This window comes from Georhizobium profundi (genome assembly GCF_003952725.1).
Taxonomy (GTDB): Bacteria; Pseudomonadota; Alphaproteobacteria; order Rhizobiales; family Rhizobiaceae; genus Georhizobium; species Georhizobium profundi.
On record NZ_CP032509.1, the window covers coordinates 1,685,371 to 1,912,589 of the forward strand.

Below are 227,219 nucleotides of genomic sequence, written 5' to 3' on the forward strand. Positions count from 1 at the left end.
GTCATGGCGATGCAGGAACTGATCACGCTTCAGACCAAGGGGCAGGGGCTCTACGAATTCACCGACAGGGCCCGTGCCTTCGTTGCCGCTCAAACGTCAGGTCCCGGACTGCTGACGGTGTTCGTGCGCCACACATCCTGCTCCCTGCTCATTCAGGAGAACGCGGATCCAGATGTGCGGCGGGACCTCGATGCCTTCTTCCGTCGGCTGATGCCGCCCGCGGATGATCCGTCCATGGGCTTTATCGTTCACCGCTCCGAAGGCGTTGACGACATGCCGGCGCACATAAAGGCTGCGTTGACGGCGGTGTCGCTCTCCATCCCCGTCGCCAAGGGGCGGCTCCTGTTGGGGACCTGGCAAGGCCTTTATCTCTTCGAACACCGCGACCGGCCCTATTCCCGCGAAATCGTGCTCCATTTGGCCTCGTAAATTCACCTGCATGGGGGCAAATCGCCATTCGCGGTCCCTGAATTAGCGAATTCGTGCTTTCACGGGAACGTTACCGCATGATCCGCGTTCATTTCGCGACGGACAAACGATAATGGAGGCCATCAAATGGTCGATAACAGAGATCCTCGCTACACCGATCCGGCACGTCCCGTAGACCCGACGCGTCCGGCCGATCCACTTCACACGCATACGACGCGCGAAACCGTTGTCAGCAACACTGGCGGAAGCGGTGGCGGCGCCAGCTGGTTCATCGCTGGTCTTCTGGTCGTGGCGGTTGCTATTGCAGCGTTCTTCTACATGAACTCCGGTGGCGGCGACGGAGCCGGCGTTGATGTGGACGTGACTGCACCTGCCGACACGGGCACCACTGCACCGTCTGCCACAGACACCGCACCGGACGCCGCACCGGCAGCCCCTGAGGCTCCTGCCGCACCTGAAGCTCCCGCTGCACCGGAAGCTCCGGCTGCTCCGGAAGCGCCTGCTGCCCCGGCCCCCGCACCGGCACAGTAAAGCGACACGCATTGGCAGCGTTTCCTCATTGGGGAAGAGACAAACAACCAAGCTGCCAGCTTAAACTCATGCCCGGCTCTGCCGGGCATTTTCTTTTCAACCGCCGCACCTTTGAACTAAGTTCACAACAAATCGAATGGGGAGATTGGCGATGCGTATCAACTGTCACGGCCTCACGGCCGGCGTCCAAGTAGGTGTCGCTTTAATTGCGTCGCTTGCCCTGTCGGGCTGCAGCGGCTTCGTCTCGGGGGGCGTCGCCGGCGCATCGGTGAGCGACGGTCGAATCGCGGTCGAGAGCCGCAGTGCGACGGCCGCTGTCGGACCGAGCGGCACCAATGTGCAGACACGCCGGGGATCGGCTACGATCTGCGTCGATCCTGTCACCAATGCCACTGTAGCCTGCTGAGGACGCCCGCATGGACAGTGCAAAGATCGTCACCGAATTTCTCGACGCTCTGGAAGCGGTTGATGGCAACACCCTTGCGGCTTTGCTTGACGAAGACGCTGTCTATGACGATTGCCATGGGCACCGGATCGTTGGCGCAAGCGCTGTCCGGGACGCACTTGTCGAACGCGCCTCGGCCTTGAACGAACGCTTTGCCGATCGGGTCCTGCTTTCATCGCAGGCCGGCGATCGCATCGCGGTGGAGGCCACGCTTCGAGGCACCTATGAGCGAACGCTCGATGGATGGTCGAAGGCCGGTGGCCAGCCGTTTTCGGTGTCGGCCGGCCTGTTTTTCGAGGTCGACGGCGCGAAGATCGTGCGCTTCACGCGATTTCTTGATCAGCAGGCACTGGCTGCGGAGCTCAGATAATCCACAGCCGCAGCGCGTCTCCCATGAATGCGGGATGAATGCGCGGTTCCGGCACGGTTCACACTCCTCCACCTAATCTCACCTTCGGTCGCATGGGACGGCGATCTTCGGTCAAAAATTTCCTGGTGGAGAGACAATCATGTTCAAGAAAATGATCAAAGCCGTCGTGCTCAGCGCTGCCCTTGTCGCCGGCGGCATGGGCACCCTTGCAGCGACCGCATCGGCAAGTGGCCAGGCGGCTGCTCAGTCGATCGAGCTTCGCTTCGGTAATGGCCATGCGCCGCGCTATCACCACGGTCCGCGCCATGGCGGGCGGCATTTCGCTCCGAATTTCTGCGACCCGCGCCATGCGCTCGGCAAGGCCCAGAGCATGGGCATCCGCCGCGCCCATGTGGTGCGCAATGCGCCGCGCCGCGTCGCCGTCGCCGGCTTTCAGCGCGGCCAGCAGGTTCGGGTCGTGTTTGCCAATCAGCGCGGCTGCCCGGTCATCGGATACCGATAAGCGAGCGGCTACCGCCAAGCGCTGCCGCACATTGCATGCTGCATGAAAAATCCCCGCTGGCGAGCCGCCGGCGGGGAGTTTCGATTCACTCTTGTCGAGCGAGAGGCGACCGACTTATTCGGCCGTGCCTTCCTCGATCTCGAACCGCATCGTCACGGTGATCCGATAGGCGTTCTCACCGGTCGCGACCGGCACGGCAGCCGCTGCGTCGAAACTGCGGGCTTCCATGCGCGCCATGGGGATCGGTTGCGGCATCATCGTCTGCTCGTCGATCGACAGAATGCGGCCCAGTTCGACGCCTGCCGCTTCAGCCAGGATCTCGGCGCGTTCGCGTGCATCGCCGACAGCATCGCGGCGCGCCTCGTTCAAGGTCGTGCTCGGATCGTCATTGGTGAAGATGATGTTGCCGCCCTGGTTGACGCCGAGCGTCACCGCCTCGTCGAGAAGCCCGCCCAGCTTTTCCAGGTCGCGCAGGCGGACGGTCAGCGTATTGGACGCCTCATATCCCGTGATCCGCGGCTGCTGCGGCTGGCTGTCACCATCCGGATAGACATATTGCGGCTGGATGGCGAAATTCGAGGTCTGCAGGTCGCGATCGGCGATCTCGGCCGCGCGCATGGCGGCCAGCACTTCGTCCATCGCCTGGTTGCTGGCCGTGAGCGCCTCGCGGGCCGTCTCCGCTTCGCGCACGACGGTCAAGGTAACGATGGCCATGTCGGGCGCGATTGCCGCTTCGCCTTCGCCCATTACGGAAATCGTCGCCGGACGCTTCTCGTCGTCATTCGTCGCGTTTTGCGCGAAGGCCGGCTGAGCTGCCACGATCGCAAGGGCAGAGGCGATGGCAAGGACGTTCATTTTGGCGATCATTGGGGCTCCTCGATTGATCGTTTGCGCCGAACGGCGCGCCGCATGAGGCGCCAGTGTTGATCGCGGATTGTGGGACAATTGCGGCGTCTGGTTGCGGTGCCGCTTCGCGCTTTCTCATCCACCCTTGTCTGCGCTACGCCGAGTGTGCTTTACACCATGAACCGGGCGAAGCGCCCGAAGGTGGGGCCTGTAGCTCAATGGTTAGAGCCGGCGGCTCATAACCGCTTGGTTGGGGGTTCGAGTCCCTCCGGGCCCACCAAAATATATGCATGAAATCCATGACTTAAATGTATCTTGGCGATTGATGGTCCGCCTGAGACTGAGCAGCTCCCTGTAGCGCGCTGCCCTCAATCTTCCCCGATCATGCCTGTCGGCAGTTCGCCGTGGTGGGCGAGGATGACCGGGTCGTCGAGGACTTCGCCGGTTTCCGTGTCGACGGTCTGCGCCACGGCGATGACGCCTGCGAATCGTCCGGCGTCGCGGTCGGCGCGCGCGATGGCCTGTTCGGCGGAGGGCAGCTCCATCTGTCGGCCTTGGACGAGTTTTTTGCCTTGCTTTTCAAACTGCTGGACGATGAAGAGGGTTTTATCGGGCACAGGGCTCTCTGAGCTGGGCGGATTCGCTGGCGGACACTGTCACCGGGGTCGGGCAACTGCAAGCTGAACCTGCTACAAAGTCGCGCCGAGCGATTTGAGAGCCATGGCGTCGCGCTTCGGGGCTTGCCCGAAGAGGCGGGCATACTCCCGACTGAACTGCGACGGACTTTCGTAGCCGACATGGAAGGCGGCGCTCGTGACGTTGGCGGCTTCGGCGACCATCAGCCGGCGCGCCTCGAGCAGCCGCAGCTGCTTGTGGTACTGGAGCGGAGTCATGCTCGTCAGCATCTTGAAGTGCTGGTGAAACGAGGACACGCCCATACGGGCGGCGCTCGCCATGTCCTCGATGCTGAGTGGACGCGCAATATGCTGCCGCATCAGGTAGATCGCGTCGGCGATGCGCTGCGTGTGGCTGTCGCCGTGGGCGATCTTGCAGATCTCGCGGCCGTTCGGGCCGGTCAGCAGCCAGTAGTAAAGCTCCCTCATGATCGACGGATAAAGCACCGGGACGGCCTCCGGGCTGTCGAACAGCCGCACGAGGCGGTCGATGCAGTCTTTCACCGGCTCCGACAGCTGCTCGACAAAGACGCCGAGACGCTCTCCGGCCGGCCGAGGCGGCTTGGCCATCTGTTCCAGAACGTCGCGCATCAGGCCGATGTCGAACTCGATGGTCATACCGAGAAATGGTTCGGCCCTGGACGCCTGGACCACGCTTCCATAGCCCGGCAGTTCGACGCTGACGACAAGCGCTGTGCCCGCCGCATAGTCGAAGGTCTGGTCTTCGAGCTCGATCTTCTTTGCCCCCTGGACCACGACGCACAAGGAAGGCTTGTAGATGTGGCGGAAGGGCATGCGCTCCTGCGTGCTGCACATGATGCTGACGCCCCGGATCGGCGTTGCAGACACCGCATCCGGTCCTTCATGGGCCGCAACGTAGCGCGCCACTGTTTGCGTCAGGTCTGCCATGCGCTTCCGTCCTCGTCGGGCTGTGATCTTTGAAGCGTAGAGAAAGCTTCATCGGGACGAAAGTGGCTTGGAGGATCAGGCAAGTTTTTTGGGGGTTCAAGCGCGAACATCAAAGCGGTGCCCGCCATAGTCGTCTCACATGAACAACTCAAGGGTTCCCCATGTCGCCTCGGCTCCACGAACAAGACCTCATGCCGTGCGCATCGTCGGATGGCGCGCGCTTCTTTCGTTCCTGGCTTCAGGACCCCTTGCGCGTGGCTGCCGTCGCCCCATCCGGCGCCTCGCTAGCGCGGCTGATGACGGAGAACATCGCGATAGAGGACGCCCCGATCCTGGAGCTTGGACCCGGCACCGGCGTTTTTACCCAGGCTTTGGTCGATCGCAGAATTGCAGAAAGAGACCTGACGCTTGTCGAGTTCGACGAAGAGTTCGCCGCTCTGCTTCGCATGCGCTTTCCGCAAGCGACGATCGTACATGGCGATGCGACCAAACTGAAGGCGATGCAGATCCTGGCGCATGGTGAGGCAGGCGCGGTGATCAGCGGTCTCGGGCTGTTGTCGATGACGCCACGCGCGGTGATGGAGATCCTGTCGGGAGCTTTCGCCTATCTGCGCCCATCGGGCGCGTTCTACCAGTTCACCTACGGCCCGCAATGTCCGGTCAGCGGACCGATCCTGGATCGCTTGGGCCTTGAGGCCGAGCGGGTGGGTGGCACCTGGCGCAATCTGCCGCCCGCTGCGGTCTACCGCATCCGCAGACAGTCGAAGTCACCCTCTTCGAACTGATCATCGCATCTTCAAGCAGAGCGTTCGGCGGTGGAGCCCACCGCCGAGGCCGCGTTGCGTCGAAAAACCTGGAAAGCACGATCATGAAAACGAATTGGACTGCCGCCGATATGCCCTCGCAGGCCGGACGGAGTTTCGTCATCACCGGCACCGGTGGCCTTGGATATGAATGCGGCCTGGCACTGGCGCGCGCAGGGGGCGACGTCATCCTTGCCGGCCGCAATGCCACGAAAGGGCAGCAGGCAGTGAACTCGATCCGCGCAGCGGTCGCTGGTTCAACTATCAGCTTCGAGCTGCTCGATCTCGCCAGCCTCGCCTCCATCACCGCCTTCGGCCAGCGCATGAGGCGTACAAGAAGCAATCTGGATGTGCTGATCAACAATGCCGGCGTCATGGTGCCGCCGAGACGGCAGATGACGGAAGACGGTTTCGAATTGCAGATCGGGACGAATTACCTCGGCCATTTCGCGCTTACGGCACACTTGATGCCGCTGCTTGCCAGGGGGGACGAGGCGCGTGTCGTCAACCTGTCGAGCATTGCCGCGAGACAAGGTACGATCGACTTCTCGAACCTCAATGCCGAGCGCTCCTACACGCCAATGCCGATCTACACCCAGTCGAAGCTCGCCTGCCTGATGTTCGCCTACGAGCTTCAGCGGCGCAGCAACGCCGCAAACTGGGGCATCACCAGCATTGCCGCGCATCCCGGCGTCTCGCGGACGGATCTCCTGCACAATGCGCCGGGTCGCTTCAGCTTCAACCGCTTTGCCCGGAGCTTTCTGTGGTTTCTGTTCCAGCCCGCGGCACAAGGCGCGCTTCCGACACTCTACGCGGCGACGGCTCCCGATGCGCAGCCCGGCGGCTATTATGGACCGCACCGGCTGAGCGAGACGCGTGGCTATCCGGCCGTCGCCAAGCCGATCCCGCAGGCCGCGGACGAACAGGTTGCGCGCAGACTCTGGGACGTGTCGGAAGACATGACGAATGTCAGGTTTGGCGAAGTGCTCTAGCGGCAGCGCAGTGGTCCCATCGGATACCGTGCAAGGGCAGGTATCCGATGGCGCGTCTGTGAGCCCTATTCGGTGCTTACCGCATCGGAAGTCCGCAGGTCCGGGTCTGCGATGCCGTCGGTTCGTTCGATCATGATGGTGACCGGGCCGGGCTCGACCTCGCCGAATGGCGTTGCAAAGGCCACCTCGGCGGCATCGCGGCCGACGCCGATCCTCACGAGCCCATCGAGATGGGCCTGGCGCGTGGCATCGAAGAGCCACCAGCGTCCGTCGAGATAGGCTTCGAAGACGGCATGGAAGTCGGATGGGTGGAGTCCGTGCGCATAACAACTGACGAAGCGGGCGGGGATGTTCAGCGCGCGGCAAAAGGCGATGCCGAGATGCGCGAAGTCGCGGCACACACCGGCGCGCAGGATGAGGCTTTCATCTGCCGTGGTTTGCGAATCGGATGATCCACGCTCGTAATCGATGTTCTCGTAGATCCAGTTGCAGATCGCGGTCACGAGGCTGTGGCCGCGCATCATGTGGCCGAATTCGCGATTGGCGAAGGCGGCCAGCCTGTCGGACGAGACGAAGCGCGTGGGGAGCAGGAACGGCATGATTTCCAGCGGTAGCTCGCCGAGCGGCGTCTCCTCGATCGTGGCCGGATCCGTGCAATAGGGGTCGAGGGTCACTTCGGCCCGGTAGCGGACATTCAGCGGGCCGGGCTGTGCCGTGATGCTGAGGAAGCGGTTGAGCGAGGTCGGATCGATGTAGGTCCGCCGGTTCTCGCCCGCCGAGATCGTGAGCGTCTCGCTGACATCCAGATGTCGGGCGAGCCTGGCGACCTCGAAGTTGAAAATGAATACGGCCTCGGACTGGATCTCATAGGAAAGGTCGCAGCCGAGAATGAACTTCGTCGCCATTGAGTCGAATGCCTTGTTGGAGGAAGGCCGACCCTATGACGCGCCGCCTGCAGTGCCAAGCGGGGCAAGGGCGTTTTGCAATACCGTCTCAAGCGTGTCCAGGCGAGACAGTTACCCGTTCACCTGGAACTGTTTCAAGCGGCAGGCTTCAAATTGGCCTTGTCTCGAGGTGGAGCAGCGATCCGGTCCCTCGCGGATTTAAGGGCGGCAACGCAGGCTGCGTCGAATTCCACACCGGCTTTCTCATCCAGATAGTCGAAGGCCTGGTCGATGGTCCATGCCGATTTGTAGGGCCGTTCGGTCGTCAGCGCGTCGAACACATCGGCGACGGCGGCAATGCGGCCTGAAAGCGGGATCGCATCGCCCGCAAGGCCATGGGGGTAGCCGGTGCCGTTCCAGCGTTCATGATGAGCTTCAGCGATTTCGGCGGCCAGTTTCATCAGCCGGCATTTGGAATCGGAAAGGATCGCGGCGCCGATGGCGGTATGCTCGTTCATGTGGGCGCGCTCTTCGGCATCAAGTGCGCCGGGCTTCAGCAGCACCGCATCGCGAATGCCGACCTTGCCGATATCGTGCATCGGCGCGGCCAGCTCGATGTCCCGGCAGAGCTCTTCGTCGAGCCCGAGGCCCTCGGCGGTCAGACGGCAATAGCGCGCCATGCGCACCGTGTGCTCGGATGTCTCGCGGTCCTTGTAACCGGCAGCCAGGGCGAGCCGGTGGACGATCTCCTCTTCACGTTCGCGAAGCTCGGCCGTGGCTTTTTCGATTTCCGAACGAAGCCATGCTGCGCGATCCGCGAGCTGGCGCTGGACGATGCTCAGCCGGACGATGTTGGCCAGCCTTGCCTTGAACTCGACCGAATCGATCGGCTTGTGCAGAAATTCCACCGCGCCCGCCTGGAGAGCTTCGATGCGGATCGCCTTTTCCTGATCGGCCGTAATCATCACCAGCGGCTGGTCGCGATAGGAGGGGGCGGCGCGCAGCGCCTTCAAAAGATCGATGCCGTTCATTCCCGGCATTTGGTAGTCGACGAGCGCGATGTCGTAGGACACGCCAGCCAGTCCAACATGGAGCTCGACGGGATCCATGAAGGTCAGGGCCACGCAGTCCGGCACCTGCAGGACAAGACGCTCCATCATCATCAGGTTCGTTCGGTTGTCTTCCACGATCAGAACGCTCGTCTTCATCGTGCTCAGGCGGCGTGCGCCTGCTCCCCTGCTTCGCGGATGGTGGCCAAGCGCTTTTCGATTTCTGTCCCGAGATCGGCCCTCAAGGTGTCGCTGCGCGCTTTCTCGGTAAACGTGGAGAAATCGACGAACCCCAAATTTGCCGAGGCTCCTTTCAGCGAATGAAGCGCCCTGTCGGCGGATGCGGCGTCTCCGGCGCTCAAGGCCGCATGGAGCGCCCGAAGAATCCCAGCAGCATCGGAGAAGAAGCTATCGTCGAGCTCCTTCAGGCCGTCGGCGCCAAAGGCTTCCGTCAGTTCGAGGCGGCGTTCCAGATCGATGACCGGATGATCGCTACGTGTTTCGCCGCTCATCGGGGGCGGTACGAACGCTTCAGGACCACGCACGATTTCGGCCAGCCGCGCGAGTGTGATCGGCTTGGCGACGAAGGCGTCCATTCCGGCTTCCATGCAAAGCGCGCGGTCGGTGTCGGAGGCGTTGGCGGTCATGGCGACGATGCGCGCGCGCTTGCCGGTTTGCAGTTCGTGCGAGCGGATCTCCCGCGTGGCAGCGAGGCCATCCATCACGGGCATCTGCATGTCCATGAGAATGAGGTCGAAATCGCCCGCCTTCGCCTGGGAGACACCTTCCAGCCCATCGATCGCCATGGTGACCCGCTGGCCAAGCTTCTTCAGGAAACGCTGCGCGACATCGCGGTTCACGGCATTGTCTTCGACAACGAGGATGTTTCGCACCGGCAATGCGGCGCTTGGGTCGATCGATGCGGTGTCGGTCAGCGGTGCCTGCACCGTTTCGACCGGCAGCTCGAACCAGAAGACACTGCCGGACCCAGCGGTGCTTTGCACACCGATATCCCCGCCCATGGCCTCGATCGTCTTTTTGCAGATCGCGAGCCCCAGACCCGTTCCGCCGAAACGACGACTGATCGTGCCGTCTTCCTGAGTGAAGGGGTTGAACAGGCGCGGGAGCGCTTCGGCCGATATGCCGATGCCGGTATCGGCGATTTCGAAACGAATGCGGTTCGGTGCGGGCAGCGAAACGTGCAGCCGTACATCTCCGTTCTGGGTGAACTTCACAGCGTTCGAAAGCAAATTCAAAAGCACCCGGCGGATGCGCGTCGGATCCGAAAGCACGGCAAGACCTTGCAGGGAGCCTGATACCTCCAGTTCCAGGCGATCGCCCTGATTGGCGGCACGACCGGCGACGACGTCCATTGCGTCTTCGGCGAGCTTCCCTGGCTCGAAGGCGATCATCTCGAGCACGAGGTCGCCATGCTCGATCTTCGCGAAGTCGAGGATCTCGTTGATGATCTCCAGAAGCGCCTGGCCGGAACTCGCGATGACCTTCACGCCACGGCGATCTTCTTCCGGCAGATCGGCATGGGCCAGCAGCTCCGTCATGCCGAGGATAGCGTTCAAGGGCGTGCGGATCTCATGGCCCATCACTGCCATGAATTCCGATTTCGCCCGGTTGCCGGCCTCTGCCGCATCGTAGGCCTTTGAAATTTCGTTAGCGGCCTCTTCCAGCTGGCCGGTGGTGCGGCGGGTCAGTTTCAGCTGGCGCATCAGATTGAGGATGAGCAGAGCGATGGAGACAGCAATGATCAGAACCAGAAGTGCGGTCGCCTGCTGGATGCGCATGACCTCGGCACGGGCATCCGCGCGCACCGCGGAAACGGAGGTGTTCGTGTCCGTCAACATGCGCTCGGTGATGGGAATAAGAGCCAAGAGGTCGGACGTGGCAACGGCGAACTCCTCGCGATCGAGGGGCGCAGATGAAGCCATGCCGTTGAAGAACGGTTCAAGACCGAGGACCCTGTCTCGGATCGAAGCACGGCTTCCGACAAAGCCGGCGCTCGATGCAAGCGACGTTTCGTATTTTGCGTTGTTCAGGATCGACAGGCGCGAATAGAGGATGTCGTAGCGCAGAGAGAGCTCCGTGATCCTCGATGCTTCCACTGGCCATTGGGACTGGGCCGCGCTCATGGCGTGGGCAAGCGTGCGCGCTTCGCGATCGAGCTGATAGACGGCCCAGAGCGCGTCTTCGCGAATGCCGTCCTGCAGCGCGTTCTGGCGGGTGTAGAGATAGCCGAATGTCGCCACGAGAACGGCCATCAACACCGCCGACAGGATGACGAGAAAGGTCGTCTCCCTGCCGGCGCGCTTGATGGCCCTTCGGCTGTGGCGCAGCGCTGGTGTCACTCGATGACCTCGATCGCCTTGATTTGCCAGACCGAGCGGGAGAAGTACTTTTCGTTATAGAGTTCAGGGTTGAGGTCGAATGGGTAGACCATGAACAGCGGGCCCTTGTCGCGAACTGACATCGGCTTGCCGTTCATTGCAAGCGCGAGAATGGTCTCGTAGTCTGTTGCATCGGATACGGGCACTTCCGCGGAGTAGTCGTTGAGCGCGGTGACCCGAAGCGTCTTCCCGTGCGCGCCGACTTCCTCAAGAAGGGCACGCAGAAGCGGGCCATCAAAAGCGGTCTCGCCCTCGGTCCACGGAGTTTCCATGGTTCCGGTGCGGCCGGGCAGGTCCTGCAGCATGGGGAGGTCGAAAACGGCAGCGCCATCGCTGTTGGTCTCGGTGATGGCGCCGGTGATGGTGAGGATGACGGGGTCGGTCGGGGCATCGAGTGCCAGGGCTGGCTGGCAGAAAAGCATTGCAAGTGCAGCGGCGCTGGCGAGAACTTTGGCTCGCATGATGACACCTATGGGTTGCCTTCAAGGGCAAACGGATGTGGGGGATGAGACCGGCATGCCGTATTCAACGGCGTGGACCGAATGGCCTGATGCCGCCGGCACGATGTGGCCGGTCGATCCAACGTCAACGTACAACAGGCGTATCTAAAACACCTTAAGGCGATGCCTAAAAATGTGGGGATCGTCAGCGTTTTCGGACAACGCTCGCCTCAAATGAAGTGGAACAAAGCGATGCGTTTCAGTGGCGGTCGTTTAAAGGATCGAACCACCGACGCTAGCGCCGCCGCAGACATAGAGTGTCTGGCCGGTCACGAAGCTCGATTTCGGATCGCAGAAGAAGAGAAATGCATTGGTCACATCCTCCACCGTGCCGAGGCGGCCGACGGGGATCTTTGTGGCAAGTTCCGCCTCGCGGTCGCTGTCCTTGGGGATGATGCCCCAGAAATTGTCGGTCAGGATGGGGCCCGGTGCGACGACGTTGACTGTGATGCCGTGTTTGGCCAATTCCAGCGCCCAGGTGCGCGCCATGCCGATCATGCCGGCCTTGGAGGCGCTGTAGGCCGTGCGCGTAGGTGCGCCAAGGGCGGCGCGCGAAGCATTGAACATCACGCGGCCGAAGTGTTGTTCCTTCATTGCCGGCAAAAACGCCTGAAGCAGGGTCAGCGCCGATCCCAGATGAAGCTGCGCGAGACCGGTGATGTCCTCCGGCTTCGCATCCTCGATCAGGTTCGGCCAGATGAGGCCGGCATTGTGGATCAGATGTGTAACGTGGTGGTCCTTCGCGATCGCCGCGGCCGCCTGTCTCACCGCGTCCGCATCGAGAAGATCGGCCTCGACTGAAAACAGCCGGTCATGTGTTTTCTCCGGCGCTCGGCGTGCAACCGACACGACATTATAGCCCTGTCCCAGAAGACGATCGGCGAGATCGGCGCCGATGCCCTTGTTGCCGCCAGTGATGACCGCCGTGAACTGAGGCTTGCTCATGCATCTTTTCCCGGAACGAGCGCGATGACGCGCAGCGGGCTGCCCGTGCCCTTTTTGATTTTGAGCGGGGTCGCCACGATCACCGCGCCGGTCGGCGGCAGGCGGTCGAGATTGTTGAGGCATTGCAGCCCGTAGCGACCGGCGCCATGCAGAATGAAGTGCGCGGGGTAGGGCGGCGTATAATGCATGCCCTGGCCAGCGTCCGTGCCCACCGTCTCCGTGCCGAAGCCGCGGATGCCACGTTCATCGACCAGAAGCCTGATCGCGTCGGGTGTCGGGCCAGGCGAATGGGGACCGTCATCGCGCATGTTGAGATAATCGGCACCGCGCCGTTTCGACCAGTCCGTGCGCATCAGCACCCACGAATCGGCCGGGATGGGGCCATGGGACTTTTCCCAATCGAGGATGATCTCGGGCGTCAGCTCGAAGTCTTCGTTCTCACGCGCGCCCGCCGAGCAATCGATCACGCAGACCGGACCGACGAAGCGATTGACCGGGATTTCGTCGACATTGCCGTTCGGGATGTCGCGGCCGGAGATCCAGTGCGACGGCGCATCGAAATGCGTGCCGGTATGCTCGCACAGGCTGATATTGTGCCACTTCCACGCCGGACCGCGATGGTCGTAGGCGGAAATTTCCTCCATGCGAAAGCGGGCACATTGGCCGAATTCCGGCGGCAGGATGATTACTGGAAAGTCCTGGTCCAGTGTGTGGGTGAGATCCACCACCTCGATGCTGCCCGAAGCGATGGCGCCCGCCATCTGCGCCAGCAGATCGGCGCTCTTGAGATCGACCGCGTTCATCGGCCTTCTCCCGCCTCGGCAATCATCTCGCGTTCCAGGAGCTTCGGACCCTGGCGCCAGCGCTCGATCAGATCCTTGGCCACGTCGCCGACATAGACGTCCTCCAGCCCGTCCTTCAGGCCTGCCACGACGGATCGCGCAAGCGCGGATGGCGCGACCTTGGGGGGCGGCAGTGGCTGGTGCCATTCGTCCTCGGTGGGGCCGGTATAGACATTGAGGACGCGCACGCCACCCGGCGCCATCTCCGCCCGCAGGCATTGAGACAGCGACAGCGCAGCGGCGTTGGACGCCGAGAACACACCATAGGCCGGCATGTTGGCGTAGGCATACACGGACAAGATGTTGACCCAGGCGGCAGCGCTGTTGACGCCGTCGGCGCCTCGGTTCCGCATGGCGGGGCCGAAGGCTTGTGCCAGCCGCATCAGGCCGAGCACGTTGGTCTCGAACTCGTCGCGGGCGAAGACGGTGTCGCCGCGATCCATAATCCCGCCCGGGCGGATGAAGCGTGCATTGTTGACGAGGATGTCAGTCTTGCCGCCGATCTCGCCGGCAAGTTCGGTCACGGACCGGGTGTCGGTGACATCGAGCGGAACGATCGCGACATTGGCGATGGCCGCAAGTGCCGCGCGATGCGGGTAGGGGCGCCAGCCTTCCGGCTGGCCGACGAAGATGGTCGCGGCACCCGCATCCGCAAACGCCTTGGCGAGCGCCACCGAATTCTCGTTGCGCGCATCGGTGATGAGCACGCGGCGGAATTTCGGATCGGCGGTCAGTTCGCGCAATTGAGGATCGTCCGCCATGTTGGCACTCCCGTCCACGGGCAGAGCGAATAAGACGCCCTGGCCTGATTTGTCGAGGCGATTGATGAGCCGCACGGCCGCTTCGCGCGCGACATCACCGTGCACATGCGCCATCACCGATGGCCCTGCATCGAGTTTCACCGAGCCGATGCGCCACGGCGTCCGCTCACGGAAATAGACACTGGTCGAGGTTCGAACCGTCGTCTCCGCGATCAGCTGACCGGTCGGCTCGACGTCCCGCCATTTGAGGTCGACGGAAAGGCATGTCGAGCAGGCGTCGCGCGGCGGATATTGCAGCGCGCCGCAGGCTTCGCAGCCCTGCAGCATGAACCGGCCTTCCGCGGCCGCGACCGCCAGCCCGAGCGCGGCACGGCTGCGCATGCCGGATGGCAGCGCCGGAACGCGCGTGCGCTGTTGCGGGTCTTTCTTTGGTGGCGGCGAGAGCGGATCGGTCATGCACCCGCTCCCGAGATGATCGCGGCATTGGAGCAGACGCCGCGGTCGTAATTGATCATGCCGAAACCAGAGACCATCGCGGTTTTCGCGCCGGCCACCTGCGTCGGGCCGGCCGTGCTGGTGACCTGTCGGATTGCTTCGACGAGACCGATATAGCCGCCGGCCGCGCCCGCCTGGCCGGCCGAGAGCTGGCCGCCGGAGGTGTTGTGCGGAAAGTCGCCGCCGATGGTGAGATCCTTGCCGCGCACGAATTCGGGGCCTTCCCCCTTTGCGCAAAAACCCAGATCCTCGAACTGCATCATCGAGATCACGGGATAGTCGTCATAGGTCTGCAGAAGATCGATATCGCTAGGTTTGGCATCCGCCAAGGCGTAGAGCTCACCGATGTCCATCGCCCAGCCGCCACGCATCTGGATGGCATCCTCGGGATAAGCATTGTGCCGTTCGATGGTGGAGCGGATATGCGCGTGAGGCAGACCGGCAGCGCGGGCATCGTCCTCGCGCATCACGAGGAATGCTTCCGAGCCTGCGACAGGCATCACGCAGTCGAAGAGGGCGATCGGGTCGGAGATCATCCGCGCCGAAAGATACTGGTCAATGGTCAGCGGCGCTTTCATCACGGCGTGCGGGTTCTTCAGCGCATTATCGCGCTGCGCCACGCAGATGCGGCCGAAATCCTCGCGCGTCGCCCCGAATTTCCGCATGTAGTGGTCGGTCAGCAAAGCGAAGGACGCGTTGGGGCCGCCGGCGCCGTATGGGTAGGAGGCATCCTGCGCAAAGCGCGAGAAGCTCGAGAGCATGCGGCGGAAACTGTCGACCTGGTTCGTGTCGCCGGCAACACAGGCGACCACATCGACGTCACCCGCTTGCACGGCGCGCGCTGCACGCCGAAGGGCCGCGATCCCGCTGGCGCCACCCATGGGGATGTGGTCGAGCCACCGTGGCGTGAGCCCAAGATGCTGGGTCAGTCCGACCGCGGTATCGGGAAAAAGGCTGAAGCTCGACACGGCGAAACCATCGAGTTCGGCAGGCCGTATGCCTGCGGTCTTCAGGCATTCCGCAAGCGCGCGGGCGATCCACCAATGCGCCGTGTCGGTTGAGAAGCGTTGATATGGAATCGTGGTTGGAGCGGCGAGCACCACGCCATCATAGGCTTGCCGCGCACGCGCCATCAGGCAGCCTGCCGCTTTTTCATGGACCGCGTGTCGACCGTTGCCGGATCCGTCATGAGCTGCGGCACGAGCGTCTTCAACTCGCCGCGCTGGATCTTTTGCGTTGCCGTCAGCGGCAGGGCATCGAGGAAAGCAATGTAGCCGGGCACTTTGTAATAGGCGACACGCTCCAGACACCAGGCGACGATGGCACGTGCCTTTGCATCCGTGCGATCGCCGTCAACGACCAGACAGGCAAATACCTCGTCCCCGCGAATATCGTCCGGTGCGGCGGCCGCCGCTGCTGCCTTGATATCCGGGTGCTGCATCAGGATCGATTCCACCTCGACGGCGGCGATGTTTTCGCCTGATCGACGGATAACGTTTTTCTTGCGGTCGACGAAGAAGAAGTCGCCATCTTCGTCACGCCGAACGATGTCGCCCGTGTGGAACCAGCCGTCCGCCCACGCTTCGGCCGTCGCTTCCGGGTTCTTATAGTACTCGGAGAAAAAGCCGTAGCGGGGATCGTCGCCGGCGTGCCGGACCAGGAGTTCGCCCGGTTCGTTGGCTGCAGCGTCGTGACCGTCAGCGTCGACAATGCGCGCTTCCACGCCGCCACGTGGTTGGCCAAGGCAACTCGTTCCACGCTTGCGTGGCTCGACATTGGCAGCGATCACGGCGCCCGCGCCGGTCTCGGTCATGGCCCAGGCTTCGACAAGCGGGATGCCGAAGCGATCTTCGAACAAGCCGTGCAGTTTGGGATCGATGCCGGCACCGAAGCCGAAGCGGACATCGTGATCTCGGTCGGTATCAGCCGGTTCGGCCTTCATGAGGATTGAGGGCATGACGCCAAGATAGTGCAGGCAGGTCGCGCGAGACTGACGCACGCTCTGCCACCAGCTTTTCGGATGAAAACGATCGAGCGCCGTCAGGCAACCGCCGACACCGATCATCGCCATCAGCGAATAGGCCATCGCGTTCATATGGAAGATCGGCAGCGGCGTGATCATCCGCTCGCCGTCTTCGCGCAGCGTGCAAAGCCCACCGGCTTCGGCGTACCAGCGTCCGGCGGCGAGGAAGTAGAGGTTGGAGAGCACGCAGCCTTTCGGCTTGCCGGTCGTGCCGGACGTGTAAAGCATCGCCGCTTCGTGCCGCAGCGGGGCTCCGTTTGGAGTATCGACCCTCCGCGCAAGCTCGGCAGACAGTGCCGGAGGTGTCGCGTCGGGGGCGATCACCGGAAAACCGACGCCAGACGCCAAAGAGGCCCTTTCCAGGTCGGCAATGCGTGCGGGGATCGCGACGGCCAGAACCGGCTCGGCATGTCCGGCCATGTATTCGAGTTCGGAAGACTGAAGGTCTGGATTGACCGGCACGACCGACAGACCCAGCGCATTCAACGCAAACCAGTGCAGGAAGAAGGCCGGTCGGTTCTCCATGAGCAGCATGACGCGACCACCTGCTGTATAGCCGGCAGCGGCATAGGCATCGCGTAGACGTTCCACTTCACCCAGAGCTTCGGCGTAGGTCCATTCACGCGAATCGATGCCGTAGATGCGTGCCGTCTCTTCGAGCACATTCAGGAACGGGCGGTCGGGCCAGCGTTCTGCGGCAGACCGGAGTGCGGTGAAGACTGTGGCGTGCGGCGCGATCTCGATCATGGCGTTTTCTACAGAAACATCTGGATGTTGCCGAAGGCGGCGTCGGAATTCAGCAGATCGACGCGCTTGCGCTTGATCTTCAGCTTGCCGTCCACCAGCACCAGATCGTGCCGGGCATTGGCGGCTAGAAGCGTCTGGTCGTCCAGCCGCGTCTCGACATAGTGAAACGCCGTGTGGGTGACGAATTCGCCGGCGTCCACGTCGAGCCTGTCGACGAAGGGACGCTGGATGACATGGTGGCAGCGGGTCTTCGGCTTCTGCGAGAAGGTGCGCTCGCCCTTGAAGCGCTCGACCCGCAGCTTGATCATGAAGAAATCCTCATGCAGCAGCGACGTGACGAGGTTTTCGTCCTGCTGGTCGTATTCGAGCGGCATCCAGTAGATGCCGTGGGGCGTCCAGAGATCTAGCCACTCGTCGAACCGCCCATCGTCGAGCATTCGGGCTTCTTCGTAGATGAAATCGATGAGATCGTCCTTGCTTGGCGCACTCATCGGGCGGCCTCGTCCATCGTCATCGTCATGTATTTCGTCCAGGCGTCGAACTGATTGCGCATCTGGCGCTCGGTGGTGCCGTTCTCGATTGCCTCCTGTTCGAAGCTCTCGCCCGGCTGATAGAGACGCTGGACATTGACCCATTCGAGACCGTCCGAATGCAGCCCCTCCTGCGCGCGCTCGTACATTTCCAGATCGTCGTGGCCGACCATCGAGGTGGGGGCGTTGATCAGTCGGTTGTACATGGCCGTGCGCTGGAGGAGCATGTCGGGCGCATCGACGAGCCGGTAGATATAGCTTTCCACCAGCGTCTTGTTCGCCGAGATCGGCTTGAAGAGCCTGAGTTGCTGGATCGGGCCCTTGATCATGATGTTTGGGAAATAGACCGTGTTGTGCCGGTTTTCCCCCAGGATTTCCCGCGCGCGGTCTTCGCCATAGGCTTCACACATCTGCTCGAAATAGCCCGGGATCGCGGAATAGTCGGAGTGGATCGAATGGTGCACACCGGTATGGCCGTGCCCGTTCGGCCAGGTGCGGATGCCCATGTTCTCGAAGAATTCGTATGACGACATGAAGGGCGCGATGACCTCCATGGCCATCGGCTTTTTCGTGCCTTCAGGCTTTTCCATCTCTTCCCACAGCTTGATCGCCGTGCCGGCGGAGCTTTCGTGGGCGACCATGGGGTGGCAGGTGTCCGTCTGGTTCTCGACCAGCATCTTCCAGTTGCAGCGGTGCATGTAGCGTAAAGGCGGGCCGGCCACTTCGAGCCGCCCGGCTGGTGAACGGTCAACCATGTTGTCGATCGAGCTCAAGGATGAGCCGAAGAAATCCTCGAACGACACGCCTTCCGGCGCAAGCCGGGCGAAGACGAAGCCGCGGTAGTTCTTGACGGCGCCGACGGGCGCCATGCCCTTGACACTTTCGCTCTCTTCGAGCCCGGTGTCCTTATAGCCCTTGCGCAGCGGTATCGCGAGCAGGCAGCCATTCGTCTTGAACGACCATGCATGGTAGGGGCAGCGGAAGAACTTGCCGGTGTTGCCGGCGCGGTCGATGGCGATCTTGGTGCCCTTGTGCGGACAACGATTGTGCAGGACGTAGATCTCATCGTCCGAATGGCGCACCATGATGACAGGCTGCGTGCCGATCTCGGTCGTGAAATAATCGCCCTTGTTCGGTGTCTGGCTGTCATGGCCGACGAACACCCAGCAATTGGCGAAGAGATGCTTCATCTCGAGTTGGAAGACATCCTCGTCGATGTAGATGTCACGGTGAACTTCCGTCGGACGCACCAGGGCGGCGATGGCGGAGCGGTCATTGGCATGGCGGCTCATGAACTTCCTCCTAGAGATCGAGCACGAGGCGAGGGGTCTTCGAGCGCGATACGCAAATTTGCATCACGTCGTTGGCCGCCCGCTCCTCGTCGGTCAGAATGACATCCCTGTGGTCCGGAACACCTTCGAGCACGGTGGTCTGGCAGATGCCGCAATCGCCGCGCTGGCAGTCATAGACGAGATCGACGCCGCCTTCTTCCAGAACCTCGATGATCGTCCGGCCGGGTGCAACGGTGAAAATTTCGCCGGTCGACTTCACTTCAACTTCGAAGAGCTGGTCGCCGGCCTGCTCCTCCGGCTGGTCGAACAGTTCGAAATGCACGCGCTCCTTGTCGAACCCCTTGGCGAGCGCGCGTTCGCGTGCGGCTTCGATCATGCCGCGGGGCCCGCAGACGTAGAAATGGGCATCGGCCGGCGCTCGTTCGATGAGACCGGCAAGGTCGAGACAGCGTTCCGCCTCGTCGTCGCAATAAACCTTCAGTGCGTCACCGCAAGCCGCTTCGATCTCATCGACGAATGCCATCAGCGGACGTGATCGGCCGGAATAGTGGAATTCGAACGGTCGGCCCGACCGCTGCAGTTCGGCCGCCATCGAAATCATCGGCGTGACACCGATCCCCCCTGCCAGCAGGATGGCCGGACCGTCATGCGAGGCGAGGGCGAAATCGTTCTTTGGGGCCGATGTTTCGATCGTGTCGCCTGGCGCAAGCGCATGCATGAACAGCGAGCCGCCCTTGCTGGCCGCTTCCTTCAGAATGCCAAGCCGATAGCTGTCCGTACCGTGGGAAGGGTCTGTCTCGGCATCGGAATTGATCAGCGAGTAGTGGCGCTCGCCACCGGTCGGGAGCGTGATCTTGATATGAGCGCCGGCTTGGTATCCGGGAAGCTTGCGGCCATCGGCGGATGTCAGCGTGACCGCCCGGATCTTGTCCGTCAGCGCTTCAACAGAAGAAACTTTCAGCCGCAGTTGCGACATGCGCAGTACCTCCGCTTTCGGCTTCGGCCATCTCGTCGGCGGCACTCGCAGCGTCGACTGAAAGAATATGAATTATCATGTTTTCACCTGTCAACCTTCAGGCATGAACTTATGCAATTTCATCTTTTCAAGCTTGAAGGGATCGAAAACCTGTGTCAGCATTTCGTTTGTAAGGCGTCCGATAACAAGGGGAACCACGGTGACCGCCATGCTCAAGAAACTTGCATATGCATCTATATCGCTGCTTGCGCTCAGCGTTTCCGCGTCGGCGCAAGAGACTGTCCTTCGCATGTCAAACTGGCTTCCGACCTCTCACCCGATCGTCAAGGACATGATGATCCCGTGGGCGGAGCAGCTTGAGGAAGCGACGGACGGACGCGTGAGCGTTCAGATTCTCGATGCGCCGCTCGGGCCGCCGCCCGCCCATTTCGACTTGGCCGCCAACGGCGTCGCCGATCTCACCTTCGGTGTCCACTCTTATACGCCGGGCCGCTTCGCGCTGACCGAAATCGCCGAGCTGCCGTTCATCGCCGACACGTCGGAAAGCCTTTCCGTCGCGTTCCAGCGCGTCTACGAAAGCGATCTTGCCGCCGCGGACGAACATCGCGGAACCAAGGTGCTCGGTGTCTTCGCGCATGGCCCGGGCATGCTCTTCACCAAGGGCCAGCCGGTCACGCCGATCTCAGGTCTTTCCGGCCAGAAGGTGCGCGTTGCCGGCAACATCACCAACGTGCTCGCCGAGGGGCTCGGCATGGTGTCGATCCAGGCGCCTTCGCCGCAGTCCTACGAAATCCTGTCCGGTGGCGTTGCCGACGGCATTTTCTTCCCGGTGGAATCGATCCCCTTCTTCAAGCTCGAGAGCCTGGTCGATACGGCGCTTCGCGTGCCCGGCGGGCTCTACAACGTCTCGTTCTTCTTCGTCATGAACCAGGCGAAGTTCGACAGCCTGTCTGCCGAAGACCAGGCGGCGATCGAAGAGATTTCCGGTGAGGCTTTCGCCCGCCTGGCCGGTCAGGCCTGGGATGCGGCGGATGCGGCCGGCATGGAAGTGATCGGTGAAACGGTCACGTTCCATGACGCGACCGAGGAAGAGGTCGAGGAGTTGCGAACGGCAGCGCAGCCGATCTTCGATGGCATCAAGGCCAATTACGAGGCCAAGAACGTCGATTTCGACGCCATCCTCTCCAAGCTCGAAACCGAAGTGCAAGCAGTCGCGAGCGAGTGATGACACCCGCTCCCGAGGCCTTCTTCACAAGGGCTCGGCGGGGATTGCGCATGATTACGGCAGTGCTCTGCGGAGCGCTGCTGGTCGCCCTGACATGCGTCACGGTGATCGATGTCGTCGGGCGCTATTTCCTGTCCAGTCCGTTGCCGGGTGCATCCGAATATACGGAGCTCCTGCTGATGGCGATCATCTTCTGCGGGCTGCCGGCCGTCTGTCTCGATGACGGGCACATCTCCGTCGATCTCATCACATCGAGGCTCAAGGGCTGGGCCGAGATCGCGCAGCTTCTGATCGCGCGGCTTTTCGTGAGCGTCGTACTTGCCATCATCGCATGGCAGCTCTGGAAGCACGGCAGCCAGCTCGCAAGCTACAACGAGGTCACGGTCTATCTGCGCGCGCCGATCGGGCCCTTTTCAAAGGCTGCCGCGATCATCGCCGGCGCCTGTTCCGTCGTCACCTTCGTGATGGCCGTCATGCGGTTGTCCAAAGGCCGAGAGGGGGCCGTATAATGGATTGGCCGATCGGCGTTGCCCTGCTCCTGGGTCTCATTTTCTGTGGTGTGCCGATCGCTTTCGCCATGGCGGGCGTGGGCCTCGTCGGGGTCGCCTCGATCATCGGCTGGACGCCGACGCTCTCCCTCATCGGGCAGACCTATTTCGATGGCGGCCGCAGCTACACGCTGTCCGTTGTTCCGCTGTTCCTCCTGATGGGCAATCTGGTCGTCCAATCGGGCGTCGCGGCGGAGCTCTTCAAAGCCGCCAATGCCTGGCTCGGCCACAGGAAGGGTGGACTTGCGATGGCGACGATCGTCGCCTGCGGCGGGTTCTCGTCGGTGTGCGGCTCGTCGCTTGCTACGACAGCCACGATGGCGCGCATCGCGCTGCCCGAGATGCGCCGCTTCGGATATTCTGATCGCCTTGCGTCCTCTTCGATCGCATCCGGCGGAACGCTCGGCATTCTCATTCCCCCGTCGGTCATTCTTGTCATTTACGGGATCCTGACGCAGCAGAACATCGGCATGCTGTTTCTGGCCGGCCTGCTTCCCGGGCTCGTCGGTATCGTTTTCTACATCTTCGCCGTGCGGCTTTCGCTGGTGATGTACAAGGAAGAGCTGGCGGTTCAGCCGAAGCTGCCGTTGATCGAGCGTTTCCGTGCGCTGAAAGGCGTCTTCTGGGCGCTGGCTCTGTTCGTGTTCGTCTTGGGCGGCATCTATGTCGGCGCCTTCACGGCCACCGAGGCCGCAGGCATGGGTGCCGGCGGAGCTTTCCTGTTGACCGCCGCCCGGGGCCGGTTGACGCTGCGCGACACGCTCGCCACACTCTTCGATACGGCCAAGACCACGGCAGTGATGTTCTTCATCCTGTTCGGAGCGCTGTTCTTCCTGAACTACGTGAACTTTTCCGGCCTCACGACGGATCTGCGCGAGTGGATCAACCTTCTCGGTGTCGGGCCCTATCAGGTCATCTTCTCGATCGTCATCATCTACTTGATCCTCGGCTGTCTCCTGGAAAGCCTGTCGATGGTGACGCTGACGGTGCCGATCTTCTTTCCGATCGTAGTTGGGCTCGGCTTCGATCCCATCTGGTTCGGCATCTTCGTGGTGATCGCGACGGAGCTTTCCTACATCACGCCGCCGATCGGGATGAATATCTTCGTCATGCGCTCGGTCGCACCCGAAGTCCCGATCGAGCGCATCTATGCCGGTGTGGTTCCCTTCGTCGCAGTCGACATCGTGCGTCTTGCTCTTTTGATTTTTGTGCCAGGTCTGGCGCTCATCATCCCGCAATCGATGTGAGCATCCAATGACTGCAACAAAGCGCGCTTCAGACCTTGTCGCCGAACCCGCAAAGCCTGCCGATCGGGGCTTTGTCCGCAATTATCTCCTCTATCTGCTCGCCGCAGCCAGCGATGGCGTGTCAACAGAATTCCATGCCCTGATCCGAGCCCGCGGCGTGCGCGTGCCCGAGTGGCGCGTCCTGGCCTGCCTCGCCGACGAGGAAGGGCAGATGGTGACCCAACTCGCTGCGCTGGCGCTGATGGAACAGTCGCGGCTGACGAAGATCATTGATCAGATGGCCGAGAAGGACCTGGTGAGCCGGCGCAGCGACCAGCGCGATCGTCGGCGTGTGAGGGTCTACCTCACCAAGAAGGGCAGGAAGCTCGCCGCTGAGCTCATCACGGAGGCCCGTGCGCACGAGGCGGGGATCATCGAACAGATTTCGCCGGATCAGGCGGAGATCCTGAAGGGTGTGCTGGCGCGCATCATCGATCTGCACGGACCGGAAGCCCGTGCCGGAGATCGGCCGTCTGCCCCGACAATCGACGAGGAGCGGTGAGGCCGATGCGCAGAACCGCAGCGGCCACGCCGAGGATATTCGAAGCGAAAAGCTTCGTTCCAGACGTTCAGAAGCAGGGAGTGCGTTTATGAAGATTGCGGTTCTGGGTGGGGGCAACGGGTCCTATGCTGCGGTGGCCGATTTCACCGAAGCGGGCCACGAGGTCGCGTGGTGGCGTCGCGAAGCATCGAGCTTTTCCGATATTGCCGCGGCGGGCGCGATTACTGTCACCGACCACAAGGGCAGCCGGCAGGTGCCCGTATCTCCCACCGACGATCTCGGCGCAGCGCTCGAAGGCGCGGCCTTGATCGTTGCGCCGACGCCGGCATTTGCCCAGGCCGACATGGCCGATGCGCTGGCATCGCACCTGGTCGACGGACAGGTGATCTATCTGCCACCAGGCACCTTCGGGTCCTACATCATGATGAAGCGCATCCGCGATGCGGGCTCGACGGCCGATATCGCAATTGCCGAAACCGGCACGCTGCCCTGGCTTTGCCGCAAACAGAATGCGCTTGAGGTTCGCATCACGACGCGCGCCTCGCGCCTGCCGACCGGCGTTCTGCCGGCCCGCAAGACGGACGAGGCCATCGAGATCATCTCGGCTGCATTCCCCGGAGCGATCGAGCGGGTGGAAGACGCGCTCTCCGGCGCTTTGATGAATGCCGGACCGATCATTCATCCGCCGCTGATCTTGATGAATGCCGGACCGATCGAGCATTTCGACAAGTGGGACATTCATAACGAGGGCACGCAGCCGGCGATCCGCCGCACGCATGCCGCACTCGACAATGAGCGCATCGCGATCCGCGAAAAGCTCGGCTATGGCGCACCGCACTTCCCGCTCGCCGATCACTACGAAACCAGCGACTGGATGTACGGCAACCTTGCCCATGACAAGCTGGTCGGTTCGGGCGACTGGCACGAAACGCTCGATCTCAAGAACCATCGCTACATGACCGAGGATGTTGGTCTCGGGCTCGCCTTCCTCGTGTCGGTCGGTGATTGGGCCGGGGTGCCGTGTCCGGTCGCCAAGGGCCTTCTCGCGATCGCCGGTGCAGTCGCGGAACAGGATTTCCGCGCGCATGGCCGAACGATGGAGAGCATCGGACTTGCCGACAGAAGCCCCGCCGAGGTCCAGTCCATGCTGCAGGACGGCCTCTGATGGCCGGGGAGATCATCGCCTGTATCGGCGCCGGCCGCATGGGACGCGGCATCGCGCAGTGCGTCGCCTATGCCGGGCATGATATCCGCCTGCTCGATGCCAAGCCGCGGGATGCTGCGGCCTTCGAAGAGCTGAAGGCGCAGACGCTCGGCGAGATCGAAGCGGGACTTGCGGCGATCGCGTCGCTCGGCGCTTTCGACAAAGCCGCCATCGGCGAGATCATGGCGCGTGTAAAGGTGCTTCCGTCCGACCAGGCTTCAGAAGCGCTGGCACAAGCCGCCATCGTGTTCGAAGCGGTGCCGGAAACCGAAGCAGCCAAGCGTGATGCTTTTGCCGTTTTCGATGCCAATGCCGACGAGGGGGCCGCGCTCGCCTCCACGACATCGACGATGCTGTCGACGCATCTGGCAGCATTCACTCAGTATCCGAGCCGTTTCCTCAACGCGCACTGGCTGAACCCGGCGTTCCTGATGCCGCTGGTCGAACTCTCTCCGGCCGACGAGACGGCCGATGAGGCGCTCGCTGCCGTGCGAGGGTTTCTCGAATCCATCGGCAAGGTGCCGATCACCTGCAAGGCGTCGCCCGGTTACATCGTCCCGCGCATCCAGGCGCTGGCGATGAACGAAGCGGCTCGGCTGGTGGAGGAAGGCGTTGCCAGCGCAGAGGATGTCGACAAGGCAGTGACCTACGGCTTCGGCTTGCGCTTCGGCGTCCTCGGCCTGCTGGAGTTCATCGACTGGGGCGGCGGCGACATTCTCTTTTACGCCTCGAACTATCTGAGCGACGCCTTCAAGGATGAGCGCTTCGCGCCGCCGGCGATCATCAGCCGCAACATGGAAGAAGGCAGGATCGGATTGAAAACCGGTGCCGGCTTCTTCGATTACGAGGGCATGGATGTGGCTGCCTACCGGCAGAAACGCATGGCCGATTTCCTACGATCCCTCGAAGCTTCAGGGCTTGTTCGCCCTCCGGTTCTCGCGGGCAATTCATGACAGATCGGTAACAAGCCGGCAGTTGGTTCAAAGATCCACAGAGGGTACTCACCATGAAAACAATGCACACCAAATTTGCCATCATGACCACCGCATCGATGCTTGCGCTCGGCGCTTACGCCGCTCATGCGCAAGAGCAGATCCGGGCGATTTCCGCTTTCCCGCAGGCTTTGGCTTTTTCCCAGAGCTTTCAGGGCTTCGTCGATCTGGTGAACGAGAAGGGCGAAGGCGTCGTCCAGATCACCTATGCCGGCGGTCCGGAAATGTTTCCGCCGAACCAGCAGGTCGACGCTGTTCGCCGCGGCGTGATCGACATGCAATACGGCCCGGCGTCCTACTATCTCGGCACCATGCCGGAAGCCGATGCCTGGGTGGGCTCGACCGTGACGGCTGCGGAAGCGCGCGAGAATGGCGGCTTCGGGATCATGCAGCAGGCTTTCCGTGAAAAGCTCGGCGTCGAGCTTCTGGCACATCTCGATACCGGCGTGGAGTTCCACGTCTATACGATCCAGGAGCCGCGGCGGACCGAGGATGGCGGCGTCGATCTTTCCGGCCTGCGCATTCGTTCCCAGCCAATTTATAACGCCTTCTTCGAAGAGATCGGCGCGATCCCGGTTTCCGTGCCGGTGCCGGATGTCTACACCGGCCTTGAACGCTCCACCTTCGATGGTTCGGGCTGGCCGATCGTCGGCATCAAGGATCTCTCCTGGGATCGCTTCCTGCGCTACCGTATCGATCCCGGCGTCTTCCAGACCGATCTCGCCGTCGTGATCAACCCGGCAAAGTGGGAAGGCCTCTCGGATGAGGCCAAGGCGATCATCGAGGAAGCGGCTGCCGAATACGAGCAGACGTCCTATGAGAACTTCCAGCAGGTGATTTCCGAAACGGATGCCACCGTGCGCGAGGAAGGCATGACCGTCGTCGAGCTTGAGGACGAGCAGGCGGCCGAGTTCCGCCGCATGGCGTTCGAAAGCGCCTGGGCGCGCATGCAGGCCGCCGGCAGCGAGCATTACGACGCGCTGCGTTCGGCTTACTATCCTGAGTGATGGGATGACCGGGCGGGGCCAAGCGCCTCGCCCGACTTTCGTTTCCAATGGAACGGGCGCCAAGACCATGATGAGATTCTATGACCGGCTGATCGTTGGCCTGGCGGTTCTCGGGGCTCTCAGCCTCGCCGCCATCACGGCGTTGATCATCGTCGACGTCATCCTGCGAAATACCGGCTTCAGGCCGTTCCAATCGACGAGCGCGATCGTCGAATATGTCATGCTGTTCGCCACCATGGCGGCAGCGCCCTGGCTGGTGCGCGAGAACGGGCATGTGGCGATCGGCTCCTTCGTCGCCAAGCTTCCGGATGGTTTGCGCGTGGCTGTGGGCCGCCTCGTTCTGGTGGTCTGCATCCTTGCGCTTGCTCTTCTCACCTGGCGATCGGCCGCCGTCGGCATGGAGATGATCGCCACACGATCGGTAGACATGCGCTCGATCAACATCCCGGCCTGGGTGCTCTACGCGATGCTGGGCGGAGGCTTCTTTTTAATGGCGATCGAGTTCCTGCGCATTCTGCTGCGCGGCGAAACCTATAGCGGCGCAGGCGGGGGACACTGACATGATGCCTTGGTATGACGCCACGCTGATCATGATCGGCGGCCTGCTTGCGCTGATGCTCATCGGCATGCCGGTCGCAATCGCCTTTCTCGTCATCAACATCATCGGCGTCCTGATCTTCATGGGCGGGATCGTCGGCATCGATCAGCTGGTCGCAAACGCCACGACCTCGATCACGAGTTTCGCGCTCGTTCCGGTGCCGCTCTTTCTCATCATGGGCGAACTGCTGTTCCACACGGGGCTTGCGTTCCGCGTCTTCGACGCGCTTGACAAATGCATGGGCAACATCCGAGGCCGGCTCGCCTATCTGACCGTCGGCGGCGGCACGATCTTCGCGACCCTGTCCGGCTCCTCCATGGCCAACGCCGCCATGCTCGGCACCACGCTGATGCCGGACATGATCAAGCGGGGCTACAAGAAGCACATCATCATGGGGCCTATTCTCGCGACAGGCGGCCTCGCTATGATCATCCCGCCATCATCGCTCGCCGTTCTTCTCGGCTCGCTTGGGCGGATCGACGTGGGGTCATTGCTGATCGCTGGCCTGATACCGGGCCTCGTGCTGGCGCTCCTTTTCGCGCTGACGATCAGGCTGCAGATCGCCATCGATCCAGAGGCGGCACCCGGCTACGCAGCCAAGCGCGCCACGGGACGCGAGATCGCACGCGCGCTCATCGTCGATGTGGCACCGATGGGCATCGTCGTCTTCGCCGTCGTTGGTCTGATCCTGCTTGGCTGGGCAACACCGACGGAGTCTGCGGCATTCGGGGCGCTTGCCGTCATCGTTCTTGCCGCGCTCTACGGCAAGCTGAGCTGGGAAGCAGTCGTCAAGTCGATGAAGGGCACGCTCGCTGTTTCGGTGATGATGCTGATGATCATCGTCGGCTCTACGACGTTTTCGCAGATCCTCGCCTTCTCGGGCGCCTCGCAGGGGCTCATCGGCTTTGCCACCGGCTTCGACGTATCGCCCTATGTGCTGCTGACGCTGATGGTGCTGGTGCTGATCGTGCTCGGCATGTTCATGGATCCACTCTCGATCATGATGCTGACGCTTCCGATCTTCATGCCGCTTTCGGCGCTCGCCGGCTTCGATGCCGTTTGGTTCGGCATCATCATGCTGCTGGTGCTCGAACTTAGCCTCGTGACGCCGCCGTTTGGGCTTTTGCTGTTCGTCATGGTCGGGGTCGCACCCAAGGGCACCACGATCGGCGAGGTCGCCCGGGCGGCGCTGCCCTATATCGGATGCACGCTCTTTCTCGTCGTGCTTCTCGTCATTTGGCCGCAGATCGCCCTGTGGCTGCCCAGCATGATCAGGTACTGACAATGCGCATCTGGTATCAAAGCTACGTCGACTACGAACATGGTGCGGGCTACTGGGACGAGCTGCGCAAGCATCTCGACCAGATCATCGATCCCGGCACCGAGATAGACATCAAGGGGATCACGCCGCATGATTCCTACGCCCATGCCATCGTCGAGTTTCGCTGCGCTCGAGAAGTGATCTGCAACGCGGTTCGTGCGGAGCGGGAAGGCTACGACGCCTTCATCATCGGGCACTTCCAGGATGCGGGTCTCTACGAGGCGCGCTCGGTGGTCGACATTCCGGTGCTCGGCATGGGCGAGGCATCGATGCTGCATGCCTGCCAGCTCGGCCAGCGTTCCGGCATCGTGACGATCAACAGGCGCTACATCCCCTGGTTTCACCACCAGATCGGCAAGTACGGCCTGAAGGAGCGGGTGACCGGCGTGCATGCAATGCAGTTCGAACCCGGCCAGATCCTGGATGCCTTCGGCTCGGAAGAAAAGCTCGAGACTGTCAGGGCCTTGTTCGAGGAGCAGGCACGACCGCTGGTCGAGGAGGGCGTCGATGTGCTGATCCCCGGTGGCGGCATCCCCATGCTTCTGTTCTCCCAGCTCCATGACCACCGTGTCGACGGCGCCCCGGTGATCAACGGCATCCCGATCGTCGTCAAGCTGGCGGAAATGGCCGTAAAGCTGAAAAACCTGACCGGCCTCGGCATCAGCCGCACCTCGGACTACGTGAAGCCACCTATCGAGATCATCGAGGAATTCATGGCCCACCCGAAGGGGTTATAGAAGTGGACGTGCTTGCCGCCTGCATCACGCCATAAGCCATACGGCTGTTCCGGCAGCGGCGGCGATCAGGTTTGTCATGAGCAGCGGAACCCAGAATGCGCGGGGTCCTGCGGCGATGGCGAGGGCGAGGCGGCCCATGGCATTGGCGGCGAGTGCGGCGAGCACCGCGCTGCCGATTGTTTCGAGGCCGATGTTCTGGGCCGCGAGCCGCAGCGCGCTCAGTACCGCGACGTCTACATCGAAAGTGCCCGACAGCGCGGACGTTGCCACGAGCCCCGTGTCGCCGAACCGGCTCGAAAGGGCGGCACTTGCCGTCGCCACCACGGCGAAGGCGATGGCAAAGAGGAGAAGCGTGGTCAATTCAAACGGGTTGGTCGGCTCGGATGCCGTGTCGTGTGCGCCAGCCCTGAAGAGCATGAGCCCTCCCGCCAGGCCGAAAGCGATGGCAGCGGCCAACGCCGGCAGAACCATCGAGCCGAGAACGAGCGGCGCGACGATGGCGACGATGACGATGACCCGACAGATGGAGATCATCGCGGCGAGGGTCGCAGCCCCTGCATAGGCGCGACGATGCTCGCTGGCTGTTGCCGACCGCGCGAAGGCGACCGTCACCGCTGTCGACGACACGATCGCGCCGGCAAGCCCGCTCACGAGCAGGCCGCGCGCGGACCCAAGAAGGCGCGTGGCGATGTATCCGGCAAAGGAGATCGACGCCGTGAGCACCGTGAAGAACCAGATCTGCCAGGGGTTGAAGCCGCCCCAGGGATCGAGCGTGCGGTTTGGCAGAAGCGGCAGGATGATGACCGTCATGACCGCCAGGACGATGGCGGAGCGCAATTCAATCCAGGACAGCCGGCGCAGCATGCCGTGCAGTGCATCACGGCTGGCAAGAACTGCGGCGAGTGCTGCCCCGCCTGCGGCCGCTGCACGGTAGTCGCCGGAAACGGCAAGGCCACCCAGGGCAAAGACGCAGAGCGCGGCAATTGTGCCTGTGACGCTGAAGCTGCCGTCATGCTGCGCTTCGGCGAACTTGAACCAGCCGAAGATCACAGCGAAGCCGAGAAAACCCGCAATGAAAATCGCAGCGCTTCCAGAAGCATCGGACAGGGCTGCGAGGACACCGCCGAGCAGCCCGACTACGCCAAATGTGCGTATTCCCGCCGTGCGGCTGCCTTCGGGCTCGCTGCGTTCGCGCCAGCCCCGCTCGAGCCCGACCAGGAGGCCGATGGCGAGTGACAGACCGAGGCGGGCGATGAGCATGTCCATGACGCGATTCGTCCAATGGCGGACCATGCCGCCTTGAACACCCTAGCGCGATCGCGTGCCCCTTGCATTGCGATGGAACAGACTTGCGGTTGTCGAAGCAAGCCGTGCTTCGGCCTCAGGCCGCCTGCTGTTTCAAATGGGCGAGCGCAAGTTTGGTCGAGCACCTCGACGCAGCGCTTTCGAATGGGCGGTACTTGCTGCGCTTTCTGTCCTGCCAATCACTCAACTCCTGCGGCATGACCGATGCCGCAGGAGTTTTTCTGGCTAGGCATGGAACATGAGCACCGTCGCTGGAACCTCAGCGAAGATGCTCGGTTAAGGTCTCAGGTCCGCCATTCGCGCGGATGCGAGCCTCAATCGACAAGGACTCCCATGCACTCGACCCAGCTCACGATCAACGGGCGCCGCGAGACCGTGAATGCGGATATTCGCACCACGCTTCTCGACGCGCTTCGCGAGAACCTCAACCTGACCGGGACAAAGAAGGGGTGCGACCAGGGCCAGTGCGGCGCTTGCACCGTCATCGTCAATGGCCGGCGCATCAATTCCTGCCTGTCGCTCGTAGCCAGTCATGAAGGCGACGACGTCGTTACGGTGGAGGGGCTTGCAGACGGTGAGGCGCTGTCGCCTCTGCAGCGCGCGTTTGTCACCCATGACGCTTTCCAATGCGGCTACTGCACGCCGGGACAGCTCTGTTCGGCGACGGCACTCCTGAAGGAGATCGAGGCCGGCGAGCCGAGCGTCGTCAGCAACGGCGAAATCATCTTGAGCGAAGAGGAAATCCGCGAGCGAATGAGCGGCAATCTTTGCCGCTGCGGCGCGTATAACAACATCGTGGACGCCATCGTCGAAGCGGCTGCGCAAGGCGGGGAGGCTGCCCGATGACCCCGTTTTCCTTCGAACGTGCCGAAAAGGCGTCCGCCTCGGCCGGTGTCCGTTATCTCGGTGGCGGCACAAATCTCATCGACCTGATGAAACTTGAGATCGAGCGGCCCGAGCGCCTCGTCGATGTGTCGCGCCTGCCCGGTGACATCCGGGAAAGCGATGGTGCGATCCTCATCGGCGCGAGCGTCACCAATGCGGCTCTTTCGGCGGATCCGCTGATCCGTGAGCGCTATGCGATGCTTTCGACCGCACTTCTGTCGGGCGCGACACAGCAGCTGCGCAACAAGGCCACGACCGGCGGCAATTTCCTGCAGCGGACACGGTGCCACTATTTCTATGACACCGCGCGTGCCTGCAACAAGCGCGAGCCCGGCAGCGGCTGCGATGCGCTTGACGGCCACAACCGCTTCCACGCTATCCTCGGCGCGAGCGAGCACTGCATTGCCGTGCATCCGTCCGACATGGCAGTGGCCATGGCGGCGCTCGATGCCGAGGTGCGCACGATCACGGCGGACGGCGAGGGGCGGACGATACCGGCCACCGATCTGCTGCGGCTTCCGGGCGATGCGCCCGAACGCGACCATGTGCTGGATGACGGTGAACTGATCGTGGAAGTGCGGTTGCCCGCCAACCCGCCCGCCCGCCAGCTCTATCGCAAGGTGAGGGACCGCGCGTCTTACGCCTTCGCCGTCGTCTCGATCGCCGTTGCCCTGGATGTGGAGGACAATGTGATGAAGAACGTGCGCATCGCGCTTGGCGGCGTCGCGCACAAGCCGTGGCGTGCGGACAAAGCCGAACGCGCGCTGGAAGGTGCTTTTGTCGATGCCAGCGTCTTCGCACAGGCTGCAGATGCCGAACTTCAGGATGCCGTCGGGCGCGGCGACAATGATTTCAAGATTCCTCTCGTGCGCCGCCTCATTATTACAGCACTGCGCGATGTCACGGACCTGTCTAAGGAGCACTCGGCATGAACGATCAACCGACCACCAAATGGATCGGACAGCCGCTCGATCGCGTCGACGGCCCGGCAAAAGTGACAGGTGCGGCGACCTATTCGGCCGACTATCGCGGCGATCAGCAGGCTGCGATCGGCTTCATCGTCGAGGCGACGATTGGCAGCGGCAAGGTTTCGCAGATCGAGACCGCGGAGGCAGAAGCGGCCGACGGGGTGCACCTGGTGATGACGCACCAGAACGCGCCGGAGCAGGCTCCCTTCGGCGACAATGCGGATGCCGGCCGGTTCGGCATGTCGCATGCCGTCCTTCAGAATGACGAGGTACGCTATTACGGAGCACCCGTCGCCTTCATCGTCGCCGACACGCTCGAACAGGCGCGCCACGCGGCAGGGCTGATCAAGGTCACGTATCAGGCCGATGACAGCGTCTTCGACGCATTCGAGCATGAAGACGATGCTTTTGCGCCCGACAGCCTCGATGGTGCCGAGGAAGCTGACGTCGACAAGGGCGATTTCGATGCCGTCTTCGCCGAAAGTGCCGAGACGCTCGACGCCACTTTCCACACCGCCGCGCAGCATGCCGCGGCGATGGAGCCCCATGCGACCGTGGCGGAATGGGACGGCGACAAGCTGACCGTCCACATCGCGGTGCAGATCCTGTCGTCGGCGCGCAAGGCGTTCGCCAACACGCTCAAGATCGATCCGGCCAATGTGCGCATCGTCACGCCTTTCGTCGGTGGTGGCTTCGGCTCCAAACTCGGCGTGCATAGCGAAGGCGTGCTGGCCGCACTTGCAGCCCGCAAGCTTCAGCGGCCGGTGCGGATCGCGCAGACGCGCCGCCATGTGTTCTCGAACGGCCCGCACCGCACCAACCATCGCCAGCGCATTCGTCTGGGTGCATCGGCCGATGGCAAACTGTTGAGCGTCGCCCATGAAACCCTCGGTGCCATGTCGCGGGATTACCCGTTCGCCGAGGCGGCCGCTTCACCCACCATGGCAAGCTACGCTGCCGAGGCGATGAAAATCCGGCACCGCGTGGTTGCGGCGAACATTCCTCATGTGGACTCCATGCGCGCGCCGGGCGAGGCGATCGGTACGCTCACCTATGAAAGCGCCATCGATGAGCTGGCCGTTCAGTGCGGGATCGACCCGCTCGAGTTTCGCCTCCAGAACGAGCCTGAGCAGGAGCCCGCATCCGGCAAGGAGTTTTCCACCCGTACGCTCGCGCGCTGCCTGCGTGAAGGTGCCGAGCTGTTCGGTTGGGAGAAGGGACCAGTGAAACCTGGTGCCTTGCGCGAAGGACCGCTTCTCATCGGGCGTGGACTTGCCGCAGCGATCCGGCCGAACATGATGCAGCCGGCGGATGCTGCAGCGGAACTCGATCGGGATGGGCGCCTCACTGTCGAACTCGACATGACGGATATCGGCACCGGTACCTACACCATCCTGACGCAGATCGCTGCCGAAACGCTTGGTCTGGATCCAAACGCGATCGCGGTACGGTTGGGCGATACCGACTACCCCAAGACATGCGGGTCAGGCGGCTCGTTCGGTGCCGGTAGCACGGGCACGGCGGTCTCCAAGGCGTGCGCATTGATCCGCGACACCATCATCGAACGCGCGGCGCGGCTCGACAGCGATTGGGCCGGCGTCAATTCAGGCGATCTGCGGATCGAAAACGGCAATGCCGTCGTTGCCGGACGCAGCCTTGCGCTTGGAGCCATACTGGATGCCATCGGCGGCGATAGCTTCAAGGGCAAAGGGCAAGTCGAGCCCGGCAAGGCGCATGAAGACCTCGCGCAATATTCCTATGGCGGCGTGTTCGCGGAGGTGTCCGTCAACGCCGATACCGGCGAAATCCGGGTTCGGCGGTTGTCTGGCGCATTCGATGCGGGCCGCATTCTGAACGAGAAGACCGCGCGCTCGCAGTTGATGGGCGGCATGATCTTCGGGCTCGGCGCTGCCCTGATGGAAGAAAGCCTGATGGACATGCGGTTCGGATCGTTCATGAACCGCGACCTTGCCGAGTACCACATCGCCGTCAACCGTGACGTTCCGCGGCTTGAGGTGAAGATGCTCGACACGTTCGACCAGAACTCCAACCCGCTCGGCAGCAAGGGCATCGGCGAACTGGGCATTTGCGGAACGGGGCCGGCGATTGCCAATGCCGTCTATGCGGCGACTGGCTATCGCACCCGGAAATTCCCGATCCATCTGGAGGATTTGCTCGACCATCTTCCGGCCCTCTAGGCTCGCTGGAGGCAATCCGCTCCGCCGGTTTCGGTGGGGCGGAACAATTACCCAGACCTTGGTGTTGTTTTGCCGATCACCGCGCAAACGAGGTGCGAGCAAAATGACCAGCCCAAATCTTGACGACCTTCAAGCGACCCCGGCCCAAGATTCTCTGGAGCCGCGTGTCCTGATCGGCGACGGCGATCTGATCGTGCCGTCTCAAGCAGTTGCGTCAGACATCCCTATGCCCGATCCGGATGTGCAGCGACCGGACCAGCTATGGGATCGCAGGCTCGACCGCTGGTAGACTAGCGCGCCAGAAGACCGGGCAGCCAGGTGCCGAGTTCCGGAACGGCGACGATCAATGCCAGCACGACCAGCTTTATCATGACGAAGGGCGTCACTGCGGCATAGATGTGCTTCATCGTGATCGATGAAGGGACGACGCCCTGCATGACGAAGAGCAAAAGGCCAAAGGGCGGTGTCAGAAGCGCGATCTCCATCGTCAGGAGATAGATGACGCCCAGCACGAGCAGATCGATCCCGACCGAGTTGGCGAGTGGGATGAAGATCGGGATCGTGATCATCAACATGCTCACCTGATCGATGAAGCAGCCGAGGAAGAGCAGGAGCAGGATCATCCCGATCAGGACCTGTATCGACGTCAGTTCCCAACCATTGATCAGGCCGATGAGGCCGCTGGTCGCCCCACTGAACGACAGGATCTGGCTGAAGGTCTGGCTGGCCGCGATGATGAACATGATCATCACGGTGAGCTTGACGGTCTCCATCAAGGCTTCGACGAGGTTTGCCCAGGTCAAGGATCGGTAGGCAAGGCTCGCGACCACGGCGGCAAGGCATCCGAGCGCGGCAGCGTCGGTCGGGGATGCGATGCCGACGATAAGGCTACCTATGACCGTTGCGAAGATGCCCGACAGCGGCAGAACGTAGACGCAAAACGGCCGCCAACGCTCCCACATCGTCATCTGCGGCAGCTCTTCGGACGGTGCCAGATCGGGTCGCATCAAGGCCGACATCACGATCAAGACGACGAACGCCGCCGACAAGATGAGCGCGGGAATGATCCCGGCAACGAGGATCTGCGAAATCGAAATGCCGGCAAGGCTGCCCAGTAGAACTGCCAAGGCAGAGGGCGGGATCAGCATCGCAATGGCACCGGATGCCATGATCGGGCCCATCGCCAGCGTCGGATGGTAACCCTTCTTCAGCATGCTCGGCATCAGCGTCGAGCCGAGCATGGCCGTATTGGCGATGGTCGAGCCAGAGAGGGCGGCGAAGATCGTGCCGCCGAATACGGTGACGACTGCAAGACGTCCGGGAATGCGCGTGACGAGCCGCTCCACCGCATCGATCGCCCGGTGCGCAACGCGCGACTGGAACAAGATTTCTCCCATCAGGATGAAGAGCGGGATCGGTGCGAGGGAATAGTTCGCGACCGACTGGAAGGCGTTTCGCGCCATCTGGATCAGGCCGTTTTCGCCGCCCAGGATGAAATAGGCGCCGACGACGTTGACGGCGATGAAAGCAAACGCGACCGGCAGGCCCGTGGCGAGCAGCAGAATAAGCGCGCCGAGCATCAGCGATAAAGTGAGCGCCCAATCCATGTCAGAGCCCTGCCTGATGCGCTTCGGTTTCGGGGCCGACCGCGGCGCGTCTCAGAAATTCCAGCGTCAGGAGAAGTCCGCCGATGAAGGGCGCGAGAAGCGGAACCCATTCCGGGATGACGAGGACGCCGCGCATCATCGACCCGCGTGACAGCGCAATCATCAAGGCGCTCAACGTCGCCCAAGTGAACAGCGCAGACAAAAGGGCGCCGAGAAGCGATGTCAGCCGATCGACGAGCAGTCGCCGCGCTGGGGAAAGGCCGGACAATACAATGTCGACGGAGACGTGGGCATTCTTGCGAAGGACCCACGGCGCGCCGAGAAAGGTTGCGGCCATCAAGCCCATCTCGATCGCATCGATCATGCCGTAGACGTTCTTGCCCGCGAAAAAGCGCAGGCCAACATTGAGGACGAGGACGAGCGTGATCAGGACGAAGACGATCCCCGCCAACACGGCGAAAGCGTGGATCGTCGCGTCCTGCAGGCGGGCAAGCGTGCGCATGAACGAAGCTTATTCCTGGAAGCAGCCCTGCAGCGTTTCCGCGAACTCCGGATTGACGGCCATCGCGCTTTCCCAGCCGGCATCCTGCGCGGCCTGAAGCCATGTGGCCGAGGCTTCCTCGCTGAGCTCGATGGTCTCGATGCCGGCTTCCGCCTGCGCCGCGCGTTCCTTCTCGTTCAGCTCGGCATTGTTGGCGTTCTGCTCTTCCAGCCACGCCATGCCTTCCTCGAGCAATGCGCGCTGCTCGTCGGTCAAGCTTTCCCATTTGTCGAGATTGACGAGGATTTCGACGTCGACCTGATAGAAGCCTGGGTCGACGCGGTAGTTGGTCTGCTCGTCCCAACCAAGGTCCAGCACACCCTGGATCGGCCAGCCATATCCGTCGATCGTGCCGCGCTCGAGCGCCGTATAGACATCGCCGGGAGCAGTGGTGACGGGCGTGGCGCCAAGCGCTTCGAACATGGCCTGGTAGACGGGGGTCGTGCGGATGGTGAGCCCGCTGAGGTCGGCGCTCTCGATCGGTTTCGTCAGATACAGGTGGAAGTTCACGCCATCGCCGGTGCGGCCGAGATATTTGACGTTCATCTTATCCTGGTGAAGCGTATCGACAGCCTCGTAGCAGCCATTTTCGCGCTGCTGCTGGATGGTCGTCTGGGCAAGCTTCAGTGCATCACCTTCCGGCAGCACATTGGTGTAGAAGGCCGCCGTCACGTTCGCCATATCGACGACGCCGGACGATACGGCATTTCCGACTTCGAACGGAGGAATGGATTCGGGCCCGCCGACGCTCTGGATCTGAAGCACGCCTTTGCCGTTCTCGTTGATCCACTGGACCAAAGCCTCATAGGGACGGGAGAAGGCAGTGCCGGTCGCGAAGCCCGAGACGGCGCGCAAGGTCGTTTCCTGCGCGAGCGCAGGGCCTGTCAGCAAAAGGCATGCGGATGCAATAAGCGTGAGCTTCTTCATGATCGTCCTCCCTTGATCCCGGCAAGCTTGGCAGATGCCAAACCTCTCCCAGCCGAGAAATATCCATTTGCATGTATCGATAGTCAGAAGCCAAAGCACGGTCAAGGCGGGACAGTGGCGGTCAGGCGATCTCGGCCAGGCGCTCGCGCAGCTCCGCGGGATCGGTGAGGCCGGCATCCAGATCGTCGTGGGTCGCGCGCCAGATGGGAGCCGCCTCTGCCAGCAGGGCTCTCGCTTCGTCGGTCAGCGATGGCAGGCGGCTGCGTTTGTCGGCCTTGTCGACGGCGAGCGTGACAAGCTCGCGCCGATGCAGCGGCTTCAGATTGGCCGTCAGTGTGGTGCGGTCCATCGCCAGGAAATCCGCGAGCTGTCCGATCGTCGGCGGGGCCGGTCGGTTCAGCGCCATCAGGATGGAGAACTGGCCATGTGTGAGGCCGAACGGGCGCAACGCCTCGTCGAAGCGGCGGGCCAGACGGCGGGCCGCGCGCTGCACCCGGAGGCACAGGCAGCGGTCGCGCACTTCGATGGTGGTTGAGAACGGCAAATCACCCGATTTTGACATGACAATATAATGTTGATATCAACGTAAATGTCCAGCGCAGTTGGGAGGCTCGTCGTGACACAATCCATCAATCTGCTGATCGGCACCCGCAAAGGTGCCTTCATCCTGAAAAGCAACGAGGACCGGCGCAGCTGGGAGATGTCGGGGCCGCATTGCGAAACCTGGCCGACCAATCATGTCGTCGGCGATCCCAAGACCGGCGCGATCTACGCCGCCGGCGGCAATGAGTGGTTCGGCCCGGCGGTCTGGAAATCGACGGACGGCGGCAAGAGCTGGACGCATTCAAGCAAAGGATTGGCCTATGCGGAGGGGGAGGATCCGGTGAAGGCCGTCTGGAGCCTCTGCGTCGCGCCTGATGCCATTTATGCAGGGGTGGAACCTGCCGGCTTGTTCAAAAGCACCGATGGCGGCGAAAGCTGGGTCCATCTGGGCGGGCTGCGCAACCATCCGAGCCGCGAGCAATGGATGCCCGGCGGCGCCGGCTTGATCCTCCATTCCCTGCTTGTCGATCCCGAAGACCCGCAATCGATCCATGTGGGCATCTCTTCGGCAGGCGTTTTCTATTCGGCTGATGGCGGCCAGACCTGGGAGCCGCGCAACAAGGGTACGCGCGCCGATTACATGCCCGAGGACCAGCGCTATCCCGAAGTCGGCCAGTGCGTGCACAACCTCGTGCGGGCAGCCGGCGGCAACGGGCGGCTCTATCAGCAGAACCATTGCGGCATGTACCGCAGCGACGATGCCGGAAAGACGTGGCAAAGCATCGAGGATGGCCTCCCGTCGAGTTTCGGATTTCCGGCAGCTGCGCATCCGCGGGATCCGGATACGGTGTTCATGGTGCCGCTCAATGGCGACACCAAGGGGCGCTACATGCCGGATGCCAAAGCCGCGGTATGGCGCACGCGGGATGGCGGGAAGACATGGGCTGATTTGCGCGATGGGTTGCCGCAGCAGGACGTGTACTTCAACGTGCTCCGTCAGGCGCTTTCGACCGACAGCCTGTCGCCGGCGGGTGTCTATTTCGGCGCGGCTTCGGGCGCGATCTATGGCAGCGCCAATGAGGGTGAGGGTTGGACGCTGATTGCGCAGAACCTCCCGCCGGTCGTCTCCGTCGAAACCATGGTCGCGTGATCGGCCATGGATGCGTCAGCGGCACGCCCGGTCGTCACGGTGAAGATCGCGGCCGTGCTTGCCGATCTTTTCCCCGGCGCGCCGCGCGAGTTCACGGTCCAAGCGCAATGTGTCGGCGAGATGATCGATGCGCTCGATCAGCAGTTCCCTGGAATGGGCGACCGGATCAGAGACAGTCGGCCCGCGATCCGAAAACACATGAACGTCTTCGTGGATGGGGAGCGGGCGACGCTCGACACGCCGCTGTCTCATCATGACGAAGTGTATGTGATCACCGCGATCAGCGGCGGCTAGGGTCATGGCTTGGTCGCGTTTCGGTACGATGAACCGGAATCCAACTCACCTGGAAACGCGTCACACCAGAAGCCGGATGCGCTGATAGTGGATTTCGGCGAGTTCGCGCTCGACCTCGGTGAGAAACGCGCCAACGGCCTCGTCCTGCTGCTCTTCGCTGAAGCCCAGCGCTGAAAGCTCGTTGAAGATCCCGCCCGCGAGTTCCTGCCGGTAGCGGTTGGCCGCTGCGGTCGTGCGCCGCTTGAGCAGTTGCGCTGCGGCTTCGCGCACGCGGCGCGCCTGGCTCGTCAGCGGGAACAGTGCGAGTTCACCAAAGCTGCCCGCATTGCTCTCTTCCGTCATCGTCGTCATCGTCATCGCCCCAAAACGCCCGACAATCATGCCGAGGCATACCCAACACAAGGAGCCGCTTCGCATTCCTTAAAACGCTGAACTGCCCATGCCATTCCTGCCGGATGCGTGCCCACTTCTTGACCCGCACGATCCAGCACCAGGCGGCTGCGAATCGCATTCCGCTTGTCGATGATGCTGACGTGGGGAAGTTTACGGATGGTTAGCGAGCCGTTATGAGCAAACGCCGCTAGAGGGCTGGAGATATTGACGAAAGATGAATTTCTGCGCGCCGCTGCCGATGCACTCTGGCTGACGGTTGATCGGCGCGAGGGGCCAGATCGCAGGCCGCAGAAGCGAACCGGCAGCGCCCGTCGCGCGAGGCGCATGCGGCAAAAAAGTGGCAGGCGCCTTGAACGTGCTGAAGCTTCCGCAACATAATGGCGCTTCGAGCGTTTGTTCCGGTGCTGAAAACAGCCGGCCGATCGCACCTCAAATCGCCACGCATCGCTGGGCCGAAATCCACGCTACAGGAGCCGCTCATGACCCGTCTCGCACTCGTCACCGCCAGCCTTTTCGGGGCGACGCTCCTCATGGGTACCGCCCATGCACAGGTCGTCGTCTCATCGAAGATCGATACCGAGGGCGGCGTCCTCGGCAGCATGATCATCCAGGTCCTCGAGCATGCCGGGATCGAGACAGAAGACCGCCTGCAACTCGGTGGCACGCCTGTCGTGCGCGAGGCGATTACCGCTGGCGAGATCGACATCTATCCGGAATATACCGGCAACGCCGCGTTCTTCTTCGACCGCGCGGAGGATGACATCTGGCGCGACGCCGATGCGGGTTTTGAGGAAGCCAAGTCGCTGGACTACGAGGCAAACCAGATCGTCTGGCTGACGCCTGCACCTGCCAACAACACCTGGGCGATCGCGATCCGAGAGGATGTGGCGTCCGAAAACAATCTCGCATCGATGAGTGATTTCGCGGCGTGGGTGAATGGCGGCGGTGAGGCCGTGCTCGCCGCATCCGCCGAATTCGTCAATTCCGAAGCCGGGCTTCCGTCCTTCCAGGAAGTCTACGGTTTTGAACTGACCGGCGATCAGCTGATCACGCTGTCGGGCGGTGATACGGCTGCGACAATTCAGGCCGCAGCACGCGAGACCAATGGGGCCAATGCAGCCATGGTCTACGGTACGGACGGCGGCATTGCGCCTTCCGGTCTTGTCGTTCTGGAAGACGACCAGAGCGTTCAGCCCGTCTACAACCCCGCACCGATCATCCGGGAGGAAGTTCTCGAGGCCAATCCGCAAATCGAAGAGGTGCTGACGCCGGTGTTTGAGTCGCTCTCGCTTGAAGCTCTCCAGCAGCTGAACGGACGCGTGCAGGTCGGTGGTGAGGCGGCAAGCGCCGTTGCCGAGGACTACCTGACGTCGAACGGCTTTCTGGACTGATCGACGGGGCGGTTTCTGCCGTTGCGTCTGGATGACGTGAAGATGCGGTCTGCCATCGCGGCAGCTGGAAAGAATTGCGAGGCGCAATGACCGCATCGGCACTTGTATTGGACGAAGAGACGTCGGGATGGGTCCGATTGGACAAGCTCGGCGTGTTGATCGCAGCCGGGGTCGGTCTCGTTCTTTTCCTCGCGCCGTTCGTCACCTTTGCTGCCAACCGCATCGTTCTCGGCGAAGGCCTAGGCATCGCCGAGGCGCTTCCCGGTGCGTGGGCCTATGGGCTCGTTCTTGTGTCCGTCGCCATCGCTCTCCTCGCAATCATACGCTCGCCCGTATGGCTGCGGCTTTCGGCCAGTCTTGCGGGCATCGCGTTGCTGGCGGTCTGCGTCGGCATCGCGGCTTCGGGGCTGGTGGAAGAGGGCGACACCGTTGCGCGTGTTTCACCCGCATCGGGCTTCTGGCTCTTGTTCGCCCTGTTCGGCTTGCTTGCCATGGATGCGCTGGCCCGGCTCAAGCTCCCGCCAATGCAGCGCATCGTGCTGGTCGTTCTTGCTGGTGCGGCGCTGGCGGTCTGCCTCGCCAGTGGATTGTGGGACGATCTCTCGGTCATGCGCGAATATCAGAACCGCGCAGCAAGCTTCGGCCGCGAAGCAGAACGCCATTTGTTCCTGGCGCTCGGGTCGCTGGGTGTCGCAGCGCTCGTCGGCATCCCGCTCGGCGTTCTCTGTCATGAGGTCAAGGCAGTGCGCGGCCCGGTGCTTGGCGTGTTGAACATCCTGCAAACGGTGCCGTCGATCGCGCTCTTCGGGCTTTTGATCGCGCCCTTGTCCTGGCTGTCGAACGCGGTTCCGGTGCTGCGCGACATCGGCATCAGCGGCATCGGCGTGGCGCCTGCCTTCATCGCGCTGTTCTTCTATTCGCTGCTGCCCGTGGTGGCGAACACGGTGGTGGGGCTTGCAGGCGTTTCGCCCGCCGTCACGGAAGCTGCAGCGGGCATGGGTATGACGGAACGCCAGCGGCTCTTCCGGATCAAGCTGCCGCTCGCCTTTCCGGTGATCCTGACCGGCATCCGCATCGTGCTCGTCCAGAATATCGGACTTGCGACGATTGCGGCGCTGATCGGCGGCGGCGGGTTCGGCGTGTTCGTTTTTCAGGGCGTCGGGCAGACGGCGATGGATCTGGTTTTGCTCGGGGCGTTGCCGACGGTGGCGCTGGCTCTGGCAGCGGCCGTGCTGCTCGACGCCCTCATCGACATGGTCCGGCCTGCCGGGCTCAAGGAGACTGCTCGATGATCGAGATCGAAAATGTGACCAAGCGCTACGGCGACAACACCGTCGTCGACGATGTGAGCCTGAGGGTCGAGAAGGGCCAGGTCGCCGTCATCGTCGGCACGTCGGGCTCGGGCAAGACGACGCTGTTGCGCATGGTGAACCGGTTGGTCGAGCCAAGTGAAGGCCGCATCCTGATCAACGGTCACGACACGCGCGACATGCCGGCCTACCAGCTGCGGCGGAAGATCGGCTATGCGATCCAGGGTCATGGGCTTTTCCCGCACAGGACGGTGGCGGAGAATATCGCGACCGTCCCGCATCTTGCAGGGTGGGACCGAGCACGCATCGACACGCGGGTCGATGAGCTTTTGTCTCTGTTTCAGCTGGAACCGCGGCACTATCGCGACCGCCATCCCGTCCAGTTGTCCGGAGGCGAACAGCAGCGCGTCGGCGTGGCCCGCGCACTGGCTGCCGAACCCGACGTCCTGCTGATGGACGAACCCTTCGGCGCCCTGGATCCGATCATTCGTGCGAAGGCGCAGGACGATCTGCTGGATATTCAGCGCAAGACGGGCGTTACGGTGCTGCTCGTCACGCACGACATGGACGAAGCGATGCGGCTCGGCGACCTGATCGCGGTGATGGCCGAAGGCAAGGTCGTGCAATATGCCGACCCGGCGACGCTGCTGGTGAAGCCGGCGACCGATTTCGTCGACAATCTGGTTGGCACGGCGGATCGACCGTTCCGGCTTCTGTCGCTGCGCAAGGTCGACGACGTGATGGAGCCGGGTGGGGCAGACGGTGGTGAACCCGTCCAGCCGTCGACGTCGCTTCGCGAGGCTTATGCCAACATGCTGTGGCAGGGCAGGGAGGCGCTGCCTGTCGTCGATGCATCGGGCGCCGCCATTGGTCAGGTGCGCCTTGCTGCCATCTCCCGTCTGGCAGCGCGCCCGGCATGAGACTGACGGTTGCCATGGTGGCGCGGCTCGTCGCGCTGGTTCTGTTGCTCGCCTTCCTGTTTGCGCCGTCGCTCTTCGAGCCGCTTTTGCGACCTCTGGCAGGTCCGCGCGCACCGGCCATCTACAACCAGGGCAGCCTGCTTTCTCTCACGCTCAGCCATATTGGCATCACGATCGCTGCCACGCTGTCCGCTACAGTGCTTTCCGTCGCGCTCGCAGTGATCGTCACCCGAGACTTCGGCCGCGAATTCCTGCCGCTCTCGCGATCGATTGCCAATATCGGCCAGACATTTCCGCCCGTCGCCGTGCTGGCGCTCGCTGTGCCGATCGTTGGTTTCGGGACAAAGCCGACGCTGATCGCGCTGTTTCTCTATGCGCTTCTGCCGGTCTTCGAGAACGCGCTGACGGGTCTGACGACGTTGCCTTCAAGCGTGCGGGAGGCCGCGCGCGGCATGGGCATGACCGGCTGGCAGCGGCTCACGCGCGTTGAACTTCCGCTGGCCTTCCCGGTCATTCTTGCAGGCGTGCGGCTCGCCTTCGTGATTTCGCTCGGAACGGCGACGATCGGCTCCACGGTTGCCGCCCCAACCCTGGGCGAAGTGATCATCGCCGGGCTGCTGTCCAGCAACACCGCGTTCGTGCTGCAGGGCGGCGTGATCGTCGCCATCATCGCCGTTCTGTCCTATGACGCGCTCAGTGCCTTGGAACGAAAGGCCGCTCGCAGGCTTGGACGTCCAGCGACTGCCATCTGAACCCGAAAGTTTTTCGATGCCGATTGACCCGACCTACCGCGCCGCACCGCGCCACCAGGCGCTTGGCCGTGACTTCTTCGACCCGGTCGAAGCCGCCGACTTTCCATCGACGACGCTGCGATACCGAAACCGAGACGCCGCTGCCGAGGTCGGGTTGTCCGGTTTGAGCGATGCGGAATGGGTGAATCATTTCGGGCGTTTCGAGCCGCTTCCGGACAATCTGCCGGAGCCGCTGGCGCTGCGCTATCACGGCCACCAATTCCGCCAGTATAATTCCGATCTCGGCGATGGTCGCGGGTTTCTCTTCGCGCAACTTCTGGACCGGGAAGATCGTCTGCTCGACCTCGGCACGAAGGGATCCGGCCAGACGCCATGGTCGCGCCAGGGCGATGGCCGCCTGACATTGAAGGGCGGTGTGCGCGAGGTCCTCGCGACGACGATGCTGGAAGCGCTCGGCGTCAACACCTCGCGCTCTTTCAGTCTCATCGAAACCGGCGAAGAGTTGATGCGGGGTGACGAACCATCGCCCACGCGCTCATCGGTTCTGGTGCGGCTCTGCCATTCCCACATCCGCATCGGGACTTTCCAGCGCTTCGCCTATCTGGAACAGCCCGACCGCATCGAGGCGCTGCTGCATCATGCGGTTCGCAACTACATGCCCGATTGCGCCCGCGCCGACACGAAAGCCACGGCGCTCGCGTTCCTGGACAGGGTCTGTCGAAACGTGGCGCGCACCGGGGCACAGTGGATGGCTGCCGGCTTCGTGCACGGCGTTCTCAACACCGACAACATCAACATCACCGGTGAGAGCTTCGATTACGGCCCTTGGCGCTTCCTGCCGGTGCTCGACCCGTCTTTCACCGCCGCCTATTTCGACCAGACGGGCCTCTATGCTTTTGGGCGGCAGCCCGAAACGCTCTTCTGGAACCTCGCGCGGCTGGCGGAATGCCTGCTGCCGCTCGCGCCGCTGGAAGATGTCGAGCCGATCGTGCGCGCGTTTCCTGATCACTATCGCTCAGCCTTCGACCGGCAGATCGTCGCGCGCCTCGGTCTCGAACCGCTCGATGCCGCTACCGACCGAGAACTCGCGGAGAGCTTCTGGAAGTTTCTCGCCGCAAGCGCCATGCCGTTCGAGCAGGCCTTCTTCGACTGGTTCGGCGGCGTGCCGGATCGTGCTGGCCGGAGCCCGGTCGCGGCCGAATATGCGGGCGAAACCTTCGCTCAGACCCGCGCGCTCATTGATCGTTACCAGACCCGTGCCGATATCGATCTCGCGCATCCGTCGCTCGCCGCGCTCTCACCGGTGACCGTGCTCATCGACGATGTCGAGCGAATCTGGTTCGGTATCGATACCGACGACGACTGGAGCGATTTCCACGAAACGCTGGATCAAATGGCCGATCTGCGCGATGCCTATAGGCTGAAGGAACGCGCTCGCTAGGAAGCCCGGGAATCCATTTGGGAGGATGTCGTTTTCCGTTCTTCCTTTCGTCAATCTGTCATGGTTATCGGTCATAGCCTCGGTCGCTCGTCAACGAAGACCGCTTTCGGAGACTGATTCACCATGCGTTATGCGCTCTATTTCACGCCGCCGATGAGCGACGCTCTGCAACGCACCGCATCGCGCTGGCTCGGCCGAAACGCGTTTTCGGGCGCAGCGCTCGACCATCCGGACGACACTGGCCTTGGCATCGACGACATCGCTGCCATCACCGAAGCGCCGCGCCGATACGGTTTCCACGCCACCATCAAGGCACCCTTTGCTCTGGCGGATGGGCTGACGAAGGCCGATCTGTTGTCGGAGATCATGCATTTTTGCGGCGAACTCGAGCCATTCGAACTGACGCCGCTTCGCATCGAGCGGCTCGGCCCGTTCTTCGCCTTGACGCCGAGTGCGCCGTCGCCCGCGCTCCAGGGCTTCGCCGATGCCGTCGTTCGTCGCTTCAACCGGTACCATGCGCCGGTGAGCGAGGCCGATCGGGCGAGGCGCAATGTCGATCGGCTGTCGGAACGGCAGGTGGCGTATCTGGACAGCTTCGGCTACCCTTACGTCTTCGAGGAATTCCGCTTCCACATGACGTTGACAGGGCCTGTCGATGCCGGCGATGCAGACCGGGTCGAGGCGGCGCTGCATCAGGTGTTTGCACCCTTCCTGGACAAGCCTGTATCCCTCAGCAATCTGGCACTCTTCGTGGAGCCGGAAAAAGGCGCACCATTCTCGGTGGATTCGCTGCATCCACTTGGATCCTTCAAGGCGGCGCGACGGGCAGCCGCACAATGACACTTCACGACAAGAATTTGCAGATACGGATGAGCACGGTGACCGAGACGATCTTAAAGAATGCGATGCTGGTTCTGGCCGATCGGGTGGTTGAGGGCCATCTCGTCATTCGTGACGGGATGATCGCGGAGATTGGCGAGGGAACGACATCGGCTCCCGGAGACGATCTCGACGGCGACTATCTGATGCCGGGCCTCGTCGAGCTTCACACCGACCACCTCGAAGGCCACTACGGCCCGCGACCAGGCGTGCGCTGGAATGCGATCGCCGCTGTGCAGGCGCATGACGCGCAGATCGCCGCGTCGGGCATCACCACGGTGTTCGACTGCCTGCGCATGGGGTCCGACGAAGACGGTGGCTTCAAGCCCGGCGAAATGCGTGAACTGGCGGATGCGATCGAGCAGGCGCAGCGCGAGGATCGGCTGCGCTCGGACCACTTCCTGCATCTCAGATGCGAGGTTTCGGCTGCCGATGTGCTGGATGCCTTCGACAAGTTCCGCAGCGACGACCGCGTGCGGCTCGCTTCGCTGATGGACCACGCGCCTGGCCAGCGGCAGTTCCAGACGATGGATCAGTACACGCTTTACTACAAGACGAAGCGCGGACTGACGGACGAACAGTTTGAGGTGTTCGTCGCCAAGCGGCAGGAACAGTCGGCCCGATATTCCGCCCCGCATCGCCGCGCGATCGCCGAGCATTGCCGGGGTGCCGGCGTGACACTCGCAAGCCACGACGATGCGACGCTCGACCATGTCGACGAGGCGATTGCCGATGGCGTCGGTCTTGCCGAGTTCCCGACGTCGAAGGAAGCCGCACGCGCGTCGCACGAAGCCGGCATGAGCGTGCTGATGGGTGCGCCGAACGTGGTGCGCGGCGGCTCGCATTCCGGCAACATCGCCGCCAAGGACCTTGCCGAAGCCGGTATCCTCGACGTTCTGTCCTCCGATTACGTGCCGTCGAGCCTCTTGCAGGCGGTGTTCAAGCTGGCTGACGATGTCGACGCGATTTCGCTGCCGCAGGCTGTGGCGCTGGTCACATCCACGCCAGCACGCACCGTTGGGATGGACGACCGCGGCGTCGTCGCCGTCGAAAAGCGCGCCGATCTGATCCGTGTTCGCAATCTCGATCAATTGCCGATCGTCCGAACCGTGTGGCGTCAGGGACGCCGCGTCATCTGATGGCGGAACGGTCGCCGAGAGATCCTGCTGGAACCTTGATCGTCGTGCTCGGTCCAAGCGGGTCGGGCAAGGATACGATCATCGATTTTGCGCGCGAGACGCTTCGAGGCCGAAGCGATGTCTTGTTCGTGCGCCGGGTGGTGACCCGCGACGCTGCCGTTCAGGCTGAAGATCATGACACGCTTGACGAGGCCGCGTTCCTGGCCGCCGAACAGGCGGGCGCCTTCGCCTTCACCTGGAAGGCCCACGGCCTGAGTTACGGCTTGCCGAGCTCGATGGACGGCCATCTTGCCTTAGGCGGCATCGCGATCGCCAACGGATCGCGTGCGACCTTGCCCGATCTGCGGCGACGCTATCCGACGCTCGTGCCGGTCACATTAGCGGTCGCTCCGGATGTGCTGGCGGCACGCATTGCCGCGCGTGGCCGCGAAAGCGAGGCCGAGATCGCGGCGCGGCTTCAGCGTGCGGAGCGGTTTGCGCTCGATACGCCGGACCTGACGATCATCGACAACAATGGCGCTCCGGAAATTGCCGGCCGTGCCTTCGTGCGCCTCATCGAGCAGGTGTCGGCGAGACATCACGCTATCGCTTGACGAGCGCGTTCAGGATGTCGGCGGGGCTGACGACGCCAACGATGCCGCCATTTTCCACTACCGCGAGCGAACTCGGATAGTGGTTGGCCAGTGTGCTCAGCATGTCTTTCACCGGCGTGCGGCGCTTGACGGATCCCCCGATCGCTTCCTTGGCGCCTGCTTGACCGGGACGCATGACGTCCTCCGCGCAGAGCACGCCGAGCGGATTGAGATGGGCGACGAATTCCTCGACGTAATCGTTGGCCGGACGCAGCACGATGTCCTCCGGCTTTCCCGCCTGGATGATGCGCCCGCCTTCCATGATGGCGATCTTGTCGCCGATCTTCACCGCCTCTTCGAGGTCGTGGCTGACGAAGAGGATCGTGCACTTCATGCGTTGCTGCAACTCGATCAGTTCGTCCTGCAGCTTCGTGCGGATCAGTGGGTCGAGAGCTGAAAAGGGCTCGTCCATTAGCAGGATCGGCGCGCCCGTGGCAAAAGCGCGGGCGAGGCCGACGCGCTGCTGCATGCCGCCGGAAAGCTCGTGAACCTTGCGGTCTGCCCAATCGGTGAGGCCGACCGTGTCGAGCTGAGCCGCGACGCGCTCCTTGCGTTCACTTGCCGGCATGCCCGACAGCTCCAGGCCGAAGCCGACATTTTCGGCAACCGTGCGCCAGGGCAGGAGGCCGAATTGCTGGAACACCATGGACACGCGCTCGGTGCGTAGCTGCCGCAGCGTCTTGCGGTCCGCCTTGGCGACATCGACCATGCCTCTGCCGGTTTCGACCATGACCGAACCGCGCGCCACCTTGTTGAGGCCATTGACGGCACGCAGCAGGGTGGATTTGCCCGACCCGGACAGGCCCATCAGCACGGCGATCTCGCCTTCGCCGACTTCCAGCGAGCAGTTGTGGACGCCCAGGACCTGATCGGTTTGCTGCTGGATCTCGCTGCGCTTCATGCCCTTGTCCATCAGCGGCAGGGCGATCTTGGGATTGTCACCGAAGACGATGCAGACGTCTTCGAATCGGATCATCGGCTCTCTGCTCATACCTCGTTCTCCCGGCGGAAGATGCGGTCGAGGATGATGGCGACCACGACGATGACGAGACCGGATTCGAAACCGAGGCCCGTGTTGACCGAGTTCAGCGCCCGCACGACCGGAACGCCGAGACCGCTTGCGCCAACGAGCGCCGCGATGACGACCATCGACAGCGAGAGCATGATCGTCTGGGTCAGGCCGGCCATGATCTGGGGCAGGGCATAGGGTAGCTCGATCTTCCAGAGCATCTGGCGCGACGTTGCCCCGAAGGCACGGCCAGCCTCGATCAGCGCCGGGGGGGTCGATGAGATGCCGAGATGGGTCAGTCGGATCGGCGCCGGGATGACGAAGATTGCCGTCGCGATAAGGCCAGGCACCATGCCGATGCCGAAAAAGACAATCGCCGGAATCAGATACACGAAGGTCGGCAAGGTCTGCATGAGGTCGAGGATCGGCCGGACCCAGGCGTAGAGCTTCGGCCGGTGGGCGCATGCGATGCCGATCGGGACGCCGAGGCCCATGCAGAGCGCGCAGGCGGAGAGAACCAGCGTCAGCGTTTCGGTCGTCTCACGCCAATAGCCCTGGTTGATGACGAACAGGAAGCCGACGAACGTCAGAGCGGCCACCTTCCACGAGCGCTGCAGCACATAGGCGAGTGCCGTGAAGATCAGCACCATCACCAGCGGATGAGGCGTCTGAAGCACCCAGAGCACGCTGTCGATGATGCTTTCCATGATGCCGGCGATGAAGTCGAAGACCCATGAGGCATTGCGTGTCAGCCAGTCAACGACGTCGCTTGCCGTTCGCCCCACGGGGATCTTGTTGTCGGCTATCCATTCCATCGAGATTGTCCCCAGTCCTGCCGACCATGACTTGAGCGGCAAAGTCGGCCCACGGCATTCGCCGATTCATCCCGTCGCGGCGGCTGGCCCTCACCCCCAGCCGCGCAACGTCTTGTAAAACAGGTGCCCACCGGGCGAGCCTTGAGGATCGCCCGGTGGGATATGCGCTATCAGAGGCCGAGTTCGGCGCGAACGGCCGCGAGGCCTTCTTCGCCATCGACGGTCGTGACGCCATCCAGCCATGCGTCCAGCGTATCCGGGTTTGCGGTCAGCCACTCCTGCGCGGCGGCACGGGCATCTTCCCCATCGTCAAGAATGGCGCCCATGATCTCGTTCTCCATCTCAAGCGTGAACTTGAGGTTGGTGAGGAAGGTTCCGATGTTCGGGCATTCCTCGGCGAGACCGGTGCGCGTGACGGTGTGGACGGTGCCGACATCGCCGAACCATTCCTCGCCGCCTGTCAGATATTCCATCTCGATGTTGCTGTTCATTGGATGTGGCGCCCAACCTAGGAAGACGACGTCGTCTTCGGAGTTCACGGCGCGGCCGACCTGGGCAAGCATGGCCTGCTCGGAGCTTTCCACGACCTCGAATTCGCCAAGACCGAAGGTGTCGTTTTCGATCAGGCTGATGATGTAGCCATTGCCTTCGTTGCCGGGCTCGATGCCGTAAATCCGGCCATCGAGTTCTTCCTGGAACGTTGCGATGTCCTCGAAAGTGGTGAGGCCCTTGTCGTAGGTGTATTTCGGAACGGCGAGCGTGTACTGCGTCCCCTCAAGATTGGTAGCCACTTCCTCGATCGTGCCTTCGTCGAGGTAGGGACGGATGGCGCCTTCCTGTGCGGGCATCCAGTTGCCGAGGAAGATGTCGGTGTCGCCATCGGCGATCGACTGGAACGTGACCGGGACGGACAGGATGTTCGTGCGCGTCTCATATCCCAGCGCTTCGAGAACGAGCGTGGTGGCGGCTGTGGTGGCGGTAATGTCGGTCCAACCCACATCCGAGAAGGTCAGCGAGGAGCAGGCATCCTGCGCCAATGCCGGCCCGGCGAGTACGGTCGAGACGAGCAGGGCTCCTGCGATTTTCGCGTGGCGTGCCATAGGTATCTGTTCCCTTTTTCTGGAATTGCATCAAGCGCTTCGACAGCGCGAGCCATGGACGTTAGCATTCCGCCGCCCCAGCTAGAAGCGGCGAATTTTTCTTGATTGACGCATCAATCAAAATAAATTAGCCCCGGAATGCAAGTGCTTTTTGCATTTTTTTGGAGTTGGTGATGCCGAAACTGGGAATGGAGCCGATCCGGCGGCGCGCATTGATCGATGCGGCCATTGCCGAAATCGGGGCGAAAGGCGGCCTCGACGTCACGGTCGGCCAGATCGCCAAGCGAGCAGGCGTCTCTGCCGCGCTCGCACACCATTATTTCGGCAATAAGCAGCAGATCCTGATCGAGACGATGCGGCACCTCCTCAGGGAGTTCAACGCGATCGCCAAGAGGCGTATGCGGGCGGGGCAGACCCCGCGCGAAAGGCTGAGCGCAATCGTCGAAGCGAGCTTCGGCGTCGAACAGTTCAGCGATGCGACGGTTGCGACCTGGCTCGCCTTCTATGCGGAGACCCGGAAGTCTTCCGAGGCCTACACGCTCCTGAACGTCTATACCCGTCGCCTGCGGAGCAATCTCCTGCATTCGCTGAGGCAACTCAGCCAACGCCCTGAAGACACGGCCGAAATGATCGGCGCGCTGATTGATGGTCTCTACATTCGCCAGTCGCTGAGGCCTGGTCCCGCATCACCCAAGGATGCCATCCGCCTGGTGGAGACCTTCATCGACAACCTGCTGATCGCGGAGCGTGCCCGATGAGGCCGAATATTCTTACCATCATGGTCGACCAGCTGAACGGCACGCTCTTTCCGGACGGGCCGGCGGACTGGCTTCACGCACCGAACCTGAAGCGGCTTGCCGCGCGCTCCGCACGCTTTCGCAATGCCTACACGGCTTCGCCGCTCTGCGCACCCGGGCGGGCAAGTTTCATGTCCGGGCAGTTGCCGAGCCGCACCCGCGTCTACGACAATGCAGCCGAGTTCGCCTCCGACATCCCCACATTTGCGCATCATCTGCGCCGCGCCGGCTACCAGACGTGTCTTTCAGGCAAGATGCACTTCGTCGGGCCTGATCAGTTGCACGGCTTCGAGGAGCGGCTGACGACGGATATCTATCCGGCCGATTTCGGCTGGACGCCCGACTACCGCAAACCCGGCGAGCGGATCGACTGGTGGTACCACAACATGGCGTCGGTCACGGGTGCCGGCGTTGCCGAAATCACCAACCAGCTCGAATATGACGACGAGGTCGCCCATCACGCGCTGGCTAAGATCTATGATCTCGCCAGGGGCAAGGATGATCGCCCCTGGCATCTGACCGTCAGCTTCACGCACCCGCACGACCCTTATGTGGCACGCAAGCGCTTCTTCGATCTTTACGAGGACTGCCAGCATCTGCAGCCGGACGTGCCGGCTATGCCCTACGAGGCGCACGATCCGCATTCCAAGCGCATTTTCGATGCCAATGACTGGCGCTCCTATACGATCACCGACGCGGATATCGCCCGCTCGCGGCAGGCCTATTTCGCCAACATCTCCTATCTCGACGAGAAGATCGGGGCACTGCTCGATGCGCTTGAGGCCACGCGGCAGGACGCGATCGTCGTGTTCCTGTCGGACCATGGCGACATGCTCGGCGAGCGTGGGCTCTGGTACAAGATGAACTTCTTCGAGGGTTCTGCGCGCGTACCGCTGATGATCGCGGCGCCCGGTCTCAACGTTGGCCTGATCGAAGAACCTGTTTCCACGCTTGACGTTACGCCGACACTCGCCGAGCTTGCCGGGATTTCGCTCGACGACATCATGCCATGGACCGATGGCGAAAGCCTCGTGCCGGTTGCCGGCCAGACCAGGCGTTCCAGCCCCGTGCCGATGGAGTATGCGGCGGAAGCGTCGATCGCGCCTCTGGTCGCGATCCGCGATGGGCAGTGGAAATATGTTCACTGCGAGGTCGATCCGCCGCAGCTTTACGACCTTTCGAACGACCCGCACGAGCTCAGCAATCTGGCTGCCGATCCCGCCCATGCGGAGACGACCGCGTGGCTTGCCGGGGTCGTTGCCGCCAAATGGGACATGGCCGCATTCGATGCGGCCGTCCGCCAAAGCCAGGCGCGGCGCTGGGTGGTCTACGAGGCGCTGCGCAACGGCAGCTACTATCCTTGGGATTACCAGCCGCTGCGCAAGGCATCCGAGCGCTACATGCGCAACCACATGGACCTGAACGTCGTCGAACACGACAACCGCTTTCCCCGAGGTGAATAATGCGTGCCCAGCCCCAAGCATCCCATTTCGTTGACGGACGCTATGTCGAGGATACGGCAGGTGAGGTTTTCGAAAATGTCTTCTCTGCAACCTGCGAGGTGATCGCGAAGCTCCACGCCGCGACCGATGGGATCATCGAGGAAGCGGTCGCGTCGGGTCGTCGGGCCCAGAAGGAATGGGCGGCACTTGCGCCCGCCGAGCGCGGACGCGTACTGCGCCGCGCCGCCGACATCATCCGCTCGCGCAATCGCGAATTGTCGGAACTGGAGACGCTGGATACGGGCAAGCCGATCCAGGAAACGATTGTCGCCGATGCGTCCTCGGGGGCCGATTGCCTGGAATTCTTCGGCGGGCTCGCCGCCACCCTCAATGGCGAGACGATCCCGCTCGGGCGCGATTTCGCCTATACGCGGCGCGATCCACTCGGGCTTTGCGTCGGTATCGGGGCCTGGAACTATCCAACGCAGATCGCATGCTGGAAGGCCGCGCCGGCGCTGGCCGGCGGCAATGCCTTGATCTTCAAGCCTTCCGAGATGACGCCGCTTTGCGCGCTGAAGATTGCCGAAATCTTCATCGAAGCCGGCGCGCCGAAGGGCCTCTTTAACGTCGTCCAGGGTCTTGGCGCAGTCGGGGCGAAGCTCGTTTCCCATCCTGCGGTCGATAAAGTGTCGCTGACGGGCTCGGTGCCGACCGGCTCGAAGGTTTACGCGGCCGCTGCCGCCGGCATCAAGCATGTGACGATGGAACTGGGCGGCAAGTCGCCGATCATCGTCTTCGATGACGCCGACATCGAGAATGCCATCAGCGGCGCCATGCTCGGCAATTTCTATTCGACCGGGCAGATCTGCTCGAACGGCACCCGTGTCTTCGTTCATCGTTCGATCAAGGACCGGTTCCTCACCCGCCTTGCCGAGCGCACCGCATCAATCGTGCTTGGCGATCCACGCAACGAGGAGACCCAGATGGGACCGCTCGTCTCGCACGCCCAGCGCGAGAAGGTGGAGGCCTATATCGAGAAGGGCAAGGCGGAAGGCGCGCGCCTCGTCGCCGGCGGTGAGAGGGTGGCACCCGAGGGTCTCGATGATGGCGCCTTCATTGCGCCGACCATTTTTGCCGACGTGACCGACGACATGACCATCGCGCGCGAGGAAATCTTCGGCCCGGTCATGTGCGTCCTCGATTTTGAGGACGAGGACGAAGTCGTCGAGCGAGCGAACGGCACCGAGTTCGGGCTCTCGGCCGCGGTCTACACGGCCGATCTCACCCGCGGCCACCGTGTCATCGGCCGTATCGATGCCGGCACCTGCTGGATCAACGCCTACAATCTGACACCGGTGGAAATGCCCTTCGGCGGCATGAAGATGTCCGGCGTCGGTCGCGAGAACGGTCGCGCGGCGCTGGAACACTACACGCAGATCAAGAGCGTCTATGTGGGCCTCGGCCCGCAGGACGCGCCGTATTGATGGGGCCGCGCGGATGACCATGGAAGCGGATTTCGTCGTCATTGGCTCCGGCTCGGCCGGCGCCGCCACCGCCTATCGGCTGGCCGAGGACGGGCGCCATTCCGTGCTCGTGCTGGAATATGGCGGCACGGACATCGGCCCGTTCATCCAGATGCCGGCGGCACTGTCCTATCCCATGAACATGGGCATCTACGACTGGGGATTTGAGAGCGAGCCGGAGCCGCATCTCGGCAACCGCAGGCTTGCGACGCCGCGGGGCAAGGTCATCGGCGGTTCGTCCTCCATCAACGGCATGGTCTATGTGCGCGGCCATGCACGCGACTTCGACACCTGGGCGGACCTCGGCGCTCAAGGCTGGTCGTACGCGGACGTTCTGCCCTACTTCAAGCGCATGGAGCACTGGCACGCCGGTGGGCCGTTTGCCGATGCCGGTTCGGGCGATCCATCCTGGCGTGGCCGCTCAGGGCCGATGCACATTACGCGCGGCCCGCGGAAGAACCCACTTTACCGCGCCTTTGTGGAGGCCGGAAAGCAGGCAGGCTTCGAGGCGACGGACGACTACAATGGCGAAAAGCAGGAGGGTTTCGGGCCGATGGAGCAGACGGTCTGGAAAGGCCGCCGCTGGTCCACGGCGAATGCCTATCTGCGGCCGGCGCTAAAGAAGAAGAACACCGAGCTCGTCCGGTGTTTCGCCCGCCGCGTCATCATCGAGAATGGCAAGGCGACCGGCGTCGAGATCGAACGCGGCGGCGCCATCGAGATCGTGAAGGCGCGGCGCGAGGTGATCATCGCCGCATCGTCGATCAATTCGCCGAAGCTCCTGATGCTCTCCGGCATCGGCCCGGCCGCGCATCTCGCCGAGCACGGCATCGCGCCTGTCGCGGATCGACCGGGCGTTGGCGCCAATCTGCAGGATCATCTGGAGCTTTATATCCAGTACGCATCGCTTCAGCCGATCACACTCTACAAGCACTACAATCTGATCGGAAAGGGTCTCGTCGGTCTGCAATGGTTGCTGTTCAAGACGGGCCTTGGAGCATCGAACCAGTTCGAAAGCGCCGCTTTCCTGCGCTCGGCTCCCGGCGTCGATTATCCGGACATCCAGTACCACTTCCTGCCCATGGCGGTGCGCTACGACGGCAAGGCGGCTGCCGAAGGCCATGGGTTTCAGGCCCATGTCGGGCCCATGCGCTCGCCTTCGCGCGGTTCGGTGACGTTGCGCAGCGGCGAGGCCAAGGACAAGCCCGTCATCCGGTTCAACTATATGGGCCATGAAAAGGATTGGGCGGACTTCCGCCACTGCATCCGCCTGACGCGCGAAATCTTCGGGCAACCGGCCTTTGCCGATTACGCGGGCAAGGAGATCCAGCCCGGCATCAATCTGCAGTCGGATGTCGACCTCGACGGCTTCATTCGAGACCACGCTGAAAGCGCCTATCACCCCTGCGGCACGTGCCGGATGGGGCGCGCGGATGATCCGATGGCGGTGGTCGATCCCGAATGCCGCGTCATCGGCGTCGACGGCCTGCGCGTGGCCGATAGCTCGATCTTCCCGCAGATCACCAATGGCAATCTGAACGGCCCGTCGATCATGGTCGGCGAAAAGGCCGCGGATCACATTCTCGGTCGCCAGCCGCTCGCGCCGGAAAATGCCGAGTCCTGGATCAACCCACGTTGGAAGACGAGCGACCGCTAAAAGGTCGATCTAGTCGAAGATCACGCCCTTGGTGACGATGAAGCAGCCATAGGGCCGCTCTTCGCTGGTCTGCACGACGGCATAGGCTTGTCGGGCCGCATCGTAGAAGGCGTGGCGCTCGATCGACGTCATGCCGATGTCACCGGCTTCCGCGCGGTCGGCTGCTGCCTTGAACTCCTCGTGGATCGGCAGCCGTTCACCGGGCTTGCCGACAACCTGCATGTGCGCAATCGGGTGATCGACGAAGCTGTCGAGCGGGAAGAGCTTGAAGAGCGCTTCGGCAAATTCTGTGGTGTCGACGCCTGCGAGCCGGACGAGCTTCTTCGTCACCGTATGGAACGCTACCGATGTCGCGGGAAAGTTGGCGTCGCAGATGACGAGCGTGTCGCCGTGGCCCATCGAGCGCAGAATCCACAGCAATTCCGCATCGATCATCGTCGGGATGGACTTCAGCATCTCGGTCTCCTTGGTGCGCCTTGCTGCACTTTTCGCGACGAGATCGAGTTCGGTCAATCGATCCATCGCTTGATTTCGCGCCCGAAGGCCGCTTATCACTGACGTTATGGAGCAAGCCGCGCGTTCGCGCTGCAGGAATGAAGAGGTCGCCCGATGGACATCCGCCAGATCAACGACGAGTACTCCGTCGCAGCCCAGATCACCGCCGAGGACGTCAAGGAGATCAAGGAGATGGGCTTCAAGTCCATCGTCTGTCATCGCCCGGACGGCGAAGCCGAAGGCCAGCCGGAATTTGCTTCCGTGAAGGCCGAGGCCGAAAAGCTCGGCCTCGAGATCCGCCACGTGCCCTTCGGCGCCGAAGGCGTTTCGCAAGACCAGATCAACGCATTCGTCGACTGCCTGGACGAGATGCCTCGTCCGATGCTCGGCTATTGCCGCTCCGGCGCGCGCTCGACGAAGATTTACGAACTGACCCGGCACATCCGCAATTGAGGGTGTAGCGCCCAAACAGGGCGCCTCCTTTAACTTCTTGCCGCGTTACGGATGTCGCTCAGCGAGCGCGTCGGCGTGATCGCTTCGGGGTCGATGCGGATTTCGATGATCGCGGGCTTGCCGCTCGCCTTCGCGCGCTCGTAGGCGGCCTCAAATTCCGCAGTCTCCGTTACCACTTCGCCATGGCCGCCGAAGGCGCGGGCATAGTCGGCAAAATCAGGGTTGGTAAGATCCGTTGCACTGACGCGGCTTGGATATTCGCGCTCCTGGTGCATGCGGATCGTGCCGTACATGCCGTTGTTGATGACGAGCACGATCACGGGCAGGTCATAGCGCACGGCGGTCGCGAATTCCTGGCCATGCATCAGGAAGCAGCCGTCTCCGGCAAAGCAGATCACGTCGCGTTCGGGGAAGAGCTGCTTGGCAGCGACAGCGGCGGGCATGCCGTAGCCCATCGATCCGGAGGTCGGCGCGGCCTGGGTCGCAAAGCCCCGGAAGCGATGGAAGCGATGGAGCCATGTGGCGTAGTTGCCGGCACCGTTGGTGAAGATCGTATCGGCCTTCGCGTTTTCCTCGATCCAATTCATGATGGCGCCCATCTGCACCTTTCCAGGGCCTTCCGTGGGCGGCGTGGACCAGGTTCGGTAGGCATCGTGAAGGGCGGCGGCGCGATCCGCACTCGCAGGTGCCGGATTGCGGGACGTCGAAGGCAAGGCGGCGCAGAAGGCTGCAGGGCTCGCATTGATCGCAACGTCCGGCCGGTAGACGCGGCCAAGCTCGCCGGCATCCGGGTGCACATGGATCAGCTTCTGGCGCGGGTAGGGGCTTTCCAGCAACGTGTAATTGGACGACGGCATCTCCGAGAACCGTCCACCGAGAAGCAGAACGAGGTCGGACTGCTTGATGGCCTCGGCCAGGACCGGATTGATACCGATCCCGACATCGCCGGCATAGCAGGGGTGCAGATGATCGAAGAGCGCCTGTCGGCGGAAGGAGCAGCCGACGGGCAGCTCGTGGCGCTCGGCAAAGCTCGCAAATCGGCTGACCGCTTCGGCCGTCCAGCGCGACCCGCCGAGAATGGCGAAGGGGCGTTCGGCCTCCGTGATCAGCCGCTCGACCTCTTCCATCTGGTGTGGCGACGGATAGGTCTCGACGGGCGTGTATGGCTTTGGCTCGGGTGCCTCCACGATTTCGCGCAGCACGTCTTCCGGAAGCGTCAGGACCACCGGGCCGGGCCGGCCGGACGTTGCGACGGCAAAGGCGCGCGTCACGAATTCCGGAATGCGGCGGGCATCGTCGATCTCGCCGACCCATTTCGCATATTCGGTGAAGGCGCGCCGATATTCGATTTCCTGGAAGGCTTCGCGCTCGCGCGCCTCGCGCTGCACCTGGCCGATGAAGAGGATCATCGGGGTGGAATCCTGCCGCGCGATATGGAGGCCGGCGGAGGCGTTGGTTGCGCCGGGGCCGCGCGTCACGAAGCAGATGCCCGGTTCGCCGGTCAGGCGGCCCCAGGCGTCGGCCATCATTGCCGCGCCGCCTTCCTGGCGGCAGACGGTCACGCCGATATCGGCATCGACCAGCGCGTCGAGCACAGCAAGATAGCTCTCGCCCGGCACGCAGAAGAGCCGCTTCGTGCCGTTGGCCACCAATGCGTCGACAATCAGCTGTCCGCCGGTTCTCATCGTGTGTTCCTTTTTTTGATTCCTGAGGCTTTTTATCGTTCTTGGCGGCGCGGATGCGCGAGGACACGGTCGACCCAGGATCGAAATGCCTCGATCGGTTGCGCGGCGCCGATTTCGTTCAGCGTTTCGTGGCGGAAGCCGGAGATGAGGGCAAGCGTCACATCGCGGAAACCTGCCTTGCGAAGATCTTGCGCCATCCGGTCGACGGCCTTGCCGCCGTTCGTCGCGGGATCTTCCGTGCCGCCGACGAGATGGATCGGCAGATTGCGATCGATGCCCGACCAGTTGCTTGAATTTCCGCCGCGATAAATCAGGCCGAAAAGGTCCTGCCAAAGCGACACGGACGCATCGAAGCCGCAAAGCGGATCCGCGATATAGGCGTCGACCACGGCCGGATCGTGCGACAGCCAGTCGAACAGTGTTCGGCGGTCCGGCACCGCCTTGCCCCAGGCCTCGAACGTCAGCCTAGGCAGGATCCCGCTCGGCACGTCGGAACCCTTCATCGCCTTTTCGACGGCGAGGATTGCCTGTGCCGCGCGGCCGGCCGCGCCCGCCTGGAAATTGGAGTTCCAGACCGCCACGGCGTCGAAGGCTGCCGGGTTCGAGATCACGCTGTTCCAGGCGATCAGGCCGCCCATGGAGTGCCCGAACAGGATGACGGGCAGCCCCGGATGAGCTTCGAGCGCATGAGCGCGGACCGCCATTACGTCGGCGAGAACCTTGCGGCGCCCGTCGCTGGTCGCAAAGCGGCCGAGAGGCGCGTCGGCAGCGACGGTTTCTCCATGGCCGCGATGATCGTGGGCGTAGACAGCAAGACCGGCGGCAGCCATCGACCGCGCGAAGGCCGCATAGCGCGCCGAATGCTCGGCCAGGCCGTGCGACAGCAGAAGGATCCCGCGCGCAGGTCCAACCGCCGGCTGGTGCCGCACGCTCAGCGTCGCGCCGGTCGGGCTGTCTATGGAATATGCCTGTTCGAAGCTGGACGTCATGGCCGCCATGCATAGGCGAGCCGCAGTCTGCCCGCAATCGCCGTGATGATCATCGCGGAGCCGCTCGCTTGAGGCAGTCCGAGCAAGCCGCTAAATAGTGGCCTCCCGGAAATGAGGTGGCGCCATGACTGACGATCTCGTTCTTTTCACCAACCCTATGTCACGCGGGCGGATCGCGCGCTGGATGCTCGAAGAGGCGGGTGTGGACTACGAGACGCGCGCGCTCGGTTATGGGCCCGACATGAAGAGCCCCGACTACCTCGCCATCAACCCGATGGGCAAGGTGCCGGCGGTCAAGCATGGCAACCGCGTGGTGACCGAGTGCGCGGCAATCTGTGCTTACGTCGCCGACGCGTTTCCACAGGCGGGGCTTTCGCCGGCGCTCACCGACCGGGCCGACTATTATCGGTGGCTTTTCTTCGCCGCCGGTCCGCTCGAAGCCGCCGTCACCAACAAGAGCCTGGAAGTGGCCGTGCCCGATGAAAAGCAGGGGTTCGTGGGATACGGGAACTTCGCTGCCGTCATGAACACGCTTGCCAAAGCTCTTTCACGCGGGCCGTACATTGCCGGTAATCGGTTCACCGCAGCTGATGTGTATGTCGGTGCGCAAGTGTCGTGGGGTCTGCAGTTCGGCACGTTCGAGCAGCGTTCGGAATTTGCAGCTTATGCCAAGCGGCTCGCCGATCGTCCGGCCTACAAGCGGGCCACTGAAAAGGACGATGCGCTGTTGGCGGAGATGAAGTCGGCCAGCTAATTGCCGATACGCATTGATAGCGGCGGCCGGATTGCATAAAAGCGGGCCAATCGCAAAGCGCGCCCGCAGTCCCCTCATTAGTTACAGGAAAGATCGCGCCCTCATGGCACGTCAATTCATCTACCACATGGCCGGCCTCAACAAGGCCTACGGCGCAAAGAAGGTGCTGGAGAATCTGCACCTGTCCTTCTACCCCGATGCCAAGATCGGCATCCTCGGTCCCAACGGGGCCGGTAAGTCGACCGTGCTCAAGATCATGGCCGGCATCGACAAGGAATATTCAGGCGAAGCCTGGCTCGCCGAAGGTGCCACCGTCGGCTATCTGGCGCAGGAGCCCGACCTCGATCCGGCACTCGACGTTTTCGGCAATGTGATGACGGGCGTGGCGCGCAAGACCGCGATCATCGACCGTTACAACGAACTGATGATGAACTATTCCGACGAAACGGCCGACGAATCCGCCCAGTTGCAGGACGAGATGGACCGGCTGAACCTTTGGGATCTCGAACAGCAGGTCGAGATGGCGATGGAAGCGCTCGGCTGCCCGCCCAAGGAAGCCGACGTCACGACGCTTTCGGGCGGTGAGCGCCGCCGTGTCGCGCTTTGCCAGCTTCTGCTGCGCGAGCCCGACCTGCTGCTGCTCGACGAACCGACCAACCATTTGGACGCCGAGACCACGGCCTGGCTTGAAAAGCACCTGCGCCAATATCCGGGCGCGGTGATGATCATCACCCACGATCGCTACTTCCTCGACAACGTCACCGGCTGGATTCTCGAGCTCGATCGCGGGCGCGGCATTCCGTACGAAGGCAACTATACGAAGTACCTCGAAGCCAAGGCCAAGCGGCTCAAGCAGGAGGGTCGCGAGGATGACGCCCGTCAAAAGGCGATCGCCCGCGAACGCGAGTGGATGGGATCGAGCCCCAAGGCGCGGCAGTCGAAGTCGAAGGCCCGTATCGCGGCATTCGAGGATCTGCTTGCAGCGGCGGACAACCGTCGCCCGACCGACACGCAGATCGTCATTCCCCATGGCGATCGCCTCGGCAATGTCGTCATCGAGGTCAATGGCATTTCCAAGAGCTTCGGCGACCGCCTCCTGATCGAGGACCTGTCGTTCAAGCTGCCACCCGGCGGCATCGTCGGCGTCATCGGACCGAACGGCGCCGGCAAGACGACGCTCTTCAAGATGATCACCGGCCAGGAAAAGCCGGACAATGGCGATGTCCGCGTCGGTGAGACCGTCAAGCTCGGCTATGTCGACCAGAGCCGCGACGCGCTCGATCCGGACAAGACCGTGTGGGAAGAAATTTCCGGCGGTGCCGAAGTGGTGAAGCTCGGCAAGCATGAGGCCAACACGCGCGCCTATTGCTCGTCCTTCAATTTCCGCGGCGGCGACCAGCAGCAGAAGGTCGGCAATCTGTCGGGCGGTCAGCGCAACCGCGTGCATCTTGCCAAGATGCTGAAGACCGGCGGCAACGTTCTGCTGCTCGACGAACCGACGAACGACCTCGACACCGAAACGCTGGCCGCGCTCGAAGATGCGCTGGAAAGCTACGCCGGCTGCGCCGTCATCATCAGCCACGATCGCATGTTCCTCGACCGGCTTGCGACCCACATCCTGGCGTTCGAAGGCGACAGCCACGTCGAGTGGTTCGAGGGCAATTTCGAAGACTACGAAAAGGACAAGGTCCGTCGTCTCGGCGTCGAAAGCGTCAATCCGCGCCGCATGACCTACAAGCGCCTGACGCGCTGACTTTGGCTACGGTACCGGTCGCCTTCCATTTTAAGGAGGGCGGCCGGCGCCATCGCTCGCCTGGCGGCCGGTGAATGCAGACTTCAGATTTTCTGACTGGTCGGGACGGTCGCCGATTGGCAAGAGTACAGCCGATCGTCCGGAGAACCGTCGCCATGACCTTGCCCCTTCAATCTTCCCTGCCGCTCGACATGCCGACTGAGGTCGTGGCTGGTCGCCGTCTTTCCGCGACCGTTGGTGGGCTTTTCGCGGCCACGGGCGACGATTTCATCAGCGGGCCGGTGTCGTCACTCGACCTCACCTTCGACGGTATCGTTGGCGATTTCCATGCGGGTGCCACTCGGCGCTCCGGTGGGCGTGAGCCATGGTATCCCCGGGGCACGGAGATGCGCAACGAGCGTCAGCTCAGCATCGTCTCAGCGGACGAGCTGTCGATGGCGGCAATCGATATGGGCATCGATCGCATCCGACCTGAATGGATCGGTGCCAATCTCTTGCTCGACGGTATTCCGCAGCTTTCGATGCTGCCGCCGCGCACGCTGCTTTTCTTCGCGAACGGTGTCACCTTGAAGATCGACGGGCAAAACGCGCCTTGCCGGCTGTCCGGCAACTCGATCGCGGATCATTTTCCCGATCACGATCACACCGCACTCGCGCTGTCTTTCAAGGACGCCGCCAAGCGTCGCCGCGGGCTCGTCGCCTGGGTGGAGAAGCCAGGTCGGATCACTGTGGGCGAAGGCGTGAAGGTGCAGGTTCCGGAACAGTGGATCTATCGCGCCTGAACGATATCGCTGCGGACAGAGGCTCCGAGCGGCTTGCAACAGCGTCCAGAAACATATAAAGATATCTTTATATCGTTTTTGGATGTTACGAATGCTCGATCACTACAAGCTCGGTCTCGACGAAATCGTCGACCTGTTAAAAGCCGCGGGTGAGCAAACGCGCATGCGGCTGCTCTGGCTGCTGGCGACGAGCGACCTCACAGTAACCGATCTTACCGATATTCTCGGTCAATCGCAGCCCCGCATTTCGCGCCATCTCAAGCTTCTCGGCGAAGCCGGCCTCATCGAGCGCTACCAAGAGGGTGCCTGGGCCTATTTCAGGCTGACCAGCGAAGGGCGGGCGGCTGGCCTTGCGCGCCTTTTAATCGATGCCATCTCGGCCAATGATGCCATCCTGGCGCGCGACGCGGAACGCCTTCGCGCAGTTCAGAAGGTGCGGGCGGAAAAGGCGCAGTCGTACTTCTCGCGCAATGCCGAAAGCTGGGACGACCTGCGTTCGCTGCATGTGAGCGACGATCGCGTCGAGGCGGCGCTGACGGAACTGGTCGGCACGACGCCTTTCGATTCGATGCTCGATCTTGGCACCGGTACGGGCCGCATCCTCCAGCTTTTCCAGGGGCTCTATCGGCGCGGCATCGGCGTGGACGCAAGCCGCGATATGTTGGCCGTCGCGCGTGCCAATCTCGATCGCAACGGGCTCAGCCACGCTTCGGTGCGTCATGGCGACATCTTCAACCTGCCACTCGACCGCGAGACCTTCGACCTCGTGACGATCCACCAGGTCCTGCACTATCTCCAGTCGCCGGACGATGCGATCGCGGAAGCGGCACGCATGCTGCGGCCGGGCGGGCGGCTCATCATCGTTGATTTCGCTCCGCACGAACTGGAGCGGCTGCGCGAAGAGCACGCCCATGTGCGCCTCGGATTTTCGCATCAGACAATCGGCGAGGCGCTGCGCTCGGCTGGTCTCTCCATCGAGCGGATCGTCGATCTGGAGCCGGAGGAGGAGGGCAGCGAATCGCTGACCGTCACTATCTGGCTCGCACGCGATCCGCGCCTTCTCATTGCAGGCGACGAGAGCGCCGATGTCACCAAGGGACTTGCCTGACCATGTCGCTCCTTAGAAGATCAAGCCCTTCGCTCAGCGCCGACCGGATCAATGTCTCCTTCGAGTTCTTCCCGCCGAAGACTGGGGACATGGAGACGCAGCTTTTCGAAAGCGTGTCGAAGCTCGCGCCTTTCAATCCGGATTTCGTTTCGGTGACCTATGGGGCAGGCGGATCGACCAAGCAGCCGACGCTGAACACCGTCAGCCGCATCCACCGCGAGACCACGCTGTCGACCGCGGCGCATCTGACGTGCGTCGATGCCAGCCGCGAAGAAGTCGATGCGGTCGTTCGCGAGTTCTGGGATGTCGGCGTGCGTCACTTCGTGGCTCTGCGCGGCGATCCGTCGGGTGGCATCGGCACGCGCTTCAAGCCGCACGCGGATGGCTATGCCAATGCCGCTGAGCTGGTGGCAGGCCTGAAAGCTTTCGCCGATTTCGAGATTTCAGTGTCCGCTTACCCGGAGAAGCACCCGGAAAGCCCGGATTTCATGACCGACATCGACATGCTGAAGCGCAAGGTCGACAATGGTGCGACGCGGGCGATCACGCAGTTCTTCTTCGATAACGACACCTATGAGCGCTACGTCGAGCGTGTCCGCCGCGCAGGGATCTACATCCCGATCGTCCCGGGCATTCTGCCGATCCACAATTTCGGGCAGGTCGCTCGGTTTGCCGGCATGTGCGGTGCGTCGATCCCGACATGGCTGGCCGAGCGATTCGAAGGGTTGGAAGACGACGCCCAGACCCGCTCGCTGATCGCAGCCGCACTCGCGGCCGACCAGGTGATGGATCTCGTCGAGCGCGGCGTCCATGATTTTCATTTCTACACGATGAACCGGGCCCAGCTCGTCTATGCGATCTGCCATCTCCTCGGTCTTCGCGGCCGTGCGCCGCAGGCGGAGGACAAGGCCGTGGCCGCGGCCTGATCGTAGGCTAAGAAGGGCGTCACCGGACGCCCACTTCACAATGGAAAAAGGGGATCGCCGACGAGACGATCCCCTTTTCCTATTCTTGCTGGGTCTACGTAATGAAGGCGCTTTCGGGCCCTGGTCCCTTCAGGTGAATGTCCCTTCAGATGAAGAGCATGCTCCCGATGAAGGCGAACGCGGCACAGATCATGACAACATTGAACTGTTGCGTCAGTCTCATGGTCACCTCCTCGCAGTTAACCTCCTGATAATAGGTGTTAACACGTATCGCGAAAAGGGAATTCGTTGCTGCAGTGCGAGAGCGCACGATACGAATGATTTCATTTTCACCGCTAGGGCGCTGTTTTGTTTTCATCTTGTTGCCATCGTCGCCGGCGTAGGAAGAGTGGATAATCTTTCCGCGCTGCGTCGTGCGGGCCGCAACGCGCCTGCCGACCTTTACCCTCAGCGACAAACTGATAGCGTCCGCCATCATCAGGAGCCGACCCCATGCAGCGATTCACCACCGGAACCGAGGCGGCGCTCTCGCTGAGACCAGACGCGCCGCTCTACTGTTTCCGGCCGAAGGTTCTCATCGAGGATGCGCAGCGTTTCATGCGGCAATTTCCCGGTGAGACGGCCTATGCGGTGAAGACCAATGGCGAGCCGATGGTGCTGGAAACATTGGTCAAGGCTGGCGTGAAGACCTTCGACGTCGCTTCCCCAGCCGAATTCGCGGCCGTGCGCGCCGCCTCCAAGGATGCCGAGATGCTCTACATGCATCCGGTCAAGGCGCAGTCGGACATCCGCCTTGCGCTCGAGACCTACGGCATACGGGTAATGTCGCTCGATCATGAGGACGAGATCGCCAAGGTGCTGCGCATTGTGCGGGCGCTCGATCTCGATCCAGCGGATTTCACCATCTTCGTCCGGCTTCAGACGAAGGGTCACGCGGCCTACGAGCTCTCCAAGAAGTTCGGCGCAGCACCCGGTCATGCGGTGGAACTGGTTCAGCGTCTGGATCGCATCGGCTTCAAGGTCGGTCTCTGCTTCCACGTGGGCAGCCAGATCGCCGAATCGGAATCCTACGAACGCGCGCTGGCATCGGCCGATTGGGTGCGCAGTCGCGCTGGCGTTTCTCTCGCCGGCCTCGATGTCGGCGGCGGCTTTCCCGCCGAATACGGCCATGATCCCAACCGCAAGAAGCCCGATATCCCGACCATCGACGAACTTCTGGAGCGGCTTGATCTCAACCTGACGGAATGGGGCTTCAAGACGCTGCCGCTTGTCGCCGAGCCGGGCAGGGCGATCGTCGCGCGGTCGTTTTCGCTGGTTGTAAGGGTTCTGCTGCGCAAGGGACGGCGGCTCTATATCAATGACGGCATCTGGGCGTCGCTGTCCGACAGCTGGACCGGCAAGATCACGCTTCCGGCCCGTTTTATCCCGGATCCTGCCCGCAAATCACGCAATGGCGATCCGGAAAACGTCGTGCCGTTCAAGGTCTGCGGCGCCACCTGCGACAGCGTCGACATCCTCTCGCGGCCGTTCTGGTTGCCGGAAACGGTGGACACGGGCGACTGGATCGAGATCGGCCATATCGGCGCCTATTCGCTGTCGCTGCGTACGCGCTTCAACGGGTTCTACCCGGATGATTTCGTGGAGGTGACCACCGCGTTCGGCGACGAGGGCGCACCGGAAGGTTTCGCGAGCCTGGAAACGATGGCTTCTTGAGCCATGACGTTGCGGATCGTCTCTCTCAACGCCTGGGGCGGCCGGCTGCATCAGCCGCTTCTCGATTATCTCGCTGCATGTAACGCCGATATCTACTGTCTCCAGGAGATCGTTCGTGACCCGGCTTCGACGATGTCCCGATGGTCCGCCTACCGCGACGGCGCTCACGAACTTGCCCAGCGCACGAACCTCTTTGAGGAGATCCGCGCGGCGCTGCCCGAGCACGATGCCTTCTTCGCACCCAACGCGACCGGCGACCTCTTCGTCGGTGTCGATCGGGTTCCGACCTTCTTCGGGCTTGCAACCTTCGTGCGCCGAACGTTGGCCGTGGTCGGACAAGCCACCGATTTCGTTCACGGCTCGTTTTCGGCCGAGGGGTTCGGTGCTCATCCGAGGCCGCGCAACGCCCATTGCGTGCGGCTCTACGAGGCGGCGGGCGGCCGCACGCTCACCGTCTGCCATATGCATGGCCTGCGCGATCTGGCCGGCAAGTCCGATACGGAAGAACGCGATGTGCAGGCGCGATCGCTTTTGCGTCTGATCCGGCAGGTGTGGGCGGAGGGTGAACCGCTGATCGTATGCGGCGATTTCAACGTCTTGCCGGACAGCCGCACCTTCGAGACCCTCAGCGAGGCTGGGCTTGCCGATCTGGTAACCGCGAGAGGATTTACCGACACGCGCACCTCCCATTATTCGAAGGACGTGCGCTTTGCCGACTACATGCTCACCAATAGCGCGGTGAAGGTTGTTAGCTTCGACGTGGTCGAACGGCCGGAGGTTTCAGACCACCGGCCGCTGTTGCTTGAGATGGAATGACGCTCCGTCAGAGCTGAGCGAGCAGTTCCGGCGTCGGCCATGCGTCTGCGGGCATGCCGAGGCGAAGCTGCTCGGCGCGCACCGCATCGCGGGTGCCCGCACCGAGAATGCCGTCAATGTCGCCGACATTGTAACCACGCGCTTGAAGGCGGCGCTGCAGGTCCATCATCTGCTCGGCGCTGAGACCGGCAGGTGGATTGCCGGCAGCATATCTGTCAGCACCTGCGAGACGCGTGCCGAAATAGGCTGCTGACGTTGTGTAGATGAAGGACTGGTTCCACTCGAGATAGACGTCGAAATTCGGATAGGCCAGGAAGACGGGGCCGAAGCGGCCCTGCGGCATGATCAGACGTGCCTGCATGCCGGCATCGGGCAGAGAGCCGTTGCGGGGTGAAACCCCGAGCGACTGCCATTCGCCGACGGTCGCGCCGCCGGAAAGACCGGTGCGCTCCCAAGGCAAGCTTTGCGGAATGGTGACTTCCTGGAGCCAAGGTTCGCCAGCGCGCCATCCGAGGCTGCGGATGAAGTTGGCGCCCGTCAGGATCGCGTCGGCACTGCTCGTCTTGACGTTCACATGGCCATCGCCATCGCCGTCGACGCCGAATTGGATGATGTCGGCCGGCAGCATCTGGACCTGTCCGATCTCGCCGGCCCAGGCGCCCGTCATCGTCGCGGGGTCGAGGTCACCGCGTTCGGCCATGGCAATGGCGCCGATCAGCTGCGGACGGAAGAGCGCGGGACGACGGCAATCATGTGCAAGCGTCGCAAGCGCATTGACGGTGTTGATGTCGCCCTGAACGGCACCGAAATCGGTTTCCAGGCCCCAGAAGGCGGCAATAACCGGTCCGGGTACACCAAATTCCTGTTCTGCGCGCGCGAAGACGGAGGCATGGCGCTGCAGCATGGCCTGGCCCTGCTGCATGCGATTGTTGCTGATGATCCGCTGCGAAAACTCGATGAAGTTCATGCGGAAGACGCTTTGGCTGCGATCGTGGTTCAGCACCTGCTGATCCTGGCGCGCGCTGCCAAGCACCCGATCCGCTGCTTCCGGCGATAGGCCCTGAGCGACCGCTTCGGCGCGTACGCCCTGCAGGAACTGCCCGAAATCTCCGCCACACTGCTGGGCGAAGGCGCTCGTCGCCATCAGCGTTGCGAGAAGTCCGGTTCCGATGCCGAGAAGGCTCTTCCTGGCAGATGTCGTGATCGTCATAGGCTTGGTTCCCCAGCTGGTATCCGTCGATGTCCCGCGCTCGCAATGCAGGCGGATATTGGCTCAGTTGTGGCAGGTCGTTCGCTTTGCCTCAGCTCGTCGCATTGGACAGCCAACGCCGCCATTGCTCGATGGTACCGTTGAAGACGTTGATGTCGGTGTTGCCTGTGATGCCCGGCACGATGCCCGTGCCCGTATACTGCCAGAACGTCCAGGAATGTCCGGGGTAGAGCGTATCGGGATGCTCCGCGACGGCGCGCAGCCACATCGGGTAGTCGAGGAAGTGGCCCTCGGTGTTCTCCCGGTGAAAGTCGATTGTCGTATAGATGATCGGGCGCTTGCCGTAGTGCCGCTCGAGCGCGTTCAGGAACACCTGCATTTCGCTGCGTACTTTCTCCGGCGGCGGGCGCAGGCGGCATGTCGGCGACAGGTGGTTCCACTCCATGTCGAGCACGGGCGGCAGGGCATCGCGCTCGCGCGGAACGTGGCGGATGTACCACTGCACCTGTTCGATGGCCGGACGGCAGAAATAGAAGAAGTGGTAGGCGCTGCGCGGAATGCCGGCTGCGCGACTGCCTGCCCAGTATTCCTCAAACTTCGGGTCGAACATGTCGCCGCCCTCTGTCGCCTTGATGAAGGCGAAGGAGACCCCTGCGGCGCGGGCCGTGTGCCAGTCGATCGTGCCTTGATATTTCGACACGTCGATACCGTGGACCGCATAGGTCGACGGCGACCGGGCAAAATCCTGCGGGTCGTTGTCGCCGAAGCGGGGAGCGTTGACCGGAGAGATGTGGAGGATATCGGTAGCGGTGGTGCTGCAGGCTGAAAGAGCGGCCGTCATGACCAGGATCAGGAGAATGCCGGCGCGTCTTATCATCTAGGCTCCGCGAATCAGGAGGGGAATCATCGCTCCCTTCCTAACGGCTCGTACCCGCCGACTAAAGCGGCAGCTCAGCGACCATTCGCCCGCGTGATGACGACGATCCTCGCATAGTCGCGGAAGAGGGTTCGGGCTTCCACATGCGCGCCTTCGCCGGCCGCAGCCAGTTTGGCAGCGTCAAAAAGTTCGGCGCGCGGCGTGACGTGGAACCGCGCCAGCCACGCCCTCAACAGTCGGCGAAATGCCGGCGGCAATTCAACCTGCTGGCCGAAATCGACGATGTGGACGGAGCCACCGGGTTTGGTGGCCTTGAGTGCTGCGGCAATCGCCTGCTGCCAGCTCGGGATCATCGAGACGGCGTAGGAGATGAACACGCGGTCGGCCTTGTCGAAGCCGAAGAGCGCCTGGCAGTCGAAATTCGTCGCATCGCCTTCCGCGACGATGATCTTTCGGGCATGTGCGGCCCGATCGATGTTGCCTCTCGCGGTCTCCAGCATCTGCGGCGAGATGTCGATGCCGCAATAGCGGGCATCGGGATAGCGCTTCGCGGCGGCCAGGAGGTTGCGTCCTGTACCGCAGCCAAGTTCCAGCACAGTGCCACCGCTCGGGACCGCCAACGCGTCGAGCATCTGATCCCGTCCAAGCAGGAAGTATTTGCGCGTCAGATCGTAGATGTGGCGCTGATAGCGGTAGACGCCGTCCATCAACACCGCGTGCTCGGCGGATTGCGTGCGTTCCAGCCCCATCATGCGCCTTTGCGCTCATACACATGGAGGCCGCCATAGATGGCGGAGCGATCGCGCGCGTGGCCTTCCGCGCTGGCGGCTGCGTTGTAATTCCACTGGTCGAGAAGGACGGGCAGGAGACGGCCTGGAAGAATGGAGGGTTCACCGGCCGTTCGGAAAATGACACGCGCGCCTGGCGCGGCCGTCCGGCAGATTTCCGTCCAGAGCGCGTTCAACTGCGCGTCGCTCATCCAGTCCTGGGCGTCGAGCAGGATGTAACGATCGACCGACGACGCAGGCTTGTCGGCAAGCAGCGTCGTGAAGCTCTGGTGGTGGACGAAGACACGACCGGCGTTCTCTCGCAGGGTCGCATGATGCCGGGCTTGCAGGTAAGGCGGCAGCGACCCTTCGTCCGGCTCCGGATAATGCCGGGCAAATGCCTGCCAGGCGAAATAGTTGTCTTCCAGCGGAAAATGGCAGGCGAGTTTTTCGAGGCGCGCTCGCAAGACGTTGGTCACGCGCATCTCTGCGTCCGCCGCAGCCAGCTCTTCATATTGGGCAGGCGGGATGCCGAGCCCGAACAGCGATGCCTTGCTGCGCGTCAGCAGGCGGATGAGCGGCTTGTCGAAGAGCGGCGCGAGGTGCTCGTCGAAAAATTGTCGCTGCTCGCGCATGGAGCGCGTCTGCATGATCTCTGCGGGGTTCACGCCATGGAGCCGTGCGGCCAGGTGGCCGGCGGAGATGAAGAGACCGAGAAGCCCGCTTCGGTAGAAATTGCGATTGAAAATCGTGATGCGTTTCCGCCCGTTGAGCCCGCGACCTTCCCAGTAGGCGCGGCTTTGCGCATCCAGATGCGGTGCGACGAACTGGTGGTAGGCAAGGCTGTTGTGCGACTGGTGCGTGCCTGCGAAGAAGCGGAAGAAGTCGCTCTGGCTCGGAAGATGCGCAACACTGGCGAGCTTCAGCTTGTTCAAGGCGATATGCGCGCGGTTCAGATCGACCACATCAATGCGCGCCGGTGCCCGAGTGAGATAGGACAGAACGTTGCAGCCGCCCGAACCGATGGTGACGATGCGGCTTTTCGGCGTCAGGGCCATGGCCTGCATGTCGACCTCCGGGTCCTCCCAGATCTGGGGATAGACGAGACCCGAAAACACGAAGGCAAAAAGGCGCTCGGAAAGACCGGCCTTGCTGATCGGCGAGTGACGCAACACGGCGTCGCGGATATGGCGGGTCTTCCGGCCGGGCAGGCCTCGCGTGATACCGGTCATGGCAGGCGATTCTCCCTCGCGCTTCGATGGGAAAACTGCCTAGCGGGGCGACATTACAGCCCTGTGACGGCGCAGCCGGACGCGACGGAAGTCGATGATGTGTCCAAGCATCCTCTAAAATTTTGAGGCTTGTTTTAACGCTTCATCAAACTTTATCCAGTTTCTACGCTAACCAATGCTTAATGCTTGAAATGGTAGATTTTTCACGATCGGGATCATGAAGATCGGGATGGTGGATGCTTTCGGACGTCATTACGAGCATAAGAGCGCGCTATGCCTTCGCTGGCACGGCTTTCGGCTCGATTTTCACGTCAGCGGCCTTCGCCTACGATGCAGCGGTGATCCAAAGCGCTGAGCCTTTCACGTCGCTGGTCCAGACCAATCCCGTCTACACGGCCGTGGCGCTCTTTCCGGCGTTGATGGGCTACACCTTCTTCAAGGTCGGCGAATCCCGCGCACGGCTCGTTGCCGAGCTAGAGCGCCGCATCGAAGCCGAACACACGCTCGAGCACAATGCGTTTCACGATTCCCTGACATCGCTGAAGAACCGGCACGCGCTGGAGTGCGACGTGCTCGACCGGATCGCCGAGGGTGTCGGGCCGAACAATCGGCCGGCGCTGATGCTGCTCGATCTCGACAAGTTCAAGTTCATCAACGACACCATGGGGCACAATGTCGGCGATGCGATCCTGCTTGCGCTGTCCGATCGGCTGCGGGCGGCCAGCGGTCCGGAACAGGGCATCTACCGGCTCGGAGGCGACGAATTCGTCATCCTGTGGAGTGGTGGACCGTCAGCCAAGGTCATCAACGCATTCTGCGATGCGCTCGTTTCGCTGATCTCGTTTCCGTTCGAACTGGGAGACCTGCGGCTTGCAACTGGCGGCAGCATCGGCGTGACTTGGCTTGGCCCCGACGACAAGACCATGTCGGATGTGTTGCGCCGCGCCGATCTGGCGCTTTACCGCGCAAAGGAAGTGCCCGGCAGTCATTTCGTCCTCTACGACAGCACGCTCGCCTATGAGGCCGAGCAGCGCATGATGATGGAAAAGGACCTGCGGCTCGCCATCGAGGAGCAGCAGTTCTTCCTCGAATATCAGCCGATCGTCCATCTGGAAACCGGCCGGGTCAAGGGCTTCGAGGCGCTGGTGCGGTGGCAGCGCGGCGACCTCGTCGTTCGTCCCGACATGTTCATTCCCGTCGCCGAGAAATCGGGCCTCATCGTGCCGCTTGGCAAATGGGTGCTTGCGGAAGCCTGCCGCCATGCAAGCCTGTGGCCTGCCGATGTCGGCGTGTCGGTGAACGTTGCGGGCGAGCAGTTTAAGGATGTGGGCTTTGTTGCGATGGTGGAGCGGACGCTCGCCGAAACCGGCCTCAATGCGCGGCGACTCACCATCGAATTCACCGAATCTCTCTTCAGTGTCGACGTGGATGTGGTGCGCGGCAGTCTTTCCCGCCTCAGAGCGCTCGGCGTGAAGCTGGCGCTCGATGATTTCGGCACGGGCTTTTCGTCCATCAGCCACTTGCGATGCTTCCCGCTCGACACGCTGAAGATCGATCGGTCGTTCACCGAATCCATGCTGACGGACGAGCGCGAGGCGGAACTTGTCGGCGTCATCATGAAGTTGTCGCAGGCCTTCGATATCTCCACCACGGTGGAGGGCGTCGAAACCGAAAGCCAATTGGAATTCATCCGCAAGGCAGGCGCCGGCGATGTCCAGGGATTCCTGTTCTCAAGGCCCGTACCCGTAGACCAGGTGCCGTCCGTCATTGCCGAGACGCGCAATCGGCAACGCAAAAACGAGGCACTGCCCGTTGCCGCCAGCGCAGCAATCGTCAAGCTTCCCAAGCGCTATCAGGCCTGATCCGAAGCTCTTTTGGCTGGTTAGCCGAACTCCAGTTGCAAACCTGAGATCTATCGATCATGGCCACGGGCATCGCGTAGCGAGCCCGTGGCGAACTATTTTCGGTTGTGCCGGCTTATGCCGTGCTGCCTGCGCCGCCCGCTGTCGGTGTCGTGATGATCACGGCTTCGCCAGGCTGTAGTACTGTCTGGTCGCAGGCGTGCAGCGTTTCGATGGATCCGTCCTTGCGGCGCACTTCGGTCTTGCCGCATTCGCCGTCGCCGCCGCCCTTGATGCCGCGGGGCGGGTTTCTGCGGTGCGAGGAGAGGATCGCGCAGTCCATCTGCTCCAGGAAGCGCAGAGTCCGCTTGGTGCCATCGCCCGCATGGAACGCGCCTTTGCCGCCGGAACCGGCGCGGATGTGGAAATCCTCGAGCAGTACCGGAAAGCGCATTTCCAGCATCTCGGGGTCCGTCAGGCGCGAATTGGTCATGTGGGTATGGACGCCGGATGTTCCGTTGAAACCCTTGCCGTCTGCGCGGTAGCCGGCGGACGAGCCGGAGCAGATCGTCTCGTAGTACTGGTAGGTCTCATTGCCGAATGTCAGATTGTTCATCGTGCCCTGGCTGTTCGACAAGGCGCCCAAGGCAGCAAAGATAGCATTCGTCACGTGCTGGGAGGTTTCCACGTTGCCGGCAACGACGGCGGCCGGATAGGCGGGCTTCAGCATGCAGCCATCGGGGATGATGATGTTGATCGGCCGCAGGCACCCCGCATTCATTGGGATCGAGCCCTCAACCATCACCCTGAAGCAATAGAGGACAGCGGCCCGCGTCACGGGTTCCGGCGCATTGAAGTTGTTGGCCATGACCGGTGACGTGCCGGTGAAATCGACCGTCGCTTCTCTCTTCTCCCGATCGACGCTGATCTTGACCTTGATCACCTGGCCGGTATCGGTCGGATATTCGTACTCGCTGTCGGACAGCGCTTCGATGACGCGGCGCACGCTTTCGGCGGCGTTGTCCTGGACGTGGCCCATATAGGCTTCCACGACATCCAGCCCGAAATTGGCGATCATCCGGCGCAGGTCGGCGACGCCCTTTTCGTTGGCGGCGATCTGCGCCTTTAGGTCGGCGACGTTCTGGTGGACGTTGCGAACCGGATAGGGGTGCTTCGTCAGAAGTTCGACGAGCTCGTCCTCGCAGAAGCGCCCTTCGTCGACGAGCTTGAAGTTGTCGATCAGCACGCCTTCCTCGTCCACGGTCGTGGCGAGTGGCGTCATCGAGCCCGGCGCTGATCCGCCAACATCGGCATGGTGGCCGCGCGACGCTGCATAGAAGAGGATCTCTTCGCCCGCATCGTCGAACACAGGCGTGACGACCGTGATGTCCGGTAGGTGGGTGCCGCCATTATAGGGGGCGTTGAGCGCAAAAACGTCGCCGGGGCGCATCGCGCTGCCGTTCAGCCGGATGATCGTCTCGACGGACCGGTCCATCGAGCCCAGATGAACCGGCATGTGCGGGGCGTTGGCGACGAGGGCGCCGCTGCGGTCGAAGATGGCGCAGGAGAAATCGAGCCGTTCCTTGATGTTGACGGAATAGGCCGTGTTCTGAAGCGTGATGCCCATCTCTTCAGCGATCGCCATGAAGAGGTTGTTGAACACTTCGAGCATGACCGGATCGGCCTTTTCGGTTCCGATCGCATCTGCGCGCTGCATCTTCTCGTGCCGCGAGAGCAGAACGTCGTTGCCGGGCGTGACGGTCGCGCTCCAGCCGTCCTCGATGATGATCGTCTGGTTTGGCTCGATCAGAAGTGCTGGGCCGCGCAGGCTGGCACCGGGAGCGAGTTCCTCGCGCCGAACAATGCGGGCGTTATGCCACGCGCCCGCGGAGTAGAGCCGGCGCGTGGGGCCATCGCCGACAGCGAGCGTCGTTGCGGCAGACGCCTCTGTCGTCGTTGCGACCGCCGGGCACTCGCTCGCTTCGACGGCGACCGCCTCGATGATAACCGGTTTGTCGGGGTAGATGAAGCCGAACTGCGCCTTGTGCGCCTGCTCGAACTCTTTGCGCGCAGCATCGATGTCGCCCGAAAAGACGACCGGCAGCGCGGTGTCGGTGCCATCATAACGAAGATGCAGCAGAGCGCGCGTCTCGATCCTAGCGTCCGTCGCGCCTTGCGCGATCATTTCCCTGATGGCCTCGGCCGAGAGACGTTCGATCTCCTGAGTGGTGCGATCGACGCTTGTCGCAGCAAGAGGAACGATAAGAGCCTGCTCGCGCGAGGCAAACAGCGTCGCCTGGCCGATGCCATAGGCAGACAACAGCCCTGAGAATGGGTGAATGAGGATCGATTCCATGCCGAGCGCATCGGCAACGAGGCAGGCGTGCTGGCCGCCGGCGCCGCCGAAACAATTGAGCAGGTAGCGCGTCACGTCGTAACCGCGCTGCACCGAAATCTTCTTGATCGCGTTGGCCATGTTCTCGACCGCGATCTTGACAAAGCCATCGGCGATCTGCTCCGGCGACCGGCGCTCGCCGGTCACGCGCTCGATCTCGTCGGCCAGTTCCTCAAAACGTGCGGCGACGACGTCCACATCCAGCGGCTCGTTTTGGTTCGGGCCGAAGATCGATGGGAAGTGGTCGGGCTGGAGCTTGCCGAGCATGACATTGGCGTGAGTGACGGCAAGCGGGCCGCCGCGGCGATAGCAGGCCGGCCCCGGCTCGGCGCCCGCCGAATCCGGACCGACACGAAAACGGCCGGCCTCGAAATGAAGGATCGATCCGCCGCCTGCGGCGACCGTATGGATGCGCATCATCGGCGCGCGCACGCGCACACCGGCCACTTCGGTATCGAAGGTCCGCTCATACTCCCCATCGTAATGGGCAACGTCTGTGGAGGTGCCGCCCATGTCGAAGCCGATGACGCGTCTGAAGCCGGCGTCCTTCGCGGTTTCGACCATGCCGACGACGCCGCCGGCCGGCCCGGACAGGATTGCATCCTTGCCCTGGAAGAAATCGGCTGCGGCGAGCCCACCGGAAGACATCATGAACTGCAGGCGCATGCGGTCGAATTCGGCGCCGTCTCCGGCGGCAATCTCGCCTGCGACGCGGTCGACATAGCGGCGCAGGATCGGCGAAAGGTAAGCATCGACCACCGTGGTATCGCCACGGCCAACGAGTTTCGCGAGCGGCGAGACCTTGTGACTGACCGAGATCTGCGAAAAGCCGATCGACTGCGCAAGTTCTTCTGCCGCCGCTTCGTGCGCCGGAAAGTTCCAGGCATGCATGAAGACGATCGCGACCGCATCGATCCCGTCGTCTCGCACCGCCTGCAACTCGGCCTCGAGCGATGCGGGATCGAACACACGCTCGACAGTGCCGTCGGCGCGAACGCGCTCGTCGACCTCGATCACGCGGGCGTAGAGTTGCTCGGGCAGGATGATCTCCTTGGCAAAGATATCCGGCCGCGCCTGATAGGCGATGCGCAACGCATCGCGGAACCCCTTGGTAATGACGAGAGCCGTGCGGTCGCCCTTGCGCTCCAATAGGGCATTGGTCGCAACGGTTGTGCCCATCTTGACCCGGCCGATGCGGTCGGCTGCCAGCGGTGTTCCGGCTTCAAGACCCAGCAATTGGCGAATGCCTTCGATCGCGGCATCGGCATAAGCGCCGGGATTTTCCGAAAGCAGCTTCTTCTGCACCAGCGTGCCGTCCGGCGATCGCCCGATGATGTCCGTGAAGGTGCCGCCGCGGTCGATCCAGAAGTCCCACTCAGCCTGCATAAGCTCGTTGTCCCGCGTTCCCTGTTTTGCTTGTGATGCCCCGCCATGCTGCGCCTGTCCAGCGGTGCGTTTCCGCGTCGGTAGCCTCACGCGATATTACTTAGGGTAATATTTCGATGCGTAACCTCTGTTGTTGTGACGCCGTCTGTTTTCAAGGGAACGCATCACTACATCTGCCGTTGTAGCGCTATCGAATACAGAAAAAGGAGCAATAAAATGCGTAAGTTTCTGATCTCTGCCGCGCTTGTCGTTTCCACGCTGGGCCTTGCGGCCTGCAGCGACAACGTCGACGAAAATGCAACGGGTTCGGTCGACAACACGGCGCCGATGGAACAGCCTGCAGCCCCGGCCGCACCGGCTGAAGATCCGGCCGTTACACCGGCACCGGTACAGTAATACCCTTCGCTTTCCGCTTCGGCGGATAGCCAAGATAGGCCGGCGTTTGCGCCGGCCTTTTTTGTGTTCTTCCGCGCTCTGCTGCGATGCGGCAGGTGAGGCAACTTTCCATCTCGATTCGTCCCCTCAAATCGAATAGTTTCTGGCGATGTCTTTCTGGGCCAGACTCATCGAACTCGTCGGCGACGCCGCTTCTGACGCCATTTCTCGCGTCATCGAAGCTGTGCGCACGCTGTTCGAAGGAGATCCGGAGACGCGCCGCCGTGTCGCCTTTTCCGTGGCGATGATCGCGCTGTCCGCCAAGATGGCGAAGGCCGACGGCGTTGTCAGCAATGCTGAAGTGCAGGCCTTCAGGGACATATTCTCGATTCCTCAGCAGGAAGAAGAGAACGTCGCGCGGCTTTACAACCTCGCCAAGCAGGACGTTGCGGGCTTTGAGCACTATGCGCGACGGCTGCGCGGGCTCTGCGAAGGCGGCGAAGAGCGCTGTCTCATTCTCGAGGACATTCTCGACGGGTTGTTCCACATCGCCAAGGCCGACGGCGCCATCCACGAGCGCGAGCTTGGGTTCTTGCAGCGGGTCGCCGAGATCTTCGGCATTGATGAAGACCAGTTCGCCCGCATCATGGCGCGGCACGTCCATGTCGATGGCTTCGATCCTTATCTGATCCTTGGCGTCACACGAGACACCGACCTCGCCGAGATCAAGAGGCGTTATCGCCGCGCTGTCGCAGAAAACCATCCTGACAGGCTCTTGGCACGTGGCGTTCCGGAAGAGTTCATCACTATCGCCACGGACCGCACCGCGAAGCTCAACGCAGCGTTCGAAGCGATCGAGCGAGACCGCATCGCTGCATGAGTGAAAGTCATTTGGAACCCTTCTCCCCCGACTGCGATCTTGTCAGCGCGGTGCACCCTGCCGCGAATTTCAACGATCGTGTGGATGGCGGTCCGATCGACGTCTTGCTCCTGCATTATACCGGGATGGAAGATGAAGATGCCGCCATCAAGCGGCTGACGATCGCCGAAAGCTCCGTCTCCTGCCATTACTTCGTGAAGCTCGATGGCACGCTGTTGCAGTTCGTGCCGGAGGACAAGCGCGCCTGGCATGCGGGCATCAGCGCGTGGCATGGTGTGCCCGACATCAACAGCCGGTCGATCGGCGTTGAGATCGCTAATTCCGGGCATGATTTCGGATATCCCGAATTTGCCGCGCCCCAGATCGAGACGATCAAGGCGCTTGCCATCGACTGTGGCCGGCGTCGCCACATTCCTGCTGAGCGGATTCTGGCCCACAGCGACGTCGCGCCATCCCGAAAACAGGATCCTGGCGAAAAATTTCCCTGGGCCGAATTGTTTCGGGCAGGCATCGGGCACTATGTCGAGCCGGCGCCCATCACCGGCGGGCGCTTCTTTCAGCGTGGCGATGCCGGTGCGCCGATCGAGGCCTATCAGTCAATGCTCGCTCTTTATGGCTACAGCGTTGAAATCGATGGCCTGTTTGGCATCGCGACCGAGCAGGTAACCAAAGCGTTCCAGCGCCATTTCCGGCCCGCTCTGGTTGACGGGATTGCCGACAGCTCAACGATAGATACATTGCATCGCTTGCTTCAGGCATTGCCAAAATACAGATAAATTCGCTGCATCGTCATATGCACAATAGGCGATTTAACATTCTGCAACATGTTGTTATTTGGCGGGTCATAAACTCGCCCTCCAGAGCCCTATACATCCCTCGCCATTGTCGTGGCCGGTCACGAGACCTCGGGGCATCGTGGTTGTGACTGGTCTGAACTGGGTGTTTCGGGGGCGTTGCCTATTGCCATAGGGCAGGCTCGTTCCTGTTCTGTGGAGTATATTACTGATGAAATTTGTACTGACGGCGACGTCGGCAGCCCTTTTGAACGTGCTTGTCGCAGGTTGGGCATTGGCAGAGACCGATGCAGCTGGCGAAGCGAGAGAAACAGCCGCAGCGGCGTCATCCGAGGCACGGGCGGTCAAGCCGATGTTCCACCAGTCGCAGCACGGACCCGTCATGGACAGCTATGTCGAACGTCCGACCCGTCCCGCCGCCGAGCCTGAGCAGGAAGCCGCTGAAAGCGGAGATGCTGGAGAAGCCGATGCGTCGACGGAAGCTGCATCCAGCCAGGGCGCAACAACTGAAACGACCGAGAAGCCGATCCAGGAGCAGACCCGTGTTTCCGGTTACGCTGCCAATCCGTATGGCAGCCTGATTTCAAGCTATGCTGAAGCGCATGGCATTTCGGAGAGCCTCGCGCACGCAGTGGTTCGCGTCGAAAGCAACTTCCGTTCGGACGCGACCGGAGCGGCTGGCGAGATCGGCCTCATGCAACTGAAACTGTCGACGGCACGGATGATGGGTTACTCCGGTTCGCGCAGCGCTCTTTACGATCCGGAAACCAACATCAAGTACGGAATGCGCTACCTCGCAAAGGCACAGAGCCTCAGCGACGGCTCGACCTGCGGAACGATCTTGAAGTATAATGCCGGCCATGGTGCCAAGCGCATGAACCCGGTTTCGGCGCGCTATTGCAGCAAGGTGAGTGCACTTCTTCAGTGATCTCTGACGGATTTTCGATACCCGAATTCGGGCGCGAGACTCAACCGCTTCGCGCTCGGATGTCTGGGGCAACAGGCCGGGTCTCTCCTCACGGAGGGGCCCGGTTTCGTTTTTGCAGCCCGAACGGTCGGAACGCGCTGGACCGGAGATGGCTTTCAAGGCTATCAGGAGCCGCCAGTCGGCCGGGCAGCCGCGCTCCGCAAAAGGTCGAAAGGCCGCGGGGTGAGGAAAGTCCGGGCTCCACGGAAACACGGTGCCGGATAACGTCCGGCGGGGGCGACCCTAGGGAAAGTGCCACAGAAAGCAAACCGCCTCGCTCCGGCGAGGTAAGGGTGAAAGGGTGGGGTAAGAGCCCACCGCGTCGCTGGCGACAGGGACGGCACGGTAAACCCCACCGGGAGCAAGACCGAATAGGGATGACGCGGCCGCCCGCGAGGGCAGCCAGCCCGTTTCCGGGCCGGTCATCCGGGTGGGTTGCGCGAGGCGGAACGCAAGTTCCGTCCCAGATGAATGGCTGCCGCGTTCGGCGTCTCTCGAGACGTCGGGCCATACAGAACCCGGCTTACAGGCCGACTGGCAAATTCCCTGCAAAACAGAGCGCGTGAGCGGTCCGACTTCGGCGGCAAACGTCGTCGGAGCAACGGTTTGCCGGCTCTTCGTAACCGTTCCTTAAGCATGTTTTCGCATCATCGCGAATGCCGGAATCCGTGCTGTTGCGTCGCCACTTCAAGGAGCGTTCCCATTGACGCCCAAAATGTCCCATGTTATCCCAAATGCACAGTTTTGAAGGGCGCGTCGCTGCCCGATCATTGTTCATATTCCGTACGGATGCGTTGAGGCGGCCGGGGCTTGCGAGTGTCTCGGGTGGTGTCGTTTGCTTGTGTCATCGTCGGCGTTTCGGGGGACTTATGGCATGGGCCGTGCAGCAGGACATGAACGCGGCAAGCGATGAACCGGTTCTTGTCCAGCCAGACGAAGAAGATCGACGCGAAGGGGCGGGTGTCCGTGCCGGCGATTTTCCGCACGGTCATGGCGCGGCAGTCGATCGAGGATCTCTACGGCTTTCAGGATTTTCTCTATCCGGCGTTCTGCTTCGGCGGGCCGGATATTCTCGACCGCTACGAGCGGCAGATCTCGACGCTCGATCCTTTCTCTTCGCGGGCACAGCAATTGTCGCTGCTCATTCACGGCGGCGGTTCGTTCTTTCGACTGGACGGGGAAGGGCGACTGATGATCACGGACCTTATTCGCGACTATGCCAATCTTTCAGACGAGGTCACCTTCGTCGGGCGGTCGGATCATTTCCAGCTGTGGGAGCCGCCGGCTTTCCAGCGCATGCAGGATGCGGCGCGGGCGCAGATCGCATCGGCGGGAGCTACGGGGTGATGGCGGGCACAGGCGATTTCGCCGGCCACGGCCGGCCGGACGCTGATGGCGGACCGGCCCGTCACACCCCGGTTCTTCTTCAGGAAGTGCTCGATGCGCTGCAGCCCGAGGCCGGAAAGGTGATTCTCGACGGCACGTTCGGGGCAGGCGGCTACACCACGGCGTTGCTCGAGCGCGCCGCCGATGTCGTCGCACTGGATCGCGATCCCGGTGCGATCGCGGGTGGCCAGCCGCTGGTTGACGCCTGGAAAGGCAAGCTGTCACTTCACCAGTCCCGGTTCTCGCTTCTCGACCAATTCGCGCCAAAGGGTGGCCTGGACGGCGTCGTTCTCGATATCGGCGTTTCTTCCATGCAGATCGACGAGGCCGATCGCGGCTTCTCCTTCCAGAAGAATGGCCCACTCGACATGCGCATGGAGCGCGCGGGCGTTTCAGCGGCTGATGTCGTCAACCGCCTGAAGGCCGGCGATCTCGCGCGTATCTTCGGGTTCCTCGGGGAAGAGCGCCAAGCCGGGCGCATTGCCCGCGCCATCGAAAAACGGCGCGTCGAAGAACCGTTCAGCACCACGCGCGATCTCGCCCGACTGATCGAAACCGTTACGCCGCGCAAGGCCAAGGACAAGATCCACCCAGCAACCCGCGTGTTCCAGGCGCTGCGCATCTACGTCAATGACGAGCTTGGCGAACTGGTCGCGGCGCTCATCGCTGCTGAACGCGCGTTGAAGCCCGGTGGGCGGCTCGCGGTCGTGACCTTCCACTCGCTTGAAGACCGGATCGTGAAGCGGTTCTTTGCCGAACGCAGCGGCAAGGCCGGCGGCTCGCGCCATCTGCCGCAGGTCGAACTGATTGCGGCAACCTTCGTGCCCGTGGGCAAAGGGTTGGTCACGCCGGGTGACGAGGAACTGTCGGACAACCCCCGCGCGCGCTCGGCGAAATTGAGAAGCGGTCAACGGACCGAGGCGCAAGCGCAGCGCGCAGACATGTCCGTGTTTGGCCTGCCGGACCTTGCCGAACTTAATGCGATTGGTGGATGAGACGATGCTGAAGCCCTTCAACTTTTTCCTGGTGGTGGCGATGATCGGGGCGGCGACCGTTACCTATCAGATCAAGCATCGTGCCGAGGAGAAGCTCGGTGAAGTCCGTGCACTGCAGGCGCAGATCCAGCTCGAGCGGCAGACGATCGATCTGCTCGAGGCCGATTGGAGCCTGCTGAACCAGCCGGTCCGGCTTGAGCAGCTCGTCGCGCGTTTCCAGGAAGACCTGCAGCTTGGCAATATCGATCCGCCGCAGATTGCGCAGCCGAACGAGCTGCCGCAGAAGCTGCTGCAGATCGAAGAACTCATCGCGCAGGATTTCGACGATTTCGCAGATCCCACGATCACAGGTTCGGTGGTGCGCTGATGAAGAAGCCCGACATCTTCAACCGCATGCTGGAAAAGCGCCGTCAGGCGGCATTGACGGCGCGCAAGGGCAGCGGCCGCGAGGCGAAGTCGCGCGTCATGATCGCGATGTTCTGCTTCTGCGCCTTCTATGTCGTCATCGGCGGCCGGCTTGTGCAATATGGCATGGCTGACGATCAGGCGACCGCGAGCATTCCGCGGGCGGACATGCTGCTTGCATCGCGCCCGGACCTTGTCGATCGCAATGGCGAAATCCTTGCAACCGACATCCGCACCGTCTCGCTCTATGCCGAACCGCGCCGCATCGTCGATGCCGACGAGGCGATCGAACGACTGCAGACCGTGCTGCCGGATCTCGATATCCGCACGACGCATCGCAAGCTGTCGTCGGATTCGGGCTTTCAGTGGCTGCGTCGTCAGCTTACGCCGAAGCAGCAGGCCGATATCATGGCGCTCGGCATTCCGGGCATTGGCTTCCGTCCCGAGAAGCGCCGCTTTTATCCAGGTGGAACGACAGCCTCGCATATCGTCGGCCACGTCAATGTCGACAATCGCGGCATTGCCGGTATGGAAAAGTATCTCGACAGCCAGGGGCTTGCCGATCTCTTCGACCTCGGCATGACGGTCGACGAGGAGATGGAGCCGGTCGCGCTGTCGGTCGATCTGCGCGTTCAGCACATCGTGCGCGACGAGTTGGCTGCTGCGATGGAACGGTACGATGCAATTGCGGCCGGCGCCGTGGTGCTCGATATTCATACCGGCGAAGTCATCGCCATGTCGTCGCTGCCCGACTACAATCCGAACATCCCGTCTCAGGCTCTCGAGAAGGATCGTATGAACCGCATGTCGGCGGGCACATACGAAATGGGCTCGACCTTCAAGACCTTCACCACGGCGATGGCGCTCGATAGCGGCCGGGTGCGGATGGGCGACAGCTTCGATGCGTCGCGTCCGATCCGTATCGGCGGCCACACCATCAGCGACTTCCACGGCAAGCACCGCGTGCTGAGTGTGCCTGAAATCTTCATCTACTCGTCGAACATCGGCACTGCGAAGATGGCAGAAGTCGTCGGCGTTCAGGGCCATCAAGAATTCCTGACGCGCCTCGGTCTTCTGACCCGCATGCAGACCGAGTTGCCTGAAGTCGCCATGCCGCTCCAGCCGCGCGAATGGAAGCAGATCAATTCCATCACGATTTCGTTCGGCCATGGCGTCACCACAACGCCGCTCCAGACGGCTGTCGCTGCAGCTGCATTGATGAATGGTGGCAAGCTCATTCAGCCGACCTTCCTGCCGCGTACAGAAGCAGAAGCGATGGCGCACGCGGTTCAGGTGGTGAACCCTCAGACCAGCGCCGACATGCGCGAACTCTTTCGGCTGAACTCGCTCGAAGGCTCAGGCCGGCGCGCCGACGTTGAAGGCTTCCGGGTGGGTGGCAAGACAGGCACGGCGGAAAAGGTGGTCAACGGCCGCTATTCCAGCGACGTGCGTTTCAACGCCTATCTCGCCGCGTTCCCGATGGATGCGCCGCAATATGTGGTCCTGGTCGTCATCGACGAACCGAAGCCTGAGGAAGGCCAGCACGCGGCAACCGCCGGCTTGAATGCCGCGCCGACCGTGTCGGCAATCATTCGCCGCTCGGCGTCGTTGCTCGGCGTGCAGCCCAAATACGGACGGGATGGCTCTGCCATGCTGGTGTCTTATTGAGCGCCAATGAACGGCGCCCTGACGCGTACATGATCTGACGGCTTCAAGCGGTCAGATCTTTCAAGACTTACGCCCCGTCGCGCGGATCGCGGCGCGCATCGAGCGGGGCGGCAACCAGTGGACGTGGGCTATGAGACTTCACGAACTCGTCGGCATCGACGCGCAAGCGCGTATCGAGACGCCGGAGGGGATGGACGGGAATCCGGAGGTTGCGGGCATCGCTTCAGATAGCCGCAAGGTTCAGCCTGGCTATCTTTTTGCGGCGCTTGCCGGCTCTAAAGCCGATGGTGCGACCTATGTCGCGGATGCGCTGGCGCGGGGCGCCGTTGCCGTCGTCGCTGCTGATGATGCAGCCCTGACCGTGAAGGCACCGACAATCCGCGTGAAGGAACCACGTGCGTTTCTGGCAAGGACTGCGGCACGCATCGCAGGCGCTCAGCCGAAGACGATGGTGGCGGTCACCGGGACGGCCGGCAAGACGTCCGTTGCATCCTTTACGCGCCAGATCTGGGCGAGCGTTGGATTGCCGGCTGCGATGATCGGAACGACCGGCGTCGTGTCGCCATCCCGCAATGATTATGGCTCACTCACCACGCCGGATCCGGTCGAGTTGCATCGCCTTTTGGCGGAGCTTGCGGCGGAAGGTGTGACGCACGCATCGATGGAGGCCTCTAGCCACGGGCTCGACCAGCACCGGCTGGACGGCGTGACGCTGCAGGCCGGCGGCTTCACCAATCTCGGCCGCGACCATCTCGATTATCATGCCGACATCACGGACTATCTGAACGCCAAGCTGCGCCTGTTCACGGCTCTCTTGCCGAAGGGCGCGCCCGCAATCATCTTTTCCGACGATGCCTATTCCGATCCGGTCATTTCTGCTGCGCGCGATGCCGGGCTCGATGTGCGCACCGTTGGCCGGGGCGGCAATTTCCTTGCTCTGAAGCGTGTCGAGCATCAGCGCCAGCGGCAGCTCGCCGAAGTCCACCATGCCGGCAAGATCTACGAAATCGACCTGCCGCTCGCCGGCGATTTTCAATTGTCCAACGCGCTGGTTGCGGCCGGTCTTGCAATCTCGACCGGCGTTGCACCCGACCAGGCGATGGCGGCATTGGAGCGGCTCGAAGGCGCTTCGGGACGACTGGAGCTTGTCGGCACCACACAGGAAGGCGCGCCCGCTTATGTGGACTATGCGCACAAGCCCGAAGCGCTGGAAAATGTCTTGAAAGCAGTGCGTCCGTTCACGACGGGCCGCATCGTCGTCGTTTTCGGCTGCGGCGGGGACCGCGACCGAGGCAAGCGCCCGATCATGGGCGAGATCGCGACACGGCTTGCCGACGTGGTGATCGTGACGGACGACAATCCACGCTCGGAAGTGCCTGGCGAAATCCGCGCCGAGATTCTGGCTGCTGCTCCTGGCGCAACGGAGATCGGCGACAGGGCAGAGGCAATCCGCGCAGCTGTCGGCCTCCTCAAGAAGGGCGACACGCTCATCGTCGCCGGCAAGGGCCATGAAAACGGCCAGACCATCGGCGACAGAACACTGCCATTCTCGGATCACGAACAGGTAAGGGCTGCACTCGCAGCGCATGCGCAATGACACCGCTCTGGACGCTCAAAACTTTTATCGAAGCAACGAACGGGCGCCCCGTCGGCGACATGCCGAGCGGCATCACCGGAATTTCCATCGACAGCCGCACGGCGGGCGAGGGCGATGCGTTCTTCGCGATCAAGGGTGACCGGTTCGACGGACATGATTTCGTCAGCGCGGCCGTTGCCAACGGTGCCGCCGTTCTGGTCGTCGGCGAGGATAAGCTGCCGGCCCTCGGGCACATCCAGGCGCCGATGGTGGTGGTCGAGGATGTTCTGGAGGCTCTTCGCCTGCTCGGCGAGGCCGCAAGGGCGCGTAGCAAGGCCAAGATCGTCGCCGTCACCGGGTCCGTCGGCAAGACGACGACCAAGGGCATGCTGAAGCATTGCCTCTCGGCCGTCGGAACGACCCATGCGGCCGTGGCTTCGTTCAACAATCATTGGGGCGTGCCGCTCACGCTTGCCCGGATGCCGGCCGATTGCCGCTTCGGCGTGTTCGAAATCGGCATGAACCACCCGGGCGAGATCACGCCACTCGTCAAGATGGTCCGCCCGCATGTGGCAATCATCACGACGATTGCCGCCGCCCATCTCGGCAACTTCAAGAGCCTTGATGAGATCGCCGCCGCCAAGGCGGAAATCTTCCTCGGCGTCGAGCCGGATGGACATGCCATTCTCAACCGCGACAACGAGAAGTTCGGTGTTTTGCAGGACGCCGCCGTCGCTGCCGGTGTCGCGCATATCCACAGCTTCGGCGAAAGCCGGGAGGCCGACTTCCGGCTTGAACGGGTCCAGCTTCATGCGACCTGCTCCTGCCTGACAGCGCGGATCGGCGACGAGGATGTCGCGGTGAAGATAGGGACCCCCGGTCGGCATGTCGTCGAAAATGCTCTGGCCGTGCTCGGCGCTGCCTATCTCGTTGGTGCCGACCTGGCGAAGATTGCTGGCGCACTGGCCGACTTCCGGGCAGAGAAGGGTCGTGGCGCACAGTACCGGCTGAAGAACGGGTCGGGCAATTTCACGCTGATCGACGAAAGCTACAACGCCAATCCTGCCTCCATGCGGGCGGCCATCGCGCTGCTCGGTTATGCGACGCTCGGTCCGAACGGGCGGCGCATCGCCGTACTCGGCGACATGCTCGAACTCGGCCGCTTCTCGCCCAAGCTCCACGAGGAACTCGTCGAGCCTCTGAAGAAGGCGAAGATCGATCGGGTCTATCTTGCCGGGCCGGAAATGAAGGCGCTCGAACAGGCGCTGAAATCCGAAATCGCATGCGAGTATCGCGAGACCACCGCGTCACTCGTGCCTCTCGTGACCAAGGCCGTCCAAGCGGGCGATGCCATCATGGTCAAATCATCACTCGGGATCGGCTTCGGCGCGGTCGTTTCCGCCTTGCTTGACAAGTTTCCGGCCGTGCCGGAAGCCGATTCAGGCGATTGAAGAGGCAAAGGACGACACACCCATGCTGATGTGGCTTGTAGGACTGGCGGATGAACTGCAAGTCTTCAATCTTTTCCGCTACATAACGTTCAGAACGGGTGGATCGCTCTTCACCTCGGCTCTGATCGTCTTCCTGTTCGGACCCCGAATCATCGCCTCGTTGCGCATCCGCCAGGGTCGCGGCCAGCCGATCCGTGCCGACGGTCCGCAAACGCACTTCAAGAAAGCCGGCACGCCCACCATGGGCGGGTTGATGATCTTGTCAGGCATCATTGGTGCGTCGCTGCTTTGGGCGGACCTGTCGTCGATCTACGTGCTCGTCACGCTGATCGTGACGATCGGCTTTGGCGCGATCGGCTTTTACGACGACTATCTCAAGGTGACGAAGCAGTCCCATATGGGGTTCTCGGGCAGGGCGCGTCTCGGCATCGAGTTCGTCATCGCCGGCATCGCGGTCTACTTCATCATGCGCACGACGCTTGCATCGACCGCCGCCGACAGCCTGACCTTCGGGTCCTCGCTCGCCTTTCCGTTCTTCAAGGATTTCTTCCTCGATCTCGGGCTCTTCTTCGTCGTCTTCGGTGCGTTCGTGATCGTGGGCGCCGGCAACGCGGTGAACCTGACCGACGGTCTCGACGGTCTTGCCATAGGCCCGGTGATGATCGCGGCAGGCGCCTTTGGCGTGATCGCGTATCTCACCGGCAACGCGCTGTTTTCAGACTATCTGCAGATCAATTTCGTGCCCGGCACGGGAGAGCTTGCCGTCGTGCTCGGCGCCGTCATCGGGGCAGGGCTCGGCTTTCTCTGGTTCAACGCGCCGCCCGCCGCCATTTTCATGGGCGACACGGGATCGCTCGCGCTTGGCGGATTGATCGGCACGGTTGCCGTCGCCACAAAGCACGAGATCGTCATGGCGATCATCGGTGGCCTTTTCGTCATGGAGGCCCTGTCGGTCATGATCCAGGTCGGCGTCTTCAAGCTCACGGGCAAGCGCGTCTTCCTCATGGCGCCGATCCACCATCACTTCGAGAAGAAGGGTTGGACGGAAAGCCAGGTCGTCGTTCGCTTCTGGATCATCGCCATCATTCTGGCCCTTGTCGGCCTTGCAACGCTGAAGCTGCGCTGAGCCATGATCGCGGCCACCACATTCACTGGTCAGAAGGTTGCACTGTTCGGTCTCGGCGGTTCGGGCATCGTCACCGCCCGCGCCCTCGTCGCCGGTGGAGCGAACCTCGTTGCGTGGGACGACAATCCGGAATCGGTGCAGCGGGCGCGTGACGAGGGCATCGTCACGCATGATCTGCGCGAGATCGACTGGTCCGAAATCGCATCCTTCGTGCTCTCGCCCGGTGTGCCGCTCACCCATCCAAAGCCGCACTGGAGCGTGGACCTTGCCCGCCAGGCGGGGGTCGAGATCATCGGCGACATCGAAATCTTCTGCCGCGAACGACGTGCAAGCCAATCGAATGCGCCGTTCGTCGCCATCACCGGCACGAACGGCAAATCCACCACGACGGCCCTGATCGCGCATATTCTTGCCTCGAGCGGCCGCGACACGCAGCTTGGCGGCAATATCGGCACCGCCGTGCTGTCGCTCGATCCGCCCGCGGCGCACCGTTTTTTTGTCGTCGAATGCTCCTCCTATCAGATCGACCTGGCGCCGAGCCTCGATCCGACAGCCGGCATCCTTCTCAACCTGTCGCCTGATCATCTCGATCGGCACGGCAGCATGGAAAATTACGCGGCGATCAAGGAACGGCTCGTTGCCGGTTCCGACGTTGCGATCGTCGGTGTCGACGACGATTTCTCTGCTGCTATTGCAGAGCGGATCGGGACGTCCGGGGCTAAGCTCGTGCGGATCTCAAAGGAGCGCGCGCTGGCCGATGGCCTGTTTGCGCAATCGAACCGCATCGTGCAGGCGGGCAGCACCGACGAGCGCACGATTGTCGATCTTGCAGATCACCCGACGTTGAAGGGTGCCCACAATGCCCAGAACACGGCAGCTGCCATTGCCGCTTGCCTCGCCGTCGGCCTGAGCGAGGCAGAGATCGAGGACGGCATCCGCACCTTCCCGGGCCTCAAGCATCGCATGCAGCCGGTCGGCCGCCGTGGCGCGGTCGTCTTCGTCAACGACTCCAAGGCGACGAATGCCGATGCGGCGGCGCCAGCGCTGTCGAGCTTCACCGACATCCACTGGATTCTGGGCGGCCTGCCGAAGGCGGGTGGCATCACATCACTGCAGCCGTTCTTCAGCCGGATATCCAAGGCCTATCTGATCGGTGAGGCCGCGCCCGATTTTGCCGCCACTCTGGGCGAGGCCGTGCCCTACGAAATCTCGGGCACGCTCGATCTCGCCGTCACTCATGCCGCGCGCGACGCTGCTGAGAGTACCGCCGGCGCGCCGGTCGTGCTGCTCAGCCCGGCTTGCGCAAGTTTCGATCAGTACAGGAATTTCGAGGTTCGCGGCGATGCGTTCGTCGCGGCCGTAGCTGGTCTCGACGGTGTCGAGATGCTGGTGCCTTTCGCCAAGGAGAGCGACTGAGATGGTAAGCCGAGCGGAACGGGGACTTGTTGCCGACTGGTTCTGGACGATCGACCGCGTGTTCCTGATCGCGTTCGTTCTCCTGATGGCGCTCGGATTCATGCTGTCTTTCGCCGCCAGCCCGGCGGTTGCCGAGCGCATCGGCCTGGATAGCTTCTACTTTGTGAAACGCCACGCGGTGTTCCTGCTTCCCACGCTTGCCGTGATGATCGGCGTTTCGTTCCTGACGCCGAGACAGGTGCGACGAGCGGCACTTGTCATCTTCGGCATCGCGACGCTGATGATGGTGCTTGCTCTTTTCATCGGCGTGGAAGTGAAGGGCTCGCGGCGCTGGATTTCGCTTTCGGGCATTTCGATCCAGCCATCGGAGTTCATGAAGCCGGCATTCGTCATTCTGTGTGCGTGGCTCTTTTCCGAGCATAGCCGGCGGCCGGAAATTCCCGGCAATCTCTTCGCGATCATTCTTTTCGGCATCATCTCCGCATTGCTGCTGGCCCAGCCCGACCTTGGACAGACCGTTCTGGTGGCGGCGATCTGGGGCGGCATGTTCTTCATGGCCGGCATGCCCTGGTTCTGGATCATTCTGTTCGGCGTCGTCGGCGTCGGCGGCATTCTGGGCGCTTACACGGCATTCCCGCACGTGCAGGGCCGTATCGATCGCTTCCTGACCGGCGAGGGCGACACCTATCAGGTCGACACCGCCCGCGAAGCCATCATTCGCGGCGACTGGTTCGGCCGTGGTCCGGGCGAAGGCACGATCAAGCGAATCCTGCCCGACAGCCATACGGACTTCATCTTCGCGGTGGCGGCGGAAGAGTTCGGCATCATCTTCTGCATGGCACTCGTCGTCATCTTCGCCTTCATCGTGCTGCGCGGTCTCACCCATGCCAGCCGCGAGCGTGACGATTTCACCCGGCTCGCCATCTCCGGCCTCGTGCTTCTGATCGGGCTGCAGTCGCTGATCAACATCTCGGTCAATCTCGAGCTCGCGCCGGCAAAGGGCATGACCCTGCCGCTGATCTCCTACGGCGGTTCGTCGATGATCGCCGTAGCGATCTCCGTCGGGTTCCTCCTGGCGCTGACGCGCCGCCGGCCGGAAAAACGGTCGTCCGAGCGCAGCCTTTACGGAGATTTCGGCTTCCGCGTGCCGGCCGAATAGCCAAGACCTGAAGGGATCGCTTCTTGAGCAAACTGTTTCTGCTTTCGGCCGGGGGAACCGGGGGACATCTTTTTCCGGCCGAGGCGCTGGCTCATGAGCTGAGACGCCGCGGCCACCGGGTCGACCTCGTGACCGACACCCGCGCAGAGCGGTTCGCCGGACAATTCCCGGCCGATGCGGTGCATGTGGTTCGCTCCGCAACGATCGGTTCGCGCAACCCGATCGCCGTCGCAAAGTCGGTGATCACACTGGTCAAGGGCGTCGGCGAGGCCAAGCGCCTGATCAACCGGCTGAAACCCGCGGCCGTGATCGGCTTTGGCGGATACCCGACGCTGCCGCCGGTGTATGCCGCCACGCGGCTCGGAGCGCCGACCTTGATCCACGAGCAGAATGCTGTGATGGGCCGGGCCAACCGGCTGCTCGCGCCGCGGGTGGATGCGATTGCGGGCGGCTTCCTGCCGGAAGAGGGGCCGCATTCGGCACGAACCGTCACGACCGGCAATCCCGTCCGCCCCGCCGTGATCGAAGCTTCGCAGGTGCCTTATCGACCGTCTGGGCCCGGTGAGCCCTTCAATCTCGTCATTTTCGGCGGCAGCCAGGGCGCCAGCTTCTTCGGCGAGGCGCTGCCGGCCGCCATCGAGAAGCTCGCACCGGATCTGCGCGCACGGCTGGCCATCACCCAGCAGGCGCGGGCGGAGGATGCGGACAAGGTCGTCGCGGCTTACCGCGCGCTTGGCATCACGGCGGAAGTGTCGCCGTTCTTTTCCGACATGGCGGCGCGGATCGCTGCCGCGCATCTCGTCATCAGCCGCTCTGGCGCGTCGACGGTGTCGGAGCTCGCCGTCATCGGTCGACCGGCCATCCTCGTTCCGTATCCGCACGCACTCGACCATGACCAGGCCGCCAACGCGGCGGCCCTCATGGCGAAGGGCGGCGCCGAGGTCATCCAGCAATCGGCACTCGACCAGCCGCGGCTGACCGGCCTGATCGCAAATGCCATGAGCGAGCCTGCCAGGCTTGCGGCCACGGCTGCCAGCGCCAAGGCGACCGGCCGGCCGAATGCCGCCGCCTTGCTCGCCGATCTTGCAGAGGCTATTGCGGGCCGCATGAGCATCGGAAAATTCAAGGAAAACCGCGCATGAAGATGCCGCAGACCATCGGCCTCGTCCATTTCGTCGGCATCGGCGGCATTGGCATGAGCGGTATTGCCGAAGCGCTTCATACGCTTGGCTACAGCGTGCAGGGCTCCGACCAGTCCGAAAGCGCCAATGTGGAGCGCCTGCGCAAGAAGGGCATTCCGGTCAGCGTCGGACACGCGGCTGAAAATCTCGGCGACGCCGAGGTGCTGGTGGTGTCGACGGCGATCCGAAAGGACAATCCGGAACTGGTTGCGGCGCGCGAGAAGCTGCTGCCGATCGTGCGCCGCGCCGAAATGCTCGCCGAACTGATGCGCTTCCGCAACGCAGTCGCGATCGGCGGCACGCATGGCAAGACCACGACGACCTCCATGGTCGCCGCCTTGCTCGACGCCGGCAATCTCGACCCGACCGTCATCAATGGCGGCATCATCAACGCCTATGGGACCAACGCCCGCATGGGGGCAGGCGACTGGATGGTGGTGGAAGCCGACGAGAGCGATGGCACGTTCCTGAAGCTGCCCGCCGACGTCGCTGTGGTTACGAATATCGATCCCGAACATCTCGATCATTACGGATCGTTCGAGGCGGTTCGCGCGGCCTTCGCGCAGTTTGTCGAGAACGTGCCGTTCTATGGCTTCGGCGTCATGTGCCTGGATCATCCGGAAGTGCAGTCGCTCGTCGGAAAGATCGAGGATCGCCGCGTCGTCACCTATGGCGAGAACCCTCAAGCCGACGTGCGCTTCCTCAACCACCGCATGGACGGCCCGGTCTCGGTGTTCGACGTTCTGATCCGCCGTCGCAAGACCGGCGAGACGATCGACATCCGCGACCTGCGTCTTCCGATGCCTGGCCGTCACAATGTGTCCAATGCCACGGCGGCGATCGCCGTCGCGATCGAACTCGGTGTTACGCCGGAGCAGATCAAGACCGGCCTTGGTTCCTTCGGCGGCGTGAAGCGGCGCTTCACCCATGTAGGCAGCTGGAAGGGCGTGGAGATTTTCGACGATTACGGGCATCACCCGGTCGAGATCAAGGCGGTGCTCAGAGCCGCCAGGGACGCCTGTGACGGCCGCATCGTCGCCATCGTCCAGCCGCACCGCTACACGCGCCTGGCGAGCCTCTTCGACGATTTCGCCGCATGTTTCAACGATGCCGACACGGTCATCCTCGCTCCGGTCTACACGGCAGGTGAGCAGCCGATCGAGGGCATCGATTCCGCCCATCTGGCACAGCGCATGAAGGCCGGCGGGCACCGCGACGTGCGCCTGATCGAGGCGCCGGGGGAACTGGCAGCCATCGTGGCTGCGACGGCCTCGAAAGGCGATTACGTGGTGTGCCTTGGCGCGGGCTCAATCACCTATTGGGCGGCTGCGCTCGGAGGTGAGCTCGCAGCATTGTCCGGAGACGCATGATGCAGCATCCCCAGCACGGTGCGAAGCTTCTGGAAACGCTCGGTCCGATCTTTGAAGGCCTTCGCGGCCGCGTGACCCCCGATGCGCCGATGGACAAGATCACCTGGTTTCGGGCGGGGGGTACGGCCGATCTTCTCTTCCAGCCGGCCGACTGGGATGATCTTGCCGCGTTCCTGAAGGCGCTTCCCGAAGACGTGCCGCTGATGGTCGTCGGCATCGGCTCGAACCTCTTGGTGCGCGATGGCGGCATTCGCGGCGCCGTCGTGCGACTGTCTGCCAAGGGCTTCGGTGACATCGAACAGGTGGGCGAGACGCGGCTGAAAGCGGGTGCGGCCTCGCCGGACAAGCGCGTCGCGGCAGCGGCCCTCGACGCCTCGATCGGGGGCCTGCATTTCTACCACGGCATCCCGGGCGGCATCGGCGGCGCGCTCAGGATGAACGCTGGTGCGAACGGCGTGGAAACCAAGGATCGGGTCGTCGAAGTGCACGCGCTGGATCGGCAGGGCAACGTCCATGTGCTGAGCAATGCCGACATGGGCTACAGCTACCGCCACAGCGGGGCGGCCGACGATCTGATCTTCACCCATGCGATCTTCGAGGGCTACGCGGCCGACCAGACGGTCATCCGTGCCGAGATGGATGCGGTCCAGCATCACCGAGAAACGGTGCAGCCGATCCGTGAGAAGACTGGCGGCTCGACCTTCAAGAACCCGCCTGATTCGTCGGCCTGGAAGGAAATCGACCGGGCAGGTTGTCGTGGTCTGACGATCGGCGGCGCGCAGATGTCGCCGATGCACTGCAACTTCATGATCAATACGGGGCAGGCCAGCGGCTACGACCTGGAATTTCTCGGCGAGACCGTTCGCGCGCGCGTGGCGCAAACGAGTGGCGTTCGCCTGCATTGGGAAATCCGCCGTCTCGGTGAATTCGCCGATGGCCGGGTGGTAAAGCCCTTTCTCGGCGCCGAGTAGGTCCTCGATCTCGCACGCTGGAACGTTCGACCGACGCCCCTTTGAAATCACATGTGATTCCAGGGGGCTCCATGTGGGGTTGTCACGGAATCCCCGTTCTGATTCCTTGGGATCAAGCACATTCGTCACTGAGTCGCGGCATGACGTCGCCAAGGTTTGCTGGTCCGGGGCTGGCTGCCTTGTCGCGCGCGGTTTCGGTGCGTCCTGTGCTTTGAGGGATGATCAGAGGGGATCAGTATGTCGAAAGGCCACGTGGCCGTTCTTATGGGCGGGTTCTCCTCGGAGCGACCGGTCAGCCTGTCGTCGGGTGCCGCCTGTGCGGATGCGCTCGAAGGCGTCGGCTATCGCGTGACCCGCATCGATGTCGATCGCAATGTCGCAAGCGTTCTTCACGAGTTGAAGCCCGACGTCGTCTTCAATGCCCTGCACGGGCCGTTCGGCGAAGACGGAACGATCCAAGGCATCCTCGAATATCTGCAGATTCCCTATACCCATTCCGGCGTGCTCGCTTCCGCGCTCGCCATGGACAAGGATCAAGCCAAGAAGGTCGCCAAGGCCGGCGGCGTGCCGGTTGCCGAATCCCGCGTGATGGATCGCCACGACATTGGCTCGAACCATCCGATGAAGCCGCCCTATGTGGTGAAGCCGGTCAATGAAGGGTCGAGCTTCGGGGTCGTCATCGTGCGCGAGGGGCAGACCCATCCTCCGCAGGTCATCGGTTCGTCGGAGTGGAAATATGGCGACCGAATCATGGTGGAGCGATTCATCGAAGGCCGTGAATTGACCTGCGCCGTGATGGGCGATGTGGCGCTTGGGGTGATCGAAATCATCCCGCAGGGCCACACCTTCTATGATTTTGATTCCAAATACGTACCCGGCGGATCAAAACACGAATACCCCGCAAAAATTTCACCAAATATTTACCAAAAAATACAGACATTGGCGCTCAAGGCACACAGGGCAATCGGGTGTCGCGGCGTCAGTCGATCAGACTTCCGTTACGACGACCGATTTTCCGAAGAGGGCGAGGTCATCTGGCTGGAGGTCAACACTCAGCCTGGCATGACACCAACCTCGCTGGTGCCCGAACTCGCCCAGCATGCAGGGCATGACTTCGGCGAATTCTTGGCCTGGATGGTGGAGGACGCATCTTGTTTGCGTTGATCGGTAAACGTGCGTGGAGGAGTTCGGCGGCGGTTGCGGCTGCGTCGGCCCGTGTCGTTCCGGTACTGCCGCGCCCCTTTCGCCGGGTAGTGCGCTATCTCGAATCGCCTGCGCTTGAAGAACTTGCGATCCCCCGTCACCTGGGATCGGTTCTCGCGCTGGTGTTCCTCGGTTCCACGCTCGTCTATGGCACCGTCGTCGGCGGGCACGGCCCCGCAGTCGTCAATGACGGCACGGCCGCGCTCGGCTTTGCGATCGATAACGTCACCGTCGAGGGCAATGTCCAGACGTCCGAAATCGATATTCTGACGACGCTCGGCCTTGATGGTGCGACGTCCGTCATGGCGATGAATGCGGCTGATGCGCGGAATGCTCTGCTTGAGCTTCCCTGGGTCCGCGACGCCCAGGTTCGCAAGGTCTATCCGGACGGCGTGACGGTCGAAGTCAAGGAACGGCAGGCCTTCGGGATCTGGCAGAACGGCAAGGACCTGTTCCTGATCGAGCGGAACGGCAACATCATCACCCCGATGAACGATGCCCGCTTCAACATGCTGCCGCTGTTCGTCGGGCTCGGCGCCGATTCAGGTGCTGCCGGCTTCGACAAGATGCTTTCCGAGCATCCCGATCTGCAGCGGCGCATGCGCGCCGCCGTCCGCGTCGCGGAGCGCCGCTGGGACCTCTATTTCCGCAACGGCATCGTGGCTCGGCTGCCCGAGCGCGGCACCAAGGAAGCTCTGGCGACGCTTGCCGAACTCGACCGTACCGAAGAAATCCTGTCGCGCGACATCGCTGCGGTGGATCTGAGGCTTTCCGACCGCATCGCCATCCGCCTGACGCCGGATGCGCTCGAGCGCCGGCAGGCAGCGTGGGAAGAGCGCAGCAAGGCATTGAAGGCGATGGAGCGGCGTACATGAGCATCTTCGGGTCCAGCTCCTTCGGCGTCCCGCGCATGCGTCCGCTCTCGGCCAAGCGCACGACCACGGTCTCGGTGCTCGACATCGGATCATCCAAGGTCGTGTGCATGATCGGCCGGCTGACGCCACGCACGGAAAGCCAGCTTCTGCCAGGCCGTACGCACCGGATCGAAATTGTCGGCATCGGCCATCAGAAGTCCCGCGGCATGAAGGCCGGCGTCATCGCCGATCTCGACGCGGTCGAAGGCGCAGTGCGGCTGGCGGTCGACGCGGCCGAGCGCATGGCCGGGCTGACGGTCGAATCGCTGATCGTTAACGTTTCGGCGGGCCGACTGAAGAGCGACACCTACTCGGGCTCGATCGATCTCGGCGGGCACGAAGTCAATTCCGCCGATCTGCGGAAGGTGCTCTCGGCAGCGGCGCAGAAGTCGGCGCTTGCCGATCGCGGCGTCATCCATTCGCTCCCGACCCTCTTCACGCTCGATGGCGAGCGCGGCATCGAAGATCCTACGGGCATGTTCGGCGATCGTCTGTCGGTCGATATGCACATTCTGTCGGCTGAACGCGCGCCGCTGCGCAATCTCGAGCTTTGCATCAACCGCGCCCATCTCTCCGTCGAGGCCATGGTCGCGACGCCCTATGCCAGCGGCCTCGCTGCGCTGGTCGACGACGAGGCCGAGATGGGCTGCGTCACGATCGATCTCGGCGGCGGCACGACCACCATTTCACTGTTTTCCGAAGGCCGGCTCGTGCATGTCGATGCCATCGCGCTCGGGGGCCATCACGTGACGATGGACCTTGCGCGCGGCCTGTCCACGCGGGTCGAAGATGCAGAACGTCTGAAGGTCGTGCACGGCTCGGCCGTCACAACCTCCACCGACGACCGTGATGTGGTGAGCATTCCTCCGATCGGCGACGATGAACGCGACATGCCCACGCAGGTTCCGCGTGCTCTAGTCGTCAAGATCGTCCGTGCACGGGTAGAGGAAACCTTGGAGATGATTCGCGATCGCTTGCAGAAATCCGGCCACAGCGGCGCGGTCGGCAAGCGCATCGTCCTGACAGGCGGCGCAAGCCAGCTGACGGGAATGGCGGACGTGGCCAGGCGTATCCTCGCCCGCAACGTGCGCATCGGCCGTCCCATGGGAGTCGCGGGTCTTCCCGCGGCGGCCAAGGGCCCGGCCTTCTCCACCGCGGTGGGGCTAATGATCTATCCGCAGGTTGCAGGTCTCGAAGACCATGCTTCCGGCAGGGCCGGCTTTGTCGGCGAAGGAACAGGTACGATCGCCCGTATGGGGCGGTGGCTTAAAGAGAGTTTTTAATCAGGGCTTTGGCCAAAGCGGCGTTTGGCCGAAAACGGAAAGGATCGGGTGCCATGACCATCAAATTGCAGAAGCCGGACATCACCGAGCTGAAGCCACGGATCACCGTTTTCGGTGTCGGCGGCGGCGGCGGCAATGCCGTCAACAACATGATCAATGCAGGCCTTGAGGGCGTCGACTTCGTCGTCGCCAACACCGACGCGCAGGCGCTGTCGATGACCAAGGCCACGCGCATCATCCAGATGGGCGTTGCAGTGACCGAAGGCCTCGGCGCGGGCTCGCGTCCGGAAGTCGGCCGCGCTGCCGCCGAAGAGTGCATCGACGAGATCGTCGATCACCTGAACGGCACGCATATGTGCTTCGTCACCGCCGGCATGGGCGGCGGCACCGGCACCGGTGCTGCTCCGGTCGTCGCGCAGGCTGCCCGTCAAAAGGGTATTCTGACCGTGGGCGTCGTTACGAAGCCCTTCCACTTCGAAGGCGGCCGCCGCATGCGCGTTGCCGATGCCGGCATCGAAGAGCTGCAGGCTTGCGTCGATACGCTGATCGTCATCCCGAACCAGAACCTGTTCCGGATCGCCAACGAGAAGACGACCTTCGCCGACGCCTTCGGCATGGCCGACCAGGTGCTCTATTCGGGTGTCGCCTGCATCACCGACCTCATGGTCAAGGAAGGCCTCATCAACCTCGACTTCGCCGACGTTCGTTCGGTGATGCGTGAGATGGGCAAGGCGATGATGGGTACGGGCGAAGCATCCGGCGAAGGCCGCGCCATGGCCGCTGCCGAAGCTGCGATCGCCAACCCGCTGCTCGACGAAACCTCCATGAAGGGCGCACAAGGGCTGCTGATCTCGATCACCGGCGGCCGTGACATGACGCTGTTCGAAGTGGACGAAGCAGCGACCCGCATTCGCGAAGAAGTCGACCCGGATGCCAACATCATCCTCGGCGCGACATTCGACGAAGAACTCGAAGGCCTCATTCGCGTGTCGGTCGTTGCCACCGGCATCGACAAGGCTGCAGCCGAAATCGGCGGTGGTCAGGCCGGACAGCAGCGTCAGGAAGTGCGTCCCGCCCAGCGCGTTGCCGCACCTCAGGCTGCCCAGCCGGCTGCTCCGCGTGCGGTTGCCCCTGCGCCGGTCCAGCATCAGCCCGCACCGGTTCGCGAAGTGGTGTCCGAGCAGACGCTTGCAGCCTCGCTGAAGTCTGCCGAAGCGGAAATCGAGCGCGAACTGCGCATCGAGCCGATCGCGCAGGCCGACGACTTCGTGCCGCAGAGCCGCCTCTTTGCAAACGCACCGCAGCCAGAAGCTCCGGCACCGCGTCCGATGGCTGGCTATCATGTTCCGCCGACGCCGCGTCCTGTCGAGGCTCCGGCTCCGCAGGCGATGGCTCCGGTCGAGCCGGCACGCATGCCGCGGGTCGAAGACTTCCCGCCGGTCGTTCAGGCCGAGATGGAGCATCGCCAGGCTCCGCGGACCGAGCCTGCTGCCGACGAGCGTGGCCCGATGGGCCTTCTGAAGCGCCTGTCGAACAGCCTTGGCCGTCGCGACGAGGAAGAAGCACCGCGTGCAGCGCCCCGTGCGCCGGCCGCAGAGGAGCGTCGCAGCCTGTCGCCAGAGGCGAGCCTCTACGCTCCGCGTCGTGGACAGCTCGATGACCAGGGCCGCGCGGTTCAGGCCAAGCGCGTTTCCCAGGACGACGACCAGCTGGAAATTCCGGCCTTCCTGCGCCGTCAGGCCAACTGAGTCGCGCCACACTATCGCCTTCCGGCAGCATCCTTCTCTGATGCTGCCGGAAGGTCTCCATCTCGCAAGTCATTGGAAAAGAATTAGAATTCCGACCAGACGGGTTGCAAGATTTCGAAACAATCCGTGATTTTGCCGGCCTGAGCCTCGCCCGTATCTTCCGCATCCACCGGGAGGCTGGGGCTGACGAACGTTCGAACTGCGTGAATGCCCTTGGGACTACAGACGATCGAACCGCGAAGGGATCGATCGCGACAACGCAGCGGGCAATTTTATGATTTCAATTTCTTCCGGCAACCAGACCACAATTGCGCACCACGTCTCGCTTTCGGGCATCGGTGTTCACAGTGGGGCCGAAGTGACCGTTCGTCTTCACCCGGGTGACATCGACAGCGGCGTGATCTTCCGCCGCGTCTTTGCCGACGGCCGCCGAGAAGACATTCGTGCGGTGTCGTCGAAGGTCGTCGCGACGGATCTCTGCACCGTCATCGGCAGCGCAAGCGGCGCGACCATCGGCACGATCGAGCATGTGATGGCAGCGATTGCCGCTCTCGACGTGGACAACATCATCATCGAAGTCGACGGCGCCGAAATGCCGATCATGGACGGTTCGGCCCGGGCGTTCGTCGAAGCCATCGACGAGGCTGGGATCGTCCAACTGGAGGCACGCCGCCGTTTCATTCGCGTGCGCAAGCCCGTGCGTGTCGAGATGGGCGGGTCCTGGGGCGAATTTCTGCCGCATGGAACGACGCGCTACGAGGTCACGATCGACTTCGACAGCGCCGCGATCGGCCGTCAGGTGTGGGCAGGAGACGTTACCGCTGGCGTGTTTCGTTCCGAACTCGCCCGTTCGCGCACATTCGGCTTCATGCGCGACGTGGAAAAGCTGTGGGCCGCCGGCTTTGCGCTCGGCGCATCGCTCGAGAATGCCGTGGTGGTCTCCGATGATGACAGCGTCATCAACGCTGAGGGTCTGCGCTACTCCGACGAGTTCGTGCGCCACAAGACGCTGGATGCGGTCGGTGATCTGGCTCTTGCCGGCGCGCCGATCATTGGATGCTTCCGCTCCTATCGCGGCGGACACAAGCTGAACGCGATCGCACTGAAAGCGCTGCTCGACGATTTGTCCGCCTACGATATCGTCGAAGCGCCGTCGGCCGGGGCTCAGCGCTTTCGCAGGGCGGATCTGGTTGCGGTATCGCCCTCATTTGCACCATGGGCGCATTAGTCGTAGCGCCAAATCGCTGCCGTCACAAAAATGCGCCAATATCGGCACAGTTACGGGCCGGCTCAGGCATTGAGGCCAGCGGCGAATGCCGCTAGAAGGCCAAGGTTCGCATTGGACATCTTGAAAGGGTTTTGGCGCGCATGACAGTCAAGGTTCGGCAACAGTCCGGGAGCTCGCTTGCGAGAAGCGCGGCGCTTGGTCTTCTGGTCGCCGTCGCGGGCGTCGCTGCAGGCTGCCAGACGGAACCCGATATCGATATCACCGCTCTTGCGAGCGACATCGATCCGCCGGATGTTCTCTACAACCAGGGCCTGGCGAACTTGCAGGGCGGCCGGCTGACAGAGGCTGCGCGCAAGTTCGAAGCGATTGATCGCCAGCATCCCTATTCGGAGTTTGCCCGGCGTGCGCTCGTCATGAACGCCTTCGTCAAGTATCGCCAGGGCGACTATGACGAGGCGGTGAATGGTGCGAGCCGCTATCTCAGCCTCTATCCAGGCGATCAGGATGCTGCCTATGCGCAGTACATCATCGGCCTGTCCTATTTCCGCCAGATCCGCGACGTGACGCAGGACCAGCGCGATTCGGCCCGCGCCATTCAGGCCATGCAGGCCGTCGTCGATCGTTATCCCGACTCAGAATATGTCGAGGACGCTCAGGCCAAGATCCGTTTCGCCCGCGACCAGCTCGCCGGCAAGGAAATGCAGGTCGGCCGCTACTATCTCGAGCGCCGCGAATATGTCGCCGCCATCAACCGCTTCCGCAACGTCGTCGAGCGATATCCGAACACGCGCCAGGTCGAGGAAGCGCTCGCCCGTCTCGTCGAAGCGAATTACGCGCTCGGCCTGACCGACGAAGCGCAGACGGCTGCTGCAGTGCTTGGCCACAACTATCCGGATAGCCAGTGGTATGCGGATTCCTACGCATTGCTGCAGACCGGCGGGCTGCAGCCGCGTGAAAACACCGGCTCCTGGATTTCACGGGCCGGCGCAGCCCTTATCGGCCCGGATGCTTGATCTTCGGAACCCACCGGCCCAAGAAGGGTTTGGTGGGTTCTTCGTCTGCTGATCGTTCATCCGTTTTTGCCGACTCCCCGAGCGAAGGTTCATGCTGGCACAGCTGTCGATTCGCGATATCGTTCTGATCGAGCGGCTCGACCTGAACTTCGAGCGCGGCCTGTCCGTGCTGACCGGGGAAACCGGCGCAGGGAAGTCCATTCTTCTCGACTCCCTTTCGCTCGCACTCGGCGCGCGCGGCGATGGCAGCCTTGTGCGCCAGGGTGCCGAACGCGGCCAAGTGACGGCCGTCTTCGATGTCGGGCAGGATCATCCAGCGCGCCAGCTCCTGCGTCAAAATGGTCTCGATGACGATGGCGACCTGATCCTGCGGCGCATTCAGAGTGCCGATGGCCGCACGCGGGTTTTTGTCAACGACCAGCCGACCAGCGTCGCCACCATGCGCGACATAGGCCGGTTGCTTGTCGAAATTCACGGTCAACACGATGATCGCGCTCTGATCGACACGGACGGGCACCGGCTTCTTCTCGATGCCTTCGGCGGACTGACCGGCGAGGCCGAAGCGCTTGCCGGCCTCTATCGGCGTTGGCGCGATGCTGTCCGAGCGCTCGATATCCATCGCGCCAAGGTCGATGCCGCGGCCCGTGAGGCGGATTATCTGCGCGCCGCCTTTGCCGAGCTCGATCAGCTGTCACCGCTTGACGGCGAAGAGGACGAACTGGCCGGTCGCCGGGCGGACATGATGAAGTCCGAGCGTATTGCCAGCGATATCAAGGAAGCAGAAGACGTGCTTTCGGGGCAGGGGTCTCCCGTGCCGCTCCTGAGCTCGCTCGTGCGGCGGCTCGAGCGCAAGTCTCAGGAAGCCCCGGGGCTGCTTGAGGAAACCGTGCTGGCACTCGATGCGGCGCTTGCAGCCCTTGGTGAGGCTCAAATGGCGATCGAGGCCGCCATGCGGAAGGCGGACTACGATCCGGCCGAACTGGAGCGCACCGAAGAGCGGCTGTTCGCGCTGCGTGCTGCAGCCCGCAAGCATAATGTTCCCGTTTCCGAGTTGCCGGCGCTCGCCCAGCGCATGATGGACGATCTCGCCGATCTCGATGCGGGCGAGGAGAAGCTTCAGCATCTGGAAGCGGCGGTCATCGAAGCACGGGCGCTGTTCGACACGGCAGCACGCTCATTGTCGGAAAAACGCGGCCACACGGCCAAGGCACTCGCGGCTGCCGTGATGGCCGAGTTGCCGGCCCTCAAATTGGAGCGCGCCGAATTCCTCATCGAAGTCGACAGTGATCCGGAGAAACCGACGGCTGACGGTATCGATCGGGTCGAGTTCCAGGTGCGCACCAACCCGGGCACGCGCGCGGGTCCGATCATGAAGGTTGCCTCCGGTGGCGAGCTCTCCCGCTTCCTGCTTGCGCTGAAAGTGGCGCTTGCCGACCGGGGATCGGCACCGACGCTGGTCTTCGATGAAATCGACACCGGTGTGGGCGGCGCGGTCGCCGATGCAATCGGCCAGCGTTTGCGCAGGCTGGCGGGTCAGGTGCAGGTGCTTTCGGTGACGCACGCGCCGCAGGTGGCTGCACGTGCCTCGACGCATCTTCTGATCGCCAAGGGGCCGAACGATTCCAACGCCATTGCGACGCGTGTCACCAAAATTGACGCCGATGGCCGCGAGGAAGAGATCGCCCGCATGCTGGCCGGCGCCACCGTGACGACGGAGGCGAGGGCGGCAGCGGCACGCCTGCTGTCGGAAAACGCCTGAAGCTTGAGACGGCGAGGGCTGTTTTCGCGGCCTGACCTGCCATATGGAATGGGCGTTTAGACCTGTCAGTGGAGCGCCAGCAGATGCCGACCTCGTTCGATCCCAATGTCCGCAAGACCCCGGTCGACAAGATGGACGAAACCGAGGCTGCCGAACTTCTCCAAAGCATCTCGGCCGAGCTTGCCGAGCACGACAAGCGCTATCACCAGGAAGATGCCCCGGTCATCTCGGATGCGGATTACGATGCGCTGAAGCAGCGCTATCTCGCAATCGAAGCTGCTTTTCCGCATCTCAAGCCCGTCGAGGCGCCTTCCGACAAGGTGGGCGCGGAGGCGGCATCGGGCTTCGGCAAGGTCGTCCACCGCGTCGGCATGCTGTCGCTCGACAATGCGTTTTCCGACGAGGACGTGTCCGATTTCGTCGAACGGGTGCGGCGATTCCTGCGCATCGGTGCCGACACCGAACTGACCTTCACGGCCGAGCCGAAGATCGATGGCCTGTCGCTCTCACTGCGCTACGAAGACGGTGAGCTGGTCACGGCTGCCACGCGCGGCAACGGTGCCGTTGGCGAAAACGTCACGGCCAATGCCCGCACGATCAAGGACATCCCCACTACGCTGCCAAAAGGCGCGCCGTCCGTGCTCGAAGTGCGTGGCGAGGTCTATATGACGCGCGATGATTTTGTCGCGCTCAACCAGCGCCAGGCGGAACTCGGCAGGCCGACCTACGTCAATCCGCGCAACACGGCTGCCGGGTCGCTGCGCCAGCTGGATGCGTCGCTTACGGCCGAGCGGTCGCTCAAATTCTTCGCCTATGCCTGGGGCGAGGTGCTGCCCGGGCTGCCAGCCGATACCCAGTATGCCATGGTCGAAACACTGGCCGACTATGGCTTCCACACCAACGATCTGATGCGACGGCTCTCCACCGTCGAGGACCTGCTGGAGCACTATCACGCCATAGAGCGGGTGCGCGCCGAACTGCCCTATGACATCGACGGCGTCGTCTACAAGGTGGACGAGATCGCGCTGCAACAGCGGCTTGGCTTCGTGTCACGCTCGCCGCGCTGGGCGATCGCGCACAAATTTCCGGCCGAGAAGGCCTTCACGATCCTCAACGCCATCGACATCCAGGTCGGCCGCACCGGCGCGCTGACGCCGGTCGCACGGTTGGAACCGGTCACCGTCGGCGGCGTGGTCGTGACAAACGCGACGCTCCACAATGCGGAAGAGATCGCCCGGCTCGGCGTCAAGATCGGCGACACGGTCGAGATCCAACGGGCCGGCGACGTCATCCCGCAGGTGTTGCGGGTCGAGAAGAGCCCGGAAGACGCGGTGGCATTCGAGTTTCCGACCATTTGCCCCTGTCACCTGAAGACGCCGATCGTGCGCGAAGAGACGGCTGGCGGCGTCGAGGGCGTGGTGCGCCGGTGTTCGGGCGAATTTGCCTGTCCCTATCAGCGCAAGGAGCATCTGAAGCACTTCGTGTCGCGCAAGGCGTTCGACATCGATGGCCTCGGCGAGAAGCAGATCGAGTATTTCTTCGATGAGGAGACGCTCTTCGTTCGCCAGCCTGCGGACATCTTCACGCTGAAGGCGCGTGATGCTGCCGAAGATCTGCGCAAGCTCAAGAACCGCGAAGGCTATGGCGCCACATCGGCGCAGAAGTTGTTCGATGCGATCGAAGCGCGCCGCACGGTGCCGCTCGAGCGGCTGATCTTCTCGCTTGGCATCCGGCATGTGGGGGAATCGACCGCGAAGACGCTCGCGCGCGCTTACGGAAACTGGGACGGGTTCCAGCAGGCCGCGCACGCGGTTGCGGCAGGGGACGCGCAGGCACGCGAAGAGATGGACGCTCTGGACGATATCGGCCCCGCCGTCATCGACGCCGTCGGCCGCTTTTTCGGCGAGGCGCACAATGTCGCGATGGTCGACGCGCTCGTCGCGGAACTCACCGTGGAAGAGGCAGAGAAGCCGCAAAGCGATTCTCCTGTTGCCGGCAAGACAGTGGTCTTCACGGGTGCTCTGGAGCGGATGACGCGCGACGAGGCCAAGGCGATGGCCGAACGGCTCGGCGCCAAAGTCGCCGGATCGGTCTCCGCGAAAACCGATCTTCTGGTGGCGGGCCCGGGCGCTGGATCGAAGCTGAAAAAGGCGCAGGAACTGGGCGTAGAGACGACCGACGAGGATGGCTGGTTCACGCTGATCGGCGCCTAAGAACTGGCATCGTTAGCATCAGCAATATGCAAGCGAGCGTCAGGCCTTTTCATTTGACTTGACCATGGCGACGGAAAGATAGTGCGCATGCTCACGGCTATGCGCCGTTTCGGGGTTTCACCGATGAAACTTCGCCTCCGCTGATACTCTCGATCGGACCATCATGACCGTCTCGTTCAAGCGCGATTTCCTCGCCGGTATGCGTCAATGCGTTCCGGTGGTGGTAGCCGCCGCACCCTTCGGCCTCCTGTTCGGAGCGCTTGCCGTCGACAACGGTTTGACCGTCGGCGAGGCGGTGCTGATGAGCGCGACGATCTATGCGGGCGCCAGCCAGATGGTCGGCATCGATCTCTTCAATGGATCGGCCGCGCCCTGGCTGATCGTTCTGTCGATCTTCGCGGTTAACTTCCGCCACGTTCTGTATTCGGCAGCGGTCGGGCGTCGCATCAGCCACTTCTCGCTGTGGCAGAAGGCGGTTGCGTTCTTCCTGCTCATCGATCCGGTCTATGCCGAGACCGAGAGGCGCAGCGAAGCGGGCAAGTCGATGACCTTCGCCTGGTATCTCGGGATCGGCCTGCCGGTCTATCTGTCCTGGGTGGCGGAGGGCTATCTCGGCGCCGTCTTCGGCGGCTTGATCGAAAACCCCGAAGAATTCGGCATCGACTTCCTTCTGCCGCTTTACTTCATGGCACTCGTGCTCGGGTTTCGCTCGCGCAAGAACTGGCTGCCGGTGGTGCTTGCGAGCGCGCTCGGATCGATCGCTGGCTTCCATTTCATCGGCTCGCCCTGGCACGTCTCGATCGGCGCGATCATCGGCATCGCGGTTGCGGCGATCATCGCGGACACGCGGCCGCCACAGAACATGAAAGCCTCCGTCGGCAGCGAGGCTTCCCGGTGATGGACGGCTTCAGCGTCAATGTCTGGATCATCCTCGCAGCCGCGCTCGCGACCTATGCGACGCGGATCGGCGGTCATCTGATCCTGTCGCGGTTCGAACGGCTGCATCCGCGCGTCGAGGCAGCGCTCAATGCGGTTCCGGCAGCCGTTCTCACGACGCTCTTTGCGCCGGCCGCGGTCTTCAACGGCACGGCAGAGGCCCTGACCATGGCGGTCGCGATCCTCATCGGACTGCGCCTGCCGATGCTGGCGACCGTCTTCATCGGCACGGCGATCGTGGTGGCACTGCGCGCCTTAATGTGATTTCGCTTATCTTTGATAAGCTCAATGACATCAAGTTTCTGATCTGGCGCGTTTCCGACGGTGAACCGTTATCCACTTCACCTAGAAACGCTTTGATCGGCTGATCAGAGCGGCGCTGTCGCAGCGTCGAGCCAGGCCCGGTCTTCCGCGCTTTCCAGCATCGGCGTGAGTTCGTGGCGAACGCGGGCGTGGTAGGCATTCAGCCAGGCGTGCTCCTCTTCCGTCAGGAGCGTTGGTTCGACGAGCCTGCGGTCGATGGGGCAAAGTGTTAGCGTTTCGAAGCCGAGCATCGGCTTGTCGCCGCCCTCGATCGCGCGAGGCTCGTGGACGTAGATCAGGTTCTCGATGCGGATGCCGAACGCGCCCTCGCGGTAGTAGCCGGGCTCGTTGGACAAGATCATGCCAGGTAGAAGAGCCTGCGTGCCACGCCGCGAGATCGATTGCGGGCCTTCGTGCACCGACAGATATGACCCGACGCCGTGGCCGGTGCCATGGCCGAAATCCGCCCCTGCCTTCCAGAGCGCGATGCGGGCGAGCGGATCGAGCTCACTGCCCTTGGTGTTTTCGGGAAAACGCGCCACCGAGATTGCGATCATGCCCTTCAGCACCAGCGTGAAGAAGCGCCGCATCTCATCCGTCGGCGTACCGATCGCCACGGTGCGGGTGATGTCGGTCGTGCCGGAGACATACTGACCGCCGGAATCAAGCAGGAACAGTTCGCCGGCCTGGAGCTTGCGATTGGTCTGCTCGTTGACGCGGTAGTGGATGATCGCGCCGTTCGGCCCCGCACCCGAGATCGTTTCGAACGAGACATCTTTCAGCGGCAGCTGGTGGCTCTGGCCGATCCGGCTACGGGTCGCTTCGAGTGTCTTCGCAACCGTAATCTCATCGAGCGAGCCCGGCTGCTCGCGGTCGAGCCAGGCAAGGAACGTGACCATCGCCGCGCCATCGACGAGATGTGCGCGCTGTGATCCGGCAATTTCCACTGTGTTCTTGACTGCACGGGGCAGGCGGGCAGGATCTGAATCTTCCACCAATCGACCGCCTGCTTCGGTGATGGCGGTGGCAATCGCCTTCGGTGTCAGAGCCGGATCGACGAGAACCTTGGCGGCGCTTCTGCCGAGGCTGCCAAGCGCAGCGGCAAAGCCCTCCGGCGCCTTCAGGTCCGACAGTTGCGTGAGATAGGCCTTCTCCTCGATACGGAGCTTAGCGTTCTCGATGAAGAGCTGCGGGCGCTGTCCAGGCTGGAAGATCGCACGGGCAAGGGGATGCGGCGTGTGCGGTACGTCGGCGCCGCGGATATTGAAGGCCCAGGCAACGGAGGACGGATCGGTCATGACGAAGGCATCGGCCTTCTTGGCCGTGACCGCCGCATCGATTTCGGCGATCTTGTCATGCGCGAGCTTGCCGGCATGATCGCGCGACTGGATCGACACCCGGCCGACCGGCAAGGCCGGCCGATCATCCCAGACCGCATCAAGCGGATTGGAGGACACGGCAACGAGCATGGCGCCTGCCGACTTCGCTGCCTTCTCCAGGCGTGCGACTTCGCCTGTCGTATGAAGCCAGGGGTCGTAGCCGATGCGCATGCCGGCCGGGGCGTTGGCAGTGATCCATTCAGGCGGCGGGTTGTCCACGAGGTCCATGGGCTGGAAGACGTCCATGTCAGCCTGAATGCGAACTTGGGTCGTGTATCGGCCGTCGACGAAGATAAAGGCTTCATTCCGGGTCACGACGCAGGCTCCGGCGGAGCCGGTGAAGCCCGTGAGCCATTGCAGGCGTGCTGCAGACGCCGGTACATATTCGCCCTGGAATTCATCGGCGCGCGGAATGATGAAGGCATCGATGCCGTGCCCGTCGAATTTTCCGCGCAGTCTCGCAACGCGATCTTTTCCTGTTTCCGGCGACGAGAGCACGGAGAAATTCTGAAACATGGTCCAACCTTCGACCTGAAATGGCACCCGCCTGCAGGCAATCCGGGCCATCGTTAATATTGCGTTGCAGCATGACTGCTTCGCAGTTGCGATAAATGCAAGGCTCCCATGCGCCTCGGGGCCTGCCACTCCCGAAACGAATCTCTATCTTGAGAAGCATGGGAGGCCAAGCAACGCCGGACCAAAGGACACCGACAAATGGCCAAGAACATTTTCCGTACTGCATTCGATCGCGTCATCGAAGCTCGTGAGCGCCAGGTGCGCCGCTACGTAAACGGCGCTCTGCTGTCGTTCGACGACGAAACGCTGAAGACGCTCGGTCGCCGCCGCGAAGACATGGTTCGCGAAGGCTCTTCTTCTTTCCCGTTCTAATCTTTGAACTGGTGGAAGCGGAGCCTCCGGCAGGCCTCAGCTCAAATGCAAAGTGACCCAGCCCTCGCGCCACAAGGTCTTTCTGTGGGCGAGGGCTTGGACGTTATAGGCGGACAGCACTTTCCAGCGCTGCTCTGCAAGAATGCCCGACAGGATGACGCTGCCGCCGGGCGCGAGATGGCGCACGAGTTCGGGCGCCATTGAAATCAGCGGTCTTGCCAGAATGTTGGCGACGATGAGGTCGAACGGGCCTTCGTCCTTGAAGATCCGGGACTGAAAGCTGGGCGCCGTGCGCATCTTGATGCGTGCACCGACTTCGTTCAGCGCGGCATTTTCTGCCGCGATCTTCACTGCAATCGGGTCGATATCGGTCGCGACGACGCGCGCGTTGCATAGCTGCGCGACGGCTATGGCGAGAACGCCGCTGCCGGTCCCGAGATCGAGCGCGCGCTTCGGCTTGCTCCGTCGCACCACCTCGTCGATCATTTCCAGGCAACCGGACGTGGTGCCATGATGGCCCGTGCCGAAAGCCTGGCCGGCATCGATCTCGATCGGCAGGTCACCGGGCCTGATCGCGGCGCGATCATGCGAGCCATGCACCAGGAAACGACCGGCGCGCACGGGCTTCAAGCCCTCCAGAGACTTGCTGACCCAGTCGATATCCGGAACGTCTTCGTATTCGATCGCTAACGCGCCGAAGTCGGGCTCGAGCACCGCAGCCACCCGTTCGCGCAAATCCGCGATCTCGCTCTCGTCGGCGTAGATCGATGCTTCCCAGACATCTGCCTTCTCATCGATTTCCGACGTGGCGACGGGAAAGCCATCCTCTTCGAAGGCGTTTGAGAGAATGTCGAGGATGCGCGAAGCTTCAGTTTCGCTCGTTTTCACGAAGAGGCGCTTTTGCGACATGAAGATCCTGCGTCCGGGCGTCGCTTTTTCAGCTCAGCCGCCGATGAGATTGCGCAGTTTCTGTACAGCCGTGTCGGCATTTTCGCCATAGGCGATGGTGGAGCGGAAGCGGCCGTTTTCGTCCAGCAGGAATACCGACGCCGTATGGTCCATCGTGTAGTCGCCCTCTGGATCGTTCTCGTCGAGCGGGACCTTGCGCGCGTAGACGTTGAAGCCCTGCACCATCTCGGCGACCGCGCCCGGCTCGCCGGTGATGCCGCCGATGCGATTCGAAACGTTGGAGAGATAGCCGGAGAGAAGCTCCGGAGTATCCCGTTCCGGATCGACTGTCACCATGTAGGCGTTGAGGTCGTCACCCTCTGGGTCGACCTGCTGCATCCAGCCATCGAGTTCGAACAGCGTCGTCGGGCAGACGTCTGGGCAGTGGGTGAAGCCGAAGAAGAGGGCCGTCGGCTGACCACGGAAAGCTTCCTCAGTGATCTCCTGGCCCGATGCGTCCACGAGCGCGAAGTCCACGCCATAGGGCTCCTCGCCGCCCGGCCCGGCGGTGCGGGTGAACTGATAGCTCACCCAGGCGAGAACGCCGGCGAAGATGATGACCAGTGCCCATAGAGCAGTGCGGAAGAAAACCATGCGCGTCGATGCCTTCAGCGGCTTTGTTTCGAGCCTGATCTAAAGGCAGATCCCTATAATGTCAGTAGGATAAATGGGCGCAGCCGTTCACAACCGCGCTATAGGCACCAAGCGAGACCGTTCTGGACCATGGCAACGAACATGTCCGTGCCATAGGCCGACCAGCCGGCAAAGGCTGCGCCGGTCATCACCGCCGAGAGTGCGATCGCGACGATGAGCACGCGATTGTTGATGTTGGTTCCGTCCATGGCGCTAGATTAGCGCGGCTTGCAGTTGCGCGCCAGTCGGGGTGCGCTCTTGCCGATGCTCCGTCGAGCCACTAAAGGCCGGCCATGGACGATCACGATGACCTTCTCAAGGACCCGACACCCAAGGTGCACGGTAGTGCCACCGTGCAGGACTGCACGTTCGGCCGGTTCGTGGTGATCGGAGAACGCGTCGTGATGCGCGATGTGACCGTAGGCAACTACTCCTATTTCGAGCGTCATGGCGAAGCGATCTACACCGATGTCGGGCGGTTTTGTTCGATCGCCGCCAATGTTCGGATCAATGCGCTCGAACATCCGATGGAGCGGGTGACCACGCACAAGGTGACCTATCGCCCGAACGAGTTCTTCCGCTTTCACGGCATTGATTATGAGTTTCGCGATCGTCGCCGCTCGAAGCGTGTGACGATCGGCCATGATGTGTGGATCGGTCACGGGGCCGTGGTGATGCCTGGCGTCACGATCGGAACCGGTGCCGTGGTCGGCGCAAACGCCGTCGTCACGCGCGACGTCGACCCCTATACCATCGTCGCCGGCATGCCTGCCAAGCCGCTCCGGACACGGTTCGAGAAAGCGATCATCGATCGGCTGCTGGCTCTCGCCTGGTGGGACTGGCCGGATGAACGCCTGCACGCCGCCATTGCGGACATGCAGACGCTCGACATCGAAGACTTCCTCGACAAATGGGAAGTCGCTGGTGGTTAGGACCAGTCGCGGCAGACATATTTGACGTCGGAGAACGCCTCGATGCCATGGCGTGAACCTTCGCGGCCGAGGCCGGATTGCTTCATGCCGCCAAATGGGATTGGCGCGCCGGTCACTTTCGTTCTGTTCACCCCGATCATGCCGTATTGCAGCTTGCGCGACAGCCGGTAGATGCGGGCAGGCTTCATCGTGTGGACATAGGCGATCAGCCCGTACTCCGTGGCGTTGGCCGCTTGCACCACTTCGTCCTCGCTGTCGAATGCCGTGATGGCGGCGACCGGGCCAAAGGTTTCCTCGCTCATGATCTTCGCATCGGCTGGGACGTCGGCAAGCACGGTCGGCTCGAAGAAGAGGGGACCGGCTTCGTGTTTCTGGCCGCCGCACAGTACTTTCGCGCCTTTGATACGGGCGTCTTCGACCTGTTCGACCTGCTTTGCGATCGCAGCCTCATTCATCAGCGGTCCGATGTCGGGATCGTCCATGCCGGAACCGACGGTCAGCGCCTTCGTGCGCTCGGCAAAGCGCCCGCAGAATGCGTCATAGACAGGGCGTTCGACATAGAAACGGTTGGCACCGAGGCAGTCCTGTCCGGATGTCGCGAATTTGGCCTTGATCGCCTCGTCGACGGCCTTGTCCAGATCGGCATCGGCGAAGATGATGAACGGCGCGTGCCCGCCAAGTTCCAGGCTCAGCCGCTTGATGGTCGGCGCGCTTTGCTCATAGAGCAGCCGACCGATTTCGGTCGATCCCGTGAAGGACAGCGCTCTGACCCGCGCGTCGCTTGTCCAGGTTCCGACAATCGATGCCGGCTCGCCGATCGCGACGTTGAACCCGCCTGCCGGGAAGCCGGCGCGCTCTGCCAGAACGGCGAGCGCCAAGGCCGAGATGGGCGTTTCCTTGGAGGGGTGGATAACCACTGTGCAACCGACCGAGAGTGCAGCAGCGGCCTTGCGGGTGATCATGGCGATGGGGAAATTCCATGGCGTGACGAGTGCTGCCACACCGACCGGCTCGCGCCAGACCTCGACTTCTGCCGAGGGTAGATGCGAGGTCACGCTCATGATGTCGGGGCGTCGGGCTTCCTCGGCAAAGAACTCGATGAAGGATGCGCCGTAATCGATTTCGCCTCGGGCCTCGGAAATCGGCTTTCCCTGTTCCAGCACCATAATGCGGGCGAGGTCTTCCTTGTTCGCCAGGACGAGGTCGTACCAGCGTCGGAGGATTGCCATGCGGTCCTGGGGAAGAAGGTCGGCCCATGCATCAAAGGCAGCGTCTGCGGCATCGACAGCTGCGCGCGCGCCATCGGGGCCCAGCACCTGGAAGGTGGCGATAGTCGATCCATCGGCAGGGTTGCGCACATCGAGCGTGGCACCGTCCCCGCCGTCGACCCATTGACCGCCGATGAAGGAACGGTCGCGATAGAGGTCGGGGTCGGTGAGTGTAAAGCCGTGAGGCGTAATGTCCGTTTGCGCGTTTGCCGTATCGATTGCCGAAGTGGGCTTCGACGTCTGGTCGATCATATGGTCTTCCTCGCTGTCTGGCCTGAAATCGGGCGCAAGACTGCAGGAAGCGGCCATGGGGCACAACCCTTGGCGGCAAATCGACTTGGAAGGGCGTGCACTACTTCTTTTCGAGAAGCAGCGTGCCCTCCTTCTGAAGCCGGCCCTTGATGGTGGTTGCGAGCGAGGCGAGCAGCCATGGCAGGTCGAGCTCGAGCTTGACGACGTTGTCCTCGACATCGAGCCGGCCCGAAATCGTCTGGCCCATCATGCCGGCCTTGAAATCGAGATGATCGCCGGACCACTCCTGCTCGACGTTCACGGCGCGACCGGCCACCTGCTCGTGAACACGCTGCAGACCGCCTTCCAGCCGCTGGCGTGCCTCAAGCTTCGTCAAACGGTGGGGGATCTCGACGGTGACGGTCTCTGCCATGGTATCCAAGCGCCTCGCGTAAACGGTATCTATCGCATGTGGCGATTTTGGCGCTGGATCGCAAGTCTCATTCAGGCATCGTCGCGGTGATCTTGATGGAGGCATACCAGGCCGACAGATCCGATATCTGTTCGTCCGTCAGGTTCTTGGCAACCACGCTCATCATCTCATTTTCGCGCTCGCCACTGCGAAAGGCCTTCAGCTGCTTTTCGAGATAAATCTGGCTTTCGCCGGCGAGGTTCGGCGCGATCGGGATTTGCGCGATGCCGTCGAGACCATGGCATGTCCGGCACTGGCCAGCCAACGTGCGGCCTGATGCTGCATCCTGCGCAAGTGAGGGGGAGGCGATAGAGCAGGCAACGATAAGTGCCGTTGAAGCAACGATGTAACGCATGTTTTTGATCCTGGCTGAGAAGGACGGCGGGCATGATGCTGCCCGCCGCCGGAACGCATTACTGGGCCTGGGGCGCCTCGTAGGAGATGCGGTAGATCGCGCCTGCCAGGTCGTCCGAGACGAGAATGGACCCGTCCCTCAGCTGCGCCACATCCACCGGACGGCCGAGATATTCCCCGTTCTCGTCGAGCCAGCCTTCGGCGAACGGTACGGTCTCGCCGACATTGCCTTCGGCATCGACGGGGGTGAACATCACGCGTGCCCCGACCGGCTCGGTACGGTTCCAGGACCCGTGCTGGGCCGAGAAGATGCCGTTCTTGTACTCATCCGGAAACTGGTTTCCGCTGTAGAACATCATCCCGAGGTCGGCTGCGTGCGCTTGCATCTCGACGACGGGCATCACGACGTCTGCAGGGATCTCGGCATCCTTGTATTCGTTGGTGCGGATCGATCCGCCGCCATACCAGGGGAAGCCGAAGTTCTGGCCGGCTTCGGTCTGGCGGTTGATCTCACCGGGCGGGATGTCGTCGCCCATGCCGTCGACTTGGTTATCTGTGAACCAAAGTTCGCCGCTCTCGGGGTGGAAATCCTGGCCGACGGAGTTGCGCACGCCGTGGGTGTAGACTTCGCGATCCGAGCCATCCTGGTTGACGCGAATGATGCCGCCGATGCCTTGCTCGTTGTAGAGATCCATCTTTTCAGCCGGCGGCACGTTGTAGGGCTGGCCGAGCGACACGTAGAGCTTGCCGTCCGGCCCGATGTCGCAGACGCGCGCGGTGTGGTTGTAGCTGACTTCCTCTTCCGGCACGAGTTCACCATCGGCGATGACCGGGACGGCGACGACGTCCGGACTCTCGTAGAAGAATTCAGCGGCCGGGTACTGCAGAACGCGGTTCTGCTCGGCGATGAACAGCACGCCCTCAGGAGAGAAGCAGGGCCCGTTCGGGATCGCCTTGGCGAGCGACGGCGCGAAATTCTTCACTTCGTCGGCAACACGGTTCTTGTCGCGATCGGTGACGGCCCAGACTTCGGTCTTGCGGGTGCCGACAAAGACGACGATGCCCTGCGGTCCGACGGCCATGTGACGGGCATCCGGCACGAGGGCATAGAGATCGATGGAGAACCCGTCGGGAAGTTCGATGCGCTCGAGCGTCGAGCGGATCGCATCGGCACTTTCGCTGTTCTGATCGACGGTAATGAACTCGGTGGTGCCGGTGGTGCGGAAGCTGCCAAGCCGCTCCAGCGTGTCGTTGGATTGTGCGAAAGCGGGCACGCAATAGGCAGCGCTTGCCGCCAAGGCGGCACAGATCAATCTGGTCTTCATGTTTTCCTCCAAAGACCGGTGCTCCACCACCGGGTGCAAGAATTAGCGGCCAGATTGCACAACCCGTCAAGGCGGTAATTCTGCCGCTTTGGTACAAGCGCGGATCAGCGCCGTCGCACGGAAATGGATGTGCGCCTTCTGATTCGGCGCTCTTCTTGGGGCAGGCGCGCTCATCCTGCGAAACACTGGCTTGGGATGTGCCGAATCGGGACCGCTCGCCCACGCAGGCCTGTTCAAGATAAACCTTTGGTAACCTGCTATATTTGATGGGTGTCAAACCATGGGGGCTGGTGATAAAATCTATGCTGTCGGGCTGGGCGGCTAAACTGTGACGAGTACTCTGAAGCGGAATGCTGCGTCATATTGGGAGTCCCGGCATGTCCGAGATTGATAATGAAAATAAACTAAGACTGACAGGCGCGATCGTGAGCGCATATGTCGGCAAACACTCCATTCCATCGTCGGAATTGGCGGCTCTGCTGCAAAACGTCTATGCATCGCTCGATCAACTGGCCGCCGGCGAAGTGCCTGCCGAGCCGCTTGTGCCGGCTGTCCCCGTCGCCAAATCGGTGACTCCGGAATACATCATTTCGTTGGAAGACGGCCGCCGGTTCAAATCGCTGAAGCGCCATCTGGCTGCACAATACGGTCTTTCACCCGAAGAATACCGCGCTCGTTGGGGGCTTCCGGCCGATTACCCAATGGTTGCACCGAATTACGCCGCAAAGCGTTCCCAACTGGCGAAGTCCATGGGATTGGGGCGCGAAGCCCCACGATCGGCTCCTCCGCTGCGCGCGGTCGAAAGCCAGTAAATCTTCTCAAGCATGACGATGCGAAAGGCGGTCGCACACCTGCGGCCGCCTTCGCGTCATCTGTGTCAGCAGTTGGCGCGAATGCCTTCCTCGTCCTCGGCCGCACGTGCCGTCTGGCAGGCTGCCGAGCGGGTCGCGTCATTCACCGTATCTTCGGCCGAATTCAGAAAATCACGTGCAGCTTCACCCGCACGATCGATGGCAGGGCCGACGGCCTCGGCCGCGTCCTCGGCTGCGGAGCGCGCGGCTTCGCCCGTCTCGCGCGCAGCATTGCCGATAGCGTCCATGGCTTCGCCGGCTTCGCGCGACGTATCGTTGTCTTCGACGCCGGGAGCCGTGGCGTTCCCGGTCTGGCTGGGATCGTCACCGCAAGCAGCCAGGCCGACGAGCGCGGCAAGCAGAATGGGAAGGGCACGGTTCATGATCGGTGGTCCTTAAGCAGTTGTTTTAGCATGAAGTGCTCAAGAACGCGCCTTCGCGCATCCGGTTCCAACGGCCGATGCGGAAGGCGTTTTTAGATTTGTGCTCAGACGGGTGTGACGAAGCCGTCGAGCACGCGCTTCTGACCGGCCTTGTCGAAATCGATCGTCAGCTTGTTGCCTTCGATCGCCGCGACATTGCCGTTGCCGAACTTCATGTGGAAGACGCGATCGCCGATGGAGAAGGCGCTGGGTGTGTCCGTCGTCGATTTCGCGACGAGTTCGCCTTCGATCGTGCGCACGCCGCGTGGCCCGCTTTCGCCATAACCGACGCGCTCGACCTGATGGCCGGAGCGGCTGCCCCAGTTGCGACTTGTGGCATCTGTTCGGTTCGCCTGGGCGCGTTTCCAGCCAGGTGTTTCGTAGGTGGAGGCGAAGATCTCCGGGTTGTCGAAGCGCGACGCACCATAGGGGTTCTGCCGTCCCGCCGAGAAGCCGGACGAGCCGCCACCAAACCGGTTGTAGCCGCCATAGGACATTTCCGCTTCGGCTACCTCGACATGGGCTTCAGGCAACTCGTCGAGAAAGCGCGATGGAATGGTCGATTGCCACAGCCCATGGATGCGTCGGTTGGACACGAACCAGAGATGGGCACGTTTCTTGGCACGCGTCAGACCCACATAGGCGAGCCGCCGCTCTTCCTCGAGGCCGGAGCGGCCACCTTCGTCGAGGGAGCGCTGATGCGGGAAGAGACCTTCTTCCCAACCCGGCAGGAATACCGTTTCGAATTCCAGGCCCTTGGCCGAGTGCAGCGTCATGATGCTGACAGCATCCATGTCTTCGTTCTGCTCGGCATCCATGACGAGCGCGACATGTTCGAGGAAGCCGCGCATGGACTCGTAAAAATCCATCGAGCGGATGAGTTCCTTGAGGTTTTCCAAACGACCCGGCGCTTCGGCGGATTTGTCGTTCTGCCACATCTCGGTGTAGCCAGACTCCTCCAAGATCCGTTCGGCCAGCTCGGTATGCGGCGTGTTTTCGAGTGCTGCCGACCAGCGGGTGAAACCCTCCACCACGTCGCGCAGGCTCTTGCGCGCCTTGGGCTTCAATTCTTCGGTCTCCACGAGATCGCGCGCGGCGGCGATCATCGGGATATCCCGGGCGCGGGCGTAATCGTGCAGCTGTCGGATCGTCGCGTCGCCAAGGCCGCGCTTCGGCACGTTCACGATCCGCTCGAAAGCGAGATCGTCGGCAGGCTGGCAGACGGCGCGGAAATAGGCCATCGCATCGCGGATTTCCTGCCGCTCATAGAAGCGCGGGCCACCGATGACGCGGTAGTTCAACCCCATCGTCACGAAGCGATCTTCGAATTCGCGCATCTGGAACGAGGCGCGCACGAGGATCGCCATGTCGTTCAGATTGTGCCGGCGGCCATTGGCGTCGGGGCGCTGTAGCTGCTCGATCGTTTCGCCGACCGCACGGGCTTCTTCCTCGGAGTCCCACGCGGCGTGAACCTGAACCTTTTCGTGCTCCGGGTCGGACTGTTCGGTGAACAGCGTCTTGCCAAGACGCCCCTCATTGTGCGCGATCAAATGGCCAGCTGCACCAAGGATATGCTCTGTCGAACGGTAATTGCGCTCCAGGCGGATAATGGTCGCGCCCGGGAAATCCTTGTCGAAGCGCAGGATGTTGTCCACCTCAGCACCACGCCAGCCATAGATCGACTGGTCGTCGTCACCGACGCAGCAGACATTGACGCTGCCGCCGCGCTGGCCTGGTTCCTTTGATTGGGGGCGTTGGGCGAGCAGGCGCAGCCACATATATTGGGCCGTGTTGGTGTCCTGATACTCGTCGACCAGCAGGTATTTGAACTTGCGGTGGTAATCCGCCAGCACATCCGGATTCGCCCTCAGCATGCGGATCGGATGGCAGAGCAGGTCACCGAAATCGCACGCATTCAGCGTCTTCAGGCGGTTCTGGTAGGCCTCATAGAGCTCGCGGCCCTTGCCGTTGGCGAAGGCACGTGCGTCGCCTTCGGGGATCTCGTGCGGCGCCATACCCTTGTTCTTCCAGCCGTCGATCATCTGCGCGAACTGGCGCGCGGGCCAACGCTTGTCGTCCAGACCTTCGGCTTGAATCAACTGCTTGATCAGGCGCACGACATCGTCGGTGTCGAGAATGGTGAAATCCGAGCGCAGCCCGACAAGCTCGGCATGGCGGCGCAGAAGTTTCACGCCGATAGAGTGGAAGGTGCCGAGCCAGGGCATGCCTTCGACGGCACCGCCGACGAGCATTCCAACCCGTTCCTTCATCTCGCGGGCGGCCTTGTTGGTGAAGGTCACCGCCAGAATCTGCGACGGGAAGGCGAGGCCGGTCGCAAGGATATGGGCGATGCGCGTTGTCAGCACGCGCGTCTTTCCCGTGCCGGCACCCGCGAGCACCAGCAAGGGGCCTTCGGTCGTGACGACGGCCTGTCGCTGTTCGGGGTTGAGGCCAATCAGATAGTCGGGGGCCGGTGCCGATTGATTGCGCGCGGCCATGGCGCGCGCTGCCAACCCGGAGGGGCGCTTCACCGGCTCACTGTCGCCGAAGAACGGAATATCGTCGCTGCTGTCGATCATGGCCACCAATGTAGTGATTCGGGCGTCGAAGGCCAGCAATCGACCTCGGTGACCACATTGCATAGAAAAACCGGCGGTCTTGCGACCGCCGGTTCCATTCAGACTCTTCGTTGCAGGTGTTACTGCGCCGGAGCCGGTGCAGGGGCCGTGGCAGGATCCATGGCGCCGCCCGTATCGGTCGCCGGTGCCATCTCGGCGTCCTGCTCGGATGCCTGATCATCGAGATCCATGAATTCCGGAGCGTTTTCCAGATCTTCGCGGGTAGCTTCGATTACCAGTCGGACATCGGTGGAGTCCGGCTGCTGCTCAATAGTGATCATGTCGAAGTTTACGCCGACGTCCTTCTGGCCAATGCCGAGGAAGCCACCAACGCCGACAACTGCCGTGCGCGCACCACCGTCATCGGAGAAGATCAGATCGGTGATCGAACCGATCGACTCGTCTTCCATGTTGTAGAGCGACTGGCCGATATAGGTATTGGCCGAGACTTCGTTCTGCTCCTGCATGGTGATGAACATTTCGCCGGACGGTGCGTCCATCGAAGCGCTGTCGTCCGTCATGGGAGCGGCTGCGCCAGCGTCGGGCGTCGTCGTGTCGTCCGTGTCGCTAAGCATTTCGTCAGCTTCTTGGCTGGCGTCTGCGTCGTCGACCGTGCCGTCATTTGCATCGTTGGTGTCGCCGGTCGTGGTCACGGGAGATACTTCATCGCCGTCCTCGATATCGGCATCCGGCTCCATCTCGTTATCGACCGTGTCGGCGGCGTCTTCCGCAGCGTCGCTGGCCGCGTCACCTGCATCATCGGCGGCTTCGCCCATGCTGTCGGTAGCGTCGTCCATCGTTTCTGCCGGCTGATCCGTCGTCGCGTCAGCGCCCGGAGCAGGCTGTGTCTGAGCGGCTGCCGGGCCGACAATGCTGTCGGTAATTGCGGGATTGGTGAAGGCTGCGCCGGCGAACATTGCCCCCAGGGCGACCGATGTAAGAAGCGTGCGTTTCATGGTCTTCTCCTCTTTATGATCGGCCGGCATCCGTCTGATGCGATTTCACGATTTTGTTATCGGCAGATCGATGCTGGAGGAACGGTGCACATCCGGGTTGGTTCGGCGGCGGTTCGATCAATTGACGGTAACGAAATGAAACAATTTATTACGGAACTTTACTCGCTCGGATGAATTAGGTAGCGTTTTACGTCCGCTCGACCAAGGCGACATCACACATGTCCCAAAGGAGGCCGAACATGGCACGACGCGGATCATCCATGGGTTTGTTCGGGCTTTTCGGCCGATCGGAGGATCTGCGCCAACTGGATGCTGCCTTCCGAGGAGCTGGCCTGCATCCGGCGCTCGTCCCGGAAGGTGCCAAACTCGCCATCTCCAATCTCTTGAAGGATGACAACGGCGGACGATACGCAGACGCTGCCACCTATCCCCATGTCGCAGATCTGGTTGCCTACTGCCTGCTCGGGCACGAGACGTTCGAGGGGGAGGTTGGTCCGGATCGCGCCAGAGAAGTCGAAGATCGCATCGATGCCGCGCTGGAAGCTGGGGAGGGCGTGGATGCGGATCTGATCCTGCTCACGCTGCACTCCAAACTGATTCAGCCGAGCGTCGTCGATCGTTTCGGGTTGAGCGCGGAAGATAACGGGGAATAAAGGCCCCCCGTCACGCGTTCTCATGCGAGCTTTATCGCTCTGAGAGCGTCGCGCCTCACGGCAACAGGAGACAGCATGACATCATCGCCTTCCTCTCGATCGCAGCGCCTAACGCGCCGGATGGTGTTGCGGCGCATGGGTCTTGCTGCCTCGGCGGTGTATGCGGCTCCCCTTCTGACGGGTGTGACGCGGGCCCGCGCTTCGGATGGCTCAGCTGGTTCGGCGGGATCTGGCAGTGGTTCGGGCGTCGTATCTCGGCCCACACCGCCGCGACCGGAAATCGTCGTCGCCACGCCGGATGCAGGCGGTCTCGACCTCATCGCAGCACAGGGCTACGCCCTTATCGAGCGTGCCGCGATCGGTATCGTGACGCTCGAGCTGGGGCGTTTCACGTTGCCGCCGAACCGAACCGTTGCGCAAGCCGAGGCCGAGATCAGCGGTCTCGTTCCGGGCGCAATCTTCGATCTCAACCATCTCTATGTACCGGGCGAACTCGCCTGTGCCGATGGTGATTGCCAGGCATTTCAGCTGATCGGATGGACGGACGACGCGCGGGCCTGCCCGGCAGGGGTGACGATCGGGATGATCGACACGACGGTCAATGCCGAGCACGCGGCACTTGCCGGTGTCGAGCTGAAGAAGGTGCCGGTCCTTGCCGCCGACCGCGCGACGGGCAGCGCCGTCCATGGCACAGCGATCGCGATCCTGCTTGCCGGCGGAAGCGACACGCGTACGCCCGGTCTCCTGAGCGGCGTGAGGCTGGTGGCGGCAGAAGCGTTTCATCGGGCGACCGATGGTGAGGATCGCGCCGACACGTTCGATATCGCGCGCGCGATCGACCAACTTGTCCAACAGGACGTCTCCGTCATCAATATGAGCTTCGCCGGGCCGGCCAATGGTGTGCTCGAGCGCGTGACGGCGGCTGCAACCGAGCGCGGCGTCATTCTCGTTGCGGCAGCCGGCAATGCCGGGCCCCGGTCGGAGCCTCTTTACCCGGCAGCCTATGAAGGTGTGGTGGCCGTCACCGCGGTGGATGGCGAGCGACGCATCTATCGTCGCGCCGTCAATGGCCCGCACATCGATTTCGCAGGCCCGGGTGTTCAACTGTGGACTGCCGCCTCCGTGAGTGGCGGGCGCTTCCGGTCGGGAACGTCCTATGCCGCTCCCTTTGTTTCGGCTGCGTTGGCCGTCGCCCGCGCGCGCGAGCCGGAAACGCCGAGCGCGCAGCTCGTTTCGGCACTTGCCGCGCAGGCTGCCGATCTCGGCGCTCCTGGGCGAGACGAAGTGTTCGGGTGGGGTCTCGTCCAGACGGAAGGCATCTGCCGCTAGGAACATCACCACTCGCCGGATCGGGATGTGGCCCTAATTGCAGCCTATGCTTGTCTCTAGGACACGCGCAGGAGGATGAGCATGACCCGCCCGACCATCACCCAAGACATGATTTCCGCTTACGACGAGTACACCCATCTCACGCTCGACCGCCGAGGGTTCATGGAGAAGCTGACCAAGCTTGCCGGCTCGGGAGCGGCGGCCGCTGCCATTGCGCCGATGCTGGCCGCAAGCAACGCGGCGGCGCAGCAGGTGCCGGAGGATGATAATCGCCTGGTTGCGGAAGACATCACCTATCCGGGCGGCAACGGTGAGATGCAGGGCTATCTGGTGCGCATGCGCGATGCTGCGAACCCCATGCCGTCCGTCATCGTCATTCACGAAAACCGTGGTCTTAATCCGCATATCCGCGATGTCGCACGGCGGCTCGCGCTGCAGGGCTTCCTCGTTCTCGCCCCCGATTTCCTTTCGCCGGATGGTGGAACGCCGGAAGATGAAGACCGCGCCCGGGAGATGATCGGGGCACTGGATGCTGCCGAAACCATCGCCAACGCCACAGCAACCGTCGCCTTCCTCGAAGCCCATGAAAACAGCAACGGAACGGTCGGCGCCGTGGGCTTTTGCTGGGGCGGTGGCATGGTCAATGATCTGGCCGCTGCTTCGGAAGATCTCGTCGCGGGCGTTGCCTATTACGGTCGGCAGGCCGCAGTTGATCAGGTGCCAAACATCCGCGCGGCACTCATGCTGCACTATGCAGGGCTCGATGATCGCGTCAATGCCGGCATCGAAGCCTATGAGGCTGCCCTCAAGGAACACGGCGTCGAATATCAGTTGTTCATGTATCAGGGCTCAAACCACGCCTTCAACAACGACACGTCGAGCGCGCGGTTCGACCCTGTCGCGGCGGCGGTCGCCTGGGAGCGGACGCTGGACTTTTTCAGAGAAAAGCTAGCCACACCTGCCTGACGATCCATCCAGCTGAGAGCCTGAATCCGGCAACTGGTCGAAGTGGCTGAACGGGAATCTGTTTCCGGTTCAGCTGTTTTGTTTTTCCAGCCAGCGCATCAGCCGAAGCTCGGTGTCGTCCATCCACTCCGATGCTGCCCCGCGCGATGGGCGGATGGCTTTCAGCTCATCCCTCAGCGAGCCCTCCTCGAATGTGTCGATCACTGCGGGATGAATATAACAACGGCGGCAGACCGCGCGGGTGTTGCCAAGACGCGACGAGACTGCGTCGACAGCTGCGTTGATCTTGCGGAAGGCATCCGTCTTGGAGGTGGGGGCTTCCAGCTCCGACAATGCAATGGCGGCCAGCCGCGTGCCGGACCACGTCCGGAAAAGCTTCGAGCTTAGCTCCGAGCCGGTGATCTCCCGCAGATAGGCGTTGATGTCATCCGACTTGACCGTAGAGCGTCCACCATCGCCCGTCTCATACTGAAAGAGCTGATGGCCGGGCAGTTCGTGGATGGTTCGGATGATCTTGGCGATCCGCCGGTCGGTATGGGTCAGGTTCCATTCTTTACCGGACTTGCCCTTGAAGCGGAACCGCATGACAGAGCCAGAAATATCGAGATGACGCTTCTTCAGCGTCGTCAGGCCGAAGCTCTTGTTCTGCTTTGCGTAAATCTCGTTGCCGACACGGATCAGAAGATTGTCCAGCATCCAGACCACCGATGCCGTGACCTTCTCGTAAGACAGTGATCGGCGGCGCAGATCGGCATCCACCTGCTCGCGGATCGTGGGCAGCAGCTGGGCGAAGGAGGCGAGTTCGCCGTACTTCGTCGCGTCGCGGGATTCATGCCATTTCGGGTGATATCGATACTGCTTGCGCCCGCGCTGGTCGCGCCCCGTTGCCTGGAGATGGCCAAGCGGTTCGACCGTGATCCAGACATCCTGGTAAGCCGGCGGAATAGCGAGCGACCGGATGCGATCGATGTGATCGCCGGCGCCGAGCTTGTCGCCCTCCGGCGTCACATAATAGAAGCCACGCCCGGCCTTGCGGCGGCGGAAGCCGGGTGTTTCGTCGCTCACATAGATGAGACGCGCTGCCTTGGCATGCTCTTCGGCTGAAATACGCTCTATCATTTCGGTGCTTTCAATTCGACGAAACCTTCGAACCGGCGAAGAAGTGCAAGCACGACAACGCCGAGGAACGTGGCCGGTAGAGCGATCATCCAGTAGCCAAAGCCGATGGAGAGGCCGATCGCGGCGGCGAGCCAGATGCCGGCACCCGTCGTGAGACCTTTGACCTCGCCCTTGGCGAAGACGATGAAACCGGCTGCAAGGAACGCGACGCCCGCAGTGACCGCTTCGATGACGCGCAACGGATCGATTTGAACGTCATTGTCGCCCAGATTGTCGGAGTGGATGACTTCGGTTGCGAGAATGGCGAAGGCGCTGGCAGCGACAGCCACCAGCGCGTGGGTTCGCAGTCCTGCCGGTCGTGACCGCAATTCCCGTTCGAAACCGATCACGGCGCCGAAGAGAAGCGCTCCGACGAACCGTGCCCAGATGACGGGCGCCGGGAGGAAGGTCGAGTGGGTCATGTCGGCGATGATGCTTTCCATTCGCCGCTGAAATTCAGCACCGCATCTATTGTTCCATCAGCGCCCGGGAACATTCACGCGCGTGCGGATTTTCAGGAGATTGCAACTGCTTCCCGGAGATCGACGATGCCTGCACAATCGAAAGCCCAGCAGAAGGCCGCCGGCGCGGCGCTCTCTGCCAAGCGCGGCGACACCAAGAAATCCGATCTGAAAGGGGCTTCGAAAGACATGGTAAAGTCCATGACCGAGAAGCAACTGGAAGAGCTGGCAGAGACCAAGCGCGGGAAGCTGCCGAACAAGAAGAAGTCGTGATCGCCAGCTCTTTTGCGACCGGGGGAACGTGCACGTCACATTAGCGTTTTGTTGAAAACTGTCTCGCGTCAAGGGGAATGCCATGGCTGCACGTGCAATGTGGAAAGGCCAGCTGCGCCTTTCACTCGTCTCCATCCCGGTTGAATTGTACAGCGCCACCAAGACGGGCGCCCGCATCAGTTTCCGCCAGATCCATGAACCGACAGGCAAGCCGATTCGCTACGAAAAGGTCGTCGACGGGCACGGCCCGGTCGATGCCGACGAGATCGTCAAAGGCTTCGAGTACGACAAGGGCAACTATGTGCTGCTCGATCCAGACGAGATAGAAGCGGTGAAGCTCGAGACGCGAAAGACGCTCGAACTGGTCCAGTTCGTCGGATCCTGCGAGATTTCGCCGCTCTACTACGACAAGCCATACTACGTCGTGCCGACCGATGAACTTGCCGAGGACGCCTACCGCGTCGTCCGCGATGCGCTCCGCAAATCCGAAAAGGTGGGCCTCGGCCAGCTTGCCATGCGCGGCCACGAATATCTGTGTGCGATCCGGCCGTGTGGCGATGGTCTGCTGCTGGAGACGCTGCATTATGCTGACGAGATCCGAAAGGCAGATCCGCTGTTCTCTGAAATCAGCGGGGCGGGCGCAGACGAGGAACTCCTCGAAGTGGCGACTGCGCTGATCGACCGGAAGACCGCGAAGTTCGATCCGAAAGTCTTTAAGGACCACTATGCCGACGCCTTGCGCGATCTCATCGATTCCAAGACGAAGAGCAAGACGTCGAAGCGCATCGACACGGGCGACGACGACAAGCCGGCGAAGGGCGGCGACAATGTCGTCGACCTGATGTCGGCTCTGAAGAAGAGCCTGGAAACGTCCGACGGCAAGAAGAAGGCCGCGGCCGCGAAACCAAGCGCCTCTCGTTCCACCAAGACCGAGACGAAAGCTGCGGCGAAACCCAAGGCCGCTCCACGCAAGAAATCGGCTTGAGGGCCCTGATCGATGGCGTCCGCTGATCCGCTTTCAACCTACAACGCCAAGCGGGATTTCACCCGCACACGCGAGCCCAAGGGCAAGAAGGCGCGCACGCGGAAGGACAAGCTCCGATTTCTCGTGCAGAAGCACGACGCGACGCGTCTGCACTACGATCTGCGCCTCGAATGGGGAGGGGTGCTGAAAAGCTGGGCTGTCACCCGCGGCCCGAGCGTCGATCCCGGAGACAAGCGGCTCGCCGTCATGACCGAGGATCATCCGATGTCCTATGGCGATTTCGAGGGCGTGATCCCCAAGAAGGAATATGGCGGCGGCACCGTGATGCTCTGGGACCAGGGCACGTGGGAGCCGCTGCACGACCCGGAAGAGGGCCTCAAGGAAGGCAAGCTGCACTTCAACCTGCACGGCGAGAGGATGACGGGCGGCTGGGCTCTCGTCCGGATAAAGCCGCGCAAGGGCGAGAAGCGCGACAACTGGCTTCTGATCAAGGAGCGGGACGCCGTGGCTGAAAGCTTCGAAGGCGAAACGGGCGACATCATCACCACCGCCAACATGACCAGCATCACGTCCGGCCGGTCGATGGAGGAGATCGCCGCTTCGGCCGACGCCGTATGGTCGTCCAGCGCGAAACCGGCAGCCAAGACCGCCAAGACGGAAGCAGCGCAGGCGAAGCGCGCCAAGCGATCATCAACCATCGCGATGCCGGACTTCGAGCCTCCGATGCTGGCGACGCTCGTCGACGCCGCGCCCGAGGGGGACGACTGGCTGCACGAGGTGAAGTTCGACGGCTATCGCCTGATGGCGGCGATCGGCGGGAAAGGCGTTGCCCTCTACACCCGCACCGGTCTGGACTGGACGGACAAGTTTCCGGACGTCGCCAAGGCGCTCGAAGGGCTGAACTGCAAGAGCGCGCTGATCGACGGCGAGGTAATGGCAAGCGACATCAAGGATGGTGGCTCCGCATTCTCCGCACTGCAGAAGGCGATCAAGGGCGGCGCAGCCAAACGCTTCTTCGCATTCGACCTGTTGGCGCTGAATGGCAAGGATCTGAAGAAGAATCCGCTGATCGAGCGAAAGGAAGCGCTTTCGCAGCTGATCTCCGACAGTACGGCCACAGCCGTGGTGCAGTACAGCGAGCATGTGCGCGGACATGGTCCGAGCGTTTTCCGCTCCATCTGCAAGGCTGGTCAGGAAGGCATCATCGCGAAGAAGGCGGATGCGCCTTATCGCGGCCGGCGCGGACGCGAATGGCTCAAGGTGAAATGCACCAAGCGGCAGGAATTCGTCATCGGCGGCTACTCGAAATCCGACAAGCGCGGCAGGGCTTTCGCCTCGCTTCTTCTTGGAACGCGGGAAGGCGAAAAGCTCGTTTATCGCGGCCGTGTCGGCACCGGGTTCACGGGCGAGACGCTCGAGGAACTCGGCGCGCTATTAAAGGAGCGCACCCGCAAATCGATGCCCTTCGAAAGTGTCGACGCACAGTTCCGTCGTGACGCCGTCTGGGTAAAGCCCGACCTCGTGGCCGAGGTGGACTATGCGGAGCTGACCGATGACGGGCACATCCGCCATGGCTCATTTCTTGGCTTGCGCGAAGACAAGGCGGCGGACGACATCACGCTCGAAAGTGCATCTTCAGACAAGGGGACGGATATGAGCGCGGACGACGAGCCCATCACGCCCAAACAAAATGCGCGCGCCAAGAGCGCGGCTTCGGAAGAAGTGCTCGGCATCAAGATCAGCAGTCCCTACCGCGTCGTCTTTCCAAAGCAGGGCGTCACCAAGATCGACCTCGCCCGTTACTTTGCGGTGGCTGCAGACCGGATGTTGCCTTTCGTTGCCGGTCATCCCGTGTCGCTTGTGCGCTGCCCGCAGGGACGGACCAAGCAGTGCTTCTTCCAAAAGCATGCCAGCGACGGGTTCCCCGCCGAGATCAAGCGAGTGCCGATCAAGGAGAATTCCGGCGATACCGAGGATTACATGGTCCTCGACAGCGCCGAGGCCCTCGTCGCCGCAGTCCAGATGGGAACGCTCGAGTTCCATATCTGGGGCTCGAACATGACCGACCTCGAAAAGCCGGTTCGCATGGTTTTCGATCTCGATCCCGACGAGCGGCTGACTTTCGACGATGTGCGCGAGGCTGCATTTGCCATGCGCGACCGGCTCGCGGAGTTGAAGTTGCAGAGCGTACCGATGGTAACCGGCGGCAAGGGCGTGCACGTGATCGTACCGCTGCAAAGGCGCGCAACCTGGACTGAGGTGAAAGCCTTTTCGAAGAGCTTTGCAACGGCGTTTGCCGAGGAGGAACCCGATCGGTTCGTCGCGACCATGTCCAAGGCGAAGCGCAAGGGTCGCATCTTCATCGACTGGCTGCGAAACGAGCGGGGGTCAACGGCGATTGCACCCTATTCGACACGTTCGCGCGAGGGTGCACCGGTGGCGACGCCGGTTTCCTGGGAAGAGTTGGCGGGTCTGGAGGAGGCCAACTCGTTCCGGCTGCACGACATGCCCGAGCGTCTGGAAGCGCCAGACCCCTGGGCGGACGCGACAGGCTGGCGCCAGTCTTTGACAAGGGCCATGCTCAAGGCATTCTCGGGCTGAACGCAGCTGGTGTGTCGTTTGGACAACGCCGATCGACGCACTCACGGAAAAGTTATGGCAATTGAACGGGCCGCCAAATCACCTCTGAGGCCAGAAAATGGCCGATACATTGCCAACTCGGCGCAAAATCAACCATGATCGCGCCTGAACCGGCGCATTGGTGTCGACGTATTCTCGTCATCGTCTTGGTTACGCGATAGTGCGGCTATCTTTCTTCAGAGTGCGTTCAGGTTCGCCGTCCTATCGCACATCTGTAGAATTTCATTTGCGTGTTAAGTTTGCAGTGCAGCAAGCGAACAACCTTCCGTTTTTGCGGTTTGAGGATCATCAATGTCAGCATTCAAGCAGGGGGCTGTGGCCCTCATCATCGTGGCGGGTGCCGGTTTCGCTTGGCTGAAGCTAGATCCGAGTGCGGTGACGAGGCTTGAGCAGGTCGGGTTGGCGCATCCCGCTTTAACCGCGCTTGCAGCGACCGGCGCTGAGGAATCGGCACCTGCCGCGGGCCCTGGTGGGGCTCCCGGCGCCGGTGGTCGCGGCGGCATGGGTTCGCAGGCGCGGCTTGTCATGACCGAACCCGCGGGTCGGGCACAGGTCAACGACCGATTGTCGGCGATCGGCAATGGCGAGGCTGTGCGCACGGTCAACGTCACGCCCTATGTGACGGGTAACCTCGAAGAAGTCCTCGTTCAGTCGGGACAATCGGTCGAAGAAGGCGACGTCATCGCACAGCTTGCCTCCGACGAGCAGGCCATCGCCGTCGAACGGGCGCGCCTTGACCTGGAAGATGCCGAAACCACGCTGCAGCGGCGCCGGACGCTGCGCGAATCCTCCGCGTCGTCCGTCGCCAATGTCGAGATCACGCAGGCCGAGCTCGCAGTGCAGACCGCACGTCTCCAGCTGCGCGAAGCCGAGCTCAATCTCTCGCGCCGCTCGATCACCGCACCGATCGGCGGCGTCATCGGCATCGTCTCGGTCAATCCCGGCGACTACGTCACGACCACCACGGAGATCGTGCGCATCGACGACCGCTCGGAATTGCTGGTCGATTTTTGGGTGCCCGAACGTTTCGCCAACATGATCGACGTCGGCTTGCCTGTCAGAGCACACGCGATTTCGAGCCCCGATCAGGTGCATGAAGGCGAGATCAGCGCAGTGGACAACCGCGTCGATCTTCAGAGTCGCACGCTTTGGGTTCGGGCGTCGATTCCGAACGAGAACGACCGCCTCCGCGCCGGCATGTCGTTTTCGGTCGAGCTGACCTTCGATGGTGACGACTTCCCGACTGTCGATCCGCTCGCACTGCAGTGGAGCGCGGAAGGCTCATTCGTCTGGCGGGTGGTGGATGGTCGCAGCGAGCGCGTGCCTGTCCGCATCGTCCAGCGCAATTCGGATTCGATCCTGGTCGAGGCCGAGCTGGAGGAAGGCGACAACGTGGTCGTCGAAGGCCTGATGCAGCTGCGCGATGGCGCTGAAGTTGTCACCGTTACGGATGATGCCGGTGAAGAAGCCGGCGATGCGGTCGCGGTCGGCCTCGATGGTCTTCCGGTCGCACGGAATAATCCGGTCACGCCTCCGGCCGCACCTTCGGGCTCTTGAGAGCCCCAATTTTTCGCCGCTTCGATCCTGGACCAGTCTAGGTTTCGATATCAGCCCCGAGACATCGTTCCGAGAAAGCGCATTTGATGAGCCCAACGGAGATCCGCCCCAGCGACGACAAGCGCACGGCCGAACAACTGGCCGACCGTGAGGAAGAGGCGCTTTTTGCCAACCGCTCCACCGGCGGCATCGCGCTTTTCGTCCGTCGTCCGATCTTTGCGTTCGTGCTCAACGCGCTGATCATCGTTGCAGGGCTCGCTGCCTTCGTCGGCATCGAAATCCGTGAATTGCCGGATGTAGACCGTCCCGTGATCACGGTCCGCACTGATTTTGCCGGGGCTGCGCCTGAGACAATGGACCGCGAAGTGACGGAAGTCGTGGAAGGCGCGGTCGCTCGCGTTTCCGGCGTTCGGTCGATCTCCTCGTCGTCGGAGTTCGGCGACAGTCGGGTCACGATCGAGTTCAACGACAACGTCAACCTGGATGTCGCAGCGTCGGACGTGCGCGATGCGATGGGGCGCGCGCTTGGGCGGCTGCCCGATGACGCCGACGACCCCATCATCGTGAAGGCCGATGCGAACGCCCAGGCAATCATGCGATTGGCGGTGACGGCCGACGCCATGAACATCGAGGATCTGACGATCCTCGTGGAAGATGAGGTCGTCAACCGACTGGCCGCCGTGGAAGGTGTGGCCGACGTTCAGGTCTACGGCGACCGCCAGAAGATCTTCCGTGTCGATGTCGATCAGAACAAGCTCGCTGCGCGCGGCCTGACGGTCGGCAGCATGCGGGCGGTTCTCGATTCCGTTTCATACGACGTGCCGGCCGGCTCGCTATCGAGCGCCAACCAGGACCTCGTTGTCCGCGCGACTGCGGATGTCACGACTCCCGAACAGTTCGAGCAGCTCTATATCGACGGGCGCGTGCGGCTTGGCGATGTGGCGACCGTGACGCTTGCCGCCGACGACGGCGCGAGCGGTCTTCGATCGAACGGCCGGACCGGTGTCGGCCTCGGCATCATTCGCCAGGCGCAGTCGAACACGCTGAACATCTCGTCGGGTGTCGCGGCTGCCGTTGCGCAATTGCAGGCGGACGTGCTGCCGGATGACGTTCAGATCGCGATCACCAGCGACGACGCCGTCTTCGTGGAAGGTGCGCTCCACGAGGTCGAGCTTGCGCTTGCCGTGTCGGTCGTCGCCGTACTGGTCGTCATTTTCCTCTTCCTCGGGGATTGGCGTGCGACGCTGATCCCGATGCTGACGCTGCCGGTGGCGCTCATCGGTACGCTCGCAGCAATGTATCTTGCGGGTTTCTCGCTCAACATCCTGACCCTACTCGCCATCGTGCTTGCGACGGGGCTTGTGGTGGACGATGCGATCATCGTGCTTGAGAACATCGTGCGGCGTCGCGCCCAAGGCGTTGGCCGACGCGCCGCAGCGGTCATCGGGACGCGCGAAATGTTCTTCGCCGTGATCGCCACGACAGCGACGCTTGCGGCGGTTTTCGTGCCGATCTCGTTCCTGCCAGGCCAGACCGGTGGTCTTTTCCGCGAGTTCGGCTTCGTGCTCGCCTTTGCCGTGGCCCTATCATCGCTCGTTGCGCTGACGCTTTGCCCGATGCTGGCTTCCTTGCTTCTGACGAAGGATTCGCTGCCGCACATGGAAGGCAGTCGCAAATCGTTGAAGATGCGCATCGCGGGCGCGGGTGCGCAGCTCTACAATCGGGCCTTGGCGACCTGCCTCAATGCGCCATTCATCGTGGTGCTGGTGTCGGTTCTGTTCCTCGGTGCGTCGCTCCTGGCTCTCGGTGGCGTGCGGCAGGAACTCACGCCAGCGGAAGATCGCTCGTTCGCGCTGATGCGCGTTTCGGCACCGCAGGGTGTCAGCCTCGACTACATGGGCGTGCAGGTTCGCAAGATCGAGCAGGCTCTGCAGCCGCTGATGGACAGCGGCGAAATCCGCAACATCTTCACCAATACAGGGCAGGGAGGCGAACCGAACAGCGCGTTCGTGGTGATGACGCTGGCGCCCTGGAGCGAGCGCGAGCGCTCCCAGGCCATGATCGTGGCCGACATCAACGCGGCCGTCGCGCAGGTGCCGTCGGTGCGTGCTTTTGCCATCCAGCCGAATAGTCTCGGCATCCGCGGGGCCGGCAATGGCCTTCAGTTCGCGATCGTCGGCAATACCTACGAATCGCTCGCAGACTCCGCCGATCAGATCGTGCGGCGGCTGGAGGAAGATCCACGGTTCAACCAGGTCCGGCAGTCCTTCGAGACGACGCAGCCGCAGCTTTATGTGTCGATCGACCGTGATCGCGCCTACGATCTCGGTATCGACATCACCGGCCTCTCCGACACGATCCAGGCGATGGTCGATGGGCGGGAGCTCGCGGATGTGTTCGTCGATGGTCGCGCGGTGCCGGTGCTGATCGAATCGACCACGAACCCGATCAACGACCCGACGGATTTGGAAAACATCTTCATTCGCACCGCCGACGGCAAGAACGTGCCGATGGCCACCATCGCAACGGTGGAGGAGCGGGCGATCGCGCCTTCGCTCGACCGCGAGCGTCAGCTGCGCTCCATCACGATCAACGCGGGGCTAGTCGGCGATTTCCCGCTCGGGGAGGCGCTCGGCGAGGTTCAGGCGATGGCGGACGAGATTCTTCCGGCCGGCGAACGCATCATCCCCTTGGCCGAAGCGGCGACGCTGCAGGAAAACTCCAGCGGCATGCTGATCACCTTCGGCTTTGCCATCCTGATCATCTTCCTGGTGCTGTCGGCCCAGTTCGAAAGCTTCGTCAGCGCTCTGATCGTCATGGCGACCGTGCCGCTTGGGCTCGCATGTGCGGTGTTTGCGCTGGTGCTGACCGGAGGCAGCCTCAACATCTACAGCCAGATCGGTCTGGTGTTGCTGGTCGGGATCATGGCCAAGAACGGCATCTTGATCGTGGAATTTGCCGACCAGCTCCGCGACCAGGGGCGCAATGTGCGCCAGGCCATCGAACAGGCCTGCGCCATTCGCCTGCGTCCGGTCATGATGACGATGATCGCGACGATTATCGGTGGTGTGCCGCTCGTGGCGGCGTCAGGCGCGGGCGCGGAAGCGCGCATCGCTCTCGGCTGGATCATCGTGGGGGGGCTGGGTCTTGCCGTTGCAGCGACGCTCTTCGTCACGCCGGTCGCCTATCTGCTGCTGGCCCGGTTCAGCAAGCCGCGCGCAGCTGAGGAAGTGAAGCTGCTCGGCGAACTCGATGCGGCCGCGGCCATGCGCAACACTTAGCAAGACCGGCAGGAGCGCCGCCGACTAGCGGTGCTCCTCCTCGCTCGCCGCAACAAGCCGGGCATTGTAATATTCGAGCGCTTGGACTTGGCTTGCCCATGCGACGAGGGTCGTTCCGCTCTTCTCGTCGAGGACCGGGAGGCGGGAGTGGCCGCCCTGGTCGAAGAGACGTAAAGCGCGCTCCAACGTGTCGGACGATTTCAGGGCATCCGGCTGTTTTTCGCGGTCGAACGAGCCTTCGCTGTCCGGCTCTATCGGCGTCATGAAGTCCATGACCTTGATCGCGTGGCGCAAGGTCTGGTGGGGCCCATCCTGCACGAAGATTCCACGGCTCGCCAATTGCCACTGAAAATAGGAATGGCCGTGGAGCGCATGGTTGATGCCATGGGCGATCGCGACGCACAGCAGCAGCGCGACTGACAGCGCATAGCCGCCGGTCAGTTCGAAGACGATCACCGTCGTCGAGATCGGAGCGCCGAGCACAGAGCCGGCGACAGCGCCCATGCCAAGGATGGCGTAGAGGGAACGGCTAGACGCGAGGTCCGGGAAGAGGGCCGCCGCCACGATGCCGAACGCTCCGCCGGTCAGCGTGCCGAGATAAAGAGCAGGCGAGAAAATGCCGCCGCCGAAGCGGGAGGCAAGCGTGATTGCGGTCGTGATCGTCTTCGCCACGATGAGGACCAGCATCAGTATAAGTGGCAACTGCCCCCACAGCGCGAGATCAGTCACTTCGTAGCCGACGCCGAGCACATGCGGCAGCACCATGCCGATCAAGCCGATCGCGGCACCGCCGATGACCGGTCTCGTCCAGAGCGGCACGGTCATCCGCCGCGCGAGGAAATCGGCTGAAAACAAGGTGAACTGAAAGCCGATGGCGACAAGGGCCGAGACGACCCCGAGTAGGGCGAAGGCTGGGAACTCCCAGTAGGATGTGATGCCATAGGCCGGCAGCATGAAGGCGGCGGCATCGCCGAAATAGACGCGTGACAGAACGCCCGCCACCGTCGAGGAGATGACGATCGGCACGAAGGCACGCATGGCGTAGTGGCCCAGGATGACCTCATGAGCAAACAAGACGCCTGCGATCGGGGCATTGAAGCTTGCCGAGACCGCCGCCGCAACGCCCGCGCCCAGCAAGGTGCGGCGGCTCCACTCCGGCAGCGAAAGATGCCGTGCCATGCCGCTTGCAAGGGTCGCGCCGAGGTGGACGACGGGTCCCTCGCGTCCGGCGCTGCCGCCACTGCCGAGCGAGATCGCGGTGATGATCGAAGACAGAAGGCCCTCGCGAAAGCCGATCGGCCGCCCCGACATTGCGCGTGCTTCGATCACGTCCGCCACGCCTTGCGTGCGTTTCGAGGGCATCAAATAATGCAGCATCGCTCCGACGACGAGGCCGCCGACGACAGGTGCCAGGAAGATGACGTAAGGAGGAACCTCTCGCGCGGCGCTCAAGACGCGCTCCGATCGATCGCCGAGCCACAACAGCTGGACGAGGCCGATCGCCTCGCGGAATGCAATGGCAGCAAGCGCAACCCCGATACCGATCAGAAGCGACAGGAGCCAGAGAAGGGAAAGTCGATCGCGGCGAAAGGCGTTGAAGTTCGGTGCGATCCAACTTTTCAGCAGACGCGGAAGTCCGGCAATGTAATCCGGCAGCACAGGTTTCACTGCTTCCTCCACCAGACCATTGGCGCAAGCATCGTCATCAAGGCTGTTGTCGCTTCAATGCGATGCCACGCCCAACCATGGCTGGTTGCGGCAGCGACTGGTGGGCGGCGGCAAGAGCATCGATTTTCTCGCGGATATCATCCGGAATGGTCGCCACCTTTCGGACGCTCATGTCGATGTGCAGCAGCAGCGTTTCGCTGGTGGCCGACAGCCAGCCATCGGTGTGGAACAGTTCCTGATAGAGATGAAGCCGTTTGGCGTCGTGGTTCACGAGTTGCAGCGAGCAGCGGGTCATGTCGCCCGCATGCACTTCCCTGACATAACGGACATGCGCCTCGGCGGTGAAGAAGCTCAGCTTGCGCTGCTCTATATACTCCGGCCCGCAGTCGAGCTTTGTGAACAGGTGGTCGACCGCGTGATCGAAGAGGACGTTGTAGTAGGCCATGTTAAGATGACCGTTGAAGTCGATCCATTCCTGGCGCACTTCCTCGGGCGGAGCGAGGACCGGACTATCAAAAAGCATGGATCGTCCCGCTGCTTCGATTGTATCAAGGTGCAAATGACACTTTAACGGTCGAGGCCATGCCTGCAAGGCAGGCGACAGCATTGGGGTGGAGGACGATCAGTGGCTTTGGCGGATATCCGATCGGGCGCGCGGGACGAGACAGCGATCGGCGAGGTGCTCCGGACCTTGCGCGATCGGTTTGGCGATCGGCTGCAGACAGGCGAGGCGATGCGAGCGCAGCATGCGCACACGACGACCTATATCGCCGGGCAGCTGCCCGATGGCGTGGTGTTCGCCGAAAGCGCGGAGGATGTGCGGACAGTCGTTCAGATCGCGGCTGCACACCGCACTCCGATCATTCCGTTCGGTGTCGGCAGTTCGCTGGAAGGTCATGTGAATGCGCCGAATGGCGGGATCTCGCTCGATATGTCGCGGATGAACCGCATCATCGAGGTCAATCCCGAAGACATGGATTGCACGGTCGAGCCAGGCATTACCCGCGAGGCCCTCAATGCCCAGTTGCGCGATACGGGCCTTTTCTTCCCTATCGATCCGGGCGCCAATGCGAGCATCGGCGGCATGGCATCGACCCGCGCATCCGGCACAAACGCGGTGCGCTACGGCACGATGCGGGACAATGTCATCGCGGTGACGGCAGTCACGGCAAGCGGGGAAGAGATCCGAACGGCGCGCCGCGCGCGCAAATCTTCCGCGGGCTATGATCTCACGCGGCTCTTCGTGGGCGCCGAAGGCACGCTCGGCGTGATCACGTCAGTGACGCTGCGGCTTGCCGGCATCCCGCAGGCCGTGTCCGGTGGTGTGTGCGCGTTCAAGACGATCCATGATGCCTGCTCGGCGGTCATCATGACGATCCAGATGGGGATACCCGTCGCCCGCATCGAACTGCTGGATGCTCTACAGATCCGGGCCTGCAACGCCTATTCAGGGCTCAACTATCCCGAGACGCCGGCATTGTTCCTCGAATTCCACGGTACGGAAGCGGGCGTGCGCGAGCAGGCGGCCCTTTTCGCCGACATCGCCGAAGAGTGCGGCGGTGGCACTTTCTCCTGGGAAACGGACCCGGAAGCACGGGCGCGACTCTGGAAGGCCCGGCACAATGCGTATTGGGCGGCGCTGCAGCTTCGGCCGGGTGCCGGCGCGGTCTCAACCGATGTCTGCGTTCCCATCTCCAAGTTGGCGGAATGCGTCGAGGAAACGCAGCGAGACATCATCGAGACAGGCCTGATCGCGCCGATCGTCGGCCATGCGGGGGACGGTAATTTCCATGTGCTCGTGCTGATGGACATGGCCGATACCCTTGAGATCGAGCGCGCGGAAGCCTTCATCGGGCGGCTGAACGCACGGGCGCTCGCTTTCGACGGCACGTGCACCGGCGAGCATGGCATCGGACAGGGCAAGATGCGCTATCTGCCCTTGGAACTCGGCGGCAGTGTGGATGTGATGAGGGCCATCAAGCGCTCGCTCGATCCTCACGACATCATGAACCCCGGTAAAATCTTTGATTTGACGTGATTCTCCCGTATCAGTGCGGGGCTGGATCCGGCCGGTAGCCCGTCACGGATCGCCGTTGCTACCCGCAGTTCAAGGAGTCTTTTGCGCTGGCTCGTCTGTTCGTCTTTATCGGCAGCCTGATCGTCGTCGTCCTGTTTGCAGCGCTGATCGTTCCTCCCTTCGTCGATTGGAGCAACTATCGCGCTGAATTCGAGCGGGAGGCGAGCCGTATTCTCGGCCAGCGGGTTGTCGTTCATGGCAGCGCCGACGCCAGGCTTCTGCCCTTTCCGTCTGTCACCTTCAACGATGTGGAAGTGGGCGGATCGGCCGGCGAGGGCGTTCCTGCCGAAGACGCGATGATGCGGATCGCGCGCTTCTCGATGGATGCCGAACTGGCGCCTTTTCTCAGCGGTGAAGTGCGCATCTTCGACATGCGCATCGAAGACCCGCATCTGACGGTACAGCTCGATGAAAACGGTGTCATCGACTGGGCGCAAAGGACCGAACAGGCGCTGCCAACCGCAAATGTCGTTCTCGAGCGAGTTGCTATCACCAATGGCCATTTGACCGTCCAGGATGGGCAGAACGGGCGCGTGCATGAAATCGAGGATGTCCAGGCGACCGTCTCGGCGGATGCGCTGATCGGACCCTGGCGCGTCACCGGCACTGCCCGGCGCGGCGACGAGAGCGCTGCCTTCTCCATCACGACCGGACCCGTGAACGATCAGGGCACGATCCGCGTGACAACGCGGCTTTCGCCCGATCGCCATCCGATCTCGCTCGAGCTTGATGGCGATGCCCGGTTCGTGGACGGCCAGCCTCGCTATGCCGGCAATTTCGTGGTGCAGATGTTGCGCGCGCAGGCGGAGCCGGGTGCTTCGCAAACGGTGAGAGCCGGGCCTGCAGCGGCGGCGCTGCGCGGCAGCGGAAGGTTCGAGGCCGAGAGCGACCGGCTTCGCATTCCCGACTATCGCCTTGAGGTCGGCGCGGCCACCGACCCTTACGTCGTCACCGGCGAGGCGACGCTCGATACCGGTCCCGAGCCTGAATTTCTCGTTATTGCCGACGGCCAGCAGATCGATGTCGACCGGATCGGCGATGCCGGTTCGGCACCAGGGGATGAGGCGGCCACCGACGGTCAAGCGACTGAAGCCGAGATCGACGAGCCTGTGGTCGCGCTGTCGGCCGCCGAGCGGGTCGCCACTTTCCGCGACATCATCGCGCAAATTCCGATCCCCGATCTTCCGGGCAGCGTCAGTCTCAATCTGCCGGCGGTCGTGGCGGGAGAGACCACGCTGCGGGATGTCAGCATCGAAGCGGCTCCCGACAATGGCGAAGCATGGCGGGTCGATCGATTCCGCGCATCGCTGCCGGGCCGCACGCTGATCGAAGCGTCGGGTGACTTGGCTTTGGGCGAGGATTTCGGCTTTTCCGGCGATCTCGTCGTGGCGTCGAGCCAGCCGAGCGGCCTTGCTTCATGGTTGCGCGGCTCCGTACCGCCGGCCATTCGCGGGCTCACTGCTGCCGGTTTCCAAGCCGACGTGCAGCTGACGACGGGCTATCAGCGCTTCGAGAACCTGGAACTTGCGATCGGTCCGGCGACCCTTCAGGGCCGCTTCGAGCGCGTGACGCAATCGGAAGTGCCGTCGCTCGCGGTCGATCTTTCCGGCGACACGCTCGATCTCGACGCACTTTCGGCGCTGGTCGGGCTGTTCGGCGATGGTGACAGCCAGCCCGGCATCGCAGGGCATGATCTTGCGGCGCGCTTCAGGGCGGAGAATTTCACGGCCGACGGCATCGCTATGTCCGATGTCGACACGGCATTTACCTATGGCAGCGGGCTGCTCGACATCGAGCGGTTGTCGGTTGGCGACATCGAAGGTGCTGCAATTTCCGCGGTCGGCGTTTTCTCCGATCTGCGCATCGAACCGCAGGGGCGGGCAGACATACGCATTTCCTCCGAGAATCCGGCTGCGGCGCTGGCTCTGGCCGAGCGCCGGTTGCGGGGCGTGATCGACCTGTCGCATTTCCGGCAGAACGCCGCGCTCTTCCGCGAGACGGATCTGACTGTCGAACTGACGCTCGGCTCGGCGCGTGATGCGCCGCGTCAGAACGGCAGCAGCGGTTATTCGCTGGATATCGAAGGCACGAGCGGCGGCAGCACCATCGCCGCCAGCGTGTCGAGTGATGTTTCCACAGTCGGCGCTGATGTTCCGCTCGATCTGACGTTCGAGGCAGAGCATCCGCGGTCCGATCATCTTCTGGCGCAGATCGGATTGCCGGTTCTCCCTTTCGATGTCGGCGGACCGATGCGCATCGACGGTACCGTGGACGGGGTTCTTTCCAACAGCGCTTCGGTTGCGGCGACGCTTGCCAGCCCGGGATTGTCCCTGCGGGTCGATGGCGCCACGTCGTTTGCGCAATCACGCCTCTCGGCCGGCGAGCTTGATGTCGTGCTCGCCGCTGAAGACCTCGATCCTTATCTGCTGCTGACAGGGCTCGGACTGCCGGGTTTCGGCAGCGGTCTGCCCGCCGATCTCACTGCCAGAGTCACGGTCGAGAACGATCTCTGGAGGATCGAGCGGCTGGAAGGGCAGATTGCGGATAATCCGCTGTCGGCCGATTTGACCGTCAGTCGTGACGAAGATGTCCGCATCGACGGATCGCTGGACATCGGTTTGCTCGATCTGCCCTGGCTCGCCGAAGCGCTGGCAGGCGCTCCGCTTCGTTCCGGCAGTGCCGAAGCGTGGTCCGATCGAGAGTTGCTGCAGACTGCTCCCTATCCGTTCGTCCTGGATGTTGCCGTCACGGCCGATGAGGCGGAACTGGGTCACGCCGAACCTGCCCAGACGCTCTCGACGCGGCTTGGCTACCAGGACGGTACGCTGATGCTGTCCCAGACCGAAGGCGAATGGCTGGGCGGACGCATCTCGGGCGATACGGCTTTCGGTGTTGCCGACGATACGGGCGTCGTGCGGCTGCAGGCACAGCTGGTCGACGCCGATATCGGGCGGATCTTCGCCGACACCCCCGAACTCGCGAACCTGTCCGGCCGGGCAGGGATCGCCATCGCTCTCGATGGCACCGGCAAGAGTCCGCAGGCGGTGGTTGGAGCACTGAGCGGATCAGCGACACTGCAGCTCGACGACCTCCGCATCGGCGGCCTCGATCAGCAGGCATTTTCTGCAATCCTCGCAGGCGCAGATGCGCAAGGCTTTATCATCGACGAGGCGACGGTCGCGGATCTCGCCGCCGAAGCCCTGGATGCAGGCGCTTTCACCTCGAGCAGGCTGGCAGTACCGATCAACGTGGCCGGCGGCGTTGCCCGCGCCTCCAGCATCGTGATGCAAGGCGAGGGCGCTTCCTTATCGGGTGACGGTGCATTGGATCTACGCACCATGGCGCTGAACGCGAGCTTCGATCTTGTTTTCGAGGCCGGAGACGAAGCGATGCCCGGCGCATTGCCGGCCGTTGACGTCGCCGTGCGCGGCACCTTGGAGGCGCCGGAGGTTTCGCTGACGGCGATCGATCTCGCCAATTTCTTGTCGTTGCGCGCCTATGAGCGTGAGCGACGCCGGGTCGAACGGGTTCAGGCGGCGGTGCTCGAAAAGCAGAGGCTGCGCCGTGAAGCAGCGCTTCTGCGTGCCGATATCGCCGCACGGGCAACGGAGCGCGAAGAGCGCGCTGCAGCCGAAGCCGAGCGGTTGGCGCGGGAAGCGGAGCGGCAGGCAGAGGAAGCGGCACGGCGTGCAGCCGAAGCGCAGGCAGCGGAAGATGCGCTGCGCGATGCTCCGCCGCCGGAGGTGCCGCTTCCGGCTGCGCCACCATTCCAGATACCCCCGAGCGATGTGCCGGGCGAACAGCCGGCGCTCGAAGGCTGGGATCAGCCCTTCGACGAACAGAGTTTCGATGGTCAGGCGATCAATCCGTCCCTGCCTGGCGACGTGCCCGCCAATGGCTTGCCTAGCGGACCCGCTCCAACGCCTGATTTCCAGACGCTTCCCGGGGTCGATCTCAACGCTGTCGAATGATCAACGGATCAGTGGCCGGCTGAAGCTTTGAGCGCAGCCAATACGTGAAGCCGGATTGCGGAGGATAGATTGCAGTCCGGCGCCCGTTCCGCGTCGATCTCGCCGATCAAAGCCGCGATCGGTAATTCGCGCGCTTTGGCGAGTGCCTGAAGCTCCGTCCAGAACGCGTCTTCCAGTGAAAATGAGGTGCGATGGCCGCTCAGCGAAATCGAGTGCTTACGGATCATGCCGTCACACCCGCAGAGGAACGAGAAGCGGCTGCGTCAGTTTCCATCGTCCAGCTTGACCGGCTCTGTCGTTTCACGGCGGCCGGCCTCCAAGCGTCTGTCGACGAGCGTGTTCAACGCTGATGTCGCCTGCTTTTCGCTTTTCGTGCGACCGAAGGTGATGCGGTTTTGAGCCGCGCGGCTTTCGTCCTCTGCCCGTTTGCGGCGCTTTCGAGCCTGGCGCAGATTGACGATATCGCCGGACATCGTCGGCTCAGTTCTTCTTGCGGAATGCGTCGAGCGACACGACGTCGGCGCCGGACTTCTTGCCGCCCTTGGGCTTGTCGTCGTCGCCTTCACCGGATGCGGCAGGCGCGTCGTCGAGCGGGCCTTCCATCAGTTCTTCCGTCAGCGAAGCGACGGGATCGAAGGTTTCCGCAGTGTCGTCTTCGCCAACGAGCGAGACTTCGCCGGGTGCGCTGTCGAATTCGAGCTCGAAATTGACGGAGGGATCATAGAACCCGCGCACGGCCGAGAACGGGATCACGAGCTTTTCGGGCGTATCGGAGAAGGACAGGCCGATCTCGAACAGCGTCTCGGTGACTTTCAGATCCCAGAACTGGTGCTGGATGACGATCGTCATCTGGTCCTGATACTTCTTGCGCAGCGCCGGCGAAATGCGCACGCCGGGAGCGTTCGTCATGAAGGTGATGAAGAAATGGTGATCGCCGGGGAGGGACCCCGTGGCGGCGCATTCCGATAACACTTTGCGGATCACGCCGCGAAGCGCGTCCTGCGCAAGAATGTCGTAGCGGATGTGGTCCTGCACCATGGGGCCATTTCTTTCTTATTCGCTGTTTCGGCCGACCGTGCGAGTCGGCATGCGCCGTCTATAGACCAAATCATTGAGAAGGTGGAGGCTTCTGTTGCCAGGTGCCTCCGGACCCCGCCTAGCCGAGCATACCGACTAGGGCTTGAATTGAAACTGTCGCGCTGCCCTTAGGCGGCGAGACGAGCTTCTGCATAGTTGTCGTTTGCAACTACAAGTTTGACCCGATAACGGTGGTATCATGCCGGGCAAAAAGTCGATCTTTACACTCCCGTCGATCCTATTTCGCCCCCATCATCAACCGGCCTGGCAAGCGCGCTTGCAACCGTCGGTTCATGGTGGAGGCGCCGGGTACCGCCCCCGGGTCCGAAGAGCTTATTACACCGCCCGTTTATTGCCATAGTCGCCTTGCGACGACAGTCGAGATATAGGGTTTCCGCCGCTCGATTGAAAGAGGGAATGCGTTCGCATCCCGGCAGATCGCACGTGACGCGCTCGTGAAAATTCGTGTGATGCGCATTGTGCGAAGAGATGGCATCCATGATCCAGGATTTCGTCGTGGATGGATGTCTTGATGAAGCGTCGCATGCTGCTTGCTGTTTTGACCGCCGCTGCCTTGTGGCCGCTGATGCCGAAGGCGCAGGCAGAGAAGGTCGATCGCTGGTTTACCGGCCTGGTCGACGGTGTCGCGGTCGGCGGCTATGACCCCGTTGCCTATTTCACCGAAGGCCAGGCCCGACGTGGCGATCCGTCGATTGCGCTCACGCATGAGGGCGCTATCTTCCACTTCGCGACTGTCGAAAATCGGCAGGCATTCAGCGCCGATCCGGATCGCTATGCACCGCAATTTGGGGGCTATTGTGCTTATGCGGTAGCTGAAGGCTACACCGCGAAAGGCGAGCCCGAAGTCTGGGACATCGTCGATGGGCGGCTCTATCTCAATTACAGCCGCGGCGTTCAGCGGACCTGGCAGAGCGATATCCCCGGCTATGTGCGCTCGGCGCAGACGAACTGGCCGACGCTTTCGAAGTGATTTTGCTTTCCTGTTGATGGCATCGCGCGAATTCGTGCTTTCAAGGCGCTGAGCTTCTATAGTCGGCGCCCGACAAGCGACCTGCGGTGAGTGGCATGAAGCAGTATCAGGATCTTCTCGAGCACGTGCTGGAGATCGGCGTCGATCGCATGGATCGCACCGGAACCGGAACGCGTGCCGTGTTCGGCTACCAGATGCGCTACGATCTTGCCGAAGGCTTCCCGTTGCTGACGACGAAGAAGCTGCATCTGAAATCGATCGTCCATGAGCTGCTCTGGTTCCTCAAGGGCGACACCAACATCGCCTACCTCAAGGAAAATGGCGTTTCGATCTGGGATGCCTGGGCGGACGCGAATGGCGATCTTGGCCCGGTCTATGGCTATCAGTGGCGCTCCTGGCCTAAGCCCGATGGCGGGCATGTCGACCAGATCGCCAACGTCATTCACCAGATCAAGACGAACCCCAATTCGCGCCGCCTGATCGTCTCGGCCTGGAATCCGGCGCTAGTCGACGAAATGGCTTTGCCGCCCTGTCACTGCCTGTTCCAGTTCTACGTGGCGGAGGGCAGGCTGTCCTGTCAGCTTTATCAACGGTCCGGCGACATCTTCCTCGGTGTGCCGTTCAACATCGCTTCCTATGCGCTGTTGACGATGATGATCGCGCAGGTCTGCGGACTGAAGCCCGGCGATTTCATTCACACGCTCGGCGACGCGCATCTTTATTCGGATCATTTCGAGCAGGCGCGCGAGCAGCTGCAGCGGGCGCCGCGGACATTGCCGAAGATGGAGCTCAATCCGAGCGTCGATGATGTCTTCGCCTTCACCTTCGAGGATTTCACCCTGTCGGGCTACGATCCACATCCGCACATCCGCGCAAAGGTCGCCGTGTGACCGATCCGATCGTTTCCATCATCGTGGCCGTAGCTTCGAACGGCGTCATCGGCCGCTCGGGCGAAATGCCTTGGCGGTTGTCGACCGATCTCAAGCGGTTCAAATCGCTGACGATGGGCAAACCCATCATTATGGGGCGTCGCACCTATGAAACGATCGGGCGCGCGCTACCGGGCCGCACCAATATCGTCATGACGCGGGACGACGCGTTCCATGCCGAAGGTGTGACCCGTGCAGGCGACATGCGCGAGGCTCTGCGCCTTGCCCGCCAGGTTGCCCATTCCGAACGCGCCGACGAAATCTTCATCATCGGCGGCGGCGAGATCTATGATCACGCATTGCCCTATGTCGACCGCCTGCATGTGACCCATGTGGAAGCGATGCCGGAGGGCGATACCCACTTTCCGGACATCGATGCCGAAGACTGGGAGTGTCTGGAAGAGGTTTCCATTCCCGTCGGGCCGTCGGATTCAGAGCCGACACGCTATGCGGTTTACCGTCGCAAGCAGCGCTAGACACTGCGCTTGGCGGCCGAAATCGTCTGTAGCCGTTGGCCCCCCGCGTTGAAAGCGCGGCCAGTCACACCTATAACGCATTTGAGACATAACGATAAAAATGCGTGTTCCGGCGTGTTGTTCCCAACAGCCGGCATGACGCTTCCAACAGAATGAGGACTGAATGCCCTGGAGTAATCAGAATGGCGGCGGCGGCCCTTGGGGCGGCGGTGGAGGAGGAGGCAACAACCAGGGCCCATGGGGTCAGGGGCCTCAACGTCCCAATGGTGGCGGCGGCGGTGGCGGCAATCGTCCGCCAGACCTCGAAGAAATTATTCGGCGTGGCCAGGATCGACTGAAGAACGCGATCCCGGGCGGCGGCGGGCCAAGCCCAGCCCTGTTCGGTCTGATCGGCGTCGGTCTCGTCGCGCTGTGGCTTTTCCAATCGATCTACACCGTCCAGCCGGATGAGCGCGGCATCGAGCTTCGCTTTGGTGCTCCCAAGGACGAAATGTCCATGCCCGGCCTGCACTTCCATTTCTGGCCTTTCGAAACGGTTGAGCGCGCCACGATCGTCGAGCGCCAGATCAACGTGGGCGGTGGCGATCAGGCCAACAGCACGCAGGGCCTGATGCTGACGGGCGACCAGAACATCGTCGATGTCCAGTTCTCGGTTCTCTATTCGGTGACCGACCCCGCGGCCTATCTCTTCAACCTGCAGCGCCCGGAAGAAACCCTGCGCCAGGTTGCCGAAAGCGCCATGCGTGAGATCGTCGGTCGCCGTCCTGCACAAGACGTTTTCCGTGACAATCGTGAAGCGATCGCTATGGAAGTCACCGATGTCATTCAGGTGACGATGGATCGTTATGGCTCCGGCATGTCCGTCAACACCGTTTCGATCGAAGACGCGGCGCCGCCGCGTGAAGTGGCCGATGCGTTCGATGAAGTGCAGCGCGCCGAGCAGGACGAAGATCGTTTCGTCGAAGAGGCTAACCAGTATGCGAACCAGCAACTCGGTCAGGCACGCGGTCAGGCCGCCCAGGTTCGCGAAGAGGCCGCAGCCTATCGCGATCAGGTCGTGAATGCTGCAGAAGGTGAAGCGCAGCGCTTCGTGTCGATCTACAATGAATATGCTGCCGCACCGGAAGTGACCCGCAAGCGCATGTTCCTCGAAACGATGGAAAACGTGTTCCGCGATTCCAACAAGTTCATCGTCGAGCAGACCGGTGGTCAGGGCGTGGTTCCTTATCTGCCGCTGCCTGAGGTCAATCGCCAGGCACAGCAGTCGCAAAATCAGGGAGGGAACCAGTAATGGGCAACAAGCTTCCCGCTATCATTATCGTCCTGGCGGTCGTCGTTTTCGCGGTGTTCTCGTCCATCTTCGTCGTGAACGAGCGCGAGCAGGCCATCGTCGCCCGCTTCGGTGAAATTCGCGCGGTGCACACCGAGCCTGGTCTGTATTTCAAACTGCCGTTCACTTTCGCCGGTGCCGACACGGTACAGTTCGTCGAAGACCGCGCCATGCGCTTCGATCTGGACGACATCCGCGTTCAGGTCTCCGGTGGTGCGTTCTACGATGTCGACGCCTTCGTCGTTTACCGCATCCAGGACGCCGAGCGTTTCCGCCAGGCAGTATCGGCCGACATCGTTTCGGCGGAAGCCCGTCTGAGAACGCGTCTCGATTCAGCTCTGCGTCGGGCCTACGGTCTCCGCGGCTTCGAAGCGGCTCTTTCCGAAGAGCGGCAATCCATGATGGACGAAGTCGCTTCGCAGCTTCGCACGGACGCCGAGAATCTGGGTCTTCGCATCGAGGACGTCCGTATCCGCCGGACCGACCTGACGCAGCAGGTCTCTCAGCAGACCTACGAGCGCATGATCGCCGAGCGTCTGGCCGAAGCAGAACTGATCCGCGCCCGCGGTCGGGAAGGGGCGCAGCGTCTGCGTGCCGTTGCCGATCGTCAGGTCGTCGAGATCGTTTCGGAAGCGACCCGTGACTCCGAAATCCTTCGAGGTGAGGGCGACGCGGAACGAAACCGCATCTACGCCGAAGCCTATTCGCGCGACGAAGACTTCTTCGATTTCTATCGCTCGATGTCGGCGTATGCGGTTTCGCTGAGCCAGGACTCGGACACGACCATGGTGCTGTCGCCGGATTCGGAGTTCTTCCGCTACTTCCGCGATGCGTCCGGCGGCACGGTTCCCGTCGCCAGCGGCGCCCAGCAGCCTGTCACGCAGCCTGCCGACGAAGGTGCGGATGCTGCGGGCGATGCCGCCGCAGCGCCTCAGCCGTCGACACCGCCGGTCGCAATCGAGCCTTCGACAGGCGCGACCGAGTAAACGGGCAAAATGAGCGATCTGCTCGTCGGCATAGGCCTCGTCCTCGTCATCGAGGGTCTGGTCTATGCTGCAGCCCCCACCGCCATGCGTAAAATGGCCGAACGATTGCCGGAGCTGTCTGATCAGACGCTCCGGCTTTCCGGTATTGTGGCGCTTGCTGCAGGCGTCTTTGTGATCTGGCTTGTTCGCGGCTGACGCGACGAAGCCCTATTTCCGCCGCGGCGGAATGAACTATTATACCCATGCAACCGGCAGGCTCGCCGGATGCAATCGCAGGGAGAAGGCGGCAATGACCCACACGATCAGCGTAGCATCGAGATGGGCGCGTTCGCTCTCGCTTCTCGCAGCCGTCTCGATTCTTGCGAGCCCCGTCGCAGCGCAGGAAATGGCGGACCCCGTTCCGCCGCGCGCACCCGTCGATGGCCCTGCCTCGGTGGCGGACCTTGCGGAAGGCCTTCTCGATTCCGTCGTCAACATTTCGACATCGCAGCGCGTCAGCGACGACGAGTCATCGCCGATGCCGCAAATTCCGGAGGGGTCTCCCTTCGAGGATTTCTTCAACGATTTCTTCGGTGAGGAAAACGGGCAGACGCCGCCGGTTCCGCGCTCCCGCCGCGTCAATTCCCTCGGATCAGGCTTCGTCATTTCCGCTGACGGCTTGATCGTCACCAACAATCACGTGATCGAGCAGTCCGACGACATCGAGGTGAATTTCGCCGACGGCACTTCGCTTTCGGCTGAAATCGTGGGCACCGATCCGCAAACCGATCTCGCGCTGTTGCGCGTCGAGCCGGCCGAGCCGCTCGACCATGTCGAATTCGGCGATTCCGATGCCATGCGCATCGGCGACTGGGTCATGGCGATCGGCAACCCGTTCGGTCTCGGCGGGTCGGTTTCCATCGGCATCGTGTCAGCACGCGGCCGCGACATCAATGCCGGCCCATACGATGACTTCATCCAGACGGACGCGGCCATCAACCGGGGCAATTCCGGCGGCCCGCTGTTCAACATGCGCGGCGAAGTCATCGGCATCAACACGGCGATCATATCGCCAACCGGTGGATCCATCGGCATCGGCTTTTCCGTTCCCGCCGATCTTGCCGTCAATGTTATCAATCAGCTGCGCGATTTCGGCGAGACTCGCCGTGGCTGGCTCGGCGTTCGAATCCAGCCAGTGACCAGCGAGATTGCGGAAAGCCTCGACATGGACCGCGCGCGCGGCGCCCTCGTGGCGGGCGTGATCAACGGTGGACCGGTCGACGACGGCACGATTGAACCCGGCGACGTCATTCTCGAATTTGATGGTCGCCCCATCAACGACATGCGCGATCTACCGCGCATCGTGGCCGAAAGCCCGGTGGGCGACGTGGTCGACGTGCTGATCCTGCGCAATGGCGAGGAGCAGACTGTCGAGGTTACGCTGGGTCGACTGGAAAGCGGTCAGGAACAGGCCGAACTCGGCACCGAAGGCGAAGAGAATGGCGAGGAGGAGCAGAGCGCCACGCTCGATGTGCTCGGGCTGACGCTCAGCGCATTGGATGATGAGCAGCGCGACGCCTTCGGCATCGATGCCGCCGTCAACGGTGTGCTGATCGCTGACGTGTCCGAAGGTTCGGAAGCGGAAGAGAAGGGTGTCGTCGCCGGCGAAGTGATCGTCGAGATCGCCCAGGAAACTATGGCGACGCCGGCGGATGTCGAGGCGCGCATTTCCGAGCTGCGCGAAGAAGGGCGTCGCAACGCGCTGTTGATGGTGGCGCAGGCAGATGGAACGCTGCGTTTCGTGACTTTGCGAATGGACTGAGCCGGGTTCGGAAGGATCGACGGGAGCCTGCCGTCAGGAGCCGGAATTAGTCCAACGCTCGGCCCACTCGTCCCTGGTGATGCGATAGACGACGCATCGGCGCAGATGCGCCAATTCATCCGGAATGCCGGGATAGTCGAACGTGTATTCCGGCAATGCCTGCATGCCGATCTTGCGCATCACGCCGGTGGAGGCATGATTGTCGTGGACGGCGTAGGACATGATCTCGCCGAGGCGCAGGGTCTCGAAACCATATCGCAGCCAGGCCTGCGCCGCCTCGCTGGCATAACCCTTTCGCCATGACCGCTCGACGAGCCGCCACCCGATTTCAACGCATTGCTCGGCATAGTGGGGCAGGCTGGAGCACGGCCTGATGCCGGCGAACCCAATCGGCTCTCCTGTCGCCTTCACGGTCACCGCACCGAAGCCGTAGCCAAGCTCGTCGATCTCCGCCCTGATCTCGTCCATCTTCGCATCGGCCTCGGCGCGGTTGCGCCGAAACTCGAAGAACCGCATGACGGCTTCGTCCGAGTTGATCTCGTGAAAGAGCGCGCGGTCGCTGTCGACCCAATTGCGGAGGATGAGGCGGTCGGTCTCGATGGGCGTCATGTGACGAAATCCGTCTTCCGATAGCCCTGCATGTAGAGGAGGGCGGTGAGGTCGCCGTGGTTGATGCGGTGGCGCGCGCGCTCGGCGACCGCGGGTTTGGCGTGAAGTGCTACGCCTGCGCCGGCCCGCTCGATCATGGCGAGATCGTTCGCACCATCGCCGACGGCCATCGCATCTTCGGTCTCGATGCCGCGTGCCTCGCAGAGTTCCAGAAGTGCATCGAGCTTCGCCTGCTGGCCGAGGATCGGCTCCTGGACGGCGCCGACGAGAAGGCCATCGGCATCCAAGAGCACATTGGCGCGGTTCTCATCGAAACCGAGCATGTTGGCGACGGGGCCGGTAAAAGCGGTGAAGCCGCCCGACACCAGCGCGGCGTAGCCACCATAGTGCTTCATCGTCGCGATCAGTTCCCGGCCGCCGGGCGTCAGCGTGATACGCTCGGCGATCACCTTTTCGACCACCGAAACCGGCAGGCCCTTCAGGAGCGCCACGCGTTCGCGCAGTGCCGGCTCGAACGCGATTTCGCCGTTCATGGCACGTGCCGTGATGGCCGCGACCTTGTCCTTCAGGCCGAGCTCGTCGGCCAGCTCGTCGATGCATTCCTGGCCGATCATCGTGGAATCCATGTCCGCCAGGAGGAGGCTTTTCCGACGGGTTTCGGTGATCTGCACGACCACATCGATCGGCGCATCACCAATCATCGAAGCCAGAATGGACTCGGCGTCGGCCTTGTCGTGTCCGTCACGCAATGCGATATCGCAGGCGATCCCGTCGGCAAGCCAATAGAGGCCGGCAGCCGAGAGGCGCTCGGCAGCAGCTTCTGCGAGAGACGGGGTGAGGACCGGCCTTGAGGGCGCAGCAATCAGCGTGGCGACAAGGGCCATCGATACAGAACTCCGGGGGACAGATGGATGCGATCCTGATAGCGGGGCCGACGGCCAGCGGCAAGTCGGCGCTGGCGCTGGATCTGGCCGAGCGGATCGGCGGCGTGGTCGTGAATGCCGATTCCATGCAGGTCTATGGCGCGCTTCATGTCCTCACCGCACGCCCGAGCCAGGCCGATACCGAGCAGGTGGAGCACCGCCTCTATGGACACCGGCCGGCGGATCAGGCCTATTCGACCGGTGAGTGGATGCGCGAGGCCGCCGAAGTGATTGCCGATGTGCATGCGCGCGGCAAAGTCCCGATCGTCATTGGCGGCACGGGCCTTTATTTCGAGGCGCTCCTGGGTGGGCTGGCGACGATGCCGGACATTCCCGAACCAATCCGCACGGCGCGTCGCGCCGAGCTGCTGGCAAACGGCCCGGCAGGCATGCATCGCGAGCTTGCACTGAGAGATGGAGAGACGGCGGCACGCCTTTCGCCTAATGACGGCCAGCGGATCGCACGCGCACTGGAAGTTCTGGATGCGACCGGTAAGTCGATCAGCGTCCTGCAGGCAGCGCGCGGGGAGCCGGTTCTCAATGCTGGGGACACCCGCCGCATTCTCCTGATGCCCGAGCGCGACATTCTGACCGACCGCATCGATCGCCGGTTCAGGCAGATGGTCGAGGGTGGCGCGCTGGATGAGGTGCGAGGACTGCTCGACCTGCATCTTGATCCGTCGATGCCAGCGATGAAGGCGATCGGCGTGCCGGAGCTTGCCGCGCATCTTGGTGGCACCCTCGATCTCGAAAGCGCGATTCATCAGGGTGCGGCGGCGACACGGCGCTATGCGAAGCGGCAGACGACGTGGTTCCGCAATCGCTTTTCTGAGGACTGGCACCGGAATTCCAGCCCGACACTTAGCAATGTCGATCTGTAATTAATCCTAAGACAACCAACTGCCGGTAGCCTTTAGTTTTAAAAGCGCTGGCACGAGAGGAGTCCGTTAGGCCGATGCGTCTGCACAAAGCAGAGCTGCTGTTCTTTTTCCTGGTCATCCTGATTGGATTGACCGGGTTTTTCAGCTGGAGCGCGTTTCGGCATGTGGACTCGTTCGTCGCTCAGGCGCGGATCGCCGACATCGACCTGATCTACCGCTTCACCTTTCTCAGCGCCGTCTTTGCTGGCCTGGCAATCGTTTGCGGTGTTTTTCTCGTCTATCCAATGATCTGGCACGGCCTGCGCGAGCAAGGTGAACTGCGCCGGATGACGGCGTCTCTCAGCGCGCGGTCGCAAACGCTGGAATATGCGGCGGTGACAGATCCGCTGACCGGCCTCTACAACCGCCGCTATTTCGATGACGCCCTCAATGAGTATCTCCTGGCGTTTCGCGATATCGAAAAGCCGATGGGCATGATCCTGCTCGACATCGATCATTTCAAGCAGGTGAATGACACCCATGGCCATGATGTGGGCGACGAGGTCCTGCGCCAGATCGCGGCATGTCTCGCCGATTTCACGCGCTACCATGATGTGGTCGCCAGGCTCGGCGGTGAAGAGTTCGCTATCCTGTCGCCGAACGTCAATTCAAGCCAGCTCTACGGCCTTGCCGATCGTGTCCGCACCGCGATCGGGTCGCTGAAGGTCGGCACTGGAAACGTGACCCTGCGCATTACGGTCAGTGCCGGCGTCGCATTGTGGGATGGCCAGGAAAGCGGCGAGCATCTCTACAAGCGCGCCGATGCGCAGCTTTACGAAGCCAAGCGGCAGGGCCGCAACCGCGTCTGCGCCTGATCTTCTTAGAATATAAATGATGGTGCAGCGCGAGGCAGGTTTCGTCCTGCCTCGATCGACCTATTTGCGCAGAGAGCTCAGCGGCTTCTTCAGCAATTGCGCACGCAGCGAAATGCCTCCGCTTGTCGGTCTCGGCGGTGCGGTTTCCGGATCCTGCGAGCCCAATGAAGGCTGCGGTTCCCGGTAGCGAGAGTCATCCATCAGCGATGGCGCCGGTCGTTGCACTTCGCCATGGTGGAGAGGAGCGGGCGATGGAGCCGCGCGGGCCGTGCCATACGCATTGTCGCCGGGCTGGCTCATCCGGCCGCCGGCATAGGCCGCCGGTTCGCCGGCCTGCGGCAAGAACTCGGGCACCGGGGCACCCGTCAGGCCGGCTGCCTCATTGGTCGACAGGTTGCGCATGCGCTGAACGATCGTGCGCAGATCGAGTTCGGCTTCTTGCCCATCCTGAGATTTGGTTGAGCCGTTGGCCTTGGGCAGGCTGCGTTCCGGAATGCGCTCGAAGATCATGCGCATCGGCACGGCCACAGCCTCACCGAACGCGATCGCCTCGCGATTGCCGATCGAGGAGAGAAAGCTCGTTGTCGACGACGAGGAATCGGCGATGGCCGAGCGGATGATTTCCTGGTCGCGATCATTGGCAAGCCGCATTGCGAAGACGGTGGAGCACTGCGACAGGATCGTCGGGTCGAGTTCGCCCGGACGCTGCGTCACGACGCCGAGGCTGACGCCGTATTTGCGGCCTTCCTTGGCGATGCGGGAGATCGCTTGGCGGGTCGGCACGAAACCCAGATTGGGATCGGCCGGCACGTAGCGGTGGGCTTCTTCGCACAGGACCAGGATGCGAATGCCGCCATCGCTCCAGAGCGCGATTTCGAAGGCCATGCGGCACAGCACCGATGCGACGGAATTCACGACTTCCGAGGGAATGCCGGCAAGCTGGAAGCAACTGATTGGCCGGCCATTTCCCGGAATGCGGAAAATATGGCTCATCGTCTCCACGATCGTGTCGTTGATCGTGTTGGTGGAGAACATGAAATGAAAGCGCGGATCGTTGATCGCCGACATGATGCGCATCTTCAACGAACGCAGGTGCGGCTTGTCGCTTCGACCTTCGAGCCGCCCTATGCGCTCGTCGATCAGCGCGAGAAGATCAGCCATGCGGTAAGGCACGGGCGTATCGGCGGTCAGCGACGAGCGGTCCGTCGCACGACGGAAAAGGCCATTGTCCGGGCCCCCCCGGAAGGCGCGCTTGGCATCGGGAATGAGTTCGCGGAGAAAATCCATTTCCTCCGGAATGCCAGGACGGCCGCGGAAGAGAACCTCGGTAAATTCATCAAGCCGGAACAGCCAAAAGGGCAGGTCCAGCGTCTCGGTGTCGATGACGATCGACGTATCGGGGAACGCTGCGGCGAACTCATTGTGCGGATCGAGAATGAGAACACGCAGATCGGGCGTCGTCTCGATCGCTTTGGTCAACAGCAGTGACACGGCGGAGGATTTGCCGACGCCCGTAGTGCCGACGACGGCGAAATGGCGGTTGAGAAGCGAGGGCACGTGCACTGCCGCGTCCATCGTCTCGTCCTGGGTCAGCTTGCCGATGACAACGCTGTCGCTTCGGCCGCTGTCGTAGATTGCCGCAAGATCGGCAGCACGGATGCGGTGAGCGATCGCGCCGAGATAGGGATAGTTGGAGATGCCGGCCATGAAGATCGGTTTGTGATCGGGGCTGTTGCGGATCTCGCCAACGAGTTCGACTTCGAAATGCAGGATATTGTCGGCGTCCGACTGCCAGCATTCGGCGGGCGAATTCATGGAGTAGACGAGCGCGACGATGCGGCTTTCGCCGACGCTGATGGAAATCAGCCGGCCGACCGACCAGAGTTCCGCAAGCGCGACTTCGCCGTTTTCAGCGATGGCAGAAATCGTGGCCCGGGCGCCATTGCACGAGACGACACGGCCGAGCATTCTTTCTCGGGGATCACCACGGCCTCGTCGATCCTTGAGCGCGGCATCTTCCATCCGGGGTGTGTGACTGAGATCCATCGTGCCCCGCAACCACTTCGAAAGACTGCAAGCCTAACAACGGGCTGTTAAGATTTGGTTGTGCCGATTCGTACAGAATGCATGTCTCAGTTTGAAATCCGCGGCGTTCAGTTGACGGTCGCGCAGTTTACGGTTACGAGACGGTCATGATCAGACATATTCTTATCGTGGTGGGAAGGCGCATGGGCAGGGTGGTGTAACCACCCGGCGACAGCCACCCATGCGCAAACGAGGCTCCTCAAGGGGCCTTTTTTTATGCCCGGATGCGGGCGGTGAAGCGGACGCAGACGACAGGACGGGAGCGAGACCCATGAACGTAACGACCAAGGACGCGCCGGCGCAGGCGACACGGCGACAGGATGCGGCAGGCCAGGAGATGACCGGTGCGGAAATCGTGCTGCAGGCGCTGCGCGATAACGGTGTCGAGCACATCTTCGGTTATCCGGGTGGTGCCGTCCTCCCGATCTACGACGAGATCTTCCAGCAGGACGACGTTCAGCACATTCTGGTGCGTCACGAGCAGGGTGCCGGCCATGCGGCTGAAGGCTACGCGCGATCGACCGGCAAGGTCGGCGTCATGCTGGTCACGTCGGGTCCGGGTGCGACGAATGCGGTGACGCCGCTTCAGGATGCGCTGATGGATTCGATCCCGCTCGTCTGCATCACCGGCCAGGTTCCGACCACGCTGATCGGTTCGGACGCTTTCCAGGAATGCGATACGGTTGGCATCACGCGTCCCTGCACCAAGCACAACTGGCTGGTCAAAGACGTCAACGAGCTTGCCAAGGTCCTTCACGAGGCGTTCCGCATCGCCAAGACCGGCCGCCCCGGCCCGGTCGTCGTCGACATCCCGAAGGACGTCCAGTTCGCCAAGGGCACCTACCACGCGCCTTCGCCTGTCATCGAGCAGAAGAGCTACAAGCCGCGCATCCAGGGCGATCTGAACCAGATCAAGGCGGCGATCGAACTGATGGCCTCGGCCAAGAAGCCAATGCTCTACACGGGCGGCGGTGTCGTCAATTCGGGTCCGGAAGCCAGCCATCTCCTGCGCGAACTGGTCAAGCTGACCAATTTCCCGATCACGTCGACGCTGATGGGGCTCGGCTCCTATCCCGCGTCCGGCGAGAACTGGATGGGCATGCTTGGTATGCACGGCACCTATGAGGCCAACATGGCGATGCATGATTGCGACGTCATGGTCTGCGTCGGTGCCCGGTTCGACGACCGCATCACCGGCCGGCTCGATGCATTCGCGCCGAACTCCAAGAAGATCCACATCGATATCGACCCTTCGTCGATCAACAAGAACGTCCATGTCGACATCCCGATCCTTGGTGATGTCGGGCTAGTTCTCGAAGACATGGTGCGGCTGTGGCGGGCGTCTTCCAAGAAGAACGACCCGGAGGCCATGAAGTCGTGGTGGACGCAGATCACGAAGTGGCGCGCGCGCAACTCGTTGGCCTACAAGCCGAACAGCGACGTGATCATGCCGCAATATGCGGTTCAGCGGCTCTATGAGCTGACGAAGAGCCACGACACCTACATCACTACCGAAGTAGGCCAGCATCAGATGTGGGCGGCGCAGTTCTACGGCTTCGAGAAGCCGAACCGGTGGATGACGTCGGGTGGTCTCGGCACGATGGGCTACGGCCTGCCGGCAGCGCTTGGCGTGCAGATCGCGCATCCGGACGCGCTCGTCATCGACATCGCCGGCGATGCCTCGGTTCTGATGACGATGCAGGAAATGTCCTGCGCGGTGCAGTACAATGCACCGATCAAGATCTTCATCCTGAACAATCAGTATATGGGCATGGTGCGCCAGTGGCAGCAGCTGCTGCATGGCAACCGCCTGTCCAACTCCTATACCGAGGCGCTGCCCGACTTCGTGAAGCTTGCTGAAGCGTATGGCGGCGTCGGCATCCGGGCGGAAAAGCCGGCGGAACTCGACGACAAGATCCAGGAAATGATCGACGTCAAGCGCCCGGTCATCTTCGATTGCCGTGTCGCAAACCTCGCCAATTGCTTCCCGATGATCCCGTCGGGCAAGCCGCACAACGAGATGCTTCTGCCGGACGAAGCCACCGACGAGGCCGTCGCCAATGCCATCAGCGCGGAAGGGCGCTCGCTGGTTTAGTACAGACTTGATCGGTAATCGCTTTTTTAGAAATAGCACGGCAGCAAAGAGACCAGCGCAATGAACGCACAGCAGCAACCCACCGGCTCGGCCTATTTCATCCAGAAGGAGACCGAGGCGGTTGAGACCCACACGCTTTCGGTACTGGTGGACAACGAGCCGGGCGTTCTCGCGCGCGTCATCGGGCTCTTTTCCGGCCGGGGCTACAACATCGAAAGCCTGACGGTTTCGGAAACCGAGCATGAGGCTCATCTGTCGCGCATCACGATCGTGACGCGGGGCACACCGCACGTGCTGGAGCAGATCAAGTCGCAGCTCGAGCGCATCGTGCCGGTCCACGGCGTCAGGGACCTGACGGTACGGGCACGCGAACTCGGCCATGAAAAACCGCTGGAGCGCGAATTGGCGCTTTTGAAGGTGCGTGGGCGCGAGCAGGACCGCATGGAGGCACTGCGCCTTGCCGATGCGTTCCGCGCGCGTGTCATCGACGCCAATATCGAGCACTTCATCTTCGAGATCACCGGGCGTGTCTCGAAGATCGAGCAGTTCATCGCCATCATGCGGCCGCTCGGGCTGATGGAAGTCTGCCGCACCGGGATCGCTGCGATGAACCGCGGTCTGGACGATTGAAATGTGGTGCAGCGATCACGGAAGGTGATTGCTGCTTCACCGCTTGGAATTGGACGTGGGAGGCGAGGGGGCGCTAGGCCTTGCGCTTTCAGGGAGCCGACATGCCGATCGAGACGTTCATAGCGCTTTCCACCTTCGCATTCGTCTCGTCCATGACGCCTGGGCCGAACAACATCATGCTCATGGCGTCGGGCGTCAATTTCGGCTTTCGCCGCACGATCCCGCATATGCTCGGGGTCTGCGTCGGCTTCATGGTCCTGATCATGGCGGTCGGCCTCGGGCTCGGCACGCTGCTGACCATATTCCCTTGGCTGCACACGGCACTCAAAATCGCGGGCGCCGGCTATCTGTGCTATCTCGCTTGGAAGATCGCATCCAGCCGCACCGTGGCGACGGCGGATGGCTCCGCCAAGCCGCTCACCTTCCTGCAGGCCGCGGCCTTCCAGTGGGTCAACCCGAAGGCGTGGGTTGCCTCGGTCTCCGGCGTTGCCGTCTATACGACGATCGAAGCGCCCTTTCTCTCGATGCTGATCGTCGTGTTCGTGTTTTCGCTCGTCAGCGTGCCGAGCGTGACGGCGTGGACGGCGTTCGGCCAGATGCTACGGCAGTTTTTGTCGGACCCTGTCCGCCTGAAATGGTTCAACATTTCCATGGGCATCCTGCTCGCCCTTTCGATCTGGCCGATGCTGAGATAGCCGCAAAATCGTTCTTCTTGTGTTCTTTTTGTCTAGATGATAGTGCTGAACGTCTAGACGAAGGGCGATGCCATGGCTTTTCACATCCGCGATCCGAAAACCGATCAGCTCGTGCGGGAGTTGGCCACGAAACGCGGCATCGGCATCACCGAGGCTGTGCGCGAGGCCGTCGAGAACGAGTTGAAGCGGGAGCGTCAGAAAATTCCCCTCATGGAACGCCTGAAGCCGCTTTTCGACGAGATTGATGCTCTGCCGAAGACCGGACCGGAGCCGGATAAGGCATTTTATGATGAGCTGTGGGGCCAGGAGGGCGACTGATGTTCGTGGATGCTTCGGTCATCGTCGCTATACTGGGAAACGAACCGGATCGAGACGAGTTTGTGGGGCGGCTTGATCAAGCTGTAAGCTGCGTCAGCTCGACGGTCGCTCTGTTCGAGGCTGTTCTCGCCCTTTCCAAACGGCTGGGTGGGCTTGAAACAGCCATTGCCATGGTGGATGAATTTGTGAGCCGGCTGAATATGAGCATCGAGAGCGTCGATCGCTCTTTGTTGCCCGGATTGGTGGATGCCCATGGCCGTTTTGGAAAAGGCTCTGGCCATCCCGCCCGGCTCAACATGGGCGATTGCTTTTCTTACGCGATGGCCAAGCGGGCAGGGATGCCGCTCCTTTACAAGGGCGATGATTTCGCCCAGACCGATCTTGCCTGATCGATGGAATTTGCACCCCAACAGGACGAAGCCCTCAAGGCTGTCGCGCGCTGGCTGAAGGAAGGCCGCTCGCCGATCTTCCGGCTCTTTGGATATGCGGGCACCGGCAAGACGACGCTCGCGCGCCATTTCGCCGAGCATGTGGATGGCGACGTGCAGTTCGCCGCGTTTACCGGCAAGGCCGCGCAGGTGCTGCGCTCGCGCGGCGCTTCAAATGCCAAGACCATCCATTCCTTGATTTATCGGCCCCGCGGCGAGGAAGAAGTCGAGAACGAAGAGACCGGCAAGACCTCGATCTCGCCGATGTTTTCCATCAATCGGCAAAGCCCGATCGCGAAATGCGCGCTGATCGTGGTGGACGAATGCTCGATGGTCGACGAGGCGCTCGGCAAGGATCTGATGAGCTTCGGCGTGCCGATCCTCGTTCTCGGCGATCCCGGCCAGTTGCCGCCGATCACCGGGGGTGGGTTCTTCACCGATCACGAGCCGGATTTTCTGCTGACGGAAATCCACCGGCAGGCGCGCGACAACCCGATCATCACGCTCGCCATGCATGTGCGCGAAGGCCGCGAACTGATGCATGGCGACTGGGGTACTGCGAAGATCATTTCGAAATCCGATGTGACGACGGATCTCGTGCTTGAGGCCGACCAAGTGCTTCTCGGCGTCAATCGGACGCGGCGGCGTTACAATCAGCGGCTCCGGGAACTGAAAGGCTTCACGGCGGCTCATCCTCAATCGGGCGACAAGCTCGTCTGCCTGCGCAACGACCAGGCCAAGGGCTTGCTCAATGGCTCGCTCTGGGCCGTGATGACGTCGTCGAAGGAGACGACCAAGCCCGGCATCAATCTCCTCATCAAGCCGGAAGACGACGATATGGATCGTGGCTCCGCCAAGATCCGGCTTCTGAAGGCAGCCTTTGAGGATCCCGACGCGGACATCCCCTGGTCGACGAAGAAGCGCTTCGATGATTTCGACTATGGCTATGCGCTGACGGTGCACAAGGCGCAGGGCTCGCAGTGGAACAACGTCGTGCTGTTCGACGAAAGCTTCGCCTTCCGCGAAACCCGCGAGCGCTGGCTCTACACGGCAATCACACGGGCAGCGGAACGCCTGACGATCGTGCGGTGATCAGGCTGCGGCCGGTTGTGCGTGCCTGCGCTCATACCAGCTGCGCCATTTCGGGTCGACGTTCAGTCTCGTCAGGTCACCATCCGCCCAGGCCAGCGCCTTCTTGTCCATGATGGCGAACCAAACGGGCGGGCAGGCGGCAAGCACGAAGCAGCCGGCGTAGCCGACGGGAAGCCGCGGCAGATCCTCGTAGTCGCGGAGTGCCTGATAGGGTCGCATCGGGTTGGCGTGATGGTCTGAGTGGCGCTGCAGGTGGAACAGCATCAGGTTGGAGATGATGTGGTTCGTGTTCCAGGAATGACGCGGCTGGCACGGTTCCACACGACCGTCGGGGCGCCTTTGCCGCAGCAGCCCATAGTGCTCGACATAGTTCGCCATGGTCAGGTGAAACCAGCCGATGGGGTGGTGGAGCAGGAGAAACGGCACCATGATCCAGCCGAACAGCCCGATCAGGATCAGCGCGGTCAGCGCCGTGATCGCGTAGCCCTGCAGAACTTCATTTCGCGACGACCACACCGGAAGGCCCTTGCGCGCCAGCCGTTCGCGCTCCAACGCCCAACCGCGGCGGGCGGTGCCCGGAAGTTCGCGCAGCGCAAAGCGGAAAAGGCTTTCGCCAAGCCGTGCCGACGCCGGATCTTCGAATGTCGCGACATGCACATGGTGGCCGCGAATGTGCTCGATGCAGAAATGGCCGTAACCGGTGAGCGCGGTGATGAACCGCGCAGCCCACCGATCGGCGCCGCTGTTCTTGTGACCGAGCTCATGACCGACGGTAAGCGCTGTGCCCGATGATATGCCAGCGCCGAGCGTTACGAGTAGAAAGGCCCACCAGGGTAGGGTCATCGTGCCGATGGCGACCGCTGACAAAAGGAAGCTGGCGTAATAGATAGGGATCGAAAGGTAGAGCAGGACGCGGTAGAAATTGTCCGTCGACAGCTTTTCGACGATCTCCTTGGGAGGGTTGTTCGGGTCCTCACCGACGATCGTGTCGGCGATGGGCAATACGACGTAATAGAAGACGATGGCGAACGCTGCCCAAGCGAGATTGCCGGTGAGCATCAGCATCGCGGCGCCAAAGCCCGGGACGATGGGCGCGACGACCGAAATCAGCCAGAGATGGCGTTTCGTGTCCCGGTACTCGATGCCCTCTCTGCCGTTCCTGCTTGAAACGAAGATCACGCACGCCACCCTCCGCCGCGATCCGGCAAAAATACGCTGAAACGGTGCGGCAACCAAGCGGGTTGTTGGGATGCGATCATCCGACTAAGACACCAAGAAGCAGTGCAGCGGAGCAGCCCATGTCCACCAAGCTTTCGGTCAATCTCAATGCCGTCGCGATGCTGCGCAATCGGCGCGATTTACCATGGCCGAGCGTCACGCATCTCGGTCGCATCGCGCTTCAGGCCGGGGCGCATGGGCTGACGGTTCATCCGCGTCCCGACCAACGCCACATCCGTTTTTCCGATCTGCCGGATCTGCGCGCGCTGATCGATGACGAGTTTCCGGAAGCCGAGTTCAATATTGAAGGCTATCCGACCGACGATTTCCTTGACCTCGTCGAGCGGATCGAGCCGGAGCAGGTGACGCTGGTTCCGGATGATCCGAGCCAGGCGACGTCCGATCACGGTTGGGATTTTCGCAAGCTGCACAATGATTTGGCGCCGATCGTGGAGAGATTGAATCGCAAGGGCATGCAGGTGTCGCTCTTTGCCGATGGCGATGGCGACGAAGAAAGCGTGGCGCTGGCCAAGGCAACAGGCGCTGCGCGTATCGAGCTTTACACGGGACCCTACGGCGGTTGCCACGATGATTCCGATCGCGCTGCCAAGGAGCTGGAACTGCTTGGAAAAACTGCCGATGCGGCGAAGGCGCTCGGGCTCGGCGTCAATGCCGGGCATGATCTGACGGTCGCCAACCTGCCGCCTCTTGTGCGGCGCATTCCCCATCTGGCCGAGGTCTCCATCGGTCACGGTCTTACCGCGGATGCGCTGGAATACGGCATGAAGGAAACCGTGCGCCGCTTCGTTGAGGCTTGCCGGGGCTAGCCGAAAAGGCTTCGATTTGCCTCACGCCTGCCAAATGCTATGAGGCGCCGACGAAAGCCTGCACGCGGTGCGGGCTGCGGTCCAGCGGCCTCATCCTGGTCGCCGGTCCTTTGCCCGGGACGCCGGAGAACCGAACGCTCATGCCCGAAAAGATCCTGATCATAGGCCCCGCCTGGGTCGGGGACATGGTGATGGCGCAGAGCCTGTTCATGACGCTGAAGGCCACGCGGCCAGGCGTCGAGCTTCATGTCGCTGCGCCAAAATGGAGCGAGCCGCTCCTGGCGCGGATGCCCGAAGTCGACCGATCGATCGGCATGGATCTCGCCCATGGCCAGCTCGGTGTCGGCGCGCGCTTCAAGCTTGGCCGCACGCTTGCGCAGGAAGCTTACGATCAGGCGATCCTGCTGCCGAATTCGCTGAAGTCCGCGCTCGTACCGTTCTTCGCCGGCATCCCGGTGCGTACCGGCTGGCGGGGCGAAAGCCGCTATGGCCTGATCAACGACATGCGCAGGCTGGACAAGGCGGCCTTGCCGCTGATGGTCGACCGGTTCAATGCGCTCGCTTTCGACAAGGATCGCATCGGCGCTGCGACCGATTTTCCCGCGCCGCATCCGGAGCCTCGATTGGTCCGGCAAGATCCGGCTGCCGCACTCGCCCAATTCGGCCTCGCCGTCGAGAGGCCCGTGCTGGCGCTCTGCCCCGGCGCCGAATTCGGACCGTCGAAGCGCTGGCCCGAAACGCATTATGCGGAGACTGCAACACGGTTGCTGGAAGAGGGCCATCAGGTGTGGATCTTCGGCTCGGCGAAAGACCGGGCCGTCGGTGAGGCGGTGATTGCCACCGTGCCGGAACACTTGCGCGCGCAGATCTTCAACCTTGCCGGCGCGACGACGCTCGGACAGGCGATCGATCTGCTCGGCCTTGCGGATGCCGTCATCTCCAACGATTCCGGGCTCATGCATGTTGCTGCTGCGCTCGATCGGCCGCTTGTTGCGGTCTACGGCTCGACCTCGCCGTTTTTCACCCCGCCCCTGAGTTCGCGGGCCAGCACTGTGCAACTCGGCATCGAATGCAGCCCGTGCTTCAAGCGTGAATGTCCGCTCGGCCATCACAGATGCATGCGCGATCTCGGCGCGGACAGGGTGCTTGCCGCGCTGCCCAATCTTTCGGCCACCGCCTCATGAAGGTGCTCGTCGTCAAGACATCCTCGATGGGCGATGTGATCCATACGCTCCCGGCGCTCACCGATGCAGCGGAGGCGTTGCCGGGGATCGTGTTCGATTGGGTCGTCGAAGAGGCTTTTCATGAAGTCCCGGCCTGGCACCCGAGCGTTCGAAAGGTCATCCCGGTCGCTATCAGGCGTTGGCGCAAGGCTCCCCTGAAAGCGTTCAGTTCGGGCGAATGGGGACGCTATCGCACGGCGCTGGCTGCCGAGCGCTACGACGCCGTCATCGACGCTCAAGGCTTGCTGAAAAGCACGCTGCTCGCCACAAGGCTGGCAAAAGGCAAGCGGTTCGGCATGGACAGGGCGTCGGCACGCGAACCGGCGGCAGCGCTCTTTTACGACCGAGGAATTGTAGTCCCGAAGGGCGTCCATGCAGTCGACCGGACGCGACGTCTCTTTGCTGGCGCCATCGGCTACAGGATGCCGGAGGGGCGCGGGCGCTACGGCATAGAAGTGCCGACCAGTGCGGATGCCGAGGGTGTGCCCTATCTCGTCTTCCTGCACGGCACCACGCGCCACGAGAAACACTGGCCGGAGGTTTACTGGGCGGAGCTGATCGCGCTTGCGCTTGCTGAAGGGTTTCGGATCAAGCTGGTCTGGGGGAATGCTGCGGAGCAAGCGCGTGCGGAGCGGCTGGCATCGGCCGGTCCGATGGTCGAAGTCCTGCCGCGCTCATCGCTCACCACCATTGCTCAGGTCCTGTCGCAGGCGGCGGGCATCGTGTCGGTGGATACGGGTCTTTCCCATCTGGCAGCGGCGCTTGGGCGACCCAATGTCGTGCTGTTCGGTCCGACGGATCCGGGGCTTGTCGGCGGTTATGGCGAGCGACAGGTCTGCCTTGAAGCCCGACATTTCCAGCCTTCGGGTCGCGACGTCGATCCCGCAATCTTTGCTCCTCTGACACCGGAGATCGTGCTGTCCACGCTCGATCGGCTTCTAAAGAGCGAAGAAGCGCGTTAAAGCGCTCAGCCAGCGCGAATTCGCCAACAAGGTCACGGTTACAAGATGCAACTCTCCATGCCGCGCTTCGACAGCGCCCGCGTTCTCATTGTTGGCGATGTCATGCTCGATCGCTACTGGATGGGCGAAACAACCCGGATCTCGCCGGAGGCGCCGGTGCCGGCGGTGCGCGTCGCCGCGACGGAAGACCGTCCGGGCGGGGCGGCCAATGTGGCGCTCAACGTTGCGGCGCTCGGCGGCGCGGCTTCGCTCATCGGCCTTGTCGGTCGCGATGAGCCGGGCGAGGCGCTTGCCGGGCAACTTGAGGCCGCCGGGGTCGCCTGCCGGCTCATCGGCGTGGAAAAAGAGCGCACGATCGTCAAGCTGCGCGTCATCGCGCGCAACCAGCAGCTGATCCGGCTCGATCTTGAAGACAGGTTTGCCGATGTGCATGCTCCCGCGATCGCCGGTGCGCTCGGCGATGCCTTGGATAGCGCTTCGGTGGTCATCCTGTCCGACTATGGGAAGGGGACGCTCAGCGACATTCAGGCCCTCATCACTGCCGCCCGAGCCAAGGGATGCTCCGTGCTCGTCGATCCAAAGGGCGTCGATTTCGAGCGTTATCGAGGCGCCTCGCTGCTCAAGCCCAATCTCGCTGAATTCGAGGCTGTCGTCGGCCATTGCGGCAGCGAGCAGGTGCTGCTCGAAAAGGCGCGCGCGCTGGTCGAGCAACTCGAACTCGGCGCACTGCTGGTTACCCGCGGCAAGAGCGGAATGACCTTGCTCAGGCGCGGCGAGGCGCCCGTGCATTTCCCCACGCAGGCGCGCGAGGTCTACGATGTGACCGGCGCAGGCGACACGGTGATTTCGACCATCGGCGCAGCACTTGGCGCCGGCGAGGACCTCGTCGCTGCCGTCGGCCTGTCGAATGTCGCTGCCGGTATCGCGGTCGGCAAGCTCGGCACTGCCGCTGTCAGCGGCCCGGAACTGCGCCGCGCGATCAGCGCGCAGCGCGAGCACGATCGCGGCGCCGTCAGCGAGGAGCAACTGGTCGCGGCGATTGCCGACGCGAAGGCAGCGGGCGAGCGCATCGTTTTCACCAATGGCTGTTTCGACATCCTTCATGCGGGTCATGTCGGCTATCTCGAACAGGCGCGCGCGCTCGGCGACCGTCTCGTCGTCGCGATCAACAGCGATGCTTCGGTCAAGCGGCTCAAGGGCCCGTCGCGGCCGGTCAACACGCTCGATCGGCGCATGGTTGTGTTGAGCGCGCTGGAATCGGTCGACTGGGTCGTGGCCTTCGAAGACGACACGCCGACGCCGCTGATCGAGAAGGTGCGGCCCGACATCCTGGTGAAGGGCGGCGATTATTCGCTCGATCAGGTGGTCGGCGGCGAAATCGTGCGTGCCTATGGAGGCGAGGTCCGCGTGCTGTCTCATCTGGACAATTGTTCCACGACCGCCATCGTCGAGGCGATCCGCGGTCGCTCGGGCCGCCAGGACTAAGCGCTCTCCTCCAAAATTCGAGGGTGATGGTCGGCGTCCGCTTGACACGCCAACCGTAGCGCCTTAGAGCCGAACCGTAACGTACGGTACGGTAGGATTATGCAACAAGCAGCGGTTATGGAGCGGGAGGCGGACTGGACGGAGCGGCAACGCGACGTGCTCGATGCCGTGCTTGCGCTGCTCGTCCAGAGCGGCGACGCCGTCACCATGACCGCCGTCGCGCGCCGGGCAAGCTGCTCCAAGGAAACGCTCTACAAGTGGTTCGGCGACCGGGACGGTCTGCTGACGGCTGCCGTGCAGCGTCAGGCCTCGCGCGTCCATATCGCCAATGCCGAGGCGGGCGGTCTGGACGCCTCTTCGCTCAAGATGCACCTGACTGACTACGCAGCAAGCTGGCTTCGGGTCATCTCCGGCCCGCGATCCGTTGCCTTGAACCGCGTGGCCATCAGCCATGCCGGCTCCGAGCGCAGCCGGCTTGGGGCGATCGTGCTAGAAAACGGCCGCTTCGCGCTCGGCCGTCGCATGAAGCCGATGCTGGAGGCCGGAAGGGCAGGCGGCCTGCTTGCCTTTGCCGATGCCGAAGCCGCGTTCCAGACCTTTTTCGGGCTCGTTGCCCGCGACGTTCAGATCCGGCTGCTGCTCGGCGACCGGATCGACATGACTGAAGATCGCATCGCGCGGGATGCCGCCTTGGCGGTCGATCAGTTTCTTGCCCTATTCGGAACCGCGAACAGGGTTGCCAATTACAAAGATCAACCAAGGGAAGGATGACCCCAATGCGTGTCTATTACGATCGCGACGCCGATCTCAATCTCATCAAGTCGAAGAATGTCGCCATCATTGGCTACGGGTCCCAGGGCCGCGCACATGCGCTGAACCTCAAGGATTCCGGCGCACAGAACGTCGTGATCGCGCTGCGCGAAGGCTCCGCAACGGTCAAGAAAGCCGAAGCCGATGGCTTCCAGGTCAAGTCGGTCGCCGAAGCTGCCGCCTGGGCCGACCTGATGATGATGGCGACGCCGGACGAACTGCAGGCCGACATCTACCGCGACCACATCGCCGGCAACATCCGCGATGGCGCTGCTATTGCCTTCGCGCACGGCCTCAACGTGCATTTCGGCCTGATCGAGCCGAAGTCGAGCGTCGACGTTCTCATGGTCGCGCCGAAGGGCCCCGGCCATACGGTTCGTGGCGAGTACCAGAAGGGCGGCGGCGTGCCGTGCCTGGTCGCCGTTCACCAGAACCCATCGGGCAATGCGCTTGATCTCGCGCTGTCCTACGCCTGCGGCGTCGGCGGCGGCCGCTCGGGCATCATCGAGACGAACTTCAAGGAAGAGTGCGAAACCGATCTCTTCGGTGAGCAGGTCGTTCTCTGCGGCGGTCTGGTCGAACTGATCCGCGCTGGTTTCGAGACGCTGGTCGAAGCCGGTTACGCACCGGAAATGGCCTATTTCGAGTGCCTGCACGAAGTGAAGCTCATCGTCGACCTGATCTACGAGGGCGGCATCGCGAACATGAACTACTCGATCTCCAACACCGCCGAGTGGGGCGAGTACGTCACCGGTCCGCGCATCATCACGGATGAGACGAAGGCCGAGATGAAGCGCGTGCTGAAGGACATCCAGTCCGGCCGCTTCACGTCGGAATGGATGCAGGAATACCGTTCGGGCGGCGCGCGCTTCAAGGGCATCCGCCGCGTCAACGACAGCCACCAGATCGAAGAAGTCGGTGAAAAGCTGCGTGGCATGATGCCGTGGATCAAGTCGAACGCGCTCGTCGACAAGGCACGCAATTAATTCGTTGCCTTGAGGGCGGTCGTTAAATCGGCCGCCGAACAATTGCTGAGGCGGCCGCGGAGCAATCCGCGGCCTTTTTCCGTCTCAAATGCCGTTGTCTGATGCCTCTGCCTCAGGCCGGTGTTTTCGGTGGGTCGATGTCGGCGAGCATCCGGCGCAGCCGCGAGACGATCTCCGTCGCCTGCTGCAAGTCGCTCTCGGGCATGTCGAGACAGGACAGGATGCAATCGGGGATTTGAGCCGCGCGGGCAGCGATCTCCTGACCACGCTCGGTCAAGTGCACCAGTACGCGGCGCTCGTCGTCGGCCTGGCGCGTGCGGCCGACGAGGCCCGCGATCTCCATGCGCTTGAGAAGCGGGGAGAGCGTGTTCGTATCGAGCATCAATTCGCGGCCGAGCGATCCCACGCCACGCTTGTCTTCATGGCGCAACGCCAGAAGAACGAGATATTGCGGGTAGGTGATGCCGAGCGGATCCAGAATCGGCTGGTAGAAGCGATTGAAGGCATGGCTGACCGCATACAGATTGAAACACAGCATAGCCTGTGGATCGATCGTCTCGGGCGCTTCTGCATTGTTCTGTGACATGGCTGGTCCGGCTCGCGTTCCCCTGAGTTAGGTCGATACGGCGCAAAACGCAATCGATAGCGACATCCTATTGTCATTTGTATCGTGCACGATATAAGCGAGTTCGACTTTTAACAGAGGAGATATGCAATGTCGGTCAACGTTCTCTACCGCACCCAGGCCACCGCAACCGGCGGTCGCGACGGTCGCTCGGCCACCAAGGATGGTGCCGTCGACGTCAAGCTGGTCACCCCCAAGGAGCTTGGAGGCGCTGGCGGTGACGGGGTCAATCCCGAGCAGCTTTTCGCGACCGGCTATGCCGCCTGCTTTCTCGGTGCCTTGAAGTTCGTCGCTTCGAAAGAGAAAGTCAGCGTTCCGGCCGATGCGAACGTGACTGCCGATGTCGGCATTGGTCCACGCGCAGACGAGGGCGGCTTCGGTCTGGACGTGGCACTTACCGTTTCGCTGCCGGGCGTGGAAGACGCCGTCGCCGACGATCTGATTGCCAAAGCCCACGTCGTCTGCCCTTACTCGCACGCCACACGTGGCAACATCTCCGTTTCCGTCAACCGCGCGTAGGGACAGATCATGAATATCACCAGACGTTCATTCGGCCTCGGGGCGCTTGCCGCCGCTTCCACTCTGGCATTGCCTGCTTGGGCGCTAGCGCCGCTTGCCGGCGTGCAAGTTCCAGGCGTCGTCCGCCGCAAGGTCGGGTCCTTCGAGATCACGGCGATCAACGATGGCTACACCGCGCTGACCGCCGATCTCTTCTCCGGCGTTCCGGCAACCGACATCGAGGCTGCACTCGCTTCCGTGCGCCAGGGGACGACCATCCCGACGGCGGTGAACACCTTTGTCGTCAATTCCGATGCGGGCACCTGGCTCATCGATGCGGGTTCGGGTCCGTCGCAGGCTTTCGGGCCCAATCTCGGCCGCACGGTGGCCAATCTTGAAGCCGCAGGCATCACGCCGGACCAGATCGACGGCGTGATCCTCACGCATGCCCATATCGATCACGTCGAAGGTCTCGTCGATGGCAGCGGCGCCGCCGTCTTCGCCAATGCCGAAGTGGTCATCCATGAAGACGAGTACGGCTTCTGGTTCGATGACGGGATGATGTCGCAGGCGCCGGAAGCAGCGCAGGGCCTGTTCGAAAGTGCGCGCCGGTCGCTAACGCCTTACGCCGATCGCACGCGACAGGTTCAGGCAGGTGAAGTGGCGCCGGGCCTGACGCTTATCCATGCACCGGGCCACACGCCGGGACATTCGGTGCTGCACATCGCCAGCGGTGACGACGAGATGCTGATCCTCGGCGATACGCTGCACAATGCCGCGATCCATACCGCTTACCCGGATGTGGGCTTCGGCTTCGACACCGATGCTGCGCTTGCTGCGCAGTCGCGTCGTGCGCAGTTCGACCGCGTCGCGGCCGACGGCATTCTTGTCGCTGCCACCCATGTGGCGTTTCCGAGCTTCGGCTACATCGTCGCCGAAGGTGATCGGTTCCGTTATCAGCAGGCGGAGTGGCAGTTCCCGCTCTGATCCCGTTCAGGTCTGAACACATGAAAAGGGCCGCGGAACCCAGTTCCGCGGCCCTTTTTTATATGCGACGCGTGGATTCGTCAGAGCTCCAGGCCGAAGACGATCGGGCCCAGCGCCAGGAAGAGGCCATAGATCAGGATGATCGCGAGGATGTTCATCCAGATTCCTGCGCGCATCATGTCGGTAAGGCGCATGCGGTCGTAGGAGAACGCAATCGCATTCGGCGGTGTTGCGACCGGCATCATGAAGGCCATGCTGGCGGCAACGGCGACCGGGACGGTCAAGAGCAGCGGATCAAGCCCAAGGCCGACGGCAACGGCGCCGAGGATCGGCAGGAACGTGGCTGCGGAGGCCGTGTTCGACGTGATCTCGGTGAGGAAGATCATCGCCGTGGTCAGGACGAGCACCAGGATGAAGACGCTGATCTCCAAACCGCCGACCGATTGGCCGATCCATTCCGCCAACCCCGTCGAGGCGAAGCCGCCGGCAAGTGCCAGGCCGCCGCCGAAGAGAAGCAGGATACCCCACGGCACCTTCTTCGTGGTCTCCCAGTCGAGCGTGCGCTCGCCTGTGTGGCGGCTCACCGGAATGGCAAACAGCAGCAGCGCCGCGGCGATGCCGATGACGGTGTCGTCCAGTGCGAGACCGGTGATGTCGGCAAGCAGCGTGCGGAAGATCCAAGCGAGCGCAGCCAGCATGAACACAACGCCGACGAGCTTTTCGCCGCGGCCCATGGGTGGCAGCGCCCGATATTCCTTCCGGATGCCGGCGCCGGCATCGTCGATTGCGATCGTGTGAGTGGGAAAGAGGAAGCGGGTCAAGAGCAGCCAGGCGAGCGGCAGCATGATGAGGACGATCGGCACGCCGAACAGCATCCAGGTGAAGAAGCTGATCTCGATGTCGTACTGGTCGCGCATCAGGCTGGCGAGAAATGCATTCGGCGGTGTGCCGATCAGCGTGCCGACGCCGCCGATCGAAGCCGCATAGGCGATGGCCAGCATCAGCGCGACGCCGAAATTGCGGATGATCGTGTCGTCGTCGGTCTTCTCGGAGATGAAATCGATCACCGACTTGCCGACAGCAAACATCATGACCGCCGTGGCCGTGTTCGAAATCCACATGGACAGGAACGCCGTCGCGATCATGAAGCCGAGGATGATCTTTTGCGGCGAGGTGCCGATGGTCGCCACGATCATCAGGGCAAGCCGGCGGTGCAGGCCGACCTTCTGCATCGCGCCGGCCAATAGAAATCCGCCGAGGAACAGGAATACGATGGGGTCGCCGTAGCTGCGGGCGATTTCCGCTGTGGTGCCGATGGCGAACAGCGGCATGGCAATCAGAGGCACAAGCGCCGTAGCGGGGATTGGGATCGCCTCGGTCAACCACCAGATGACCATCCAGGCGGCAACAGCGACCATGCGCCATGCTTCCGGTGCCATGCCCTCGGGAGCGGGCAGGGCCAGCAGAAGGAACGCGACCAACGGTCCGGCGATGATGGAGCCTATCTTGAAGACTGACAGCACCGGTTCAGTGGACGTGTCCGGCCGGGGCTGGGGCGCGCGCGGTCCGGCATTGCTGGAGTTCTGTGACATGTGATGAGATGATCCCTGAGCGTTTCGCTAAATGTCTTGGGAAGACGTTCAGGGGTTCAATCAGACTTTTTCGGCGAGAGGCAACCCTTTGCCCGGGACAAAGCGCCATTTCGTCGCACAATGGATCAACAAACCCCGACCCGAGAAGGATCGGGGCTCGCTGCCTCAAGACCCGTAGGTCAGCCGGATCTGGTAGTCCGGATGCGCCATTGCGAAGGCGGGTGCAGCTGGAGCAGTCCGCGAGGCGATGCGCATGACGACCTGCATCGCCAGGGTCATCGCCACCAGAGCGACCCCGTAGGCGGCCAGAATGCCGATGGCCGTCACGGTATTGTTCAGTTGCGAGAATGCGCCGAGCGCCACCGGCGCATACCATGACGTGGCCGAGATCGCTCCGGAGATGACGAAGGCATTGCGCGCACCCCTGCCCATGCCCGCAAAGAGCGTCTGGCCGATCTGCGCCCGGATGCGGGGCATGACGATCGAGTGGATGAACATGCCATTCGCAGTCAGAATCGACACGATCGCCAGTTTTGCCCAGATCTTCTCGTTCATCAGCTTGGCCGGTTCGAAGAATGCGTACTGGATGAGAAAAGCGATGCCGGTGATCCAGAGCAGCATCAGACCGAAGCTGACCAGCCGCGCGCCGAAATCGATCATCTGCCAATCGTGAAAGGTGATGCGGCGGCTCCCGACGAAGCGCAGCAGCATGAGGTCAAGCATGGTGGCCGCGCCCAATCCGATGGCAAGGCCGATGAAATGCGCGAAGCGGGTGGCATTCTTGACGGCGAGCACCACATCGCCGCTCAGTGCCAGTAACAGGCTGTCCAAGTTCATTCTCTGTCTCTCCGTGGTTATCCCCCTGTGCGTTGCAGCAATTGTCACGATGCGATGAGGCAGAACACGTGCGAAATCCGGGCAGGATCCCGCTGACAAAAAGAATGAAGTATTTTCAGCTTCTTAAGAGCGGAAACTTTGGGTATCGTGCATTAACATATTCGAATGTCCGACTTCAGTCCGTGGACTTTGGTCTGTGTCATCGATACACGGAGTGGGGACCTAAGTCCCAAAAATCGGCGATTGAGGCGAGAATCAGGCGCAATCGCGGCAGGTGCCTTCCGCAGATGAAGCATCGCATTGTCTGCGGTGCTGCGCGCGGATAGACTTGCCGCCATGATACCAACTTTCTTTCGCCGACCAGTTCACCTTGCGTCAACGTCGTTGTTGCTCGCGGCACTGTGTCTCGCCGCGCCAAGTGTCGCGGAGGTTCTCGAGGACGATCAGTCGCTTCCGGCGCTCTACGCGGTGACGGGGGTCGAACCCGGAGACGAACTCAACATCCGGCTGGAGCCGCGATCGAATGCCGACATTATCGGCAGGCTTCCACCACAGTCGGCTGGCATCGAAGTTGTCGGCCGAAAGGGCAACTGGCTGCAGATCAACAGTGTCGAGGCCAGCGGCTGGGTGGCAGCACGGTTTCTGGAGCGGGAAGCCGGCGCCCCGCAGTCCGGTGTGCTGCCGGAGCGGCTCGCATGCTTCGGAACCGAGCCGTTCTGGTCGGTGGTGGCTGCGGGAACCTCCATGACCTACAACACGCCGGACAACCCAGACGGTACGCCGTTTTCGATCCGCCACGTGACGCGGGCCATGAACAGCCCGTCGCCGCATTGGATCATTCTTGGCGAGCGGCAGGCACAGTCGATGACGGCAGTGGTGATGCCTCAAGCCTGTTCGGATGGCATGTCGGACAGGATGTTCGGGCTTGCGACGACGATCGTGATCGACAGCGGGGACACGGCAACGGGCCTGAGCGGCTGCTGCTCCATCGCGCCAGCCGCGCAGAACTGAGCCAATCGTTCATCGCGCTGGTACTGGCCGCTGGTAGCCGGGTCCTATCGTCAGCGGCGCGTCCGGAACGACGGATCCATCGACCTCGGACATCACCGTAAAGCGGTGTTCCCAAAAAGGCTCACCGGTCTCCCGGTCCAGCAGAAGCAGATCGACCCCATAGGGCTTGCCGGCCACGACGCCGGACAATGAGGGGCTGCGCAACGAAATTCGCCGGTCCGGAACGCCTATCCTTTCTTCCACCAGATAGGGTGGTCCGCCGAGGGGATCTTCGAAACGCGCCTGGAGCACCGTGCCGATGGGGATGGGGCGATCGACGGCTGCCGAAAAACCCATATAGATGTCGGATACGCGGTAATTCAGAATGAAGCTCGACCCGAGGATCTTCAGATAGGGCCTGTCGACGCCATCATCGCGCAAGAGGGAAAGCGCGCCATAGAGCATCGCGCAGAGAAGAATCCCTGCGAAAAACGCCCAGAGCAGTGCGGTCTCCTGCGACATCGCAGGCAGAAGCGACCGTCGCGCGAGTGAAGCCATGACCACTCCTCGAAAAAATGAAAGCGGGTCGATGACCCGCTTTCATCCTAGCACATCTGGCTTTGATAATCAGCCGTAAGGCGAGATGCAGGAGCGCCGCGGGCCGTGATAGGGCTGGAACGTGTTGTCCGACGCACGGTAGGACCGGTATCGCGCGTAGCACCAATCGATATGAGCCGAGTTCAACCCATAGCCTGGACGAACCGGACGGATGGGTGGAGGCGCAATGTAGCGCGGAGCAGGGCGGTAGTAGCCACCGCCACCAATGATGATGTCGACCGACGGGCCGCGACGGTAACGCGGGCCGTAATGACGTGGGCGGTGCGCATAACGGTCGCGGTGATGCCAGCGACGTGCATCACGCCAACGGCGATCATCCCGCCAACGCCGCCCGTCGCGATACTGGACTTCGGTCACGAGATTACCGAAGCCCCGGTCCTGCGCACGGGCTGTCACGGTCGAGGGTAGTAGTAGTGTCGCGGCAATCGCGACTGCACTCAAAATGGATAGGAAGGCGCGCATGCCTTGTCTCCCGAGCAATGCAAATTCGCTCCTCTATTTCCGATGCCGGGATGGGAGAGGAGGCGGTTGCGAAAGTCCCTTCGCTTGTCCGGCGATTTTGTGAACGTCTTTTTTGAGAGCCGGTTCCAAAAGGTTGCAGCAAAAACGTGGCAATGGAAAGGAGGGCGTGCATGCTTTTGCCAGTCAACCGGCATCTTCGCCGTTGCGGCCCAAAGGCGTGTGATTGGCGGTAAGGAGCTTCATCCATGACAATCGAGCGGACGGGCGGCACGGTCATCCCGCTCTCACAAATTTCCATCCCTATGTCTCCCGAGCCGCACCCATTCGAGATCGCGCATCGAGATGCGGCCGAAGAGGCTTGGCAGCAGACGCTGCGGGCCAATCCAGCTCTCTTCAACGGAACCGTCATGCTCCATTCCACGATGGACATCCAAGACGGCCGGCTGACCACTGTTGCGCATCGCGTGCCCTATTCGGCATTGCTGCTTTTTCTCAAGGAGCGGCCAGTCGAAGGCTGCTGGCACCTCTTCGGCTCCGCTCTCCTCGTCTCCAGCGACAATCGCGTGATCCTGAGCCGCATGGCAGAGCGGACCGCCAATGCAGGCCTCGTCTACAGCCCATGCGGTTCACTCGACCTCAGCGACGTCGTTGGGGATAAGGTCGACATCGATGGCAACATGCGGCGTGAGGTGCTGGAAGAAACAGGGCTCGATCTTGCGAGCGCTGAGGCCGAGGCAGCGTACGGCATGGTGGAGATCGGCGGCGTCGTCGTCATCGTCCGGCGCTTCTTCTTCGACATGACGGCCGAAGAACTGGTCGCTCGGGTGCGCGCTCATATCGACGCTGAGGCCGACCCGGAAATCGATGACGTCTTTTCTGTCGGCGCGGAAGACGCACCGCGCTCCGACTACCAATTCTACATGGCGGAGCTCCTGCACTGGCATTTCCGTTCAAAACGTTGAAGGATGGCCATACCGAGAGGGTAAGAAGCCGATAAGAGGAGGTGCGCGACGTGGGGATGCAGTCGCAAGCACGGCCATATGCGATTTTCGATGTCTTTTCCGACCGGGCGCTCGCGGGCAATCCGCTCGCTGTCGTCTTCGAGGCGGACGGGCTGGACGACGCGGCGCTGCAGGGGATCGCTGCCGAGTTCAACCTCTCCGAAACGGTGTTCGTGCTCTCGCCTCAAAACGCACATCACACGGCGCATCTGCGCATCTTCACGCCTGTGCAGGAACTGCCCTTTGCCGGCCACCCGACGGTTGGCGCCGCCGTTGCGCTCGCGCATCGGCGCAAGGGTTCAACCGAAAACGGCGCAGGCCATTGCGATACGGTGCTGATGCTCGAAGAACGCGCCGGCAATATCCGGGCCGTCGTCAGCATGCGCAACCACGCGGTCGATGATCGGCCGGCGGGATTTGCCGAGTTCGATCTGCCCCGTCTGCCGCGGCAAGTGGATTGCATCGTCAAGCGGGACCAGGTCGCGGATGCGCTCGGCATCAATCCGGGCAGTGTCGGCTTCGAGAACCATGTCGTTTCCGTCTGGAGCGCTGGCGTGCCCTATGTGCTCATTCCCGTGCGTGACCGGACGATTGCTGAAAATTGCCAGTGCGACCCGGCGCGATGGGAGGCGCTTGCGCCCATCGACGAAGGCATCCTGGCGAGCGCCTTCGTTTATTGCAGAGGCGGGATCGATCATTCTGCCGATTTCCACGCGCGGATGTTCGCTCCATGCTCCGGCACGCCGGAAGATCCCGCCACGGGTTCGGCGGTTGCCGCGCTCGCAGGTGCCGTCAACGCGTTCGACGACCTGCTGGACGGCCATCACTCCCGTATTGTCGAACAGGGCATCGAGATGGGCCGCCCCTCCAAGATCCACCTGCACATGGATGTGACGGCTGGCCGCATCACCCGCGCTCGCCTGGGCGGAGCCGCCGTTCGGGTTGCGGAAGGTTTGCTTTATGTGTGACAGGGGCTGGACAGGGCCGCGGATCGACGTTATACGCGCCCAACTCCGGCCCGAAAGGCTGGGCCCGTGGGTGATTAGCTCAGTTGGTAGAGCAGCTGACTCTTAATCAGCGGGTCGTAGGTTCGATCCCTACATCACCCACCACCATTCTCCTAAGCTGCTGATTTTGCGCTGACCCCTTGATCTCCAAGGGGTTGCGCTTCAATTGTGCTACACAACACTGATACACATAGTGGGGCTGGCGTGGCACGAAAACAGCTGTAATTGCACAAGCGTGGGGGCATTTACCAGATCCGTTTGAGGATGCCCTCTCGAGCAATTCCAGTGTGGATCGAGAGCGTCTGATTATGCCCGCGTCGGCATCCTCGGTTGGTACTATGGTATCACCAATGCTGCCAGCGCCATGACCGCGGCCCAGTCTGGCTCCTTCCAGGAAGATCACGCTGGGACGGCTCGGCTGTGGGACGAACAGATCGCCAACCGCGAGCTGGCCATGTCCCCCTTCAGTTGGCGGGTAAGCAGCTTAGTCGAGGTCACCTACAAGCCGGAGGTCGCATTCTACAGGCAAGGTAGCACGGGCAAGCTGCTCTGGAAGCCAGCGACCCCGGCTGAAGCTTTTGGCGCTGCTGCCGAATATCTCTCCGGCTCTGCCGCCTGGTATGCGTGGCGGGCGAAGGAGGATTTGATCAAAACTGCCCAGTTCAAGGCTTTAGGCGTGACCGATTTCCGGACAAAGGCCGCTCGAGAGCTTCGTGACGAACGTCTTCAAAAGAAGTCCATCGGCTTCATTCATCAGGCATCTCGGTATCGAGGAAAAGCGAATTATCGGGAGGCGCTCTTTCTCGCCTATGGTTCGGCGACGGAGACGATACTCTCGGGCTTCGCTGACGACATGGCTGCAGTGCTCAAGGCATACCTGAGCATGGCTGGTGCCTTTGCGAAGCGCAAGCTTGGAGGCAATCTATGGTCAGAATTCGTGACGGATGTTGCCCCCAAGAGGGCGTTCACAAGTCGCGCAGCTGATGTCTGGAACTGATCAGACGTCAATCACGACAAGCTGTTTTCCAGGATCAGTCAGTCCGAAGACGACGCTTGATTGTCCAGTTGCAATCGGCCGGCCAAGTCCACGACTTAAAGGGACCAGTGCAGGTTCTGCGTGGCATCGATCTTGATGCCAGTGGATCCAAATCAACCCATTCCATGCTCAGAACGCCAGTATCGGTCGCGAATGTTTTTTCAGCACGATTTCCGCCCTATGGGTTGAAACGCGCCCCCACTAGAATGGAGGGATGACCTGGCACTGTTAACGCACCAGCTGATCAAGCGCCGCGATAATCGCGCGGAAGAATGCCAAAGTTTCCTCAATCTCGGTCTGATCCACAACGATAGTAAGGTCGCCATGAACGATGTCATTGCGGCGATTTAATTTTTGGTCGAGTAGCTTCTCGGCACTCTCCGCTACCCGCCGCCGTGTCTTATCGTTGAAGAACGCCTGCAACTGAGTGTGCTGTACGAGGAATGATCACTTGGCGCGTCGGAACACCTTTGGCTACCATAGGTTCGAAAGTCGAACAGGAGCCCGACGACATGGACATAGCCGAGCTTCGTGGCTGGTATCGAAATCGATTTCTTTCAGGTTCAGCGCGCGAGAGCGAGATCACCGAACGGCTTGAAGCCTGCCTTAGATGGATGATGCAGGATGACGACACGGTCGAGATGCTTGCCGGCAATTCGCTAGCGGCCAGTCCGGAATTGGCGGACCCTCAAGCCGAGGGGGATAGGCAGTTCGTGGAAGAAATCATTCGGAACCTCGAAGAATATCTGTCGGACGCCGCCGGCTAGCACTGTGCTCCGGAGCAGCCTTGAGGGGGGCGCTGGACCTGGGTTGTTTGATCTACCTTGTGCTGCTCCAACTTGTCTTCGTGGAAAATTCGGAACTATGCCGCGAGCTTCTCTGTTCGCCATAGAAAGAGGGGCGGCAGAATGTTGGAAAAGGCCGGGCAACTCGAGATCGTTATAGCGGCGCTCGAATATGCAGGAATTGCCGTGATCATCGTCGGCGCTCTCTACGCTGTTGTCGCTTTCGGGATGGCGCTACTCTCTGGAGTGGATGGTCAGCCGTTCCGGGCCATGCGGGCGCGGCTCGGACGCTCAATTTTGCTTGGGTTGGAATTCTTGGTTGCAGCCGACATCATCGCGACCGTCGCCATTGAACCGACCCTGCAGAAAGTCGCAACGCTCGGAGCGCTTATCCTGGTACGGACGTTTTTGAGCCTTTCGCTTGAAGTGGAAATCGAAGGTCGATGGCCGTGGCAACGCGCCGACGCCGAACATCCTCTGGAGCGCCCGACATCCAAATGATGCTTCGGTTTTGACGCAATCAGCCTCCGGCTTGCATCCCCACCTCCGCGAGGTTTTCGCGCCTAGGAAGAACATCGGAAGTGCGCCCAACTGGCAATTCGGCGGGCACATCAGGAACATGATTGACGTCCGGGCCTAACCAGCCCGTTTTGGCGCGAAGGAGCGGCTGCAACAGGCTCGCAAGCCGCCGTTGAGATCGGCCGCACGTCAGCAGCTATTCGGCCTGCGGCGCCCAAAACGCATTGTTTCGGATCAGCCCCCAACACAGCAACGTTCGGTAGGACGAAAAAAGACTAGCCTTGATCTATTTTTGGGATCCGGAAGGCAGTTCACGACGAGCGAAACTGATGAGCTGACATTCCGACCCGCTGATGTTGCGTAAAACTTGAAATGCGGCTGAAAATAAGCCGTTATGTGGCGAGGTCTACGACCTCGAAAGCTCCGGCGCCAAGCAGACGCGCATTGAAAGTGCTGCAGAACAGACTAACGGGAGACACGAATGACCCTCACCAAGATCCACATGACCGGCGTTGCCGCCGCTCTTGCCGCGACGCTGGGTGCAGGCACTGCGCTTGCCCAGGACCAGCAATTCATCTCGATCGGCACAGGCGGCGTCACCGGCGTCTACTATCCGGTCGGCGGCGCCATCTGCCGCCTGATGAACCAGAACCGACGCGAGCACGGCATCCGCTGTTCGGTGGAATCGACCGCGGCCTCCGTCTATAACGTCAATGCCATCCGTGGCGGCGAACTCGATTTCGGTGTCGCTCAATCGGACGTTCAGTACAACGCCTATAATGGCGAGGCTGATTTCGAAGAGCTCGGCGCCCAGGAAGATCTGCGGGCAGTCTTTTCGCTCCACAATGAGCCTTTGACGATCGTCGCTCGCGCCGATGCCGGCATCGAATCCTTCGCCGACATCGAAGGCAAGCGGGTCAATGTCGGCCAGCCTGGCTCCGGCACGCGTTCGCTGATGGATCTCCTGATGGCAGAGCGTGGCTGGACGACTGCAAACCTCGCCGTGTCGGCTGAGCTTGCGCCTGCCGAGCAGAGCGCAGCGTTGTGTGACAACAACATCGATGCTTTCGCCTATGCCGTCGGGCATCCGGCAGGCGCCATACAGGAAGCCACCACGACCTGCGACAGCGTTATCGTCAATGTCGATGGCGAAGAAGCGCAGGCACTGCTCGATCAGTACCCGTATTACACCGCAGCAACGATTCCAGGCGGCATGTATCGCGGCAATGACGAGGACATCATGACGATGGGTGTCGGCGCGACGCTCGTCGCTTCGGCCAACGTGGACGAGGAAGTCGTCTACCAGCTGGTCAAGGCCGTCTTCGACAATTTCGAAGACTTCAAGAGCCTGCACCCGGCGCTTGAGAACCTCGAAGCATCCGCAATGGCGAACGAGGGCAATTCGGCTCCCCTGCACCCCGGCGCCGAGCGGTACTTCCGAGAAGCCGGCCTGATCGAATAGTCAGGGCCTTCGGACGCGCGGCGAAATCGTCGCGCGTTCGCTTCGCTTTATCGGCGCGAGAGCCGCCTCCACGATGAAAGACGCGCCATGAGCGACGGTACCCGGGACGTCGACGCCCGTAAGAGCATGAACGATGACGAACTCCAGGATCTCGTCGCAGCGACCGACACGGGTGCACGCAATCCCGCCGGAACGGCGGGCTTTGTCATAGCCGGCGTGGCGCTGTTGTGGTCGCTCTTCCAAATCTACATTGCGTCGCCTTTGCCATTCATGATCGCACAGGCGACCGGCTTGCAGGTGGTGCTGAACGACACCCAAAGCCGCTCGATCCACCTCGCTTTCGGCGTGTTTCTGGCCTTCATGGCATTCCCAGCCTTCGCCAGCTCGCCACGCGATCGCATACCGCTGCTCGACTGGGTCCTGGCGCTGGCGGCCGCGTTCTGCGCGCTCTACATCTTCCTCTTCTACCGAGATCTGGCTCGCCGACCCGGCCTTCCGATTACGCAGGACATCGTGGCCGCAGGCATCGGCATGCTGCTGTTGCTGGAAGCCACGCGCCGCGCGCTCGGACCACCGCTTGTCGTCGTTGCCGTCGTCTTCCTGGCCTACGTGTTCTTCGGCTCGTCCACCCTGGTCCCCGACATCATCCGCTGGGGTGGCGCCTCCTTCTCTCGCGCCATGGATCAGATGTGGCTGTCGACCGGCGGCGTCTTTGGGGTCGCACTTGGCGTATCGACGGCCTTCGTGTTCCTGTTCGTCCTGTTCGGCTCGATGCTGGACAGGGCAGGGGCCGGCAATTTCTTCATCAAGCTCGCCTTTGCGCTGCTCGGACATTTGCGTGGAGGTCCCGCCAAGGCGGCCGTACTGGCATCGATGATGACGGGTCTCATTTCCGGCTCGTCCATCGCCAATGTGGTGACCACCGGCACATTCACCATTCCGCTGATGAAGCGGGTTGGTTTCTCGTCCGAAAAAGCCGGCGCGGTCGAAGTTGCAAGCTCGGTCAACGGTCAGATCATGCCACCGGTAATGGGCGCTGCCGCGTTCCTCATGGTGGAATATGTCGGAATTCCCTACATCGACGTGATCCGTCACGCGTTCCTGCCGGCGCTCATTTCCTACATCGCGCTGCTCTACCTCGTGCATCTGGAAGCCGTGCGCAACGACATGCCAGCGTTGCCGAAGCGCGTCGACCGGTCGGGACGCGAGGCGCTGCTGCGGACCCTGATCGTCATGCTTTCGATCGTGCTGATCATTGGTGCGATCTATTACGCCATCACGTTCGTGCGCTGGCTGCTTCCGGACATTTCTGCGCCGGTTCTGCTGCTGTCCCTGCTCGGCGCCTATGTGGCGCTGATCTGGTATGCGGCGAAGTCGCCGGAACTGGAAATCGACGATCCGGATGCAGAAGTTGTCGAGCTGCCGATCGCATCGGAAGTTCTGAAAACGGGCCTTCATTACCTGATCCCGCTCTTCGTCCTGGTATGGTTCCTCATGGTCGAACGCCTGTCGCCCGGCCTGTCGGCGTTTTATGCCGTCATGACGCTGATTGTTATCACGGTCACGCAAAAGCCGCTGAAAGCCTTCTTCCGGGGCATGCAGTCCGATGAGACACGCCGCGCAATGCGGGAAGGCTTCGATGATCTCATTGTGGGCATGATCCTCGGCGCCCGCAACATGATCGGCATCGCCTGTGCCACCGCTGCAGCCGGCATCATCGTCGGTACCGTCACGCTGACCGGCATCGGCCAGGTCATGGCCGAGTTCGTCGAATTCCTGTCGGGAGGCAATATCTTCCTGATCCTGGTCTTCACCGCCATCATCAGCCTGGTGCTTGGCATGGGCCTGCCAACCACGGCGAACTACATCGTCGTGTCGTCGCTCATGGCGCCGGTTATCGTCGAACTCGGTGCGGCGAACGGCGTGCTGATCCCGCTGATTGCGGCGCATATGTTCGTCTTCTATTTCGGCATCATGGCCGATGTGACTCCACCGGTCGGCCTGGCGTCCTTTGCGGCGGCCGCCGTGTCGGGCGGAGACCCTATCAAGACGGGCTTTACGGCGTTCTTCTACTCCCTCCGCACGGTCCTCCTGCCGTTCATCTTCGTCTTCAACACGGATTTGCTGCTGATCGACGTCGGCGTTGCAGGCGCCATCTGGATTTTCATCAAGGCAACCTTTGCTATGTTGATCTTCGCGGCTGCGACGCAAGGATTCTTCATGGCGCGCAGCCGCATCTGGGAATCCGCGATCCTGCTGCTCGTCACGTTCCTGCTGCTGCGCCCCGGCTTTTTCCTTGATCTCGTGCAGGCACCTTACGACACCGTGCCGCCGCAGCAGGTGTTCCAAGTCGTCGAGGCAGCGCCGGACGGTGGCGAAATCCGTCTTGAGATATCGGGTCCCGATTTCGATAATCCGGACACGATCGTCAGCCGAACCATGGCCTTTGGCCTGGGGGAAGCGGGCGCACCCGGCGAAGTGCGTTTCGAGGAAGCCATCGGCCTGATGGCGATGCTGGACGGCGAGCGTGTGGCGCTGGATGAGCCGCTCGACCTCAACAGCCTCGCGGGCAGGACGCTCGGTGGCCTCGACTTCTATACCGATCCGCCGGTCCAGATCACCCGGGTCGAGGTTCCAGCGGAACGTCTCCCGCGCGAGATCATGTACATTCCGGGCTTCCTGCTGTTCGGGCTGGTGTTCTTTACCCAGCGCCGACGGGGCGGCACGCTCTTCGGCAACCCACAGGCAAGGTGAGGGGACGACGATGTATCGCGAAATCCTCGTTTCTCTCGATCTCGGCGACAAGGTGATGGCCGAGAAAACACTGAGCACGGCGATCGATTACGCCAAGGTCTTCGGTTGCCGACTGCATGTGATGACGGTCGTGCCTGACTACGGGATGGCGATCGTCGGCGGCTTCTTCCCGAAGGAGCATGAGCAACAGGCGATCCAGCACATGGATGGTCTGCTTCACGCCTTTACCAAGGCGCACGTGCCGGCCGACATCCGCCACCGTCATATCGTCGGGCATGGGTCGATCTATCGAGAGATCTTGCGCTACGCGGATGTCGCTAAGGCAGACCTGATCATTCTCGCCGCTGCCACGCCAGGCCCGGAAGATTTCCTCATCGGCCCGAATGCCGCCCGCGTCGTGCGACACGCGAAGATCTCAGTTCTCGTTGTGCGGTAATCCGCGAACGAAACGAACACTGGTAAGCTCGGATTTCAGGCGCGTCGCAACTTGCGCACACACTTGAGCGTTCGCCGGATAAAGAGGCCCGTTCCCGCACTCGGCGGGCGAACCGGTCGCAAATGTGTTTGACCTGGTACCAGCCTACATTTGCTCGGAGGATGGTCTTGATCGGATTGTCAGGTGTCAAAGAAGTCGCAGTATCGGCCGCGCAGGGTTGGTTGAACGATCGAGCGTTGAGCCTCGGTGCTGCGATCGCGTTCTACACGCTCTTCGCGCTCGCTCCCATGCTCCTGACAGCCGTTGCCGTGGCGGGATTGGTGTTCGGCCAGGAAGCGGCGCAAGGCGCTCTCGTGGGAGAACTGGGCGGACTTTTGGGTCCTCGGGGCGCGGAGGCGCTCGAGGCCATGTTGGCGAATACGCGCGACACAGGAAGCGGTATCATTGCGACTATCGTCGGGACGGTGACTTTTCTCGTGTTGATGACGGGCGCCTTCGTGCAATTGCAGGACGCGCTCAACCTGATCTGGAAAGCCCCGCCTGCTCGCCATTGGGGTCTGGCGTTGGCCCGCAGCCGGCTGATGAGTTTCGCCTTCGTTATTGGTATCGGATTCTTGCTGCTGGTGTCGCTGGTCATCGACGCCGGCCTCACCGCAGTCGGTACCTATCTCGGCGAAAAGCTTCCAGGCTGGTCACTGGTTCTGTTCGCGTTCAATTCGCTGTTGGCCCTCGCCAGCGCCAGCGCAATGTTCACGGCAATCTTCAAGGTTTTGCCGGATGTTCCGGTAGCGTGGCATGACGCGTGGGTCGGCGGGCTGCTGACGGGGCTGATGTTCACGCTCGGCAAGTTCCTGATCGCCTTCTATATCGGCAGCAGCGGGGTCGCATCGACATACGGGGCGGCTGGGTCGATCGTCACGATACTTCTCTGGATCTATTACTCATCCCAGATCGTGCTGTTCGGCGCCGAAGTTACGAAGGCTTACGCGGGAGTCCGCGGCGACGCCGATACTCGGTAAAGATGCCCAGCCAATCCGAGAATTCACATCGAAGGATATGTTGTGTCCGCCGCACCAGCATCGCGTCAGGGAACTGACTCGTCGTCGAACGCCCGGCAGTCTGCCCCTTGGGAATCGACGGTGCATTCGTAGACGTAGGACCCTTCCTCGTCCCTCACTTTGACGACGACGTGACGCCGCGAACCGTCTGGCAGGATCTCGCGTGTGATCTGGCCAACGGTATTCATTGCTGCAGCACGCGCTCCTTGAAGGTCGACCATCTGCAGACCCTGATCATCCTTGGCGATGCGCGTTCCATCCACGACGTCGAAAAAATACCTGGCCATTTCCTTCTCCCCTTGGGGCGAGCCCATCATCGGACGAGGCCTCGCCTTGATCTCATAGAAAGGAAATGGCTGGGTATATGAGTTGTTCCGGAAATTGGCATATCCTATGGCTCTCGTTTTGAGCCTTCTGGATTCCGCAGTGAGCGGGGATGAGATCGACCGGTGGCCGGTTGATGCGCTGGGTGTCGAAGCGGTGGACTATTCGGGCTGGCGGGACATCCCCCATCCGGCTGCAGTCAATGCGACTACTTTATCGACCAGGCTGGCTGGCACGATGGAGCAGTCCCCGGCTGAAATGGGATCATCGTGGAAGATGTACACATGAGCCGCGAACCGCTCGAAAGGCAGAGAGGCTTCACCAAAGCGCTCCCCATGACCTTCCGTCGACACGACGGTGCCGTTTCCCCAATCCTGGCCACTATCATTGTTGGGGTTGTAAAAATAAACGCGCATCACTCCATCTTGGTCCAGCGAAACCCTGATCAGGCTGATGGCGTGCCATCCTACAAACGTTCCCGTGTTCGTCGTCGCAGCTATCCCGATCGGCTGCGGGTGAACGATCTGCTGATTGCCGTTCCATGTTGGGTGATACGCAGCGCAAAACCGGCTTACGAAATTTCGGTGCTCCGCTAAATGCCCGCTGTTGACGTCGACGGCGATATGGAAATCGCGCCCCACCCACCAACCATGCAATTCAGGGTTGATCCAGCGATGGGGATCCTCACCTCGGTTCCCGCAGCGACGGCCCATTTCCGCATAAAGCTTATCCAGGTGAGGCACGAGGATGGCAGATATCGGGTCGGTGTCCAGCACGGGGGTCGTCACCAAGCCGTGCCCGAGATCCTTGCTTTCGATCCGCTGCCCCTCGAAATGCATGATGAGATTATCGTGCAGCGCCGTTTGGGCCACGATATGCAGCAGGTAGTCCGGATCATTCAACGCCCAAAGAGAGAGCGCTCGGGCTGATTGACAGGTTGGATTGTTGCCCTGACCCACGCCGAGCGGCAAGCCAAGCATCTGCAGCAGCCCGGCCACGAGGTAAGCCCTCGGCTCAATCCTTGTCCCGAACCTCTCGGACAGCACCGTCTGCACAGAGTTGCAAATGTTCAGATCGAGCATTCGCCAGAACGACGGAGCGACGGGTGGTGAATACAGGATCCCTCGCTCCAACATGAGCGCCAGACCCAACACCGCCTGCGCGGTTTCGGGGAACACCGCAGTACGGATAAGGTCGTGGGTGAGCGCCGAATAGCATCGCATTGCATCGAGCCCGGTGCTGCTCAATCCAAGTGCTCTGCCAAGAAGCTCGTCGCTTTGATGGTCGACCGCCCAACGGACGAATGCGGGATGATAGTCGGAGACGATGCCTGTTTCATGCATGCGCTTGGCGAGCGTTTCGGCTTCGAGCTTGAGCGTTTCGTCGTCTGCTGAAGAGAGGCGGTCTCCGTAGCGGCTTAGGCCGGGGTCATCGGCGCATAAAGAGGTCGGGGAAAACGCGGCCTCGACAAGCCGCTTGGCCCGATCGGACAGGTGCGATTGCGGAAAGTTGGCATTCGATCCTGTCACCGCGATTTGGGCAATCATCCCTTTGATGTGGTCGATCTGGATTGGACGCTGGGCAAGCACACGATGGACCTCATCCACGAGCTTCTCCTGGATGGTCATCGGTCCGACGATTTCGAGCAAAGTCGAGAAGAGGCGGTTTATTGCTGGATCGAGAGACCCGGCGGACGCCCGGCTGGCTTCGTCGCTTGTACCGAATATGCGGGCGAGGTTGAGCGCCAACACCTTGGCCAAGAATTCCGATGCTGCCTCAGCCGTCAGTCCGGTCTTTCGATATGAACCGCTGGCGACTGCGCCGAAACGCAGGAGGCTCATGCATTCAAGCATCTTGGTTTGAAGCGGACCATCTCTCAACGTACCGCCGACCAGACCGGGCAAGAGAGCTTCCGGACGGTCCCAATCGGAGCCAGCAAACAAGCCTGCAGCATCCGCTCTGGCCGCTCTGTCACGCAGTACAGCCAGTCCACCATCGTTCACCATGATCCTGCGAGCGACGTCGAGCAAACGGCCCTGATAGTTGGCCTTCGCGAAGGACGATGCATTCTCCAATTGCTCGAGCATGCGGTCGAACTGTCCGACAGTTTCAGCGAGCGGTCGCCGTGTCATTTCCAGGTGGTTCATCAACGCTCCGTGCCTGTGGCTTGCGGTTCCGCCCTGTGGACGGTTTGTCCAGCATGCCGCAGGGCTCAGTCTCGATCGATAGCGACCTGCGCCAGAGAACGAAGCAATCGCTAGACGTAAAAATCCAGCTCTTCCTGTCGTTTCAGCAGGTCCCGCATTTGGTGCGCGTCGCTGCCGAAGAAGTAGACCAACCCCCAATGGGTCCCGAATGCTGTGCGCTTGGTAACTTTTTGCTCCATCGGCGGCGCCAATTCGTGAAACTCGAAATAGCTATGATTTTCGGTTTCATCGGGGATCTGAAGCTCGCTGACCACTCGCCGACGCGGATAGACGCCAAAACAGCCAGCATGTCCCTTTGCGCCAGTCACAGGCTCGGGGAAGAAAGCATCCAATTCTTCTCGTGTCGACTTCGGATCGAAGGCGAGCACCAACGCCTGATAGGCGTTGAAGCCATACGCTCGTTCCATCAGCTCGAAGGCATTGAACCCTGGCGGACGATAGGCCACTTCACCGAAATAGAGTGTGCCGTCATTCGTCACGAAGTATTCCGGATGAATGAAGCCGAAATCGATATCGAAAACTTCGATCAGCTTCTCGATCTGTTCCGTAATGCGGCCGCGCCACTTTTCCAGTTCTGGCGTGGCGGGCACAAAGACAGAATAACCAAGCGTCACATACTCCGATATGTTGAGGAACTGGATTTTTCGGTCCTTGATCCAGGCTTCCACCGCAAATTCCCAGCCGTCCAAATGCGATTCCAAGAGAGCGGGAAACTCGTCGTCTGAAATCGCATCGACGTCGTCGGCAGTCCTGATCACGCGGTGCCCGAGACAGCCCGCTTTGTCGAAGGCTTTCATGTGGATCGGATCGTTCACGTCGCCTTCGAGTTTCAGCAGCGTTTGGTTGACGCGCTTCAGGAACCGAATGACATCGGACTTGTCCATCGCCTCTTCGAAGATGCCCACTCGGATACCGCCGAGCTGGGCGCGACGCTTCATCAAGGACTTGTCACGAAACAGCATCGACTGACCAAGAAGACGCGGATTGCCGAGAAGGACGGAATTGATGGCGCCAGCCCACTCCACGGTTTCTTCGAACAGCGGGATGGCAACGTCGACGCCCATGTCTTTGAGCGTCTGCGCAATTTCATGCGAGCGGTCGTTAAGTCGCTCGAAATCCCATTTGATGAACGGGATATCGTTGGCGGTTGCGTACTCTTCGGCCCAATATGGTGCGACAACGATATAACGGCGGTCAAATTTCGCGATCGCCTCAATTGCCTTGAGGCTCCATCCAAGAATGGCGACATAGCCCTTTTCGGGATGTGCTGCAGTCATACGATCTCCCAGCCCGGCCCTAGAGAGGCCGTAATTTGGTTTGATTGTCGAATTATAATATGCTGGATTTACGTAGCATGATGAGAAATTTAACGCAAATTCCCCACAAAGAGGCAAGGGTTGGGAGAATATTGGTTCGATGGTCAAAACTATCGAAAAGACATCGTCGCCGTTCTTTGTAGCTGCTCTGCGAGATGTGGTTCTGCGACCGAAACAATTGACGACGAAGAAGCCAAGGTCATTTCGAGCGCATGACAACGCTCATGGTGCCATCGCTTTCGAGAATAAGAATGGCAACCTCATCGATATCGTTGCCGCCGGAAGCCCGCACAGCACTCAGTGCCTCGTCCTGCGTGACGCGTTCCTGCTTCATTGCCGAGGAGCAAAACTGGCCGTCCCGCGCAAGCAAGGCAGGCTCAGATCGGAGTGCGGAGGCGAAGCGGCCCGATCGGACGGACATGAAGGTGACAAGGAATTGCAAGAGGATCAGCAGGGCAAGGGCGATTGCACCTTCAGCGAGGGCAATGGACTCCTGAAGAATGATGGCAGACAGCGTTGAACCGAGCGCGACTGTGACAACGAGATCGAATGCGTTGAGTTTGGCAAGAGTCCGCTTTCCTGAAATTCTCAGGAACAGGACCAACGACGCATATGCCAGCGAGCCGACCACAACCGTGCGGACGATTCCTGACCAGTTCTGAAAAAACATTTCCGACCAATCCATTAAAATGCTTCTCCAACGCCAATTCGCCGATGATCCCCGAGCCGCTTTCACGGTCGATCCAAAGACTGAACTGGCAGATCCATCGCAGGTTCAACAATCAAACTGTTATTTGAAATTTCGATGGTTGGGGGTCGGACATTTGATGCCCAGCAGCTACGCTGTTGGGCGATGACAAAGTCATGCGTACCGCGCAACTTCTGCCGCAGCCTGGTCGATTGCTTGCCTGTCTTCGTCCAGAGACATCGCCGGTATAGACCGGAGAAGAGCCAGCCGGGAGTGTCGAGCCGCTTCGATACGAAATCGAGGATCGGGAAGAGCCGCGAGCGCCGCCAAAGCTTTCTGCAATCGGACATGGACCTCCACCAGAGACGCGCTGTCTCGTGCGATGGGGCTGAAAACATCGTCGAACAGCTCTCCAAGCTTCACAGAATTCATCCGGACATTTGGATATCGGACGGCGTCGCGATCGGTAGGCTCGCTCCAGATTGTAAGCAGCCGAACGCTTCTTCCAATGACATCAATTGCAGTGCCTGGATCATTGACCGCGGGTGACAGTGCGCGCTGCGCGATTTCCGCCAGTACAGACATCCCAAATCGGGGATCCTGATCGAAAGATCGTTCAGTTTCCAACGTGTAGCAATTGCGGACGGCTGAGCGAATGGCCTCATCCTCACATGCAATGCGCGCTAGGGGTCGTCGCGTGTCGACAAACGTACCGGGTAGGGCAAGCGAATAGAGGATGGTTTCACAATCCTTGGCGATCTCTTGTAGTCTCTCCATGTCGATGTGCTGAACATAGCCGATTTCGGTGGAATTCACCGGCTCTGCGGACGCTGGGATGTCGGCTTCGTCTCCCAGAAACATTGCGCCGAGATAGGGCTGGACATGGCGGTTGTTCAAAGCCTCTGCCGTGTCTTTTTCGACTGCCGATGTCGTTTCGCCGACACGCCCGAGGCGTGTCAGATAGTCGATCCAGCGCAAGAGAGTGACGACGATGAGCAGTACGACGAATATCGTCACCACGAATAGGATGACGCGGCCCTGTTCGCCGTAAGCCCCCATCGAGAGCGTGATGATCGCAACCAAGCTGAAGAGAAATGAGCCCACAAAAGTCGAAAGGACATTTTGCGAAGTGGCGTCCTGAAGCAGAAGCTTGGTGGCGCGTGGTGTCACATTCGTCGTCGCCGCGGAATAGGCGGCCACCATTGAACTGACAGAGAACGTGGTTACTGCAAGCATCGACGAGGCGATGATCGTCAGGATGTTATCAACCGCGTCAGCGCCGATTGATGCGGATATTTCATAGGGAATATAAGGCCCCACAAATATGGCAAGTAGCGCCGAGACCACAGCCAGCAATGAAATGAGGGTGCTACGAAACCACAATCGTCTCGTTAAGAGCCGAAGGATCCAGCCCAGTTTCGACGTCATATCCGTATCTCCCTAAATCCCTAATTGCCTCCCTTGCCGTTGGAAGCGGGAGATAGCAGCAGACGTAGCGCTTTTCGACCAGCCGTGCGCAGCTCTTAATTTCTTAAGTTCAGGCCATCTCCTGGCTTGCCGTGAATGGCAAGGCGATCGGCGATCGTCTCGCTTGCCTTGTTCATGCCTACGATCTCGACGTCGGCACCGTCGCGCCGGAACTTCAGCACAGCCATGTCGAGGGCAGCGACACTCGAAATGTCCCAGATATGGGCGCGCGAGACGTCGATCGTGACCTTTTCCAGCACCTCCCTGAAATCGAAGGCCGCCATGAAGTCTTCGGTTGAAGCAAAGAAGAGTTGACCGTCGACCGTATATGTCCGGTGGCGCCCGTCGTCACTGGGTGTGGAGGAGACACGGAACAGCTGCGCGATCTTCCAGGCGAAGAAGATGCCCGACAGCAACACGCCGATAAGGACGCCATAGGCAAGATTATGGGTGAAGACGACGGTAACGACAGTCGCCAGCATGACGATTGATGAGGAGCGCGGATGATCCTTGAGATTGACGATGGAGGACCAGGAGAAGGTGCCGATCGAGACCATGATCATGATGGCGACGAGCGCCGGCATCGGGATCTGGCTGACGAGGTCGCCGAGCACGAGGATCATAAACAAGAGGAGGATGCCGGCTGCGAAGGTTGAAAGCCGACCGCGTCCGCCTGACTTCACATTGATGATCGACTGCCCGATCATGGCGCAACCCGCCATGCCGCCGATGAAGCCGGTGGCCGTATTGGCAATGCCCTGGCCGATGCATTCCTGATGGCGATCTGATGGCGTGTCAGTCAGATCGTCCACGATCTGCGCCGTCATCATGGACTCCAGCAAGCCGACCACCGCAACTGCCGCCGAATAGGGCAGGATGATCATCAGGGTCTCGAAGGTCAGCGGAATGTCCGGGATCAGGAAGACCGGCAGGGTCGACGGCAAATTGCCCATGTCGCCCACGGTTCGAACGTCGAGGCCGAAGACGATGGTCAAGGTCGTGAGCACCACGATGCAGACCAGCGGCGATGGGATCGCCTTGGTGAGATACGGAAACAGATAGATGATGGCGAGACCGGCGGCGACCATGACATAGGTCAGGTTCGGAACGCCGACGAGCTCGGGAATCTGCGCCATGAAGATCAGGATCGCCAGTGCGTTGACGAAGCCAGTCATCACCGAGCGCGAGACGAACCGCATGAGCGCGCCAAGCTTCAGCAGGCCGAAGAGAATTTGCAGCAGGCCCGCGAGAACGGTGGCGGCCAGCAGATACTGAAGTCCGTAGTCGCGCACGAGCGTGACCATGAGCACCGCAGTCGCAGCGGTGGCAGCCGAGATCATGCCCGGACGTCCACCGACGAAGGCGATGAGCACGGCGATCGAAAACGAGGCATAGAGGCCGACCCGCGGGTCGACGCCAGCGATGATGGAAAAGGCGATGGCTTCGGGAATAAGCGCCAGGGCAACGACGAGGCCCGAAAGCAGGTCGCCGCGCACATTGCCGAACCATTGCGCGCGGTAAGCGGACAAGGAGGTCATGAAAATCCAGATGATGAGAGAACCAAACCAGCGGCCTCTTCTGAGAGAAGGGTCGCACCGGGAGACGGTATTTGATCTAGTTGTCCGGCGGATCGGCGGCCGGAAGAGCCACCCGGAATTTCACCGGGTCCTGATGGATGACGCCTCATAACGCCACATCGGGCCAGATGACAACCCGCGCCCGAGCACGAAGAGCTAATGAGCCGCTGACGGCTCGCCCGTTTTATGAAACCGCGCTTTTGAAGCTCGGCGGTGTTGACAGGCGATGCACCCCGATGTTGCTCCAATGAACCACCGGCTGGCATCTAATGGCGTCAAGATGCCTTGCTTGCTCGGGAGCCTACACGCTCCAGGAAATCGATAGCCGTCTCGATCCCACGGTCCGTTCTGATCGCAGCACCGAGCGCGTTCGCCCGAGATCGCATCGCCGGGTCGTCCATCGCGATCAATGCCTGGGCCAGCAGGGGTGCGTTCAATGTCTTTCGGTCCAGAGGCGCAGGGCCGGCTCCCAGATATTCAACCCGTCTCCCCCAAAAGGGCTGGTCCCCGAAGAACGGGATGATCTGTGTCGGCAGGCCCGCCCGTAAGGAGGCAGCGGTCGTCCCGGCACCGCCGTGGTGGACGGCCGCCGATGCTCTGGGGAGAAGCACATCATGCGGTGCACCTTTGACGAAAAAGGCGCGATCGCTCATTTTGCCGGGGTCTATCGCGCCGCCGCCAACCGCCAGCAGACCCCGCTTGTCGGTCACGGCGAGGGCATCGAGGATTATCCCGGTCATCTTCTCCGGGTCGAGCCCCGGCATGCTGCCGAACCCGAAATAGACCGGCGGCGGCCCAGCGTCGAGAAACGCCTCCAGATCCGGATCGGGCTGCCAGCCAGGCTCGTCGAGAAACCAGTAGCCAGTGACCAGAACATCCGGCCCCCAATCGTCGGGCTTGGGAAGCACTGCCGGGCTATAAGCGTAAAGCGTACCTGCACGTGACTTGCGCTTGAGTTGATCGTCAAGCCCAGGCGTCCCTTTTCTCCAAGCCTTCAACTCCCGTGCGAAAAGCAGTTCGGCCGCATGGATCGCGAGCGAATGACTGACCCGATTGAATGGGCCCAGTGACGAGAAGGGAAGCAGAGGCGACGGGAAGGCCGAGGTCGGTGTCAAGCCGGGGACGGGGGACGCCAGCACATGCGGCACGTCGAGAGCACTGGCTATATAAGGCGCCGCAATCGACTTCGGGTGATAGAGGATCATATTCGGGCTGAAGTCGTTCGCCATCTGCCACTCGCCATCGAGCAGCTTCCTCATCAACGGTCGGATCTCTTTCAAGAGCTTGAAGCCTGCGCTGAACCCTTTCCCTCCAGCGACAGCTGCTTTCCCCTCGGCCGTGTTCAGCAGCGCCAGAAATTCCGCGGGGAGGCCTCTAAAGCTAACACCGTGATCAGCGGCGAATTCGGAAAACTGGACGGGAGCTGCGAGTTGGACCTGATGGCCTCGGGCCTTCAGGCTTCGAGCAAGCGCAACATAGGGTTGAACATCACCGCGCGTGCCGAGCGTATGTATCCCAATCCGCATGGCTGGAACATAAATCAGAGTAAGCGCAATGTCTGCTTACTCCGAGACCGAAACGAAGAGCCGACAGTCCGGATATGGCCTCAACTGTGCCCAACTGACAATGTCCGCTTTCTCCGAAGTCCTCAGAAAAGCTGATAGGCGGCTAGCCACCCCGTTCGAGCCTTCCAGGCGCACGCTAGGCGCCCTTGCCAGAGACTGGCAGGAGCCCGACCCGCCCGCCGTGCCCGGAGAGAACACAGACACGGCGGGTTGGGTTCAATCGGGCTTGCCGGCCCGTCACGGCCTCGCTGGACGTGATGCCAAGCTGTCTCACGTGCTCGAAGAAAATCCTAGCCCGCTAGGGGCTACGTTGCTTGTTTACTAAGAGAGTGTACTTTGTTTGACGATGTAGAAACCAATTTTCAGTCTACATGTATTTTTGTAAACTACTTGTGCTGCCCCTTGGTGTCGGGGCAATTTGCTTCTTCGGATCGATCCGCTCGCTTGGGGATATCAAGGACCATAGTGTTCGCGAGCGCTTCACCCGACGAGCAAGAACGCGACGTCTGGCGGATGGCGCAAAGTATCCAGTTTGAGAGCAAGGGCGACGGCGACTTCTTCGACGAAGCGCTGGTCCATGCCTACCGGTTCATTTTTCTCAACAGGGAGACACTTCACTGACGAGCGTACAAGCAATCGCGGTGGCGACAGCGCTATGGGGCGCGGGTGGCGCGATCTACCTGAAATGGATTTCGATCTACGGAGACGCACAAAAGATTGTCGAAGGTCTCCGGCGGGGCGACCCGGCGGCGTGGGTTTCGTTGGCCCTGTTCGTCGCCGCGTGGCCTGCAATCTACGTTTGTGCGAAACTCTCGGCGCACTTCAATGAGCCGGCTACATAGACCAGAATTTTGCAACCGGCTTCAAGAAAATCTGCTACGCAAAAATGCTACGCAAATTTTCTAGGCAACGCCTCAAGTATTTGATTTTTTCAACTATTGGACGCGCTGGTCGATCCCTACGCCACCCACCATTTTCTCTTCTTCAACGATACTCGCACCGAAACGCAGACGCTGTCTTCCAGCGCGTTTGGCATGCTTTTCTACCCGATCTCTATCGAGCAATCAGGCGCTGCCTGCTGTCACTTAGCCGATCGACGAAGTTTTTGCTTGCCAATCTTCGATTTGCGTAGATAGTTAGCTGTATGGCTAAGCATGATCCGGATCTTTCTCTGCTCTTTCACGCGCTGGCGGATGCTACGCGTCGTTCGATGCTGGCCCGATTGGCGCAGGGGCCGGCGCGGGTGACGGATCTGGCGGAGCCGACGGGGCTGCGGTTGCCGACCATCATGCGGCATCTTGCCGTGCTGGAGGAAGCGGGGCTGATCTCGACATCGAAAGATGGGCGCATCCGCACCTGCGCGATCCGGCCGGAGGCCATGGAGCCGGCCCGTGCCTGGATGGAGGAACAGCGGGCGGTCTGGGCGGCACGTCTGGATCGGCTCGATGCCTTCGTGATGGATGTGATGAAGGAGCGTGAACGATGACACAGTCCAAGACGCTTGAGACGCCCACTTTGCCCAGTGAAGACCGTAGCGGCCGGTTTGCGACGCTGACTTTCGAGCGAGTGGTGAGCGCGCCGGTGGCCACCTTGTGGCAGGCCTGGACGGCGCCGGCCGCCCGTGCGGTCTGGGCAGCGTCGATGCCATCCGTGACGGTCGAATTTGTCGAGGCCGACACGCGCGTCGGCGGGCGCGAGATTTCGCTGTGCAAGGTGGCGGGGGAGGCGGATACGCGATGCGAATGCGGCTGGCTGGACCTCGTCACAGAGGTCCGCAGCGTGAATTACGAGGTGGTCTCGCGCGAGGGCGCAACGCAGTCGGCGGCGCTGGTCACAGCCGATTTCACCGATCTCGGTGAAACGAGCCGTGTCACCGTCACCGTGCAGCTCTCGTCGCTCGCTGCTGATATGGAAGACGGCCACCGCGCGGGGTTCAGTGCCGGCCTGGACAATCTCGCCGGCACCGCCCTGCGCACCATGGTGCTGCAGAAGCGTATTCGCGCGCCGCGCAGCGTCGTCTGGAACGCGTGGATGAACCCCGAGACACTGCCGCTCTGGTGGGGTCCCGATGGCTTCTCCTGCCGCACGGCACGCATCGATCTCAGGTCCCGCGGCGAATGGGTGTTCGACATGATCGGGCCGGACGGCACTATCTATCCCAACCATCATCGCTACGGCGAGATCCTGCCGCAGGAGCGTTTCTCCTACGAATTGCTCTGGGGCGAAAATGGACCGAAGCATGCCGACGCCTGGGCCTCGTTCGAGGAGCAGGATGGATCGACACTGGTGACGCTCGGCATGGTTTTCAGTACGCAAGCCGAGTTCCAAGAGGCTCGCGCCTTCGGTGCGATCGAGCTCGGCCATCAGACGCTTGGCAAACTCGAACGCTTCGTCGGCGCGTTGTGACCGGCGGCCGCCGCTTCCTGCGCAGTCGCGTGTGCAGAAAGCCGCTTCAGTCGTGAGACTGGATATTGCGTAGCCGGAGTGTAGGAGAACTAGTCCAGTCCGGCTTCCGAGAAGATGGCAGCTGCGGACCGCAGCGACATTGGCAGATCAATCGTCTGGCCATCTGTGCTGAAGACGCGGACGCCACCGGCATTTCCCGACATAAGCGCGTCAACCAACTCTGCGGAAGCAATTGTCTCTACAAGGCAGCCCTGAGCTGTGCACCGCGACGGCATCAAGGTCTCTTGGAAGTCGTCGACCGTCAAGATTGCCCCACGCTGGATGTCGATACCTAACGGCAACGCCATCTGGAGGCTCACGGCGTCGTCCTGAGGGTTCTTCGCAATAGCAAGCACCATGGCGATCTGCTCGCCAACGCGCGAGCGCAGTATCGCCTGACACAAGCGGGATTCAGTCTCGCGTTCGAGGCATTCCAGCTGCCATGAATCTGCTTCGGCTGTCTCTGCCGGAGGGGCCGCTGGCGGCGTGCTGGATCGCGCAGGTTGTGTTGCGGCGGGTGCCGGCGTTATGGGCACGGGCTGTGCTGGCGCGGGCGCCTGTTCGGGAAGCCCGACGGTTGGTTCTGGCTGAATAGGTGCAACAAGAGGCCCGTCGTTCTGGTTGATTTGCGCGATTGCCGAGCCAGCCGACAAAAGGCTGGCCATTACGGTCAACTTGATTGCAGATTTGAAGCGCACCACGCATTACCCCCAGTCGAGACGTAAAAGCATTTACTCGAAATCGGTGTATACGCAATCGTTTTAAATTGAACAGCAAGAACTTCGAGCCATTGCTTGAGGGGAGACGCATTGGTATTAGCCGAAGACTGGGGCAGGGTTGGAGTGCAGAAATGTTTCGAAGGGTCTCGATGATTGCGCTCTTTTTCGCATCGGTGAATGGGAGCGCTGCTCAAGTCTCGGACGCTTATGTGAACCAAGTTGACCCCTCGTCGCGCGGCCAATTGGGCCGGATCGATAGTCTACCTGCTCAGGGCGGCGCATATATCATGCAGCTTCCCGAAAGCGCCCGCCCGGTGCCGCCCCCACGTCCAGCCGTGCGCAGAGAGCCGCCAGCGCCAAGGGTTGCGAGGACAATCGAACCTCAGTTGCGAGGGCCCGTCTTCCCCAATGTCGGTGCAGGCGTCGCATTGGCATTGTCTCAGCCTCAAGGGGCTGAGCGTTTTCCTAATGTCGGCGCAGGAGTCGGTGCCCAATAGCCCTGAGCCGCGCGCGAGCTTACCGAAATACAGTATCGACCAGCACGCTCTACTCAATACGTGACTGTGTCGCTGAGTGTTGATCGACGCTGCCCTTCCTTTAGTCACACACTCAAAAGCGCCCGTTGCTGTTGTGCAACAGTGCTTTCCCGTTAAGCTAACCTGCAAAGAGTCATGGGCGATCAGCTTGTTTCGTAGGCACGGAACCGGTATTGGCGACGAGTTAGATTGCGTCCGTGTTATTGAACAGACCCGCTTTTCCGGGGGAGCCAGGCGCTAGTCTTTGTGTTGAACGTCGTTATGCGACTACTGGGGCAGGGGAACACATGGGTCATGCAAGCATAACCAGCGCGCTGGTGCTGGCGAGTCTCGCACTTGCGGGGTGCGCTACGGGTCAACAGCTTCCAACGCCACCGGCACAGCTTGAGTCATTGACGAAAACGACGCTGAAGATCGAGCAGGTACCGGCGCCTGCGCAGCCCGTCGATGTGGCCATTTATGAGTTTCCGGATCTGACGGGTCAGGCCAAGCCCAACGACAATTTTGCCGAATACAGCCGCGCCGTAACCCAGGGCGGCGCCAATTTGTTGATCGACGTCCTGAAGTCGACCGGCAATGGGCAATGGTTCAGGGTTGTCGAGCGAGGTGGGCTGAAGAACCTGGTTCAGGAGCGCACGCTGATCGAGAACACTCAGCGCGCCTATAGCCCTGGCGCTGCAAACCTCCCGCCTGTGCGATTTGCCGGGTTGATCCTCGAGGGTGGGATTGTCGGCTACGATTCCAACGAACGTACAGGGGGGGCCGGTGCGCGCTTCCTCGGCATCGGAGGCGACGTCCAGTATCGCTCGGATCTCGTGACGATCTCCTTGCGCGCTGTCAGCGTCCAGACGGGCGAAGTTCTCGCGTCGACCACGACGTCGAAGCAAATCTATTCTTACATGATGCGCGGTGGCGCCTACAAATTCGCGGCCCCGGAAGAGCTGCTCGAGATCGAAGCTGGCAATTCCTACAACGACCCGGGCCACCTCGCAGTGAGAGAAAGCATAGAGCTTGCAGTCTACTCTCTGATCGTTGAGGGGCTACAAAACGGGCTATGGACTCTCAGCGACAGTGCTGCGCAGCAAAAGCTGATTCAGGACTTCACGACGACCTACGCCCGCACGCTTCCGCGCGGATCCTAAATCTGTAAGTAATAATACTCTATTGAATTAGTAAGAACGGGGCCTTTTGCGGCCCCGTTCTGCGTTGTGGCACTGCAATAAAATTGCGTCATCCGCATCCGTTACGCCTGTACTGGAACGAGCTGGCCCAAAATGACGCGTCGATTTCCCCAGAGTGTTTCAACCCGAAGCAGGCTAAGCCTATGTGCTATTTTTGTCTCACTATGGCTTTATAGATCCTGTCGTAATTTACCATTTAACAGTTTTGAAAGCGTTTCGACTTGCGGTCAGGACTTTGTCTCTGGTATTAACCGATCGTTAACCCTCGCCAAAAAGCGCGATGGGCGAGCCGGGGCGGGGGGTGTTCCCGCGGGTCAAAAATTCATTTGGGAGACATTCATGTCATTTAAGAAGCTACTCATGGCGAGCGCCGCCATGGTGCCATTGGCTATGGGCGCAGCAAATGCGCAGACAGCCAATCAGGCATTCATCGGTCAGCTGAACAACAGCAACCTTGCCTATCTCTCGCAAGAGGAGGCTAACCGGGCCTTCATCTATCAGTACGGTAACGGCAACATCTTTCTTCCGTATCTTGCCCCGCTGAACGCGGATGGCGGCTCGGATGCGCAGCGCGGCAACAACGATCTCGGCACGATGCAACTCGGCACGGGCAACTTCATCGGCGGTGAGTTCCTGCAGGTTGACTCCAACGTCGGTGGCATCGCCCAGTTCGGCGACAACAACATCGTCAACAGGTTCCTTCAGACCGGCTCCAACCGCGGTGCAATTTTTCAGGGCGGCTTCGCCAACGTCGCTCAGAACGAGCAGACCGGTAACGGCAATGACTCCGGCATCATCCAGGTAAATCCTGATGCGGCTGCAGTGGGCAATTTTGCGTTCAACACGCAGGTTGCAGGTGCGGTCAATCCGACGGCCAATTCCTTCTCGGGCATCCTTCAGGGCGGCTCGCAAAACGTCGCAACCGTTCTTCAGAAGGGCCAGGACGGTTCGGAATCCACGATTGCCCAAGGCGGCACGGGTAACGTTGCGCTCAACACGCAGACGGTCGACTTCTATGAGCCTCTTGGCGCTGGCGTCGTTGATTTTTACAGAATGGGCGAAGGTAATGCAGCGGGTACGCTGCAGGTTGGTGATGGCAACCTTGCTGTTAATAACCAAAATTCAAGCACCGATGGAGCCGTCACCATCATCCAGGGCGGCGATGGCAATGACGGCTTTAACCTCCACACCGGTGGTACAGATCACGTTGCAGGGATTGCCCAGTTCGGCGATGACAACACGGCGTTGAACGTCAGCCGCGATGGCACGGGTAACGAAGCTGCAACCCTGCAGATCGGCAATGACAACGCGGCGACCAATAACTCGCAGGACGGGTTCGGCGATCAGGCTTCGATCCTCCAGGCCGGCAACGGCAACACCGCTCTCAACAGCCAGGTCGGCGCGGCCAATTTGGCTGTCGAAACGGGTGCAAACGCCTCGATCGTGCAGCTTGGCAATGACAATGGTGCGACTAATGTCCAATCTGCACAGGTGGAAGGCGGCAACAACGAGGCCGACATTCTGCAGGCAGGTGTCTCCAACACCGGCCTGAACGCGCAGAGTGCCGGAGCAGGCAATACTGCCGGCATTGCACAGTTTGGCGATAGCAACACGGCGACGAACCTGCAGGACGGCGGCGCTGACAACAGCGGTGCGATTGTTCAGACTGGCGTCGGCAACGAAGGTACGAATCTCCAGACCGGTGGGGCGCGTAAGGGCGCTCGGCTGGTCCAGGCGGGTGCCGACAACACTGCAACGAACGTTCAGGTTGCCGGACTGGACAATGATGCAGCGATCTTGCAGCTCGGTGCCGACAATCTGGCATCCAACCTCCAGCTCGACGGTGCGAACAATACAGCTGGCGTCATCCAGGCAGGTGCAGATAACGAAGCAACGAACGCGCAAGCTGGTGGTGATGGCAACGAAGCCGGCATCATCCAGGCGGGTGCGGACAACGAAGCTGTCAACCTGCAGGACGCAGGTGCGGCGAATTCCGCCGGCATCATCCAGGCAGGCGCAGAAAACGTAGCCACAAACGCTCAGGCTGATGGCGACGGCAATGAAGCTGGCATCATCCAGGCAGGTGCTGACAACGAAGCCGTCAACCTTCAGGATGCCGGTTCCGCCAATTCGGCCGGCATCATTCAGGCAGGTGACAACAACTTCGGCAGCAACACTCAGTTCGCAGGCACTGCCGGTGCAGAAGCCGGCATCATTCAGCTCGGTGCCGACAACACGGCGACGAACGTGCAGTCGGGCGCTGAAGCTGGCTCGTCGGCAGGCATCCTGCAGGCTGGCGTGAACAACACTGCCGTGAATGCGCAGAGCGATGTCAATCCGACATCGGCTGTCATTGTCCAGGGTGGCGTCGACAATACGGGCCTGAACGCTCAGTCCGATATCACGAATTCGGATGCTTTGATTGTTCAGCTCGGCCTGGACAATGATGCTGCCAATACCCAGGCAGATGGCAACAATGTCTCGGCAGCGATCCTACAGGGCGGCTCCGACAACCTTGCCTGGAACATCCAGGATGGCGTCGACGACTCCACCGCACTGATCGGCCAGTTCGGTTCGGGCAACGTGGCGGGTAACCTCCAGCAGGCCAACAGCTCGGGCGTACTCGGCGGCATCATCCAGGTCGGTAACGACAACCGTGCGTTCAACACGCAGGGTGAGTTCCAGACGGTGACTTACGAGCTTGATGATGGCGGACAGCAGCCGCTTCTCAACGCTTTGGGTCGTACGCTCTATCTCGAATGGGGACCAATTACCGCCTCTGGTACTGACGCGGCTCCGGCTCAAGATTCGGTTGCTGTAATCGCCCAAATCGGCTCAGGAAATACCGCATCCAACACGCAAGTAGGTCAGGTCTTGGTTCCGACCGAGGTTGATATCTCAGGTCAAGTCTCGCTGGTGACCAGACGAAATGCCAACACCAACTTTCTCGGTTTGGGTGGGACATCGAACCCGAATGGTCAGATCCGCTCAACAGTCGATGGAGACATCGCTGATCTTCCGGCGGGCTTGATCCCAGAACTGCCAGCTGTTTCGATCCCCACTGTCGCCTCTGCCGCCGGTATCGTGCAGGTGGGTGACGGCAATACCGGCCTGAACAGCCAGCTCGTCGCTGCCGGTTCGCTGGCTGGAGTGGCGCAGATCGGCGATGGAAACTTTGCTTCCAACGCACAGACGGCAACGATCGGTGCCATCGCGGCCACGGTTCAGATTGGTGAAGGCAACGCGGCCATTACCAGCCAGTCGCTGACGGCTGCTTCGGTTGCCGGCACGATCCAGAATGGCAGTGGCAACGGCGCCGTGACCACTCAGGCGGGCGGTCTCGGCAATGCGTCGCTCACGCTCCAGAACGGTTCGGAGAACTTCGCATCGACTCAGCAGATCGCAAGCCTCGGAAGCACCTCGCTCATCGTTCAGAACGCGAGCAATTCCGGCGCCGGCATTCTGCAGACGGGTACGGCGCAGTCGTCGACGGTCATCCAGGCTGGCGATTTCAGCTACGCACTGGTTGATCAGGCTGGTTCGTCGAACAACTCGCTTATTCTCCAGAACGGCGTTGGTGCTGGTACGAACGCCAACGTGGCTTCGGTGACGCAGCGCGGAACTGGCCAAAACTCGCTGGTCCTCCAGCAGGGTCGCGGCAACGTCGCTGCCGTCATCCAGAACTAAGCAATCACGATACCGGCGCGCGCGGTCAGCCCGCGCCGGTATCGACCGACAAAGAGGAGGCTCTGATGACCGGCATGTCGCTGCTCTTGATGGGCCTCCTTCTTTCGACTGGCGCAAGTGGCGCTTCGATAAACGGCCAGACCATCGACGGGGACATTCTCAATTCTCGCATTGCCGCATGTGGCGTCGAGATCGATGGAACCGACTTTGCTCGATTGCGGCCTTTTATCGAAACGTCTGAGGCCTTGGCAGGCAGTGTTCAAATTGCGGTTACGAAGCGATCGGCTTCGGGTGTCAGCCAGACCAGTCAGACCAATCGCTTTGCGGATGGCTCGTTGGGCGCGATCGTCATAACGGTCGACAAACCCTCGCGGGTCGCCATCGAGATGGCAGTCATTGCGAACGACGGCACGCCGCTCTGTCGCCTACAGACTGACGTTGAACTCGATGAGCACTCTATCCGGCTTTGAGGCTTGGGGAAAAGGGGACGGAACATGAAAACCTGGAAGAGTGCGCTGACTGGAGCCATTGCAGGGTTGCTGATGGGTATAAGCGGTGCATCTGCGCTGGAACTCTTGCCGACAGCTCCCGAGAGCGGGGTACCCACTCCCGCCATCGTCGGTCAATTGATGGAGCCGATCAATCCGTTCGTTAGCGGTCAGGCAGGCAACACGACCTCGATCCAACAAATTGGTTCGTACAATGCCGCCACATCGGCCATCGAGGGGCACAGCAGCGCCTCGCTGATCGATCAAAGCGGTTCGCGCAATCGTGCGGTTCAAGCAATCGACGGGCATAATTCGGCGCTGCTTCTCGTTCAGGGCGGATCCAACAACAGCGTTGTTCAGGCAAGCCGGGGCGACAACAATTTTCAGCTTGTTGGCGTGTCGGGGAACAACAACAATGTTGGTTACGTCCAAGTCGGCAGCAACCTTGCGGGCGTGCTCGACGTCCGCAATTCCGTCAACACGAATGTGGTGGCTATCCAGACGCCGTCATCAGGCAATTTCATGATGCCGAGCGGCCTGAACGGTCTCAGCAACGCCAACGTCGTCATTGTGCCTGGCAGAATGTATGTGCTACCGAATAGAAGAGCATATTGAACGATGCTGGCAAGGCTACCCAAGCTCGCCAGGTTTTTCTCGGAGACTTAAACAATGAAGATTCTTGCTGCAGTCGTCGGAACTTCAGTTCTGCTGAGCAGCATCGGGGCTGTTCATGCCTCCGAGCTGGTCTATCGGCCCATAAATCCATCGTTCGGCGGTGACCCGCTGAACGGCAACTGGTTGCTGTCGCAGGCTACTGCCCAAACTGCCGGCGGCGGCTCGCCCGGCTTCTCCATCGATTTCCCGGACTTCGGCGGCATCCCGCAGCCAGATCCAACACCGGTTCCGGTTCCAGAAGTTCCGCTCATTCCAAGCGCCAACTGATCACGCCAAGCGCTCTGATCGACCGCAGATTACCATCCGCCACGCGCTTCTAGCGCTGGCGGATGATCGCGACGTTGTTGCGGCCCTGTTGGAAGACCATGGCCTGATGGCCGATGCCGCGCTGACTGATGGAAGCAACGTTGTCCATGCCGATCTGGCGGATAAGACCAACATTTTGGCTGCCGCGCTGATCGATCGTCGCGTTGTTGTTCGTGCCGTCCTGCCAGACGAGTCCCAGATTGCCGGGGCCCCGCGGTGTGAGTTCCGGCATCTGTGAGACGAGGTTGATGATCGGTGTCATCAACTGGCTGGTCGTCAGCTGCACGGATGCACTCGACGGGTTGATCTGCTGAATATAAGCGGGCGATGAGATGGGCTGGGCGTTTGCAGTGGTTGCAAGAGCCATTACTGCAAATGCTGGTATCAGTGCTTTTTTCATTTTGTTCTCCCTGATTACAATTGCAGTATAGACACCTCTCATCTAAAAAGACGTGAATTTGAATGGTTTTCATACCGTTTATATTTCCGCACAATTTTAGCTATTTGCGGCGACTTGAAAGGCTGTATGCATCGACAGCATCATTTGGCGCGGTGAATTCGCGCGCTGCGCAGGCGTTGTCCTGGATGGTTGCATGAACGCCGAGACACGGCCGCACTGGCCTTGTTCGAGGCGCAGGACGGATCGACACTGGTGACGCTCGGCATGGTGTTCAGGAGGCAAGCCGAGTTCCAAGAGGCGCGCGGCTTTGGTGCGATCGAGCTCGGCCATCAGACGCTTGGCAAGCTGGTGCGCTTCGTGGGCGCGCTCTGACCGGCGGCCGCCGGCTGCGAGCGGCGGCGAAGCTTAGGTGTCCTGCCCGAGCCTTGGGGCGGGGCGCCCGGCGATGGCGGGCGTACCGTCGAACAGGATCGGCATACGCATTCCAGGGATCGACGTGCCCAGGTCGTCGGCGGTCTCAATCTTCATCTGTCGCGCGAGAATCTGGGGATCGGCGAAGACGTCGGCGACCGTGTTGATCGGGCCTGCCGGTACGGAGCGTTTCTCGAGAAGCGCAAGAAGCGCGTCCCGTTCGAAACGCGCGATCGCTGGTGCAAGCAGTGCTATCAGAGCATCCCGATTGGCAACGCGGGCCTCGTTCGTGGCGTAGGATGGATCGGTTCCAAGCGCAGCCAGACCGATGATCTCGGCGAGCGCCCGGAACTGGCGGTCGTTGCCGACTGCAACGATGAGGTGGCCATCTGCGACCTGGAAGACCTGATAGGGCACGATGTTGGGATGGGCATTGCCGAGCCGCCTCGGGGCCTTGCCGGACACGAGGTAATTCATCGCCTGGTTGGCGAGAACGCCTGCCATGCAATCGTAGAGCGCCATGTCGATGTGGCAGCCGCTGCCGGTGCGGCTGCGTTCGAGTAAAGCGGCCTCGATGCCGATGACGCTGTAAAGCCCGGTGAAGATGTCGGCGAAGGCGACGCCCATCTTCTGCGGTTCGCCTTCGGGGTCGCCGGTCAGATCCATGATGCCGGCCATGCCCTGGATCATGAAATCGTACCCGGCGCGGTGCCGGTAGGGGCCCGTCTGGCCAAAGCCGGTGATCGAGCAATAGATCAGGCGCTCGTTGACGGCCTTCAAGCTATCGTAATCGAGGCCGTATTTCGCGAGTCCGCCAACCTTGAAGTTTTCGATCAGCACATCGGCGCTGCGCACGAGGTCGACCACGCGGGCGCGACCCTCTTCGCTCTTCAGATCGGCTGTGATCGACGTCTTGCCGCGGTTGGCCGCATGGAAATAGGCCGCTTCGCGGGCACCGTCTGCGCGGTTGACGAAGGGCGGGCCCCAGCCGCGCGTGTCGTCGCCTTCCGGCGCCTCGATCTTGATGACTTCGGCGCCGAGATCGGCGAGCACCTGGCCGGCCCAGGGGCCGGCAAGGATGCGTGCCAGTTCGACGACGCGGACGCCTTCGAGCGGCTTGCGCACGCTGCCTCGAAGCGGCCGGGCTTCAGCTTCGGCCGCTTCGTTGTCGTTGCTTAGGGTCATGATCAGAAGAACGCCTGAATACCGGTCTGGGCGCGGCCAAGGATCAGCGCGTGAACGTCGTGCGTCCCCTCATAGGTGTTGACCGTTTCGAGGTTCTGCGCGTGGCGCATGACCTGATATTCGATCTGGATGCCATTGCCGCCGTGCATGTCGCGTGCCTGGCGGGCGATATCGAGCGCCTTGCCGCAATTGTTGCGCTTGACGATCGAGATCATCTCCGGCGCCATGCGGCCTTCATCCATGAGGCGGCCGACGCGCAGCGACGCCTGCAGGCCGAGTGTGATCTCCGTCTGCATGTCGGCGAGCTTCTTCTGGTAAAGCTGCGTGCCGGCGAGCGGCTTGCCGAACTGCTTGCGATCGAGGCCATACTGCCGGGCGCGGTGCCAGCAATCTTCCGCCGCGCCGAGTACGCCCCAGGAGATGCCGTAGCGGGCACGGTTGAGGCAGCCGAAGGGACCCTTCAGGCCCGAGACGTTCGGCAGCAGGTTTTCCTCCGGCACTTCCACGCCGTCCATGACGATTTCGCCGGTGATCGACGCGCGCAGGGAGAGTTTGCCACCGATCTTCGGCGCGGAGAGGCCCTTCATGCCTTTCTCGAGAATGAAGCCACGGATATTGCCGTCGTGCGCCTCCGATTTCGCCCAGACGACGAAGACGTCGGCGATCGGCGAATTGGAAATCCACATCTTCGAGCCGGAGAGGAGATAGCCGCCATCGATCTTCTTGGCGCGCGTCTTCATGCCGCCGGGATCGGAACCGGCATCGGGCTCGGTCAGGCCGAAGCAGCCGATGAATTCGCCCGAGGCGAGTTTCGGCAGGTACTTGCGGCGCTGCGTGTCATCGCCATAGGCGTAAATCGGATACATGACGAGCGACGACTGGACACTCATCATGGAGCGGAAGCCGGAATCGACACGCTCGACTTCGCGGGCAACGAGACCGTAGGCAACATAGGAGGCTTCCGCACCGCCGAATTCCTCCGGCACGGTGACGCCGAGCAGGCCGTTCTCACCCATTTCGCGGAAGATCGACGGATCGCTTTCCTCGTTCATGTACATCTGCTCGACACGCGGCGCGAGCTTGTCAGCGGCGAACGCTGCCGCCGCATCGCGGATCATCCGCTCGTCTTCGGTCAGCTGATCATTAATCAGGAACGGGTCGTCCCACTGGAACCCAGCAGCGCCGTCCGGGCGATCTTTTGCCTTCAAAGCTTCGGTCATCGGAAATCCTCCTTATGCATCGCGTGCAAATCTCGCACTTTTTATAAGTGATGCGGCAAGCCAAAGAAAATGATGATTTCTCATCAACCCATGTGACGCAAACATTCGATTCGCGATTATGGTGCTTACAGGCATGGTGCGTAGCGCGACTTGTTGCTCAACCCTATGCGCAAATATGATCATCGGCGGTTCAAGGCGGGGTGAGCGATGTCGAAGGGCTATGTGCCGAGTGTGGGCGAACTGGAAGCCTTCGTTGCCTGCGCGCGGTTCGGCACGACGGTGCAAGCGGCCGAACATCTCAATCTGACTCAGAGCGCCATTTCGCGCTCGCTCTCGTCTCTGGAAGATCGCCTCGGCGTTCTTCTCTTCGAGCGAGTGCGGCGCCGGCTCGTGCTTTCGCGCGCGGGCGCCGTGCTGCTCGAGCGCGCCGAGCCGCTCCTGGACGATTTGCGCAACGCGTCTGCCTCGGCGATTGCGTTCGGCGGCGCTTCTTCCGTGCTGCGGTTGGCGGTGCTGCCGAGCATCGGCCGCAGCTGGCTCATCCCGCGGCTGGCGGCATTTTCCGCTACCATGCCGGACGTGAACTTCGACATCGCGGCGCGGCTTCGTCCGGTCGATTTCGCACAGGAAGCTTTCGACGTGGCAATCATGCGCAGCCAGCACGAGCCGCCGGGCGCCGATCTCGTGGCTCTCTTGCGGGAAGAGATGGTGATCGTCGCATCGCCGCGTTTTCTTGCCAAAGGCGCGAGCCTCGATGATCGCGACCTTCAGCAACTGCCGCTGCTGCAGCAGTCCACGCGGCCGACGCTTTGGCTCGACTGGTTTCGCGAACGGGAGCTCGATCCGCGCCGGATGACCCGTGGTGCGCGCTTCGATCATTTCGACATGATTCTCGATGCCGCCGCCGCTGGTCTCGGCGTCGGGCTCATTCCGGAACTCATTGCACGCGACGCGCTCGACCGCGGCACGCTTGTTGCCGCGTCACCCCATCGGCTGGTGACCGGCGAAACCTATGCGCTGATCTCGCCGGAGCGCTCGCGCAGCAACCCCGCCGTTACCGCGTTTCGCGCGTGGTTGATCGGGGAGATCGGGCAGAGCTGACCGGACCGATCATTAAATTTGAACGGACATACCGGAACAGTTCGGCCGCTCGCCAATTGGAGGCATAAGCGACAAAGGAGACCGCTTGTGTCCGATCCAGCAAGACCTACCAGGCCAGACGAAGAGCCAAACCAGCCGCTGCTGCCCGAAGAGCCGCCGATCCAGGAGCCGGAACCCGACAGGCTGCCGGACGAGATGCCCAACCCGAACCCCGATGAAAGCCCGCAACCGCCGCTGCACGCACTGGCACAAGTGATGGCGAACCGGCCGCTTTACGGACGGCCTTTCGTTTGCGTGAATGGCGGACGCTGACCTCAGGCGCGATTGGCGAAGCCAGAGCAGGGAGACCACAATGGCCACGAGCGCAAAAACGCCAAAGACGGCTGGGGCGGAGCCCAAAACCCGCAGCAAGGAAATTTCCGGGCAGTTTGCCAAGGGCAAGCGCCATTCCGACAATAACGGCGTCGCCAGCGCCGATCCGCGTGTCTTTTCGGGCAAGGAAGAGGGTGACGCGACTTGGCCGCTCGATGCTGACGACCCCGGCGTGGCCAAGAAGAAATAGCATGCGATCAGCGGCGCAGCTTATGCCGCGCCTGACGGAAAAGGCGGTCGATGCGTCCCGCTGCGCGGCGGAAGGGAAGACCGAGCTTCAAGGCCTTGGTTATCGGTCGGGGCGGTCGGCTTGATCCCATGAACCTCACCAACGCCGCTTCATTGGTTCTTCCACCGAAGAGGCTTTCGCAAAGCTCAAGCAGTGCTGCAAGGCGTGTACGACGTGCGACTGGGTCCATCAGCTCGGCAAACGCCGCTTGGTACTCCCTTCCGGTCCGAGCCTTCACGAAACCCGGGTGCTCGGGCAAGGCGACATAAGCTGGTTCATCGGCGTGAACGATCGGCACCGCATCCAGATAAAGCCCGACAAGCAAGGCATTAGGGGTCTTGTAGGGCGCGTTTTCCGTCGCCGATCTGGGGTGGACGAGGACGTTGGGCTTTCCTTGTCGCCATGCGCGGACGAATTGGGGAAAGGACTGCCTGGGCTCAAGGAACGTTGTTTTCGGCATTTGTTGCGGCGCGGCGGCAAAACTCTTTGGCGCTACCAGGTGAACGGGCTTGTCGGCTTGCACGGCATGCAGTGCGGGGAGAATATCTCGCTGAAACGCTTCCGAACGAAACCCGCCGCCGGCGAGCGCGACCGTCAGTTCTTCTGAAACTGGCTGAGCTTGCGGAATGAGACGGCGATCCAGCACAGGCGGGAAGATGAAAACCTGTTGGTGCAGGTGCCGTAGGGCGTCTGCGAGCGCATCGGTCGAGGCGAAGATGCCGGTAAAGCCCTCAAGCAGGCGGGTAAGGCGTTTTTCGCTGTAGAAGGCCCAGTGATAATCCTCGCGCGCCAGCACCAACGGATTGTCGTCTATGAACCAGACCCGCGGAATGTCGAGCCGGGCCGTCACGCTGAGAAGGCCAAGGTCGTGGCAGCGTTCGAGATCGCGCACGATGATGATCGCGTCGACCGTTTCGAGCAACGCGACATTCGCGACCAGGGCTTCGGCTTCGATGAAGCGGAGCATGCGCGCAGTCTCAGGCGGAAGGCCATCGAAATAGAGGCTGACGGATGCCTCGATACGGCCGACGACGAGGATGCGCGGAGCTGGCCGGCTTTCCATTCCGCCATTTGCGAACAGATCGAGCACGGCCATCGGCACGACCGGTAGAGGCCGCTTCGGCAGCTTGAGCCCGGTGATCAGTGTTTCAAGCCGGCCCATTTCGGCCATAGCGCGCACCAGAGCCCAGCGCCAATTCTCACCGCAAGCGGCCACGACCGGCATCCTGAGGGCTGCAAGTGCCGACAGCCGATCCATCACGATCGGCAGTTCCGCCGTCGGGTCGAGAAAACGCAGTCCCTCCGTCGCCAGCATGCGCCTCTCGCGCCGGCCAGCACCATCGACGGCTATGAGAAGATCCACGGGATGCGTTGCCAGGCGATCCAGCATGACCGGTTTGGCCTGGGCGCAAGCCGCGACCGCCGATCCTGCCGGCATCGCGATGAACTGTTCAAGCCTCGTCTCCAGAAGTGCCGCCAGCTTTGCGAGATCGTCGGACCCGGACGTTTGCGGGACATTGTTCGGTTCGACGATGAAAAAACCGGCGCTCACGGTTGCGATCGCTTTCGGCGTGCAAGTGCTTCGATGGCTTCGACTGCGACGGTCATGCCCGTGCTCAAATCGGTTCGCGCGACATAGTCTCTGGCCGATTGCGACCAGCGCGTGAGTGTCGCCTTATCGGCTGAGCCTGCTTCGGCCAGCTCGCGCGGTGATGCCTCTGACGACACGACGATGCCCGCTGCTGCTTCTTCGACGAGTGGCGCGAAGCCGCAGTTGGCGGTGGCGATGACGGGAAGGCCGGCGGCGAGCGCTTCGGCGATCACCATGCCGGTCACGTCGAGTCTGGCCGGGTGCATGAGAAGATCCGCCGCGCGCAACTGGTCCTTCAAAGCGTTGCCTTTTGTCAGGCCGTACAAGGTCAATCGGTCACCGCATCCGAGGGCTTGCGCCTGTTTTCTGATATTCTGAATCTTCCGGCCTTCCGGATCGGGGCCGCAGGCGACCAGCCTCGCTGCCGGACTGAACGCAAGGGCTTCCACCGCCCGGTCGAGACCCTTGGTTTGGGGTGCAGGCCGAGCCAGAGCCAGATGATTTCGTCCGGATGATAGCCGAGCTTCGTGCGCAGGGTGGCGCGTTCCGAGGCATCGAGGTCCTGCGGGATCAAGTTCTTATCGAGCGTCGGCGGCAGGATGATCATGCGCTCCTGCTCGGTGTCGTAAGAGCGCCGGTAGGCTTCAGCCTGCGGCTCTGCGAGCATGAGAAGGAGCGTGTCGCTACCGCGCTCGAAGCAGGCTTTTTCCAAGGATGTGAGCATTCTTGCGCGCGGCGAAAGGGCCTTCCACCATTGCCGGTTCCGGTCGGCGAAACACCAGTCGCCGCAAAAGAGCACATCGAGCCCAGGCATGCGCTGAAAGCCGATGACGAGATCGAACTTCCCCGCCGTCTCCCGGGCCATGTCCTGCGCGAAAGCAGCGATCCGCCCATGGTTGGAGAAGCCGCGTGGCTCAATCCGATGCAGTTCGATCCCCGACGGAACCTGTTTGGCTCGGGTCGTGACGAGGGTCACGCGGTGGCCGCGCGCGGCCAGGTCTTCAGCAAGGCGGAGCGCGTGGATCTCCAACCCCCCGGCAGGCTCGAGGCGAAAGATCACGATCGCAATGTCGAGCCGGTGGACGGCACCGCGCGTTTCGACTGTTTGCGGCTCGCGCTGCGCTTCTATGTCTTCCAAGCCTTGACCACCAGTTGATCGCCGAGCTTGCCGTTCACCTTCACCAATCCCGCCTGGAGCGCATGCTGCAGGCGGGCGACGCGCTTGACGAGAAAACCGGGCTTCGCGCCGAGGTCGGCGTGGCCGGCTTTCCTGATCGCGCTGCTCGTCATGGCGATCCGGTCGGATCCCGATGCGGAACTGGTGACCTCGGCATTGGCGAAGCCGCAATCGGCCACAAGCCGCTTCATGCTGTCGACGGTGTAGATGTTGAGATGGCGGGGCGGATCGAGCGCCATCCAGTCGACTTTATGGATGCGATGCCCAAGGCCGCCAGCGTTTGGCGTCAGCATCGTCAGCGAGCCACCGGGCTTGAGAATGCGGTGGCATTCTCGCAGCGTCGTGTGTGGATCGGGCAGATGCTCGATCACATGGCTGAGCGTCACAGCATCAAACGATGCGTCAGCGAAATTCTGCTCGGTGATATCGCCGACATGGACAGTCAGGCCTTTGGCGCGAGCCGCCTCTGCCGCCTTCGCATCGAATTCGACACCGACGGTTTCCCAGCCGAGCTCCGAGAGCGTCCAGAGCGCATCACCGCTGCCGCACCCGACATCCAGCACGCGCTGTGGTCGTGAATCGCGCTTCAGATGAAAAACCTGATCGTCGATCTCCATCTTGCGCCGGCGCCGGGTGGCGAATAGCGCAGCCAGAAGGCGATCGGTCGCGCTGGTGGGCTTCGCGCCATATCGCGTTTCGAGATAAGCCCGCTTCGCTTTCGAAAGCTTCCGGTCCGACTTGCCGTGAGTAAAGTAATCGCCGTAAATCTCGCCCAGATCTTCCGGGGCCGGCGCCGGGTCGAGCCACAAGGTCTCGCACTGGGTATTGTCGCAGCGTTTGATCGTCCACGTGCCGGGCGCGGAAAAAAGCCTGTCGGGAAGATCCTTGTAGAGCTCGGTCCCCGAGCTGCCGCAGGCGATGCAGTGTGGTCTTTGAACGGTTCGCATCTCGGCTCTACCAGTTGCAACGGGCGCGACAATGGCGCTGGATCTATGCCCGAAACACTCGATAGCACCAGTGTCGCGGCAATCGCAACGCAAGCAGCGCGGCTTGCACCGACTTCGCGCGGCAGTTAACTGTCTCGCGCGCTCAAAAGGCGGCATCATCGGGAGCCATTCATGTCATTTCTGGACGCGCTGGAACGGCATCGGCGCCTGTTTGCGGAACTGGGCGCGCTGGAGGCCCAAGTCGTGGCTCTGGCCGACCAGATCGAGCGCTCGATCCGCGCGGGCGGCAAGGTCGTGTTCTTCGGCAATGGCGGAAGTGCCGCCGACAGCCAGCATCTGGTGGCAGAATTCGTCGTGCGCTACCGCGCTGAGCGACGGCCGCTGCCGGCTCTCGCGCTGACGGTCGACACCTCGATCCTGACGGCGCATACGAACGACTACGCCTTCGAAACGGTGTTTGCCCGTCAGGTGGAGGCGTTGTGCGGCCCCTCCGACACGGTGATCGGAATTTCCACGTCGGGCAACAGCGCAAACATCATCGCCGGTCTCGCTGCGGCCAGATCCGTTGGTGCTGCGGGGTGGGCATGGACGGGCAGGGGCGGCGGCAAGCTTGCTGAAACTGGCGATCATGTTCTCGCCGTGCCGGAAAGTGAGACGGCGCGCGTGCAGGAAGCGCATCTCTTCATCGGGCACTGGATCTGCGAAGACATGGACCGGCGGTTTGCCACGTCATGAAGCTCGTCATCCTCGATCGCGACGGCGTCATCAACTACGATTCGGATGCCTTCATCCGGTCCGTCGACGAGTGGCGGCCGATCGAAGGCAGCATCGATGCAATCGCCAGGTTGGCACAGGCCGGCTACACCATCGCGGTTGCCACGAACCAGTCCGGCATCGCGCGGGGCTATCTTTCGCTCGAGACGCTTCAGGCCATCCATCGGCGCATGGAGGAGGCGGTGACAGAGGCGGGCGGCGCGATCGCACACATCGCCTTTTGCCCGCATGGGCCAGGCGACGGCTGCGCGTGCCGCAAGCCGCTGCCGGGAATGATCGACGAGATACTTGATCGGCTCGGCGCGCAGCATATCGAAGAGCGCTGGCTCGTCGGTGATAGCCTGCGCGACCTGCAGGCAGGCGTCTCGCGCGGGTTCCGGCCGGTACTTGTGCGAACCGGCAAAGGCGTGAAAACGGAAATGGACCGGTCGAGCCTCCCGGAAAACACGCTGATTTTCGACGATCTGGCCCGTTTCGCCGAACACATCATCGCGGAGGGCGGCGCATGAGGGAACCGATGGAACTCGATCTGGTCATCATCGGCGGCGGCGTCGCCGGTCTGTGGCTGCTCAACCGGGCGACGCAGGACGGCTTCAACGCGCTGTTGATCGAGAAGACCGCGCTTGGTGGTGGGCAGACCCGATACGCCCAGGGCATCATCCATGGGGGCACGAAATACGCGCTGAGCGGTGCGATGACGCCTGCTGCCGATGCGATCGGCCGGATGCCGAACCTCTGGCGCGATTGCCTGAAGGGTCAAGGCGAGCTTGATCTCCAAGGCGTGCGGGAGCTTTCAGATGCCACCTATCTCTGGTCTGCCGGATCGCTGACATCGCAGGTGACGTCGTTCTTCGCGAGCAAGGCAATGCGCTCCCGCGTCGACCGCGTCGACGACCATGACAAACCCTCTATCTTCCAGCTGCCGGGTGCGAGTGGGTCAGTCTATCGTCTCAACGAGTTCGTGCTCGACATGCCGTCGCTGGTTGAAACTCTGGCAGCACCGCTTAAGGATCGCATCATCCACGCTGCCGCCGAGACGATGTCATATGGTTTCAATGATGCCGGCAATGTCAGCAGCATCAACCTTGAGGACGGGCTCGTTCTCAAGTCGCGTGCCCTCGTCCTGACATCCGGTGCGGGCCATGAGGACCTTGCAGCACGCCTCAACATCGTGCGCCCGCAATTGCAGCGGCGGCCGCTGCACATGGTGGTGGCACGCCACACGGTCGATCTTCCGCTTTTCGGCCACTGCATCGGCATGTCCAGCAGCCCGCTCCTCACCGTGACGAGCCATCCGTCGAGCGATGGCCGTGTCGTCTGGTATCTCGGCGGCGGGCTCGCCGAAACGGGCGTGGAGAGAACGGAAGATGAGCAGATCGCTGCGGCCCGTGAGACGATCGACCGGCTCCTGCCGCAGCTTCGGCCGTTCCAAGCCGAATGGGCGACGCTGCGCATCGATCGCGCCGAACCGCTGCAGCCAGGCGGTGCGCGTCCGGATGGCGCGTTTGTCGAAGAAGTCGGCAATTGCCTCGTCGCCTGGCCGACGAAACTGGCGCTGGCGCCGGAACTCGCGCGACTGGCGCTCGGTAAACTTCGTCCGCGGTTGGGCGAGGGCGCGCAAGCCTCGGTCGATTGGTCCCGCCTTGCCGATCTGCCGCGTCCCGAAGTCGCGCGCTTGCCTTGGGAAGAGACGATCAAATGGACTTGAGAGACTTCGGCACCACGGGGCTGCGCGTCAGCCCAATCGCGCTCGGCACAGTCAAGTTCGGCCGTACGGCAGGGCTGAAACTGCCGAAGCCGTTCCAGTTGCCCAGCGATGCGGAGGCGGCGTCGCTTCTGGCGCTCGCCGCCGATCTCGGCATCAACCTCATCGATACTGCGCCGGCCTATGGCACGTCTGAAGAGCGGCTCGGTGCGCTGCTCAAAGGACAGCGCGACAAATGGCTGATCTGCTCCAAGGCCGGCGAGGAATTCGACGCTGCCAGCGGGCAGAGCCACTATGTCTTTTCGCGCGAACACATCACGCTGAGCGTCGAGCGGAGCCTGAAGCGGCTTGGAACGGATCGGCTCGACATCGTGCTCATTCACTCCAACGGCGACGATCTCGATGGAATCGACCGGTTCGGCGCGCTGGATACGCTGGAACGCCTGAAGGCGCAGGGAAAGATCCGCGCGACGGGCATGTCGACGAAAACCATCGAGGGCGGGCTGCGTGCGCTTGCGGCAAGCGACTGTGTGATGGTCACGCACAATCTCGCCTATCAGGACGAATTGCCGGTCATCGACGCGGCAGCGACCAGCGGCAAGGGTGTTCTCATCAAGAAGCCGCTCGCTTCCGGCCATGCCGTTTCGCAAAGCGACGATCCGGTTGCCGAAAGCTTCCGGATGATTCTTGGTCATCGCGGCGTGTCGTCGCTGGTCGTCGGGACGATCGACCCGCACCATCTTGCCCAGAACGTGGAAGCCGCCAGCCGCGCACTCAACGCGTAGACCTTATTGAACGAGCACGGCGCGATTGCACTCGGCGCCCGTCACGCGGACATCCGCTTCGCCAACCGAAACGCCGACAGACCGCAGCGTGGAATGCAGAACCTCATCGAGCGGCGCGCTCACCCCTTCGAGCAGGGATGTGACGAGCTTCGTGACGGCTTGAACGTTGCCGATACCGAGACCCAGGCCGAGAATGTCGACCTCCAGTTGCAGCCGCTCCAAGAGGGATAGTGTCAGTGAGCGGGTGAGATCGCGCGTATCGACGGTCCTCGTCGCGCCCCTGGCGATATCGTCGCCCGAGAAGCGAAGCGCCGTCGTGTCGATGTTGGCGACTTCGAGATGGGCGGACGCCTTCACCTTGAGCAGCAGCAAATCGACGAGAGAGGCCTTGGCAACCGTCGGGGCGCGGGTGAAATCCGTGAAGGATGATGCGGTGACTTTGCCAATCGCCGCTTCGAGGACGCCGGGACGAGCGTCGAGGGTGACGCTGCGCGGCAAGCGGGTGGCACCGCAGTCGATAGCCGACAGCGTCGCCTCGCCATAGGCGACTTCGAGGTAGAGCGGCACATGCAAGGCCGATATGGCGCCCGTGCCGAGCACCTTCACATCGAGGGCAAGGCGCGTCTGCGCGGTTCGGACCGTTGCGCCCCGCTCGCCGATGGCGATCCAGGCGCTGCCTGCCGGTGGCTGGCCGACGGCGAGCTTCAGCGAAACGGAGGCAAGCCCCGGCAGCGTCTGGTCGAGATGGAGTGCGATCTGGCGGCCTGCGCCGGCGATGGAGGCCATGGCGGACAGGAAGTCGAGGGCATTGGCCTTCACGGCCAGGCCTTGCGCTGCGCCGACAGCTGCGCGGCCCACCGGTCCTGCATCCAGAAACGCCGAAAGCGCGATTGGTGTCTCCTTGGTGCCGAGCGCCGTCACCAGGGACCGCAGTGCGGCAGATGCCTGTGGCGACAGACCTTCGAGCGAGGAAAGGACCGTCGCCATGCGACCGATGCTGACAGAACGATTCAAAAGCTCGTCGTAAGTGACCGCATCCAGTGAGAGATTGGTCGCAAGGGCATCCATGAAGGCGAGAAGAGAGATGTCGGCGCTGGCAAGCGCGTTATAATCCATCAGCTTAAGGTCGATGCGCGACCCGAACATGGCGCCCAGCACCTGGTTCGCGATGCCATCGTTGAGGCTGGCGAGCCGTGACCCGATGGAGAACGCAGCCTGTGCGGAGGCATGTGCTGTGCCCACTGCGCTCAGCCGCGGCGGCTCGGAAAAGAGCGCCGCAAAATGCAAGGTGCCCGGGCGGCTTATCTCGACGCGCGCGGCGTTCGATGTTGCGGTGGCATCCACCGCACGAAAGCGTGCACCGACCTCCAGTTCGGATGAAGGTAGATACACGCCTGGCTCGATCCGCAGGATGCCCTGCCGATCGTCGGGCACGGTTGCCAGATGCTTCCCTTCGGTGTCGACAAAGCCGTTCTCGATGGCGATGACGTAGTCGAGACTGTTTGAAGCAAGATAGTGACGCACGGCGCCCATACGGTCTGCCGCGTTGGATGCGGCGATGATCGCCGCGAGGTCGGCATGCTGTTGCAGCGTGCGCCGCTCCAGCGTGAGTTTGCCGTAATCGACGGCAAGAGCCAGCGATCCGGCAACGAGCGGCAGGGCACCTGCCGCGATCATCGCCACGTTACCGCGCCGGTTCGCTGCAAGACGCGCCAGAAACGTCTTCCCTGCAGCCATCTCAGATGCCTCCGATCCGGATCGTCGCGTACCGTTCTATCCGCGTCTCGGGCATGGTGAAGGTGAAGAGGTTCCAGATCGGCAGGCCGGCGGAATCATAGGAAAGGCGCACCGTGAACTGGCCCGGCTCCGGGTCATCCCCGACATCCACGTCCATCATCGCTGCATCGATGAACGGATAGGAAATCGCTGCGGAGGATACGTAGCTGCGTGCAAGGTGCAGCCTTTCCTCCTCGTTCAGGCCGGCAACGGCGATGCGGGCCGAATCTGCGGCGATCTGCTGAACGGCATGAGCGGTGTTGAGATAGATGGCGTAGGCCACCAGCGTCAGGAGCGTCAGGATAAACAGCGGCGCGACGATGGCGAATTCGATCGCGGCACCACCCCTTCGGCAGCGCAAAAACAGTCCTTTGTAGAGCATGACGGTCCCATCCATTGAACGGGCCCATGATGGCAGTTGTAGGAAACCATTATTCTACCGAAAATTGCAGACTGTCGCGCATGAAGCCATGCATTCCGAATGGTTGAATCGGCAGGTCAGCATCCGCTAAGGTTGCATTAACTTGAAATGCAGTTAATGGTTGTATTGCGAGCGCGGCACAATTTGAGGGGCATGTCATGGTGATCAAGTCAGTGGGCGTCACATTCTCGATTCTTCAGGCCTTCGTCGGTCGACGAGCGGCGTTGACGCTGAAGGAGATCGCATATCAATCGAAACTGCCGCCGAGCAAGGCGCATCGCTATCTGCGCAGTCTCATCCAGGAGGGGATGATCGTGCAGGATCCACGCACGCGGCTTTACGGTCTGGGCGCAACGGCGATCGCGCTCGGGCTTGAAGCACTCGAGAACACCGATCCCGTCGTGCGGGCCTGCGACACGGTTCGGGCGTTGGCCGAACGGCTCGATGTGGCCGTGAGCATTGATGTGATGGGGCCTGCCGGGCCGATCTGCATCTGGGCGGAGCAACCCGTTACCCGGCTGGTTTCACCGGTTCGCCTCGGCGCAACGCAACCACTCACAGCCTCGGCCGCGGGACAGGTCTTCATGGCCTTCCTGCCGATGCACGCGACACGCGATCTGGTCGCCCGCGAAACGGCCATGGTGCAGACCGGCAGCGCAATTGACGCCAATGCGATCGCGATGGGGGTCCGCACCCGTGGCTATGCAGCGCTTCCGCCAGCGCCAGGCAGCATGACTGCGACGATCGCTGCCCCCGTTCTCGATGCGCGCGGCGAGGCCTGTGCCGCGATCACGGTCTATTGCCGCCCGACCGAGACGGGCGGCATCGCCGATCTGACCGTCGGTTCGCTGCTTTCCGCCGCCAACGAAGCTTCGGCATTGAAGCTGCACATGCGTGCCGCCCGATACGCCGCAGCGCGCTGACCGCGAGCTGCGCCACTTCTCAATCGTCAGCCGATATTCCCCGCCCCACGGCCACCTTCGGCGCAGCCTGATCGCTGCGCCGATCTTTGCCAGATATTTCAATATTTAATCGAATTGCTTGTATTCATGCGTGAACTCAGAGGTTCTCTTTGCTGAATGCATAATATTAAGCACGAAGATTATGCTTAATATTCCGTTATGCACGCTGTTCTGCTGTTGTCGGTTGCCAGATCTGCGTCATCGTGGCGTTCTCACATCAGGAGTTGTTGTCTGCAAGTAATTCAACCTTGAGTGAGGAGAGTATCCATGAACAGTGCAATCAAGCTCGTTGTCGTATCGCTGCTGGCTGCCACCACTGCCACGGCTGCCCATGCCGGCGGCTGGGGCAAGGGCGGCGGCTATGGCAGCCAGAGCTACACCTCGTCCAACAAGCAGCTGCTGAACGTCTCGCCCAGCGTCGATGTCGGCGGTGTGCTGAACGGCGGCATCCTCAATGGTGCAGCGATCGCGAGCGGCAACGACCTCAGCCGCAACTCGATCCTAAACGGCAACGGCCTGCTCAACGGCAACGGCATCCTTTCCGGCGTCAACATCCTCGGCGGTGACAACGGGATCCTGCAGAAGGGCTCGCAGAACGGCCCGGTCAAGCGGCTTCTGCGCCGCTAGGCCTCATCGCCTGAGCGGGCAATGCGTCTCCATCGCCGGGCCGGACAGCGGCATCGATAGTTTTCGACGGGGACACGTTACCCACTGAAGAAAGCCGGACGCGAAGCGAGACAAGCTTCGCGTCCGGACCTTGCCGTTTCCACAGCTCAAAGGCTGACGCGCAGGCCGAATGTGCCCGATACCGTGTTCTCGCGGATGTCGAAAACCGTCCGATTGATCTCACTGACATCGACCCGCATGAGAAACGAGATGCGGGAGGTGGGGTCGAAGGCAAGAGCCACGTAGATGCCCGACGCCTCTTCCTCGTTGCCGATCGCCAGATTGTCGCGCAACTCGCCGAAGATGCCGATGCTGCCGGTCAATCGCGCGATCAACGGTCGCGACAGTTCCAGTTCGGCGCGATGCACGTAGGAACCCAGCGGATCGTCCGTGTCGACGGTGTCGATCGAGCCCTTGAGGCTGAAGCTTGCCGATATTCCGTAAAGCTGCCGTTCGACTGTGAGTGCGTAGACGGGATAGATGCGATCCGTGAAGCTGAGCGCGTCGGAGACATGGGTGAAGCCAGCTTCGCCATCGACGGCAAGGCCCAGAACATCTGGAAGAGTGGCTCCGGTTATCAGCGTGACAGCGCGTGAGCCGACCGCGAAGGCGTCGTCTTCAGGTATGTCGACGACGTCGAACCGCCCGGTGAGCCGCAACACCATGGTCGGCAAGGCATGGGTGACGATCAGGCCGGCACGTGCGCGGTTCACGTCTGGCGAAAGCCTCAGTGTGCCGAGCCCTGCGTCGAGCTTCGCATCGGAAACATCCTCGTGGCTGCCGGAAAGCACGAGGGCCATCGCGGTGCGCGGTGTAAGCTGGCCGCGCAGGTCGATCTCGCCGGCGAATGTCTGGCCGAACGTGCGCGTTCCGATGATGACGGCGCCGAGATCGAGATCGTCTCCGGTGCTCTCCGCCAGATAGCCAAGCGACGTCTTCAGCACGAACCGCTCGCCGATCACGCGGGTCAATGCAGCGGTGACATTGGCGCTGCGATCGGTCTCGAATTCAACGTCTCGATGCTCGAACGTTTCGAGCGTGATGCCGAGGTCGAGTTTGCCGATCGCTGTGTCCCGCTCATGGGCAAGCGCGCCGCGCAGGTGGATGATCGTGTCGGTTACTGGAAAAGGGCCGTCCAAGGCGTTGTTGGTGACGATCATTTCCTGGAGGATCGTCGCGGTGCTCTTGGCGCCGGTCACCGCATCTTCGTGGACAACGGTCTGTTCCTGCGCCGTTGCCAGGCCGCTGCCGCCCGCCACTGTCGCCATCAGCAGTGCCGTCAGGTGCAGGCGCATCGATCCAGAATTCCATCGTTTGGCTCGTCTCCCGCCGCTTTGATGCGACGGGAGACTTCGGAGTTGCCGCCTGCAAGCAGGTGACGCAGAACCATTTCTGCATGGGGATGATCGAACCCGGCGTCCCAAAACGGGATTAAGCGGCGAAGAGGAGAATTCCGCATCGATGAAGCCGTTCAGCAATGCGATGCACCGGAGCGTTTTGGCATCACGCATTGCCGCATCGGCGATGGCCGGGTACTCCTTTATCGCATCAGGGAGGATGCGGCGATGTTCGACAGCGGCATGAATTTCGGTCTCGGCGAGGAGATCGACCAGCTTCGCGAGACGGTCAGACGGTTTGCGCGCGACAGGATCGCGCCGGTCGCGGAAGAGACCGACCGCAAGAACGAGTTTCCCGCCCATCTCTGGCTGGAGATGGGGGCACTCGGCCTCCTCGGCATGACGGCCGATCCGGATTTCGGCGGGACGGGCATGAGCTATCTCGCCCATGTGATCGCGATGGAGGAGATTTCGCGGGCCTCTGCCTCGGTCGGCCTGAGCTACGGCGCGCACTCCAATCTCTGCGTCAACCAGATCAACCGCTGGGGCACGACTGCGCAGAAGGAAGCCTATCTGCCGAAGCTCTGCTCGGGCGAGCATGTCGGCGCGCTCGCGATGTCTGAGCCGGGTGCGGGCTCGGATGTCGTCTCGATGAAGCTCAGGGCAGAGAAGAAGAACGACCGCTACGTGCTCAACGGCAACAAGATGTGGATCACCAATGGTCCGGATGCCGATACGCTCGTCGTTTACGCCAAGACCGATCCTGCCGCCGGCCCGCGTGGCATCACGGCGTTCCTGATCGAGAAGACGATGAGCGGCTTTTCCACCGCGCAGAAGCTCGACAAGCTCGGCATGCGCGGCTCCAACACCTGCGAACTCGTTTTCGCAGACTGCGAAGTGCCGTTCGAGAACGTGCTCGGGGAAGAGGGGCAGGGCGTCCGGATCCTGATGTCGGGCCTCGACTATGAACGTGTGGTGCTTGCCGGTGGCCCGCTCGGCATCATGGCGGCGGCGCTCGACGTGGTCGTTCCCTACAGCCACGAGCGCAAGCAGTTCGGCACGGCGATCGGCGAGTTTCAGCTGATGCAGGGCAAGCTCGCAGACATGTACACCATCACCAATGCCTGCCGTGCCTATGTCTATGCTGTCGCCGCCTCATGCGATCGCGGCGAGACGACCCGAAAGGACGCCGCCGGCTGCATTCTCTACGCGGCTGAAAAGGCGACGCAGGTGGCGCTTGAGGCAATCCAGGCGCTCGGCGGCAACGGCTACATCAACGACTATCCCACCGGCCGCCTGTTGCGCGATGCGAAGCTCTACGAAATCGGCGCAGGAACAAGCGAAATCCGCCGTATGCTGATCGGTAGGGAGATGTTTGCGGAAACGGCGTGATTGGCAGGTTTGCCGAGTTATGGCATATTTATTACAACGTGCCATAGCAGCGAGGCAGCAGATGTCCGACGGCGACACGCCTAGAGGCTCCGAAGAACAGCAAGCCGAATACGCGGCGTTGCGTGAAGAGCTCATGAAGCTGCCGCCCAAGCGCGAACGCGTTAAGCTCGGCGAGGGGGGGCGCTTTGTCATTCCGGCATTCATGCGCGACGAAATGGGTATCAAGCCTGGTGAAATGCTGATCTGCCATGTTGTAGACGGCGAACTGCGTGTGCGCTCCTATCTCGACAACATTCGGCGCATTCAGGAGCGATCCGCGCCATATAAGAAGCCCGGGGAAAGCGTGGTCGACGAGTTTCTGGCCGAACGCCTGGCGATGTGGGGCGAAGACGAATGATGGTTTTGGACTCGTCCTGTCTCTTGGCCATCATCTTCCAGGAGCCGGGGATCGAGAAGGCTGTCGCTGCGCTCAATGGTGCAGTTATTTCGACCGTCAACGTGGTCGAAGTTATCGCGCGACAGGCGGATCGGGGGATGGACAGAGATCTCGCTCTTGCAAACTATCGCGACTTTGAAGTTCCGAGTGTACCCTTCGACGATACCCTCGCTGTGCTAGCAGGCGAGCTTCGCAGCCTCACGCGTCACCAAGGCCTCTCGCTTGGCGACCGTGCCTGCCTGGCGCTTGCAATCCGCGAGAATGCGACCGCGGTCACCGCCGATCGGAAATGGGCAGACCTGAAGGTCGGCTGCCGCATCGAACTCATCCGCTGAGGTTTCAATGAGCGTCATTCAATCGAAGTTGTCGACCGCCTCGGAGGCTTTCCGCGATAACCGGGCGCGCATGGCGGAGCTCGTGGCCGAGACGGCGGAGATTGCCGAGCGCATCAGCGAGGGCGGGCCGCTGGCTGCGCGCGAGCGCCACACGGCGCGCGGCAAGCTTCTACCGCGCGAGCGCATCGCTCGGCTTCTCGATCCATCCTCTCCCTTCCTGGAAATCGGGCGGTTCGCGGCGCACGACATGTATGGCGGCGACATCGCGTCGGCGGGCGTCATCACGGGCATCGGGCGCGTCGAAGGCCGCGAGGTCATGGTGGTCTGCAACGACGCCACCGTGAAGGGCGGCACCTATTTCCCGATGACCGTGAAGAAGCATCTGCGGGCACAGGAGATCGCCGAGCAGAACGGACTTCCATGCGTCTACCTCGTCGATTCTGGTGGGGCCAATCTCCCGAACCAGGACGAAGTTTTCCCGGACCGGGACCATTTCGGTCGCATCTTCTTCAATCAGGCGAACATGTCTGCGAAGGGCATCGCCCAGATCGCGGTCGTCATGGGCTCCTGTACGGCGGGCGGTGCTTACGTGCCCGCGATGTCGGACGAAAGCATCATCGTGCGCAATCAGGGCACGATCTTTCTGGCCGGCCCGCCGCTGGTAAAGGCCGCAACCGGTGAGATCGTGTCGGCGGAGGATCTGGGCGGGGGCGACGTTCACACGCGGCTCTCGGGCGTCGCAGACCATCTGGCCGAAAACGATGCGCATGCGCTTGCCCTCGCGCGCCGTGCCGTCGCAAATCTCAACGCCCGCAAGCCCCAAACCGTCGCGCTACAAGCGCCGGAACCGCCGCTTTACGATCCCGAGGAAATTCACGGGATCGTGCCGGTCGGGCTGCGCACGCCCTACGACATCCGCGAAGTGATCGCGCGCATCGTCGACGGTTCGCGTTTCGACGAGTTCAAGGCGCGCTACGGCACAACGCTCGTTTGCGGCTTTGCGCATATCCACGGCATTCCGGTGGGCATCATCGCCAACAATGGCGTGCTCTTTTCCGAAAGCGCGCTGAAGGGCGCGCATTTCGTCGAGCTTTGCTCCGCGCGGGGCATTCCGCTGGTCTTCCTGCAGAACATCACTGGTTTCATGGTCGGCCAGAAATACGAAACGGGCGGCATCGCCAAGGATGGCGCGAAGCTCGTCACCGCCGTCGCGACGACGAAGGTGCCGAAGATCACCATGCTGGTCGGCGGCTCTTTCGGGGCGGGAAATTACGGCATGTCGGGCCGCGCCTACTCACCGCGCTTCCTCTGGACCTGGCCGAACAGCCGCATCTCCGTGATGGGCGGCGAGCAGGCGGCGGGCGTGCTCGCAACGGTCCGCCGCGACGGGCTGGAGCGGCAGGGTCGCGACTGGCCAGCCGACGAGGAGGCAGAGTTCAAGCGCCCCATCATCGAACAGTTCGAGGCGCAGGGGCACCCGCTCTATGCCTCTGCACGGCTTTGGGACGATGGCATCGTCGATCCCGCCAAGTCGCGAGACGTGCTCGCGCTTTCACTTTCGGCAGCGCTCAACGCGCCCATCGAGGAAACGCGCTTCGGCGTGTTCCGGATGTGACGGAGGCGTTCAGTATGGCTATGTTCAAAAAAATCCTGATCGCCAATCGTGGTGAGATCGCCTGCCGGGTCATCAAGACGGCGCGCCGGTTCGGCATAAAGACGGTTGCCGTTCATTCAGACGCAGACCGCGATGCACTGCACGTCAAGCTGGCCGACGAGGCGGTCCGTATCGGCCCGGCGCCATCATCTGAAAGCTATCTGCGGGCGGATGCGATCGTAGCGGCCGCGCTCAAAAGCGGCGCCGAAGCGGTCCATCCGGGCTACGGGTTCCTGTCGGAGAATGCCGAGTTCGTCGAAGCGGTCGAAGCGGCGGGCCTCTCCTTCATCGGGCCATCGGCTAAGGCGATCCGCGCCATGGGGCTCAAGGATGCCGCAAAGCAGCTGATGGAGCGGGCCAAGGTGCCGGTCGTTCCCGGTTACCATGGTGACGCGCAGGAACTGGTGATTCTCGCCGGCAAGGCGAACGAGATCGGCTTTCCTGTGCTGATCAAGGCGCGGGCGGGTGGCGGCGGCAAGGGCATGCGGCGCGTGGACCGGCAAGCGGAATTCGCCGATGCCCTGTCATCGGCCAAGCGCGAAGCGCGCGCCTCCTTCGGCGACGATCGCGTGCTGGTCGAGAAATATGTGGCCAAACCGCGCCACATCGAGATCCAGGTCTTCGGCGACAGCCATGGCAATGTCGTGCACCTTTTCGAGCGCGATTGCTCGCTCCAGCGGCGCCATCAGAAGGTGATCGAGGAAGCGCCGGCGCCCGGCATGACAGCCGAAATGCGCGCCGCCATGGGCGAGGCAGCGGTGAAGGCCGCGCAGGCGATCGATTATGTCGGTGCGGGCACGGTGGAATTCATCGTCGATGCGTCCGAGGGTCTCAGGCCGGACCGCTTCTGGTTCATGGAAATGAACACGCGGCTTCAGGTGGAGCATCCGGTCACGGAAATGATCACCGGGCTCGATCTGGTCGAATGGCAATTGCGTGTGGCGGCCGGTGAGCCGCTGCCGAAGCAGCAGGACGAATTGTCGATCCATGGCTGGGCATTCGAGGCGCGCCTTTACGCCGAGGATGCGGCCAGGAACTTCATGCCGGCCACCGGTACCATCGCGCATCTGAAGTTTCCGGAAGCGTCGGTGCGGGTCGACAGTGGTGTTGCCGCTGGCGATGCGATCACGCCCTTCTACGACCCGATGATCGCCAAGCTGATCGTACACGGGGCCGATCGCGCCGAGGCACTCTCGCGTTTGCAGGATGCGCTCGTGCAGACCGAAATCGTCGGCACCGTCACCAATCTCGATTTTCTCCATGCGCTTGCGTCCCACGCTGGTTTCGCGGAAGGCGAGGTGGACACCGGGCTGATCGATCGCGAGCTTGGAGAATTGACGGCAACGCCAAGCCCATCGCCGATGGCGCGGGCCGCTGCTGCCATACTGGCTTCCGGAATGCAGGCTCGAAAGAGCGGCGATCCTTTCGACGATCTGGGCCCCTGGCTTCTGTGGGGCGCGCCCGAACGGGACGTTGTGCTTTCCCAAGCTGGCGAGCAGCGGAGCCTGCGCGTCGCGCAACTCGGCAAGGATCGCTACCGTGTTGCCGACGAGGACGATCCGCCGGTCGACCTTCAGCTGATCGAAGCGGGGGAGGGTGTATTCAGGCTGGTCGACGGCGCGCATGCGGTGACCATTCGTGTGGTTCAGGGAAGCGGCCGCATCGCGATCATTCGAGATCATGCGGTTGCCGAGTTCACGATCGTCGACGAACTCCATGCTGGAGAGGACGAAGGTGCGGGCGAGGACGTGCTGCGCGCGCCCATGCCTGGCGTGGTCAAGCAAATCTTCAAGGGTGCGGATGCGCCGGTCGAAAAGGGCGATATCCTGGTCGTGATGGAAGCGATGAAAATGGAGATGACGCTTGCGGCGCCACGGGCCGGTGTGATCGCGGAAATCTTCCACCGCGAGGGTGCACAGGTCAGCGAGGGTACGATGCTTCTCCGGTTGGCTGAAGAGGAGAAGCCGGCATGAGTGCCAAGTCTGCACCAAGCGACGAAGCGGG

The 227,219-nt window shown here is 62.0% G+C and carries 215 protein-coding genes, 2 tRNA genes, 2 other RNA genes, 5 pseudogenes and 1 other annotated feature (1 of these 225 running past the window's edge); of the genes and pseudogenes, 141 read left to right on the plus strand and 83 right to left on the minus strand.

Features of this window, described 5'->3' with window-relative positions:
- Positions 1–9 precede the first annotated feature (9 nt).
- The 5 genes from D5400_RS07835 to D5400_RS07855 all read left to right on the plus strand — a co-directional run bounded on the left by D5400_RS07835 (position 10) and on the right by D5400_RS07855 (position 2,277).
- Positions 10–429, plus strand: coding sequence for a secondary thiamine-phosphate synthase enzyme YjbQ (locus D5400_RS07835; protein WP_126012937.1), 420 nt, complete (start codon positions 10–12; stop codon positions 427–429).
- Positions 430–555: 126 nt separating this feature from the next.
- The gene (locus D5400_RS21075; protein WP_164527739.1) at positions 556–960 is read left to right on the plus strand and encodes a hypothetical protein; all 405 of its coding nucleotides are present in this window, start codon (positions 556–558) and stop codon (positions 958–960) included.
- A gap of 151 nt (positions 961–1,111) precedes the next feature.
- The gene (locus D5400_RS07845) at positions 1,112–1,366 is read left to right on the plus strand and encodes a hypothetical protein (RefSeq protein ID WP_126009258.1); all 255 of its coding nucleotides are present in this window, start codon (positions 1,112–1,114) and stop codon (positions 1,364–1,366) included.
- A gap of 10 nt (positions 1,367–1,376) precedes the next feature.
- Positions 1,377–1,775, plus strand: coding sequence for a nuclear transport factor 2 family protein (locus D5400_RS07850; protein WP_126009260.1), 399 nt, complete (start codon positions 1,377–1,379; stop codon positions 1,773–1,775).
- Positions 1,776–1,914: 139 nt separating this feature from the next.
- On the plus strand, positions 1,915–2,277 hold the full coding sequence (locus tag D5400_RS07855) for a hypothetical protein (RefSeq protein WP_126009262.1): 363 nt from the start codon (positions 1,915–1,917) through the stop codon (positions 2,275–2,277).
- Positions 2,278–2,391: 114 nt separating this feature from the next.
- Here D5400_RS07855 and D5400_RS07860 read toward each other — a convergent pair whose 3' ends face one another.
- Complete coding sequence (locus D5400_RS07860) at positions 2,392–3,144, minus strand: SIMPL domain-containing protein (protein WP_126009264.1); 753 nt, start codon at positions 3,142–3,144, stop codon at positions 2,392–2,394.
- A gap of 183 nt (positions 3,145–3,327) precedes the next feature.
- Between D5400_RS07860 and D5400_RS07865 the strand changes: the two genes are divergently transcribed.
- Positions 3,328–3,403: transfer RNA gene (locus D5400_RS07865), tRNA-Ile, on the plus strand.
- An 88-nt stretch (positions 3,404–3,491) separates the two neighbouring features.
- On the opposite strand, the gene D5400_RS07870 is transcribed toward D5400_RS07865, so the two are convergent.
- A complete protein-coding gene (locus D5400_RS07870; protein WP_126009266.1) occupies positions 3,492–3,740 on the minus strand; it encodes a hypothetical protein in 249 nt (82 codons plus the stop codon).
- A 72-nt stretch (positions 3,741–3,812) separates the two neighbouring features.
- The gene (locus tag D5400_RS07875; protein ID WP_126009268.1) at positions 3,813–4,706 is read right to left on the minus strand and encodes an AraC family transcriptional regulator; all 894 of its coding nucleotides are present in this window, start codon (positions 4,704–4,706) and stop codon (positions 3,813–3,815) included.
- 191 nt (positions 4,707–4,897) lie between these two features.
- Here D5400_RS07875 and D5400_RS07880 point away from each other — a divergent pair, with 191 nt between their 5' ends.
- Together D5400_RS07880 and D5400_RS07885 are read left to right on the plus strand one after the other, a co-directional pair.
- The gene (locus D5400_RS07880) at positions 4,898–5,491 is read left to right on the plus strand and encodes a class I SAM-dependent methyltransferase (RefSeq protein ID WP_126012940.1); all 594 of its coding nucleotides are present in this window, start codon (positions 4,898–4,900) and stop codon (positions 5,489–5,491) included.
- Between the two features lie 83 nt (positions 5,492–5,574).
- The gene (locus D5400_RS07885; protein ID WP_126009270.1) at positions 5,575–6,501 is read left to right on the plus strand and encodes an SDR family oxidoreductase; all 927 of its coding nucleotides are present in this window, start codon (positions 5,575–5,577) and stop codon (positions 6,499–6,501) included.
- Between the two features lie 65 nt (positions 6,502–6,566).
- Here the strand turns inward: D5400_RS07885 and D5400_RS07890 are convergent, their stop codons facing one another.
- From D5400_RS07890 to D5400_RS07945, 13 genes and pseudogenes are all read right to left on the minus strand, one after another.
- Positions 6,567–7,406 (minus strand): transglutaminase-like domain-containing protein, encoded by an 840-nt coding sequence (locus D5400_RS07890; protein WP_126009272.1) that lies wholly within the window; start codon positions 7,404–7,406, stop codon positions 6,567–6,569.
- Between the two features lie 134 nt (positions 7,407–7,540).
- Complete coding sequence (locus D5400_RS07895; RefSeq protein ID WP_126009274.1) at positions 7,541–8,593, minus strand: HD-GYP domain-containing protein; 1,053 nt, start codon at positions 8,591–8,593, stop codon at positions 7,541–7,543.
- 5 nt (positions 8,594–8,598) lie between these two features.
- A complete protein-coding gene (locus D5400_RS21830; protein ID WP_425364918.1) occupies positions 8,599–9,294 on the minus strand; it encodes a response regulator in 696 nt (231 codons plus the stop codon).
- 150 nt (positions 9,295–9,444) lie between these two features.
- A pseudogene (locus D5400_RS21835) lies at positions 9,445–10,707 on the minus strand (sensor histidine kinase); the annotation flags it as partial.
- An 83-nt stretch (positions 10,708–10,790) separates the two neighbouring features.
- Complete coding sequence (locus tag D5400_RS07905) at positions 10,791–11,294, minus strand: putative pterin-binding protein (protein ID WP_126009278.1); 504 nt, start codon at positions 11,292–11,294, stop codon at positions 10,791–10,793.
- Positions 11,295–11,546: 252 nt separating this feature from the next.
- The gene (locus D5400_RS07910; RefSeq protein WP_126009281.1) at positions 11,547–12,278 is read right to left on the minus strand and encodes an SDR family NAD(P)-dependent oxidoreductase; all 732 of its coding nucleotides are present in this window, start codon (positions 12,276–12,278) and stop codon (positions 11,547–11,549) included.
- Entirely contained in the window at positions 12,275–13,081 is an 807-nt protein-coding gene (locus D5400_RS07915; RefSeq protein WP_126009283.1) for a cyclase family protein, read from the minus strand. The genes D5400_RS07910 and D5400_RS07915 overlap by 4 nt, the downstream gene beginning before the upstream one ends.
- Positions 13,078–14,337, minus strand: a complete 1,260-nt coding sequence (locus D5400_RS07920; RefSeq protein ID WP_126009285.1) for an SDR family NAD(P)-dependent oxidoreductase — start codon at positions 14,335–14,337, stop codon at positions 13,078–13,080. Before D5400_RS07920 ends, D5400_RS07915 begins: the two co-directional genes overlap by 4 nt.
- Positions 14,334–15,509 (minus strand): thiolase family protein, encoded by a 1,176-nt coding sequence (locus D5400_RS07925; RefSeq protein WP_126009287.1) that lies wholly within the window; start codon positions 15,507–15,509, stop codon positions 14,334–14,336. The genes D5400_RS07920 and D5400_RS07925 overlap by 4 nt, the downstream gene beginning before the upstream one ends.
- Positions 15,509–17,146 carry an AMP-binding protein gene (locus D5400_RS07930; protein WP_126009289.1) on the minus strand — a complete coding sequence of 546 codons (1,638 nt, stop codon included), beginning with the start codon at positions 17,144–17,146 and terminating at the stop codon, positions 15,509–15,511. The genes D5400_RS07925 and D5400_RS07930 overlap by 1 nt, the downstream gene beginning before the upstream one ends.
- Positions 17,147–17,154: 8 nt before the next feature.
- Entirely contained in the window at positions 17,155–17,637 is a 483-nt protein-coding gene (locus D5400_RS07935) for an aromatic-ring-hydroxylating dioxygenase subunit beta (protein ID WP_126009291.1), read from the minus strand.
- Complete coding sequence (locus tag D5400_RS07940; RefSeq protein WP_126009293.1) at positions 17,634–18,968, minus strand: aromatic ring-hydroxylating dioxygenase subunit alpha; 1,335 nt, start codon at positions 18,966–18,968, stop codon at positions 17,634–17,636. The genes D5400_RS07935 and D5400_RS07940 overlap by 4 nt, the downstream gene beginning before the upstream one ends.
- Positions 18,969–18,978: 10 nt before the next feature.
- On the minus strand, positions 18,979–19,944 hold the full coding sequence (locus D5400_RS07945; protein WP_126009295.1) for a PDR/VanB family oxidoreductase: 966 nt from the start codon (positions 19,942–19,944) through the stop codon (positions 18,979–18,981).
- A gap of 289 nt (positions 19,945–20,233) precedes the next feature.
- On the opposite strand from D5400_RS07945, the gene D5400_RS07950 reads away from it, so the two are divergent.
- The 10 genes from D5400_RS07950 to D5400_RS07995 all read left to right on the plus strand — a co-directional run bounded on the left by D5400_RS07950 (position 20,234) and on the right by D5400_RS07995 (position 29,364).
- Positions 20,234–21,169: a TRAP transporter substrate-binding protein gene (locus D5400_RS07950; protein ID WP_126009297.1), complete on the plus strand. Its 936-nt coding sequence runs from the start codon at positions 20,234–20,236 to the stop codon at positions 21,167–21,169.
- A 50-nt stretch (positions 21,170–21,219) separates the two neighbouring features.
- Positions 21,220–21,678, plus strand: coding sequence for a TRAP transporter small permease (locus D5400_RS07955; RefSeq protein ID WP_245451479.1), 459 nt, complete (start codon positions 21,220–21,222; stop codon positions 21,676–21,678).
- Positions 21,678–22,964: a TRAP transporter large permease gene (locus D5400_RS07960; protein ID WP_126009302.1), complete on the plus strand. Its 1,287-nt coding sequence runs from the start codon at positions 21,678–21,680 to the stop codon at positions 22,962–22,964. Before D5400_RS07955 ends, D5400_RS07960 begins: the two co-directional genes overlap by 1 nt.
- Positions 22,965–22,971: 7 nt before the next feature.
- Positions 22,972–23,505: a MarR family winged helix-turn-helix transcriptional regulator gene (locus D5400_RS07965; RefSeq protein ID WP_126009304.1), complete on the plus strand. Its 534-nt coding sequence runs from the start codon at positions 22,972–22,974 to the stop codon at positions 23,503–23,505.
- An 88-nt stretch (positions 23,506–23,593) separates the two neighbouring features.
- Positions 23,594–24,670, plus strand: coding sequence for an NAD/NADP-dependent octopine/nopaline dehydrogenase family protein (locus D5400_RS07970; RefSeq protein WP_126009307.1), 1,077 nt, complete (start codon positions 23,594–23,596; stop codon positions 24,668–24,670).
- A complete protein-coding gene (locus D5400_RS07975; protein ID WP_126009310.1) occupies positions 24,670–25,662 on the plus strand; it encodes a 3-hydroxybutyryl-CoA dehydrogenase in 993 nt (330 codons plus the stop codon). Before D5400_RS07970 ends, D5400_RS07975 begins: the two co-directional genes overlap by 1 nt.
- A 53-nt stretch (positions 25,663–25,715) precedes the next feature.
- On the plus strand, positions 25,716–26,708 hold the full coding sequence (gene dctP / locus D5400_RS07980; RefSeq protein WP_126009312.1) for a TRAP transporter substrate-binding protein DctP: 993 nt from the start codon (positions 25,716–25,718) through the stop codon (positions 26,706–26,708).
- Positions 26,709–26,775: 67 nt separating this feature from the next.
- Positions 26,776–27,267 carry a TRAP transporter small permease gene (locus D5400_RS07985; RefSeq protein WP_126009315.1) on the plus strand — a complete coding sequence of 164 codons (492 nt, stop codon included), beginning with the start codon at positions 26,776–26,778 and terminating at the stop codon, positions 27,265–27,267.
- Between the two features lie 4 nt (positions 27,268–27,271).
- Entirely contained in the window at positions 27,272–28,588 is a 1,317-nt protein-coding gene (locus D5400_RS07990) for a TRAP transporter large permease (protein WP_126012943.1), read from the plus strand.
- Between the two features lie 2 nt (positions 28,589–28,590).
- On the plus strand, positions 28,591–29,364 hold the full coding sequence (locus D5400_RS07995) for an aspartate/glutamate racemase family protein (protein ID WP_126009317.1): 774 nt from the start codon (positions 28,591–28,593) through the stop codon (positions 29,362–29,364).
- A gap of 24 nt (positions 29,365–29,388) precedes the next feature.
- On the opposite strand, the gene D5400_RS08000 is transcribed toward D5400_RS07995, so the two are convergent.
- Positions 29,389–30,630 (minus strand): MgtC/SapB family protein, encoded by a 1,242-nt coding sequence (locus tag D5400_RS08000; protein WP_126009319.1) that lies wholly within the window; start codon positions 30,628–30,630, stop codon positions 29,389–29,391.
- Between the two features lie 270 nt (positions 30,631–30,900).
- Between D5400_RS08000 and D5400_RS08005 the strand changes: the two genes are divergently transcribed.
- From D5400_RS08005 to D5400_RS08015, 3 genes are read left to right on the plus strand one after another with little or no spacing between them, the layout of a single operon-like run.
- A complete protein-coding gene (locus D5400_RS08005) occupies positions 30,901–31,515 on the plus strand; it encodes a (2Fe-2S)-binding protein (protein WP_126009322.1) in 615 nt (204 codons plus the stop codon).
- Positions 31,512–32,486, plus strand: coding sequence for an FAD binding domain-containing protein (locus D5400_RS08010; RefSeq protein WP_126009324.1), 975 nt, complete (start codon positions 31,512–31,514; stop codon positions 32,484–32,486). Before D5400_RS08005 ends, D5400_RS08010 begins: the two co-directional genes overlap by 4 nt.
- Positions 32,483–34,720, plus strand: a complete 2,238-nt coding sequence (locus D5400_RS08015; RefSeq protein ID WP_126009326.1) for a xanthine dehydrogenase family protein molybdopterin-binding subunit — start codon at positions 32,483–32,485, stop codon at positions 34,718–34,720. Before D5400_RS08010 ends, D5400_RS08015 begins: the two co-directional genes overlap by 4 nt.
- A gap of 290 nt (positions 34,721–35,010) precedes the next feature.
- Here the strand turns inward: D5400_RS08015 and D5400_RS08020 are convergent, their stop codons facing one another.
- From D5400_RS08020 to D5400_RS08035, 4 genes are all read right to left on the minus strand, one after another.
- Positions 35,011–36,327 (minus strand): TRAP transporter large permease, encoded by a 1,317-nt coding sequence (locus tag D5400_RS08020; protein ID WP_126009329.1) that lies wholly within the window; start codon positions 36,325–36,327, stop codon positions 35,011–35,013.
- Between the two features lies 1 nt (position 36,328).
- Entirely contained in the window at positions 36,329–36,829 is a 501-nt protein-coding gene (locus D5400_RS08025) for a TRAP transporter small permease (protein WP_126009331.1), read from the minus strand.
- 9 nt (positions 36,830–36,838) lie between these two features.
- Positions 36,839–37,795, minus strand: coding sequence for a TRAP transporter substrate-binding protein DctP (dctP, locus tag D5400_RS08030; protein WP_126009334.1), 957 nt, complete (start codon positions 37,793–37,795; stop codon positions 36,839–36,841).
- Between the two features lie 121 nt (positions 37,796–37,916).
- Positions 37,917–38,339, minus strand: coding sequence for a MarR family winged helix-turn-helix transcriptional regulator (locus tag D5400_RS08035; protein WP_425364905.1), 423 nt, complete (start codon positions 38,337–38,339; stop codon positions 37,917–37,919).
- A gap of 72 nt (positions 38,340–38,411) precedes the next feature.
- On the opposite strand from D5400_RS08035, the gene D5400_RS08040 reads away from it, so the two are divergent.
- Positions 38,412–39,488: a WD40/YVTN/BNR-like repeat-containing protein gene (locus tag D5400_RS08040; RefSeq protein ID WP_126009339.1), complete on the plus strand. Its 1,077-nt coding sequence runs from the start codon at positions 38,412–38,414 to the stop codon at positions 39,486–39,488.
- Positions 39,489–39,494: 6 nt separating this feature from the next.
- Positions 39,495–39,782 (plus strand): MoaD/ThiS family protein, encoded by a 288-nt coding sequence (locus tag D5400_RS08045; protein ID WP_126009342.1) that lies wholly within the window; start codon positions 39,495–39,497, stop codon positions 39,780–39,782.
- A gap of 60 nt (positions 39,783–39,842) precedes the next feature.
- Here D5400_RS08045 and D5400_RS08050 read toward each other — a convergent pair whose 3' ends face one another.
- Complete coding sequence (locus D5400_RS08050; protein ID WP_126009345.1) at positions 39,843–40,133, minus strand: DUF6074 family protein; 291 nt, start codon at positions 40,131–40,133, stop codon at positions 39,843–39,845.
- A gap of 521 nt (positions 40,134–40,654) precedes the next feature.
- On the opposite strand from D5400_RS08050, the gene osmF reads away from it, so the two are divergent.
- From osmF to phnN, 8 genes are all read left to right on the plus strand, one after another.
- On the plus strand, positions 40,655–41,566 hold the full coding sequence (osmF, locus tag D5400_RS08055; protein ID WP_126009347.1) for a glycine betaine ABC transporter substrate-binding protein OsmF: 912 nt from the start codon (positions 40,655–40,657) through the stop codon (positions 41,564–41,566).
- A gap of 86 nt (positions 41,567–41,652) precedes the next feature.
- Positions 41,653–42,858 (plus strand): ABC transporter permease, encoded by a 1,206-nt coding sequence (locus D5400_RS08060; RefSeq protein ID WP_126009349.1) that lies wholly within the window; start codon positions 41,653–41,655, stop codon positions 42,856–42,858.
- Positions 42,855–43,796 (plus strand): ABC transporter ATP-binding protein, encoded by a 942-nt coding sequence (locus tag D5400_RS08065; protein ID WP_126009352.1) that lies wholly within the window; start codon positions 42,855–42,857, stop codon positions 43,794–43,796. The genes D5400_RS08060 and D5400_RS08065 overlap by 4 nt, the downstream gene beginning before the upstream one ends.
- The gene (locus D5400_RS08070; RefSeq protein WP_126009354.1) at positions 43,793–44,548 is read left to right on the plus strand and encodes an ABC transporter permease; all 756 of its coding nucleotides are present in this window, start codon (positions 43,793–43,795) and stop codon (positions 44,546–44,548) included. Before D5400_RS08065 ends, D5400_RS08070 begins: the two co-directional genes overlap by 4 nt.
- Before the next feature lie 16 nt (positions 44,549–44,564).
- Positions 44,565–45,989 (plus strand): protein adenylyltransferase SelO, encoded by a 1,425-nt coding sequence (locus D5400_RS08075; RefSeq protein ID WP_126009357.1) that lies wholly within the window; start codon positions 44,565–44,567, stop codon positions 45,987–45,989.
- A gap of 123 nt (positions 45,990–46,112) precedes the next feature.
- The gene (locus D5400_RS08080) at positions 46,113–46,829 is read left to right on the plus strand and encodes a DUF1045 domain-containing protein (protein WP_126009360.1); all 717 of its coding nucleotides are present in this window, start codon (positions 46,113–46,115) and stop codon (positions 46,827–46,829) included.
- 29 nt (positions 46,830–46,858) lie between these two features.
- A complete protein-coding gene (locus tag D5400_RS08085; RefSeq protein ID WP_126012946.1) occupies positions 46,859–48,007 on the plus strand; it encodes an alpha-D-ribose 1-methylphosphonate 5-triphosphate diphosphatase in 1,149 nt (382 codons plus the stop codon).
- On the plus strand, positions 48,007–48,600 hold the full coding sequence (gene phnN, locus D5400_RS08090; protein ID WP_126009362.1) for a phosphonate metabolism protein/1,5-bisphosphokinase (PRPP-forming) PhnN: 594 nt from the start codon (positions 48,007–48,009) through the stop codon (positions 48,598–48,600). Before D5400_RS08085 ends, phnN begins: the two co-directional genes overlap by 1 nt.
- Here phnN and choV read toward each other — a convergent pair.
- The 3 genes from choV to choX all read right to left on the minus strand — a co-directional run bounded on the left by choV (position 48,590) and on the right by choX (position 51,563).
- Entirely contained in the window at positions 48,590–49,615 is a 1,026-nt protein-coding gene (gene choV, locus D5400_RS08095) for a choline ABC transporter ATP-binding protein (protein ID WP_126009365.1), read from the minus strand. The two genes, phnN and choV, sit on opposite strands and share 11 nt — an antisense overlap.
- Positions 49,616–49,626: 11 nt before the next feature.
- Positions 49,627–50,463, minus strand: coding sequence for a choline ABC transporter permease subunit (choW, locus tag D5400_RS08100; RefSeq protein WP_126009368.1), 837 nt, complete (start codon positions 50,461–50,463; stop codon positions 49,627–49,629).
- A gap of 170 nt (positions 50,464–50,633) precedes the next feature.
- Positions 50,634–51,563 (minus strand): choline ABC transporter substrate-binding protein, encoded by a 930-nt coding sequence (gene choX, locus D5400_RS08105; RefSeq protein ID WP_126009371.1) that lies wholly within the window; start codon positions 51,561–51,563, stop codon positions 50,634–50,636.
- Between the two features lie 173 nt (positions 51,564–51,736).
- Between choX and betI the strand changes: the two genes are divergently transcribed.
- Genes betI through betA form a run of 4 tightly spaced genes read left to right on the plus strand, consistent with a single transcriptional unit; the run spans position 51,737 to position 56,982 of the window.
- Positions 51,737–52,321, plus strand: coding sequence for a transcriptional regulator BetI (betI, locus tag D5400_RS08110; protein WP_126009374.1), 585 nt, complete (start codon positions 51,737–51,739; stop codon positions 52,319–52,321).
- Positions 52,318–53,823, plus strand: coding sequence for a choline-sulfatase (gene betC, locus D5400_RS08115; protein WP_126009378.1), 1,506 nt, complete (start codon positions 52,318–52,320; stop codon positions 53,821–53,823). Before betI ends, betC begins: the two co-directional genes overlap by 4 nt.
- Positions 53,823–55,286: a betaine-aldehyde dehydrogenase gene (betB, locus tag D5400_RS08120; RefSeq protein ID WP_126009381.1), complete on the plus strand. Its 1,464-nt coding sequence runs from the start codon at positions 53,823–53,825 to the stop codon at positions 55,284–55,286. Before betC ends, betB begins: the two co-directional genes overlap by 1 nt.
- Before the next feature lie 13 nt (positions 55,287–55,299).
- The gene (gene betA, locus D5400_RS08125) at positions 55,300–56,982 is read left to right on the plus strand and encodes a choline dehydrogenase (protein WP_205665537.1); all 1,683 of its coding nucleotides are present in this window, start codon (positions 55,300–55,302) and stop codon (positions 56,980–56,982) included.
- A 9-nt stretch (positions 56,983–56,991) separates the two neighbouring features.
- On the opposite strand, the gene D5400_RS08130 is transcribed toward betA, so the two are convergent.
- Positions 56,992–57,504, minus strand: a complete 513-nt coding sequence (locus D5400_RS08130) for an RbsD/FucU family protein (protein WP_205665538.1) — start codon at positions 57,502–57,504, stop codon at positions 56,992–56,994.
- Between the two features lie 87 nt (positions 57,505–57,591).
- On the opposite strand from D5400_RS08130, the gene D5400_RS08135 reads away from it, so the two are divergent.
- On the plus strand, positions 57,592–57,930 hold the full coding sequence (locus D5400_RS08135; RefSeq protein ID WP_126009384.1) for a protein tyrosine phosphatase family protein: 339 nt from the start codon (positions 57,592–57,594) through the stop codon (positions 57,928–57,930).
- A 29-nt stretch (positions 57,931–57,959) separates the two neighbouring features.
- On the opposite strand, the gene D5400_RS08140 is transcribed toward D5400_RS08135, so the two are convergent.
- Positions 57,960–59,615 carry a thiamine pyrophosphate-binding protein gene (locus D5400_RS08140; protein WP_126009387.1) on the minus strand — a complete coding sequence of 552 codons (1,656 nt, stop codon included), beginning with the start codon at positions 59,613–59,615 and terminating at the stop codon, positions 57,960–57,962.
- Between the two features lie 32 nt (positions 59,616–59,647).
- The gene (locus D5400_RS08145) at positions 59,648–60,604 is read right to left on the minus strand and encodes an alpha/beta fold hydrolase (RefSeq protein ID WP_126009390.1); all 957 of its coding nucleotides are present in this window, start codon (positions 60,602–60,604) and stop codon (positions 59,648–59,650) included.
- 124 nt (positions 60,605–60,728) lie between these two features.
- On the opposite strand from D5400_RS08145, the gene D5400_RS08150 reads away from it, so the two are divergent.
- From D5400_RS08150 to metF, 5 genes are all read left to right on the plus strand, one after another.
- Positions 60,729–61,358, plus strand: coding sequence for a glutathione S-transferase family protein (locus D5400_RS08150; protein ID WP_126009392.1), 630 nt, complete (start codon positions 60,729–60,731; stop codon positions 61,356–61,358).
- Positions 61,359–61,461: 103 nt separating this feature from the next.
- Positions 61,462–63,111: an energy-dependent translational throttle protein EttA gene (gene ettA, locus D5400_RS08155; protein ID WP_126009394.1), complete on the plus strand. Its 1,650-nt coding sequence runs from the start codon at positions 61,462–61,464 to the stop codon at positions 63,109–63,111.
- Positions 63,112–63,266: 155 nt separating this feature from the next.
- Positions 63,267–63,893 carry an MOSC domain-containing protein gene (locus D5400_RS08160; RefSeq protein WP_245451481.1) on the plus strand — a complete coding sequence of 209 codons (627 nt, stop codon included), beginning with the start codon at positions 63,267–63,269 and terminating at the stop codon, positions 63,891–63,893.
- Positions 63,894–63,984: 91 nt separating this feature from the next.
- Positions 63,985–65,001: an ArsR/SmtB family transcription factor gene (locus D5400_RS08165; RefSeq protein ID WP_126009396.1), complete on the plus strand. Its 1,017-nt coding sequence runs from the start codon at positions 63,985–63,987 to the stop codon at positions 64,999–65,001.
- A 2-nt stretch (positions 65,002–65,003) separates the two neighbouring features.
- Positions 65,004–65,927 (plus strand): methylenetetrahydrofolate reductase [NAD(P)H], encoded by a 924-nt coding sequence (metF, locus tag D5400_RS08170; protein WP_126009398.1) that lies wholly within the window; start codon positions 65,004–65,006, stop codon positions 65,925–65,927.
- A gap of 145 nt (positions 65,928–66,072) precedes the next feature.
- Here metF and D5400_RS08175 read toward each other — a convergent pair whose 3' ends face one another.
- Entirely contained in the window at positions 66,073–66,405 is a 333-nt protein-coding gene (locus D5400_RS08175) for a hypothetical protein (protein WP_126009400.1), read from the minus strand.
- A gap of 14 nt (positions 66,406–66,419) precedes the next feature.
- Here D5400_RS08175 and D5400_RS08180 point away from each other — a divergent pair, with 14 nt between their 5' ends.
- A complete protein-coding gene (locus D5400_RS08180) occupies positions 66,420–67,640 on the plus strand; it encodes an alanine racemase (RefSeq protein ID WP_126009402.1) in 1,221 nt (406 codons plus the stop codon).
- 3 nt (positions 67,641–67,643) lie between these two features.
- Positions 67,644–68,456: an endonuclease/exonuclease/phosphatase family protein gene (locus tag D5400_RS08185; protein ID WP_164527822.1), complete on the plus strand. Its 813-nt coding sequence runs from the start codon at positions 67,644–67,646 to the stop codon at positions 68,454–68,456.
- Between the two features lie 7 nt (positions 68,457–68,463).
- On the opposite strand, the gene D5400_RS08190 is transcribed toward D5400_RS08185, so the two are convergent.
- The 4 genes from D5400_RS08190 to D5400_RS08205 all read right to left on the minus strand — a co-directional run bounded on the left by D5400_RS08190 (position 68,464) and on the right by D5400_RS08205 (position 72,542).
- Positions 68,464–69,660 carry a lytic murein transglycosylase gene (locus D5400_RS08190; protein WP_425364919.1) on the minus strand — a complete coding sequence of 399 codons (1,197 nt, stop codon included), beginning with the start codon at positions 69,658–69,660 and terminating at the stop codon, positions 68,464–68,466.
- Positions 69,661–69,757: 97 nt separating this feature from the next.
- On the minus strand, positions 69,758–70,543 hold the full coding sequence (locus D5400_RS08195) for a glycoside hydrolase family 25 protein (protein WP_126009406.1): 786 nt from the start codon (positions 70,541–70,543) through the stop codon (positions 69,758–69,760).
- A 74-nt stretch (positions 70,544–70,617) separates the two neighbouring features.
- The gene (locus tag D5400_RS08200) at positions 70,618–71,295 is read right to left on the minus strand and encodes a class I SAM-dependent methyltransferase (RefSeq protein WP_126009408.1); all 678 of its coding nucleotides are present in this window, start codon (positions 71,293–71,295) and stop codon (positions 70,618–70,620) included.
- The gene (locus tag D5400_RS08205; protein ID WP_126009410.1) at positions 71,292–72,542 is read right to left on the minus strand and encodes a BtaA family protein; all 1,251 of its coding nucleotides are present in this window, start codon (positions 72,540–72,542) and stop codon (positions 71,292–71,294) included. The genes D5400_RS08200 and D5400_RS08205 overlap by 4 nt, the downstream gene beginning before the upstream one ends.
- 236 nt (positions 72,543–72,778) lie before the next feature.
- Between D5400_RS08205 and D5400_RS08210 the strand changes: the two genes are divergently transcribed.
- Positions 72,779–74,404: a putative bifunctional diguanylate cyclase/phosphodiesterase gene (locus D5400_RS08210; RefSeq protein ID WP_126009412.1), complete on the plus strand. Its 1,626-nt coding sequence runs from the start codon at positions 72,779–72,781 to the stop codon at positions 74,402–74,404.
- A 115-nt stretch (positions 74,405–74,519) separates the two neighbouring features.
- Here D5400_RS08210 and D5400_RS08215 read toward each other — a convergent pair whose 3' ends face one another.
- Entirely contained in the window at positions 74,520–78,164 is a 3,645-nt protein-coding gene (locus tag D5400_RS08215; protein ID WP_126009414.1) for a hydantoinase B/oxoprolinase family protein, read from the minus strand.
- A 216-nt stretch (positions 78,165–78,380) separates the two neighbouring features.
- On the opposite strand from D5400_RS08215, the gene D5400_RS08220 reads away from it, so the two are divergent.
- From D5400_RS08220 to D5400_RS08350, 27 genes and pseudogenes are all read left to right on the plus strand, one after another.
- Positions 78,381–78,560: a hypothetical protein gene (locus tag D5400_RS08220; RefSeq protein ID WP_126009416.1), complete on the plus strand. Its 180-nt coding sequence runs from the start codon at positions 78,381–78,383 to the stop codon at positions 78,558–78,560.
- A 148-nt stretch (positions 78,561–78,708) separates the two neighbouring features.
- Complete coding sequence (locus D5400_RS08225) at positions 78,709–79,419, plus strand: J domain-containing protein (protein ID WP_126009418.1); 711 nt, start codon at positions 78,709–78,711, stop codon at positions 79,417–79,419.
- A gap of 11 nt (positions 79,420–79,430) precedes the next feature.
- The gene (locus D5400_RS08230) at positions 79,431–80,195 is read left to right on the plus strand and encodes an N-acetylmuramoyl-L-alanine amidase (protein ID WP_425364920.1); all 765 of its coding nucleotides are present in this window, start codon (positions 79,431–79,433) and stop codon (positions 80,193–80,195) included.
- A 472-nt stretch (positions 80,196–80,667) separates the two neighbouring features.
- Positions 80,668–81,141 (plus strand): annotated as a pseudogene (locus D5400_RS08235) (lytic transglycosylase domain-containing protein); the annotation flags it as partial.
- 174 nt (positions 81,142–81,315) lie between these two features.
- Positions 81,316–81,722: RNase P RNA component class A (gene rnpB, locus D5400_RS08240), an RNA gene on the plus strand.
- Positions 81,723–82,089: 367 nt separating this feature from the next.
- Positions 82,090–82,527, plus strand: coding sequence for a division/cell wall cluster transcriptional repressor MraZ (mraZ, locus tag D5400_RS21505; RefSeq protein WP_126009422.1), 438 nt, complete (start codon positions 82,090–82,092; stop codon positions 82,525–82,527).
- On the plus strand, positions 82,527–83,561 hold the full coding sequence (gene rsmH / locus D5400_RS08250; RefSeq protein WP_126009424.1) for a 16S rRNA (cytosine(1402)-N(4))-methyltransferase RsmH: 1,035 nt from the start codon (positions 82,527–82,529) through the stop codon (positions 83,559–83,561). The genes mraZ and rsmH overlap by 1 nt, the downstream gene beginning before the upstream one ends.
- Positions 83,562–83,565: 4 nt before the next feature.
- Positions 83,566–83,928 carry a cell division protein FtsL gene (gene ftsL / locus D5400_RS08255; RefSeq protein WP_126009426.1) on the plus strand — a complete coding sequence of 121 codons (363 nt, stop codon included), beginning with the start codon at positions 83,566–83,568 and terminating at the stop codon, positions 83,926–83,928.
- Between the two features lie 26 nt (positions 83,929–83,954).
- On the plus strand, positions 83,955–85,634 hold the full coding sequence (locus tag D5400_RS08260) for a peptidoglycan D,D-transpeptidase FtsI family protein (protein WP_245451536.1): 1,680 nt from the start codon (positions 83,955–83,957) through the stop codon (positions 85,632–85,634).
- A 190-nt stretch (positions 85,635–85,824) separates the two neighbouring features.
- Positions 85,825–87,231, plus strand: coding sequence for a UDP-N-acetylmuramoyl-L-alanyl-D-glutamate--2,6-diaminopimelate ligase (locus D5400_RS08265; protein WP_245451537.1), 1,407 nt, complete (start codon positions 85,825–85,827; stop codon positions 87,229–87,231).
- Positions 87,228–88,661, plus strand: coding sequence for a UDP-N-acetylmuramoylalanyl-D-glutamyl-2,6-diaminopimelate--D-alanyl-D-alanine ligase (locus D5400_RS08270; protein ID WP_126009432.1), 1,434 nt, complete (start codon positions 87,228–87,230; stop codon positions 88,659–88,661). Before D5400_RS08265 ends, D5400_RS08270 begins: the two co-directional genes overlap by 4 nt.
- Before the next feature lie 22 nt (positions 88,662–88,683).
- Positions 88,684–89,787: a phospho-N-acetylmuramoyl-pentapeptide-transferase gene (gene mraY, locus D5400_RS08275; RefSeq protein ID WP_126009434.1), complete on the plus strand. Its 1,104-nt coding sequence runs from the start codon at positions 88,684–88,686 to the stop codon at positions 89,785–89,787.
- Between the two features lie 3 nt (positions 89,788–89,790).
- Positions 89,791–91,203 carry a UDP-N-acetylmuramoyl-L-alanine--D-glutamate ligase gene (murD, locus tag D5400_RS08280; RefSeq protein ID WP_126009436.1) on the plus strand — a complete coding sequence of 471 codons (1,413 nt, stop codon included), beginning with the start codon at positions 89,791–89,793 and terminating at the stop codon, positions 91,201–91,203.
- Between the two features lies 1 nt (position 91,204).
- Positions 91,205–92,362: a putative lipid II flippase FtsW gene (gene ftsW, locus D5400_RS08285; RefSeq protein WP_126009437.1), complete on the plus strand. Its 1,158-nt coding sequence runs from the start codon at positions 91,205–91,207 to the stop codon at positions 92,360–92,362.
- Between the two features lie 23 nt (positions 92,363–92,385).
- The gene (murG, locus tag D5400_RS08290; RefSeq protein ID WP_126009439.1) at positions 92,386–93,504 is read left to right on the plus strand and encodes an undecaprenyldiphospho-muramoylpentapeptide beta-N-acetylglucosaminyltransferase; all 1,119 of its coding nucleotides are present in this window, start codon (positions 92,386–92,388) and stop codon (positions 93,502–93,504) included.
- Positions 93,501–94,913, plus strand: a complete 1,413-nt coding sequence (gene murC / locus D5400_RS08295; RefSeq protein WP_126009441.1) for a UDP-N-acetylmuramate--L-alanine ligase — start codon at positions 93,501–93,503, stop codon at positions 94,911–94,913. Before murG ends, murC begins: the two co-directional genes overlap by 4 nt.
- Positions 94,910–95,884, plus strand: coding sequence for a UDP-N-acetylmuramate dehydrogenase (gene murB / locus D5400_RS08300; protein WP_245451483.1), 975 nt, complete (start codon positions 94,910–94,912; stop codon positions 95,882–95,884). Before murC ends, murB begins: the two co-directional genes overlap by 4 nt.
- 237 nt (positions 95,885–96,121) lie before the next feature.
- Complete coding sequence (locus D5400_RS08305) at positions 96,122–97,048, plus strand: D-alanine--D-alanine ligase (protein WP_126009444.1); 927 nt, start codon at positions 96,122–96,124, stop codon at positions 97,046–97,048.
- A complete protein-coding gene (locus D5400_RS08310; RefSeq protein WP_164527823.1) occupies positions 97,036–97,962 on the plus strand; it encodes a cell division protein FtsQ/DivIB in 927 nt (308 codons plus the stop codon). The genes D5400_RS08305 and D5400_RS08310 overlap by 13 nt, the downstream gene beginning before the upstream one ends.
- Positions 97,959–99,284, plus strand: coding sequence for a cell division protein FtsA (gene ftsA / locus D5400_RS08315; RefSeq protein ID WP_126009448.1), 1,326 nt, complete (start codon positions 97,959–97,961; stop codon positions 99,282–99,284). The genes D5400_RS08310 and ftsA overlap by 4 nt, the downstream gene beginning before the upstream one ends.
- Before the next feature lie 53 nt (positions 99,285–99,337).
- Positions 99,338–101,032, plus strand: coding sequence for a cell division protein FtsZ (ftsZ, locus tag D5400_RS08320; RefSeq protein ID WP_126009450.1), 1,695 nt, complete (start codon positions 99,338–99,340; stop codon positions 101,030–101,032).
- A gap of 274 nt (positions 101,033–101,306) precedes the next feature.
- A complete protein-coding gene (gene lpxC / locus D5400_RS08325) occupies positions 101,307–102,260 on the plus strand; it encodes a UDP-3-O-acyl-N-acetylglucosamine deacetylase (protein ID WP_126009452.1) in 954 nt (317 codons plus the stop codon).
- A gap of 140 nt (positions 102,261–102,400) precedes the next feature.
- Positions 102,401–103,273, plus strand: coding sequence for an outer membrane protein assembly factor BamD (locus D5400_RS08330; protein ID WP_126009454.1), 873 nt, complete (start codon positions 102,401–102,403; stop codon positions 103,271–103,273).
- Positions 103,274–103,364: 91 nt separating this feature from the next.
- Positions 103,365–105,032 (plus strand): DNA repair protein RecN, encoded by a 1,668-nt coding sequence (recN, locus tag D5400_RS08335; protein WP_126009456.1) that lies wholly within the window; start codon positions 103,365–103,367, stop codon positions 105,030–105,032.
- Positions 105,033–105,115: 83 nt separating this feature from the next.
- Positions 105,116–107,245 (plus strand): NAD-dependent DNA ligase LigA, encoded by a 2,130-nt coding sequence (gene ligA / locus D5400_RS08340; protein WP_126009458.1) that lies wholly within the window; start codon positions 105,116–105,118, stop codon positions 107,243–107,245.
- Positions 107,246–107,408: 163 nt separating this feature from the next.
- Positions 107,409–108,143, plus strand: a complete 735-nt coding sequence (locus D5400_RS08345; protein WP_126009460.1) for an AzlC family ABC transporter permease — start codon at positions 107,409–107,411, stop codon at positions 108,141–108,143.
- Positions 108,143–108,445: an AzlD family protein gene (locus tag D5400_RS08350; protein ID WP_126009462.1), complete on the plus strand. Its 303-nt coding sequence runs from the start codon at positions 108,143–108,145 to the stop codon at positions 108,443–108,445. The genes D5400_RS08345 and D5400_RS08350 overlap by 1 nt, the downstream gene beginning before the upstream one ends.
- A gap of 104 nt (positions 108,446–108,549) precedes the next feature.
- Here D5400_RS08350 and D5400_RS08355 read toward each other — a convergent pair whose 3' ends face one another.
- Entirely contained in the window at positions 108,550–110,379 is a 1,830-nt protein-coding gene (locus tag D5400_RS08355) for an aminopeptidase P family protein (protein WP_126009464.1), read from the minus strand.
- Between the two features lie 198 nt (positions 110,380–110,577).
- Between D5400_RS08355 and D5400_RS21080 the strand changes: the two genes are divergently transcribed.
- On the plus strand, positions 110,578–110,751 hold the full coding sequence (locus D5400_RS21080) for a hypothetical protein (RefSeq protein WP_164527824.1): 174 nt from the start codon (positions 110,578–110,580) through the stop codon (positions 110,749–110,751).
- Positions 110,752–110,787: 36 nt separating this feature from the next.
- Here D5400_RS21080 and D5400_RS08360 read toward each other — a convergent pair whose 3' ends face one another.
- The 3 genes from D5400_RS08360 to D5400_RS21085 all read right to left on the minus strand — a co-directional run bounded on the left by D5400_RS08360 (position 110,788) and on the right by D5400_RS21085 (position 112,541).
- A complete protein-coding gene (locus tag D5400_RS08360; RefSeq protein WP_126009466.1) occupies positions 110,788–111,660 on the minus strand; it encodes a 50S ribosomal protein L11 methyltransferase in 873 nt (290 codons plus the stop codon).
- 33 nt (positions 111,661–111,693) lie between these two features.
- Complete coding sequence (locus D5400_RS08365; protein WP_126009468.1) at positions 111,694–112,293, minus strand: SCO family protein; 600 nt, start codon at positions 112,291–112,293, stop codon at positions 111,694–111,696.
- 98 nt (positions 112,294–112,391) lie between these two features.
- Positions 112,392–112,541 (minus strand): hypothetical protein, encoded by a 150-nt coding sequence (locus D5400_RS21085; RefSeq protein ID WP_164527825.1) that lies wholly within the window; start codon positions 112,539–112,541, stop codon positions 112,392–112,394.
- Positions 112,542–112,625: 84 nt separating this feature from the next.
- Here D5400_RS21085 and D5400_RS08370 point away from each other — a divergent pair, with 84 nt between their 5' ends.
- Positions 112,626–113,264 (plus strand): DapH/DapD/GlmU-related protein, encoded by a 639-nt coding sequence (locus D5400_RS08370; protein WP_126009470.1) that lies wholly within the window; start codon positions 112,626–112,628, stop codon positions 113,262–113,264.
- On the opposite strand, the gene D5400_RS08375 is transcribed toward D5400_RS08370, so the two are convergent.
- The 4 genes from D5400_RS08375 to D5400_RS08390 form a co-directional block, all read right to left on the minus strand.
- On the minus strand, positions 113,261–114,784 hold the full coding sequence (locus D5400_RS08375; protein WP_126009472.1) for an NAD-dependent succinate-semialdehyde dehydrogenase: 1,524 nt from the start codon (positions 114,782–114,784) through the stop codon (positions 113,261–113,263). The genes D5400_RS08370 and D5400_RS08375 overlap by 4 nt on opposite strands.
- A gap of 100 nt (positions 114,785–114,884) precedes the next feature.
- A complete protein-coding gene (locus D5400_RS08380) occupies positions 114,885–115,196 on the minus strand; it encodes a polyhydroxyalkanoic acid system family protein (protein ID WP_126009474.1) in 312 nt (103 codons plus the stop codon).
- A gap of 67 nt (positions 115,197–115,263) precedes the next feature.
- Positions 115,264–115,590, minus strand: a complete 327-nt coding sequence (locus D5400_RS08385) for a c-type cytochrome (RefSeq protein ID WP_126009476.1) — start codon at positions 115,588–115,590, stop codon at positions 115,264–115,266.
- Between the two features lie 58 nt (positions 115,591–115,648).
- Positions 115,649–116,914: a PQQ-dependent sugar dehydrogenase gene (locus D5400_RS08390; protein WP_126009478.1), complete on the minus strand. Its 1,266-nt coding sequence runs from the start codon at positions 116,912–116,914 to the stop codon at positions 115,649–115,651.
- 377 nt (positions 116,915–117,291) lie between these two features.
- Between D5400_RS08390 and D5400_RS08395 the strand changes: the two genes are divergently transcribed.
- The gene (locus D5400_RS08395) at positions 117,292–117,726 is read left to right on the plus strand and encodes a Ros/MucR family transcriptional regulator (protein ID WP_126009480.1); all 435 of its coding nucleotides are present in this window, start codon (positions 117,292–117,294) and stop codon (positions 117,724–117,726) included.
- Positions 117,727–117,791: 65 nt separating this feature from the next.
- Here D5400_RS08395 and D5400_RS08400 read toward each other — a convergent pair whose 3' ends face one another.
- From D5400_RS08400 to D5400_RS08410, 3 genes are all read right to left on the minus strand, one after another.
- On the minus strand, positions 117,792–118,148 hold the full coding sequence (locus D5400_RS08400; RefSeq protein ID WP_126009482.1) for a hypothetical protein: 357 nt from the start codon (positions 118,146–118,148) through the stop codon (positions 117,792–117,794).
- Positions 118,149–118,252: 104 nt separating this feature from the next.
- Positions 118,253–120,766, minus strand: coding sequence for an ATP-dependent helicase (locus D5400_RS08405; RefSeq protein ID WP_126009484.1), 2,514 nt, complete (start codon positions 120,764–120,766; stop codon positions 118,253–118,255).
- Positions 120,767–120,885: 119 nt separating this feature from the next.
- Positions 120,886–121,761 (minus strand): PRC-barrel domain-containing protein, encoded by an 876-nt coding sequence (locus D5400_RS08410; RefSeq protein WP_245451484.1) that lies wholly within the window; start codon positions 121,759–121,761, stop codon positions 120,886–120,888.
- A gap of 239 nt (positions 121,762–122,000) precedes the next feature.
- On the opposite strand from D5400_RS08410, the gene D5400_RS08415 reads away from it, so the two are divergent.
- The 3 genes from D5400_RS08415 to D5400_RS08425 all read left to right on the plus strand — a co-directional run bounded on the left by D5400_RS08415 (position 122,001) and on the right by D5400_RS08425 (position 124,709).
- The gene (locus tag D5400_RS08415) at positions 122,001–122,414 is read left to right on the plus strand and encodes a hypothetical protein (RefSeq protein ID WP_126009486.1); all 414 of its coding nucleotides are present in this window, start codon (positions 122,001–122,003) and stop codon (positions 122,412–122,414) included.
- A gap of 75 nt (positions 122,415–122,489) precedes the next feature.
- The gene (locus D5400_RS08420; protein WP_126009488.1) at positions 122,490–123,743 is read left to right on the plus strand and encodes a S8 family serine peptidase; all 1,254 of its coding nucleotides are present in this window, start codon (positions 122,490–122,492) and stop codon (positions 123,741–123,743) included.
- An 81-nt stretch (positions 123,744–123,824) separates the two neighbouring features.
- Positions 123,825–124,709: a dienelactone hydrolase family protein gene (locus tag D5400_RS08425; protein WP_126009490.1), complete on the plus strand. Its 885-nt coding sequence runs from the start codon at positions 123,825–123,827 to the stop codon at positions 124,707–124,709.
- A gap of 69 nt (positions 124,710–124,778) precedes the next feature.
- On the opposite strand, the gene D5400_RS08430 is transcribed toward D5400_RS08425, so the two are convergent.
- Positions 124,779–125,828 carry a DNA topoisomerase IB gene (locus D5400_RS08430; protein ID WP_126009492.1) on the minus strand — a complete coding sequence of 350 codons (1,050 nt, stop codon included), beginning with the start codon at positions 125,826–125,828 and terminating at the stop codon, positions 124,779–124,781.
- Entirely contained in the window at positions 125,825–126,310 is a 486-nt protein-coding gene (locus D5400_RS08435; protein WP_126009494.1) for an MgtC/SapB family protein, read from the minus strand. Before D5400_RS08435 ends, D5400_RS08430 begins: the two co-directional genes overlap by 4 nt.
- Before the next feature lie 105 nt (positions 126,311–126,415).
- Between D5400_RS08435 and D5400_RS08440 the strand changes: the two genes are divergently transcribed.
- The 5 genes from D5400_RS08440 to D5400_RS08460 all read left to right on the plus strand — a co-directional run bounded on the left by D5400_RS08440 (position 126,416) and on the right by D5400_RS08460 (position 135,064).
- Positions 126,416–126,601 carry a DUF3008 family protein gene (locus D5400_RS08440; RefSeq protein WP_126012970.1) on the plus strand — a complete coding sequence of 62 codons (186 nt, stop codon included), beginning with the start codon at positions 126,416–126,418 and terminating at the stop codon, positions 126,599–126,601.
- 82 nt (positions 126,602–126,683) lie between these two features.
- Positions 126,684–127,586, plus strand: a complete 903-nt coding sequence (gene ku / locus D5400_RS08445; protein WP_126009496.1) for a non-homologous end joining protein Ku — start codon at positions 126,684–126,686, stop codon at positions 127,584–127,586.
- A 12-nt stretch (positions 127,587–127,598) separates the two neighbouring features.
- Positions 127,599–130,187 carry a DNA ligase D gene (gene ligD / locus D5400_RS08450; RefSeq protein WP_126009498.1) on the plus strand — a complete coding sequence of 863 codons (2,589 nt, stop codon included), beginning with the start codon at positions 127,599–127,601 and terminating at the stop codon, positions 130,185–130,187.
- Between the two features lie 330 nt (positions 130,188–130,517).
- Positions 130,518–131,783, plus strand: a complete 1,266-nt coding sequence (locus D5400_RS08455; protein ID WP_126009500.1) for an efflux RND transporter periplasmic adaptor subunit — start codon at positions 130,518–130,520, stop codon at positions 131,781–131,783.
- Between the two features lie 86 nt (positions 131,784–131,869).
- On the plus strand, positions 131,870–135,064 hold the full coding sequence (locus D5400_RS08460) for an efflux RND transporter permease subunit (RefSeq protein WP_126009502.1): 3,195 nt from the start codon (positions 131,870–131,872) through the stop codon (positions 135,062–135,064).
- 24 nt (positions 135,065–135,088) lie between these two features.
- Here D5400_RS08460 and D5400_RS08465 read toward each other — a convergent pair whose 3' ends face one another.
- Together D5400_RS08465 and D5400_RS08470 are read right to left on the minus strand one after the other, a co-directional pair.
- Positions 135,089–136,732, minus strand: a complete 1,644-nt coding sequence (locus D5400_RS08465; RefSeq protein WP_126009504.1) for a chloride channel protein — start codon at positions 136,730–136,732, stop codon at positions 135,089–135,091.
- A gap of 37 nt (positions 136,733–136,769) precedes the next feature.
- Entirely contained in the window at positions 136,770–137,177 is a 408-nt protein-coding gene (locus D5400_RS08470; protein WP_245451485.1) for a thioesterase family protein, read from the minus strand.
- Between the two features lie 180 nt (positions 137,178–137,357).
- Here D5400_RS08470 and D5400_RS08475 point away from each other — a divergent pair, with 180 nt between their 5' ends.
- Positions 137,358–138,770 carry an FAD-binding oxidoreductase gene (locus D5400_RS08475; protein ID WP_126009508.1) on the plus strand — a complete coding sequence of 471 codons (1,413 nt, stop codon included), beginning with the start codon at positions 137,358–137,360 and terminating at the stop codon, positions 138,768–138,770.
- On the opposite strand, the gene D5400_RS08480 is transcribed toward D5400_RS08475, so the two are convergent.
- Positions 138,728–139,006, minus strand: coding sequence for a hypothetical protein (locus D5400_RS08480; RefSeq protein WP_126009510.1), 279 nt, complete (start codon positions 139,004–139,006; stop codon positions 138,728–138,730). The genes D5400_RS08475 and D5400_RS08480 overlap by 43 nt on opposite strands.
- Here D5400_RS08480 and D5400_RS08485 point away from each other — a divergent pair.
- The gene (locus tag D5400_RS08485) at positions 138,917–142,780 is read left to right on the plus strand and encodes an AsmA family protein (protein WP_245451538.1); all 3,864 of its coding nucleotides are present in this window, start codon (positions 138,917–138,919) and stop codon (positions 142,778–142,780) included. The two genes, D5400_RS08480 and D5400_RS08485, sit on opposite strands and share 90 nt — an antisense overlap.
- 8 nt (positions 142,781–142,788) lie before the next feature.
- Here the strand turns inward: D5400_RS08485 and D5400_RS08490 are convergent, their stop codons facing one another.
- The 4 genes from D5400_RS08490 to ssrA form a co-directional block, all read right to left on the minus strand.
- Positions 142,789–143,007: a ribbon-helix-helix domain-containing protein gene (locus D5400_RS08490; RefSeq protein WP_126009514.1), complete on the minus strand. Its 219-nt coding sequence runs from the start codon at positions 143,005–143,007 to the stop codon at positions 142,789–142,791.
- A 36-nt stretch (positions 143,008–143,043) separates the two neighbouring features.
- Positions 143,044–143,253, minus strand: a complete 210-nt coding sequence (locus tag D5400_RS08495) for a DUF4169 family protein (RefSeq protein WP_126009516.1) — start codon at positions 143,251–143,253, stop codon at positions 143,044–143,046.
- A 7-nt stretch (positions 143,254–143,260) separates the two neighbouring features.
- A complete protein-coding gene (locus tag D5400_RS08500; protein WP_126009518.1) occupies positions 143,261–143,818 on the minus strand; it encodes an SspB family protein in 558 nt (185 codons plus the stop codon).
- A gap of 80 nt (positions 143,819–143,898) precedes the next feature.
- Positions 143,899–144,272, minus strand: a transfer-messenger RNA (tmRNA) gene (ssrA, locus tag D5400_RS08505).
- A gap of 117 nt (positions 144,273–144,389) precedes the next feature.
- On the opposite strand from ssrA, the gene D5400_RS08510 reads away from it, so the two are divergent.
- From D5400_RS08510 to D5400_RS08540, 7 genes are all read left to right on the plus strand, one after another.
- The gene (locus tag D5400_RS08510) at positions 144,390–144,848 is read left to right on the plus strand and encodes a YHS domain-containing (seleno)protein (RefSeq protein WP_205665539.1); all 459 of its coding nucleotides are present in this window, start codon (positions 144,390–144,392) and stop codon (positions 144,846–144,848) included.
- A 95-nt stretch (positions 144,849–144,943) separates the two neighbouring features.
- A complete protein-coding gene (locus tag D5400_RS08515) occupies positions 144,944–145,738 on the plus strand; it encodes a thymidylate synthase (RefSeq protein WP_126009522.1) in 795 nt (264 codons plus the stop codon).
- 65 nt (positions 145,739–145,803) lie between these two features.
- The gene (locus D5400_RS08520; protein ID WP_404864485.1) at positions 145,804–146,253 is read left to right on the plus strand and encodes a dihydrofolate reductase; all 450 of its coding nucleotides are present in this window, start codon (positions 145,804–145,806) and stop codon (positions 146,251–146,253) included.
- Between the two features lie 163 nt (positions 146,254–146,416).
- On the plus strand, positions 146,417–147,544 hold the full coding sequence (gene hflK / locus D5400_RS08525) for an FtsH protease activity modulator HflK (RefSeq protein ID WP_126009526.1): 1,128 nt from the start codon (positions 146,417–146,419) through the stop codon (positions 147,542–147,544).
- Positions 147,544–148,569 carry a protease modulator HflC gene (gene hflC / locus D5400_RS08530; RefSeq protein WP_126009528.1) on the plus strand — a complete coding sequence of 342 codons (1,026 nt, stop codon included), beginning with the start codon at positions 147,544–147,546 and terminating at the stop codon, positions 148,567–148,569. Before hflK ends, hflC begins: the two co-directional genes overlap by 1 nt.
- Before the next feature lie 9 nt (positions 148,570–148,578).
- Positions 148,579–148,764: a DUF2065 domain-containing protein gene (locus D5400_RS08535; RefSeq protein WP_126009530.1), complete on the plus strand. Its 186-nt coding sequence runs from the start codon at positions 148,579–148,581 to the stop codon at positions 148,762–148,764.
- 94 nt (positions 148,765–148,858) lie between these two features.
- A complete protein-coding gene (locus D5400_RS08540; protein WP_126009532.1) occupies positions 148,859–150,370 on the plus strand; it encodes a DegQ family serine endoprotease in 1,512 nt (503 codons plus the stop codon).
- Between the two features lie 33 nt (positions 150,371–150,403).
- On the opposite strand, the gene D5400_RS08545 is transcribed toward D5400_RS08540, so the two are convergent.
- Positions 150,404–150,979, minus strand: a complete 576-nt coding sequence (locus tag D5400_RS08545; RefSeq protein WP_126009534.1) for a GNAT family N-acetyltransferase — start codon at positions 150,977–150,979, stop codon at positions 150,404–150,406.
- The gene (gene serB, locus D5400_RS08550; RefSeq protein ID WP_126009536.1) at positions 150,976–151,863 is read right to left on the minus strand and encodes a phosphoserine phosphatase SerB; all 888 of its coding nucleotides are present in this window, start codon (positions 151,861–151,863) and stop codon (positions 150,976–150,978) included. Before serB ends, D5400_RS08545 begins: the two co-directional genes overlap by 4 nt.
- Before the next feature lie 23 nt (positions 151,864–151,886).
- Between serB and miaA the strand changes: the two genes are divergently transcribed.
- Together miaA and D5400_RS08560 are read left to right on the plus strand one after the other, a co-directional pair.
- Complete coding sequence (gene miaA, locus D5400_RS08555) at positions 151,887–152,783, plus strand: tRNA (adenosine(37)-N6)-dimethylallyltransferase MiaA (protein WP_126009538.1); 897 nt, start codon at positions 151,887–151,889, stop codon at positions 152,781–152,783.
- A 74-nt stretch (positions 152,784–152,857) separates the two neighbouring features.
- A complete protein-coding gene (locus D5400_RS08560; RefSeq protein ID WP_126009540.1) occupies positions 152,858–153,637 on the plus strand; it encodes a GGDEF domain-containing protein in 780 nt (259 codons plus the stop codon).
- A 60-nt stretch (positions 153,638–153,697) separates the two neighbouring features.
- Here the strand turns inward: D5400_RS08560 and D5400_RS08565 are convergent, their stop codons facing one another.
- Complete coding sequence (locus tag D5400_RS08565; protein WP_126009542.1) at positions 153,698–155,683, minus strand: ATP-binding protein; 1,986 nt, start codon at positions 155,681–155,683, stop codon at positions 153,698–153,700.
- 310 nt (positions 155,684–155,993) lie between these two features.
- Here D5400_RS08565 and D5400_RS08570 point away from each other — a divergent pair, with 310 nt between their 5' ends.
- The 6 genes from D5400_RS08570 (at position 155,994) to D5400_RS08595 (ending at position 160,980) form a co-directional block, all read left to right on the plus strand.
- On the plus strand, positions 155,994–157,817 hold the full coding sequence (locus tag D5400_RS08570; protein ID WP_126009544.1) for an acetolactate synthase 3 large subunit: 1,824 nt from the start codon (positions 155,994–155,996) through the stop codon (positions 157,815–157,817).
- 60 nt (positions 157,818–157,877) lie between these two features.
- Positions 157,878–158,447 carry an acetolactate synthase small subunit gene (gene ilvN, locus D5400_RS08575; RefSeq protein WP_126009546.1) on the plus strand — a complete coding sequence of 190 codons (570 nt, stop codon included), beginning with the start codon at positions 157,878–157,880 and terminating at the stop codon, positions 158,445–158,447.
- 101 nt (positions 158,448–158,548) lie between these two features.
- Positions 158,549–159,142: a LysE family translocator gene (locus D5400_RS08580; protein ID WP_126009548.1), complete on the plus strand. Its 594-nt coding sequence runs from the start codon at positions 158,549–158,551 to the stop codon at positions 159,140–159,142.
- A gap of 72 nt (positions 159,143–159,214) precedes the next feature.
- A complete protein-coding gene (locus tag D5400_RS08585) occupies positions 159,215–159,460 on the plus strand; it encodes a type II toxin-antitoxin system VapB family antitoxin (protein ID WP_126009550.1) in 246 nt (81 codons plus the stop codon).
- Positions 159,460–159,849, plus strand: coding sequence for a type II toxin-antitoxin system VapC family toxin (locus D5400_RS08590; RefSeq protein ID WP_245451487.1), 390 nt, complete (start codon positions 159,460–159,462; stop codon positions 159,847–159,849). The genes D5400_RS08585 and D5400_RS08590 overlap by 1 nt, the downstream gene beginning before the upstream one ends.
- Before the next feature lie 3 nt (positions 159,850–159,852).
- A complete protein-coding gene (locus D5400_RS08595) occupies positions 159,853–160,980 on the plus strand; it encodes an ATP-dependent DNA helicase (RefSeq protein ID WP_126009552.1) in 1,128 nt (375 codons plus the stop codon).
- On the opposite strand, the gene D5400_RS08600 is transcribed toward D5400_RS08595, so the two are convergent.
- Positions 160,981–162,159, minus strand: a complete 1,179-nt coding sequence (locus D5400_RS08600; protein ID WP_126009554.1) for an alkane 1-monooxygenase — start codon at positions 162,157–162,159, stop codon at positions 160,981–160,983. It lies immediately after the preceding gene.
- A gap of 119 nt (positions 162,160–162,278) precedes the next feature.
- Between D5400_RS08600 and D5400_RS08605 the strand changes: the two genes are divergently transcribed.
- The 6 genes from D5400_RS08605 to ilvC all read left to right on the plus strand — a co-directional run bounded on the left by D5400_RS08605 (position 162,279) and on the right by ilvC (position 168,491).
- Entirely contained in the window at positions 162,279–163,025 is a 747-nt protein-coding gene (locus tag D5400_RS08605) for a pyridoxine 5'-phosphate synthase (protein WP_126009556.1), read from the plus strand.
- A gap of 140 nt (positions 163,026–163,165) precedes the next feature.
- Entirely contained in the window at positions 163,166–164,209 is a 1,044-nt protein-coding gene (gene waaF, locus D5400_RS08610) for a lipopolysaccharide heptosyltransferase II (protein WP_126009559.1), read from the plus strand.
- Complete coding sequence (rfaC, locus tag D5400_RS08615; RefSeq protein ID WP_126009561.1) at positions 164,206–165,210, plus strand: lipopolysaccharide heptosyltransferase RfaC; 1,005 nt, start codon at positions 164,206–164,208, stop codon at positions 165,208–165,210. Before waaF ends, rfaC begins: the two co-directional genes overlap by 4 nt.
- Before the next feature lie 57 nt (positions 165,211–165,267).
- Complete coding sequence (hldE, locus tag D5400_RS08620; protein ID WP_205665540.1) at positions 165,268–166,695, plus strand: bifunctional D-glycero-beta-D-manno-heptose-7-phosphate kinase/D-glycero-beta-D-manno-heptose 1-phosphate adenylyltransferase HldE; 1,428 nt, start codon at positions 165,268–165,270, stop codon at positions 166,693–166,695.
- 99 nt (positions 166,696–166,794) lie between these two features.
- On the plus strand, positions 166,795–167,466 hold the full coding sequence (locus D5400_RS08625; RefSeq protein ID WP_126009565.1) for a TetR/AcrR family transcriptional regulator: 672 nt from the start codon (positions 166,795–166,797) through the stop codon (positions 167,464–167,466).
- Positions 167,467–167,471: 5 nt separating this feature from the next.
- Entirely contained in the window at positions 167,472–168,491 is a 1,020-nt protein-coding gene (ilvC, locus tag D5400_RS08630) for a ketol-acid reductoisomerase (protein WP_126009567.1), read from the plus strand.
- A gap of 112 nt (positions 168,492–168,603) precedes the next feature.
- On the opposite strand, the gene D5400_RS08635 is transcribed toward ilvC, so the two are convergent.
- Entirely contained in the window at positions 168,604–169,077 is a 474-nt protein-coding gene (locus D5400_RS08635) for a MarR family winged helix-turn-helix transcriptional regulator (protein ID WP_205665541.1), read from the minus strand.
- 129 nt (positions 169,078–169,206) lie between these two features.
- Here D5400_RS08635 and D5400_RS08640 point away from each other — a divergent pair, with 129 nt between their 5' ends.
- Both D5400_RS08640 and D5400_RS08645 read left to right on the plus strand, forming a co-directional pair.
- Entirely contained in the window at positions 169,207–169,635 is a 429-nt protein-coding gene (locus tag D5400_RS08640) for an organic hydroperoxide resistance protein (protein WP_126009570.1), read from the plus strand.
- Between the two features lie 9 nt (positions 169,636–169,644).
- Positions 169,645–170,601 (plus strand): MBL fold metallo-hydrolase, encoded by a 957-nt coding sequence (locus D5400_RS08645; protein ID WP_126009572.1) that lies wholly within the window; start codon positions 169,645–169,647, stop codon positions 170,599–170,601.
- 80 nt (positions 170,602–170,681) lie between these two features.
- On the opposite strand, the gene D5400_RS08650 is transcribed toward D5400_RS08645, so the two are convergent.
- Positions 170,682–172,193, minus strand: coding sequence for an SLC13 family permease (locus tag D5400_RS08650; RefSeq protein ID WP_126009574.1), 1,512 nt, complete (start codon positions 172,191–172,193; stop codon positions 170,682–170,684).
- A gap of 165 nt (positions 172,194–172,358) precedes the next feature.
- Positions 172,359–173,030, minus strand: a complete 672-nt coding sequence (locus D5400_RS08655) for a hypothetical protein (protein ID WP_126009576.1) — start codon at positions 173,028–173,030, stop codon at positions 172,359–172,361.
- Positions 173,031–173,417: 387 nt separating this feature from the next.
- Here D5400_RS08655 and D5400_RS08660 point away from each other — a divergent pair, with 387 nt between their 5' ends.
- Positions 173,418–174,041, plus strand: coding sequence for a COG3650 family protein (locus D5400_RS08660; protein ID WP_164527826.1), 624 nt, complete (start codon positions 173,418–173,420; stop codon positions 174,039–174,041).
- A 9-nt stretch (positions 174,042–174,050) separates the two neighbouring features.
- Here D5400_RS08660 and D5400_RS08665 read toward each other — a convergent pair whose 3' ends face one another.
- On the minus strand, positions 174,051–174,578 hold the full coding sequence (locus D5400_RS08665; RefSeq protein ID WP_126009580.1) for a hypothetical protein: 528 nt from the start codon (positions 174,576–174,578) through the stop codon (positions 174,051–174,053).
- Positions 174,579–174,647: 69 nt separating this feature from the next.
- Positions 174,648–175,100, minus strand: coding sequence for a BA14K family protein (locus D5400_RS08670; protein ID WP_126009582.1), 453 nt, complete (start codon positions 175,098–175,100; stop codon positions 174,648–174,650).
- 245 nt (positions 175,101–175,345) lie between these two features.
- Here D5400_RS08670 and D5400_RS08675 point away from each other — a divergent pair, with 245 nt between their 5' ends.
- From D5400_RS08675 to D5400_RS08690, 4 genes are all read left to right on the plus strand, one after another.
- Positions 175,346–176,062, plus strand: coding sequence for an NUDIX hydrolase (locus tag D5400_RS08675; RefSeq protein ID WP_126009584.1), 717 nt, complete (start codon positions 175,346–175,348; stop codon positions 176,060–176,062).
- A gap of 56 nt (positions 176,063–176,118) precedes the next feature.
- Positions 176,119–177,069: a PhzF family phenazine biosynthesis protein gene (locus tag D5400_RS08680; protein WP_126012979.1), complete on the plus strand. Its 951-nt coding sequence runs from the start codon at positions 176,119–176,121 to the stop codon at positions 177,067–177,069.
- A 68-nt stretch (positions 177,070–177,137) separates the two neighbouring features.
- A tRNA-Lys gene (locus D5400_RS08685) sits at positions 177,138–177,213 on the plus strand.
- Between the two features lie 259 nt (positions 177,214–177,472).
- Entirely contained in the window at positions 177,473–178,105 is a 633-nt protein-coding gene (locus D5400_RS08690) for a hypothetical protein (protein ID WP_205665542.1), read from the plus strand.
- Between the two features lie 267 nt (positions 178,106–178,372).
- Here D5400_RS08690 and D5400_RS08695 read toward each other — a convergent pair whose 3' ends face one another.
- Positions 178,373–178,567 (minus strand): HEPN domain-containing protein, encoded by a 195-nt coding sequence (locus tag D5400_RS08695; RefSeq protein WP_126009585.1) that lies wholly within the window; start codon positions 178,565–178,567, stop codon positions 178,373–178,375.
- Positions 178,568–178,656: 89 nt separating this feature from the next.
- Between D5400_RS08695 and D5400_RS08700 the strand changes: the two genes are divergently transcribed.
- From D5400_RS08700 to D5400_RS08725, 6 genes are all read left to right on the plus strand, one after another.
- Positions 178,657–178,911 (plus strand): hypothetical protein, encoded by a 255-nt coding sequence (locus D5400_RS08700; protein WP_126009587.1) that lies wholly within the window; start codon positions 178,657–178,659, stop codon positions 178,909–178,911.
- A gap of 141 nt (positions 178,912–179,052) precedes the next feature.
- Positions 179,053–179,430 (plus strand): DUF1622 domain-containing protein, encoded by a 378-nt coding sequence (locus D5400_RS08705; RefSeq protein WP_126009589.1) that lies wholly within the window; start codon positions 179,053–179,055, stop codon positions 179,428–179,430.
- Positions 179,431–179,929: 499 nt separating this feature from the next.
- A complete protein-coding gene (locus D5400_RS08710; protein ID WP_164527827.1) occupies positions 179,930–180,910 on the plus strand; it encodes a TAXI family TRAP transporter solute-binding subunit in 981 nt (326 codons plus the stop codon).
- Between the two features lie 87 nt (positions 180,911–180,997).
- On the plus strand, positions 180,998–183,664 hold the full coding sequence (locus D5400_RS08715) for a TRAP transporter permease (protein ID WP_126009591.1): 2,667 nt from the start codon (positions 180,998–181,000) through the stop codon (positions 183,662–183,664).
- Positions 183,665–183,674: 10 nt separating this feature from the next.
- Positions 183,675–184,100 carry a universal stress protein gene (locus tag D5400_RS08720; protein ID WP_126009593.1) on the plus strand — a complete coding sequence of 142 codons (426 nt, stop codon included), beginning with the start codon at positions 183,675–183,677 and terminating at the stop codon, positions 184,098–184,100.
- 167 nt (positions 184,101–184,267) lie between these two features.
- On the plus strand, positions 184,268–185,119 hold the full coding sequence (locus D5400_RS08725) for a YihY/virulence factor BrkB family protein (protein WP_245451488.1): 852 nt from the start codon (positions 184,268–184,270) through the stop codon (positions 185,117–185,119).
- 65 nt (positions 185,120–185,184) lie between these two features.
- Here D5400_RS08725 and D5400_RS08730 read toward each other — a convergent pair whose 3' ends face one another.
- The 8 genes and pseudogenes from D5400_RS08730 to D5400_RS21780 form a co-directional block, all read right to left on the minus strand.
- Entirely contained in the window at positions 185,185–185,445 is a 261-nt protein-coding gene (locus D5400_RS08730) for a DUF6894 family protein (protein ID WP_126009597.1), read from the minus strand.
- A gap of 198 nt (positions 185,446–185,643) precedes the next feature.
- The gene (locus tag D5400_RS08735; protein WP_126009599.1) at positions 185,644–187,629 is read right to left on the minus strand and encodes a hypothetical protein; all 1,986 of its coding nucleotides are present in this window, start codon (positions 187,627–187,629) and stop codon (positions 185,644–185,646) included.
- 110 nt (positions 187,630–187,739) lie between these two features.
- Positions 187,740–189,113 carry an ATP-grasp domain-containing protein gene (locus D5400_RS08740; protein ID WP_205665543.1) on the minus strand — a complete coding sequence of 458 codons (1,374 nt, stop codon included), beginning with the start codon at positions 189,111–189,113 and terminating at the stop codon, positions 187,740–187,742.
- Positions 189,114–189,204: 91 nt separating this feature from the next.
- Entirely contained in the window at positions 189,205–189,690 is a 486-nt protein-coding gene (locus tag D5400_RS08745) for a DUF421 domain-containing protein (protein ID WP_126009601.1), read from the minus strand.
- Positions 189,691–189,867: 177 nt separating this feature from the next.
- Positions 189,868–191,121 (minus strand): DUF2254 domain-containing protein, encoded by a 1,254-nt coding sequence (locus D5400_RS08750; protein WP_126009603.1) that lies wholly within the window; start codon positions 191,119–191,121, stop codon positions 189,868–189,870.
- Between the two features lie 95 nt (positions 191,122–191,216).
- Positions 191,217–192,698, minus strand: a complete 1,482-nt coding sequence (locus tag D5400_RS08755) for a SulP family inorganic anion transporter (protein WP_126009605.1) — start codon at positions 192,696–192,698, stop codon at positions 191,217–191,219.
- Between the two features lie 78 nt (positions 192,699–192,776).
- Positions 192,777–192,832, minus strand: a sequence feature (sul1 is cis-regulatory element that is thought to sense ions involved in sulfur or methionine metabolism; They are found in Alphaproteobacteria).
- A gap of 180 nt (positions 192,833–193,012) precedes the next feature.
- Positions 193,013–193,996, minus strand: a complete 984-nt coding sequence (locus D5400_RS08760) for a glycosyltransferase (protein ID WP_342635470.1) — start codon at positions 193,994–193,996, stop codon at positions 193,013–193,015.
- 63 nt (positions 193,997–194,059) lie between these two features.
- A pseudogene (locus D5400_RS21780) lies at positions 194,060–194,263 on the minus strand (glycosyltransferase); the annotation flags it as partial.
- A 1,183-nt stretch (positions 194,264–195,446) separates the two neighbouring features.
- On the opposite strand from D5400_RS21780, the gene D5400_RS08765 reads away from it, so the two are divergent.
- Positions 195,447–195,788, plus strand: coding sequence for an ArsR/SmtB family transcription factor (locus tag D5400_RS08765; protein ID WP_126009609.1), 342 nt, complete (start codon positions 195,447–195,449; stop codon positions 195,786–195,788).
- Positions 195,785–196,708, plus strand: a complete 924-nt coding sequence (locus D5400_RS08770; protein ID WP_126009619.1) for an SRPBCC domain-containing protein — start codon at positions 195,785–195,787, stop codon at positions 196,706–196,708. Before D5400_RS08765 ends, D5400_RS08770 begins: the two co-directional genes overlap by 4 nt.
- A gap of 89 nt (positions 196,709–196,797) precedes the next feature.
- Here the strand turns inward: D5400_RS08770 and D5400_RS08775 are convergent, their stop codons facing one another.
- Positions 196,798–197,448 (minus strand): invasion associated locus B family protein, encoded by a 651-nt coding sequence (locus D5400_RS08775; protein WP_126009621.1) that lies wholly within the window; start codon positions 197,446–197,448, stop codon positions 196,798–196,800.
- A gap of 946 nt (positions 197,449–198,394) precedes the next feature.
- Here D5400_RS08775 and D5400_RS08780 point away from each other — a divergent pair.
- From D5400_RS08780 to D5400_RS08800, 5 genes are all read left to right on the plus strand, one after another.
- On the plus strand, positions 198,395–199,144 hold the full coding sequence (locus D5400_RS08780) for a CsgG/HfaB family protein (RefSeq protein WP_164527828.1): 750 nt from the start codon (positions 198,395–198,397) through the stop codon (positions 199,142–199,144).
- 132 nt (positions 199,145–199,276) lie between these two features.
- Complete coding sequence (locus D5400_RS08785; protein ID WP_126009625.1) at positions 199,277–202,870, plus strand: beta strand repeat-containing protein; 3,594 nt, start codon at positions 199,277–199,279, stop codon at positions 202,868–202,870.
- Positions 202,871–202,935: 65 nt separating this feature from the next.
- Positions 202,936–203,340, plus strand: coding sequence for a curli-like amyloid fiber formation chaperone CsgH (csgH, locus tag D5400_RS08790; RefSeq protein WP_126009627.1), 405 nt, complete (start codon positions 202,936–202,938; stop codon positions 203,338–203,340).
- A gap of 24 nt (positions 203,341–203,364) precedes the next feature.
- A complete protein-coding gene (locus D5400_RS08795) occupies positions 203,365–203,973 on the plus strand; it encodes a hypothetical protein (protein ID WP_126009629.1) in 609 nt (202 codons plus the stop codon).
- 54 nt (positions 203,974–204,027) lie between these two features.
- A complete protein-coding gene (locus tag D5400_RS08800; RefSeq protein WP_126009631.1) occupies positions 204,028–204,300 on the plus strand; it encodes a curli assembly protein CsgF in 273 nt (90 codons plus the stop codon).
- Positions 204,301–204,349: 49 nt separating this feature from the next.
- Here the strand turns inward: D5400_RS08800 and D5400_RS08805 are convergent, their stop codons facing one another.
- Entirely contained in the window at positions 204,350–204,739 is a 390-nt protein-coding gene (locus tag D5400_RS08805; protein WP_164527829.1) for a hypothetical protein, read from the minus strand.
- A gap of 213 nt (positions 204,740–204,952) precedes the next feature.
- On the opposite strand from D5400_RS08805, the pseudogene D5400_RS08810 reads away from it, so the two are divergent.
- Positions 204,953–205,111: pseudogene (locus tag D5400_RS08810) on the plus strand (SRPBCC family protein); the annotation flags it as partial.
- Between the two features lie 33 nt (positions 205,112–205,144).
- On the opposite strand, the gene D5400_RS08815 reads toward D5400_RS08810, so the two are convergent.
- A complete protein-coding gene (locus tag D5400_RS08815; protein WP_126012988.1) occupies positions 205,145–206,275 on the minus strand; it encodes a CaiB/BaiF CoA transferase family protein in 1,131 nt (376 codons plus the stop codon).
- Between the two features lie 62 nt (positions 206,276–206,337).
- Positions 206,338–207,555 carry an acyl-CoA dehydrogenase gene (locus D5400_RS08820; RefSeq protein ID WP_126009635.1) on the minus strand — a complete coding sequence of 406 codons (1,218 nt, stop codon included), beginning with the start codon at positions 207,553–207,555 and terminating at the stop codon, positions 206,338–206,340.
- Between the two features lie 207 nt (positions 207,556–207,762).
- On the opposite strand from D5400_RS08820, the gene D5400_RS08825 reads away from it, so the two are divergent.
- From D5400_RS08825 to D5400_RS08835, 3 genes are all read left to right on the plus strand, one after another.
- Complete coding sequence (locus tag D5400_RS08825; protein WP_126009637.1) at positions 207,763–208,656, plus strand: LysR substrate-binding domain-containing protein; 894 nt, start codon at positions 207,763–207,765, stop codon at positions 208,654–208,656.
- Between the two features lie 87 nt (positions 208,657–208,743).
- Positions 208,744–208,968: a hypothetical protein gene (locus D5400_RS08830; RefSeq protein ID WP_126009639.1), complete on the plus strand. Its 225-nt coding sequence runs from the start codon at positions 208,744–208,746 to the stop codon at positions 208,966–208,968.
- 40 nt (positions 208,969–209,008) lie between these two features.
- A complete protein-coding gene (locus D5400_RS08835) occupies positions 209,009–209,218 on the plus strand; it encodes a hypothetical protein (RefSeq protein WP_126009641.1) in 210 nt (69 codons plus the stop codon).
- 7 nt (positions 209,219–209,225) lie between these two features.
- Here the strand turns inward: D5400_RS08835 and D5400_RS08840 are convergent, their stop codons facing one another.
- From D5400_RS08840 to D5400_RS08855, 4 genes and pseudogenes are all read right to left on the minus strand, one after another.
- On the minus strand, positions 209,226–210,809 hold the full coding sequence (locus tag D5400_RS08840) for a hypothetical protein (RefSeq protein ID WP_126009643.1): 1,584 nt from the start codon (positions 210,807–210,809) through the stop codon (positions 209,226–209,228).
- On the minus strand, positions 210,806–211,345 hold the full coding sequence (locus tag D5400_RS21355; RefSeq protein ID WP_126009646.1) for a glycosyltransferase: 540 nt from the start codon (positions 211,343–211,345) through the stop codon (positions 210,806–210,808). Before D5400_RS21355 ends, D5400_RS08840 begins: the two co-directional genes overlap by 4 nt.
- A 368-nt stretch (positions 211,346–211,713) precedes the next feature.
- Positions 211,714–211,908 (minus strand): annotated as a pseudogene (locus D5400_RS21840) (glycosyltransferase); the annotation flags it as partial.
- Positions 211,909–211,973: 65 nt separating this feature from the next.
- On the minus strand, positions 211,974–212,972 hold the full coding sequence (locus D5400_RS08855) for a class I SAM-dependent methyltransferase (protein ID WP_164527831.1): 999 nt from the start codon (positions 212,970–212,972) through the stop codon (positions 211,974–211,976).
- A gap of 171 nt (positions 212,973–213,143) precedes the next feature.
- Here D5400_RS08855 and D5400_RS08860 point away from each other — a divergent pair, with 171 nt between their 5' ends.
- Genes D5400_RS08860 through D5400_RS08875 form a run of 4 tightly spaced genes read left to right on the plus strand, consistent with a single transcriptional unit; the run spans position 213,144 to position 216,236 of the window.
- Positions 213,144–213,707 carry a D-sedoheptulose-7-phosphate isomerase gene (locus D5400_RS08860; RefSeq protein ID WP_126009650.1) on the plus strand — a complete coding sequence of 188 codons (564 nt, stop codon included), beginning with the start codon at positions 213,144–213,146 and terminating at the stop codon, positions 213,705–213,707.
- On the plus strand, positions 213,704–214,255 hold the full coding sequence (gene gmhB, locus D5400_RS08865) for a D-glycero-beta-D-manno-heptose 1,7-bisphosphate 7-phosphatase (protein ID WP_126009652.1): 552 nt from the start codon (positions 213,704–213,706) through the stop codon (positions 214,253–214,255). Before D5400_RS08860 ends, gmhB begins: the two co-directional genes overlap by 4 nt.
- Positions 214,252–215,454 (plus strand): FAD-dependent oxidoreductase, encoded by a 1,203-nt coding sequence (locus tag D5400_RS08870; protein ID WP_126009654.1) that lies wholly within the window; start codon positions 214,252–214,254, stop codon positions 215,452–215,454. The genes gmhB and D5400_RS08870 overlap by 4 nt, the downstream gene beginning before the upstream one ends.
- A complete protein-coding gene (locus D5400_RS08875; protein ID WP_126009656.1) occupies positions 215,445–216,236 on the plus strand; it encodes an aldo/keto reductase in 792 nt (263 codons plus the stop codon). The genes D5400_RS08870 and D5400_RS08875 overlap by 10 nt, the downstream gene beginning before the upstream one ends.
- 3 nt (positions 216,237–216,239) lie before the next feature.
- Here D5400_RS08875 and D5400_RS08880 read toward each other — a convergent pair whose 3' ends face one another.
- Together D5400_RS08880 and D5400_RS08885 are read right to left on the minus strand one after the other, a co-directional pair.
- Complete coding sequence (locus tag D5400_RS08880; protein WP_126009658.1) at positions 216,240–217,973, minus strand: pilus assembly protein TadG-related protein; 1,734 nt, start codon at positions 217,971–217,973, stop codon at positions 216,240–216,242.
- 1 nt (position 217,974) lies between these two features.
- On the minus strand, positions 217,975–218,394 hold the full coding sequence (locus D5400_RS08885; RefSeq protein WP_126009660.1) for a TadE/TadG family type IV pilus assembly protein: 420 nt from the start codon (positions 218,392–218,394) through the stop codon (positions 217,975–217,977).
- A gap of 197 nt (positions 218,395–218,591) precedes the next feature.
- On the opposite strand from D5400_RS08885, the gene D5400_RS08890 reads away from it, so the two are divergent.
- Positions 218,592–219,356, plus strand: coding sequence for an IclR family transcriptional regulator (locus D5400_RS08890; RefSeq protein ID WP_126009662.1), 765 nt, complete (start codon positions 218,592–218,594; stop codon positions 219,354–219,356).
- Between the two features lie 306 nt (positions 219,357–219,662).
- Positions 219,663–220,022, plus strand: a complete 360-nt coding sequence (locus D5400_RS08895) for a hypothetical protein (protein ID WP_126009664.1) — start codon at positions 219,663–219,665, stop codon at positions 220,020–220,022.
- A gap of 146 nt (positions 220,023–220,168) precedes the next feature.
- Here the strand turns inward: D5400_RS08895 and D5400_RS08900 are convergent, their stop codons facing one another.
- Positions 220,169–221,356 (minus strand): hypothetical protein, encoded by a 1,188-nt coding sequence (locus tag D5400_RS08900; RefSeq protein WP_126009666.1) that lies wholly within the window; start codon positions 221,354–221,356, stop codon positions 220,169–220,171.
- A gap of 270 nt (positions 221,357–221,626) precedes the next feature.
- On the opposite strand from D5400_RS08900, the gene D5400_RS08905 reads away from it, so the two are divergent.
- The 6 genes from D5400_RS08905 to D5400_RS08930 all read left to right on the plus strand — a co-directional run.
- Positions 221,627–222,790, plus strand: coding sequence for an isovaleryl-CoA dehydrogenase (locus D5400_RS08905; RefSeq protein WP_126009668.1), 1,164 nt, complete (start codon positions 221,627–221,629; stop codon positions 222,788–222,790).
- 61 nt (positions 222,791–222,851) lie between these two features.
- A complete protein-coding gene (locus D5400_RS08910) occupies positions 222,852–223,187 on the plus strand; it encodes an AbrB/MazE/SpoVT family DNA-binding domain-containing protein (protein ID WP_126009670.1) in 336 nt (111 codons plus the stop codon).
- Complete coding sequence (locus tag D5400_RS08915) at positions 223,184–223,561, plus strand: type II toxin-antitoxin system VapC family toxin (RefSeq protein WP_126009672.1); 378 nt, start codon at positions 223,184–223,186, stop codon at positions 223,559–223,561. Before D5400_RS08910 ends, D5400_RS08915 begins: the two co-directional genes overlap by 4 nt.
- 7 nt (positions 223,562–223,568) lie before the next feature.
- Positions 223,569–225,176 (plus strand): carboxyl transferase domain-containing protein, encoded by a 1,608-nt coding sequence (locus D5400_RS08920; RefSeq protein ID WP_126009674.1) that lies wholly within the window; start codon positions 223,569–223,571, stop codon positions 225,174–225,176.
- A gap of 20 nt (positions 225,177–225,196) precedes the next feature.
- Entirely contained in the window at positions 225,197–227,188 is a 1,992-nt protein-coding gene (locus D5400_RS08925) for an acetyl/propionyl/methylcrotonyl-CoA carboxylase subunit alpha (RefSeq protein ID WP_126012991.1), read from the plus strand.
- On the plus strand, positions 227,185–227,219 hold the beginning of the coding sequence (locus tag D5400_RS08930) for a DUF924 family protein (RefSeq protein ID WP_126009676.1). Its footprint extends 547 nt past the window's final position; the window shows 35 of its 582 coding nt (coding positions 1–35); the start codon lies at positions 227,185–227,187; its stop codon lies beyond the right edge, outside the window. The genes D5400_RS08925 and D5400_RS08930 overlap by 4 nt, the downstream gene beginning before the upstream one ends.

Excerpts from the sequence above, each read along its gene's own strand:
- D5400_RS07835 (WP_126012937.1), top strand. The coding sequence starts at position 10 with ATGCAGGAACTGATCACGCTTCAGACCAAGGGGCAGGGGCTCTACGAA.
- D5400_RS21075 (WP_164527739.1), top strand. The coding sequence starts at position 556 with ATGGTCGATAACAGAGATCCTCGCTACACCGATCCGGCACGTCCCGTA.
- D5400_RS07845 (WP_126009258.1), top strand. The coding sequence starts at position 1,112 with ATGCGTATCAACTGTCACGGCCTCACGGCCGGCGTCCAAGTAGGTGTC.
- D5400_RS07850 (WP_126009260.1), top strand. The coding sequence starts at position 1,377 with ATGGACAGTGCAAAGATCGTCACCGAATTTCTCGACGCTCTGGAAGCG.
- D5400_RS07855 (WP_126009262.1), top strand. The coding sequence starts at position 1,915 with ATGTTCAAGAAAATGATCAAAGCCGTCGTGCTCAGCGCTGCCCTTGTC.
- D5400_RS07860 (WP_126009264.1), bottom strand. The coding sequence starts at position 3,144 with ATGATCGCCAAAATGAACGTCCTTGCCATCGCCTCTGCCCTTGCGATC.
- D5400_RS07875 (WP_126009268.1), bottom strand. The coding sequence starts at position 4,706 with ATGGCAGACCTGACGCAAACAGTGGCGCGCTACGTTGCGGCCCATGAA.
- D5400_RS07880 (WP_126012940.1), top strand. The coding sequence starts at position 4,898 with ATGCCGTGCGCATCGTCGGATGGCGCGCGCTTCTTTCGTTCCTGGCTT.
- D5400_RS07885 (WP_126009270.1), top strand. The coding sequence starts at position 5,575 with ATGAAAACGAATTGGACTGCCGCCGATATGCCCTCGCAGGCCGGACGG.
- D5400_RS07890 (WP_126009272.1), bottom strand. The coding sequence starts at position 7,406 with ATGGCGACGAAGTTCATTCTCGGCTGCGACCTTTCCTATGAGATCCAG.
- D5400_RS07895 (WP_126009274.1), bottom strand. The coding sequence starts at position 8,593 with ATGAAGACGAGCGTTCTGATCGTGGAAGACAACCGAACGAACCTGATG.
- D5400_RS07905 (WP_126009278.1), bottom strand. The coding sequence starts at position 11,294 with ATGCGAGCCAAAGTTCTCGCCAGCGCCGCTGCACTTGCAATGCTTTTC.
- D5400_RS07910 (WP_126009281.1), bottom strand. The coding sequence starts at position 12,278 with ATGAGCAAGCCTCAGTTCACGGCGGTCATCACTGGCGGCAACAAGGGC.
- D5400_RS07915 (WP_126009283.1), bottom strand. The coding sequence starts at position 13,081 with ATGAACGCGGTCGATCTCAAGAGCGCCGATCTGCTGGCGCAGATGGCG.
- D5400_RS07920 (WP_126009285.1), bottom strand. The coding sequence starts at position 14,337 with ATGACCGATCCGCTCTCGCCGCCACCAAAGAAAGACCCGCAACAGCGC.
- D5400_RS07925 (WP_126009287.1), bottom strand. The coding sequence starts at position 15,509 with ATGGCGCGTGCGCGGCAAGCCTATGATGGCGTGGTGCTCGCCGCTCCA.
- D5400_RS07930 (WP_126009289.1), bottom strand. The coding sequence starts at position 17,146 with ATGATCGAGATCGCGCCGCACGCCACAGTCTTCACCGCACTCCGGTCT.
- D5400_RS07935 (WP_126009291.1), bottom strand. The coding sequence starts at position 17,637 with ATGAGTGCGCCAAGCAAGGACGATCTCATCGATTTCATCTACGAAGAA.
- D5400_RS07940 (WP_126009293.1), bottom strand. The coding sequence starts at position 18,968 with ATGAGCCGCCATGCCAATGACCGCTCCGCCATCGCCGCCCTGGTGCGT.
- D5400_RS07945 (WP_126009295.1), bottom strand. The coding sequence starts at position 19,944 with ATGTCGCAACTGCGGCTGAAAGTTTCTTCTGTTGAAGCGCTGACGGAC.
- D5400_RS07950 (WP_126009297.1), top strand. The coding sequence starts at position 20,234 with ATGTCAAACTGGCTTCCGACCTCTCACCCGATCGTCAAGGACATGATG.
- D5400_RS07955 (WP_245451479.1), top strand. The coding sequence starts at position 21,220 with ATGATTACGGCAGTGCTCTGCGGAGCGCTGCTGGTCGCCCTGACATGC.
- D5400_RS07960 (WP_126009302.1), top strand. The coding sequence starts at position 21,678 with ATGGATTGGCCGATCGGCGTTGCCCTGCTCCTGGGTCTCATTTTCTGT.
- D5400_RS07965 (WP_126009304.1), top strand. The coding sequence starts at position 22,972 with ATGACTGCAACAAAGCGCGCTTCAGACCTTGTCGCCGAACCCGCAAAG.
- D5400_RS07970 (WP_126009307.1), top strand. The coding sequence starts at position 23,594 with ATGAAGATTGCGGTTCTGGGTGGGGGCAACGGGTCCTATGCTGCGGTG.
- D5400_RS07975 (WP_126009310.1), top strand. The coding sequence starts at position 24,670 with ATGGCCGGGGAGATCATCGCCTGTATCGGCGCCGGCCGCATGGGACGC.
- dctP (WP_126009312.1), top strand. The coding sequence starts at position 25,716 with ATGAAAACAATGCACACCAAATTTGCCATCATGACCACCGCATCGATG.
- D5400_RS07985 (WP_126009315.1), top strand. The coding sequence starts at position 26,776 with ATGATGAGATTCTATGACCGGCTGATCGTTGGCCTGGCGGTTCTCGGG.
- D5400_RS07990 (WP_126012943.1), top strand. The coding sequence starts at position 27,272 with ATGCCTTGGTATGACGCCACGCTGATCATGATCGGCGGCCTGCTTGCG.
- D5400_RS07995 (WP_126009317.1), top strand. The coding sequence starts at position 28,591 with ATGCGCATCTGGTATCAAAGCTACGTCGACTACGAACATGGTGCGGGC.
- D5400_RS08000 (WP_126009319.1), bottom strand. The coding sequence starts at position 30,630 with ATGGACATGCTCATCGCCCGCCTCGGTCTGTCACTCGCCATCGGCCTC.
- D5400_RS08005 (WP_126009322.1), top strand. The coding sequence starts at position 30,901 with ATGGAACATGAGCACCGTCGCTGGAACCTCAGCGAAGATGCTCGGTTA.
- D5400_RS08010 (WP_126009324.1), top strand. The coding sequence starts at position 31,512 with ATGACCCCGTTTTCCTTCGAACGTGCCGAAAAGGCGTCCGCCTCGGCC.
- D5400_RS08015 (WP_126009326.1), top strand. The coding sequence starts at position 32,483 with ATGAACGATCAACCGACCACCAAATGGATCGGACAGCCGCTCGATCGC.
- D5400_RS08020 (WP_126009329.1), bottom strand. The coding sequence starts at position 36,327 with ATGGATTGGGCGCTCACTTTATCGCTGATGCTCGGCGCGCTTATTCTG.
- D5400_RS08025 (WP_126009331.1), bottom strand. The coding sequence starts at position 36,829 with ATGCGCACGCTTGCCCGCCTGCAGGACGCGACGATCCACGCTTTCGCC.
- dctP (WP_126009334.1), bottom strand. The coding sequence starts at position 37,795 with ATGAAGAAGCTCACGCTTATTGCATCCGCATGCCTTTTGCTGACAGGC.
- D5400_RS08045 (WP_126009342.1), top strand. The coding sequence starts at position 39,495 with ATGGATGCGTCAGCGGCACGCCCGGTCGTCACGGTGAAGATCGCGGCC.
- D5400_RS08050 (WP_126009345.1), bottom strand. The coding sequence starts at position 40,133 with ATGACGACGATGACGGAAGAGAGCAATGCGGGCAGCTTTGGTGAACTC.
- osmF (WP_126009347.1), top strand. The coding sequence starts at position 40,655 with ATGACCCGTCTCGCACTCGTCACCGCCAGCCTTTTCGGGGCGACGCTC.
- D5400_RS08060 (WP_126009349.1), top strand. The coding sequence starts at position 41,653 with ATGACCGCATCGGCACTTGTATTGGACGAAGAGACGTCGGGATGGGTC.
- D5400_RS08065 (WP_126009352.1), top strand. The coding sequence starts at position 42,855 with ATGATCGAGATCGAAAATGTGACCAAGCGCTACGGCGACAACACCGTC.
- D5400_RS08070 (WP_126009354.1), top strand. The coding sequence starts at position 43,793 with ATGAGACTGACGGTTGCCATGGTGGCGCGGCTCGTCGCGCTGGTTCTG.
- D5400_RS08075 (WP_126009357.1), top strand. The coding sequence starts at position 44,565 with ATGCCGATTGACCCGACCTACCGCGCCGCACCGCGCCACCAGGCGCTT.
- D5400_RS08080 (WP_126009360.1), top strand. The coding sequence starts at position 46,113 with ATGCGTTATGCGCTCTATTTCACGCCGCCGATGAGCGACGCTCTGCAA.
- D5400_RS08085 (WP_126012946.1), top strand. The coding sequence starts at position 46,859 with ATGAGCACGGTGACCGAGACGATCTTAAAGAATGCGATGCTGGTTCTG.
- phnN (WP_126009362.1), top strand. The coding sequence starts at position 48,007 with ATGGCGGAACGGTCGCCGAGAGATCCTGCTGGAACCTTGATCGTCGTG.
- choV (WP_126009365.1), bottom strand. The coding sequence starts at position 49,615 with ATGATCCGATTCGAAGACGTCTGCATCGTCTTCGGTGACAATCCCAAG.
- choW (WP_126009368.1), bottom strand. The coding sequence starts at position 50,463 with ATGGAATGGATAGCCGACAACAAGATCCCCGTGGGGCGAACGGCAAGC.
- choX (WP_126009371.1), bottom strand. The coding sequence starts at position 51,563 with ATGGCACGCCACGCGAAAATCGCAGGAGCCCTGCTCGTCTCGACCGTA.
- betI (WP_126009374.1), top strand. The coding sequence starts at position 51,737 with ATGCCGAAACTGGGAATGGAGCCGATCCGGCGGCGCGCATTGATCGAT.
- betC (WP_126009378.1), top strand. The coding sequence starts at position 52,318 with ATGAGGCCGAATATTCTTACCATCATGGTCGACCAGCTGAACGGCACG.
- betB (WP_126009381.1), top strand. The coding sequence starts at position 53,823 with ATGCGTGCCCAGCCCCAAGCATCCCATTTCGTTGACGGACGCTATGTC.
- betA (WP_205665537.1), top strand. The coding sequence starts at position 55,300 with ATGACCATGGAAGCGGATTTCGTCGTCATTGGCTCCGGCTCGGCCGGC.
- D5400_RS08130 (WP_205665538.1), bottom strand. The coding sequence starts at position 57,504 with ATGGATCGATTGACCGAACTCGATCTCGTCGCGAAAAGTGCAGCAAGG.
- D5400_RS08135 (WP_126009384.1), top strand. The coding sequence starts at position 57,592 with ATGGACATCCGCCAGATCAACGACGAGTACTCCGTCGCAGCCCAGATC.
- D5400_RS08140 (WP_126009387.1), bottom strand. The coding sequence starts at position 59,615 with ATGAGAACCGGCGGACAGCTGATTGTCGACGCATTGGTGGCCAACGGC.
- D5400_RS08145 (WP_126009390.1), bottom strand. The coding sequence starts at position 60,604 with ATGACGTCCAGCTTCGAACAGGCATATTCCATAGACAGCCCGACCGGC.
- D5400_RS08150 (WP_126009392.1), top strand. The coding sequence starts at position 60,729 with ATGACTGACGATCTCGTTCTTTTCACCAACCCTATGTCACGCGGGCGG.
- ettA (WP_126009394.1), top strand. The coding sequence starts at position 61,462 with ATGGCACGTCAATTCATCTACCACATGGCCGGCCTCAACAAGGCCTAC.
- D5400_RS08160 (WP_245451481.1), top strand. The coding sequence starts at position 63,267 with ATGACCTTGCCCCTTCAATCTTCCCTGCCGCTCGACATGCCGACTGAG.
- D5400_RS08165 (WP_126009396.1), top strand. The coding sequence starts at position 63,985 with ATGCTCGATCACTACAAGCTCGGTCTCGACGAAATCGTCGACCTGTTA.
- metF (WP_126009398.1), top strand. The coding sequence starts at position 65,004 with ATGTCGCTCCTTAGAAGATCAAGCCCTTCGCTCAGCGCCGACCGGATC.
- D5400_RS08175 (WP_126009400.1), bottom strand. The coding sequence starts at position 66,405 with ATGATGGCGGACGCTATCAGTTTGTCGCTGAGGGTAAAGGTCGGCAGG.
- D5400_RS08180 (WP_126009402.1), top strand. The coding sequence starts at position 66,420 with ATGCAGCGATTCACCACCGGAACCGAGGCGGCGCTCTCGCTGAGACCA.
- D5400_RS08185 (WP_164527822.1), top strand. The coding sequence starts at position 67,644 with ATGACGTTGCGGATCGTCTCTCTCAACGCCTGGGGCGGCCGGCTGCAT.
- D5400_RS08195 (WP_126009406.1), bottom strand. The coding sequence starts at position 70,543 with ATGATAAGACGCGCCGGCATTCTCCTGATCCTGGTCATGACGGCCGCT.
- D5400_RS08200 (WP_126009408.1), bottom strand. The coding sequence starts at position 71,295 with ATGATGGGGCTGGAACGCACGCAATCCGCCGAGCACGCGGTGTTGATG.
- D5400_RS08205 (WP_126009410.1), bottom strand. The coding sequence starts at position 72,542 with ATGACCGGTATCACGCGAGGCCTGCCCGGCCGGAAGACCCGCCATATC.
- D5400_RS08210 (WP_126009412.1), top strand. The coding sequence starts at position 72,779 with ATGCTTTCGGACGTCATTACGAGCATAAGAGCGCGCTATGCCTTCGCT.
- D5400_RS08215 (WP_126009414.1), bottom strand. The coding sequence starts at position 78,164 with ATGCAGGCTGAGTGGGACTTCTGGATCGACCGCGGCGGCACCTTCACG.
- D5400_RS08220 (WP_126009416.1), top strand. The coding sequence starts at position 78,381 with ATGCGTAAGTTTCTGATCTCTGCCGCGCTTGTCGTTTCCACGCTGGGC.
- D5400_RS08225 (WP_126009418.1), top strand. The coding sequence starts at position 78,709 with ATGTCTTTCTGGGCCAGACTCATCGAACTCGTCGGCGACGCCGCTTCT.
- mraZ (WP_126009422.1), top strand. The coding sequence starts at position 82,090 with ATGAACCGGTTCTTGTCCAGCCAGACGAAGAAGATCGACGCGAAGGGG.
- rsmH (WP_126009424.1), top strand. The coding sequence starts at position 82,527 with ATGGCGGGCACAGGCGATTTCGCCGGCCACGGCCGGCCGGACGCTGAT.
- ftsL (WP_126009426.1), top strand. The coding sequence starts at position 83,566 with ATGCTGAAGCCCTTCAACTTTTTCCTGGTGGTGGCGATGATCGGGGCG.
- D5400_RS08260 (WP_245451536.1), top strand. The coding sequence starts at position 83,955 with ATGCTGGAAAAGCGCCGTCAGGCGGCATTGACGGCGCGCAAGGGCAGC.
- D5400_RS08265 (WP_245451537.1), top strand. The coding sequence starts at position 85,825 with ATGGACGGGAATCCGGAGGTTGCGGGCATCGCTTCAGATAGCCGCAAG.
- D5400_RS08270 (WP_126009432.1), top strand. The coding sequence starts at position 87,228 with ATGACACCGCTCTGGACGCTCAAAACTTTTATCGAAGCAACGAACGGG.
- mraY (WP_126009434.1), top strand. The coding sequence starts at position 88,684 with ATGCTGATGTGGCTTGTAGGACTGGCGGATGAACTGCAAGTCTTCAAT.
- murD (WP_126009436.1), top strand. The coding sequence starts at position 89,791 with ATGATCGCGGCCACCACATTCACTGGTCAGAAGGTTGCACTGTTCGGT.
- ftsW (WP_126009437.1), top strand. The coding sequence starts at position 91,205 with ATGGTAAGCCGAGCGGAACGGGGACTTGTTGCCGACTGGTTCTGGACG.
- murC (WP_126009441.1), top strand. The coding sequence starts at position 93,501 with ATGAAGATGCCGCAGACCATCGGCCTCGTCCATTTCGTCGGCATCGGC.
- murB (WP_245451483.1), top strand. The coding sequence starts at position 94,910 with ATGATGCAGCATCCCCAGCACGGTGCGAAGCTTCTGGAAACGCTCGGT.
- D5400_RS08305 (WP_126009444.1), top strand. The coding sequence starts at position 96,122 with ATGTCGAAAGGCCACGTGGCCGTTCTTATGGGCGGGTTCTCCTCGGAG.
- ftsA (WP_126009448.1), top strand. The coding sequence starts at position 97,959 with ATGAGCATCTTCGGGTCCAGCTCCTTCGGCGTCCCGCGCATGCGTCCG.
- ftsZ (WP_126009450.1), top strand. The coding sequence starts at position 99,338 with ATGACCATCAAATTGCAGAAGCCGGACATCACCGAGCTGAAGCCACGG.
- lpxC (WP_126009452.1), top strand. The coding sequence starts at position 101,307 with ATGATTTCAATTTCTTCCGGCAACCAGACCACAATTGCGCACCACGTC.
- D5400_RS08330 (WP_126009454.1), top strand. The coding sequence starts at position 102,401 with ATGACAGTCAAGGTTCGGCAACAGTCCGGGAGCTCGCTTGCGAGAAGC.
- recN (WP_126009456.1), top strand. The coding sequence starts at position 103,365 with ATGCTGGCACAGCTGTCGATTCGCGATATCGTTCTGATCGAGCGGCTC.
- ligA (WP_126009458.1), top strand. The coding sequence starts at position 105,116 with ATGCCGACCTCGTTCGATCCCAATGTCCGCAAGACCCCGGTCGACAAG.
- D5400_RS08345 (WP_126009460.1), top strand. The coding sequence starts at position 107,409 with ATGACCGTCTCGTTCAAGCGCGATTTCCTCGCCGGTATGCGTCAATGC.
- D5400_RS08350 (WP_126009462.1), top strand. The coding sequence starts at position 108,143 with ATGGACGGCTTCAGCGTCAATGTCTGGATCATCCTCGCAGCCGCGCTC.
- D5400_RS08355 (WP_126009464.1), bottom strand. The coding sequence starts at position 110,379 with ATGTTTCAGAATTTCTCCGTGCTCTCGTCGCCGGAAACAGGAAAAGAT.
- D5400_RS21080 (WP_164527824.1), top strand. The coding sequence starts at position 110,578 with ATGGCCAAGAACATTTTCCGTACTGCATTCGATCGCGTCATCGAAGCT.
- D5400_RS08360 (WP_126009466.1), bottom strand. The coding sequence starts at position 111,660 with ATGTCGCAAAAGCGCCTCTTCGTGAAAACGAGCGAAACTGAAGCTTCG.
- D5400_RS08365 (WP_126009468.1), bottom strand. The coding sequence starts at position 112,293 with ATGGTTTTCTTCCGCACTGCTCTATGGGCACTGGTCATCATCTTCGCC.
- D5400_RS21085 (WP_164527825.1), bottom strand. The coding sequence starts at position 112,541 with ATGGACGGAACCAACATCAACAATCGCGTGCTCATCGTCGCGATCGCA.
- D5400_RS08370 (WP_126009470.1), top strand. The coding sequence starts at position 112,626 with ATGGACGATCACGATGACCTTCTCAAGGACCCGACACCCAAGGTGCAC.
- D5400_RS08375 (WP_126009472.1), bottom strand. The coding sequence starts at position 114,784 with ATGATCGACCAGACGTCGAAGCCCACTTCGGCAATCGATACGGCAAAC.
- D5400_RS08380 (WP_126009474.1), bottom strand. The coding sequence starts at position 115,196 with ATGGCAGAGACCGTCACCGTCGAGATCCCCCACCGTTTGACGAAGCTT.
- D5400_RS08385 (WP_126009476.1), bottom strand. The coding sequence starts at position 115,590 with ATGCGTTACATCGTTGCTTCAACGGCACTTATCGTTGCCTGCTCTATC.
- D5400_RS08390 (WP_126009478.1), bottom strand. The coding sequence starts at position 116,914 with ATGAAGACCAGATTGATCTGTGCCGCCTTGGCGGCAAGCGCTGCCTAT.
- D5400_RS08395 (WP_126009480.1), top strand. The coding sequence starts at position 117,292 with ATGTCCGAGATTGATAATGAAAATAAACTAAGACTGACAGGCGCGATC.
- D5400_RS08400 (WP_126009482.1), bottom strand. The coding sequence starts at position 118,148 with ATGAACCGTGCCCTTCCCATTCTGCTTGCCGCGCTCGTCGGCCTGGCT.
- D5400_RS08405 (WP_126009484.1), bottom strand. The coding sequence starts at position 120,766 with ATGATCGACAGCAGCGACGATATTCCGTTCTTCGGCGACAGTGAGCCG.
- D5400_RS08410 (WP_245451484.1), bottom strand. The coding sequence starts at position 121,761 with ATGAAACGCACGCTTCTTACATCGGTCGCCCTGGGGGCAATGTTCGCC.
- D5400_RS08415 (WP_126009486.1), top strand. The coding sequence starts at position 122,001 with ATGGCACGACGCGGATCATCCATGGGTTTGTTCGGGCTTTTCGGCCGA.
- D5400_RS08420 (WP_126009488.1), top strand. The coding sequence starts at position 122,490 with ATGACATCATCGCCTTCCTCTCGATCGCAGCGCCTAACGCGCCGGATG.
- D5400_RS08425 (WP_126009490.1), top strand. The coding sequence starts at position 123,825 with ATGACCCGCCCGACCATCACCCAAGACATGATTTCCGCTTACGACGAG.
- D5400_RS08430 (WP_126009492.1), bottom strand. The coding sequence starts at position 125,828 with ATGATAGAGCGTATTTCAGCCGAAGAGCATGCCAAGGCAGCGCGTCTC.
- D5400_RS08435 (WP_126009494.1), bottom strand. The coding sequence starts at position 126,310 with ATGGAAAGCATCATCGCCGACATGACCCACTCGACCTTCCTCCCGGCG.
- D5400_RS08440 (WP_126012970.1), top strand. The coding sequence starts at position 126,416 with ATGCCTGCACAATCGAAAGCCCAGCAGAAGGCCGCCGGCGCGGCGCTC.
- ku (WP_126009496.1), top strand. The coding sequence starts at position 126,684 with ATGGCTGCACGTGCAATGTGGAAAGGCCAGCTGCGCCTTTCACTCGTC.
- ligD (WP_126009498.1), top strand. The coding sequence starts at position 127,599 with ATGGCGTCCGCTGATCCGCTTTCAACCTACAACGCCAAGCGGGATTTC.
- D5400_RS08455 (WP_126009500.1), top strand. The coding sequence starts at position 130,518 with ATGTCAGCATTCAAGCAGGGGGCTGTGGCCCTCATCATCGTGGCGGGT.
- D5400_RS08460 (WP_126009502.1), top strand. The coding sequence starts at position 131,870 with ATGAGCCCAACGGAGATCCGCCCCAGCGACGACAAGCGCACGGCCGAA.
- D5400_RS08470 (WP_245451485.1), bottom strand. The coding sequence starts at position 137,177 with ATGGCCTACTACAACGTCCTCTTCGATCACGCGGTCGACCACCTGTTC.
- D5400_RS08480 (WP_126009510.1), bottom strand. The coding sequence starts at position 139,006 with ATGAACGACAACCCGCTGGCCGAGAATACGGCTCGCCTCCCGCTCGAA.
- D5400_RS08490 (WP_126009514.1), bottom strand. The coding sequence starts at position 143,007 with ATGATCCGTAAGCACTCGATTTCGCTGAGCGGCCATCGCACCTCATTT.
- D5400_RS08495 (WP_126009516.1), bottom strand. The coding sequence starts at position 143,253 with ATGTCCGGCGATATCGTCAATCTGCGCCAGGCTCGAAAGCGCCGCAAA.
- D5400_RS08500 (WP_126009518.1), bottom strand. The coding sequence starts at position 143,818 with ATGGTGCAGGACCACATCCGCTACGACATTCTTGCGCAGGACGCGCTT.
- D5400_RS08510 (WP_205665539.1), top strand. The coding sequence starts at position 144,390 with ATGAAGCGTCGCATGCTGCTTGCTGTTTTGACCGCCGCTGCCTTGTGG.
- D5400_RS08515 (WP_126009522.1), top strand. The coding sequence starts at position 144,944 with ATGAAGCAGTATCAGGATCTTCTCGAGCACGTGCTGGAGATCGGCGTC.
- D5400_RS08520 (WP_404864485.1), top strand. The coding sequence starts at position 145,804 with ATGCCTTGGCGGTTGTCGACCGATCTCAAGCGGTTCAAATCGCTGACG.
- hflK (WP_126009526.1), top strand. The coding sequence starts at position 146,417 with ATGCCCTGGAGTAATCAGAATGGCGGCGGCGGCCCTTGGGGCGGCGGT.
- hflC (WP_126009528.1), top strand. The coding sequence starts at position 147,544 with ATGGGCAACAAGCTTCCCGCTATCATTATCGTCCTGGCGGTCGTCGTT.
- D5400_RS08535 (WP_126009530.1), top strand. The coding sequence starts at position 148,579 with ATGAGCGATCTGCTCGTCGGCATAGGCCTCGTCCTCGTCATCGAGGGT.
- D5400_RS08540 (WP_126009532.1), top strand. The coding sequence starts at position 148,859 with ATGACCCACACGATCAGCGTAGCATCGAGATGGGCGCGTTCGCTCTCG.
- D5400_RS08545 (WP_126009534.1), bottom strand. The coding sequence starts at position 150,979 with ATGACGCCCATCGAGACCGACCGCCTCATCCTCCGCAATTGGGTCGAC.
- serB (WP_126009536.1), bottom strand. The coding sequence starts at position 151,863 with ATGGCCCTTGTCGCCACGCTGATTGCTGCGCCCTCAAGGCCGGTCCTC.
- miaA (WP_126009538.1), top strand. The coding sequence starts at position 151,887 with ATGGATGCGATCCTGATAGCGGGGCCGACGGCCAGCGGCAAGTCGGCG.
- D5400_RS08560 (WP_126009540.1), top strand. The coding sequence starts at position 152,858 with ATGCGTCTGCACAAAGCAGAGCTGCTGTTCTTTTTCCTGGTCATCCTG.
- D5400_RS08565 (WP_126009542.1), bottom strand. The coding sequence starts at position 155,683 with ATGGATCTCAGTCACACACCCCGGATGGAAGATGCCGCGCTCAAGGAT.
- D5400_RS08570 (WP_126009544.1), top strand. The coding sequence starts at position 155,994 with ATGAACGTAACGACCAAGGACGCGCCGGCGCAGGCGACACGGCGACAG.
- ilvN (WP_126009546.1), top strand. The coding sequence starts at position 157,878 with ATGAACGCACAGCAGCAACCCACCGGCTCGGCCTATTTCATCCAGAAG.
- D5400_RS08580 (WP_126009548.1), top strand. The coding sequence starts at position 158,549 with ATGCCGATCGAGACGTTCATAGCGCTTTCCACCTTCGCATTCGTCTCG.
- D5400_RS08585 (WP_126009550.1), top strand. The coding sequence starts at position 159,215 with ATGGCTTTTCACATCCGCGATCCGAAAACCGATCAGCTCGTGCGGGAG.
- D5400_RS08590 (WP_245451487.1), top strand. The coding sequence starts at position 159,460 with ATGTTCGTGGATGCTTCGGTCATCGTCGCTATACTGGGAAACGAACCG.
- D5400_RS08595 (WP_126009552.1), top strand. The coding sequence starts at position 159,853 with ATGGAATTTGCACCCCAACAGGACGAAGCCCTCAAGGCTGTCGCGCGC.
- D5400_RS08605 (WP_126009556.1), top strand. The coding sequence starts at position 162,279 with ATGTCCACCAAGCTTTCGGTCAATCTCAATGCCGTCGCGATGCTGCGC.
- waaF (WP_126009559.1), top strand. The coding sequence starts at position 163,166 with ATGCCCGAAAAGATCCTGATCATAGGCCCCGCCTGGGTCGGGGACATG.
- rfaC (WP_126009561.1), top strand. The coding sequence starts at position 164,206 with ATGAAGGTGCTCGTCGTCAAGACATCCTCGATGGGCGATGTGATCCAT.
- hldE (WP_205665540.1), top strand. The coding sequence starts at position 165,268 with ATGCCGCGCTTCGACAGCGCCCGCGTTCTCATTGTTGGCGATGTCATG.
- D5400_RS08625 (WP_126009565.1), top strand. The coding sequence starts at position 166,795 with ATGCAACAAGCAGCGGTTATGGAGCGGGAGGCGGACTGGACGGAGCGG.
- ilvC (WP_126009567.1), top strand. The coding sequence starts at position 167,472 with ATGCGTGTCTATTACGATCGCGACGCCGATCTCAATCTCATCAAGTCG.
- D5400_RS08635 (WP_205665541.1), bottom strand. The coding sequence starts at position 169,077 with ATGTCACAGAACAATGCAGAAGCGCCCGAGACGATCGATCCACAGGCT.
- D5400_RS08640 (WP_126009570.1), top strand. The coding sequence starts at position 169,207 with ATGTCGGTCAACGTTCTCTACCGCACCCAGGCCACCGCAACCGGCGGT.
- D5400_RS08645 (WP_126009572.1), top strand. The coding sequence starts at position 169,645 with ATGAATATCACCAGACGTTCATTCGGCCTCGGGGCGCTTGCCGCCGCT.
- D5400_RS08650 (WP_126009574.1), bottom strand. The coding sequence starts at position 172,193 with ATGTCACAGAACTCCAGCAATGCCGGACCGCGCGCGCCCCAGCCCCGG.
- D5400_RS08655 (WP_126009576.1), bottom strand. The coding sequence starts at position 173,030 with ATGAACTTGGACAGCCTGTTACTGGCACTGAGCGGCGATGTGGTGCTC.
- D5400_RS08665 (WP_126009580.1), bottom strand. The coding sequence starts at position 174,578 with ATGGCTTCACTCGCGCGACGGTCGCTTCTGCCTGCGATGTCGCAGGAG.
- D5400_RS08670 (WP_126009582.1), bottom strand. The coding sequence starts at position 175,100 with ATGCGCGCCTTCCTATCCATTTTGAGTGCAGTCGCGATTGCCGCGACA.
- D5400_RS08675 (WP_126009584.1), top strand. The coding sequence starts at position 175,346 with ATGACAATCGAGCGGACGGGCGGCACGGTCATCCCGCTCTCACAAATT.
- D5400_RS08680 (WP_126012979.1), top strand. The coding sequence starts at position 176,119 with ATGCAGTCGCAAGCACGGCCATATGCGATTTTCGATGTCTTTTCCGAC.
- D5400_RS08690 (WP_205665542.1), top strand. The coding sequence starts at position 177,473 with ATGACCGCGGCCCAGTCTGGCTCCTTCCAGGAAGATCACGCTGGGACG.
- D5400_RS08700 (WP_126009587.1), top strand. The coding sequence starts at position 178,657 with ATGGACATAGCCGAGCTTCGTGGCTGGTATCGAAATCGATTTCTTTCA.
- D5400_RS08705 (WP_126009589.1), top strand. The coding sequence starts at position 179,053 with ATGTTGGAAAAGGCCGGGCAACTCGAGATCGTTATAGCGGCGCTCGAA.
- D5400_RS08710 (WP_164527827.1), top strand. The coding sequence starts at position 179,930 with ATGACCCTCACCAAGATCCACATGACCGGCGTTGCCGCCGCTCTTGCC.
- D5400_RS08715 (WP_126009591.1), top strand. The coding sequence starts at position 180,998 with ATGAGCGACGGTACCCGGGACGTCGACGCCCGTAAGAGCATGAACGAT.
- D5400_RS08720 (WP_126009593.1), top strand. The coding sequence starts at position 183,675 with ATGTATCGCGAAATCCTCGTTTCTCTCGATCTCGGCGACAAGGTGATG.
- D5400_RS08730 (WP_126009597.1), bottom strand. The coding sequence starts at position 185,445 with ATGGCCAGGTATTTTTTCGACGTCGTGGATGGAACGCGCATCGCCAAG.
- D5400_RS08735 (WP_126009599.1), bottom strand. The coding sequence starts at position 187,629 with ATGAACCACCTGGAAATGACACGGCGACCGCTCGCTGAAACTGTCGGA.
- D5400_RS08745 (WP_126009601.1), bottom strand. The coding sequence starts at position 189,690 with ATGGATTGGTCGGAAATGTTTTTTCAGAACTGGTCAGGAATCGTCCGC.
- D5400_RS08750 (WP_126009603.1), bottom strand. The coding sequence starts at position 191,121 with ATGACGTCGAAACTGGGCTGGATCCTTCGGCTCTTAACGAGACGATTG.
- D5400_RS08755 (WP_126009605.1), bottom strand. The coding sequence starts at position 192,698 with ATGACCTCCTTGTCCGCTTACCGCGCGCAATGGTTCGGCAATGTGCGC.
- D5400_RS08760 (WP_342635470.1), bottom strand. The coding sequence starts at position 193,996 with ATGAGGAAGCTGCTCGATGGCGAGTGGCAGATGGCGAACGACTTCAGC.
- D5400_RS08765 (WP_126009609.1), top strand. The coding sequence starts at position 195,447 with ATGGCTAAGCATGATCCGGATCTTTCTCTGCTCTTTCACGCGCTGGCG.
- D5400_RS08770 (WP_126009619.1), top strand. The coding sequence starts at position 195,785 with ATGACACAGTCCAAGACGCTTGAGACGCCCACTTTGCCCAGTGAAGAC.
- D5400_RS08785 (WP_126009625.1), top strand. The coding sequence starts at position 199,277 with ATGACGCGTCGATTTCCCCAGAGTGTTTCAACCCGAAGCAGGCTAAGC.
- csgH (WP_126009627.1), top strand. The coding sequence starts at position 202,936 with ATGACCGGCATGTCGCTGCTCTTGATGGGCCTCCTTCTTTCGACTGGC.
- D5400_RS08795 (WP_126009629.1), top strand. The coding sequence starts at position 203,365 with ATGAAAACCTGGAAGAGTGCGCTGACTGGAGCCATTGCAGGGTTGCTG.
- D5400_RS08800 (WP_126009631.1), top strand. The coding sequence starts at position 204,028 with ATGAAGATTCTTGCTGCAGTCGTCGGAACTTCAGTTCTGCTGAGCAGC.
- D5400_RS08805 (WP_164527829.1), bottom strand. The coding sequence starts at position 204,739 with ATGAAAAAAGCACTGATACCAGCATTTGCAGTAATGGCTCTTGCAACC.
- D5400_RS08820 (WP_126009635.1), bottom strand. The coding sequence starts at position 207,555 with ATGACCGAAGCTTTGAAGGCAAAAGATCGCCCGGACGGCGCTGCTGGG.
- D5400_RS08825 (WP_126009637.1), top strand. The coding sequence starts at position 207,763 with ATGTCGAAGGGCTATGTGCCGAGTGTGGGCGAACTGGAAGCCTTCGTT.
- D5400_RS08835 (WP_126009641.1), top strand. The coding sequence starts at position 209,009 with ATGGCCACGAGCGCAAAAACGCCAAAGACGGCTGGGGCGGAGCCCAAA.
- D5400_RS08855 (WP_164527831.1), bottom strand. The coding sequence starts at position 212,972 with ATGCGAACCGTTCAAAGACCACACTGCATCGCCTGCGGCAGCTCGGGG.
- D5400_RS08860 (WP_126009650.1), top strand. The coding sequence starts at position 213,144 with ATGTCATTTCTGGACGCGCTGGAACGGCATCGGCGCCTGTTTGCGGAA.
- gmhB (WP_126009652.1), top strand. The coding sequence starts at position 213,704 with ATGAAGCTCGTCATCCTCGATCGCGACGGCGTCATCAACTACGATTCG.
- D5400_RS08870 (WP_126009654.1), top strand. The coding sequence starts at position 214,252 with ATGAGGGAACCGATGGAACTCGATCTGGTCATCATCGGCGGCGGCGTC.
- D5400_RS08875 (WP_126009656.1), top strand. The coding sequence starts at position 215,445 with ATGGACTTGAGAGACTTCGGCACCACGGGGCTGCGCGTCAGCCCAATC.
- D5400_RS08880 (WP_126009658.1), bottom strand. The coding sequence starts at position 217,973 with ATGGCTGCAGGGAAGACGTTTCTGGCGCGTCTTGCAGCGAACCGGCGC.
- D5400_RS08885 (WP_126009660.1), bottom strand. The coding sequence starts at position 218,394 with ATGCTCTACAAAGGACTGTTTTTGCGCTGCCGAAGGGGTGGTGCCGCG.
- D5400_RS08890 (WP_126009662.1), top strand. The coding sequence starts at position 218,592 with ATGGTGATCAAGTCAGTGGGCGTCACATTCTCGATTCTTCAGGCCTTC.
- D5400_RS08895 (WP_126009664.1), top strand. The coding sequence starts at position 219,663 with ATGAACAGTGCAATCAAGCTCGTTGTCGTATCGCTGCTGGCTGCCACC.
- D5400_RS08900 (WP_126009666.1), bottom strand. The coding sequence starts at position 221,356 with ATGCGCCTGCACCTGACGGCACTGCTGATGGCGACAGTGGCGGGCGGC.
- D5400_RS08905 (WP_126009668.1), top strand. The coding sequence starts at position 221,627 with ATGTTCGACAGCGGCATGAATTTCGGTCTCGGCGAGGAGATCGACCAG.
- D5400_RS08910 (WP_126009670.1), top strand. The coding sequence starts at position 222,852 with ATGTCCGACGGCGACACGCCTAGAGGCTCCGAAGAACAGCAAGCCGAA.
- D5400_RS08915 (WP_126009672.1), top strand. The coding sequence starts at position 223,184 with ATGATGGTTTTGGACTCGTCCTGTCTCTTGGCCATCATCTTCCAGGAG.
- D5400_RS08920 (WP_126009674.1), top strand. The coding sequence starts at position 223,569 with ATGAGCGTCATTCAATCGAAGTTGTCGACCGCCTCGGAGGCTTTCCGC.
- D5400_RS08925 (WP_126012991.1), top strand. The coding sequence starts at position 225,197 with ATGTTCAAAAAAATCCTGATCGCCAATCGTGGTGAGATCGCCTGCCGG.